The sequence below is a fragment of the Halomonas sp. JB37 genome, assembly GCF_002332255.1.
Lineage (GTDB): Bacteria > Pseudomonadota > Gammaproteobacteria > Pseudomonadales > Halomonadaceae > Vreelandella > Vreelandella casei.
Map to the genome: position 1 here is coordinate 3,330,059 of NZ_NRGW01000001.1, position 230,686 is coordinate 3,560,744.

Below are 230,686 nucleotides of genomic sequence, written 5' to 3' on the forward strand. Positions count from 1 at the left end.
ACCGGTATTTAAACGCAGCGGGTAAGCGGCGCTAAGCGCTTGCTCGGGCCACTGCGGAACAATCGCCAGCAGCTTGGCGCGGCCATTCGCAGTGGCAAATTCACCCTCTTCAAACAGCCGAGCAGTGCCATTTGGTGCGGCCTTGGTGACCGGCCATTGAATCGGCGCTAAGGCGTCGTAGCCTGCGCGACCCAGCCCGACCAGGCCCGAGATATCAAATAGCCGCTTAGGAGTGGCGTGTATGGCGTCGTTCTCAAACCCTGACAGCCTTGCGTGCTCATCAAAAATTTCCCAGGGGTGCGCATAGTTAAACGCCTCAACAAACCCCAGCTGTTTGGCGACTTCACAGATAATCCACCAGTCGTGGCGTGCCTCACCCGGGGGTGCCAACATGCCCCGCTGACGTGAAATACGTCGCTCGGAGTTGGTCACGGTGCCATCTTTTTCCGACCAGCCTGATGCAGGTAGCACGATATCGGCATAGGGCAGCAGGTCGGTGTGGGCCGCGCATTCGGATACAATCACCAGCGGGCATTTTTCCAGCGCGGCGCGCACCCGCGCCGCGTCGGGCAGGCTAATCACAGGATTGGTGGCCATGACCCAAAGTGCTTTAATCTCGCCGCGCTCAATGGCCTCAAATAGCTCAACGGCTTTATAGCCGGGGCTTTCGGGTAACGTTGGCGTAAGGTTCTCGGTTGCCCAAAAGCGGCTGACCAGATCAATCGCACCGGGGGTGTGATAATCCATGTGAGCGGCTAGCTGATTGGCAAGCCCGCCGACTTCGCGCCCGCCCATCGCATTGGGCTGGCCGGTAATTGAAAACGGCCCGGCTCCCGGCAAGCCAACTTTTCCGCCCGCTAAGTGACAGTTAATAATCGCGTTGCATTTATCGGTGCCACTGGACGATTGATTAACGCCTTGAGAATAAAGCGTGACCACGTGCAGCTGGCTGGCAAACCAATAAAAGAAGGTTTCTAGCCGCTCGGGATCCACATCGCAGGCGGCCGCGACATCAGCCACCGACCCTGCTGACTGCTGTGCAGCCGCCAAAGCATCGTCAAAGCCCTCGGTGTGGCGCTCAATATAAACAGTATCGAGCCTGCGATGCTGTGCCATCCATACCAGTAAGCCGTTAAACAAATACGCATCGCTACCCGGTTTAATACCTAGGTAGAGGTCGGCAATTTCACAGCTGTCGGTCACCCGCGGGTCAATCACCACCAAGCGCATCAGCGGGTTGCGCTCTTTAGCGACTTTAATGCGCTGGTAAAGCACTGGATGATTCCAGGCAAGGTTGGACCCCACTAGCACTACTAGCTCGGCCTCTTCCAAATCCTCGTAGTTACAGGGAACCGCATCCGCACCGAAGGCGCGCTTGTAACCGGCCACCGCTGACGCCATACAAAGTCGTGAGTTGGTATCTAAATGAGGGGTGCCTAAAAAGCCTTTAAATAGCTTATTAGCCACGTAGTAATCTTCGGTTAACAGCTGCCCAGAAAGGTACGCTGCCACGCTGTGATTGCCATGCGCTGAGCGCACCGAGTTTAAGCGCTGCGCGACGGTGCTCAGCGCGGCGTCCCAGGTAACGTTGACACCATCCACTCGGGGATGGGTTAGGCGCCCATGATGACCCAGCGTTTCATGCAACGCCGACCCTTTGACACACAGCCGTCCGTAGTTGGCTGGGTGCTCAAGATCGCCCTCTACGGCGCACAGCGTACCCGCTTTCACGGTTGCCGTTACGCCACAGCCGACGCCACAATAGGGGCATGTCGTTTTCACCTGAGTCATAGCTACTCCTCGGGTTGCTCATTAACGCCACGCATAAAAAAACGCCCAGTCCTTTTCTCTAATGCGCTATATAAACGCATTGGGAGAAGAGGGCTGGACGTCGTTGCCACAGCGTATCTTCGTCGGTGCAGACTAATTCACTAACACCTGCCTATTTCCTGACAGTGACACATTTTAACGGCTACTTATTTTTCTAACGGCTTTGGAGTTATTCGCTGCCATCGCCTATCAATGCGCTTGCTGCTTATTAACTCATTTATTGTCTCGCTTATTGATTAGACAATTGCAAAAGACAGTCCGCCCTTCGCTATTTTAGAAATTAAATATTTAAAAACAGAAGCTTATAAATTAAAAAAATCATAGCTGATCATCTCAAATCCGCTCAGTCCATGCTAAATGATGCCTGGGAGTGCATACCAAGCACTTAACGCACCATTGCCGTGCAGGCTTACATTCGAGCAGCTAAGCTAGCCACCTTAAAAACCCCTCTAAGCAACTGACATAATTAAAAAAAACACAATTTAAAAACAGTTGGCTAGATAATTGCTTTTTAATTAGATATCAAGATTTTAAAAAATGCTATCGGGCAACGGCGCCCCTGCTACCTCTTCTGCTAAGAAGGTGTGGCAGGGGCGTTTTTTTTGCTTGGTGCTCAAGAAGCCGCAAAGACACAGAGGAGCCGCCCATGGAAACCACATCCCAGTGCTCATCCATTCGCCATCTGGTGATTATCGGAAACGGCATGGCGAGTCATCGTCTGATTGAGGCGTTGGTGAAACAGCCTACTCGCCCACAGTGCATCACGGTCATCGGTGCAGAGCCGACCCCTGCGTATAACCGTATTTTGCTCTCGCCGCTGCTCGCTGGTGAAATGCAGCCCGACGCACTGACGCTGCGCAACGCTGCGTGGTACGCAGATCAAGGCATCACGCTCATACTTGGCGAAAAAGTCGACACGCTTGATCGCGCCCATCAAACGCTCACCACCGATAGCGGCCGCACGCTTACTTACGATCACGTGGTATTAGCCACCGGCTCGCGCCCGGCAATGCCTAACATTCCAGGCATTGAGCTTGACGGGGTGCATGGCTTTCGCGACTTACAGGACGCCGCCGCGCTTGAGGCCATTGCCCTTCAAGGAGGCAATAGCGTGGTCATCGGAGGCGGTCTGCTGGGATTAGAAGCCGCCGAGGGGCTACGTAAACGCGGCAATAATATCCACGTTAGCGTGCTCCAGCGTAGCGAGCGGCTAATGAACCGGCAGCTGGATACGACCGCCTCGCACCTGCTGCAAAACACTCTGACTCAGCGCGGTTTGAATATCGTTACCGGCGCCCAGCTAGTAAGGCTAGAAGGCGACGCCCAGGGCCAAGTCACCAGCATCCATCTTGCTGATGGCCGCAAGCTGGCAGCGACCAGCGTGATTATCGCCGCCGGCATTACACCCAATGCAGCGCTTGGCCATCACGCGGGCCTAACCACAGAGCGTGGCGTTTTAGTCGATGAATACCTCACGACCAGTGATCCAGCCATTTCAGCGCTGGGCGAGTGCTGTCAGTTTAATGGTGCTACTTACGGCCTAGTGGAGCCGATTTGGCGGCAGGTAGAAGTGCTCGCCGCTACGATATGCGGTATCGCGACGCCTGGATACAAGGATGCCCCCAGCGCAACCAAACTCAAGGTCAGCGGCATTACGCTATATGCATTTGGCCCCACACAGCCCAGCGCTGAGCACGAGGTGCTGAGCTACCGCGACATCGAACGCGGCGACTATCGCCGGGTGCTGCTACGCAACGGGGAGATTGAAGGCGCGGTGCTTTACGGCGATACCGCGCTGGGCCCTTGGTACTTCAAGCAAGCACTCGCAGGTAGCAATCTTAATGACTGCCGCCAGGCGCTGCTGTTTGGCGCCGCAGATGCTGAAGTGCTGCTTAGCGCGGCGTCGGAAAATTCGTCTGTCTCTTACGCAAACTCATCTCACCCAACGCCGGAGGCGGCTTAGCTATGTCTGCTAAAAACTTGTCTGCTAAAAGCGGGTCTGCTAAAAACTTGCCTGCTAAAAAATTATCTATGCAAACAACGTCTACCCAACAGCAGCTTATTATTATTGGTAACGGCATGGTCGGCCATCACCTGGTCGAGCAGTTAGTCGAGAACGGTGCACTAGAACGCTATCAGGTCACCGTGTTTGGCGAAGAGCGCCACCGGGCCTATGACCGAGTACATCTTTCTGAGTATTTTAGCGGCCGCGATGCAGATGCTCTGGCGCTTTGCGAAGAGGATTACTACGCCCTTAGCAACGTGGAGCTGCGCAGCGGTGAAGCGGTGATCGAGATTGATCGCGCGGCTAAAGAAGTTATTACCGACCAGGGCCGCTACCCCTACGACCGTCTCGTGCTGGCCACCGGCTCCTATCCGTTTGTACCACCGATTCCCGGCAATGATCGTGAAGGCTGCCTGGTCTATCGCACGCTGGACGATCTTGATGCCATTCGCGCTGTCGCTGAAACGGCCACCACCGGCGTAATCGTCGGGGGTGGTTTGCTGGGTTTAGAAGCAGCCAATGCCCTGCGTGGTTTGAACTTAGACACCGCCGTTATCGAGTTCGCGCCGCGCCTAATGCCGATGCAGGTGGACAACGAAGGCGGCGAGCTGCTGCGCGAAAAAATTGAAGCGCTAGGCGTACAGGTGCTCACCGAGTGTGCGACGCAGCGTATTGAAGATGGTGAGGCAAGCCGCCATCGCATGGTTTTCCAGGACGAAAAGATCCTTGAAACCGACCTGATTGTTTTTTCAGCCGGCATTCGGCCTCGCGATCAGTTGGCGCGAGACTGCGGCCTGGAAATTGGCGAACGTGGCGGTATCGTGGTGGATAATCAGTGCCTCACCAGCGACCCTGCCATTCTCGCGATTGGCGAGGTGGCGCTATGGAACCAAAGTATTTTCGGTCTTGTCGCGCCCGGCTATCAAATGGCCAAAGCTGCATTTTCCACACTGGTGGGCGGCGACACGCGCTTTGCTGGCGCCGACATGAGTACCAAGCTCAAACTCCTGGGCGTGGATGTCGGTTCGATTGGGGACGCCCATGGCAACCAGAACCCTGGCGCTCGAATGTTCCGCTACCTGGACCCGATCAAGCAGGAATACCGCAAGCTGGTCGTTTCCAGCGACGGTAAAAAGCTATTAGGCGCTATGCTGGTCGGCAACAACGGCGTTTATGACACGCTATTACAGTATTATTCAAACGGCATTGAGCTACCTGCTGAGCCCGCGTCGCTGATTCTTCCCCAGAGCGGCGCGGCCCCTACCCTTGGCCCCGGCGCGCTGCCGGAAACGGCGATGATTTGCTCCTGCCATAACGTCAGCAAAGCCGATATTTGCGCCACGATTGACGGCGGCGCGGAGGATCTTGCTGGCGTAAAAATCGCCACGAAAGCTAGCACCGGCTGTGGTGGCTGTACCGCGCTGCTCAAAAGCGTGGTCGACTATGAGCTGGAAGCACGCGGCGTCGATGTCGATAAATCGATTTGCGAACATTTCGCCCATACCCGTCAAGGGCTCTACGATATTGTCCGCGTTGAAGGCATTAAAACCTTCACTGATTTAATTGAAAAGCACGGCAACCCCGATACTCACCGCCTAGGATGCGATATTTGCAAACCCGCCGTAGGTTCCATTCTGGCCTCCTGCTTTAACGAGCCCATCACCGATGCCGCGCATATTCCTTTGCAGGATACCAATGATACGTTCATGGCCAACATGCAAAAGAACGGCACCTACTCGGTCGTGCCCCGCGTAGCCGGTGGTGAAATCACGCCTGACAAACTGATTACCCTGGGTGAGGTCGCTAAAAAATACAGCCTCTACTCAAAAGTCACCGGCGGTCAGCGAATCGATTTGTTCGGTGCACGCCTGGAAGACCTGCCGGATATTTGGAGCGAACTGATTGCCGCCGGTTTTGAGACCGGCCACGCCTACGGGAAATCGCTGCGCACGGTCAAATCCTGCGTGGGCAGCACCTGGTGTCGCTACGGCGTGCAGGACAGCGTCGGCATGGCGATCTGGTTAGAGAATCGCTACAAAGGTCTGCGCTCTCCTCACAAGATCAAGTTTGGCGTTTCCGGCTGCACCCGCGAATGCGCTGAAGCACAGAGCAAAGATATCGGCATCATAGCCACCGAGAACGGCTGGAACCTCTTCGTCTGTGGCAACGGCGGCATGCGCCCGCGCCATGCCGAACTGTTCGCCACCGATCTTGACGATGAACAGCTCTACCGCACTATCGACCGCTTCTTGATGTTTTACGTCCGCACGGCTGATCGCCTACAGCGCACTTCCGTGTGGCGCGAAAATTTAGACGGCGGCTTGGCGTATCTTAAAGAGGTGATTTTGGACGATAGCTTAGGCATCAACGCCGAGCTCGAACGCCAGATGCAAACGGTGGTAGATACCTATCAATGCGAATGGGCAGAGGCTATCAGCGACCCTGAAAAGCTCAAGCGTTTCCGTAGCTTCGTCAACGATGACCGCCCAGACCCATCGATCATTATGACCTCCGAGCGCGGCCAGCTACGCCCAGCGTAAGCGATTCTGTGCACTGTCCCTGACACTGAATAAAACGAGGCACCCCATGACCGCAGCTGCATTGAAAAACGAAATGGATACGACAGGCTTCAACCACACAAAGACGTGGCAAAAAATCTGTACTAAGGCCGATCTAGTGGCCTTCTCTGGCGTTGCCGCTTGGTTTGAAACCGCAAGCGGCCCGGCCCAAGTGGCCATTTTCTATTTGCCGGTCGACCCAAACGCCGCGACGTTGCCTGGCCGCGCCACTGAACTTTACGCCCTCGACCACTTTGACCCATTCTCCAAGGCCAATGTGATCGCCCGCGGCATCGTCGGCGATATAAAAGGCGCGGCCGTCGTCGCTTCGCCTATCTACAAGCAGCATTTTCGCTTAGCAGACGGCCAGTGCTTAGAGGACGAAAGCGTCACGCTACGCACATGGCCAATCGCTTTTAAGGGCGACGCGGTTTGGATTGAGGGGTAGCGGTGGCGTACGTTTTAAGATGCGCAAAATGATCATCGGCACGCTGCAAGGCGTCTAACGATTTGGCTCGATCATGCTCAGCCAATAAGGTGCACAGCACTTCGGAGACGGCTAAGGCAGGAGTGAGAGTATGGAAGAAGCTGTAGCTTTCCGTAGCGCAAAAAATGGTGTGCGTGGACATCCCGACTAGCGGTGAAACCTCGCTGTCGGTGATCGAAAGAATGTCCAGCCCCTTGCCTTTAGCCAGCTTCGAAAGCGCTAGCGTCTCAGTCGCATAGGGTTTGATGGAGACGACGAGCACCACGTCATCCGCCGTCGCGCGGATGAGCGCGTCTCCACCGGTTCCCGCAGGCCCATCCAGATGGATCGAACGATCGCTTAACAGTGACATAACGTAATGGAAATGCCATGCAACGGAATGGCACGAGCGCAAACCTAACACGTATACCTTCCTCGCCGACCCCAGCCTATCGGCAACGGCTGCAAGCCGCTGCAGCGAATCAGGTTCGCTGAGCCTAGCAATCTGGGCGCTCAGCCCCTGCAGCATATGAGAGGCAATATCGCTTTTGGGCTGCTCGGTATCTTCGCTTTCGCGCAGGCGAACCTGCGCAGCAAAGCCGTCACTCCCCCGGCGCATCGCCGCGGCATAATGTGCCCGAAGTTCATCGTATCCCTGCATGCCTAAGAACTTTGCAAGCCGTGTCATCGTCGCGGGTTGCACCGCCGCATGACGCGCCAGCTCACGCATGGACACCAGGGCCACTTCGTCCGGATACTCAAGCACGTAGCGAGCGGCCTGCTGGAGCTGCCCCGACATGGCATCGTACTGGGCAATAATCTGCTCTCTCACGGGGTCGCTTTGCGCCATTCGTGTTGCCTCTTATCCAGCTCGTGTCAGTGATTCATCATTCGTAGCCAAGCCGCTGGGCCATGGGGTCCTCACCGCTAAGCAGCCCATGATTTAAACGTTACTGATCTAAAAAAACAATGATCTAAACGTTTTATTATAAATAAAATGATCCATTTGTTGCGTTAATCTGTAAAGTTGTGCCAATCTTCTTATCATCTCAAGCCCACACCGCCGAGTACTCAGGGCAGGGTAATAAGGAGCAGACTCTATGACACGTATTCTTCATCGCGGCATCGTCGGAACGCTGCCTCATGCTGCGTCGGCGCAGGGCGTCTACATCACTGATACCAGTGGACGCCGCTATCTTGATGGGTCGGGTGGCGCTGCGGTTACCAGTGTCGGCCATGCCCACCCAGAAGTGTTGACCGCCATGCGCGCGCAGATTGATCACCTTTGCTATGCGCACACGGCCTTTTTCACCACGGATGCCGCTGAAGCGCTTGCGGAGAAGCTCGTCGATTTAGCGCCCGAGGGGCTGAATTATGTCTACCTGGTCTCAGGGGGTTCAGAGGCGGTTGAAGCCGCTTTGAAGATGGCGCGGCAATACTTTGTAGAAGTTGGCGCTCCCCAGCGGCGTCATATCATCGCCAGGCGCCAGAGCTATCACGGCAATACCATCGGTGCTTTGGCAACGGGCGGCAACGCGATGCGCCGCCAACAGTTTCAGCCCATCCTGCCAGAAACTCATCACGTCTCGCCCTGCTATGCTTATCGCGATAAGGGCATTGATGAGTCATTCGAAGCTTACGCCGCGCGCCTTGCAGACGAACTCGAAGCCAAGATTCTGGCACTTGGTCCTGAGGAAGTCATGGCCTTCGTTGCCGAGCCCGTGGTGGGTGCTACGCTGGGTGCGGTCGGCTCGGTTGCTGATTACTTTAAACGCGTTCGCGCCATTTGCGATAAGTACGGCGTCCTGCTAATTCTTGATGAAGTCATGTGCGGCATGGGGCGCACCGGCACCGTGTTTGCCTGCGAACAGGACGGCGTCATACCGGATATCGTCACCATCGCCAAAGGCCTGGGTGGAGGCTATCAGCCCATCGGCGCGGTAATGCTGTCAGATAAAATCTACGCAAGCTTTGTCAACGGTTCCGGCCAGTTTCAGCACGGGCATACGTACATTGGCCATCCCGTTGCGGCTGCCGCTGCCAATAAAGTGGTTGAGATCATTGCTCGGCCGGAGACACTGGCCAACGTTAATACCATGGGCGCGAGGTTGCAGAGCGGACTTGAGACGGCTCTCGCGGCCTCCCCCCACGTGGGCGATATACGCGGTAGAGGCCTGTTCCGCGGTATCGAAATAGTCGCCGACCGAGAGCATAAAACACCTTTCGATCCGACTAAAAAGATTCATGCCAAGATCAAGCGCCAGGCCATGGCACGGGGCCTTATCAGCTATCCAATGGGCGGCACCATTGATGGCACTTACGGTGACCATATTTTATTGGCGCCGCCATATATTATTGAGCCCAGCGATATCGATCTGATCATTGAACGCATTGCCGATGCTATCAACGCCGCGATCGCAGAATAACGGCGATCACGCACTACTTGAACGGAGCCTCTCATGACGCCATCCCCCTGCCCACCTATTGCTGACGCTGACTGGCCGAGCGACATTGCCGATCAACGCGAAGGTTTTGCCGGTGCACTGAATGTTTATCGCACCATGGCGCACCACCCGGCCCTGCTTAAGGCGTGGGCACCGCTGCGCCAGCATGTAGTGAAAGAAAATGCGCTAGGGCCCGAGCTCACCGAAGTGGTGATTTTGCGCGCGGGCCTGCGTATGGAGGCGGCCTATGAATGGGCGCATCACGTTAGCCGAGCGCTCGCGCTGGGTTTCTCGGAGGCGCGGATCACGGCCATTCGAGGGATCCCAGAAGGCGTTGACGGCCTTATCGTTCAAGCCGTAGATGCGCTATTTGACGCACGCATGCTAGCGCCGGAGCAGGAGTCCGCACTAGCAGCTGCCATTGGACGCAAGGCAGTGATCGATCTAATTGCGATGGTGGGTTTTTATTCGGTGCTGGGCTATCTGCTCAAGACCTACGACACACCCCTTGATAACAATATTCAAAAAGAAGCAGAGAAAAGACCCGCGTTATTTTCGATAAACCCGACTGCCGCCTCTGTGTAAGCTGAGAAGGTCGTTACAACAGAATCGCCGCCTCTAGGAGGCGGCGATCTTGGCTGTGTAGGCGCCTATAAAGCACCAACTTAGCTATTCAGAAACGTAATCAGCGCCTGATTAAACTCCTTCGGATGGGTAGCATTGACGCCGTGGGGCCCGCCTTTGATGACTTCTAGCGTGGCATTAGGCAACATCTCTTGCGCCCGCTTACCGCTGACCTCCAATGGCACGATGCCGTCTGAATCGCCGTGCAGCACTAGCGTGGGGATATCAATACTCGGCAAGTCCTTACGGAAATCGGTATAGCTGAACGCTTTGATGCAGTCGTAAGTCGCTTGCGGTGAGGCAAAGGCAGCAATATCGCGGTGATAAAGACGGTTAGGCTCACTGACTAAATCGCTACGCTCACCCGCGGTAAAAAAGTCTTTGGTAAACCCGTCTAGAAACGCGAGACGATCACCGGTTACTCCGTCTAAAAACTGGTTGATCGTGGCATCGTCCAGTCCACCGTCCGGGTTGTCGTCTGACTTATACAAATAAGGCGGCACCGCCGATGCAAATATCGCTTTACTGACACGCCCTGTGCCATAGCAGGAGAGATAGCGTGCCACTTCGCCGCCGCCCATTGAAAAGCCCACCAAGGAGACATCATTCAGATCAAGGATCTCGATAAGCTTCTTTAGATCTGACGCTAGTGTGTTGTAGTCGTAACCACCGTCGGGCTGAGTAGACTTGCCAAAACCTCGACGATCATAGGTGATCACTTTATAGCCCGCCTCCACCAGCGCAGGAACCTGCTTTTCCCAGGAACGGCCGCTTAACGGCCATCCGTGGATGAGCACAACGGGCTTACCCGCTCCGCGAACTTCGTAGTAAAGCTCTACCGGCGTGCCTTTCTCCGTTCCTACGCTCAGCATTGGCATCGTTTAACTCTCCTATTGGGCGTCAAGTGAATCAAACAAACACATCATCAGATGTGAGAACTTATGTTAGAACTTACGATCCGGCTTGACCGTTAATGTGAGGCCGCATATTGAAGATTGAGCATGCACCGCCTCTGCGCTAACAAGCATTCGGTATGTATCTAGCAAAGTTGCTATGCTTACCGACTCTATTATCTCTGTGTGCATTGGAGCAAAAAAGTTCGTGAAGACAGAATCAAGTACGTTAGCGTTCTCTGCCTTTATGGCACTACTGATCGGCTGTGCTGGCATTACCGCCACGCTGGCGTCTAACTCTCAGGCGATCTTGTTGGATGGGTTGTTCAACCTTATCTATTTCAGCATAGCACTGGTGACGATTAAGGTAAGCAAGCTGGCGAGTCGTCCCGATAGTGAATCCTATCCGTTCGGGTATAACTATTTTGAGTCGCTGGTAAATCTATGCAAAGGGCTGCTGATTTTAGGCGTTTCTATTTTTGCCTTGGTGGATGCTGTCGCTGCGCTACTTACCGGTGGGCGTGAAATATCGGCGGGAATCGCCGTCCTGTATGCGCTCTTTGCCACCGCCGCCTGCTCGCTAACCGCCTGGGTGATGCATCGCAGCCAGCGTCATGTTAATAGCCCGCTGGTTAGCGCCGATAAGCTCAACTGGATGGTGAATAGCTTAATCTCTGCCGCGATCTTGATGGCGTTTTGCCTCGTGGTGCTTTTTGAGCAGATGGGCTGGTACACCGTGCTGCCCTATGTGGATTCAGTGTTGGTGATTGCCGTCGTTATTCTGTGCTTAGGTGTGCCGGTACGTATGGCTTCCCAAGCATTAAGAGAATTACTCAACAAAACGCCTGAAGAAGCTATCGCAGAGCCTGTACGCCAAGCCGTAGCGCGTGGCCTCGTTGACATTGATACCGTAGAGGTGCGCGTGCGCATGGTTCGCCCCGGCCGCATGCTGTATGTCATGGTGCACGTAGTGCTGCCCGAAACAGCTGATGTTTCAATCGCAAGCCAAGACGAACTGCGCGGCCGTATTGATAACGAAGTACGCCGTTATTACGCGCCGGTGGTATGCGATGTCGTGTTTACTGCCGATACCCGCTGGGCTGCACCCTCTTGTGGGCTATTGGTCAAAACGGACGTTTAAGTACCGATGACGCACTAACTACTGCGCCCTTCGCAACAAACCAATGGTGACGACGACTCCGCCAACCAATGCGAGCCCAAACAGCGTTAACGCGAGCGTATGGCCCACCGCATCAATCAGTATTCCCGTACTTATCACGGGAATACTGAAACCCATATAAGCCATCAGAAAATAGCCCGCGCTCGCTTGAGTAGACAACATACCGGCAATTTCTAATACGCCGCTTAATCCCCCGAGATAAATAAATCCATAGCATGCGCTGCTAGCGGCAACCGTGCCGAGCAGCACTACGAAGAGATAACCTTGAATCGCACCCCAAGCAATCAAGCTATAGGCCAGCGGTAGAATAACCAGCCCCAATACGGTTGCGGTACGGGGTGCCAGTTTTCTCGCCCAAGGTTGAAAAAGCACGCCGCAGCTGCAAATGCCAAAGATGGCAAACCCACTCCACGCCGATAAGCCGTGTTTCTGCAATGTCGATGGCAGTATCGCGATCACCAACCCCACCGTTGCCCAGGCTAGTAAAATCGCTAGCCCATACGCCAATGTTCCCGGCGGATAGCTTGGAAGGCGCAACATGGCGTTGTTAACCGAATTTGGCGCGTAATCATCGAGTGTGATAATCATCAGCAACGCCAGCGAGGCCGCCGCCAGGTAAAGCCATAGGCTTGGCGGCGATACGCTGGGCGCATGGAAGATAAACAGGCTGGTAACGGCAGCTCCCAACCCAAACCCAAGCGCCGTACTGGCCGTTACGTAGCTCGTGGCATCGTTCGTGGCATCGTTCGTGGCACTGTTAGTGGTATCGCTCTTTTGATCTTCAAAAAGCATTTGCATGTAAGCGGGCGCTACCGCTGACGTTAGCCCCATTCCGACACCCAGTAAAAAGCGAGCAATGCCCAACCCTAATAAACTAGGCGCCATCAGAGTAATAGCGGTTGCGAGCAGGCTTAGCAGCAAGGCAATTACGATTAATGGCTTGCGCCCCACTCGGCCTGCCAAACCGTTCAAACCGAGCAATACCGGCACAATGCCCGCCACGTAACAAGCAAAGGCGATGGTCGTAGCCCCTACGCCCAAGCCATTGCGAGCCGCTAGCGCGTCATAAAGGGGAGCCTGTAAATTAACCCCGGCAGTTATCATACACAGCGCAAACGCCAAGCGGATGGCGTTACATCGTTTCATGAGCGGTTCCTAACGGATCATTTTGTGAACCGCTAAGCTCGCATTTTCACCAACGCTGGATAAGGTACACTTAAGCACCATTATCCAAGCACTGTTCCACTCTTTTAAAGAACAGTTTAAATAACCGTTTCTAAGAATTGTTTTTAAGAACCGTTTCTAAGAACCGTTGAAAGCCACAGGACCACTCATGGAACTATCCATCAATCGGCATGGCGGTACGCCCATTGCGCAGCAGGTCGAAGCGAGCATTCGAGATTGGATTGAAACGCAGGGTTCGGGAGGTGGCCGTCGTTTACCTTCTATTCGCCGTTTAGCGGCCACGCATGACATTAGCCGTAATGCGGTAATCGAAGCCTATGAACGTTTGGTTGCAGCGGGATTGGTGTGTTCCCGACGTGGTTCAGGATTTTATGTCGCGGATAGCACTGCATCGCTAGTCTCACAGCCATCCATTAATGGCGCATTGGAAGAGGTCACAAACGGCTTGTGGGGGCTTTTCAATGCCAATGAGCACACGCTCAAGTTAGGCTGTGGCTGGCTGCCCAGCCATTGGCGAGAAGGAGACGACCTAACCCATGCTATTCGCCACGTAGCACGCAGCAGTCGCGCAGGAATTTTCGAATACAGTACGCCTCAAGGGCCCTTAGCACTGCGCGAGTTGATTCAAGAGCGTTTGCGTATGCTCGCCGTGGGTGTGGACGCACAGCAAATCGTGATGACCGGCGGAGGTAGCCACTCGCTCGACCTGATAATAAGGATGCTTTTGGAGCCCGGTGACGTGATGTTTGTAGAGTCGCCAGGCTATTATAATCTGTTTGGCCTACTGCACTTACAGCGCATTCGCGTCATAGGCGTGCCTCGCCTTGCCGACGGGCCCGATATCGAGCGTTTAGAGCAATTATTAGCCGAGCATCGCCCTAAGCTTTTCTACATCAACAGCGTTTTTCATAACCCTACCGGCAGCACCCTAACGCCCGCCATTGCGCATCGGGTATTACAGCTGGCGGAACAGCACGATTTTCAAATTATCGAAGACGATATCTACGCAGATTTCCAGCATACACCCACCTCGCGCTTAGCAGCGTTAGACGGTTTAAACCGGGTTTTCTACCTTGGCAGCTTTTCAAAAAGTCTTTCTTCTTCGTTACGCGTAGGCTTTATCGCCACCCCGCCAACGCTGGTACAGCGCTTGGTCGATATCAAGATGTTGACCAGCATCTCTGCATCACGCTTTGCCGAACAGGTCGTCATTATCATGCTGCAAAACGGTAGCTACCGAAAGCTCACCGAACGGCTAAGAACGAAGCTATCCAATCAAATGGCGATGGCACTCACGATGCTCAAAAAAGCGGGCTGGGAGATTTATACCGAGCCCGCGGGAGGAATGTTTATTTGGGCGAGGCCACCCTCTGACATCTCGCCCGAGAGGGTGTCTGAACTGGCTAAGCAGTGGGAAATCACGCTATCGCCGGGGCATTTATTCTTTGCTGATCACCAGCCCACACCGTGGCTACGCCTTAACGTTGCTTATATGCAGGACCCAAGGGCAAAAGCGTTTATTGAAGCGGTGAGCTAACAGCATTCTGCTAAGCGAGTCTTGCACAACAGACTATTAGCGCCGTCACCTCACCGGCTAGCGAAGCAATTAACTCGCTAATGCATTGAGTTCGTCATACAGCGCTTTGGGGAACGTGACGCCATTAGCATGACTTCTTTCCCGAGCTTCAAAGCGCCGCTGTGAAGGCAAGCGTGCGCCTTGGCCAAGAATACTGTCGAAAAGAACTTCGGCATGTTTGAGATGGCTTTCGGCCTGGCTGCCGAGAAAAGCCTCAGGTGACATCGCAATAATCAGCTCACCATGAAAGGGCTTGCCGGTTTTCTCGGCATTCGCCGCTTGGGTTTCGTGGCCAAGCAAGTCACCGATTAGCGGGCCGGCTAACAGCTCCACCATAGTAGAAAGCGCAGACCCTTTATAGCTTCCAAAGGGCAGCATGGCACCCGCTAGTGCAGCCACCGGATCGGTAGTGGCTTTGCCTTCATCATTGATCGCCCACCCGTGGGGAATCGACTTACCCGCGCGCCGATGAAGCTCTATCTCACCGCGAGCGACCACGCTGGTGGCAAAATCAAACGTATAGGGCGTTCCATCAGGGCGCGGCCAGGAAAACGCGATGGGATTGGTACCCAAAAGAGGCAAAGTGCCGCCTGCCGGCGCTACAAACGCGTGACTTGGCGTCATTGCTAGCGCCACCAGCCCTTCTGCAGAAAGCGCTTCAACCTCAGACCACAGCGCCGAAAAATGAAAGCTATTATTAATCGCGAGAGCCGCAATCCCATTCGCTTTAGCTTTTTCTATCAGCATAGGCTTACCAAGCTCAAACGATAGCAGTGAGCAACCCTTATTCGCATTGACCTTAACAACGCTCGCCGCCTGATCCGTAATGCTTGGTTCAGCATCGGTATCAACACCACCATTTAAGGCAGTTTGGACACACCCAATCAGCCGATATAAGCCATGCGAGTGGCACTCATCACGCTGTGCCGCCAAGACGCTTTTGGTAATCGCATCGGCATGGGCCTGACTGAAGCCGTTTTTAATGAGCACCTTTTTACTCAGCGTTTCGGCTTCCTGCAGAGAAATCGTAATATCATCACTCATAGCATCACCTAACTAATTATCTTTATTGGCATTTCTATTACGCAATAAAAAAGCAGGTACCGAGTACCTGCTTTCTATTCGCCTAGCGTTCGAGCGTTTTTACAGTTCGCGCTTACCGTCAACTAAGCGTGTAGTACTCAGAGGATTACCATCTTTCAGCGCCTCGGGTAGCAGGCCTGCTGGCAATGACTGATAGCAAACGGGGCGTAGGAAACGGTGGATAGCCGCCGTGCCTACTGACGTAGTGCGGGAATCAGACGTTGCCGGGAACGGACCGCCGTGTACCATGGCATGGCACACTTCAACGCCAGTGGGCCAGGCATTGGCAAGAATACGGCCAGCCTTGCGCTCAAGCGTAGGTAGCAGTGCTTTGGCAGCATCCAGGTCTGCGTCATCCATGTGTAGCGTAGCGGTTAGCTGACCTTCAAGCTGTTCAGCCACACGTTTTACTTCGGCGTCATCAGCGCATTCGATCACTAAAGAGCTGGCACCAAACACTTCAGCCTGCAGCGCTTCTGAAGCAAGAAAGTCGTTCGCTGAAGCGGCAAAAAGGGCTGTCTGGCATTGGTAATCACCACCTGTTTTACCGCGAGCAACTTCACGCACTTTATCCGCACTGCTCCAGCTAGCAACACCCTCTTGATAAGCGCTATGGATGCCTGGAGTGAGCATGGTCTGTGGACCGCTGGCTTCTACTGCGCCTTTCGCAGCGTCAATGAAGGCGTCCAACTCAGGGCCTTTCACCGCGATGACGAGGCCGGGGCTAGTACAGAACTGGCCAGCGCCCATGTTGAGCGAACCAATAAAGGCTTCGCCTAGCGCCTTGCCACGCGATTTCAGCGCCGCGGGCAATAAGAACACAGGGTTAATGCTGCTCATCTCGGCATAAACCGGAATCGGCTGCGGCCGCGCCTGAGCGGTTTTCATTAGCGCCGTACCGCCACTGCGTGAACCGGTGAAACCCACCGCTTGAATGCGCGGATCGTCGACCAGCGCCTGACCGATTTCTCGACCGGAGCCGAACAGCAATGAAAAGACACCTTCAGGCAAGCCACAAGCTTTAACGGCTTTTTGAATCGCCCGCCCCACCAGCTCAGAGGTACCTGGGTGCGCAGAGTGACCTTTTACGACCACTGGGCAGCCCGCGGCTAATGCAGACGCCGTGTCGCCACCGGCAACCGAAAATGCAAGCGGGAAGTTGCTGGCCCCAAACACAGCCACTGGGCCTAGTGCTATATGGCGCTGGCGCAAGTCAGCGCGCGGAAGCGGCTGGCGATCTGGCATGGCAGGATCAATACGAACATCCAACCACTCTCCTGCACGTACAACGGAGGCGAATAAACGTAGTTGGCCGCAGGTTCTGCCACGCTCACCCTCAAGACGCGCCTGAGGAAGCCCAGATTCCGCCATCGCACGCTCAATTAATTCGCTGCCAATAGCTTCAATTTCACTAGCGATCGTTTCAAGAAACGTAGCGCGCTCTTCAAGCGATGTTTCTCGATAGGTGTTATACGCTGCTTCGGCCAGCTCGCAAGCTTGCTCAACGTGTGCTCGACTGCCGCCTGCATATACTGGCTCTAAGGATTCGCCGGTTGCGGGGTTTACCGCTTGGATATTGGCCTGTGTACCGGTTACTGATTTTTGGCCAATTAGCATTTCGCCTTGAATCGTCATACGTTGCTCCTCATATGGTTCAGTGATATCACTGGTCGCGATATTTTGCGTACATGTTGCGCGCCCGGTTAAGGTGCTGAAACATCGTTTCACGGGCGGCTTGGGCATCGCGGGAAAGAATGGCTTCAATAATGTACGAGTGCTCTTCTTGAACCCTTTCCAAGTAACGTTCGGAAGAAATCGGGTTAATATCGGTACTCAGCAGCTTGGCGCGCGGAATCACGCTCTGGCTCCACTGCTTGTAAAAAGATTGGAAAAAAGGGTTTTTAGTTGCCGTTGCGATGGCAAAGTGAAAAAGATAATCCTCTTCCCGCGCCTGGCTTTTCTGGGCAAATGCATTGCTAAATGCTAAATGTTGGGTCTCTAATCGCTGACGGTCTTCATCATCATGGCGCAAAGCTGCCAGCTCAGCTGCTGCGGGCTCTAGCGTCAAACGCAGCTCCAGAAGATGTAAAATATCTTCCACCGTAGTCGGATTGATACGCTCAGCAGGCCGTGCTTCTAAACTAGAAGAACGCAGCACCGTGGTACCTACGCCACGTCGTGTTGCTACCAGCCCCAGGGATTTAAGATGGGTAATTGCCTCACGGATGACGGTGCGACTCACCCCAAAGGAATCGCAAAGGCTGTTCTCTGTAGGTAGCTTTTCCCCCACGCTGACCTTGCCTTGAGTGATCAAAGCTTCCAATTGATCGGCCACGTGCACGGACAAGCTTCCCTGTTTAGCAATTTTATGAAAACTTAAATGCATGTTATCCGACGGCATATTAGACACCTTTAATAATGCAAACCTGATGTAGCAACAGGTTTAGTTAAATACATCGCTAGCGCATTAATGCTGGCCGTTTAGGATCAAACTCCCATCCAGGAATCAGAAACTGCATCGCCATTGAATCATTTCTCTGTGTGGCACCTAACGAATTGTAAAGGTTGTGCGCCGCCTGGAGTCTATCTTCATCGAGCACAACGCCTAGCCCGGGCGTCGTTGGAACCGTTAACTTGCCATCGCTAATACGTAAGGGGGCTTTAGTAATACGCTGGCCATCTTGCCAAATCCAGTGAGTATCAATCGCCGTAATGTCACCAGGGCAAGCCGCGGCAACGTGCGTCATCATCGCTAATGAAATATCAAAGTGGTTGTTACTATGTGACCCCCACGTCATGCCCCACTCGTGGCACAGTTCGCCAACTTTGACAGCACCTTGCATCGTCCAAAAGTGACAATCCGCCAAAGGGATATCCACTGCATTCAATTGAACGGCGTATTGGAGCTGCTTGAAATCAGTCGCGATCATGTTGGTGGCCGTTGCTAAACCAGTACGCTTTTTAAACTCGGCCATGGTTTCGCGTCCCGAATAGCTTTCTTCCTGGCCACAGGGGTCTTCTGCATAGCTCAGCAAGTGCTTAATCGGCTCTAGAATTCGAACCGCGTCATCAAGCTTCCAAGCGCCGTTAGGGTCAAGCGTCAGACGCGCATCAGGGAAGGCGTCGTGCAAAGCGCGGATGCAATCGGCTTCGTCTTCACCGCTTAACACCCCGCCCTTTAGTTTGAAATCTTTAAAGCCGTAGCGTTCATAGGCTGCTTTGGCTAAATCGACAACGGCATCTGGCGTCAGCGCTTCCTGGTAGCGTATTTCATCCCAACGGTCTTGGGGATTCTTTGCCTGAATATAGGGTAAGTCTGTCTTACCGGGGTCGCCTAACAAGAATAGATAGCCTAGCACATCGACTTGGTCACGCTGGCGCCCATACTGGCCAAGCAAATCTGCCACGGGCAGCTGGAGCGCCTGGCCATAGAGATCCAACAGGGCAGACTCGATACCGGTAATAACATGCACCGCAACCCGTAAGTCGAAGGTTTGACGGCCTCGCTCTTCACGCCCATTTTTAGCGAGCATCAGACGTACTTGATTAAGCGTTTGCTTAACATTATTGATAGGTGAGCCTTCCACTAACACACGGCACTTGGCTAGCCCACTCAGGATGCCTGCGCTGGAAGGAATTTCACCCACCCCTTTATTGCCTGCCGTATCTTCGAGGATAACCACACAGCGGATAAAATAGGGCGCATGCCCGCCGCTCAAATTAAGTAAAAAACCATCGTATCCTGCAACAGGAACCACTTTCATTGATTTAATCTTAGGAAACATATGACGCACACCCCTTTTATTATAGACCTCAATAGAGCGATCGTTTTCGGAATCAGATTACGAGTACCGAATAAACAAGGCGAAGCTGCTATTGATACTCAGCCGAAGATTAAGCTGCTTACAACTGGCTCTTCTTAATTTAAACGTCCTTGGCTACTAACCCGCGAGTTCACACACAGAACGCCACAGCATGTCGTCGATAACAACCGGCTCTTCTCCGTATCGCTGGCGAGAAGTAGACTCGCCTGGCCAGCGTACGGGGCTACCCGGCTCAGCAGGCGTGGTAGCGGCCAGATGAGACTGGATACCCTCAACAATGTTATCGCAAGCGTCACGCCCACCAAGTTGTTCAGGGTCAAAAATCATAAAAATTTGGCTACTTCCGCCGCCGCTACCACGCTGAACGTTATCAATTTCATGGCTAGGGCGCCCTTGAGATAGCAGGGCAGCCAACGCATCAAGCAGAACCGCTAATCCAGAGCCTTTCCAATAGCCTGTTGGCAGTAAACGACGCGTGGCTGCTATCACTGCAGGGTCACGACTCAACTGCCCATGCTCGTCAAAACCTCCGTCGATGGTTAACTGCTCTCCCTTCAATTGAGTCGTCTGAAGCTTACCGTATGAAAACTGAGACATCGCCATATCTAACACAAGAGGCCCTGTGCTATGCGGCACAGCCATCACCAGGGGGTTATTGCCAATCGACTGAGATGCCCCACCCCAAGCAGGCATGCAGGATTCGGTGTTAGTCCACATAATCGTAGCGAAACCTTGCTCAACCGCGTGCCAGCCGTAGCTTCCTCCACGCATCCAGTGCGTTGTGTCGCGTAGCGCGACCAGTCCCATACCGTGCTCACGTGCCAACGCAATAGCTCTTTCTGTCGCATGAAGTGCGTTAATCACACCGATTCCAAAACCACCATCAAGTACCTCAATCGCCCCCATTCGTTGCACAAGGCTTGGCTGAGCGTCGATATCGACCCAGCCGCGCCCGACATATTCAATGAACCGGGGAATCCGACCGATGCCATGAGAAGGTACGCCGTCGCGAGTGCTTTCAGCATGAATTCTCGCGCAAGTCGCAGCAGCATCAGGATTTAGTCCTGCCTTTAATAAAGACCTTTCAATAGTATTCCGAAGCGTTTCAAAATCGACATTAGCCATAACTTACTCCAGCTTAAAAAAAGGCCACTACTGCGAGTGGACATCGGCACCCTAATTGCCACACATGACGGCTGTGGATCAATAGCGTGCAGCAAGCCATCTTAGACATTGAAAAGGATTTCAGACGGTATCTAAGTAGCGCGCGGATGTTTGCTACGGTAGTTCTGCCATAGAGTCAAAGCCAATAATCCTGCGGCTATAACTAAGAAGGTAACGCTGATAGGTCGCGTGAAGAATGGCGTCCAATCGCCCTCGAACGACTGCAGCCCTCGGCGCAGATTTGATTCAGCGATAGGTCCTAGAATGAGTCCTAGAATGACCGGCGCTGTCCCAAAATCGTAACGATTAAGGAAATAGCCTAAAACGCCGAAGCCCAGCATCAAATAAAGATTAAATACGTCTCCATCCACACCGTACACGCCAATGAAACAGAACACTAAAATCGCGGCCAGCAGCTGCTTTCTAGGAACCATAAGTACACGAATGAATAACTTGATACCCAGGCACATGATTAACAGCATGAAGAAGTTGGCGACAAGATAAGCCAAGAAGATGCCATAAATCGTACCGCTTTGATCAGCGAAAAGAAGCGGACCAGGCGTGATGCCTTGAATCATCAAGCCGCCTAGCAGTACGGCGGTAGCAGCTTCGCCTGGGATACCCAAGGCCAAGGTAGGAATCAGCGCACCACCGAGTAGTGCGTTATTAGCACTCTCAACCGACACAACACCTGGCGCGTAGCCCTTTCCAAATTTCTCGGGAGTTTTAGAGAAACGCCGAGTTTGATCATAAGCCACTAGCGAAGCAATGCTACCGCCCGCTCCTGGTATCGGCCCAACGACTGAGCCAGATGCGATGCCTATCAATAGAGCCTTCCAGTGTTTCAGCGTCTCAACAAAGAGCGGTCGTGCGTTATCAATTCGGTGCGCACTTTCTTTCATCCGCTCATACGGATCATATTCAAAGGCATCTTTGAGCACTTGAGAGATCGCAAAAAGACCGATTAACGCAGGGAGTAAATTAACACCGGTTAATAGCGATAGTTCGTCGAAGGTAAAACGCCCTACCCCTGTAATCGGATCGGTGCCAATAGTTGAAATGAAAAAACCGATCAGTCCGGCAATCAGTCCTTTAAGTAACGATTTACCCGCTACTGAAGCAATAATCACTAAGCCGAATATACTTAGGGAAAAATACTCGGCTGGGCCAAATCGCAGCGCAAACTCCGCAATTGGCGGGGCCAGCAAACTAAGAATAACCATGCTCGCCACGCCGCCAAAGAACGAAGCAACAATTGCCAAACCAAGCGCACGACCTGCTTCGCCCTTCTGCGCCATTGGAAAACCATCAAAGGTAGTCGCAACCGATGAGGGAGTACCAGGTATATTTAATAAAATAGCAGGAATGGATCCGCTCGCACCGGCACCACAAAGCGCGCCAAGCAGCATACCTATTCCAGCCACAGGCGGCATACCAAAGGTTACCGGCAAGAGTAAAGCAATGGCCATCGCTGATGTTAATCCGGGGAGCGATCCCATGATGATACCGAGCAAAGTGCCGCCAGCTATAGCCAGCAATGTGCCCCACTGCAACACCATACCTAGGCCGTCTATATAACCGGACATAATAAAAGCCTCCTAAAGCTCAGGTGAAAGATATATCCGGTCACGTGGGGAGTGGGATATTAAAAAGCTCGGTGAATACATAGAAGATACCCAGCGTTAGTAAGAGGGCGAAGACCAATGTGGCAATTAGCGACTTCCCACGCTCGATAGCCGAAAGCGACGCCCATACTCCACTTACAAAAGCGAGCCCTACAACGCAGACAAAAGTAAAAAGCGCAGTGCTGGCGATATAGCCAAGAGGCTCAAAGCTCACAATGTAGCCAATGAGCAATAAGATAATAAATAGCCACTGCGCAATACTGCGTTTGCGCGAAACACCAGCCGATTGTGATCTCGCACCTGCAGCCATCCGCCATTCGTTAACGTCCTTCACCAAACAGGGAAGCGCTAACAAAAAGATCAGCCCTGATAAAAGCTGAGGGAAAAAGGCAGGAGAAAGATCGCCAACAATCTCGAAGTCGGGTATACCTGAGGCGACTACAAAGGCAATTGCCGATGTAATCATCAAAAACAGATTGAAGAGTGGCTTTCCAATATCACGTTCCATAAATAAAACTCCAACCACTCCTTAGTGGCGACACTAGCAACTATATTAACGACGATTTTTATGAAAGTCGGTTTTAGTGGTCGTGCTGCCAAAAATTCTGGCAGCACGCAGGAGCGCTATTATTTTGCCAAGTCTCCGGCAGCCTCCAGCATAATTGCGGCTGATTCATCGATGAAAACATCAAGTTCATCGCCATAAAGAGGAGCTAGCTCAGTTCCCAGGTTATTAGCGGTTTCTTCATAAGAGCCGTCTTCAACGATTTGCTGAATTGCAGCAACCCACTGTTCTTTAACGTCGTCGGGCAGACCTTGAGGCCCAACGAGACCGCGCCATACGCTAATCGTCAAATCATAGCCAGACTCTTGAAAAGTCGGTACGTCAGGCAGATTATCACTGCGCTCAGCATAGGTTGTCGCGAGAGCATTTAGGCGGCCAGCTTCAAGTCCTGAACGTAGTTCAGCACCACCAAGCACCACGGCCTCAACGTGACCACCCATTACCGCTGAGATAGCTTCAGAGCCTCCAGGATAGGGAATCAAATTAAAATTTGAGCTAGTGATGTTAGCAATAGCATTAGCGGTGATATGCGCTGACGAGCCGATACCGGAAACACCGACGCGAACTGAACCAGAAGAAGCGGCTTCGATCAAACTGTCGACAGTTTGGTAAGGGCTTTCGCTGCTAACGGCAAGCAAATATGGCTCTTCGACAACTTTTGCAATAAAGTCAAAATCTTCGTGAGTAAAAGGAACATTACCCATGGCTTCAAGCGAGAGCATACCGGTACTTGCCGCCATCATCGTATAGCCATCAGCAGCAGAGGCTACACCCCGGGACAAACCAACGGCACCGCCGCCACCTGCAATATTACGAATGACCAACGTCTCACCTAGCTGCTCTTCTAGCAGCGGCTGCAGCGCTCGAACGAAGGTGTCATTACCCCCTCCAGCTGAGAACGGCACGATCACTTCGATACTCTTATTCGGATAATCGTTAGCTAGTGCCTGGCCTCCGGCAACCATACCTATGGCGAGTGTTAGCGTGCTCAATAAATTTTTCATTATTTGTTTACCTTTTATTGATATTGAAAAGCCCAATTGTTTATTAGATGGATCCAGTACATCGGGTCGTGCGAGAAAGCCTAGCGAACCAGTGCCGGTCGGTTGGGATCGAAGGCCCAACCATCAATCAAATACTGCATGGCTGTAGCGTCGCTTCGTCCACCTGAGGGCAGGCTACGATAAAGCGCATTGGCTTTCTCAATTTCGCTCATGTCGACCTCTACACCCAGCCCTGGAGCGTCGGTCACAGCTATCTTGCCATCGACGATTTCCGGCGGATTGCGGGTTAGGCGCGCATCACCTTCCTGCCATATCCAATGAGTATCCAATGCGGTTGTGCGCCCTACAGCCGCAGCACCGACTTGAGCAAACATGGCAAGTGAAATATCGAAATGATTATTCGAGTGCGACCCCCACGTCATGCCGTGGTCTTGGCAGAGCTGAGAAACACGCACCGCCCCCGATAGAGTCCAGAAATGCGGGTCGGCGAGAGGGATATCAACTGAACGTAACATCAGCGCATGGGCCATTTCGCGCCAGTTGGTAGCAACCATATTGGTAGCAACAGGCAGGCCCGTCGCATGGCGGAACTCAGCTAGAATTTCTCGCCCGGAAAATCCTTGCTCTGCACCACAAGGGTCTTCAGCGTAGGCGATCACACCATGCAGGTCTTTACATAAACGAATTGCTTCATCAAGTGACCATGCGCCGTTAGGATCAATAGTGGTACGTGCATTTGGAAAAGCATTATGTAACTCGGTGACGGCCTCAATCTCTTGCTCACCGGGTAACGCGCCGCCCTTAAGCTTGAAGTCTTTAAAACCGTAACGATCATGAGCGGCTTGCGCTAGCTCCACAATCCGCTGCGGCGTCATCGCGACTTCATCCCGCTGACGGTACCAATCGTGGCTTAGCCCTTCGGAACCACGGCGAAAATCTAATGGAGTCTTATGGCCGTCGCCAATGAAAAATAGATACCCCAGCACATCAACGCTATCACGTTGCTTACCATTGCCCAGAAGCTCTGCCACCGGCACACCAAGAAATTTACCCATGAGATCTAGCAGTGCGGCCTCAAGTGCAGCGACCGCATTAATACGCAGCTCGAAGGTCCATGAGCCCTTACCGAAATCCTCGGAGTCAGCGCTGAGCCCCACGTTATGTAGCGAGGAAATCATAGAGCGCAACTTACTGATTGGCTGGCCCACCACACGCTCTCGAGATCGTTCAAGTGACTGCTGGATCGTTTCACCACCTGGCGCTTCACCGACCCCCACGTTCCCAGCGTTATCCTTAAGAATAACCAGGTTGCGCGTAAAAAAAGGCGAATGCGCTCCACCGATATTGAGCAGCATGCTATCGCGACCAGCAACTGGGATAACCAGCATTTCGGTTATCGTGGGAGTACCGTGGCTCGGCATAAATATGCCTCCATTAGATGTTTTTAGTACGCTTGCCATCATTCTCATGATGATTTTTGCACAAACCAATTACTCGCTATGACCAATAGCTAACACTTAAAGAGATTTTGCCTTCTCAATCAGCCTTTCAAGCTGTTGACACTCGTCTTTGGTTGGCATAACTAACGGAGCACGTACTCTACCTGCCGGGCGGCCAACAATTTCAGCGCCGGCTTTAATCAAGCTGACGGCATAGCCGGATTTTTGATCACGTAGGTCTACAAACGGAATGAAAAAGTCGTTGGTAATTTGTTTAACAACGTCTTTATTTCCTTTACGCAGTTCCTTGTAGAAGGTAACCGCCATATCAGGAACGAAGTTGAATACCGCCGAGGAGTAAGTATTCACGCCAATAGAGAGATAGGCTTCGGCAAAGATTTCAGCCGTAGGAACACCGCCGATATAGGACAGACGATCGCCAACCGTTTTGATAATTTTGTTTAACGCCTGAATGTCACCTTTGCCATCTTTCAAACCAATCAGATTGGGGCAAAGATCGGCAAGCCGCTGAACGGAAGGAGCCGTCATAATACCGTTGCCGCGATTGTAATAAATCACGTTTAGCTCAGTAGAGTCACACACTTGGCGTGCATACTCGACCAACCCATCCTGTGGGCACTCGGTAAGGTATGGAGGCATTAAGAGAATGCCATCAGCGCCCGCCTCTTCTGCCGCCTTTGCAAACGCCACGCTTGCTTCAACGCTCAACCCAGCGCTAGCAATAACGGGCAGTCGGCCATCAATGACCTCAACCGCAACGCGAACAATCTCACGGTACTCATCAAGCGAAAGACTAAAAAACTCACCCGTGCCGCCAGCTACGAAAACGGCTGAGATTTCATGGCTGATAAACCACTCTAAACGCTCACGATAGCTCGCCTCATCAAAGCGGCCTTGGCTATCAAAATCGGTAATAGGAAATGATAGCAGGCCATCGCCAATGGCATTTGTTACTGCTTCTTTTGAAAATTTCAAGTTGCACCCTCTTTTATAAATGCGTTGATCCCTGGGTGAGCTAGTACCATCGAGCCGCCCAACGCCTAATGTAATACATCATACAACCATGAAGATAAGTACCTCACGCTGGGGAAGCAAGCAGAACCCGCGAAATCTAAACCAAAGTAGTAGGCCAAAACTGGCAATGATCATTATAATTAGATATTAACGACCCAATCTGGCCTAAACAACGCTGGGTTGAATTCATCCGGATAACCACCGGGATTGGCAAGAATCCGAGTGCCGTTACGCAAAATATCGACCGGCTCATGAACGTGCCCATGAATCCATACATCCATTTTGCCCATTAAATGAGGAAGATGAGAGGCAAACGCAGGGGAAAGGTCATCGCCTAAATATTGACCGGGAATGCAGTCGTGAAGCGGTGCATGATGGCTGATCACCACCTTGGGGCCATCAAACGGCTGTGCGAGCTCCCCTTCGAGCCAATGACGCGCCTCACTATGCAGCTGGCAGCTTTCTTCAGGCGTAAAAATGCGCTCTGGCGCGGTTTGGACGATGCGAAAATCAGGCATATAGCGTAGTGCTTTAGACAGGGTATCAGCCGGATTTTTTGTTGGATCACCGGCGTAAAGCGCAAAATCGGTCCATAGCGTGGTGCCGTAAAAACGCACGCCGTTCAGCGTAATGCTACGACTATCCAGTAGCTCAATCTCGAGCCGCTCGGCTTCTTCTGCCAGCCCCTCGCGCAGCAATGGCAGGCAGGTATTATAGAACTCGTGATTACCGGGCACGTAGATAATGGGTGTGTTTGGAAAGCTCCGGCGAGCCCAGGCAAGCCCCTCACACTGGCGGTGAATATCGCCCGCCAGGATGACCACGTCAGCCTCAACCTCAGGCAATTCGCGGTATCCATCAAAGTACTCCAAGTGTAAATCAGACAAAATACGCAGGCGCATTGGCTCTCCTCTTACTCGTCACTCAGAGCGAAATTTAGCGCGAAATCTGCTCAACAAATTGGCTTACCAAGCTCACCACATCGGCTTCACATTCACGGTGAGGTACATGATGGATATTTGCCAGTATTTCGCAATGTGCGGGGCCGTTAAGATGGCGCACAATGCTTTCCGGCTGCCGACGAGAACCATACTCATCGTTTGCCCCATGAATGATCAAGCTGGGGCACTTGACGCGCTCAAGCGCAGGCACTAATGACCAGTTTTCAAACGCTGGATTCAGCCATGTTTCTGTCCAGGCATTGAGCACCCAGCGGGCTTTATCGCCGTGGTATTTGGTTAGCTTAGCAAGCTGCTCTGGTGCCTGAAATGCGGCCTGGGCTTCTACGATGCCGCTTCGCGTGCGCTGTTCATTAAAGGCCTGCGCAGAAATAGTGACTAAACCATCGCAATCATCGGCGTAAGCCCCCGCACACTGAACGGCCATACAGCCACCCACGCTGTGCCCCATCGCGATAAAACGCTCTACGCCCAAAGCATCGCGAAGCGCTGCAAACCCTTGGCTGGGTTCATCATCGATAAAACTTAACGGCAGAATATCGTTACGCGCGGCAGATAGGCCAAAACCAACGCGGTCATAGGCAATCACGCGACGCTGGGTGGCGACGCATAGCGCCGCGGAAAAGCTGCGCCATAGCGCAACGCAACCTAAAGAGTCGTGCAGCAAGACGATGGGGCTTTCAGGCATTTGTGTATTACTTGGCTGCCAGGTGCGCGTAAACAGGCGGCCATCGGGCACATCGACCCACTGGTCATGCTGTTCGAAAGAGGATAAGGCTGAGTTCGTCATTAGCAGCTACGTGATTTTTATTAGTTGACGATGAACATAGCACGCCAGCGCGGTGGCTCCAATGATTGCCAATGTGTGCCGGCTAGATTGTCAGGAATGCTTCTTACGCAAAATGCTGCGATGCAGCAAAAAACAGCTATACTAGAGATGTTGTCCCACTAGGAGGGCCACAAAATGACATTTCTAACGTTACACCCTGCGCGCGATAGTGAAGTTCTAGCGTTCTGGAGCTTAAACGCCCAGTGGCATCGTGCCGCCGCCGAAGCACTGACAGCCTATTTAGGTTAATTCAGCTGCTTTTGCTACCCCAAGACCAAAAGATAAGCCATGCAGCCGGAATAATTTCCGGCTTTTTAAATTTTATGAAAACCTTTTCCATTCAAAGATATAATAGCGCTAACGCACCTTATGTAAGCCCAGGCTTACATAAAATAGCCGATTACCTACACCGTTTGGACTATCACAAGCCTCTGAAAGCCCTTACTATCGTGACCAATAGCGAAAATGCTGCTGCGCACAATACAGGCTCTATAACAAAATGTTGCATGCATTTCTGTCATGCACCTCTGACTAATGTCCCTTTAAATAAAGGAGTGAACGCCATGCAATATTCAAACGCCCAAGCTCAAACATTAAACGACGATGTCATGGAAGTATGGGCACAGCGCGCAAGGCAGCAGCTAGCTGCCCTTGATGCTATTAAGGATTTCCTGCGCTAAAGCAATTGCTCAAGATCTGTTTCAGACCCCCAGCGCCTCGTATGAACGAGGCGCTTTTTTATAGCCAGTTAGTTTCTGGAGCGTCGGCACTGTCGAGCTGGGCTAGGAAGGTATCTTGTAGAATATACATTCGTTTTACATCGCGATATTTTCCGTTAATAAAGAACTCTTGAACCAGCTTTCCCTCCTCAATAAACCCGCTCTCTTCGTAAAGATGGATTGCTTTGACGTTTTCCACCGCCACAATCAGGTACACCTTATGTAGGTTTAAGATGGTGAAAGAGTAGTGCAGCGCCTGTTGAATTAATGATCGGGCAAAGCCTTTACCCTGATAATCGGGCGCAATGATAATTTGAAACTCACCGCTGCGGTGGATGTAGTCAATCTCAATCAGCTCTACCAAACCAATCGCGTCACTATTGCCATCCTCTGCTACAAATCGTCGTTCAGCGTTGTCGTGAATATGCTTGTTATAAAGCTCCTCTAGCTCGTCAAATGACTCGTAAGGCTCTTCAAACCAGTACGACATAATGCTCTGGTTATTATTTAGCTCATGCACAAAACGCAGGTCGTTGCGCTCCAGTGCGCGTAAATAAAGTGCGTGGCCCATCATTTTCCATCCTTATCGATATCGCTCAATCATGCGCATCTTGAAGCTTGTGTTAAGGGTCGTCTTGCCGCGCAGCTAATTTAGCCAGACGCTGAAACGAAAACAGCGCTTCCAACGGGTGTTCTCTACCCTCTATAAGCGCGCGCAACAACGTTGCGCCAATCATGCTATAGCTTATGCCATTACCGCCATATGCCATGGCAAAGTGTACGCGCGAGCCAAACGCCTCGTGAGGGCCAAAAAAAGGCAGGCCATCCTCCGTTTCAGCAAAAGTGCCGCCCCATGAGAAGGTGGGATTCATATCAAGCCTCGGCCATAGCGCTTCTATCTTACGCGCCAAACCAGCGGCTTTCTCCTCAACCCGAGCATCGCGACGCTTAGGAATATCTTCATCGTCGTCATCACCGCCTACTAATAAGCGGCCGTCACCGGTGCAACGCATATAAAGGTACGGGCGCGCTGACTCCCACACCATCGTGTGGCGTAATGCCCCTAACGCCTCAGGTGCAAGCGGGTCGGTGATAAAAGCGTAGCTGCTGCGATTGATCGCCACTTTCTCAGGTAGCCAGGCCTGTGACTCATACCCCGCCGCCATAATTAAGTGCTGACAGCGCAGCGTAGCCCCGTTAGTAAGCGTTAACGTCACGCCCTGCTCGTCAGGCGACATGGACGCCATTTGCGTGCGGTCGTATACCTCCCCTCCACGCTCGACAACGGCATTAAATAGCCGATAGGCCATACGGTAAGGATCAATACTGGCTGCCAGCTGGGTAAGAATAGCCCCAGGCGCTTCAAAGCCGTATTCCGCTAAAATGTCGTCACTGTTCAGCCATGTGGCATCAAATCCGTGCTTTTGGCGCAGCGCCAGCTCCTCTTTGAGGGCTGCCACATCCTCTTCGTGACTGGCATAGTAGAGGCTCTTCTGGCGCTCAAAATCTACGTCGCCTAGCGCCACCGCCAGTGCTTCAATCTCGCCAATCGCTTGAGCACAGGCGCGATAAGCGAGTACTGCATCGGCTTCTCCGTAGCGTTTGGCCAAATCGGTCATGTGCGTATCTATTTCGTATTGTAGCAACGCCGTGCTCGCCGCAGAGCTACCCCACCCCACATCACGCTGCTCAATGACCACCACGTGATGGCCGTGTCGACTAAGCTCATCAGCGATTAAGGCGCCGGTAATACCGCCGCCAATCACCACAACGTCACACGCATGATGGTGGATAAGCTTGGGAAACGCTGTCAGCAGGCCATTTTTGATCGCCCAATAGGGATAGCCACTTTTTAGATCCATCGGGTTGCCTATGCTGGAGAGACTTGCAGTATGCTGTTAACCATAGATGCATCCTTCAAAACGTGCTTGAGAAAACATGCCTAAGTAACTGCCACCACAAAAAAAGGAGAGGCGCATGATTGATTTACGCAGTGATACGGTGACCCGCCCAACGACCGCTATGAAAGAGGCCATGATGGCGGCGCCGGTGGGCGATGACGTGTGGGGCGATGACCCAACAGTCAACGCCTTTCAAGCAACTCTAGCCGAGCTGGCTGGGGCAGAGGCCGCCCTGCTATTTCCTAGCGGCACGCAAAGTAACCTCGTCGGGTTAATGGCGCACTGCGAACGCGGCGATGAGTATATCGTGGGGCAGTCAGCCCATACCTATCGCTATGAAGGCGGGGGTGCCGCGGTCTTAGGCAGCATTCAACCGCAGCCGATTGAGAACGCCGCCGATGGCACGCTGCCGCTTGAGAAAATAAGCGCTGCCATCAAAGCTGACGATTTTCACTTTGCACGCAGTAAACTTCTGACCTTGGAAAACACGATAGCCGGCAAAGTGCTATCGGCCGATTACATCATCGCAGCAACGAATTTGGCGCGTGAACGCGGGCTGGCGACACATTTAGACGGCGCGCGACTGTTTAATGCCGCTGTCGCCACGAACACCTCGCTGAAACAGCTTTGCGAGCCCTTCGACAGCGTGTCTCTATGCTTTTCAAAAGGCCTTGGAGCACCGATAGGCTCAGCCTTGGTCGGCTCACAGGCGTTAATCGATAAGGCACGCCGTTTACGCAAAATGGTCGGGGGGGGCATGCGCCAAGCAGGCATTATCGCCGCCGCTTGCCAGCACGCGTTGGACCATCACGTAGCTGATCTCAGCCATGACCACCGCCGCGCCGCACGCCTAGCGGAAGGTCTAGCGAAACTGCCCGGCGTTGAAATCACTTCCCAGGCTACCAACATGGTATTCGCACGCTTCCCTGACGCCCATATCCAGCCACTTTCCGCCTGGCTCAAAGAACATGGCGTGCTTATTGAGATGCTTTACGCCACGCGCTTCGTTGTCCATCGCGATATCAACGATGCGGATATTGATAAGGTCATTGCGGTCATGAAAGCCTACTTTAGCCAGCACTAAATAGCATCTCGTGGGGCTAGCGTGCTGGTAAACCACTACAACCGCCTTAGTTCCCACGACATCACCCCCACATAAAGTAAGCGCCCCGCTCAGAGAAGCTGACTAAGCACACCATATGCTGTGGCGTAAAGCACACATAAATAACAGGAAGCTGCTAGGGGATAGCTGATTCATCCAGTGCCTCAACAAGAGATTCGGCAAAGCGAAGGGCTGAGGGGAGAGCGCCAAATACCCAGAATGGAGGAACAGTTATTAAATTGTTTTCTCGAATGCTGGGCACATACTGCCATAGGCCACGGCCGGCAAGTTGATCGGCTATATTCCCGGAAAGTTGCGGGCCTTCCACGATGACTAGTCGCGCCTTAATGTCGACTAGCGCTTCTACACCGACAATCGAAAATCCTTTCTGACTTGTTGGTTCTTGCCAAGCGTTGGACAGACCCAAACGGTCAAGCACGGCTTGAACCAGGCTGTTTTCTCCATAAACTCTCACATGCTGGGCATCTAGAGCGCGAATAATCAGCAATGGTTCGTTCCATTCCCTGATTCTATTTTTTAGGTGTTCAATGTTATTTTCAACGTCGGCTATATAAACCTCACCAGAATCTGGCTGCATAATAGCGGTGGCTACTTGTCTTGTGAACTCTGTAAGTTCATTCCAACGGTCTACTTCTTCTTGATAAAGGGTGAAGCGATATGTGTTAAATCTATCTGATAATTTCTCATCGAATACTACGAAAACACTGTCTGACATTATGATGTCTGGATGCATTGATGTAATGAGTTCAAGGTTTGGTTGAAAAGAGACGCCAACCTCAACTATGTCTTCCGAAAGTGATCTTATACTCCCCCATTGTTGATAATTATCTATCATTGACATGCCTTCTGGCGGAGCACCAATAGCAACGAGTGTTTCGGCAGTAGTCCAACTTAGCGCTATTGTAGAAGGATGAGATGAAGCATGACTGATGACGGCAATAAAAAAAGAAAGGCACAAAGTAAAGGCGTGCAGAGCGCATTTTCTACTTATCTGTGATTGAGGGAGATTACTCATGCTGTTTCTCAATATACTGCTAGGCTTATAAGAAGTGATTTGTGCGTTATTTACTTGGCGGCAGTTTTCATCATTCTTCATTTCAACAACCTTTAAACTTCCGCCAAGTTAATAAGCTTTAGAATGGTAGGTATATCACCCAACCCATGAAATATTAGAAACTGTAATCCATGGTGAGCATGAAGCTTCGTGGCGCACCATAATAGTTATGCCTATTTCCTCCTCTAACTGTAGAGTAGTACTCTTTATCGGTTAGATTATTACCATTCAATGAGATGTCCAGATTGTCATTGACTTGATAGCCGAGTAGTGCTGAAACAGTGGTATAGCCGCCTTGTTCAGTTTGAACATCTCCACTTCCGGCATAAATGCCACTAACGACATTTACACCTGCACCAATGCGCCATCCCTGATTTGGGTTATCACTAAAGCGATAGCGTGACCATAGGTTGGCGTTATGTTCAGGCGTGTCCGGTGAGAGCGTTAGGCCTTCTGAGTTAGCGTCCCTCATGAACTCTGTTTGCGTATAAGCATAACCAGCGGTTAGGTCCCAACGAGGCAATAACTGGCCGCTAACTTCCAGCTCGAAACCCTCACTTCTTGCTTTACCGATAGGAATTGAGAAGCCAGGATTGACAGGATCGGCGTAGGCGCGGTTGGTATCTTCTATGCGAAAAACAGCGGCATGCCAGTTTAAATTCCCCTCAAGATTGGATCCTTTGACCCCCATCTCTATTTGGTTACCTTCACGTGGGTCGATAAAATTATCGTTGTGGTCTGTTGTCAGCTGCGGTTCAAAAAAGCCGGTGTAGCTGGCGTAGAGATTGATCTCGGGATTGAGCTGGTATATCAGGCCCGCATAAGGAATGAATTCGGTTCCACTACCGTCATTTTCGCTCACTGCTCCTCTTGCATTGACAGAAGTCTCAGCTTCCCACCAACTGATACGCCCTCCTAACGCAAGGGTAACAGGGTCGAATAGGTTGAAGTTAGCTTGGCTATAGATCGCATATTGCTCGCTAGCTTGATCAGAGCGGACTGGGTTTTGATCGAAAGCAGGAGGCTCTGACGTTCTATGGTCTGAAGAGAAAATGCTTGCTGGAACAGTGACCGGGTTACCAGATGCAAATTCACGCGTAACTTCCCTATTCAAATAGCTGGCACCGAGTACGGCTTCGTGAGCGTTACCCGCCAGTTCAAAGGGAGTACGTGCCTGCAATTCGAGATACTCATCCTGGCGTTCTTGATCCCAATGGATTCGGCGCATCAAGAATTCACCGGTATCGGGTGAAACAGGCGAATGGCTTTCACTCTTTTGAAGGTTAGAATCTCGATTCAGATGATTAGCTTTAAAAGTGATTTCAGCACCATTGTTCAACCGATGCTCCAGTTCCATGAAATACCGCTGAGCATCGCCAACTTGTTTTTCCCAGTCTGAACCTAGATAAGTAGAGCGACTTACATTAAGCAATGACCCGTCGCTGTAGGTCGGCAGTCCCGAATTAGGGCGGAACTCTTCGTCTTGTATGGTTGCTCCCAAGGACAATGTCGTATCCGGAGTTAGGTCGAATTCCAAGGTTCCATAACCGACTCTGTTCTCTGAATAAACATTGTCAATGAAGGAGCCTCGATCATCATAGACACCGACGAAACGGCCTCGGACACGCCCATCACTATCTAGCGCGCCCGTTACGTCGACTACCCCTCGATAAGCATCATCTGTACCGGCAGAAAGGGTAACCGAGGTTTGGTTTTCAGCTAAAGCACGTTTGCGCACCAGGTTGATGGTACCGCTGGGCTCACCAGCCCCATGGAGAATGCCCGCAGGTCCACGTAGTACCTCAATACGATCAAGTAGGGCTGTATCAAATAATCCGGCGCTTTCCCAGGCGCTTTCTGGACTCTGAGCAGGACTACCATCAATAAGGAAGGAGGTAATATTATAGCCGCGGGCCTTGAGTTCGTACTGATTTGGCCCGTACTCACGCACTGTCATACCTGTGACATTTCGCATCGCCTCAGCCAGTGAAGTAATATTTTGATCATCCAGCCGCTCCCGCGTTACGATACTAACGGACTGAGGCGTTTCCTGTACCGACTGTGAAACCAAGCCGATGCTAGCGCTTTCACTTGTGTAGGAATGACTGTTTTCAGTCATACCAAAGGGCAGACGCTCTCCCGTCACCTCAATCGTTGACAACGACATGTCATTTAGCAGCTCCTCCAGCCGGTAACTGCCATCTCCCTGCCTTACAGCCTTAAGTCTAGTTCCATTCAACAACTGCTCCAGCCCTTCCCCAACGCGGTACTGACCCACCAGGCCAAGGCTTTGGCGCCCTTCTCCTAGTTCGCCGGCGCCGCTGATAAAAACACCTGATTCAGCGGCAAAGCGATTAAGCACCGTGCTGACCGGGCCCGCGGGGATATCGTATTGGCGTGTTTGCTGCTGGGTGGTTTGCGCCATGGCGGGTAGCGCCAGCAGAGGTGTGGCTAGCAAACCGGCGGCGGAGAGATGAACCGCCAGCGCGAGGGCGCGGCGACGCCGTGGAAAGGGACGGATCGCGGTAGACGATGGATTTAACGCAGTGTGTTGTTGCGGCATATCGATTCCCTGTTGGTTATATTTTTGCTGCTTATATAGGGGAATCGAACCAGCAGTAAAAAGGGGAACTGAAAAGGCGTTTTTTATTTGTGGCTAGGGTCTGCCTCTATTGCATCTTCTGCCTCAATCTTGATCCACCAGGGCATTACCTGGCGCACCTTCACCGGTAGTGTGGTCTCAATCATATCTAGAGTGCGATTCAGGTCATTGAGTGGGAAAGCGCCTAGCAGTGTCAGATCAGCTACCGCGGGGTCAACATCAAGGCGGCCACGGTGGTGGCGATCAAGCTCTGCAGCGAACGTCTTAAGCGGCATACGCTCTGCCAACAGAATACCGTTGGCCCACGCTTCCCGGCGGCCTTCAGCTGGCGTGAGTTCACCGATTTGATCAACGGCGAAATGGATCTGTTTTCCGGCATGGATCACCTGGTGCCGACCAGCATGCTTAGCATTGCCAAGGGTATGGATAGCCACGGCACCGTCAAACACTGCCAGAAGTTCGCCTGATTCTTGTTCACTCACGCTAAAACGAGTGCCCAACGGCGTTAGACGGGCATGGCGAGTATCAAGATAAAACGGTCTTTCGGCGTCATCGCCAGTCGCAATCAGCACCTCGCCAGCGACAAGCGACAAGCGACGCTGGTGATGATCGTAATCGACATTGAGTGCCGAGGCGCTGCTCAGCCAGACCTGGGTACCATCCTCCAGCACGATGCGGGCAATTTCGCCGGTGCCGGTATGATAATCAGCCCCCCATGGCAGTACCAGCCTTGGCAGCGGCGTGTTCTGCCAGAGCGCGGTGGTTAGCACGGCGACTAATGCAAGGCTAGCCAAACCGCCCAGCAGATGGCGCCGCCCCCGCCGCCGATGTCGCGCCAAACTGATCACTCTATCAGCGGTTTGACGCTCATCTTCGCCCAAAGTGTCCGTGAAGCGGCGACTTACGCCTTCCACCTGCTGCCAAGCCCATCGATGGGTACCGTTGGTATCACGCCAAGTTTGCCAGCGCTGACGCTTCGCAGCCGACAAATCTCCCGCCTGCCACTCCGCAAACCACTCGGCGGCCTCCGCCAGCGCAAGGCGCTTAGCAGCTTTTTCCGAGCAGCCAGTTGGCTCCATTTAGAGGCTTACCTCAAAGCCTGACTCAATCAATGCGCACTGCAACATGGCCTGTGCCATATATTTTTTGACCATGCGTTCGGAAACTCCTATCTCCTCGGCAATCTGACGATAGGGCTTGCCCTGGAGTTGCGACCCCAGAAAGGCCGTGGCCACTTTTTCAGGCAGCCGCGCCAGCATACGGTCGATCTCACATAGCGTTTCAATGACAATCTGCTGGTGCTCGACGGAGGGCAAGTGCACCTCAGTGCGGGCGGCCAGCGCTTCTTGCCAAGCCCGTTCGATATCCTGGCGTCGCCAATAATCCACGCACAACCCCTTGGCCATGCGGCTCAGATAGGCCCTGGCACCATCGAAACTATCCAGATGGCGGGGTGTTTTCAGCAGACGTACAAAGGCGTCCTGGGCTAGGTCAGATGCGGACTCACCACAGCCCAATCGTCGTCTTAGCAACTGTTGTAACCAGGGTTGATGGTGATGATAGAGCTGGCCGAGTGAGTCTCGACAGCTCGTGTCGTAAACCATCGATTCGGATAAACGAGTGGCTGTCATAACCGCCTTAGCCCCCACATAAAGTATGCGCCGCCAATCAGGGAGGCAACCAAGCCCGCCGGTAGCTCATAGGGAAAAATTAGCTGACGACCCACCCAGTCGGCCAGCACCATCAACAGCATACCGATCAACGCAGCGCCCAACAGGTGCTGCCCTGCTCGTGAGAAGCCGACTAAACGCGCCATATGTGGCGCCAGCAGGCCAATAAACGAAAGCGGCCCCACTACCAGCGTGGCGCAGGCGGTGAGCAGTGCCACCAGTAGCAACAGCGCCAAGCGAGCACGATTAAGCGTTACTCCTAGCGCGCGCGCCGTTGATGCTCCCAAGGGCATGATATCCAACCAGCGAGTAAACGGCAGCGTGACCAGCGCCAATACGGCCGCAATGCCGCCCACCACAACAGCATTGGTGATATCTACGTAGTAGGTAGAGCCCGCCAGCCAGGCGATCACCTGCTGGCCACGCGGGTCACCGCCTGCCAGCATTACGCTACGCACCGCATCGAAAAGAGCACTGATCGCAACGCCCGTCAGCAGCAAACGTTCAGGCAGAAAGCCGCTCTTGCGATTGATGCCTACCAGTACCAGCAGCGTCGCAAAAGCACCCAGGGTGCCAACACCAATCAGCATCATATTGGTGGGTGCAGGCAGCAGGAAAATCCCCAGAATCAGCGCAATAGCACAGCCGCCACTGATACCCAAGACTTCAGGGCTGGCCATGGGATTGGCAGAAAGACGCTGGAGAATCGTCCCCGCAATCGCCAACATTAAGCCGCTAGCCGCTGCCGCCATGACTCGCGGCAGGCGCCACTGCATCACGTTCCAGTTGTCCGGCGCCAGCAAGTACCAGCCATCCACGCCCTGGCCAACGAGCAGCCCAAGCAGCGTTGCCCCCAATAGCGCTAACAGTAAGCCCGTTGCCAACCGTGAGGGAGCGGGATGACGATGGACAAACACACACGCGCTTTTCGGCGGCCGGTCGCCCTGAAGTTTTAAACGTGGAATTAGCCACATAAGCAGCGGTGCGCCTAAAGCACCGGTGATGGCGCCAGTAGGAATCAATGTCGCGGCCATGCCAGAGAACTGCTGAAGAACCAGATCCGTAGTGGCTAGAAGTACCGCCCCTAAAAGCGTCGACCAAAGCAAGCGTGAACCTAATTTGCGCGCCCCCGCCATGCGCACAATGTTAGGTGCGGCCAAACCGATAAAACCAATGATACCTACCACGCTCACAATGCTACCGGTGATAAAAACGGCCAACCCCATCGCCGCAAAGCGCAAATAGGCAAGCGACACACCCAGGCTTTTAGCGCTGGCATCATCTAACTCCAGCACCGCCAGTGGGCGCAGTAAAAACCACGCGACCACGCAGCTGATAGCCAGCCGAGGCCAGAGCATCGCGGCGCCGTCCCAACCGTTTTGCGCCAGTGAACCCGCACCCCAAATAAGCAGCCCGGAAAGCGCCTCGTGGTTAAACAACAGCAGTGCGGTCGCCAGGGCGCCGAGATACAGATTGACCACCAGCCCAGAAAGTACGACCACCATAGGCGCTAGTCCACGGCGCCAAGAAAGCAGAAATACCAGGCCAACCGCCAGCCCGCCGCCTAGCAAGGCGACCCATTCGCGCCCGATCACCAACAGCCCAGGTGCCAGCAATGTTGCCGTCATCAGCGCAAGGTTAGCGCCTGACGCCACCCCCAAGGTGGTCGGCGATGCCAGCGGATTGCGCAATACTTGCTGCATCAACACCCCAGCCAACCCCAAACCGCCACCGGCCAGAAGAGCGACCGAGAGACGCGGCCACCACGCATAGTAAAGCAGCAGCTCGTTAACCTGCTCAAAGGAAGGTGCTACCAGCGCACGTATCCCCACTATAAAACCGCCCTGATCTTGCAACGCCATATATAGCAGTACGACTAGTGGCAGGCTCAGTAACAGGCAGGTTTTGGCAGGCGATAAACCGCGCTTAATATAGGTACTGGATGTAACGCCTAACATAGTGGTTTATCTCGTGTAACAGCCAAACACATGGCAGTGAGCCGTGCGGAAAGCAGCGGGAATATCCGCACTACTAATGGAAAAAGTATTTTCTGAGCCCTAGCGTTCTCTAAACGCTAACATTTGAAATACAATACATAATTCTAAATGATAACGATTAGCGCTACAATTAATACCCTTTATCCCGTGAGTACACGTTATGGCCGCAAAACAAAGCTACCGCATTTTCGATATTACGCTCTTGCGCCGCACTCACGTCAGCGCATCGCTCGTCAGGTTCACGTTTAGCGGCCCAGACGTCAGCCAAATGACCACCTACGCACCGGATCAGCGTATCAAGCTGTTCTTTCCCGAAGGTGGTGCCACACTCGATCCGTTGTTTGAGATCGCCAAGCTCGCAGAGCATGACTGGTACAGCGCCTATCGCGCCCTGCCGGATGATCAGCGCCCTACTGCACGCACGTACACTATTCGCGCCCTTCGCCCTGAATGTGCCGAGGTGGATGTTGAGTTCGTACTTCACGGTGACACCGGCCCCGCATCGCGTTGGGCAACCCACGCACGTCCAGGCGACCGCCTCGCGATGACCGCCCCGGCTGCCGATGCGGAAGGCCCAAAACTAGGTTACGAATGGAAGCCGCCTCAGGGCGTGCGCCGCATTCTGATCATTGCTGACGAAACGGCCTTGCCAGCGGCGGCGGGTATCCTTGAAAGCCTTGACGACCTGCCGTTGAAACCCAGAGTCGAGGCGCTGTTTGAAGTACCTCGCAGTGACGATGTTCAGCCGCTGCCTCACGCCACCGAACTGCGCTGGCTAGCCCGCGATGCTGAACCTGGGTGCCAACACGGCGAACTGCTGATAGGAGCGCTGCACGATATCGATTTGCATCAAGAGATTGTTGCCCTGGGTGGAACACCCTGTACAGCGACAGCCACTGATAGCAGCGTAGATGAACGCAGCGAGGACGATGATGAACCGCTTTGGGAGCCCGCCGTCGTCGACAACAGCGCGCCTTTATACGTTTGGATTGCTGCCGAAACCAAGGTCGCTATGCGGCTGCGTCGTTACTTAATCAACGAGCGCGGCCTGCCCAAAAAATACGTTACCAGCATGGGCTATTGGCGCCTGGGCAAGGCCAACGGTTAAAGGATCGCAGAGAACCATGACGCTGAATATTGATTCCCTCAGCACCGTGAAGGGCAACGCCCCGCGCTGGCGAGATAGCACCGCAAGCTTTGGACACGTAAGCCGAACGCTTCATTGGGTCACCGCTGCGCTGGTGACGCTACAGTTTACTATTGTGCTTGCCTGGAAAGGGCTGGGCGAAAACGCCCTGACGCTGATGCTAGCGGGTATCGGGCCGCACGGGTCTTTAGGCATTTTAATACTTCTCGTGACCTTAGTGCGCATAGGCTGGGCATGGCATAACCGACAGCAGCGCCCGCCCCCGCTACCGGGAATAAGCGGCGTACTCTCCCGAAGTGTTCATTGCGCCTTCTACGCACTGCTGATTGTACTGCCTGCTATTGCCCTACTACGCCAGTATGGCCGTGGCGGCGTATTACAGTTCTACGGCATGCAGATACTGCCAGAAGCAGAGCGCGACATCGCCTGGATGATGGCCCCCGCGGGCTTGCTTCACAGTCCGCTATCATGGCTACTGTTGGCGCTAATCATGGGCCACGTAACGATGGCACTGACTCATCGTTTTTGGGTTAAGGACAAGGTAGTGGTGCGCATGATGGGTTAATCCACTCGAGTGCATAGAAATTTTTATTGTCGTCACAAGGTTAAAAATGAGAACCATTAGCACTAGAATGCAACCCTTTATATGCACCCCATCGTCAGGAGTCATTCATGTTCGAGGTTAAGGGCGCTACCTTTGAAATCAATGGCAAACCGTTGCTACAACCCATTAAGCATACGTTTGAGCAAGGTAAGGTTTACGGTCTGATTGGGCATAACGGTTCAGGAAAATCGACGCTGATCAAGCTAATGGCGCAGCAGCAGCCCACTAGTCAAGGTGACATCCATTTTGATCAACGTCCGTTAAGCGACTGGGGTAATCGCGAGTTTGCTCGCCAAGTGGCTTATTTACCCCAGCACTTGCCAAGTGCCGAAAACCTGACCGGGCGTGAGCTCATCGCCTTTGGCCGCTACCCATGGCATGGGCTACTGGGTCGCCATAGCCAGAAAGATGCTGACGCCGTGGAGCGCGCCATTGCGTTAACCCACACTGAAGATTTTGCCGACCGTTTGGTCGACACGCTCTCCGGCGGTGAACGCCAGCGCGTATGGCTGGCCATGCTACTCGCCCAGGGTAGCCGATTCCTGCTGCTGGATGAGCCGCTAGCGGCGCTGGATATCGCTCACCAAATCGAAGTGCTGGCGCTGATTCGTAAGCTGTGTGATGAACTAAATCTTGGCGTTATTATCGTGCTGCACGACATCAATATGGCGTCGCGCTACTGCGATGAGCTGATGGCCCTGCACAGTGGGCGCCTGCTCGCTCACGGCACGCCTAGCGAGATGATGTGCAGTAGTACATTAGAAGCTATTTATGGATTGCCCATGCAGGTCATGAAACATCCTAACGGAGAACACAACATCGCCGTTGCCCAATGACACGTCGCCTTCGCAACGGGCTATTCGCGTTGATCTGCCTGATCTCTCTCTTTAGTCAGGCCATCGCATCAACCGCTATTGTGACGCTGGACTGGACGATTGCCGAAACATTGATCGCCCTAGACAATCCGCCCGTAGGGTTAGCAGAGATTCCCCAGTATCAACGCTGGGCCGGCGCCGAGCAGCTACCGACAGGCGTTGTTGACGTTGGTCTTCGGGCACAGCCCAACCGCGAGTTAATGGCTCAACTAGCGCCAGATCATATTTTGCTTTCGCCACTGTATATGCGCTTAAGCGAACAGCTTAGTACCGTTGCCCCCGTGACCGCGCTAGACACCTACCAGCTCGGCGAGCCCTTGTGGCAACGCCTTGAGCGCACAACCCACACCTTGGCTGCGCTGAGCGGCAGCAAGGATGCAGCGGTCGCGATGATCAATGCCTTAGAAACGTATTTGGATCAGAAAAAAACGCAGTTAGAAGAGCAGCCATCGCTACTCGTTGTGCAGTTCATCGATGCGCGCCATCTACGCGTGTTTGGCGAGCACAGCCTTTTTCAGGCGGTACTTGAACGCTTGGGGCTGAGCAATGTTTGGCAGCATCCGACCAACCAGTGGGGATTTTCAACGGTGGCGCTAGAGGAATTACTGTCCTATCCCGATGCGGCCATTGTCGTCGTCGAGCCACTGCCCGCGGGGATGAGCGACCGTTTTTCGAACAATGCACTGTGGCAGCACCTGCCTGCCGTACAGGCAGGCCGCGTTATTCGCCTACCGGCGGTGTGGAGTTTTGGCGGATTTCCATCAGCAGCACGCTTCGCTGAGTTACTCAGCGAAGCGCTATTAGCTCGTTGATCAGAGCCCTTTGCAGGAAGATTAAAAGTCTAATGCAGCAGAGAGTTTAACCGTACGAGGCTCGCCTTGCGTCAAATAACCGCCGGTCGCAGAGGCCCAGTAGTTTTCATCGGTGAGGTTTTCGATATTGGCACGCAGGGTGAGCGTGTTTGTATTTAGCGGCATAGCGTAGCGAACGCCGAGATCCCAGCGGGTCCAGGCATCCACCTCAAGCTGGTTCGCGGGGTCTAGATACTGACTGCCGTTACGCACCGCGCGACCGCTCAATGTCCAGCCCGGCGCCTGAGGAATATCCCACTCGCTGCCAACCACTAAGCGGTAGTTGGGCACGCCCACCGCATCGTTACCTTGATTAGCGCCATCATCGGTGCGAACCAACTCAGGATCAATCCACATAGCGCTGCTTAGCAAACGCAGCCCCTCCATCGGCTCACCGTAAACGCTGAGCTCCACGCCACGATTACGCTGCTCGCCGTAATAGCCAAAAATACCGGTCTCAGCGTCAATAAAGGCATTGGGTTGCTCGATTTCAAACAGGCTCAAACTGCCGCCGATAGTCCCAAAGTCCAGCTTAGCACCCACCTCGTTTTGCTCGGCCTCGACCAAACCAATGCTCTGGCCCGCGTTTACCGCTCTTGTTGGCGCGGTGTCGCCCGGCTGGAGCGCTTCAATATGATTGGCGTAAAGCGATAAGCTATCCGTCGGTTTCACCACGATGCCATACACGGGCGAAAGGCGCGTATCGCTAAAGCGAGTATCAAAGTCGCCATCATAGTCATAGTTGGTGACCTCGACCTCTTGGTAGCGCGCCCCTAGCGTGAAAAGCAGGCGATCGTCCATAAAGCCCAACGTATCGGACAGCGATACGCCGTTGTTGCGGGTACGGCTACGTAAACTGGGGTCATTCATATCGCCACCTGCAAACGCAGGCTCGCGTACGGCAATGTCAGCCGGTCGGTAAATATTGGACGGCTGACCGGGTGAGGCTAGCTCATAGGCCGAGCGCGTCGTGCGATAGACGCTTGAATAGCCAAGATCCAGCTGGTGACTCACCGCGCCGGTGTCAAACGTTCCACGCAGCCCCGCTTGGCCACCGACACTTTCCGCACGGTAAGGCACGCGCATCTGACCAATGGTTGAATCACCTTGCGCATTGTTAACCGTTGACGATGCATAAAGCCCGCTTTCTCGCGTGTTATTGCCACCGAGCGCGGCATACGCGGTCCAGCTGCCGGTGATATCGTACTCTCCACGCAGCATCGCGAAATTGGTGCGCAAATCGGTATTCGCCCACTCTGGCGAATAGTTGGCATCCGCTGAGGGTGCATTGGGAACCGCCGTTAGCCCCGCGCCAGCATAGACGACCGAACGGCCACCGTTGACGTTATGCGTTTGATGGCCAATATCTAACGAAGCCCGACCACGGTCACCGCGATAATCGAGCCCAACCACGGCAGAGGTTGCCCGCCGCTCTTCATCGTTGATCGCGGTGTCGCCGCGACCGCGCACAACGTTAACGCGCACGCCAAATCGATTCTCATCACCAAAGCGTCGCCCAACGTCTATACCACTTTCCACATAGCCGCTGCCCGTCACCCCGGTGGTTAGTCGCGTCAACGGCGCATCCGCAGCGCGTTTTGGCTCAATGTTGATCGCCCCACCCACACCCGAGCCACTGGGCGAAACCCCGTTAGCGAAGGCATTCGCGCCTTTAAATAGCTCGACGCGCTCGGCGATATTGGTCGCGACTACCTGGCGAGGTAATACCCCATAAAGCCCACCGTAAGAGATATCTTCGCCATCCAGTTCAAAGCCACGAATCTGAAACTTCTCAGCATAGTTACCGTAGCCAAAACCACTTTGCACCGACGCATCGTTAATAAGCACATCGGCCAACGTGTCCGCCTGCTGATTATCAATAAGCTCAGCGGTAAACCCAATGACGTTGAACGGCACATCGGCAGCATTACGCTGCCCCCAGGCGCCAATGCGCGCTCCGGTAGCCACCTGCCCCCCGGCAAACGCGGGCGACGGTGTATCACCGTGCGCGGTCGCTTCACCGATCACCGTGACCGTATCAAGCGGGGCATTATTGCCGGAAGATGCTTGCGCCCAAACAATCGTAGGCATCGGCAGCGCTCCCAGTAACACAAAGGGGAGCGTGCGCCAGGAAGGGGAAGACAGCGACATGAAGCGGGTTCCTCAGTATCGATTAATAGCGAGCAGCGGGTGCTGAAAACATAGCGGGAATGCAAATGCTACAGCAAAGCAAAATTATTTTCATTTGATATTAAAACGCATTTAACAGGCGCGCCACTATTTAACTGAGATGCATTACCGTTTAAAGTGAATGCCTTATTATTCACCCAGCGCCCTGTGTTGGAGTTCGTTTATGTCCCTTGCCCTACGTCAACCGCAAACCTTCGAACCCTCTTTAGCTGCCTGCTACACAGGGCCGTTAGCCAACTTTACGCCGCCCCTTATTGGCAGCATGCCCCCGCTGGAAGCCTTGAACGCTGCCCGCTGGCTCGATGCCCATTGGCTGAAAGAAGATATCGCCCTCATGGCGGAGCAATACCCAGGTGGGGACCTGCGAGCCGTTGCCTCTATTTGGTCGAAGTGGCATTTCAGCGCGCTGGCACTGCCGACGCTTGTGGCCAACCTGCTGCTTAATCGCAAACTGCCGGTGGGATTGAATGATCTCCAGGTCGTCCTTAACGACAAGGGCTGTACCTCACGGCTGTGGCTGCCTCACGAAGGCACGCCATTAACTACCCACTCCCCATATGAACGCTTTGCGACGTTAATCGAGCAGCACTGGACACCGCTAATTGAACAACTAGCGGCTATTTCCGGCGCGGCAACGCGGGTATTTTGGAGTAATGCAGGGAGCTACATCGATCATTTCATCAATGTGTTGGCTGAGCATCCCCTCGTCAACGAGGGCGCCCTTGAAGCGGCCAAAGCACTGCTAGAAACACGTACCTTGGCGAACGGCAAACGCAATCCGCTCTTTCAACCGGTTCGTTACGTTCAGCCTAAAGGCAGCGAAGAGGTAAAGCGGGTGCGCAAGCTGTGCTGCCTGCGCTACCTACTGGATGAATTAGGCACCTGCGGCACCTGCCCACTTGAAGCCTGCAATATCGAGGCAAGCAAGCACGCCCGAACCAACCAAGCCGCTTGCTAATTGAGCGACTTGCTCAGAAAAACAGGCAGGCGATAGTTGATCTAGATATTAATTTGCGCCACCGCATCGGCGCTAGCCAGCGCCCGCTGCTCGCCCTTAAGCTCGCTTAACTGCCCTTTCGACATTTCCAACAGCCTGTCAGCATGTTCGAAATAGCTATCGTCATGGCTGATAGCAAACACCGTGATGCCCATATCGCGCAAATGTGGCAGCAGCTCACGATAGAATAAACGACGAAACTGCGGGTCCTGATCGGCGGCCCACTCATCCAACAATAAAATTTCCCGCTTTTCAGCAATCGCAAGCAGCAGCGCCAGACGCTTACGCTGTCCTTGTGAAAGCTGCGTATTAGTGACTCGATCCCCTTCCCACTGCAATTTATGCTGCATTTGCAGCCGTTCTAGCCACGTCGCCACCGTTTGTGGATCAGCCGGCAGCCCACCTGGGCCCATGGCTTGATCAAACTGGTGAAAATCGGTAAACACGCTCGCAAAACGCGCTCTAAAGGCATGCCATTGGGCCGACGTCAGCACCTGGCCATCCACCTTTATTTGGCCACTTTGGGGCCGATAGAGCCCCGTTAATAGGCGCGCCAACGTCGACTTACCACTACCGTTGCCCCCAATAAGAAACACCTGCTCTCCGCGCTCTAGCGTCAGGCTAACAGGGCCGACTTGAAACCCTTCACCCTGTGCACTGGCCGGGTAATGATAGCTGACGTCGACCAGCTCAAGCCGTTGCCAGTCGTGCAGCGAATCGTCGACGCTAAAGCCTGGTTGGTAGTCGGCAAGCTCCAGGCTTGCCAGCTTATCAAAGGCTACCTGCGCGCTAATCAAGGTAGGCCACGCGCCGATGGCCTGAATCAAGGGAGTGCGTAAAAACAGCAGCGCTAGCGCAAACGTAGCGGCGACGGCAGGCGTTGCCCAGCCCAGCCCGTTAGCCATAAAGAAAACCACGCCAATGGCTCCAAGCATCATAATATTGGACCAGTTGCCGGCGCTTAGGTGATAGGTATCGGCACGAATAATGTGATAGAGATAATCACGGGCATTAGCAGTATAAGTTTCGTCGAAAAAGCGCTGCGCACGATCGCGGTTGAGCGCAAGCTCTTTACGCCCTTCAATAGCCGATTGATAGTCTTTATATAAGCGGTCTTCACTTTCACGCACTAAGCGAAAATGGCGATAGACCCGCGACACCAACACCCAGCCCACCCCCATGGTGAATGCGATCCACAGCACGGTAATCACCACCATTTGCGGCGATAGCCAAGCCAGGTAAGCGATTGAAGCCAGCGTTAAGGCCACCCCTTGAATCAGCTCTGGCAGGCGCACAAAGCCAATGGTGATATTTCGCACATCGCTCGATAAACTGGCAAGCAACGTGGCATTGCCCAGTTGCTCCAGGCGCTCGATATCGCTATCCAGGATGCGCTTCACCAAGCGTGAGCGCAGGTCAAATACAAAGTGATGCCCAAGCACGGTCAGCGCCAGCTGTGTCGCCAGCGTGATGGCGAGTAGCAGGGCCAATAAGCCCAAAAATTGCGGTAACGCGGCCAAGCTGCCTACTTCAATCAGCCGCTGATTAATAAACGCAATAACGCCCACCCCTAAGCCAGCACTTAACAGGCTCAAACCTATCGCGCCCAAAAATGGCCAGCGATAGTGGTGAAGTACTAAGCGCACCAGCTCCATGGGAATTTTCACCTTGTAGATAAAAGAGCGCTGAAGTTTGACGTACTGCCCGGCGATGTCAATAAAGGCATCAAATCGCGCTTACCTGTAAACTAGGCGGATGGCATGATTCCCATTCATAACGGGCAATGCATAAAAGCGGTGTATAAAAGGCGCATAACCGCCGCGGCTACACCCTCAGCTAGTCGTTACAATAACCAAGGAGACCCCATGCACTCAGTGAGGGCCCCGTTTACCAAGCACCAGCGCTACATTAGGAATGTTTCATGACAGCCACTTACCGCGACGGGCCTATCATCACCTCGCTGCTGGATACCGACTGGTACAAGATCACCATGATGCAGGGGGTACACCACAAATACCCCAATGCCAGTGTTACCTGGGAATTCCGGTGCCGTAATTCGGAAGATTTGGCGCCGTACCTGAGCGAGATTCGCGATCAGATCGATCAGTTAGGCACTCTCAAGCTCAGCGTCAAGGAATCGGCTTATCTCAGCACGATTAACTACCTCACGCCGGACTTTATACGTTTCCTAGAACTGTTTCGCTTCCGTCCCGAGTACGTTGACGTGTTTATGGAAGACCAGGAGCTATGTATCGTCATCGACGGTCCCTGGTCGCACAGCATACTGTTCGAAATCGTGTTATTGGCGATCATTAGCGAAGTACGTAACCGCGTACTCTACCCTGATATTACTATTGAGCAGGCGGTGAATCAGCTGCGCTATAAGCTCGATACGCTGCGTGATAACTACACGTCCGAACAGCTGGCAGGTCTGAACCTTGCAGACTTTGGCACCCGCCGTCGGCTTTCTCAGCCGGTGCAGGAAGCCATCATTACGGTGTTGAATCAGGAGTTCCCAGGCAATTTCGTGGGTACCAGCAATGTCGATATCGCCAGGCGCCACGGGCTCGCTCCCATGGGTACGATGGCCCACGAATGGGTCATGGCACACCAGCAGCTAGGTAGTCGTCTAGTCGATAGCCAGCGCGCGGCGCTGGAAGCCTGGGTTCAGGAATACCGCGGACATCTTGGTATCGCACTCACCGACACCATCACGCTGGACGCCTTCCTGCGAGATTTCGATCTGTATTTTGCCAAGCTTTTCGATGGACTTCGCCACGATAGCGGCGACCCACTGCACTTCGCGGAAAAATGCATCCAGCACTATAAAACATTGGGCATCGACCCCCGCAGCAAGACGCTGATTTTTAGCGATTCGCTAACGTTCGATAAGGCAATGGCGCTTAAGACAACGCTTGAAGGCAGAATCAAAACAAGCTTTGGGATTGGCACTACGCTTACCTGCGACGTGCCCGGCCTAAAACCGATGAACATGGTGATTAAAATGGTGGCCTGCAACGGCCAGCCGGTGGCCAAGATCTCCGATGAACCCGGCAAAACTTCGTCACGAGACCAGGGCTTCGTCAAATACCTTAAGCGGGTATTTCAGGTAGAGCATTGAAACCGACGCAAAAGCAGGAGCAGGGCCAGAAACAGCCCCGACTCCCGCTTTTCCCGCCGTTACGGTGCCGCTCAGCGGGCGGCTATCGCAACGGCACGCTCGCCCGACTCAATCAAATAAGCTCATCCGCGTCATCACATTGTCGCGCTTGATTCGCCAATGGAACAGCGCCCCCGCGACGTGCAGAACCACCAGCCCTAAAATGATCCAGGCTAGCCATCCATGCCATATAAACAGCTGCTCGGATAGCTGCTCATTACGGCCGATTAACCCAGGAAGCTGCCACTTGAAAAACTCCACCGGAAACCCACCGCTTGCCGTCGCGGCCCAGCCCACTATTGGCATAATAATCAGCGCCAAATACAGCAAATGATGCACGCTAGTGCTGGCGATACGCTCAAAGGCGCTCAGCGGCGGTGAATGGTCCGGCACCACAAAGGCTAGGCGCGTAATGATACGTAGCGTCATCAGCAGTAAGATCAACACGCCGAGCGTTTTATGACTGGTATATAGTAAATTGGTAAGCGCACTCCCCACCAAGTCGAGAATACGGTCAAAACCTACCAATCCTAATGTTAAGCCACTGGCCAATGAGAGCAGTAGCGCCCCAGCGACTAGCCAGTGTAGTACCCGATGCGGGTAAATATAGTGATCCAGTTCGTGCATGCCATGCTCCTAACCGCCAATTTATTTGCTTATCATTCTAGTCAGTAACGCTCCCTCACGCTGATTAAAGCATTGCGCCACGTTCAACGCTAAACGTTACTTACCTTATAGCGCTTGTTCAGGTGCGGCTAGCTGCTCGCGAATCAACTCTCCTAAACGGCGCGCCGGCTCTGAGGGGCGATGCGGCGCACGGTGAAGTGCCAACTCAATCATTGGTAGCGCGGGCAGCCCGCTACTTTCATCTAAAGGCCGTAAGGAGGGTGTCAGCATACTGCGTGTGACCACCACCACCGCAAGCCCAGCCGTCACGATAGGCGCTAACCCCGCCATAGACTGGCTGGTATAGGCAACTCGCCAACTGCGCCCCGCCGCCTGCAGCGCCTGTTCAGCCACTTCACGAAACACATCAGCGCCGGGAGAATAGAGCGCCAGCGGCAGTGGGTCACTGAGCAACGGCTGCTGATTCACGCCCACCGCCCACACCAACGGCTCGCGACGGATGACATCGCCACCGGGTGAATTGCGCTGGCGCGTGACTAAGGCCAAATCTAACTCTTTGGCCTTAACTTGCTCAACAAGCAGTGCGCTGGTGCCACAAATAACCCGCAAGCCAACCGACGGATAAAGCTGATGAAAGTAAGCAAACACGGAGGGCAATAACGACGCGTAATCTTCAGGAATCCCCAGGGTAAGATCACCGGTGACTTGGCGCGCCTGCATGTCGCTCCACGCTTCGTCGTTAAGTGCTAACAGGCGGCGCGCGTGGCTAAGCAAACGCTCTCCTTCCGATGTAAAGCGTATTCGCCGCCCTTCTCGCTCATGCAGGGTAAGCGTTAACTGCGCCTCTAATCGCTGCAACTGCATGCTGACCGTCGACTGCGTGTAATCCAAGCGCTTAGCCGCCGCGGTCACGCTACCAGTATCAGAAATGGCCACTAGCGTACGCAATAAGGTGAGATCCAACGTCGGTGCACGCATATATCATAAGCCTTGATGAATACTATCAATAAAGATTGATATTGTGATGCATTGGCAATAAGTATGCTGCTCTGCACAAGCTTAAATCAAGGAGATCGCACATGCATCCCGTTCACGCCCCCGTCATATTTCCACGCTGGTACAGCATTGGCGCGGCGCTGGTGGCCGTGATGCTTTGGAGTGCGGCGCCGCTGCTGGCTGAATTCGCCAAGGCCACGCCACCCCTGCAGCTAACGGCGGTAACGCTATTAGCTGGGGCACTAGCAACGCTCCCCTTAAGCCGCCGCGTCAACGTCGCGGCCAGCGGCTTCGGCTGGCAGTTCAGCATCTGGGTAGGCGTTCCGTTGCTCATTTTTGGTGCTGTGAGCACGTACTTTATTGGCATGCGTTTAGCGCCTGCCGCTGAAGCAGCGCTGATTACTTATACCTGGCCCGTGCTGTTTGTATTACTCACCCAGTGGAGTCGCTTTGGCCGCTTACGCTTAGCCGGGGCTTTAGGCGCACTGATTGCGTTTTCAGGCGCGGCGCTGCTACTCGTGCCCCAAGCGATCAGTGGCGGCCTAGGTGGCGCTACTACTGGCTACGCCTTGGCACTTTTAGCGGCTTTTTGCTGGGCTATCTATTCATGGTTGAGCCAAGCAGCTCCGGTGGCACTTACGCCGATATTACCTAGGCTGCTGCTTGTTGCTAGCGCTATCGCTTCAGGTGCTAGTCTGCTATTAGAAGGGCGCATTGCGCTGCCCAGTGGCGAGGCACTTTTGGCAGGTATCGCCCTGGGGCTAGGTCCGTACGGGATAGCGATGGTGGCTTGGGATAAAGCCCTTCGCTGGGGGCACACCAGCTTGGTAGGCAGCCTTGCTTACGGCGTACCCATTTTAGCCGCCCTGCTGCTGGTCTTGGCAGGGATGAGCGTTCTTGACTGGCGCCTACCCGCAGCGGCGGTACTGGTCATCGCTGGATGCATCAAAGCAGGCCGCTAGGCGCTATGTTCCAAAACAAATACAAACGCCCTTGTCGCTATCAGCGGCAAGGGCGTTATGGACTGCGTCAAAAGCGTGGGAAGTTACATATCTGGCGCAATATCCGCGGCTTCAGTCTCAACGTTCAGCTCAAACAAACCGCTGCCAGCGGTGCTATATCCGCGTGCACTCACGGTGTAAGTGCCCGGCAGCAACTGTTCCTGCAACTGCGAATTGGTACCGCCTGCGCCATCATCGTCACTTACAGCAACGCCTGGGCCGCTAATTTCTAAAAAGGTGTCGAAATCTGAAGAACGCATGGCAATCGTCACCAGCGAGCTTTCCTCGATCGTAAGCTCGTAAGTAAGCGGCTCACCGCTGTACCAGCCATTCAACGTCTCACCAGACGTGAGCGCGCCTTCGTTTTGCAACTCAACGTCATTGGGCAATTCACGCGGCTCAACGGCAAGCGTGAACAGGCCGCTCTCGGAACCATAAGCCGTGCGTGCCGTTAGCTGATAGGTGCCGGGTGCCAAGAAGTCAGCAACGCGCGCATCCAAATTACCTGCGCTATCATCATCTTCACGGTAATAGCCATTGGGGCCTTCCAATACCAGATAGGAGTCGACTTCGCTGGAGCTCATCTCAATTTGGTACATGCCAGCTTCTTCAATCTCTAGCTCATAGCCAAGATCTTGACCGCTGTACCAGCCATTGAAGGACTCATTGGGCGAAATAGGGCCATCATTGCGCAGCTCACCATCACCTGGCAGCTCTCGCGGTTCTGCCGTTAGCGAGAACAGGCCATTGGCATCGCCATAGGCCGTGCGTGCGCGCAGCGTGTAATCACCCGGGGCAAGAAAATCCGAAATGCGTGCGTTTAAATCACCAGCACTATCGTCATCTTCACGCAGATAGCCATTGGGGCCTTCCAACACTAGATAGGCATCGAAGTCATCGGCACGCATCTCTATTTGATACATACCGGCTTCTGCGATCGTTAGGGTAAATTCACGGGCTTCGTTATTGAGCCAACTATCGATAGGCGCATCAACGGTTAGCGTATCGGAATCACTGAGCTCGATAGTACGGCCATTGACGCTAAACGGGCCGTAGCTATGCGCATCAGCTCCGCTCACTACCACTACATAATCACCGCTCTCTTCAATGCGCTGGCGTACCGTTGGCGCACTTGCCAGCAGCTGCAGCTGATCATCATACAGAGCCACTATGCCCTGCAATGCGCCACGCAGAGAAATTTCGACTAAATCTTCTGCTTCCAACGTCATGGCATAGCGCAAAAAACGGCTGCCATCTTTACCGTTGAGCTCGCTAGCCGACGTTATTTCACCATTCATACGCTCGTTGAGTGTAAATTTCTTCAATCCCGCAACAGCAGAAGAAGGCTGTTTACCAGTCCCATCAACGTTTTCGACGGGCGTCGCGTCGGTTGACAGCCCCTGTAAAGGAATAACTTGAGCGGCCAAAAAGCCAACGACAGCTCCGCCAACAGCGACAAGTACAAAACCCAAGGAAGAAGATTTAGCCATGAATGATTTCCTATTAAGTTGCAATGAAAATGATTAATTAATGCGTCAATCGTAAGTATAAGATGCTTACGCTATTCAAGTGAGCGTTTCATGAAAAACACTGTATTTCAGTCACGCTATTATTGACACAGTTCCTGCACAATTCGGTAAGTAGCTGAAATTCAAGGTCGCATAAGGCAAGTGTAAAAATCTCGAATATGAACCTAATTGCACCGATCTTCTTAAAGCTTGCTGAGCTTAAGCGACACGGGTACTATCGTTTGGCCTATAAGGCACCTCATCAAGAGTGCGGGATTCGTGACACGCAAAACTGAGGTACTCCCATGGGAGCCCGAAAAAGACTGATCCGAACGATTTGCTTGGCAGCGATCGTAACATGTAGCGCTGCCAATAGTGCCTTTGCACACGAAACAGAAATACAGGAAGGCGTCGCATCGTTTTACAGCGACCGCTTTCAGGGAGCCACCACTGCTAGTGGGGAACCCTTTGACCAACAGGCATTAACGGCGGCTCATCCAAGCCTGCCTTTTGGAACGAAAGTACTGGTGACACGCCCGGATACTGGGCAAGAAGTAGAAGTGTTGATCAATGACCGCGGCCCTTTTGTGCAAGGGCGAATCATTGATTTATCTAAACGCGCGGCGGTTAAGCTTGGCATGCTCCGACGCGGTACGGCACCGGTGATGGTAACGCTGTTGGATTAACGGATAACACATTCTTGGTTGGTGTGTGATACCCCTTAGCCTAATCAATGCGACAGCACACGTAGTATCGTAACAGCAGCATATAGACAGGGCGACCAGCAATGGATCGCCCTGTTTTTTTTTTTGTGCGCCCTGTGTCTAAACGCGCGATTAACCTACATTGACGAACTTGCCAGCAGGCTAATGGTCTCTATGCTACAAGGGACACCGCACGCGTCGTACAACGCGTAATGTTCATCATGTAACGTATTCGCAGGAGACATTTATGCAGTCGCGCTTTTACACGCTTACCGCTTATCCCAACGGCCTACCCGACCGCTCTCTGTTCGCGCTTGAGACGCAAACGTTACCTGACCTTGCCGAAGGCGAAGTGCGTATTCGCAACCACTGGCTGTCTGTGGACCCCTACATGCGTGGCCGCATGAGTGGCTTGCGCACCTATGTAGAACCGTTTGGAATTGGTAAACCGATGGAAGGCGGTGCGATTGGCGAGGTTATCGAGTCCAATGATTCACGTCTTAAGGTCGGTGATAACGTCAGTCACATGGGTGGTTGGCGTGATATTGCTCAGCTTCCCGCAGAAGGCCTCACGCCCTTACCGGAAAATGACGTGCCTGAACAAGCGTACCTGGGTGTTCTAGGAATGCCCGGCATGACTGCCTGGACCGGCCTCAATCTGATAGCCGAATGCAAGCCGGGCGACAACGTTTTAGTGAGTGCCGCCAGCGGCGCGGTTGGCTCGCTGGCTGTTCAGCTAGCGAAAGCAAAGGGCTGCCATGTCGTTGGCATTGCGGGCGCGGCTCATAAGCTCGCATGGCTTGAATCATTAGGCGTCGAGCCTGTCAGCTATCAAAACCGGACCGCGCAAGAATTAAGCGATGCGATCAAACTTGCCAGCCCTAACGGCATCGACGTGTATTACGAAAATGTGGGCGGCATCTGCCTTGAAGCAGCGCTCAGCCAGCTAAATGAAGGCGCGCGCATCGCCGTATGCGGCATGATCGATAGCTACAATGCTGAAGCGCCCTCGCCCGGCCCCAGCAATCTTTCTCAGCTGGTGATTCGCAAAGCGAAGATGCAGGGCTTTATCGTTGCTGATCACTGGTCAAGCTACCCCTATTTCCTAAACGAAGTGACTCCCCAGGTAGCGGCAGGCAAGCTGGCTTATAAAGAAACCGTCAAAGAAGGCCTGGAGAGTACGCCTGATGCCTTCCTTGCGCTGTTTGAAGGTGGCAACACCGGCAAAATGCTGGTTAAGCTATAACGCTCTCACCTGCTGTCCCACGTTACCGCAACGACTGCGACGTTGCGGTAACGTGCTCGCCTCAGAAAAAAATCAAACCGTTAGACCAATAGCGGCTTGATTACTAAAATAGCCACTGAAAAGGTGTGTCTTAACCCATCGGCGCTGTCGATGGGTTAAAGCGCGTTGTTGGCATGTTGCTTGTCTATCTAAATCAAACAACGTTAGTACGTTTTCATAAGGGGACATCTCATGAAAGAAAGCACGCGTGACCACTGCAAATGGCCAGCTATCATCGCGGGCCTTGTTTTATTAATAGTGGGTTTAGTGCTCGCCGTTGGCGGCGGAAAGCTAATCAGCCTGGGCGGCAGCGCCTACTACTTAATCGCCGGATTGAGCATTATCGCGTGCGGCATTTTATTCATCTTGCGCCGAGGCGCCGCTCTCTGGCTCTACGCACTGGTACTTTTAGCCACCCTGGGCTGGGCACTTTGGGAAGTGGGCCTGGACTGGTGGCAGTTGGTTCCTCGGGTCGCGATTCTCTGCTTAATAGGCATTTTGCTACTGCTTCCCTGGTGGCGTAAGCCGCTCCATTCACGCGGCGGCAGCTTGGCACTGATGGCCAGCATTAGCGCGGCGATGATCGTGGCCATCGCCAGTCAGTTCAGCGACCCCGGCACTATTAAAGGTACCCTAGCCACAAACAACATACCCGGTGCCGGCGCCGTTAACCCCGCCCAGGTGGCAGGTGACGACTGGCCTGCCTACGGCGGCACCAACGCTGGCACTCACTACTCCTCGCTTAATCAGATAACGCCTGACAACATTAGCGAGCTTGAAGAGGTGTGGCGCATTCAAACCGGCGATCAGGCGGGCTCTAATGCACCACCCGAAATTACCAATCAAAATACGCCGCTAAAAGTTAACGACAGCCTGTATATCTGCACCTCGCACAGCCGTGCCATGGCACTCTCTCCTGAAACGGGTGAAACCCTTTGGGAGTTCGACCCGGAAATCAGCACTCAGGGGGCAGATGACTTTTCCAGCTGGGCGCACATGACCTGCCGCGGCCTCGCCTACTACGATGCAGCCAGCTATTCTTCTGACGCCACGCCTAACGACGACGCAACTAACATAGCGACAGACAGCGCACCGGCAAGCGACACGGCAATGTCTTTTGATATCTTCGATAACAACGATATTTTCAGCCTGGATCTTTCTTTTCTGTCGCTGCTGTTTGGCGTTGCAGACGATAGCACTACGCCCGCAATGCTGAGCGCCACGGATGTCATGTGCCCACGCAGGCTCTACCTGCCAACGGCGGATGCTCGCTTGATCGCCTTGAATGCCGATAACGGCGAACGCTGCGCTAACTTTGGCGATAACGGCGAAATTGATCTGACTAATAATATTGGCGATTTTGCACCGGGCGGCTACTATTCAACCTCCCCTGCCACGGTGACCGAGAACCTGATAATCCTGGGCGGTCATGTCACCGACAATAGCTCCACCGATGAGCCATCTGGGGTTATTCGTGCCTTTGATGTGCACACCGGCGAGCTGGTATGGAACTGGGATAGCGGCAATCCAGACAATACCGACCCATTGGCTGAAGGCGAAACCTACACCCGCAACTCACCCAACGTATGGGCGCCGATCAGCGTTGACGAAGAACTTGGCATGGTTTACCTACCCATGGGCAATGCCACCCCCGATCAGTATGGCGCCGACCGCACAGAAAATGACGAAATCTATGGTGCGGGCTTAGTAGCACTCAATCTGGACGATGGCCAAGTTGAATGGGCTTATCAGTTTGTACACCATGACTTATGGGATATGGATACCCCCGCCCAGCCGGTGCTGATAGATCTAGCCACCAACGACGGCACACAGCCTGCGGTAATCCAGCCAACCAAGCAGGGCAGCCTGTATATATTAAATCGCCAAACCGGCGAGCCGATTGTACCCATCGAAGAAGTGCCCGTGCCTCAAGGCGCTGTAGACGGCGACTGGACTGCTGAAACCCAGACTCAATCGGCGCTGAACCTACTGCCTCCGCCACTCACCGAACGTGATATGTGGGGCGCGTCACCGTTTGATCAAATGATGTGCCGCATTCAATTCAACTCATTACGCTATGAAGGCCAATACACCCCGCCGTCGCTGGAAGGCAGCATCATCTATCCCGGCAATGTGGGTGTGATGAACTGGGGCGGGGTTGCGGTTGACCCTGAGCGTCAAGCGCTGTTCACCGGGGCTAAGTACCTAGCGTTTGTGTCCACGCTGATCCCGCGTGACGAGGTGGAGGAAGGCCAAGGTTCTGCCAGCGAACAGGGCTTACAGCCCAATGAAGGCGCGCCCTACGCGGTTGAACTCGGCCCGCTGCTTTCCGTGCTAGGCCTTCCCTGCCAAGCGCCCTCTTGGGGTAACGTGGTTGGAATTGACCTACAAAGCGCAGAGGTCGTTTGGCAACACCGCAATGGCACAACTCGCGACAGCATGCCGTTTGGCCTACCGATTGGCTTGAACGTGGGGGTGCCTGCGCTTGGCGGCCCATTAACCACGGCGGGCGGCGTTTCGTTCTTAAGCGGCACGCTGGATCAGTATCTGCGTGGTTACAACGTCACCACTGGCGAAGAGCTATATAAAGCGCGTCTGCCGGCCGGCGGCCAGGCTACCCCAATGACCTATACCGGCACAGATGGGCGTCAGTACGTGGTCGTTACGGCGGGAGGCCACGGCACTTTTGGTACAAAAATGGGTGACTATGTCATTGGCTACGCGCTACCGGAATAATGTGAGCCAAGTAAAACGTTAACTATGCTCAGCTACGCTATTTTTTAGCGGCCCGCATTGGTAACGACAAACACAACGGGCGGCCTCAGGGCCGCCCGTTCTGTTGATGGGAAGTGGAGAATAAGCGCCTAGGCCATTCTCAGCGCAGCGCTTATTAGTACCTCAATTGCAGGGTTAGAACCTTACTTCCACTCCGCCATACACACTGCGTCCTGGCGCGGGCTCGTAAAAGCGCCCAAAGGTGCCGTTCAGGCGCACGTTAGCGAAATGCTCCTCATCAAGTAGATTACGTATGCCGACATAAGCATTCAGCCTGGTGTCGCTGCCCAGCGCCCAGCCATCCCCCACCCGAAAATTGACCAGCCAGTAGCTATCAACCTCTGTGTCGTTGGCGTTGTCTGCGACCATATCGCCCACGTACTGGGTTTCCAGCGTTGCAAAGCGTTCATCAAGGCCTTGCCAACTTAGCTGATTGACCCATGTTTGCTCGGGCAAACCGGGAATACGATTACCATCAAAACGCTCAGCTGGCGTTGCAAAACCATCAAATTCGTAGCGCGCCAACGTTAAGGCGCTGTCCAATCGCCACTGGCTGGCTAACTGCCAACCTAGCGCCAGCTCAATCCCATCACGGTCGGTATCGCCCGCGTTTTGATAGAAGGTGCGAGCACCCTCGTCATACGGCACTAACTCATCGCGCACACGCACCGAAAACAGTGCCAAGTCGTAATCCATCGCCAGCGGTTCAACGTAACCGCGCAGACCTATCTCACGATTCCAGGCCTTTTGCGGCGAAATTGAAGGGTTGAAACCGCCACCCGAGGGGTTAGCAAACTCTGAGAAGGTGGGCGTTTCAAACGCGGTACCGGTATTCACATATGCCTGATGCTGTGGGCGATAGCGGTAGCTCAAACCCGCTGAGCCACTCCATTCGTTGAAGGTTTGCTCACCGCTTTGATCGCCATCGTCCAGGTAGCGGTCGTCGACCTCTAACTCTACTCGGTCAAAGCGGGCACCCAGCGAGAGTGTTACCTGCTCGGAAAGCGCCAAATCCCCCTGAGCAAAGACCCCGGCCGAGGTTGCCGTTTGCGTCTCTTCCGCCAATTGCTCACCCACCACGCCCTGAGCGTTTACATCATTACGAAAGCGCTCATCGTTTTGACGCGCCACATCCACACCGGTGATATAGCTCAGCGGCAGGCTGCCTACATTAATTTCATGATGATACTCAGCGCTCGCGCCCAGGTAATCACGCTGATAGCCCAACCGGCTACTGCCCACGAACGGCAGCTGCTGCTCAAAATCACGCTGCGCAACAAAACCCTTTACATAGAGCTCGCCAGGGCCTGCGGACAGATCTTCGTACTGTAAGCCGAGCAGCTGCTGATCAACGTTTTGCCTAGCATCCAATGCTATGGAGTTTGGGGCGGCCTGATCACGCCCGTTCGCGACTTCGCGTGCATTTAGCGCACCAGGATCTTCGGAGCGCGGGTTTTCAAGCAAATTGATAATGGCCGTTATCGCCCTTCCGCTGCCTAACTCACGGCGCAGTTTGGCATTTAGCAAATACTTTTCAGTCGAGCTCTGCTCACGATAGCCATCAACATTGAGCGCCGAAAGACTTACATGATGCGACCAGTCTCCTTGAGAACCGCCGGTTTGCAGCGACGTTTTTCGATAGCCGTCACTCCCAACCTCCGCGCGCAGGCGCGTTCCTGGGTTATCGCGACCGTCGGCGGTAGTCACCGCGATCACTCCGCCAGCCGCGTTGCCGTAAAGCACCGAAGAGGGCCCGCGGATGACCTCGATACGCTCGGCGCTGTCTAAATCGATGGCATCAAGCTGCGCTTGACCGTCGGGCAGCGTGTAGGGAATGCCATCGACCATCACGGTAATGCCACGCACGCCAAACGGTGCCCGCGCGCCAAAACCTCGAATAGAGATTCGCTGGCCCTGGGCAAAGTTATCGCGGTTTTGCACAAACACGCCCGGTACGCGCACTAATGCCTCATCCAGGCGAGCACGCTGCTGCCCCTGTGCAATGGCGTCACGGTCAAGCGTTGAGACCGCGGCAGGCGTTGCGTACAGTTCGCGCGCCAGGCGCGGTGCCGTGACCTCTAGCGTGTCCATCGCGCTGGAAGTCACTGGCATATTTTGGCTCCAGCTTTGGCTAGCCGTCAGACAGCTTAATAAACAAAAAGACGTGGTCGCTACTCTTCTCAACACGGGGTCCCTCCCAGATACCTCAACGTGAAAATGCATGGCAGGATTGAACGATTTCCTGATCTGGCTAGTCTCTAGTAGTTAATTGAGGCATAGATAAATTGTTTGGTAATGCTTAAACTTGTACAGGCTACACCCCTGAAAGCAAAGGAGGCTTCATGGCGTTTACAGCGACAGATCCAATCAAAATGATTTTTGCGGTTCTATTTCCGCCACTCGGCGTATTTCTTGAAGTCGGATTTAAAGGACATTTCTGGCTGAACATTATTCTAACGCTGTTTGGATTTATACCCGGCATCATCCATGCGTTTTATGTGATATTAAAGCACTAACATTTAGTTCTCATCGCTTGATAAATGCAACGCCGCCTAAGGTCACACTTAGGCGGCTTTTTTATGCCTAGTCAACGTGGCCATGGAGGCGCCGATGCCAGGAGTGAATGCATTCTCACGGGACTACAGGGCAAGCGCTTTTAAGCTACCCCTTTGCAACCTCTGACGCTTCTTCTACAGGCGTCTCACTTAACTGCTCGCCTTCGCTACGCGCAATCACCGATGTGCCGACTAAATCGCCGGTCACGTTCAAGGCCGTGGCGCCCATGCCTACCAGTGCATCAATAGCGGCGAGCAACGCAACGGTTTCAATCGGCAGCCCGACCTGGGCAAACACCGTGGCAATCATAAGGATACCGGCACCCGGCACCCCGGCAGTGCCCACCGAGACCAGCGTACCAATCAGCACAATCTGTACCATGCTGATGAAATCCAGCGGCGCGCCAATCACGTTGGCGGCAAAGACTGCCGAGATAGCGATACGAATCGCCGCCCCATCCATATTCAAAGTGGCCCCTAGCGGCAGGCTGAAGCCATAAATACTCTTAGAAATTCCTAAACGGCGGGCCGCGTTGACCGTTAACGGCAGCGTGCCAGAGCTACTTTGAGTGGCAAATGCCGTGAGCATGGGCGTGCGTGCCTCACGGAAGAAGGTGCGTAGTTTCACACCAAATAAACGCATGATGCCGCAATAAAGCAGCACATGAACGCCCAGCGCGATATACAGCACAACCACCATATCACCCAACGATAGCAGCGTTTCCAAGCCTTGACGGCTCACCGTTTCGGCGACAATTGCAAAGACGCCGATGGGCACATAGTGCAACACCCCTGACATAACTTTTAGCGTGACATCGTTTAGTGCCTCAATCACCTCGTACAACCGCTCGCCCATCGCATGCTGGCGCGGTGATTGGCGCATTTTTAGCAGCGCAATACCAAACACTAATGCCGTAAAAATAATGCCCAGCATATTAAGCTCGGCAAAAGCCCCGATAATATTATCCGGCACGATGTTAAGCAGCGCCTCGACAACGCCAGGGTTTTCAGGCACCGAAAAACTGGCTTCGTCGTTGAGCGTCATGCCACTTCCTGGGCTAAACAGCGTAGCAACCGTTAAGCCCACCATAATGGCCAGCGCTGAAGACGCCAGATAATAGCCAAAGACCTTTCCGCCTATACGCCCCGCGCTACCCTCGCGCGACTGGTTAACCCCCACCATCAGCGTGAACAGCACGATGGGCACAATCAAAAAGGTCAGTAGCCGCAGCAGTAAATCACCCAGCGGCGCCAGCCAAACGGCCACTGTATCCCCGCCAACAAGCCCGACTAACACGCCCAATACCAGCGCGATGGTGACGCGTAAAATCAACGACGCGTTCAAATAGGCCTTCCATATGCGTGTCATTTGAGTCCCTACAGGTTTGAATACGTTGATGGGCCTATTTTGATAAGCCTGCACACCACCTTATTAGTGTGGCACAGCAAGATCGACAAGGTGAGTAGGCGGCAGTAAATCGAGGCTATGGCAGACCATCCGTATGTTGGTATGTGGGCAACTGAAGATGGACGTATTCGTCATGATCTTTTACCCAACAATCGCTACGACGAGGCCCGTGGTGAGCATAAAAGTGCTTACCAGGGCCGCTATCGAGTAACGAATAACTACATAGAATACTGGGATGACACCGGTTTTACCGCTGATGGTGAGTTCATCGATGGCGTGCTCTATCACGCAGGTATGGTGCTATATCGTAAAAAGTAAGCAATGCCATTCTTTACAGCGCTATTATTCAGTAACGGCAACAGCCACCGGCTTACTAAAAGCCAGTGGCTTTAGAGGCACAGCAATACAGTGGAGCAGTTTAAGATTTCTTCCACTTAGAGACGCTTCCTACAATGCGAGGCAGTATAGACAACAGTAGTAAAGCCAGAAAAATCAGCGTAATAGGCCGTTCCAATATAAACCCTAAGCTACCTCCGCTGATCTGCATACTTCTTACCAGCTCACCTTCAGCCATACTACCGACTAATAGACCTACCACCGTAGCGGCCACTGGAAAGCCATACAAACGCATCAGCCATCCCAGGATACCCGTAACCACAACGGTAATCGGGCCCACCATATTTCCTGTAATGGTGTAAGAACCTGCGACAGAAAGCACCATTACCACGGGAATCATGAATTTAAGCGAAATTTTGACGATATATCCCGCCAAAAAAATAAAGCCCAGCCCAACCACCAACAATAAGGCGGCCTGAGCCATATTGCCAAGAATCAGGGCATAGACAATGTCGGTATTTTCGCGGATGAACCGTGGGCCTCCCGTCACATTATGCAAAGCAAACGCGCTGAGCAATACAGCGGTACCCGCGCCGCCCGGCAACCCCAGCGCCAGAAGGGTAATCATTGAACCCCCTTCAGAACTGCTGTTAGCCGACTCTGCCGCAATGAGCCCGGAAGGATGGCCTTTGCCAAAAGACTCTGGCTCTTTCGACTGTTTTTTCGCCGTTGCATAAGCGGCAAGGTTAGCGATACTTGCCCCTACGCCAGGAATGGCGCCTATAACCGCACCCATCCCCCCTCCCCGCAGGACCTGTAGTGGCCTGCTTGCCGCAAACGCCATTCCTTCCAAAATACTGCGAAACCGGACAACACGGTTCTCCTGTGCATCCACGATGTAGTTTTTACCAACCAGATTAAACAACTCAGACGCCGCGAAAAAGCCGATGAGCGCAGGTATGGCCGGAATACCATCCAGCAAGTACATACTGCCAAAGGTTCCTCGCATCTGTCCTGCATCGCTGTAGCCGACAGTGCTAATCAGAATGCCCAGCGCGCCCGCTGCTAGCCCTTTAGAAATGCTAGCGTCATTCAACACGGCAATCAGCGTGACCCCCCATAGAGCAATAACCAACATCTCCGTTGGCCCTAACTTAAGAACCCAATGGGATACTGATTGAACTGTCAGCAGTAGCAGCAAGTATCCGACTAACGTGCCTAGCACGGAAGCCATTAACCCAATGCCGAGCGCTTGAGCATGCTGCCCTTTGCGCGCCATAGGATAGCCGTCAAAGGCCGTGGCTACCGAGGAGGATGTGCCGGGTATATTCATCATGATAGCGGGTATCGCACCGCCGAAACCGCCGCCTGTAAAAATGGCAGTCAGAAATAGAATAGCGGGTAGAAAATCCATATACAGCGTAGCAGGGAGAAACACCGCCATGGCAATAGAAATCGACAGCCCCGGTATCGAGCCAAAGAACAATCCGATTATCAAGCCAGGGACGACCACCCACCACGCTGCTGGCGTGCTTGCGAGCAGCTCAATCGCGGCCTGGAATGCATCCGTATCAATCATGAATTTCAGCACCTTTGTCGTTAAAGCAGGATAGTCGGAAGGCGTACGTTAAGAAGCTGGACAAATACCAACACCACAACGAAAGAGACCAGCACGCCACTTCCTAGCAACACCCACCAGCGCTTTTCTCCTTGCACGTAAAGCGTCAAAGCAAGAAACACGAAGCTGCCTATATCAAAACCAATGAATGGCAGTGCACCCACGTAAAGAACCAACAGCGCCATGAAAAGAAGGGTTTTGACTGGAACAGTGCGGCCTGAATCATGCGCATGCTCCCGGTACCAATCCACAATTTTCGTACCTGTAATAACCAATAGAGATGCAATGCCGATACCGGCGACGGGGACTACCAACACCCAGTCGGTAGCCCCACGAGCAGCGGCATGAACGCCGTGAGCGTAGTAGAAAAACGCCCCCGCTAGCGTTAACGAAAAAAGTACATTTCCCCATGGGAAGGAGCGGCTAAAAGTTGAAGACGTCATAACTCCTACTGCCTTTTGTAAAACGATCAAAACACCGTACGCGGCTACTTGACTAAAGGTGCGTACTGTTGAATAGCTTCATAGGTAGCATCAATAAGCGCCTGACTCTCTTCAGGCGTTAGCCAATCAGCACCCATTCGTGCGTTTTTCGCCCACTCTTGAAACTCGTCACTTTCTAACGTTTCTTGGTACACCTGCACGATGCGATCGTAACGTTCGGGATATTCCTCCTGCAGAGAAGAATGCACCATAAGGCCTGAGACATTCCCACCAATCAGCAGTAAAGGCTCAACGCCGAACTCAGCCAGTTCATCGTTTAGGAGTGGTGCATCCCAGCTATCGCTTGGCTGATCGTGTACAACAGCCAGTGCTCGCACCTCTTCATTTATCGTCAGCGCAGCCTCGGCGGCAAGAATCTCAAAATCCACTTGGTTGCCAGCCAGCGCCGTACGTAATGGAGCACCGCCGCTATAGGTCACAAAGCGCACATTTTCATGATCGATACCCAGCGCATCCATCATGACGAGCGTTTGGATATGCCCCCCGTTACCCACAATAATGCCGGAGCTGACCTCACCGGGTTCGCGCATGGCCTCAATTAATTGCTCAAGATTTTCGTAGGGGCTGCTGTTGTGCACGGCAAGCACACCATAATCATTCCACTGCGCACTCAAGAGCGAAAAATCCTGCCACTCAACCGGCGCACCACTTACCTCAATGGCACTTGCTAAGTAGGGCGTCGCCTGCATGACAAGCAAGGTTTCTCCGTCAGCTGATTGTTGTTGAAAGTAGGTAGCGCCTAAAGCGCCAGCACCACCCGGTCGATTCACGACGGTAATAGGCACGCCAAAGCGAGGGGACATATGCTCGGCCAACCCGCGAGCCAACCGGTCTGCGCTGCCGCCCGCATCGAAAGGCACCACAATTTCCAGAGGGCTATCAGGCCAGTCGTCTGCAAGCGCTAAGGAAGATACACTTAACGTGAGCAAGGGGAGCACCCAAAGGGAGCGACAAAGAACATGAGAAATAACTGAAGCTTTCTTGAATCGCAGTTGATATGGCATATCACTTCTCCGATTATCGGATTGTTATTGAATATCTCGTTATTAAATATTTCGTTATTGATCATCTAGCAGACATGTCAGAGAGCTTTGTGTTATTGGTCGAGCTAACATGCGCTATTGATGCATGGTATCTTTGTTATGTCAATAGAACAAACAAAACACCCACCTTACCTAGGAGGCGATGTGCGAGAACTATCTTACTCGCCCTCATTTGAGAGCTCTAACGATCCCTGGCCCAAACATCATCGGGTTTATCTGGTATTGCGTCAGGAGATCCTGGAAGGAAACTATCCTCCAGATCAATCAATGCCCAACGAAGTATTATTGGCCCAACAGTTTGGTGTTTCACGCATCACAATGCGTAAGGCAATGGAGCGCCTTAATCGAGAAGGATTGGTTGAACGACACCGCGGTAAGGGCACGTTCCCCATCGCTGCCAACGAAGCCTCGCCGATACAGGCAAGTATCTCTGGAGTTCTAGAAAACCTAATTGCGATGGGACTGACTACGGATGTGGACGTGCTAGATTTTGGCTACGTATCTGCCACCAGCATCATTGCCCATCAGCTGCAATTGACTGCCGGTAGCTTGGTACAAAAAGCAACTCGTATAAGAAGTCATCATGGCACCCCGTTCTCGCTATTAACCACCTATGTTCCTGAACATATAGGCCGCTCATTTTCGCAAGACGACCTAACTACTCAGCCCCTGCTACTTCTATTTGCACGAGCTAATGTAACGATTTCCCACGCAAAGCAAACAATCACCGCCAAACTAGCGACCCCAAAGCAAGCAAATCTGCTTAAGATGGAGCCAGGTGACGCGCTACTATGCATAAGTCGCATCGTTTTCGATGAACATCAGCAACCGGTTGAGTTCATCGAAGGTTTTTATTGCCCTGAAACTTATGAACATCAAGTATCATTAGGCGTTAAAACTCATGATAATCAGCAGGTTTGGGACACATGATGTTTTGCCATTAGCATGGCAGCCGCTATTGTGAGCTGCTTTCAATCAATCGTCATAGAGCCAAAAAAGGAATTTCTGCATGCGCGTACCCACCATCTGTTTAGCGGCAACGGCACTGGCACTTTTGATGAGCGGCTGTGCACAGCATCAGCCCGCGAGCAGTTCAGATACTTTGGCTGAAATTCGTTATCAAGTAGGCCCTTGCTACGGCACCTGCCCTGTTTACAGCGTAGCGGTTGAGGCAGATGGCACCACGCGCTTCACGGGCGAGCGCCACACGGCCACTGAAGGTGAACGCACGCTGGCTGGCGATGCGACGACGTTTAGTGCACTACAAACACGCCTAGCATCTTGGCAGCCGAATATGGGCACCACGCAACAAACGCTTGATTGTGAACCCCGCGCGACTGACCTGCCTCAATATACCGTCACCTGGATTAACGGCGAGGGCGAACAGGCGGTACTGGAACACGATACGGGCTGTCACTCTGACAGTGGCCGTGAGCTGACCAACACCCTCAGAAGCCTCAATAAAGAGCTGAACATTGAACAGTGGGTGCAGCAGTAAACGCATGGCTAGCCATGATGACAAGCATGCAAAATCGTCACCGAGGAGTACCCATGCACGCTATTAATCCCCGCAAGCTGCACCACAGCAAATGGACGGCGGTGCAACCCAGCAATAAAGAGAAACACTTCTTGGTGACCAAGCTGCTGCGCGATGAAGACGACAACGTCGTCGATGTCGTGATTGAAGCCATCCACTCGCATCGCGAAGTCGTTGTGCCGTGGCAACGTCTAAAAGATGCCAGCGTATGGAAAATGGGCTGGCAGTAATGAATCTGACCCTGCCATAGAGGCAAAAGCCAAGAAAGGCATTGACACATCTAAATATTAATGACACTGTGTCGCCAGTTGGTTAGCAAGCAGCATGGTTTCAGAAGTGTACGAGATTGATATGTACGAAATCTTTCGGCAAGCCTGTAATTGTATTCCTTGTTTTATCCGCTATTAATCTGGGTGATACCAGGAACTTTATTAAGCGCTTTGCGCGAAAGGATTTTTACTATGTCTACTGGCACAGTTAAGTGGTTCAACGATACTAAAGGCTTCGGTTTTATTGCTCCTTCTGACGGCGGCGATGACCTGTTCGCTCATTTCTCTGAAATTCAGTCAGACGGCTTCAAAACCCTGCAAGAAGGCGCTAACGTTTCTTTTGACGTTACCCAGGGTAAGAAAGGCCTTCAGGCTTCAAACATCAAGCAAATCTCTTAAGTCTACGTTTTTAAAACATAGCGCTTTTGAGTTTGCTCGAACCTTTCGAGGTTCGAATAACAAGGCCCGCTTATGCGGGCCTTGTTGCGTTTGCTAGTTAACAATTGCGTTTGAGCCCTACTCACTTCGCAACCACTGCACCAGGCGCACTTCTACCGTAATCGACAGTGCTTCAAGTGCCCCAGCGCGAGCACGGCCTTCGGCACTAGCTCGATAAAGGTGCGGTGTCATCGCCAGCAGATCCGAAATGTCTTCAGCGCCTTCAAGTGCGAGTGAATAGCAGAGGCGCTCAGTATGGTGATGTATAAAACCCTCCGGCACCTTTGACTCACTTGAACGCTCGGGCTTTAAGGTGGGGTAGATAATTTCCCGCAGCTCGCGCAAATGGCTTGGCCCCGCCTCAATCTGTAACAGCATGCCGCCCGGTTTCAACACGCGCGCAAATTCGCCCATGACGGGAAAGCCAAACATGCACAGCACACTGTCTAATGTTTGTGATTGCACCGGCAAATGCGCGTTGCTGCCGACCACCCATTGGCTTTGCGGTGTTTGACTATGTTCTTGCTGCCCCCCCCGCCGACTATCCTGCTTAGCCGCGGCCAGCACCGCCCACTTTGAGATATCCAGACCCATTAGCGCCAGCGGCAACGCATCCTGCGCCGCGCTAGCTAACTGGCGCAGGTAGTAACCTTCACCACAGCCTGCATCCAAACAGCTAAACGGCGTATCGCGTATCGACTGACGCTTCGCCTGGCTCAACACGGCACGACTCACCGCATCTGCAATTGGCCGATAGTAGCCAGCGTCAAGAAAGCGCTGACGAGCAGCCACCATGGCTTTACTATCGCCTGGGTCGCTTGAGCGCTTTTGCTGCACCGGAAGCAAGTTCACATAGCCCTTCTTGGCGATATCAAAGCTGTGTTTTGAAGGACTAGGTTTTGAAGGACTAGGTTTTGAAGGATCATGTTTTGAAAAATCATGCTTTGAAGGGCTACGCCCAGCGCTACATCGCCAGGTGCTGCCTTCCAGATAAAGGGGCTCGCCATCCAGCGGGCATGCCAGTGATTGAAAAGGGGTTATGCTCATCGCTATTTCTTCGCAGGTTATGGGTTTAGCGCGTCACCAGGACAATGCCGACTAAGATAACGCCGCCGCCCATTAGAAAATTGGTGCTTAACGGTTCATTGAGCAATAGGGTACCAAAAAGCACGCCGAAAAGCGGGCCGAGAAAAGAGAACACGCCCAACTGCGAAGCGCGATAACGACGCAACAATGTGAACCACAGCATCAGTGCGGCAAACGAAATAATTAGCGCCTGAAAGCCAAGGCTAGCGACAGCCATGGACGTAAACTGTGCATTCACTAACTGGCCCGATAGAGCGGCCACTGGCAGTAACAATAGGGCCGTAATGCTTAGTTGATAGCTTAGAGTAAGCTCTGCCGGCGCCTCGGAAAGCGAGGTCCTGCGGATCACGACGGTCGTGGCCGCCCACGAAAGGCCAGCCAGCAAGCCCAGAGCATCGCCAATAATAATATGGATGCCATAAGCACCGCTTGGCGCCATCGCTATCACCATTCCTAAAAACGCTAGACCGACACCCCACCATTGGCGGGCTGAAAGCTGCTCACCAGGCACCCAAAGATGTAATCCCAACGCCGCAAAGATGGGGGCCGTATAAAGAAAGACCGACATGTGTGATGCAAGCGTATAGTTAAGCCCCCATGCAACAAAACCGAACTCGGCAGCAAATCCGAGTCCAACCAGCAACCCAGGGCCCCAGTGATGGCCCACCTCTTTCCAACGAATTCCTCGCCAATAGGCGAGCAACCCTACCAGGCATCCTGCGATAGCGGAGCGCAATGCTATTTGTACAACGGGTGAGATATCTTCAGCCACGCCTTTAATTGCCACTTGCTGAAATCCCAACACCAGACAAAACAACAGCATCAGCGATGCTGCCGTAGCATCCATCGACTTACGCTGAGAAATGGCAGCAGAAGTGAATGAGGCCGTCCTTTGATGGTTCATTACGTACTCCTGTAAGATCAAGGTGGCCATTTCAGCAGGGCGCTCAATTTTCTACAAACGATTACTTTTCAGGCCTAGGCTCAGGAAAACTCATGCTATGCGAATTGAAAGACTACCGCTGAATGCACTGCGTGCGTTTGCCGAAGCGGTGCGAGAAAATAGCTTCAAAGCCGCTGCACATCGCCTAGATGTTACCCCGGGTGCAGTTAGCCGACAGGTTAAACTGTTAGAAGACCGCTTGGGCGTGAAGCTATTTGAACGCCATGCTAATGGGGTTTGTGCCACTGAAGCGGGCCATATGCTGGCTGAAGATGTGCAAGCCGGCCTGTTGCGTATCGCCAACGGCGTACAGCATGTCACCGAGCGCTCCGAAGATGCCTTTCAATTGCTACTGAGTGCACCGCCTTCTTTTCTACAGCTGTGGCTACTCCCTCGCTTACCCCACTTTGAAGCTAGCGAACGGCAAGCTGAAATATCTCTGGATGCCGAAGCGCGCTTAATCTCACCGTTATGGTTGCCTAACAGAGCACGCTTAGCGTTGCGCTATGGCCAAGGCCCCTGGCCGGGTGTTACCAGTCTGCGACTGTTTGAAGACACCCTCTTTCCCGTGTGTTCACCATCCCTACTCAAGCAGGCAAACTTGCAAGCCCCTAGCGACTTGCTAACCCAGACATTGCTCACCGTGGACTGGTGTCGTCATGCGGGTCCCCCAATACCAAACTGGCATGACTGGTTTAAAAGCACTGGGGTAGCGATGCACAAAAAACCCAATCAGCGGCAATACTCGCTATACAGCCTGGCACTCGATCAGGCCATTGCCGGGCAAGGTGTGGTACTTGCTAGCTACCCTTTGGTCGCTGATCGGCTCGCTAGCGGTGTTTTGGTACGCCCTTTTGCAGACAGATACTCGCTGGCGTCTCCCTTAACCTACGATCTACTTCTGCCTATCGAAGGAGATATGCCACCGGCGGTAGCTCGCTTCGTCACTTGGCTGCAGCAGGAAGCCACCAACTTCCGCACAATATAGTGGCTGCTTAGCGACGTTAACGATCTACCCGGGCGTACTCTTTAAACAACACCGATTGCCACTGGCGAACGGCCAGCACAGACGTGGTGCCAAAGCGCTTATGGATAGGCAGGCTACTTTCCCGCTCACACAGGGCATGAAACTCTTTTGCGAGGCGCTGCATCGTCTGCTGCCACTCTTCATTACCCGCGGGGGACAACAAGCCGTTCAGCACCATTAGCTTTTCGCTGTCACTATCAAAGCGGGAGCGAAAAAACTCGCTGGCTAGATATTGCTGGAAAAAGCACTGGATCGGCCCACCCGGGCGCCAGCGAAAATTCGCGGCTACCCGGCGCCTTATCCGGTTACCTGGCAACAGGTCGATCAACTTAAGCCGTTCAAGTTTAACCAGTTGCTGTGTGCATTCGGCCTCGCTCAACTGGTATTGATGATGGATTTCGTTGAAGCTATAGCCATTAATGACGCACACAGCGACCAGAAACAGCTCGCGATCATCGGCAATACTTTGCTCTTGAGCCTGGGTCAGCTGCTGTAAACGCTGTTCGTCATTCTGCATGGCCTGTACCAGCTCGACGAACTCGATATTAAGCTGATCACAAATGCACTCAAGCCGCGCTAGCGTGAAGTGCTGTTCTGCGAACAGGCGCTTAACAGAGGCTTCGCTTAAGGCTAGCCACTGGGCGACATCAGCGTAGGTTTTACCCTGAGCACGAAGCTGGCGTTTCAAGGTCTTAATGAGTGAACTGGCCTGGGACACAAGCGCCTCCTAGCACCAAAAGTAGCAAATAAAGATACTCTAAAGCCTGCATGCTACAACTTAGCGCATTAGAGTTGCAAAAATATCGCCTCTTGCACACATTGCTGCTACTTCTAGGAATTGATAAGGCAACCTATACATGCGAAACGTACTGCACATGAGGGGCGCCTGGCCCTACTTGATCGCTATCTTTCTCAATGCGTTTGTGGATTTGGGTCACAAGATCGTTATTCAGAATACGATCTTCAAAAGCTATGACGGCACCACCCAGGTCGTACTCACGGCCCTGGTAAATGGCTTAATTTTGCTGCCATTTATTTTAATGTTTAGCCCCGCTGGCCATGTGGCAGATAGCTACCCCAAGGTGCGCGTCATGCGTGTTTCTGCCTGGGCGGCGGTGGCTATTTCACTCGGCATCACCGCCGCGTACTACCAGGGATGGTTCTGGTTAGCGTTCGCGATGACGCTACTGCTTGCCATTCAATCGGCTTTTTACTCCCCGGCTAAATACGGCTTGGTAAAGGGGCTGTTCGGCAAGCCACGTCTGGCGGAAGCCAACGGGCTGATTCAGGCGGTCACTATCGGCGCTATTTTAGCGGGCACCGTGGCCTTTACCGCACTGTTTGAAACCTGGGTATCGCCTGATGACCAGACACCAGCGCAGCTGTTACGTCACATTGCACCGCTGGGCTGGCTGCTCGTGCTCAATAGCGCTCTCCAAGTGGTCACGCTTTATCGCCTGCCATTGGACAACACGCCACGCTCCCAAACACCGCTTACCTGGCAGCGCTACATTAAGGGCCGCGCGCTAAAAGACAACCTGCGTATCGTGGCGCGCCAGCCTGTTCTCAGGCTGTCGATTATCGGCCTTGCGACGTTTTGGTCCGTTGGCCAAGTGCTGCTGGCAGCCTTCCCCGCCTATGCGAAAGATGCGCTAAGTATCGATAACACGCTTGTGCTTCAAGGAATTCTCGCCGCGAGCGGCATTGGCATTGCAGCCGGGTCGCTGCTGGCGAGTAAGCTTTCCCGCAACCGTATTGAAACCGGCCTTATTCCCTTGGGCGCTATCGGCGTGGCCGCGGGGCTATGGTGCCTTCCCCTGTTATCAACGCCGCTTAGCCAAGCGCTCAATTTCGTGTTTATTGGCATCATGGGCGGGCTGTTTATCGTACCGCTGAATGCGCTGATCCAGTTTCACGCGGCCGATCACGAATTAGGTACCGTGCTGGCTGCCAACAATTGGATTCAAAATATCGCCATGCTGGGCTTTTTGATGCTCACGGCGCTATTCGCGCTGGCCGGTGTGGATAGTCACTATCTGCTGCTTCTCATCGCGGCTGTGGCCATGGTCGGCGGCGGTTACACTATCTTCAAGCTACCCCAAAGCCTAGTGCGCCTTCTGCTAAGCTTTCTGCTCACACGACACTATCGCGTGGATGTTCACGGCTTGGAAAACCTACCGGCACAAGGCGGCGTGCTGCTACTGGGCAACCATATCAGCTGGTTGGATTGGGCCATGGTGCAAATTGCCAGCCCGCGGCCCGTACGTTTTGTCATGCTAAAAAGCATTTACCAGCGCTGGTATCTACGCTGGTTCTTTAAAGCGCTGGGCTGTATTCCTATCGAACGCGGCGCCGCTGCCGAACAGGCGCTAAGCGATGTAGCCGAACTGCTCAATGCCGGAGAAGTGGTGTGTTTGTTTCCTGAAGGAGCGATTAGTCGCAATGGCCAGCTTGGCGAATTTCGGCGCGGCTATGAACGCGCCTGTAAAATGGCCAATCCTGACGTCAAAATAATCCCGTTCTACCTGCGTGGACTATGGGGCAGCCAGTTCTCACATTCATCAAGCAAACTCAAAGAGCTGCGCAATGCCCCACTGCACCGTTCGGTGGTGGTCGCTTTTGGAAAACCACTGCCCAAAGACACGCCCGCCGATGTGCTCAAACGACGTATTTTTGAACAGGCTAGCCGTTCCTGGCAGAGGGCCATGGGCGAACTACCCACGCTTGCTAATGCCTGGATTCAAAGCGTTAAGCGCCGCCCAGGCAAGCTTGCGCTGGCCGATATCCTTGGGCGTCCGCTCAGTGCCAGCCAAGCGTTAACTGCCAGCGTACTGCTATCTAAACGCATCCGTAAGCATTGCCCTGGGCAAAACGTTGGCCTATTGCTGCCCACCAGCAGCGCTGGAGTGATCACCAACATGGCCACACTGCTGGCGGGAAAAACCGTTGTGAACCTCAACTACACGGCGAGCCAAGAGACGCTGGCGTCGGCGCTCACCCAGGCAGAGATTACAACGGTGTTCACTTCAAAGCGCTTTGTAGCAACGCTAGCCCAGCGCGGGTTAGCGGTTGACCAGCTATTTGGCCAGCAGCAAGTAATGTATCTGGAAACCCTACAGGCAACGATCAGCCGCGCCGAGCGTGCCAGTACCTGGCTTGCCGTACGCCTACTGCCCACGTGGCTATTACAGCGCTGCTTTAGCCGTAGCCATGATGCGGATGCAACGGCCGCGATCCTGTTCTCTAGCGGTAGCGAAGGTCAGCCTAAGGGCGTGATGTTGAGCCACCGCAACCTCATGGCCAACATCAAACAGACCTCTGACGTTCTTAATACACAAAGCAACGACGTTGTGATGGGGTCGCTGCCGCTGTTTCATGCCTTTGGCCTCACCGTCACGCAGCTGCTACCGCTCATTGAAGGAGTACCGTTAGTGTGTCACGCCGACCCAACCGATGCCCCCGGCATAGCCGGCACGGTTGCCAAGCATAAAGCGACCATTATGTTTGGTACCTCCAGCCTTCTACGCCTGTTCGTACGCAGCCAAAAGGTGCATCCGCTAATGCTGGATAGCCTGAGGGTGATCGTGGCCGGCGCAGAAAAGCTTGATGACAGCGTACGTACAAGCTTTGCACTGAAATTCCACAAACCGATTTATGAAGGCTATGGCGCGACGGAGACGTCACCGGTTGCCTCGGTCAACTTACCGGATGCCCTCAGCATTCATTACCAGCAGGTGCAGCGCGGTAGCAAAATTGGCAGCGTTGGCATGCCGCTGCCTGGCACTGGTTTCAAAGTCGTTTCGCCTGAAAGCTTCGAAGAACTACCCACTGGCGAAGCGGGTATGATTTTGATCAGTGGCCCACAGGTCATGCAGGGCTATCTTAACGATGCTGAACGCACGACCAAGGCGCTACGCGACATTGATGGCCAGCGCTGGTACGTCACTGGGGACAAAGGATTTCTCGACGAAGACGGCTTTTTAACGCTGATCGACCGCTACGCACGCTTTGCCAAAATTGGCGGCGAGATGGTCGCGCTAGGCGCCGTAGAACAGGCCGTTAAAGCCGCACTTGAGGAGCCTGACACCGCGCTAATGGCGGTCAACATCCCCGATAGTCGTAAAGGCGAACGCATTGTAATGCTATCGGAAACACCTGTAGATGCCAGCACCGTAAAAGCCGCTATGCTCGCTAACGGCACGAAATCAATGATGGTACCCAGTGACTGGCTTACCGTGGATGCCCTTCCTCGCTTGGGGTCAGGCAAGCAGGATATTGCGGGCGCCAAGCGTCTGGCACAGAAAAGATTGGCCGAAAGCGCGAAATAGAGTGCTCTACTCGGCCACCGATACCTGCGGGCATCATTAGAGAGATGAATAAAAGGATTTTTTTCACTGAAACCGCTGACTTTTCTCCATGGTTTCTAATCCGGATGTGTATTAAATTCATTTCCAATGTTTTGAGGTTATCTTCCCCCTCAAAAATTCGGATAAACAAAGAAGGAGCGTTAAATGTCTAATCCAGCTATTGAAATCTTCAAGAAGCGTCGTAGCCAGTATGTCATTGGCAAAGACATTGCCATCAGCCAAGACGATACAGCGGCATTGATCAAAGAAGCCGTTAAGCAGGCACCCACGTCGTTCAACTCACAAAGCTCGCGTGCGGTTATTCTGTTCAACGAACAGCACGACAAGTTCTGGCAGATAGTCATGGAAACGCTGCGTAAAATCGTACCTGCGGACTCTTTTGAGCCTACTGAGCAGAAGGTCAGCAGCTTTGCTGCTGGTGCTGGCACCGTGCTGTTTTTTGAAGATCAAGAGGTCATCAAAGGGCTGCAAGAGAAATTTCCGCTCTACGCCGACAACTTCCCTGTTTGGTCAGAGCATGCTACCGGCATTGCCCAGTTTGCCGTATGGACGGCCCTTTCACAGGCCGACATTGGCGCCAGCCTGCAGCACTACAACCCCATTATCGACGATGCCGTATTTGATGCCTGGGATCTACCGGCTTCCTGGACACTACGCGCGCAAATGCCCTTCGGTTCTAATGAAGCACCGTTTGGCGAAAAAACGTTCATGGACGATGAGCAACGCTTCCGCGTATTTTCTTAAGCCACGGCTTAGGACATGTCCTAAGTAAGCGCCCATCACGAACTTGTTTTCGCCCGCCGCCACTGATTATTCAGCGACAGCGGGCGATGCCTTTTAGAGGCCGACCTTCATCAAGAGCGCTTGTGGTGCCTATTCAGAAGGCTTTACGTCAGCGCTATCCAATGGCGTAGAGCGCTTGCCCGGCTCACCCCGCGCAATATCGTTATGGCTAATGACCATGACATCGCGTGGCCACCAATCCGGATGGTTATCGCGAATAAAGGCCAGCAGTTTCTCACGCACGTTCATTTCTGCCACCCAGCCTGCTAGCGGGTCGGACGTCATCAGGTAAAAAGTAATGATCTGCGCCGTTGCGGTTTGCCCTGTCACATAGCACAGCAGCTTATGGTGCTCGATAACATTCTCTTCATCCTTAGCAACGTCTAAAAACGTTTGCCTTAAGAGCTCAACGTCAGCGCTTAAGTGCAGCGTCAATTCCAAAAACCGATACATCTTGGTACTTTTGACCGAAAGATTCTCAAACGGTTTAGACACAAAATAGGTGACGGGTACGATCAACCGCCGCTCGTCCCATGAGCGCAATCGAATAAACGTATAAAAAATCCCCTCCACATAGCACCACTGCCCTTCAAACATAACCAAGTCACCGATTCGGATCGGCTTGGCCAGCGACAGCTGAAAAGATGACAGAATGTTCCCCAGCATGGCCTGGCCAGCAATACCGACCAGTACCGCAAGAACGCTTGCGGAGGCGAGAATAGACAAGCCTAGTGTTTCGAAGATCTGAACCTGGCTGAGTACGTAAACCGATACTGCAATGACCGTGATCAGAATGATGACGCGGCGTAACGCGTAGAGCGATGTCAGCAGCCGGCGCTCATCACGAGATTTTGTGTCATCAATCTCGCCCACTAAACGCCGCGTCATACGCAGCATAATGGTATCGACCAAGCGCAGTGCAATGGTTGCCGCGCCCCACGCCAGAATGGCGGTTAACACAACGCGGAAGGTACCCATAGCGATAGCAGAGAAAGAGACCACATAGTCCAGCACCATCTGCGTCACCAGAGACATCATGATGAGTGCCATGGGGCCTTTTATTCTGCCCACAAAGATGCTTTTTGCGCCGGAAGGAATTAGCTCCGCCAGCAACCCAACAAAGCGATAAACCCCCCACCCCATGAGCGCAACCAATATCAGGAAAATGGGAATGGCGATCCACTCCCAAATCATCAGCACGCCAAGCGATTCCTTAAAGCGTTCCGGAATATGCTCCTCCAGCATGGAAGGGCCATATTCTTTATAAAGTAGCGGAATCGACGACACGCTGTCTGACATAATCAGCCAAACGGGATCCTGATCACCGGCTCGGTAACGGCCCAGCCGTATATCGTAAGTATCACTGCCCACTTTCAGCGACGTTATTTCCAAGTCTCGACGCGGCTGGCCTGCTTGAGGATTAGGCTCCTGCCCAGCCGTATTCTCAATGAGCGCGTCTCGGCGGCCAGGAAGGTTGGCAACGTTCAGCAACTCACCACGCTTGAATACTTCAGCCAACTGTTTGGCTAGCTCCGGGCCTTGTTCGCGCTGCTCGGCAGGCGATAAATCAGACAAATTGAGAACATGCGCCGCCGCCGCAAACTCTTCGTTGTCCGCCAGCGTTTGAAAACTTCGAATAGCCTCGCGTGGGGTAATTAAGTTGACGTCCTCCGGCGCTTCTTCAAGTCCCGTATTTACTTCATCAACAGCAAACCACCGATTATCTTCGCTCTCTTCTCCCTGAGTTTGCGCCACACACACGCTGGAAAATAGCAGTGCTGCGATCAGCACCATCCATGCGGGCCATAAGCCATTTGCTTTCATACATGCCTTTATTAAGTGAGATGAACCAGCTTACCGACCATCGACAGACCAATTACGTAGCCAGCCTTGTGATCATCACAGGGCCATCCATGTCAGTGTGGTAAAAGGAGTAAGCGTAAAGTACAGCCTATCTTATTTGATGACGCAAGGAGCAGCACCGTTCTCATCAATCATGCACTCCTTTTCTCTATTCGGTTTAGCAAACATGGGCATCCGCAATGCGAATATGTGTTTCACAGCACGCTATCTAACCAGGCTGCCTAGCGACTTCAACTCGCTATCGTATAAAGCAACCAGCAGCGGCGCGCCCTGGTCGTTAATGCGAAACTGCCCGTAGCGGGCGGATTGATAGCGTTCGGCATGACCTTCCTGGAAGAAGAAAGCATTGGTAGCAAAACGCACATAGCCATTGCGCAGTCGATACTGTAGGCGCCGCTCCTGATCACCGATCGGGCTGCCATCATCTAATCGCTGGAAGTGGGCGATATACTGATCATCTAAGCGCACAACGACGTTGCCATTGCGGGCATTCGGGGAGTTACTCTCTTGGTCCAACGTCGTTTGAATGCGGCTGGTGATAGCAAAGTTCAAAGACATGTAGTCGCCCTGCATCAATGAGCGCGGGTCGACAGGCGCGAGCTCAAGGTAGACAATCTCACCCAGCGCCAAATGACGCTCTTTCTGCCAAATTGCCCCATTAATCACGGCCAACACCAGAAACATGCCCACGAGAATCACCAGCCTGCTTGCTTTCGCGTTAGGCATCATTGTCTACGCTCCCATCGCTCGAGTGAGCAATCCTAGCTTCCCACCTCCGGTGTAGCCCAAAACGCAGCCCTAGCAGCAGGGTTCCCATCACCAAAAGCGCTATCGACTTCGTCAGAAGCGTTGCGTCCAGCCAGTAGTAATAGCTGCCGATCGCCAGCATCAGCGAAAGCATCCCCAACCCCGTCAGCACGCGATTGCCAATAGCAAAGCCTAACAGCATGACCACCACGCCCTGGCCTACGCTAGGGACATAAAACGTCACCCCCAACAGCACCGCACCGGCAGCGTAGGTCACCCAGCGCACGCTAGCTAAAGGCTGTTTGTTAAACAGCGCCTGGAAAAGAATCAGCTGTGCCAGCGCAACGAGCCCAACGCTCATCCAAACCCCTAGCCGCACTAAATTGCTATCCAGCGCTTCATAAAGAAACGGCAGCGGATGACCCGCATGCGCTAGCCCCTGAGTGACCAGCAGGCCCAACGCTAGTCCATAGCCCCACGCCTGCATCTCTTTAATGCGACGTGGCCAGCGAAATTCGTTTAACCAAAGTGCGGTTAGTGCACACAGCACAATGCCACTGGCGGCCATCCCCGTTGCCGCTGTTACCCACGCCAGATACAGCGCTACGCTGGCAGCAAAGGCAGAAAAGCCACGATGCGTTACGCTTGGCATCACCAGCGCCAGTGCGCTCTGCAAACCCAGCATCGACCACCATACATAGGCAGCGTTATTCCAATGCTCGATGGCGGCCCAGCCCACTAGTAGCTGCCCGGCTAAGCTAATGGCGAGCGCCAGATGTTCGAGCACATCACTGTGAGCTGCCCGCAGTAGCGCAAAAGCAGCGCCGATCAAAACGAGCCCCAGACCCAACGATGCAGCGGCGCTCTCGACAACAAACACTCCGCCAATGGCGATAAAGCCCAGTAAAAAAAACGCCGCCAGCCAACCGGAAAAAGCCTGCAACACGCGCACAAACCACGGTGTTTCTAGCGTCGCCGGCAGCGTAGAAGCGTTTAACACAATGCCTGACTGGGTCAGCTTGGCTTTTAAACTATTTGTTTGAGCATCGTCGGCTCTGCGCATCATTGCCATGTCTCCCGGTGTAGCCGTTTCAGCCATATGACAGCCCCGGCGCCCATCGCTAGCACCGCGATGGCCATAAACAACAAACTTCCTGCCTGCCACTCACCTTCCCATAGCCAGTATCGAGCAAGCAGCCACGTGGCCACGGCAATCACTGAGACGCAGCCACCTGCGATCATGAACAGATCCGGCTGCCAGTGGCGATAACCGGTATACAGCGCCACAAGCCAGAGAGGATAAATCACCAGCACTGACGACCACATCGGCTGCATCTCGGCAATCAGGGACATCAATAGCAGCGTGACCGGTACCCCGCTGCCCACCGCGAGCAAGCGAGCGGCCCAACGACCTTCACCCCAACGCCCGGAATAAGCGCCCCACTCCCAGAAGATCAATGCAAGGGTATTGATCCCCAACAACCCCCACAGCGCAGCGTCACTGTTTGCCAGGGCGCCAAACGGTCCACCCCAAGTACGAAAATAAAGCCCGATTGCAAGATTGAGCAGCCCTAACCACAGAACCCAAAGTAGCTCAAAACGTGCCACCCAGACCCAGGGCAACGTTAGCAACGCCCAGATAAAGAACAGCTGCCAGGGGTCAGCACCGGTTTGGTACACCTGACCAAACAGCGCTAGCAGTACACCCACTAACAAAGTGGCCGACGTTAGCGCCACACGCTGTAAGGTCAGGCGAGTCTTGGCCCACACGGCGATACCTACCGCCAGCAACACCGCGGCTTGCACCACGCCAAAGCGCAGCCAACGCTCCATCTCGAGCCAGTTATAAGCAATAAAAAACAACACCGCAAAGGCTAGCGCCAGCCCGCCTAGCCACAGCAGTAATCGATCAACAAAGATCGCCCAGTCACGGGGCGATGGCCTCAACCCAGCAGCCTCAATAGCGTGTGTCACCTGCTCTGGCGGTATGACGCTTTGCTCAATTAACGACACCAGTTCACGGCGTGAAGAAGCCATGGCATTCCTTGGGAAGGTAGAGAAGTTAGCACTCAACAATGCCGATCGGTCAGCATAGCCTGACCATAGACGCTAACGCGCGCGAGCGAAAGAGGCCGTCAGTGCCATTGATGCGTACTTAGGATTAACAATGAAAGAAGGAAGCACTATAAGGTTTTACGTCTTCCAGGCCCACGCCTTATAAGAAATGCAGTAGGATCAATGTTCGACTTATTTTTCAGGAGCCCGCTATGTCCCTCGCACAGCTAATTAGCCCACTTGCTCTAGGCCAAAAGCAACAGCAGCCCGGCCTGGTGATTCTGGATTGCCGCTTTGCTTTGGAAAACCCGGGCTATGGGCAGCAAAGTTATGCCGCGGGGCATATCGCCGGGGCGCATTTCGCTGACCTGAACCGCGACCTGAGCTCGCCGGTTATCCCGGGAGTGACCGGCCGTCATCCCTTACCGGACCCCGCACAGCTGGTTGATCGCCTGCGAGACTGGGGCATTGATAACGACGCTACCATCGTGCTTTATGACGATGGCACCGGTGCCTATGCCGCCCGGGCGTGGTGGCTGCTGGCGTGGCTGGGTAAGCGAGATGGCGTGTTCATTCTTGATGGCGGCTTGAACGCCTGGCTCGCCGTCGGCCTGCCCTTGAGCCAGGATTCACCGCAGAGTGTTCCCGGGCATTTCAGCGGTCAGCCAGATAACCGCCTGCTGCTGGAGGCCAAGCAACTACAGCAGCGCCTTGGCCAGCCGAACCTCACCTTACTGGATGCCCGAGGCTTGCCACGCTTTCGAGGTGATGTAGAGCCTATCGACCCGGTAGCCGGGCATATCCCCGGCGCGCAATGCGCGGCGTTTACCGACAACCTGGGCAGCGACGGACGTTTTTTGCCCGTGCCGCAGCTCAAGCAGCGTTTTGCCGAGAAGCTTGGCGGGCGCTCACCGGAAGCGTTGGTGGCCTATTGCGGCTCTGGCGTAACCGCCTGCCATAACCTGTTTGCCCTTTGCCTGGCAGGTTACCCTCTGGCCAGCCTGTACGCAGGTTCCTGGAGCGAATGGATCACCGACCCTCAACGGGCTATCGCTACCGGCGACTAAATCCTCACTCCCAACGCTAAACGCAGGTGAGCACTCGGAAACCCAGTAGCCATAGCTGTCACTCCAACTTAGTAAAGCGCAGCCGCTCTATCGCCGGGGGCGGCAAGAAAGAGTCCGCTCGGGCATCTTCCCAATAGTGCTTAAACACGGTGTGCTCACATTTAGAATGCAGTAGCTCATTGGGTTTCAAGAACGTAAAGACCTGATCGTAGGACTGAATCTCATTTTCCGATACGCGGCGGATGATATGTTCTGGCCCCAGCTCACTCGGGTGGGTGAGCCCTGCCGCCCCTAGCATTTCCGCCAGCGCTTTTAGCGTATTGCGGTGGAAGTGATATACCCGCTCCGTTTTGTCAGCAATATCCAAATGACGGCTGCGCTTAGGATCCTGGGTTGCCACGCCGCTTGGGCACTTATCGGAGTGACAGTTGAGCGCCTGAATACAGCCCAGTGAAAACATAAAGCCCCTGGCGGCATTGCACCAGTCGGCCCCCAGCGCCAACGTGCGGGCAATATTAAAACCCGATGTGATTTTGCCAGCAGCACCGATGCGAATTTCCTCGCGCAGCCCAGCCCCAACAAGCGTGTTGTGCACTAGCGTCACGGCTTCGGTGAGCGGCACGCCCATACGGTTAATAAATTCTAACGGCGCGGCACCGGTTCCCCCTTCGCCGCCATCCACCACAATAAAATCAGGCCGCTCACCGGTCTCCAGCATGGCCTTTACAATCGCAAACCACTCCCAGGGGTGGCCAATTGCCAGCTTAAACCCAACCGGCTTGCCGCCGGAAAGCGCACGTAGGCGGGCAATAAATTCCATCAGCTCTAGCGGTGAAGAGAAGGCGGTGTGAGCGGCGGGAGAAATCACATCCTGGCCCATGGGCACTTCCCTGGCCTCGGCAATTTCTGCGGTCACTTTAGCCGCCGGCAGTATGCCACCATGGCCGGGCTTGGCTCCCTGCGACAGCTTTATTTCGATCATTTTGACCTGATCATCGCTGGCGTTGGCGGCAAACCGTTCCTCGTTAAACGAGCCATCGTCGTGGCGGCAGCCGAAATAGCCGGAGCCGATTTCCCAGACTAAATCGCCACCGTGAATGCGATGATAGCGGGAAATCGACCCTTCACCGGTGTCGTGATAGAAGCCCCCTTTGCAGGCGCCCGCATTCAGCGCTTCGATGGCATTGCCTGAAAGCGAGCCAAAGCTCATCGCCGAAATATTAAGCACGCTAGCAAAATAAGGCTGACTACAGCGGCTACCGCCTACTCGAACCCGAAAGTCAGCGTCTTCAATTGCATAGGGCAGCAGCGAATGATTGATCCACTCATGGCCCGGTTTATACATATCCAACAGTGAGCCGAAAGGCTTCTTATCGCTCTCATTTTTAGAGCGCTGATACACCACGGCACGCTGCTCGCGGGAGAACGGGCGCTCGTCCAAATCCGACTGAATAAAGTACTGGCGTATTTCAGGGCCAATGGATTCCAAGGTATATCGAATGTGGGCCAAGATTGGGTAATTACGGCTGACCGTTCGCCGCGTTTGGCGCATGTCGTGCAAGCCTAGCCAAGCAAGAAGGCCAAAAAGTGCCACGCCCACTAGCCATACAAGCGAAAACACTAAGCCAATAAGCGAGATGACCAGTAGGATCACGCAGGCAACAAAGGCGGCATTGCGCAAAGGAATGCGGGTTAATCCCCGAGCTTCTATCATGAGAACACAAACTCCTTATCAACCGTCTGCAAAAGGGTATGACGGCCTAGGTAGCATATCGGAGCAAGGTAGCGGCTCACCAGCCCAATTCGCTCTATTTAATGGAGAGGATTAGTATAAGTTTTGGTGAACTTACCACTCTAAGTAATATCCAATGCAGCATTCACTACCCACGCTGTGCGCAAGCTTTTCCTAGCGGAGGCATCATATGCTTATAAAAATTGCCAAACCCAGTGATTTACACGAATCCGATGTAACGCCGGAGTCTATTTACCTTTCACGTCGTCGCTTTATGGGTGGCATGGCGGGCCTAGGCGCGGGGATTGCTCTGGCGGGACAAAAAGCTTACGCCAATGCCGCTGACTATTCTGATGTGCCCGACGGCAGTGCACCGCCCTGGTTAAGCGAAAAGATTAGCCAAACTGAGTGGCGCGCAGTCACCCCAAGCGATCCTGAAAAAGACATTATCGCCCCCTTTGAGGATGTCAGCAGCTATAACAATTTTTTCGAATTCGGTTCGGGAAAAAGTGACCCAGCCCGTCATGCAGGCAGCTTAGAAACTCAGCCCTGGAGCGTGGTGGTCGACGGTGAAGTTAACAACGGCGGGCGCTTTACGCTTGAAGACTTCGCCAAGCCGTCGCAGTTTGAAGAGCGTATTTACCGCCTGCGCTGCGTCGAGGCGTGGTCGATGGTCATTCCCTGGTTAGGCATTCCCCTAGCCGAGATAATCAAGCGCGCCGATCCTACCAGCAAAGCAAAATACGTGCGTTTTGAAACGCTGGTAGACCCGGATCAGATGCCAGGGCAGCGCTCGTCGTTCTCGCTGATTGACTGGCCCTACGTGGAAGGTCTGCGTTTAGACGAGGCCATGAACCCGCTCACGTTACTGGCGATGGGCATGTATGGCCGCGAACTGCCTAATCAAAACGGCGCCCCCTTACGATTAGTGGTGCCATGGAAATATGGCTTTAAGAGCATCAAATCGATTGTGCGCATTTCGTTAGTTGAAGAGCAGCCGGTCAACTCCTGGCAGGAGATTGCCGCCAACGAATACGGCTTCTACGCTAACGTGAACCCACAGGTTGACCACCCACGCTGGAGCCAAGCCTCCGAACGGCGGCTGCCCAACAGCCTGTTCAGCCCGAACCATATTGATACGCTTATGTTTAACGGCTACGCGGACGAAGTTGCCGAGATGTATGCGGGATTGGATTTAAGGGCTAATTACTGATGGCAGCACCGCGCATATGGCTTGTTTGGCGCATTGGCGTTTTCTTGGCGGCATTAACACCGCTACTGTTTTGGGGCTGGCAAGTCGCCAATAACGCTGCTGGCCCTGAGCCCGGGCGTTACCTGCTACTCAACATCGGCATTGGCGCACTGTGGATGCTGCTGCTCACGCTAAGCCTCACGCCTCTCACCAAGCTGACCCGTTGGAAAGGCTTTGCACTCATTCGGCGCCAGCTAGGTTTATGGACACTGGCCTACGCCACGCTGCATTTGCTCAGCTATGCGCTATTTATTCTGGGGCTTAACTGGGCGCTGCTAGGCAGCGAAATTGTCAAACGGCCCTACATTATTGTGGGCATGATCGCGCTAACCGGCCTTGCCGTGCTGGGTGCGACTTCCAACCGCTGGGCGATGAAACGCCTAGGCAAGCGCTGGAAACCATTGCACAAATTCTCTTACGCTATTTTAGCATTGGCACTGCTGCACTTCTTTTGGATAGTGCGCGCCGATCTGCGCGAATGGGCCATCTATGCCGCCGTTGCTGCATTGATAATGGCCACCCGCCTACCGCCTGTTGCTCGCACCCTGCCTAAGTTTCGTCAGCGGTTTAGCCGTTAAATACCCTTGACAAGGTAAGCTCTTGCAGGCTGGGTTCATGTTCAGTTCACCTAATGCCGTTATGCTATGGGCAGACAGTCTAATACCGTATTGGAGTAGTAATAATGGCCGTAAAATATTTAGGCGCTACCCGTCGGGTAATAGCGTTAGGATCGCTATTGCTCGCAGCTGACGCAAGCGCGGAGCAGTCTATAGGTGATGAACAACCTTTGCGCGTTGAACAACTGCAGCGCTGTGGCGATCTTTTACAGCAAGATATTCAAGAGTTCTGCCTGAACGTCAGCGGGCTTGATAACAGCGATTTTCAGGTAAAGCTGAACGGAATACCGCTTCAGGCCGAAAACCTTGATCACACGGATGAAAATATACGTGTCCGCATCACCAGCGCCGACACACAAAGCGGCCCGCTGTGGTTTGAGCAACACGACCAAGCGAGCAACCCGGTATGGATAAGCCTCAAAGGCAGTCACGTGGTAGCGGCCACGGACCAAGAGCTGGCGGAGAACATGGATGGCCTGACCACCTACGTGGATCTGGTCAGCGTGATTATTGAAGAAAGCTACGAAGGTGCCGAAGAAGCCCAGCGATTAGCAGAAAAGTACGGTGCAGAGGTGGTCGGTATAATCCCGCCGCTTAACACCTACCAGCTGCGCCTTCCGGTCAGCAACTTAGATGCACGCGATGCGCTAGTACTCAGGCTAGGCAGTGAAGTCAGCGTCGATGCGGTGGTGGTCGAAGAATCAGGCGCAGAAGAAAGCGTTGAGAGCGAGACCGATGAGCTGCCCGCAGCCGACGACCAGGACTGGGCGTCAAATCGCTTTTTAGACGCGGTAAATTATTATAAGCGGCGCCTGCCACGTCAGGGCGGCGATATCGAGACTCAGCCCATTCGCATTGGCGTCATCGAGCGGGAAGTAGACTTCGACGCACCGGATTTTGCCGACTACCTGGGCGACTGTCGCACGGACTCTCTTAGAACCTGTGTCTATGCACGCGATGCCGTCGCGCCCGACGGGCATGGCACAACGGTTGCCGGCGTATTTGCCGCCGCCTGGAATGAAGGCGGCAATAGCGGCTTTCTACGCGGGCTAGACTCGGTAGGCCCAGGCTTCGATGTGATTGTTGACCGCAATTCGGATGCGGGCATTACCGCCAATATCGCCGCGTCGGTCAATCTGGTGGAAGACGGTGTACGCGTACTCAACTGGAGCTGGGGCATTCATCGAGTGGGGGCCATCGATATTGACGGAGAAGAAGTCGACTCGCTGGTGCGTTCCGGTATCGCCATGAGCGGCTATGAGGAGCTACTCGAAGAATTCTTCTTATGGCTACGCCGCGAACATCCCGACGTGGTAGTCGTCAACTCAGCGGGTAACGCCTCGTCGTTTTCTGGAAGTGATGATTATCGTCTACCGTCCTCTTTCGTGACCGACCAGCTGTTTGTGGTGGGTGGTCATCAGCAAGGCGATCAAGAACTGCAGGTTGACGACCCTGGTTACGTGGTCAAACGCGACGCGTCGAATATTGATATGCGCGTCGACATAACGGCAGCCGCCTGCGTTAGAGGCTCTTCTCTGATAGAGGGAGAGCAAGGCCCTGCCCATTGCGGCACCTCTTACGCAACGCCCCTGGTGGCCGGTTTATTGGCAGCCATGATGTCGATAGACCCCGCTCTTACACCGGCGCAATTGCGCATGCTATTGCGTCGTAGCGCTATGACCATCGGTGAAGAGTACGATTTCGAACCGACCGATGCCGATGACCTCACCGCGCCGATACTGCCATCGGAACGTGCTAATGAACTCGATCACCCGGATATCGGCCTGTCAGCCAGGTTAGACATGTACAAAGCGCTAGACCTCACCGTTCAGAGCTTGGACCGAGAGCGCTGAGCTGAGCTAGTCAAGAGGAGGCAAGACAAGCCACACGATCCAGACAAGCCCACCTTACGAGGTGGGCTTTAACTTATGTTTAGCCAAAAACTGTGCGCAGATGGCGGCGATAAGCATCGGTATCACGCTCAACGTTAGGCACTTTCATCACATCGTTGGCAATAAACGTCGGCAGCGCCGCTAAGCCGATAAACTCCTGCGATTTATGAAACGGAAAGTACACCCCATCCACTCCTCGCCCTTCAAAGAAGTTACCCGGCGCTTCGAATGCTTCCAAAGGCGCGTTCCAGGTCAACGACAGCATATAGCGGCGCCCCTGCAGTAAGCCTCCGCTGCCGTACTGCTTGCTAGGATCTTGGCGCGAACGGCCATCGCTGGCGTAGAGTGAACCGTGCCCCGCAGTAAACACTTCATCAATATAGCGCTTGACGATCCAGGGGGCGCCCATCCACCAGCCAGGCATTTGATACACAATCGTATCGGCCCACAAATAGCTCTGCACCTCGGCATCTGCATTATAACCTTGGTCAATCACTGTCTCGCGCACCTCATGCCCCAACGCCTGCAATGTACTCACTGCCACGCTTTGCAGCGTATTATTGAGTTCACCGCCAGAGTGAGCGAACGCTTTTCCGCCATTAATCAGTAAAATCTTCATTGCTTGAATTCCTAAATAATTACCTAGCAACTTGGCTATATAATATAGCTAAGCAGCATAGCTAGAGCTGCATATGGCGCGTATTGTGAGATCAAAAGAGATGGAAAAGAAGCCGTGCTGGGTCAAAATACTTTTGATTTAAAATCAACAATACTGATAACGTTATCGACTCATCTCAAAACAACAGATAAAGATCGAGATGCCTGATTAATGAGCCTCCCATATGAAAAGCACCCTTGAAGAACAGCAGGCATTTGTCACAGTGGTCGAAAGCGGCTCAATCACTAACGCCGCGGAACGGCTCGGCATTACGGTCTCTGGCGTTAGCCGTGCGCTTAATCGCCTAGAGCGAAAGCTCGGCACTACCTTGCTGCGCCGAACCACGCGTCGTTTGGAGCTCACAGAGGAAGGCGAGACGTTCTTGGGGCACTGCCGCCACATTCTGGCGGCCGTGGACGAGGCTGAAGAAGCAATGCTGGATCGCCATAGCCAGCCCAAGGGCAGGCTGAGGATCAACGCAGCCCCTAGCTTTATGCAGTTCGTGATTGTGCCGGTGATTGGCAAGTTTCGTGCTCGCTATCCTGGTATTACACTAGCGCTCGACACTCATGACCGGTTTGTCGACCTGCTAGAACAACGGGTTGATCTGGCCATCCGTATCGGCGAGTTGGAAGATTCCTCGCTTCATGCACGCTTACTCGGCTACAGCCCACTGCGCATTCTGGCAAGCCCCGCCTACCTTGAATACCATGGCGCACCGCAAAGCATTGATGATCTCAAACAGCACAGCCTGCTGGGCTTCAATCAGCTCGATCATCTCAATCGCTGGCCGCTGCGTCACGCCGATGGGGCACTCTTGGCTATTACCCCAACGCTTGCGGCCTCTAGCGGCAGCACGTTAGTGGAGCTGGCCGTAGCGGGCGAAGGCATCGTGTGTTTAGCCGACTTTATGACCATTACGCCGCGCCAGAAAGGCACCCTCGTTGAAGTGCTTCCCAACCACATTGAGCTACAGACCCAAACCGTCAATGCCGTTTACTACCGCCAAGCCACGCTTTCACAGCGTACGCGGCTGTTTATGGACTTCTTAGCAGAGCAATTACCGGGGACGTATTTACAGCGCTGAACGCAACAATTGCGATGCCATTTAACGTTAAGCTTTTCTGGCGACCATCAGCTTGCTGGCCATACGCACCGTCATAACAATGGCGCTCAAGGCAACGACGATCAAAAAAACACCTAGCGCCAACATCGCGTGGAAGCCGAATAAATCAAACAACACTAATCCGGCCAGACACCCGCTAAGGAATGAAAAAATCGTCGTTAAATGCGTGTGCAGCTGCTTTTGAAAAAAACGCCGGTCGAGCCCCTTATCGCGTGAAACAAATGACGACAAGAACGAGCCTAGTGCAATGCCAACATCCGTCAACGTGCCGGTCACGTGAGTGGATCTCACTCGCCCATTCGACAGCTGAGTTGAGGTGGAGTTGTGTACTCCCATCAGAAAGCCCAGGGTTATCAGTATTTCCCCATTGAAGCGTACCGAGTAAAACAAAATTTCAAACACCGACACTGCGGTTAATGCCACACCTTCCGCCAGGAGAATCAAGCAAAAGATTGTTCTGAATTTTTGCCCAGCAATCACGGCAACCCGCGCAAGGCCACCGCCTATCACAAATGCCAGAAGCAGAGCGGCTAGAAACAAAAAGCCATACGTATCTGAGCTAGCCACCTCACTCGATATTTGCGAGGCATTGCCACTCATATGCGAAGGGAGAAAACCAAAGGCGCCCAAGGCCATGGCGTTGAGAATACCGGCGGCCGTCGCTAACACCAGTGCCAGATAACGATCTTCGGTATGGGATCGAGCTTTCTTCTTTTTAATCAGCACAAATCTTTTCCACCATTTTGAAGTAGACAAAATAAGACGTTAAGACTAAAGCATAACTCTTAAAACGTTAATGAAACTTGAACGATTCTCTAACGCCCTACGCTGATGGTTATTGTGCTTCCCAAGCGTGCAGTGGAAAACTCAGCTTATGCTCTATCACGCTAAGGGAAAAATTGGTGTAATCTTTCTATACTGGCAGGTGGAAAAACCGCCCAACGTGCGTGATTCACCTCGCTACACTCATCGCTATTTATGTTGCTTCCAGGCCATTTAAGGATGTTATGGGTCTTCAAGAAATCGCTTTTGGTGGCATTTACCTCAGCCCACTGCTGATTTACGCATTGATTGGGTTTGTCGCAACGCTAGTGACACGCTCCCTGCTCCACTGGGCAGTCGGGCAGTATGCGCTGTGGTACGAGGCCTGGTTCGATATCTCGCTTTTTGTCATCTTTACGGCAGCCACCACCTTCATTTTTACCATTTTGCTTGAGAGCCCTTAATGCGCCCTTCGCTTCGTATTCTGCTGACCCTTATTATTGTCGCGATTGCCATTGCCGCCGGTGCCTGGCTATGGCGCTACTATCTGTACACTCCCTGGACCCGCGACGCCCGCGTACACGCCGAAGTGATCACCATTGCCCCCGATGTTTCCGGCTGGGTGCGTACCCTTGACGTTGCGGACACCGATTACGTAGCGCAAGGCGATGCGCTGTTTGATATCGATGAAACGCGCTATCAGTCTGCCGTCGACAGCGCCCAAGCCACGGTGGACCATCGCCAGGCAACGCTTGAGTTAAACCGCGCGGAAGAGGGCCGACGCAACCAATTAAGCAATAGCCGGGCGATTAGTGCCGAAAATCAGCAGATTGCACAAATTAATTCGCGTATTGCCGCCGCTGACTTAGAACAAGCCCAGGCGCAATTAGCCAGCGCCCAGCTTGATTTAGCACGCACAAAGCTTACAGCCCCCGTCAGCGGGCACGTACTTAACGTACATCTCACCACAGGCAACTACGTGAATCGCGGCACGCCGGTGATGGCACTGATAGCCGACAACTCTTACTACGTCGTCGGTTACTTCGAAGAAACCAAAATGACATCGATCAACGTTGGCGATCCGGTCAATGTCATCCTGATGAACGGTGATACTCATTTAGACGGTCGGGTTGCGGGCATTGGCCGCGGCATTGCCGATAGCAACACCAGCCTTAACCCGCAGTTGCTACCCCAGGTAGCGCCGACGTTTAACTGGGTGCGCCTGGCGCAGCGTATCCCCGTTCGCATTACGTTAAACGAAGTGCCTGATGAGATGCTGCTGAGCGTGGGTATGACGGCAACCGTGCGCGTTCGCCCTGCCGCGCAGCCTGAGTAAGTCATGTCGCCGTTTCTGCAAACCTACCTGACGCCCAACGCCACGGCGGTGAAGTTCGCCATCAAGACCACGCTTGCAATGATGCTTGCGCTCTACATTGCGCTATTGTTCGATTTAGAACGCCCCTACTGGGCGCTAATTTCCGCGGCCTTTCTGCAAATTCGTCCGATGAGCGGCATGGTGGTCGAAAAAGGCATCTGCCAGCTTGTCGGCACTTTTATTGGTGCTGTAGCGGGCATTGTAATCATGGCATTCTTCGCTCAAGCCCGCATACCCGCACTTATCACGTTGACTAGCTGGATTATGCTATGCACCTATGTTGGCTCGCTATGGCGTAATAACTATACCTATGGCTGCCTGATGGCGGCCGTCACCGCGATGCTGATCGTAGTTATTTCCAGCGGTAGCACGCCCGCGGGAATTTTCGATATCGCGGTGGCGCGCCTATCCGAGCTAGGGCTGGGCGCGGTCTGCGCCATGTTAGTTAGCTCGCTGCTATGGCCATCCCATGTGGGAACGCATCTTGCCACCCAGGCCGACAGCGTGATCAACGAAGCCTTTGAGCATGCCGCCCTGCGCCTGGAAGCTAGCGACGATATTTCCGCCATGCAGAAGGCTCTTCGAGGTAGCTTAGGCCCGTTAACCTTACTAGAAACCGATAGCCAAGCTGCGCGTTTTGAAGGCCCTATTGGCCCGGGGCGGGTACGCGCGACCCATGTGCTAACGCGCCGCACCCTGCGCTTTTTCGCCAATTTACAGGCACTCCATCAACTTATGCACGACCACGCCGACCGGCTTGACCCACAAAGCCTTCAGTTGGCATGTCGCGTTGCGCAGGGTTTTCGTGATGCAGAACACGTCAAAGGCGTCATTGAGGCCAGAAAAGCGCTTCAAGCGCTGCGTCATGAGGTCCATGAAAGCGATGATGAAAGCAGCTTAGCACCGCTAGACCGCCGCCTTCGATTAGGGCTACGTGAATCAATTGGCCACGCTATGGTCATGCTCGATGCCCGTGAAGCCATAGCCTCGCCAGGACGCTATAAATTACGTTCATCGCAGCTAGCCTGGCACCGCGATCACCTTGCCGCTAGCATTAATGCCATACGCTCAGGGCTGGTGTTTTCGCTGCTGGCGACCTTTTGGATTGTCACTGCTTGGCAGAGCGCGATGATTGCGATGATGCTAGGCACTCTGTTTTCGGCTTTCTTCGCCAGTCGTGACAACCCGATAGCGATTACCATGATGTTTTATAAGGGCATGCTGGCCGCCATTCCCAGCGCTTTTCTATTTGGCCATGTGCTGCTTTCTCAGGCCAATAGCTTTCCGTTACTCGCACTCATTTTCGGAACACCGCTATTTTTAGGCCTGTTAGGGGCCACGAGTATGGCGACCATGGGGTACTGCCTCGCCTTTACTATTTTCAACATCCTATTGACGATGCCCGGCAATGGTATGGACTTCTCGTTTGATAGTTTTGCCAACCGAGCCATCTCGGTGATTATCGGCCTTAGCTGCGTCGTCATGGCCTTTCGTCTGCTCCCAGGCCTGGGCACTCAGCTGAGACGACGACGCCTGATAAAAGCGATCTCCAAAGATATCCATGCGCTGAGACGAAACTCCATTCGCGACGCCGAAACCCGCTTCAGCGGCCACATGGCGGACCGTCTACTGCATCTAGCACAGCACGATGACATGCTGCCCGATGAGCAGCGCCACCTGTTCATTCTTGGCCTTACCGGGCTCGATCTCGGCACCGCCACGCTAAGGCTGCGCGACCGGCTAGACGATGCCCCGCATCCGCAGATCCGCCAAGCGCATCAAAACCTTCTGCGCACACTCGCTACCGGTTTTGAGCACAGCGCTACCGGCCACCAGCCACAAGGCATTCGCGAGGCAGGAAAAGAGCTGGATGCAGCGATTACAACCTACGGCAATGTACCCGCCGACCGCCGCATCCTGCTGGAAGGCCTGATTGAACGGTTGGAGCTCTCGCTTGAGCGTCTGGCGCGCATCATGGCAGAGCGGCCGCATCTTAAGCTTGAAGGTGGTCCGAATAAATAAAGCACTCCTATCGGAACCATCGGCTTACTTCGCTGCAGACCCGTTTAATGGCTTAAACAGCATCCATATTTCACCCATTGCAGGACATAACGCGACACTTGGATAAGCTCATCTTAGGCCTTTAATAGATGAGCCCTTTTAATATAGAAGAGTAGCAACCATCCAGTGCAAGCAGGCGCTTCGTATCATTATGTGTTTTGATGCGCATTTTCGCCTGAAGTCTATCAAAAATTTATTTCATTGACCTGCCTGACAATATCCATTGGCGCCAAACTAAGCTATTATTAATTAATATTAAAAAACATTTAACTTACTGTATTTATTGAGGAAGCCGATGTCTTGCCACTCATTACCGGATGATAATGACACTAAAAAAAGTAAATTATTAGGATTTAAACCCGATATTTTCAATAGCAGAGGACGACTTGGCAGGCTTCGCTTCATAACCTACTCCTTACTTATTTTTACCTTATGGGCAGCAATCAGCGCCATTAGCAATGTTCTATGGCAGTTATATTATAATCAATGGCATGACGCCTTAAGCTTGATGATGATTTTCATATCTATTTTTGCATCGATTATGGGAATTATTTTTTGTACCCGACGATTAAACGACTTCAATAGTTCGGGATGGTGGATGCTAATCTTCTTCGCTGTTTTACCCATAATGCTGCTGATAATGATTTTTAGGCCAGGAACACGAGGCGAAAATCGCTTCGGCACTGTCGCCATAAAAAATACTACCTGGGTATACGTAACGTTGTGCTCACTATTAATACTGCTGCTACTGGCAAGCATTCTATAAAATCTTAGATGCCTTAAGGCGAAGTAGGCTGGTTTTAAAACCCAAGAATGGCTATGACCACAACCCACAATGAACCTAGCCAATTCTTCGACTGAGGTTGTAGCAGCGCTCAATGCCCTAACACCGCATTTGCTGTGCGCCACTCCAAACTATCTGCGCAGGATTGGCATGCGTTACTGTTTGCGCTTTTTCTGCAGCGCATCGCTAAATGCGGCGGCTAGAATACCGGTAGGCATGGCGATGATACCGATGCCTGCCACGGCGGTTAGGCCCGCAAAGAACTTCCCAAGCGCCGTGATAGGCGTTACGTCGCCATAGCCAACGGTGGTTAGCGTGGCGATGCTCCACCACAATGCGCGCGGCACGCTGCCAAACGCCTCGGGCTGCGCGGCGGCTTCCACCACGTAAAGACAGCAGGATGAAAATAGTAGCAGCAACCCCGCCACGCCCGCGCTTAGCAAAAGCTCATGAGAACGGGACTTTAACGCGTCAGCCAATGACACCCAAGCCTGGCTAAACCGCCCCAGCCGGGCGAGACGCAGCATGCGCGCTAAGCGTAAGAGCCGCAGCAGGAAGGCGTAAAACCCAAGAAGTAAGGCAAGATGGCGATTAGGTCCACCAGCGCCCAGAACGTAAACATATAGCGAAGCCGACCACCGAATCCGCGATAGCGCGGGTCTTCACCCATGGCATAAAGCCGTAACAGATACTCAACCGTAAAGATCACAACAAACGCGGTCTCAAGTACAGAGAATAGCCCCGGTGCTCGTTGGCGAAGTGTGGGTTCGGTCTCTAAAATGGCCGCGAAAGAGGCAACCAAAATCAGCGCGCAAATCACCTTATTGAGCAGCGACAGCCCAAGCTGCTGACGGGCTTCCGCCGCCAACTGACGGTATAAAATAGCTCTATTCATACCTTCGCTCCAACAGTCGTCGGTTGACGTAAATCAATCGAGAGATGACCACCTTAGCATGCATGTTCGGACGCTTATTCCTTGGATACAAGGCGTAGATCACCAATGGAGGCCAGCGCAGTTTGAATGGTTCTTATGCTGTTCTCGCTACGTGATATGTGAATTATGCTATCGGCGCCTCCAGCCGGACTCTTTATAGATCATTATTAATACAATATTGAATACCTTTTTCGCAAAAGCCCCCAGCCTGGGCCGGGGGCTTGTAAAACACTTGAGCCTAACGCGTTAAGCTTAGGAGTCTACGTGAAACGCCATGGTGGCGTTTACCGCCTTCTTCCAACCTGCATAGAGCTCATCGCGCTTTTCGTCTTTCATCTGCGGCGTAAAGCGCCGCTCTAGCGCCCACTGCTTGACGATCTCATCGCGTGATTTCCAAAATCCTACGGCGAGTCCGGCGAGATAAGCCGCCCCCAGCGCAGTGGTCTCGTTTACCTCGCAACGCAGTACGTCGACCCCCAGGATATCGGCCTGGAACTGGGCAAGAAAATCATTGGAGATCGCCCCGCCATCGGTGCGAAGCTCAGTCAGCGCAATGTCAGCATCAGCCTGCATGGCTTTGAGGACATCGGCACTTTGATACGCAAGCGACTCCACCGCCGCACGCACAAAGTGCTCTTTCTGGGTTCCCCGAGAGAGCCCAAACATGGCACCGCGCACGTTGGAGTTCCAGTAAGGTGCCCCTAAACCGGTAAAGGCAGGCACCATATAAACGCCGTCATTATCTTTAGCGCGTGTGGCATACGCTTCTGAATCCGAAGCTTTTCCCAGCATTCTCAGGCCATCACGCAGCCACTGAATCACTGAGCCCGCCACAAACACGCTGCCTTCCAAGGCGTACTCCAGCGTGCCATCCACTTCCCACGCCACGGTGGTAAGCAGACCGTTTTTAGAGGGCGTGGCGTGGGTGCCGGTATTCATTAGCGTAAAGCAGCCGGTGCCATACGTATTTTTTGCCATACCTGGCTCAAAACAGGCCTGACCAAACAGAGCCGCATTCTGGTCGCCGGCGATACCCGCAATCGGCACCTCTTGGCCCATCAGGAACTTAGGCAGTATGTTGCCGTAGATCTCACTGCTGGACTTAACCTCGGGAAGCATCGACTCCGGGACACCGAACAGTTCAAGAAGCTCCGGGTCCCACTGCCGATCACGAATATTAAACAGCATCGTACGCGAAGCGTTACTGACATCGGTGACATGCACGGCACCGCCCGTCAGGTTCCACACCAACCATGAATCTATGGTGCCGAAAAGCAGATCGCCCTTCTCCGCTTTCTCCTTAACACCCGCCACGTTCTCAAATAACCACTTCAACTTAGTGGCAGAGAAATAAGCGTCAATGACCAGCCCGGTTTTATCGCGAATCATATCGGCGTGGCCTGCTTCACGCAGCTCATCGCAGATCTCGGCAGAGTGGCGCGACTGCCAAACAATGGCGTTATGGACGGCCTGCCCGGTGTTTTTGTCCCACACCACGGTGGTTTCACGCTGATTGGTAATACCGATGGAGGCGATCTCGGCAACATCAATACCACTGTTGTTAATCACCTCCGTTAAGGTGGTCAGCACGCTGGTCATGATCTCGCGAGGACAGTGTTCAACCCAGCCAGGGCGCGTAAAAATCTGCTCAAACTCGTGCTGCGCCACGCTGACTATCCGGCCGTCATGGTCAAATAGCATCGCCCGCGAGCTAGTGGTGCCTTGATCAATAGCGAGAACGTAGTTTTTCTGGCTCATGAAATGCCTCTCAATCGTTAACGTTAAGTGATTGTTTTAAAAAATCAGCAGGCTGCCTTAATAAATGCTGACTTAATAAACTCTGACTTAATAAACATAGGCGGCAAGCCCAGCAAGGACACTGCCGATAGCGGGCCCTAGGATTGGCACCCATGCGTAGGACCAGTTGCTTGTCCCTTTATGTTTAATGGGAAGTAGCGCGTGAGCAATACGCGGCCCCAAATCTCGGGCGGGGTTGATTGCATAGCCTGTTGGCCCGCCTAGCGAAGCGCCAATCGACACTACCAGCAGTGCTACGGCCAGCGGGCCAAGCCCTGACGGCGTATGGCCAAACATGATAATGACAAATATAAGCACAAAGGTACCAATGATCTCGGTCACCAGATTCCACCCGTAGGAGGGAATTGCCGGGCCTGTAGAGAACGTTGCTAATATGCTTGAAGCATCCTCAGTGTCATCGTAATGCTTTTTATAGGCTAGGTAACAAACGACTGCGCCCAGCCAGGCACCGATGATTTCAGCCGTAAAATAGGCGGCGGTGGTAGCAACGTTGATAGGAATGCCGGGCGCGTATTCAGTTGCCGGGCCTACAAGCAGTCCAAGGGTAACGGCAGGGTTAATATGGGCACCGGTGTCAAAGGCGACGTAAACCGCGCAAAAAACCGCCAACCCCCAACCAAAGAAGATAACGATACCATCGCTGCCATTACCGTTGGTTTTGTTCAACAGCACGTTAGCCACCACCCCACACCCCAAGAGCGTTAATACCGCTGTACCGGCTATTTCATGTAGAAAAATTGTTCCAAGCATTGTCACCCCGCCGCCCTTTTTGCCCCAGCTCGCTTTTATTGAAAGCAGCCAATGTTGTATTTCGAAAATATTTTTCTTTTTGGCATCCTATAGCGGGTATTAAAAAAAACAATATAAAAAAAACAACGCCTTTCAAATAACCACATATGCAGTTGATTTTAAAGGAATACAAAGAGCGATAGACATTAGTTTAATATGGAGTTTACATTGTTAATAGTCATCATTAATTCACATAGGCAGCAAATCCTGTCAAATAACGAACATTTTATGATGCAGTTGTTTCCGGCTCGTTACCGTTAAGCCCACGTAATTTATAGGCGCAATTGATAGCTAATATCCTGCAGGAATGGCTAATAGCCTACCGTCAGCATCAAATACTAAGAATTCTCATACACATTTACATTTACGAATCATTTTTATATGATCACCCCGTTATTGAACGATATAAAACTAATGAGCGAGCGCCGCCAAGGCGTGACTAAAGGGATCATATGAAAACGTCGTCACTTCATGTTTTAGATTGCATGCAACATTCTGTGCCTAGCCATTTAACGGCCTCTTTCTCCTTGCGAAGCGCTACCTTCACCGCACTTATCGCGGGCTCTCTATTTGCTTCGAGCAGCGCATTGGCTCAGTCGGGTTCCGCCAACGATGCCGAATCGCTAGGCACCGTGACAGTGACCGGCACCAATTTATATGAGAACGTTGGCTATACGCGGCGCACCACTAGCGCAGGCACAGGCTTAACGCTGAGTCAGAAAGAGCTGCCACAAGCCATCAGCATCGTCACCGAGCAGCGTATTCAGGATCAAAATCTGGCCACCATCGAAGACGTCTTGAGAAACACCACCGGCATTTCAGTGCGCAATGTTGATAGTGACCGCGTCAGCTTTGCAGCGCGCGGCTTTCGCATCAATAGCTTTCAGTACGACGGCATTCCGACGCTCAATACCGATAACCGCTGGTACTTCGGCGAAGGCCGGCTGAATACGGCGATCTACGACCGCGTTGAGGTGATTCGCGGCGCTAACGGGCTCGTTAGCGGTTCGGGAAACCCGGGGGCATCGGTTAACTTTGTGCGTAAGCACGCTGACAGCCGCGAGTTTACTGGTTCGGTTTCCGGCACGCTGGGCAGTTGGGATCAGCAAGGTACCACCGTTGATCTCACCACACCGCTAACGGCTTCAGGCAATGTGCGTGCGCGGTTTATCGGCGGTTACGAGGAGGGCGGCGCCCACCTTGATCGCCAGGACAAGCGCCGCACGTTCGGTTACGGGATTATCGACGCCGATGTGACCGATGCCACCACGCTTTCGATAGGCTTTGATTACCAGGATAGCCATACCTCCTCGCCCACCTGGGGCGGTTTACCGCTATGGTTCAGCAACGGTACGCCCACCAACTACTCACGTTCATTTAGCGTCGCACCAGACTGGTCCTACTACGATTTCGAGTCTGAGAAAGTCTTCGCTGAAATCAGCCACCGTTTCGACAACGACTGGCAAGTGCGCGTCGTGGGCACGCATGAAAAAACCGATATGGATGGCAAGAAGGCTTACCCTTACGTAGAGGCAACGCTGCCGGATCAAATGGATGGTAGCGGAGTGGACTTCTTTACCGGATGGAACCGTGGGCACCGTGAAGTCGACTCTGTAGACGTCCAGGCCAGCGGCCCGTTTGCACTATTAGGTCGTGAGCATGAACTTGTCATCGGCGGCAGCTACAGCGACCAAACCAACGACTACGAAAGCACCTTCATCTCTGGCTTTGACGTTGATGATTTAAACCATTGGGATGGCTCGGCCCCGAACGAAGGTTGGCCTGAATTCACCCCTTCTGAAGCTTCCAGCACCCGTCAGAAAGCCGTTTATACTGCCTCGCGCTTTTCGCTAGCTGATCCGCTAACGCTGATTGTGGGCGCACGCTATACAGAGTGGGATGGGATGACGCTATTCCGCAGCCTGGATAGCCAGAGCAAGTACGAAGTCACGCCGTATGGCGGCTTAGTGTTTGATTTTAATGATACCTACTCGGCCTTTGCCAGCTACACCGAAATTTTTGAGCCCCAGAACTATCGCGATGCTGACGGTACCTACCTAGATCCGGTCGTGGGCAAAAACTACGAAACCGGCCTCAAGGCTGCGTGGTTCAATGGTCTGCTCAACGGCTCTTTCTCCGTGTTTCGTATCGAGCAGGACAACGTTGCTGCGGCCCTGCCAATGGTGGGCCCTGGCCAAACCGAGACGTTTTATTCTGCCGCTGACGGCGTAGTGAGTGAAGGGTTTGAAATGGAGCTGAGCGGCGCGGTGACCGAGGACCTTAATATGACCGTCGGCTACTCCCACTTCACTGCAACGTCCGACGATGACTCGTTCAACATTAATCAGCCGCGTTCGCTGTTCAACCTCTTCGCCAGCTATAACGTACCGCAACTACGCGAGCTGACCCTCGGCGGTGGCGTTAACTGGCAGAGCAGCCTCTTCGCCGGTGACCTTACTACCCCGCCCGGAATACCCAACGAGTTCGAGCAGAGTAGCTATACGCTGGCCAACCTGTTTGGCCGCTACCAGTTCACGCCGGACCTGTCGCTTCAGGTTAACGTCAAGAATCTGTTCGATGAGAAGTACTACAGCAATGTGGGTGGCTACGGCGTTTACGGCGAACCCGCAAGCATCTCCTCAACACTGCGCTACGCGTTCTAATTGACGCACGCGCTGTCAGCCACTGATGGCTACATGGCCGCCTTGAACACCGTTTGAGGCGGCCATCTTATTCATTTGGAGCGTCATGATGACCTGGTTACTGAGTAGTAAAACGCTCGGCCTTGCGATGATTGCAACACTCGCTTTGAACTCAACACTGGCTACCGCCCAAGAATATCCGCTTGAAATTGAGCACGCCCTGGGCACAACCGTGCTGACCCAAAAGCCTGAGCGGATCGCGACGGTGGCCTGGGCAAACCATGAGATACCGCTTTCTCTTGGCGTTGTGCCGGTTGGCTTTGCTGCCGCAGGCTTTGGTGACGATGACAACTCTGGCCTGCTTCCTTGGGTAGAAGCACATTTTGCAGAGATTGATGCTCCGCTTCCGGCGCTGTTCGACGAAGGTGACGGAATTGATTTCGAAGCCGTTGCCGCCAGCCAGCCCGATGTCATTCTTGCCGCGTACTCAGGGCTCAGCCAATCCGACTATGACACCTTGAGTCAGATAGCGCCGGTCGTCGCCTACACCGAAGGCCCCTGGGCCACCGATTGGCGCGATATGATTCTGCTCAATAGCGCGGGCATGGGCATGGCTGAAGAAGGTGAGGCGCTGGTCGAACGTCTTGAGACAACCATTGCCGATACCGCCGCCGCCCATACCGAGCTTGAAGGTAAAACGGCGATGTTCGTGACCCACCTTGATCCCACTAACCTTGGGCGTATCTCTTTTTACAACGACAACGATGCGCGCGTGCAGTTTTTTCATGATTTAGGGATGGTCTCGCCAGCGATCGTCAAACAGAACTCACCGCCCGGCAAATACTCAGGCGAAATCAGTTCTGAGCTGATTGATGAGCTCAACGATGTGGATATTCTCGTCACCTACGGTGGCCAAGCGCTGGTTGATCAGCTCGAAGCCCACCCGCTAACGTCCCGACTCCCGGCCGTTGAAAACGGCGCCATTGTGCTGCTGGGCAATACACCGCTGGGCGCTGCGGCCAACCCTACCCCGATGTCGATCCCTTGGTTATTAGACGATTATGCTGACCTACTCTCAGAAGCCGCACGTCAGTCAGACTAACGGTGTCACGGCGCCTGGCGATAGGATGGCGACGGATGACAGTACGCTCCTTAGGCAGCGCCAACTGAGTAAGCGGTTAGCGGCGGGTATAGCGTTGCTAGCGTTACTGGCCCTGGCGGTGATGCTTTCCGTGGCCTTTGGCACCCGTGATGTTGGCTGGCCAGAAATAGCGGCGGCGTTGAGCGGACAGGTCGAAAGCATCGGAGATGCCGCCGTGGCCAATCGCATTCCGCGCACGCTGCTGGCAATGCTTGCCGGGGCCGCGCTGGGCGTTTCGGGCGGCGTTATGCAGGGCCTGACGCGCAACCCGCTTGCTGACCCCGGCCTGTTAGGCGTGAACGCCGGAGCGGCGCTGGCCATTGTGATTGGCATCGCCTGGTTTGGGATTGATGAAACGACTGCCTATATCTGGACCGCGATTGCGGGCGCCGGGCTAACGGCCGTTGCGGTTTACGCCATTGCGAGCCTCTCCCGCGGTGGCGCCACGCCGCTGCGGCTAGCGCTTGCCGGCGCTGCCACCACGGCGGCGTTGAGCTCGCTGGCCACAGCGGTCATCTTGCCGCGTAACGATATTGCCGGACTGGTGCAGTCTTGGCTGGTGGGGGGAGTCGGCGGCGCCACTCATGATCAAATAGTGCCAGTGCTGCCCTTTTTACTAGTAGGATTTGTGATCACCCTGCTGGCGGCACGCAAGCTCAACCTACTAGCGCTTGGGGATGATACGGCCGCAGGGCTGGGTGAAAAAATCGCCGTCGCTCGGGCTATGTCCGCGATCGGTGCGGTACTGCTCTGCGGCGCTATTACGGCGGTCTGCGGCCCGATTGGCTTCGTCGGCCTAGTCGTGCCGCACGCCTGCCGACTGCTGGTCGGCGGTGATTATCGCTGGCTGCTGCCCTTCTCTGCTCTGGCCGGTGCCGTACTCCTCACGCTGTCTGATGTCGTTGGGCGCTTAATAGTGCAACCATCGGAGCTAGATGTAGGTATTGTGACGGCGTTTATTGGCGCCCCCGTGTTTATCTGGATTGTACGTAACCGAAAAGTAGGGTCGCTATGACCGGCCAGACGCTTCCCGTAACGGCTGAGTTCGGTCGAATGCGCCAAGCACAGGCCAAACACCGCCGGCGCATGATGGCGGTTCTGGTCGTTTTGTTACTAGCAGGCGTGGCGTTGACGCTAACGCTGGGGCAGTCCTTTACCCCGCTGATGACCGTACTGCGTGTTCTTGGCGGTGCGGAAATCCCTGGAGCAGGCTTTACCGTGCGTGAATTACGCCTACCGCGGGCGGTCATTTCGGTACTGACCGGGGCTTGCTTTGGCCTCGGCGGCGTCGCCTTTCAAACGATGCTACGCAACCCGCTCGCCAGTCCCGACATTATTGGCATCAGCACGGGGGCCAGTACCGGCGCCGTTTTCGCTATCGTGGTGCTATCAATGAGCGGCCCGGCCGTTTCCATGGTGGCAATTGGCGCTGGGCTGGGCGTTGCCCTGTTGATCTATGCGCTCTCTTGGCAACAGGGCGTCACCGGCGGACGCTTGATTCTCATCGGCATTGGCCTTGCCGCCATGCTGCAAAGCGTCACTGCCTACCTGCTAATGCGCGCACCCAGCTGGACGCTGCAAGAAGCACTGCGCTGGATGACCGGCAGTGTCAACGGCGCGCAGCTTGACCAGGCGCTACCGCTATTCATCGCGCTTGTTCTCTTCGGCGGGCTGCTGCTAAGCCGTAGCCGTGACCTTGAAACCATGCGCATGGGGGATGATATAGCGGCAGGTTTAGGGGTTCGTTTAGCCGTTACGCGTATCACTATCGTCGTTTGTGCCGTGGCCCTGGTGGCTTTCGCGACGTCAGTTTCCGGCCCCATCGCGTTCGTCGCCTTTCTTTCCGGCCCCATTGCCGCGCGCCTGTTTGGTCGAAACGGCTCACTGCTGATCCCCTCTGCGCTGGTGGGCGCCCTATTAGTATTGCTAGGCGATTACGCAGGTCAGTTTCTGCTGCCCGCACGCTACCCGGTCGGCATTGTCACCGGGGTGTTGGGCGCCCCTTACCTTATTTATTTAATTATTCGCGACAATAAAAGCAGAGGCTCTTTATGAACGCTTCCTCGTTACTCGCCCAGGGCTTGGTGGCCGGCTACGGGGAGCGCCCCGTGCTCAATAATGTCAGCCTCACCGTTTGTGCCGGCCATACCACGGCCATTGTTGGTGCCAACGCCTGCGGGAAATCGACCCTGTTACGCGTGCTCTCGCGGCTGCTAGCTCCTACCCAGGGTGACGTATTGCTCGATGGCAATGCTATTCATAAGCTACCCACGCGACGCCTGGCGCAACAGCTGGGCTTTTTGCCGCAATCCCCTATCGCACCAGAAGGCATTACCGTGCTGGATCTGGTCAGCCGCGGCCGTCACCCCCATCAAGGGCTGTTTAAACGCTGGAATGCGAACGATGATGCCGCCGTCGCGGAGGCCTTGAGGGCCACCCACATGACCGCGCTTGCCGATGCCCCAGTAGAAGAACTTTCGGGCGGGCAGCGCCAGCGGGCCTGGATCGCCATGGCGCTTGCGCAGCAAACGAATGTACTGCTACTCGATGAGCCGACCACCTTTCTCGACATCAATCATCAAATTGAAGTGCTCGATCTGTTGACTGATCTCAATCAGGCGCGAGGTACCACCGTGGTGATGGTGCTGCATGAACTCAACCTAGCTGCCCGCTACGCCGACAGACTTGTAGCGATGGCCAAGGGGCAGGTTTACGCGGTGGGGCCGCCGGAGCAGATACTCACCGAGCAGATGGTGCGGGAGGTGTTTGGCCTAGAGAGCCGGGTCATTGAAGACCCGGTCAGCGGCAAGCCCATGATGATTCCACTAGGGCGCCACGGTAAGGTGCGCGACGCCAGATGATCTCGCTTTGAATATTTAAAAGGGGCCGTAATTAATCAATACTGCGATGATCACAAAGGCGATACCGACTAACGTCCAGAGGCATACTAAAGGGAACGCAAAACGTACCCAGTTACTCCACGGAACACCGCCGACGGCCAGTACGGACATCAAAACACCCGACGTAGGCGTAATGATATTGGTAATGCCATCGCCAAGTTTGAACGCGATAACAGCCGTTTGGCGTGTAATGTCGAGCATGTCTGCCAACGGAGTAAGAATAGGCATTACCACCGCTGCCTGCCCACTTCCTGAGGGGACTAAAAAGTTAAAGAACAGATTGAACACGAATATCGCCAACGCCCCTAACATGGATGGCAAGGTGCTGAGCGGTACAAAGATGGAATTGACCACCGTGTCCAGAATCATCCCCTCTTCCATCAGTACCGTGATGCCTTTAGCGATGCCAATAATAAAAGCGCCATACAGCATTCCCTGGGCACCTTTCATGAACATCCGCACAAACTGATTGGGCGAAAACCGAGCAAGTACCGCGCTACCGATACCGTTAATCATGAAAATAGCGGAAAGCTCATTAACGCCCCAGCCCAGCCGCAAAGAGCCGTAAATAAATACGCCCAAACAGGCGACAAAGAAGCTTAAAATTACGATATGCAGGCGTGTAAAAGTTAGATTTTCATCATCAGCACCTACCGCCTCCGTGCTAAACGGCTGGCTACCCATCAAGCTTCGGCTTGGGTCGTCGCTAATTCGTTTGATATAGCGGCAAACATAGGTAATGGTGACTGTGAGCAGGACAAAGAAAAGGACAACTCTCAATGGCGCCCCCGAAAAGAGCGGGAGCCCTGCAATAGACTGAGCAATACCCAACGTGATGGGGTCGAAAACAGCGGCTGCGGAACCTGAGAAATAGCCAAGATAGACAATCGCGATGCCCGCAATAGCATCTAACTTAAGCGCTCGCGCTAAGACGATACCGAGAGGTATAAAAGCGATAACCGCATTCGATCCAACGCCAATCGCTGATACCACGCCAAATACAAACGACACGACGATAGCCAGCAAGTACTTGTGGCCTCTAGTTTTATCAACCAGCCTTTTGATACCCGCATTGATAGCCCCGGTAGACTCGACAACCGCAATGGCACCCCCCATCACCAATACGAGCGCAATTAAGTTCGCTGAGCTGACAAAACCGTTCTGAATCGAAAGAAAGATATCAAAAAAATTCAGGCCGCTGGATTCGACCATATGAAAGCTGCCGGGGATAACGGTTGGACGGCCTTCCGTCGTTCGTTCGAATGCCCCGGCAGGAATGAAAAAACTTAACAACCAAGCGATTAGTAAAAGCCCAAACAGAATGACAAAGGCATCGGGCATAGTGAACTTTTGTAATGATTTAGTCTTCACGTATTCGTTTCCTGACTGTTTTTCTAAGTATGTTCAGTACGTTATTAAGCGAACGCCGAGAGTTCTCTCGTCGTTAAACTTGACGTATCAGCTCGGCTAGCATGCAGGTACGCGGCACCACCGTCTCGATTTCGATATGCTCATATTCAGCATGCGGAGCGGCTCCTGTAGCCCCCAAACCATCCAGGGTAGGAATACCTTTAGCGGCCGCAAAATTGCCATCGCTACCGCCGCCTACCGAGGCTTCTGTTAGCTCAAAGCCAAGCTCACCCGCTGCCTTTTGGGCTATCAAAAATAGCTTTTCCGTTGCTTGCGTACGTTCCATCGGTGGGCGCGTCATGTCACCTGTCACCTTTAACGTTGCTTCAGAGTGGTGAGGCTGGCTGTTATAAATCGCCTTCTGCAGTCGTTCCGCTTCATCTAAAGCAGACACTCTCACGTCAACACCCAGTTCTGCGGTCTCCGGCACTACGTTGAGTGGCCCGCCGCCCTGAATCATGCCGACATTAACCGTCGTCCCGCGGGAAGTATCGGCTAAGCTATGCAGGTACTGAACTTGATGAGCAAGCTCTTCAATCGCGTTCACACCGTCTTCTGGGTTATTACCTGCATGGGCCGCTCTACCCGTAATATGCATGTAAAAGCGTCCCGAGCCTTTACGAGCAGTCTTCAACGCGCTGCCTTTAGCGGTGGCCGGCTCAACGACAAGCACGACATCACTAGCGACAGATTCCTGTTCGATACGCTCACGGGACGTGGGACTTCCCAACTCTTCATCGCTGGTGCAGAGAAAGCGAATGCGCGCACTGGGTAACTGGTTTAGCTCGTTTAGTGCTTTAACAGCCCAAACCGCCTGCACAAGGCCAGCCTTCATATCGAGAATTCCCGGGCCGTAAAACTTGTCTTCTTCACGTCGAATAGAAAGCCGCCCGATATCCCAGACCGTGTCAAAATGCCCAAGAATGAGTATCTGGCGCTTGCCCTCACCTATGGTAAAGCCGAGGTGATCGCCTTTCTCGGCCTGTGGATAAACATCCGGTTGGCAGTTGAGCCTATCCAGAAATAACTGGCTCAACGTTTGTCCGCACGCATCGACAGCCGCTTTATCATTCGAGGGCGACTCAGCTCTTACCAGTTTTTCAATATCGTCCAAAATGAATCGTTGATTTGCATGCAAATAATCGTGGATAGTTTTCATACAACCTCATCGCTGTTGATAACAAGCCGACGCGTCGTTAAAAGCCTTAAGTACGGTGCGCTGCTCTATTGGTAATCATCAGTATGTGGTCGCCCCACAGTAGAAAGAATAAGAAGCAAGCAACATAATCGTTGCCTTGAAAGCAACTGTTATACATTAGCGCCAACAAGGGCAACGCCAATGAGAGAGCAACTAATAGGCCAGCAAATCACCGAAAACAGGCTGGCCTATCTTTATGAGGTCGCCATGCAGGGTGGCATTAGAGCTGCCGCTGAAGCGATAGGCGTCAATCCATCCGCGGTTAGTCGTCAGGTGTCGATACTTGAGCGCTACTTACAAATTCCATTACTTGAAAAACAGGGCAGAAACGTAGTGGTTACCCAAGCGGGTAAGCTTTTGATAGAGCATCACAGAGAGATGCTCTACCGTCGGCGCCAGCTAGCCGAGACGTTACAAGATATGCGCCACTTGCGCCGTGGCAGCGTCAGCCTTCGCGTTGGACAAGGCATGATCAGTGAGTTCGTGAAAGGGCCACTAGCGCAATTTAGTGCGGATTACCCTGATGTGTTTGTCGATATTCACTCGGGCAACATGAGTGAAACCATCAACATGATATTGCGCGGAAAAGTTGACATGGCGATTAGCTTTGGGCCGCTAGGCGACCCGCCGGTCATGGTTCGCAGCTTTAACCGTGGGCCTATTTGCGCGATCCTCCCGCCGGATCATGCGCTTGCAACGCTGGAAACAATCACGCTTGAAACGTTGGCAGCCCAACGGTTAGTTTTTATGGCAGAGCAGTTCGGCATTCAGCTTTACATCAATGAGATGTTTCGTGAACAGCAGCTGGCGCCACTGCCTGCCTATCAATGTAATCATTTTTCGACGGCAGCGGCTTTAGTGATGTCAGGGTTAGGCATTGCTTTTATGACGCGGCCGTTAGCTCGGCATTTAGTTGAGCGCGGTGACATTGTGGCAATTCCAATTGACCACCCGCTCTCCTATACCGCGACCTGTCACCTTGTCCGTAGCCAAGGGCGCAGATTCACACCTGCGGCGGAGCATCTTTGGAAAGTCCTGGTTAACTCGATGCAGTCTCAGTCAATTTGGCGCGAATAACGGCTGGCAGCTCACGTAGCCAGACGATTCACGATAGGCGCATGCTGATCCATTAACTCCACCACCCAATCGATGAATACGCGCAGCTTAGCGCTGACGTGACGATTCAGTGGAAATGCGACATACATCGGCATCGGTGCCAGGTGCCACTCATCAAACAAGCGAACCAGCTCCCCGCGGGATACGTGCTCCTTGGCCATGTAATCCGGGAGCCAAAGCACGCCGAGCCCCGCCAGCCCCGCGGCAAGTCCAGCATTCCCGTCGTCGACCGAAATCACATAACGCCCTTTCACTGAGAGATGCTCACCGTGGCGGTACATGGCATAAGGAAAGTCCAAGCCCGCGCGCGACCACCTGAAACCGACGATGTAGTGAGGCGGAAGCGATAGTTCTTGTGGGTGTACAGGTATCCCAGCACGCTCCAGATAGCTCGGCGCAGCGTAAACACCAAGGCTCAGGTCGCCCACGCGACGTGCCATTAACGATAAATCGGTAAGCTCCCCACCACGCACCACGCAGTCCACACTTTCACCAATTAAATCCACCATGCGATCACTCACCCCCATATCGAGCTGAATATCGGGATATCGAGCATGGAACGCAGGCAGGGCCGGAATGAGGATCATGCGGGCCAGAGGGGCGGGAACATCGACTCTAAGCCGGCCACGAGGCAACACCGAGGCGTTGGAAAGGCTGGTTTCGGCATCATCCATATCGCCCAGCAGCTTGATGACGCGCTCGTAGTAGGCCGCGCCATCCGCAGTGACGTTCACCTTGCGTGTGGTCCGGTTAAGCAGCGTTACTCGCAGCCGTGCCTCCAAGGCCTGCACGAGTTGCGTCACGCTGGTCTTACTCATGTGAAGTGTTTCAGCGGCCTTAGTAAAGCTGCCTGTCTCCACGACCCGAGCAAATGCCTGCATTGCGTTGAAACGATCCATAGCTGTGCCAACCACCTCGTGATTGTTTGAAATATACAAACAATGTTGAACAGAATTCGCCGTTTATCCAGCACGAAAGCAGGTTTAAAGTGATTTCACTGTAAACAAAAGGTCGGTGTCGACCTATTGATGGAGATACACATGGCTAAACGTGACGCTGTTTTCCCCCTTGGCCGCCAGGCGCTTTATGAACAGAATGCCTATTCCGCCGCCGTCCGCTCTGGTGATCTTCTATTCGTATCCGGCCAGGTCGGCAGCCGTGAAGACGGCTCGCCCGAGCCGGACTTTGCCACTCAGGTACAACTCGCTTTCGATAACCTACAGAGTATCCTGGAAGCGGCCGGTGCAAGCTTTGAGGATATCGTCGATGTGACGAGCTTTCATACCGACCCCGAAGCTCAGTTCGCCACCTGGTTGGAAGTCAAAGCGCGTGCATTTCCAGACAAACCCTACCCAAACTGGACGGCCGTTGGCGTGACCTGGCTGGCAGGGTTCGACTTTGAAATCAAAGTCATTGCACGGTTACCCGGTTAATCACGCCGCGCCGATAGTGGCCACGCATCCAGACTTATTAGCCAGTTTAAGCAACGCTAGCATCGCTTAGCACGTCACGTCACGTAGACAGCCTAATAACGCGTCGCTAGCCGCGTGACGAGACGCCCCCTGACGCGTATATAGAGCGATAGCATCATGCTGAGGCAAACTCTCAACGACAGGCCGTATCAGTTCGCCATTATCAATCAGCCGCTGCGTCGTGCGCCGCCAGCCTAAGGCGATACCGTGCCCGGCGACCGCGGCTTGTAGCAATAACGGGTAGCTATCAAAGGCAGCACTGTGATCTAGCGAGCTATTGGCGATACCCATAACGCTTAACCAACCTTCCCACTCCAGCCAATCTGCCGGTTCAGCACGATGGTGCAGCAACCGATGCGTAGGCAACGATGCCAAGTTCAACGGTGTCATGACATCGCTCACATAAGCCGGGCTGCAGACCGGAAATATCTCATCGTAAGCGGTAAACATTAGGCGATGACCGCCACTCGGCCTGCCGTTGGTTTGCAGCGCAACATCAAAGCGACCGGTAAATTCAGTTATTGGGCGTGTCGAGGTGGCCAGCTGAATCTCAATCTCAGGATGGCGGCGATTAAAGTCAGCCAGCTGAGGCATTAGCCAATAAAAGGCTTCGCATAGCTGGCAGAACAGTATTACGCGCTGATCGTCAGGGTCGCCGCGCAGTGTTTGAGCGCTGCTAGCAATGCTTTCCAGTGCCTGGGACACCGTGCGACCAAATTCACGTCCCTCTCGGGTAACAAACACACCGCGATTACGGCGCTCAAAAAGCATGACGCCAAGGTCGTCTTCAAGCGCACGAATCTGTCGGCTGATAGCCGCTTGGGTTAGATGAAGTTCATCGGCGGCTCGCGAAAAGCTTTCAAGCCGCGCGGCGGCCTCAAAGGGTCGAAGGGTCGCAAGCGGCGGAAGAGACTTGATATATTTATCCATAACCTGAGCTTATGTATTGTAATTCAAAAGTCGTTTGAAGCACTGATAGCGGCAGGCGCATTCTAGTATAGAACTCATACTCGGAACGCTGCAATGAAGCCTGCTACAACCAAAGAAGATAATATTTCACAAGGAATCATGCTGATTGTGGGGGCGGTTTTTCTGCTCGCGTTAACCGACGCGCTGGTTAAGTATCTCAGTGACAGTATGTCGTTATGGCAGCTTTATGTCATCGCATCGTTGCTCTCGCTACCGGTATTAGGAGGGTTGTTGATTGGCACTTCTGGGCCGAGACCCCGCGTTAAATCACTGCGATGGGTCGCGATCAGAAGCCTGCTTTTGCTGTTTATGTGGATTGCGTATTACGCCGCGCTACCGCTTATTCCACTGTCGGTAGCGGCTGTCGCTATTTATACCACGCCCTTATTTATTGCCCTGCTGGCTGCCTTTAGTGCAGGCGAGCGCCTGTCATGGCAGGCTTGGGTGGGAATTATCTGCGGGTTTCTAGGCGTGCTAGTCGTCTTACGGCCTGGTGAGGACACCTTTACACCCGCCACCCTTTTGCCCGTACTTGCGGCTATCTTCTATGCCCTGGCGATGATGATCACTCGTCGTCACTGCCAAAGAGAACACCCTCTTATCCTCACCCTCGGGCTAAACCTAGCCTTCCTAACGGCAGGCATTGTCTTCAGTGCCTTAGTGGCTACCGGCGCAACTGCCCAGCTCGAAGAACGCACTCCTTTTCTCTTTGCTCACTGGCAACCACTCGATATCTCAGACTTTTTACTGATAGCGGCCTATACGCTCCTGCTCATCATCGTTAATAGCGGTGTAGCCAGGGCCTATCAAATCGCACCGCTGGCGTTAATAGGAACCTTCGATTACGCCTACCTCATCTTCGCCAGTGCGTGGGGGTATCTGCTGTTTAACGAAATACCTGACGCCATGACCTGGCTGGGAATGGGCATGATATTAACGGCAGGCGTGGTAGTGCTGCTTGACGATGTACAGTGACCGATTTAAACCACAAACATAGATACTACGATTAATCTAATTTCTACAGCAGAACACCTATTTGATTGGCACGGATTCACTGCCACCGGCATGAACCGGTTAACACACTCAGCTGGCATATCGAGCCGTACACTCTATAAACATGCGGGCAGCAAGACGTCGCTAGTGTCACTGCGCTACCCGACCGATGAAGGTATTATAATCAGCAACCAGGCTAGCGTTGAACGACAACCGAGAGAACATCATGGAACTGAGACACTTACGATACTTTATCGTGGTAGCGGAGCAGCTGCATTTCAGGCGCGCCGCTAAGTTACTCAATATTTCTCAGCCGCCGTTAAGTAATCAAATAAAATATCTTGAAGAAGAGATTGGCGTTCAGTTGCTCATTAGGAATAATAAAGAAGTTAAGATTACACCGGCAGGTCAACATTTTTTAGAAGCTGCTAGAGCATGCATTGCCAATTTAGATAAAGAAATCGAGTTCACTCAAAGAATCGCTCAAGGAAAAGAAGGTGCCATTTCAATCGGATTTAGTGGCACCATGTCGTTTCACCTTATCCCCATCATTGTGAAAGATTTCAAGCGACACCACCCTGGGGTCGATATACGCTTGCAGCAATTAACCACCTATGACCAGATCGTAGGGCTTATCCATGGCACAATCGATATCGGTTTCCTGGTTTCCCCTGTAGCCGATAAAAGAATCGAGAGTCTCGTCATATTGGAGGAGCGTTTCATTGCCTGCCTACCCAAAAGCCACCACTTGGCGGATGCCGATCACGTTATCGACGTGAGCGTACTTTGCGATGAAAACTGGGTTATGACACCTAGAAGCGCGGGGCATGGTTACTACGATGCCATCATGTCACTCTGCAAAGACCATGGCTTTATGCCCAACGTCATTCAAACCGCCCAAGAGCAGCAAACATTGGTCGCCTTGGTCGCCGCTGAAATGGGCATTACGCTACTCCCCCATTCCGCCAAATACATTAAAAACGAACACGTGGTGTATAAGGACATCAGCTCAGATGTCAAAAAAATCAGTTCGATGGCCTGGAATCCCAACCTATTAACCGATACAGCAGGCTTTTTTATTCAGTATATAAAGCAGGGACTCAAAGCAGGCACGATCGAATAACCGAGCGTGCCTACCGACGTTAAAATGGACCGAGATTGATCGCGACTGCGATGCCAAGCGCTATAGCACCAATGGCCATCCAAATTAACAGCAAGGGAAATACGAACTTGAGCCACTTGACCCAAGGCACTCCGCCAATCGCTATACTGGCCATCAAAATACCCGAAGTAGGCGTAATGATATTGGTAAACCCATCACCAAAATTATAGGCCAACACAGCCACTTGCCGAGTCAAGCCAATCGTATCTGCCAACGGTGCCATAACAGGCATCACAATAGCTGCCTGGCCACTTGCAGAGCTAATAATCAGATTGAACGCCAAGTTAAAGGCATACATCCCCCACGCCGCAAATATGCTTGATAATGGCTGCAGTAAAATAGCCATTGAGTTGACGATAGTATCCAACACATTGGCGTCACTAAGCACGACGACAATGGCTCGGGCCAGACCCACAATCAAGGCCGCATACAGCATGCCCTGCGCTCCTTTTACAAAAAGCGTCACATACTGATTAGCCGATATCTTGTCGATGACAGCGGTCCCCAGGCTTATTACCAGGAACAGCGCCGCCATTTCATTAAGGCCCCAACCTAGATTAAACACACCCACAATGTAACCGACCATACAGGTCGTGAAATAACCCAGTACCACCTTATGTTTGCTGTTGAATTCATCTGGAATTGTATTGGTATTTTCAACTTCCGCAGGAAACGGGATAGCTCCAAGCACAGACCGGCTGGGATCTTTTGAAATTTTCGAAATGTAATGACATAAGTACAGGACAGTAGACGCTAAAATACAAAGATAAACGAGAAAACGGAACCAAAGGCCGCTAAAAACCGGGAGTCCTGCTATCTCTTGCCCAAACCCGGTCGTGATAGGGTCCAGCCCCCCAATCGTATAGCCTGCATAAGCCCCTAGGTAGATAATAGCGACGCCCGCTATCGCGTCGAGTTTGAATGCTTTCGCAATAATGATGCCAATAGGAATAAAGGCGATAACTGCGGTTTGTAACGCCCCAATAAAGCCCGCAGCTGAAAAGGCGATCGATACAACAACGATCAACGCATACTTCCTATCACGTGTTTTTTTGATCAGTTGCATTATTCCCGCTTGAATGGCGCCAGTATAATCCAAGATGGCAAAAGCGCCGCCTATCGTCAGCACAAGAAATATGATGCCCGCCGAGTCGGTTAGGCCTGACTGTATCGAAAGAAAAAAATCGTAAAGCGTGGTCGGGGTAGATGGAAGCGATACATAGCTGTCTGGCACCACCATCGCAACGCTGCCTTCGGTGGTACGTTCAAAGCTTCCTGCAGGAATAAACCACGTCGAGATAGACGCTACCACCAACATCGCAAAAAGAATCACATAAGAATCAGGTAAGCTTTTCTTCTTTTTAAGTGCCTGCGTATCAGGTTCTATTTTTTTCATTTTTATCTCCCTAAAAATTATAAGGGCAAGGTAAATAGCCTTGCCCTATTTGTTAACCGATAATTAACGACTCAAAATCTCTGGGGAAATAAGTAATCATATCCATGCCATCTTCCGTTACCACGATAGTATCGGAGTGTCTAAAAGCACCCAAGCCTTCAACATACAGCCCAGGCTCAACCGAAAAGACCATGCCAGCTTGCAGAAGAGTGTGATCGCCTAGATCAAAAAACGGCGCTTCATGGTTTAAAAGCCCCATATTGTGACCGGTATGATGTTTAACGTATTGCGTTAGTCCATTATCTTTAAAGTACCGTTGCACTTCTTGCTCCACGGTTGAAGCAGGAATGCCCGGCTTGATGTTTTTGAAAGCCACTTCCTGCGCCTCATACATGTGCTGGAAGAACTCCTCCTGCACCTTAGACGCCTCTTCAATGAACATGGTGCGTTCCAGTTCACTCTTGTAGCCCCACACATCACAGGCTGCCTGAGAAACGACGTTATAGCCTTTCTTAAACAGGGCGTTCTGGTTTTGCGAATGAGGAAAAGCGGAGTGCGGGCCAATCTGTCCACGGTAGAACGCATGCGCAGGCGAACCGTAGGGCCGGTACCCAGCGCCCAAGGTTTCAAACATCGCCTTGGTTGCCTCCTGCGTGGCGCGGCTTTCCGCTTCCATTTCCCGCCCGCCTGCCAGGGTATATTTAGCAAGCAAGCTATGAGCGAGATTCCCCCAGCGCGCCGACTCTTTAATTAACTCGATTTCAGTCGTCGACTTGATATAACGCTGTTCTTCGACGACGCCCTTAATAGATACCTTCTTAGCAAACGACACTAACGCCGTAATGGCGGGGCCAGCGTATCCCTTGGCAGAACCATAACCTTCAGCATCGACGCCAACGCTTAAAGCGCTGAAATTTTTATCTTGCAGCACCTGCTTGAGATACTCCATCGGATGCGTAATACCCGGGTACTCAGGATAATCGAACGTATCGGTAATAACGGCGTATTCTCGCGCATGCTCAACTTCCATTTTAGGAACAAACAGACTAAACGCGCCCTTCCCATCCACAATAAGAGCCATGGGCCTTTCTGAAGGACGAAAGTTAAACCCAGTGAGATAGAAAATATCGGTAACGCTAAAGAGCAAGGCAGCATCACAGCCCTTATTCTTTAAATTAGTTAAAAAAGTTTCTTGTCTACCTTTAATTTCTGAAACGGAAATTTCCAAAATCATGCTCAAGCTCCTGAGAAAGTCACTTCAAGAAGCTATCAGCGCCTTCCAGTAGGGGTAAAATACTAAGTTAATGTCGCTCGATATCTTTTAGATATCAAAGATAGTTGCGTTTGGTTCCCTGTTAGACTACCTCCGTGATTTATCGACGATGAATGGAGGTAGGCCGCCGCCCCCCCAGCTTCACTTTGGTCAGAATGCCATGCGTCAACTATACTGCGCACTAACGAATATGACGTCGTTCCCTGACGTGTTTTGGCACGAGCAGCTAACATTTCAGGTACATCCATTAGCTTGATCAGCATAAGGAGATTGCCGTGATAGCCACCGCCGACCGCACTTATCGACGCGGGTTACATCCGCTTCATGCCGTACTGCTTGCCGGAATGATTCCCCTTTTCCTGGGCGCCGCGCTGAGCGATTACGCCTACTCATCGAACTTCCATATACAGTGGAGCACCTTTTCTTCCTGGCTTATTGCAGGAGGGCTCGTTTTCAACGGCTTGGCGTTGCTCGCCGCCCTTATTGGCCTGTTCAGCGCTGACGGCCGTCGTGGCCTTTCGCTGATTTACGTTGCCCTGCTGCTGATCACGTGGTTCGTTGGTTTTATTAACGCGCTGGTTCATGCACGAGATGCCTGGGCCATGATGCCGACCGGCTTAATTCTTTCGATCGTTGTTACCGTGCTGGCTTGCGCGGCGACTTGGGTCGGTTTCTCACGTCTCAGCGCCGAGGGTAAGCCATGAAAGTGTCTAATCTCGTTTATGTCAGCACGCTTTCGGTGTTACTGGGAGCCAGTGGCAGCAGCGTCGCTCAATCGGAACAGCCGTATGGCGCTAACCCGACGCTGCCCGAGCCGCAGCGCGGGCTGTTGCCTAACATGACCGTGCCTGAACAAGCAGAATGGGGCGATCAACAGCCCATCGTACCCGAAGGCTATTCGATCACGGCGATCGCCACCGATCTGAAAGTACCGCGCCAGACTATCGTGCTCCCTAATGGCGACATTCTGGTGGCAGAAGGCAAAGGCGGCGGTGAAGCGCCAAAATCAAGACCGAAGGATTTTATCGCTGGATTAATTCAGGCACGCGGCACCACCTCGGTTGAGAGTGGTAATCGGCTAACGCTGCTGCGTGACGCTGATGGTGACGGCACCTATGAAGAGCAAACGGTGTTTGCCGAGAATCTCAACGCGCCTTACGGGCTAGCATTGGTGGATGACAACATTTACGTCGCCAACCAAGATGCGCTTGTCCGTTTCGACTATGAGGAAGGTCAGACCGAAGCCAGCGGCCCACCAGAAGTCGTGACACTGCTTCCGTCGGCGATTAATCACCACTGGACCAAATCACTGACCGCTAGCGCTAACGGGCGCTTTCTTTATGTTGGTATTGGCTCCAATAGCAATATCACCGAGCGAGGCATGGAAGCCGAGGTCGACCGCGCTGAAATCTGGGAAATTAACGCGCGAACCGGCGCTCATCGTGCTTACGCTACTGGCGTGCGCAACCCCACGGCGCTGACCATTCAGCCAGAGACCAATCAGCTTTGGGCAGTGGCGAACGAGCGCGATGAACTCGGCCCAGACTTAGTGCCTGACTATCTCACCTCCATTCAGGACGGCGGCTTCTATGGCTGGCCTTACAGCTATTGGGGGCAGAACGTCGATACGCGCGTTCAGCCGCAAGCCCCTGACAAAGTCGCATCCGCGATTGCGCCGGACTACAGCCTTGGCTCGCACAGAGCGCCACTTGGCGTTACTTTCTCAACGCCTGAAATGGGTGATGCGTTCGCTGAGGGCGCGTTTGTCGGCGAACACGGCAGCTGGAACAGCTCAGACCCGGTTGGCTACAAGGTGGTCTTTGTGCCCTTCAGTGACGGCAGCCCTTCCGGCGACCCGATTGATTTTGTTTCCGGCTTTCTCACCGAAGATGGCCAAACCCGCGGTAGGCCGGTGGGTGTCACTATTGACCCGGCAGGCGCCCTTATTATCGCTGATGACCTAACGAATGCCATTTGGCGCGTGACGTACGACGGTAATGAGTAACGCTATTCTCTAGCGCGATGAGTAAGGTGGCAGCCAATATGGCTGCCGCTTTTCCCGCTGGAAAAATCACAGTAGCGGGTGATCAACAACGCTGTTTCTCTACAGAGGGACTTATATGATCGAATCATTAGAAGAGCTCGAAAAAGTTAAAAAGTCCTGTTACTCAATGGTAACAAAGAGCTCAACGCTTTCAGCGGGCGCTGCCGTCATTCCCATCCCAGGCCTGGATTTGGGGTCGGACGTGACCCTGCTGCTAAGGCTCATTCCGAAGATTAATGATAAATTTGGCTTAACGCCTGAGCAGATTGAAAACTTGGATACAGAATCCAAGATAATGGTCATGACGGCGATCTCCAATGTAGGCAGCAAGATGGCCGGGAAGTACATCACGAAAAAACTGGTTCTATCGCTGCTTCAAAAGATGGGCGTCAAGATGGTCGCAAAAGGGACGACCAAGTTCGTACCCTTCATCGGTAGCGCTGTGGCTGGCGGCATTAGCTTCACGTCCATGAAGTACATAGGCAACCGCCATATCGAAGATTGCTACCAAATTGCTTTAGCAACGCTAGAAGAAAAGCGGCTAGAGCAAGAAATCGTGATCGAGCCTGAAACCGAGCAGCACTAACCGCTACGTAAGGATAATGTAATGCCCGCTTATGTCGTACTCACCCGAGAACACACTCACGACGCCCAGGAAATGGAGCAATACGCCACAAAGGCCAAAGCGGCCCGCGAAGGCCACGACCCGCAACCACTCGCCTTCTACGGCGACGTTGAAGTAATGGAAGGCAGCTCGATGGAAGGCGCTGTGATTCTACGCTTTCCCGATATGGCCGCCGCCCGCGCCTGGTACCAAAGCCCCGCCTACCAGGAAGCCCGCAAGCACCGCTTCCTTGGGGCTGATTACCGCGTGTTTATTGTTGATGGTATTGAAGAAGCGTAAAGCCTTTTTGCAGTAGCGCTTAGAAACAGAAAGGGCCATTCGTCGTTTAACGAATGGCCCTTTCTGTTTCCTACGTTACTATTTTCTTTACTTTCCATCCAAAAAATTTCGCTTCAAACGATAGCCTGAATATCCTTTTTTCTATCACAGCAAGAAGCCAAAGAGCAGGCCCCCTTCACTATCTAAGGCATGGTCTCACGCAAGGCGTCACAGCTCGCTTGGAGTAGTGCAACTGTTGATTCGACCTTTTCATCGGTTAGCCGGGTAATTAACGCAGAAACGGATATTGAGCCTCGCATTACTCCATGCCGATCAAGTACAGGTAGTGCTATGGCAGCAACATCCGGGTCCCGCTCGCCCTTCGAGAAGGCATAGCCTTTAGCACGGATATCGTCATAAAACGCGCCTTCTTCCCCATTAAACGCCAAAAGAACGCGGCCTGTCGCACCCCGGTCGATAGGTAGTAGCGCGCCTTCATCCAGATGATGCCGAGCAGGCTTTGGCGAGTTAAGCCGATAAAGGCACATGCGCTGGCTACCCAAGCGGATAAAGAACGATGCCGTTTCCTGAGTTTGCTCTACCAAGTGAGCCAGCTGTGGGCGAATCAGCTCACCCATATCGCCGGTATGGCGGAATAGATTCCCTAGCCGCCACAGGCTGGGGCCTAAAGCATAGGTGCCATCGCCTTCACGCACGATATAGCCAAAGCGCTCCAAAGATCCTATCAGCCGAAGGATAGTGCTTTTATACAGCCCGGTACGCTCCGCTAACGTAACGAGCGATAGCGATCTCTCCTGATCCGTAAACGCTTCCAGGATCGTTAAAGCACGCTCAACAGCTTCTACTCGATTTTGCTTTTGGACCAAGCTACACCTCCATTTGCACTTAGTTCTACCTGACAGAACGAATAAATTTTAAAATAGAACAGATTTGACATGCCAAAAACGTTCTGCCATAAAGAACACCATTATGCCTGACAGAACAAAAAGGAACCATTATGGTGCTCATCAAAATTACAGCATTCGGCAAGCCCCCATGTCTGATTTGTTAGAAGGGATTCGGGTACTGGATCTAACCAATGTACTTGCTGGTCCTTACTGCTGCTATCAGTTAGCTCAGCAAGGTGCCGATGTCATCAAAGTTGAGCAGCCCGGCAGTGGAGATTTGGCCCGCCAGCTAGGAGCCGACCCCGAACTAAATGCCCAGCTGATGGGGGTTTCATTTCTCGCCCAAAATGCCGGCAAGCGCTCGATCGAACTCAACTTAAAATCCGACCAAGGTAAGCAGGCTTTTCGCAAACTGGTACAGACCGCCGATGTACTGGTCGAAAACTTTCGCCCTGGCGTAATGGACCGGCTTGGCCTTGGCCATGAGAGCCTGCAAGCGCTTAATCCACGCCTGATCTACTGTGCTATTTCAGGTTTTGGACAAACCGGTCCACTGGCGAAAAACCCTGCTTACGATCAGATCATCCAGGGTCTTTCCGGAGTAATGAGTGTGACAGGCGATGAAACGTCTGCACCACTGCGCGTTGGCTACCCCGTTTGCGACACCATCGGTGGTATGACCGCAGCTTTCGCCATTTCAAGCGCTTTGGTCGGACGGCATAAAACCGGGCACGGTGAGGTCATTGATGTATCCATGCTGGAATCGATGATGGGCACTATGGGCTGGGTGGTGTCCAACTGGCTGACGTGTGGCATTGAGCCAATGCCTATGGGAAACCAAAATACAACGGCGGCACCATCCGGCACCTTCCGCACTGGTGATGGTTTGTTGAACATCGCAGCGAATAAGCAAGAACAGTTCGAGATTCTGTGTCAGTTGATTGAGCGCGTGGACTTGATCTCCGACCCACGTTTTCAACTGCGCGAAGAACGCAAGCGTCATCGTAACGCTCTAACCGCCGAGCTGGAAACCGCCTTACAAACCGCCTCTGCGGAGCAGTGGGCAACACGCATGAATGCCCATGGCATACCCGCAGGAGAAGTGCTCACCGTTCCCCAGGCGCTTCGCCACCCCCAAGTAAAAGAGCGCGAATTAACACGCACTTTCCCAAATGTTATCGGCCAGACAAACCTTTCAGTCGTGCGCTCAGGTTTTCGCCTGGGCAGCGGCGACCCTGAACCCAAAACTCCGCCTCCCACATTGGGTCAGGACACCGATGCGATTCTTGCAGAGCTCGGCTATGACGCTGCCGCACGCGCCGCCTTCACTCATCCAGACATAACAACCAAAGAGACGGAAAAATGAATGAAGAGAACCGCCGTACCGCCGGTGAAGACTGGTGGTCTACCGATATCATAGAAATGCACCCCGGCATAATCCGCTACCACGGCTACGCTATTGAGGATCTGATTGGCAAGGTCGGCTTCCCGGAAATGATCTGGTTGATGCTACGTGGCGATCTACCCAGTGCAGCCCAAGCCTCTCTGTTAAGCACGGTACTGATGAGCGCCATTGACCACGGGCCACAAGCGCCATCTATCGCCATTGCGCGCATAGCCTCCACCTGTGGTGTAGGCATCAACAACGCCATGGCTTCTGCAGCCAACGTACTAGGCGATGTACATGGCGGGGCGGGCGAGCAGTGCGTGGCGCTATATAACGCTATCCAGGCACGCTGTGAAGCTGGTGAGGATATTACCTCCGCCACTCATACCGAGCTTGCCAAGCTTAAAGAACGTGGCGTGCGCTATATCCCAGGATTCGGGCATCGCTTCCATCCCAAAGACCCGCGTGCTCCAAAATTGATGGAGGTTCTACGCGCCACTGCCGACAACAGCATCAATACGCATTTTGCCGATATTGCAGAAGAAGTTGAGCGCCAGATATCCCAAGGCCGCAGTCGCGTAATTCCAATGAATGTGGATGGTGCAACCGGCGCTATTTATGCAGCACTAGGATTTCCACCAGCGCTATGTCGTGGTCTGTTCGTGCTATCTCGTTCGGTAGGCATCATGAGCCATGCCTGGGAACAGATGCAGCGACCTGAGCGCAATAAAGGCCCACTCCCCCGCACCGAAACCTGGACCTATACCGGCCATGCTCCCCGTAGTGTTGAGCAGGAAGGCGACCAGCCATGAGTTATACGATTCTGGTGACAGCCCCACGCCTGGCTGATGAAGGCAGGGATGTGCTGGAGCAAGCAGGCTGCCGCCTGCTATTCATCCCCAAAGGGGAGGAAGATAGCCTGGGTGAGATAATGGCCAGCCAGCCCATTGACGCCGTCATCGCACGCACGCTCACGCTGAACAAAGCAACCATTGCATCCTGCCAAGGGCTGCGCACGATATCCCGCCATGGCGTAGGCCATGACGCGGTAGATATTCAAGCAGCGGCTGAGCTGGGCATTCCTGTGACAGTCGTCGGTGATACCAACGCGCAATCAGTCGCTGAGCTAGCCATAGGCCTGATGATCACCGTGGCGCGTAATGTCTCGGATCTAGGCCAACGTATCAGTGCCGGAGAATGGCCGCGACAAACTCCTGGCTTACAGCTTTCAGGCCGCGTGCTGGGACTGGTGGGTTGCGGCACCATCGCACGCCATGTCGCCCGAATGGCCAATGCCATTGGTATGCGCGTCATCGCCTATGACCCCGCTCTTGAAGCCATGCCAGAAGGTATTTTTAAGGCGGCTAGCCTAGACGACTTGCTAACCAGTAGCGATGTGCTCTCTCTGCACTGCCCGCTGCTGCCCTCTACCCAAAACCTAATTGATGCCGCAGCACTCGCGAAGCTCCACTCGGGTGCCATTGTGATCAATACCGCACGCGGTGGGCTCATTGATGAGAATGCCCTGGCCGACGCCATCATGGCTGGCCGTCTAAAGGGCGCAGGACTGGACACCTTGAACATTGAGCCTCCTCCCGAAAACCATCCTCTTCTGCGCTTACCCCAAGTGGTACTCACTCCACATGTAGGCGGCAATAGCGATGCAGCGCTAGCACTGACTGCCCGTGCCGCTGCCGAAAATGCCTTGGCACTGCTGGCAGGGCATCCCCCTGCGCATGGACGCATCGTCAACGAACACTTACTGGAGATAACTCAATGAGCACGACTCTTGATGGCGAAAACTGGCCTGCTGGCTTTGCTGTTCAACCACGTCAAACCACGCTAACGCAAAAGCTGCTGACCGCCTTTAAGCAAGTGCCAGTCGCTCATGCAGGCGATGTGATGGGGCGCCATACGGGCGCAGTAGGACTTAGCGCTTATCACAACGACCTTGGGCTCACCATGTGTGGTACGGCTATTACGGTACGCACCCGCCCAGGTGACAACCTCATGGTGCACGTCGCAATACAACGCGCCCAACCAGGCGACATTATCGTTATCGACGGGGGCGGCGACCTTTCCACCGCAGTGATCGGTGGCCTGATGCGCACAACAGCGATTGCCCGCCAACTGGGTGGCTTCGTAATTGATGGCGCGCTGCGCGACGTCGCTGAATGGGCCGAAGGCATTTTACCCGTTTACGCCCGCGGCCATGTTCACCGTGGCCCCAGCAAGGACGGCCCTGGCCAGATAAATACGCCCATTTCATGTGCGGGCATGACAGTGATGCCTGGCGACTTAATTCTGGGTGACGCTGACGGCGTTATCGCTATCCCCGCTAGTGAAGCCGAGGCGATTTTAAGCCTGTGTCAGTCCCAGGCAGAGCAAGAAGCGCGCATACGTGCGCAGAATGAAACCGGCAAGATCGACCGCGAGCGCTTCGATTCCATCCTGCGTAAGAAAGGCTGTCCGCTTTAGCTACTACGTCAGCATACAACGTTACTTCAGCACACAACAATAAGCCGTACGACAACATAAACAAGGAACACGCTATGAAAAACAACGCCTTAAAATCTATCGCCTGCGCTGCATTGCTTATACTTCCGGCTGTAGGAATGGCCCAATCCTATCCCAAAGGATCCATCGACTTTATTGTGCCCTTCTCCGCCGGTGGAGGTACCGATTTTGCCTCACGCGTACTAACGGAGAAGCTCTCCGAGCAGCAAGGATGGAACTTCGTTATTGAGAACCGAGGCGGAGCGGGCGGCAACATCGGCCTTTCACAACTCGCTCGTGCTAAAAATGATGGGCAGGTGATGGGCATGGGGCAAACGTCTAACATGGCGATTAACCCGACACTTTACGCCAGCATTCCCTATGACTCATTGAATGATTTTACGCCTATTGCGCTAATTAGTTCTCAACCCATGGTTCTAGCCGTTAACCAGAACTCGGCCTACGAAGATTTTGAATCTTTAGTCGCCGCCGCCAGAGAAAACCCCGGCAAAGTGTCCATGAGTACGCCCGGCTCTGGCACGGTAAGTCACCTGTCAATGGAAGTATTTAGCGACCAAGCAGACGTAGAGTTCATGCATGTACCCTACCCCGGTGCGGCCCAAGCAGTAACGGACGCCATTGGCGGGCATGTGGACTTTGTTACTGCCAGCCTTCCCAGCTTATTGTCGCATATCCGATCAGGCTCATTAAAAGCGTTAGCGGTTACCTCGGCTGAGCGTAACGCGGCGCTACCCGATGTTCCCTCGATAGCCGAATTAGGCTATGAAGGTTTTGAAGCCTCCGATTGGAAAGCGGTGGTCGGTCCTGCCGGTCTTCCTGACGATGTAGTCGCAACGTTTAACGCCGCTATCAATCAGGCCCTTCAGGATGAGCGCCTGATCGAAACGATAGAGAGCGAAGGCAGTACGGTAGAGGGCGGCTCTGCTGATGAACTTGAGGCTTATCTGCAGGCCGAGTATGAGCGTTGGGCTGAAGCCGTCAGCACCTCGGGCGCGACAGTGGAGTGATCATTTAAGGCCGGGCATTTACTTATTTGCTCGGCCTTATGGGAGACATCATTATGCTAAATCGCGATATTGTTGACATTATTACGGGAATGGCACTGGCAGCCCTTGGCCTTATCATTGCCGCCTATGCTTCTACGCATTATAACCTGGGGACACTTCAGCGCATGGGGCCTGGCATGGTTCCTATGGGCATAGGATTGATTATTGCCCTACTGGGAATAATGCTTTCCATTGGAGGCGCATCGCGCCCGCGTTTTCCGATGCCTAGCATTGAATGGCGTCCACTGACTGCAATCCTCGGCGGAATCTTGCTCTTCTCTCTCGCCGTACCACGTGTTGGCTTAGTGCCTGCAATTTTCCTGTTAACACTGATCACTTCGCTTGCCGATAAGCAGCTGCGAATTAAGACGGTTTTGGCACTCATCGCCTTTCTCATCCTGGCAGCCATTTTGATCTTCCGCTTGGCACTTGGCATGAACATACCGATCTTCAGGTGGGCATTCTAATGGACTTTTTTGGCAATCTTTCGCTTGGCCTGCATACAGCGCTTTCACTTAGCAATCTGTTTTACTGCTTTGTTGGCGTGTTTCTAGGAACATTACTTGGCGTTATACCTGGTGTTGGCGTTTTAGCAGCCATTTCCATGTTGTTTCCCATAACGTTTCATATGGAAGTGACATCAGCACTCATAATGCTGGCGGGAATATGGTACGGCACGAGTTACGGTGGCAGCACGGCGTCTATCCTGCTTAACGTGCCAGGCACGCCTGCCAATGCGGTGGTCTGTTTGGATGGCTACCCTATGGCGCAAAAAGGTCGTGGTGCCGTAGCCCTCTTTATGACTACAGTGGCCTCTTTCGTTGGCGGCTCCATCGGCATCGTCATCCTGACGCTATTCGCACCAGTGATAGCACAATATGCACTGAGCATGGGCCCCGCTGAGTACTTCTCATTAATGCTGCTTGGGCTAATTGCGGCGACCGGTATTGCTGATGGCTCGGCAGTCAAAGGGTTCGTCATGGTCATGCTAGGCATTTTCCTGGGTAGTATCGGTACCGACGTTTACACAGGCACACAACGCTTTGCTTTTGGTATCCCGGAACTCGGTGACGGCATTAGCCTTGTAGCGCTTGCCATGGGAGTGTTTGGGGTCGCGGAACTCATTATTAGCGTTGGCAGTGTTAAGGCAAACCGCTTTAAATCGTCTGACTTGACGCTACGCGCCATGAAACCTACACGGGATGACATGCGACGTTCGTGGCTCCCGATGCTGCGTGGCTCAAGCATCGGCTCATTCTTTGGCGCCCTACCGGGAACAGGCCCCTCACTCGCTGCCTTCATCGCTTATGCGGTGGAAAAGCGCTCATCCAAAGATCCAAGCCGATTTGGTAAAGGGGCAATTGAAGGCATCATGGCTCCAGAATCCGCCAATAACGCAGCTGACCAAACGTCTTTCATCCCAACTCTGGCCTTGGGTATACCCGGCAGCCCGACAATGGCATTAATGTTAGGTGCGCTCATCATCCATGGCGTTACGCCAGGGCCCGCCTTGATGACAGAGGAGCCCAGCCTTTTTTGGGGGCTGGTCATGAGCTTCTGGATCGGCAATATTATGCTGGTCATTCTTAACGTCCCCCTTATTGGAGTATGGGTGCGCCTGCTTGCCGTTCCTTATCATCTTCTTTTTCCAGTCGTATTGATGTTCATTTGTCTGGGCACCTACAGCGTCAATAACAGTGCCTTTGATGTGCTACTGGTGATGATCTTCGGTGCCCTGGGCGTTTTAATGCGCAAACTGGCTTTCCCTGCAGCGCCCCTCATTTTGGGTTTTGTACTAGGGCCGATGATGGAGGACAACTTCCGCCGCGCCATGCTGCTCTCATCGGGTGATTTTGCGACCTTCATTAATAGGCCTATTAGCGCAACCATCCTCTCCATTGCTGCCTTTATCATGCTATGGAGCTTTTTTTCCACGCTTAAAGCACGCCGCGCGCTTACTCAAGGCTAAAGATTACCGCGTGTTTATTGTTGATGGTATTGAAGAAGCGTAAAGAGCAAACACCCCGCCTTTAAAAGCGGGGTGTTTGCATTTGCAGCCTTAATGGCCAAACACGTAAGGGCTTGCCGCCTGCTCTAGGGCGCCTCGACGGCGGCACGCCCTTTGATGATAGAGCGGCCAAGCATCAGATACGCCACCAAACCACAGGCGGCCATGGCCAGAATGACCGCTTCAAGCGAATGCGGCAACATGGCGGACAATGCGCTCAGCAGCCCGGCAACACCGAACTGGGCGGCCCCCAGAAGCGCGGCGGCCGTTCCACCACTGGTGGGAAAGTACTCCAAAAAGCAGGCTTGGATATTCGGTGAGATCGCCCCCACCGTGCCGATGGTCAGCATCATGGCGGCCAGGAAAGCGTACATTGACCAGTCCATGAAGGCAGCCATCAGCAGCAAGAGTATGCCGACCGCCTGACAGCCCGTCGCCAACTGAAGAATGCGCAGCGACGGCAGCCTGGAAAGCAGAACACGATTGAGAATATTGAAGATAAGCATCGCGACGATGTTCGCCGCAAACAGCACCGAAAAGCTTGAGGGCGACTGTTCGAAATGCCCCTGATAGATAAATGACGCATAGGTGATGAACATCATTAGGGTAGAAAAAGATGCGGCCTGCCAAACGATGAACGGTAGCGCCTGCTTTGTCGACAGTACCAGCTTGTAACGCGCCAGCAGGCTCATCTTAGGGCTTTTCACTCGAGACACCTTGCCCGTGCCGGTAAACAGCACCCGCACCAGCAACGGCACCAGCAGCACCGCGTATACCGCCAAGGCGAAAAAAATAGTGTGCCAGGAGCCTATTGATAGAATCGCGCTGCCCACGCTCGGGGCAATGCCCGGTGCCAACACCATGATAAAGCCCATCATCGAGAACAGTTTCGCGGCGTCGCGGCCCGCCACCCGGTCGCGCACCAGTGCCGGCACAGATACCAAAGTAAAACCGGCGCCAAGAGCCTGAACGGCCCGCCCGACGAGCAGCATGTTCAAGGAATCCGACATGCCGATGACGATGCTTGAAAGCGCAAAAATCGCCAGCCCGCTCATCAGCACCCGCTGTCGCCCGAAACGGTCTGAAAGCGCACCGCCGATCAACTGCCCCACCGCCATCGCGAATACATACACGGAAACGCTTAGCGATACCGCCTGCTGAGAAATACCCAGCGATTCGCCGATGACCGGAAAGGCCGGCAGATACGTATCCATGGAAAACGGGCCCAGCATCATGGTCATTGCCAGGCTCAGCACCACAATGAAGGGCGTTTTAGATTGGGTCATAGAAGCTCGCGGTCAAAGGGCGTAATGATAGACAACCTTAGGTATATGATACCGAGTGTCGCTATCAAGGCAATCATGAGGTATACGCTACTGGACGGTAATCGACAAAACACGCCGGCAGTCTCAATCACCGGTAGGCGGCTCACTAGCAGGGCTGCGAAGGTAAGGCGACTGTTGATCAACTGTTCGATGGGCGGGACACATAGATGGGGCCACCATGGCAGCCCGCAACATTTACTTTAGCAGCTAATGCCGTGGCTAGTAACGCATGGATATGCCGGAATCCGACCACCATCACTCGTGCGCTCCTGGCTTGTCTTGGTAGCCACCCAGCATTAGAAACACCACCACCGACAGCAAAGCGATGAGAATTGCAGCAGTGGTTAGCAAGATAGAGTGCGTGGTGGAGAATGCCGCCTTCGCGGCATTGATGAGTGCCTCCGCCTGATCTGCGGCCAGCCCTTGTGCCACAACGATGCTGTCGCTGATTGAGCGTGCGGCCTGTGCACCGAGGGCTGGATCCAAGGGTGACGGCAGCGCGATGGTGTTGGTGTACACGCTGGCCATGAAAACCCCGAACAGGGTGATGCCGAGCCCGCTGCCCAATTCATAGCCAGTGGCTTCCAAAGAGCCTGCAGCCCCTCCTTTACTGGCGTCCACTGCCCCCATAATAGCAATCGAAGAAGCGGTCAGACCGATGCTAAGAGTTAACCCCAGCACGGCCAACGCTGTTGGTACGGTCCAGTCAGGTGCGTGGAAGTCAGCATGTGCCATATAGGCCAAAGCAGCTGCCGCGAACGCCATCGACATACTAGCAACCAGCCGCAAGCCAAACCGGTTGGACAAGTAACCGGCAACGGGCCCACCTACTGCTGCGGCCGCCATGATAGGCACCATGAAAAGGCCAGCCTGCAGCGGCGTCTTGCCCAGCACATATTGGAGCTCTTGCGCCAGCGTCAGCTCGACGCCTGCCAGTGCGCCAGAAGCCACTAACGCCATCACCATGCCAGCGACGATGGCCGGATGGCGAAATAGCGATAAGTCCAGCATCGGCACCGGCGAGCGCAACTGGATACGTGTAAACCAAGCCAGCATCACTAATCCCAGGGAGAGCACTAATCCAGCCCGCCACAGCGGCTGTCCCGCTCCCATCCCAGACTTGGTGCCATAGACCACCGCGATGATGCCAACAAGCAGGATCAGGGCCTGACCGAACGCCCATTTGCCGGGTGTCGTAGCCTCGCGGCGCGGCAGCAGTGCATAGGCGACCGGCGCAACCACTAACATGATGGGCACATTGATGAGGAATACCGAACCCCACCAGTAATTTTCCAGCAAGGCGCCACCAATCAATGGGCCCACTGCTGCGCCTGCGGCCCCCACCGTTCCCCATAAGCCAAGCGCCATCGCACGCTCGCGCTCGTCTTCGAAGGTTTTGCGTATGACGCCCAGAACACAGGGCATGATCATCGATCCGCCAATGGCGAGCAGCACTCGGGCACCAATCAACTGGGCGGATGTCGTCGAGAAAGCCGCCAAGAGTGACGCCACCCCGAACACGAAAAGCCCGGTCAGCAACACACGGCGTGTACCGACGCGGTCAGCCAGGGTGCCCATCGGCACCAGCATGCCCGCCATCAACAACGGATAAATATCGATGATCCACAGCACCTCAGTACCAGTGGCACCCAGCGCTGGCGTCAGCACAGGTACCGCGACGTGCAGAATCGTCATGTCGATGACAACAGGCAGGAACGCCAGCATGACGGCAAACAGCACTAGCCAACGTTGTGGGATAGCAGAAAGCATTAGACACTTAACTCCTAAATAATGGATGTAACTTCCAACGCTGCCACTGGCAGGACGGCTGGCACAGAGAGCGCCGACAGCGTTAGCACGACAGGCAAAAGCCTGTCACCGCATGGCATTAAGGTGCCTTGCCGTTATGAGCTCTCCAGCCACTAACTCGCTCCTGAAGGCCCATTACGAAAACGAAGAACACCGGGACGAAGAGGATGACCAGCAGCGTCCCACTGACCATACCGCCGAACACCCCCGTACCTATCGCATGCTGAGTTTTGGCGCTGGCGCCAAACGCGACCATCAACGGCACTACCCCCAAACCGAAAGCGAGTGAGGTCATAAGAATCGGACGCAGGCGCAGGCTGGCGGCTTCCACCGCGGCCTCCATCAGCCCCTTACCTTGCCCACGCAACTGTTTTGCGAACTCAACGATCAGAATCGCATTTTTCGCAGACAACCCGATCACGGTGACCATACCGACTTTGAAGAAGACATCGTTAGGCAGGTCACGCAGCAACATGGCGGCCACCGCCCCCAGCAACCCCAGCGGGACAACCAGTATGACCGATAGTGGAATGGTCCAGCTTTCGTAGAGAGCGGCTAACACCAGAAACACCGCCAGGATTGACAGCGCAACAAGCATGGGTGCCTGGGCAGCGGACTGGCGCTCCTGAAGGGACTGCCCCGTCCAGGCCACGGCGAAGCCGGGCGTAAGTTGCTGCGCCAGACGCTCCATTTCAGCCATCGCGTCACCGGTGGAGGCGCCCGCAGCCGCACTCCCGGAAATGCTGGTGGCGGGATAGCCCAGATAGCGCACCATTTGTAGCGGTGTTTCGTCCCACACTGGGGTAACTACCTCTGACATGGACACCATGCCTCCCCTGCTATTACGCACGTGAAGCTTGAGCACGTCGCCGACCTGCATGCGTGCCGACGCATCCGCTTGCATAATCACCTGCTGCATCCGCCCCTCATTCGGGAAATCGTTAATGTATGACGACCCCATCGCAGTCGACAGAATTTCGCTAATGTTGGCGAACGATACCCCGAGCGCTTCGGCTTTTTGACGATCAATATCAAGACGAATGCTCGCACCTTCCGGCAGGCCGTCGGAATAGACGTCACTGACTACCTTGCTCTGCGCCGACAGCTCCAGCAGCGATGTCTCGGCAGCCTTGAGGGCGGCCGGCCCCTGGTTGCGTCGATCCTGCAAGAACATCGTAAAGCCGGACTTGGTTCCCAACTCATCAATGGCCGGAGGCAACATGCTCATCACCGTCCCCTCGTTCAGTTGGCTCATGGCTTCCTGAGCCCCTTCCGCTTCACTAGCCGCCGTAGCGCCGTCGCGCTGCCCCCACTCCTTTAGGGTGGTGAAGGTTAGCGCCGTATTCGCGCCGGACCCTGAGAACCCGAAACCCAAAATAGACATATTGCCGTCCACTGCAGGGCGCGCCATGACGAACGACTCATACGCCTTGACCACATCCAAAGTGCGCTCAGTCGTCGCATTGGCGGGTAGCTGGATACTGGTCATGAAATAGCCTTGATCCTCTTCCGGCAAAAAAGCCGAAGGTAACTGGCGAAAAGCGAACACCAGCACGCCTGCGATGACCACAAACACCAGCATGAACCGACCGCTGCGGGCGACGAGCCGCCCTACTCGCGACTCGTAACGGGTGGTCATACGGTTAAGCGCCCGGTTGAACCAGCCGAAGAAGCCCCTTTTGTCGTGGTGACCCGGCTTAATGGGTTTGAGAAGGGTGGCGCATAGCGCTGGTGTCAGCGTCAACGCCAGAAACGCCGAGAACAGAATCGAGACCACCATCGCCAGCGCGAATTGCTTGTAGATCACACCGACCGAGCCACTTGAGAAGGCCATCGGAATAAACACCACCGTCAATACCAGAGTGATGCCCACCACCGCGCCCGTGATTTCCTTCATCGCTTTGATGGTGGCGTCCTTTGGCGATAACCCCTCTTTCGCCATGATGCGCTCAACGTTCTCGACCACCACGATAGCGTCATCGACGATGATGCCAATCGCCAACACCATGCCGAACATCGTCAGCACGTTGATGGAGAAACCTGCCAGCAGCATCACCGTGAAAGTTCCCAACAACGCAATCGGCGCAACCAGTGCGGGAATCAGCGTGTAACGGATGTTCTGTAGAAACAACAGCATCACCAGAAAGACCAATGCCATTGCCTCAATCAGCGTATGGATGACCTTCTCGATAGACATCTTTACGAACGGGGCGGTATTAAAGGGGATCGATGAGCTCATGCCCGCAGGCAGCGCCTGGTTTAACTCAGCCAAACGCGCCTGCACGCCTTCCGCCGTGCGCACCGCATTGGCCCCAGGTGCCAGCTGTATCGCCGCTGCCGTTGCTGGCTGGCCATTCTCACGATTGGAGAAGCCGTAGGATTGGGCACCCAACTCAACGCGCGCCACGTCGCCCAACACCACGTTGGAGCCGTCGACATTAGCGCGAAGTACGATAGCGGCGAACGCTTCCGGCGTGCTCAACTGCCCCTGCGCGGTCAACAGCGAGGACACCTTTTGGCCGGGTAGCGCCGGAGATGCACCGATGCTACCCGGCACAATCTGTGTGTTCTGCTCCATGATCGCGGTCGAGAGATCATTCACCGACAAGCCGAAAGCCATCAGCATCTCCGGCTCTATCCAGATTCGCATCGCCTGCTCAGCACCGAACAACTGAACACGACCGACACCGTCAATGCGGCGCAGCTCTTCGACGATATTGCGCGCCATATAATCGTTCAGGGCAAGCTCATCAAAGCGCCCATCCTCAGAATTCAGCCCCACGATCATCAGAAAACTGGATGACGCTGACTCTACGCTCAGCCCATCCTGACGCACCACCTGTGGTAACCGAGGCTCGACTGCCTTGAGTCTATTCTGCACATCCACTTGGGCCAGCTCTGGATTCGTCCCGGGCTTGAATGTGGCGATGACAGAAGCCGATCCAGAAGCGTCGGCCGACGACTCGAAGTACAGCAGGTTCTTGACGCTGGATAGTTCGCGTTCGATGAGACTGAGCACCGCATCGTTCATGGTCTGCGGTGTGGCGCCGGGATACGTTGCGGTGATGGTCACCGAAGGGGGTGCTACCGAGGGGTAGTGAGCAACCGGCAACTGCGGAATGGCGAGCACGCCCAACAGGATGATAAACAGCGCGACCACCCATGCGAAGACTGGGCGCTGGATGAAGAACTGGGGCATTGCGGATACTCCTAGAACTTAGTGAGAGGATGCCGCTGAGGCGTTGAGAGGCATAGGCATGTTCCAATCAGTCGCGCTGACCTCGCCCCCATCCGCCAGTCGCTCTATACCCTCGACGACGACCTTCTGCCCTTCTGTCACTCCCGTTTTCACCCGATAACGACCGTTCGCCAATTCACCAAGCTCAACTGAGACCATCACCGCCTTGTCGCCGGCACCAATCAACCACACGTAAGGCTTACCGCCAATGCGCACCACGGACTGTTGCGGCACCGTCAACGCAGCGCCATAGCTTGCATACGGCACGCGGGCACGTACAAACATACCGGGCAACAGGCGCCGTTCGGGGTTGTCTGCGAGGACTCGCAGCAAAATGTCACCTGTACTGGTGTCCACATTGATTCCCGAAAAAAGAAGGTGTCCAGTCACATCGTAGGGTGTGCCGTTGCTGCCGAGGATAGTGACCGGTAAGCCACTGTCGAGGGAGGGTTGCGCCGCCATCGCGTCTTGAAGCGAGTCGAGCGAGGAAGCCGAGCGCTGAACATCAACATAGACTTTATCGATCTGCTGAACACGGGCCATGGGCGTACTATCGCTGCTGGCCACCAGCGCTCCCTCCGTTACCAACGCCTGATCAATTCGGCCTGCAATGGGGGACACCACCGTGGAGAATTCCAAGTCAAGGCGGCGGCGCGACAGCGTGGCACGCGCTTGGGCCACCTCAGCGGCGGCTTGCTGACTGTTGGAGACGGCATCGTCATACGCCTGGCGACTCACCGACTGCCCCCTGACCAGCGACTCCAACCGGGCTGACTGCGAACGGGCATGCGCAAGCTCGGCTTCAGCCTTCTGCAAAGCGGCTTCTGCCGTTTCCACCTCCGCGCGAAACGGCGCTGGGTTGATTTCGAATAGTGGCTGCCCTGCACTCACGTCGGTTCCTTGTTCGAAAAGGCGGCGTTGGACAATCCCGCTGATCTGCGGACGAATTTCCGCCACTTGAAAAGGCACGACCCGAGCCGGCAAGTCTTCGGTCAGCTCCAATCTAACAGGCTCCAAAGTCACAACAGAGACTCGGGCAGGAGGCGGCGCGACTGCTTGCTCAACTGGACCGCAGGCGGTTAGCACGGTTAGCAGCAAGGCACAGAAGCCACCGTTACGGTAAAAGGGGCCGATCGTCATGGATAGTTCCTTCAGGCATAGTCCTTCATGCATAGCTCTTCATGAATAGCTCTTCATGCATAGTTCTTGCAGAAATAGGCAAATATTTGCCTACTAATAGAATTGAAGGGGACTATATCGCTGTAGCGTGGTATTCACGTCGACGGTATGTGTAGATATGATGGAGAATACAATGAATGTTTCATTAGGCACTTACATGTCCAAGACTCATCAGTCGCCCAGCTCTTCTCCTGCCCTACAAGCACTGGTTCTCATAGTCGAAGACGAGCCTGAGATCGCTGATATTCTTCAGGCTTATCTGAAACGAGCAGGCCTCCGAACCATCTACGCAGAAGATGGACGCAAAGCATTGGAAATGCACTTGTCGATGAAACCCGATCTCGTCTTACTTGATGTAATGATGCCTAAAATGGATGGTTGGCAGGTGCTGTCAGAGGTTCGCCATCGTGGTGAGACACCCGTCATCATGTTGACCGCCATGGATCAGGATATCGATAAACTGATGGGTTTGCGTTTTGGTGCCGATGACTACGTCGTCAAGCCGTTTAACCCTGCCGAGGTCGTCGCACGCACTCAGGCAGTGTTAAGGCGCACCATGGCTGATGCCAGCCACCAATCCCATGTACTTAGGGTTTTCCCCTTTGAGATCGACCTGGAACAACACGAAGCCTTCGTCCAAGTGGATGGAGACTCGCACAGCCTTGCGTTGACGCTCACAGAATTCAGATTGCTGACGCACCTTGCACGCGCGCCCAAAAAAGTGTGCACCCGCGCTGAGCTGTTAGCCACCTGCCTACCCGAGGGCGAGGCGCTTGAGCGCACTGTCGACAGCCATATAAGTAAGCTGCGTAAAAAACTGGAAGACGTCGATGTGAGAGGCATACCCGTTGGTATACGTGGCGTTGGGTATCGGCTGTGGGGAACAGAATGAAACTCATCGGATTGAGCCGCACAATCGCGTTAACCATGGCAGCGATGGCTTTTGGGATAACGCTGCTAGTCGTGGTGACCTCTTATGTGTTCTATTTCATTGCCTTCCATTTTTGGCAGGGGTCGATTAACGATCCAAGCATGTTTCCGGCTGGGCCAGAGTGGGCTTGGCTCATTATCACAACGTTGATTGGTTTGACGTTCGCCGTGATAGTAGGTATTCACTTGGCGCGTCGCATTCTGGTACCCCTAAACTCCGTAACAGCAAGCATCCGTCGCGTCGCGCAAGGCGACCTGGACGCACGCGCCACTACGGGTGATCGCTCGTTAGGTGAGGCCGCTGTGTTAGCCAACGACTTCAATGCCTTGGCAGATCAATTACAGCGTATGTCCAAGGAAATGACTTTCTGGAACGCAGCTATTGCTCATGAGCTGCGTACACCGGTTACTATTTTACGCGGACGCCTGCAAGGCTTGGCAGAAGGCGTATTTCCCCCCGAAAAATCCCAGTTTCTGAGTCTCCTTACCCAAATCGATGGCATGGCACAATTGATTGAAGACCTTCGCGCCGTAAGCTTAGCCGAAAGCGGTCATCTGAACCTTGAGATCAAGCAATGTGACCTTTCTGCTGAAATTGAATCAGTCGTTGAGTTTTGTAGGCATGCTCTGAATGCATCAAAACATTATCCAATCTTTGATCTGCAATCGGGCACCGTGTACTGCGACCCAGTTCGTATCCGTCAGGCGTTGCTTGCGTTGCTGGAAAACGTTCGCCAGCATGCATCACCAGGGTCGCTTATCATCGAAACGCGCCAGGATGATGGGTGGTGTGTTTTACGTGTTATAGATACCGGCCCAGGCATACCGCAGGAATATGCTTCTCAGATTTTCAAGGCATTTCGGCATGCGCGAGACGTTGACAGTGGTATGCCAAGAGACAAGCAAGGAAGTGGACTCGGATTGGCGGTAGTCGCGGCGATTGCAAGAGCCCACCATGGCGAGGCCAGATGCTACCCCTCTGATGAAGGTGGATCTTGTTTCGAATTGCGCTGGCCCACCCCATCACATAGTGCGTGATTTTTGAATGAACCAGCTTCTCATCTTTTAAGCCCTGCGCCCTATAAAGACCCGACCCACAAAACAGGCATCTCCCAAGTAAGCACCGCTCAACGCACGCAAACCATCACTACAAGCACCATGGTCAGCAGTAGCAGATACACCCTGGAATGAATACGATCAGGAATGCGCCCGATCCAGGTCGATGCTAAGCGGATACCGAGCCACGAGCCCACCGCCAGTACCAACAAGGCGCCCAGATCCACATAACCGGCATACCAGCCCCCCCACGCGGGGTGATTTGCCGACAGCAACACATACGTCGCGCTGCCACTCACCGCCATGGGCAACGACAACGGATTGGCCATGGCAGTGGCCGCCGTCATACTCGCGCCTCTACGACGCATGAGCGGTACGGTCATTACACTACCGCCCACGCCTAGCAAGGCAGCCACTGCACCAATCAATGTCCCCGTCATCGCCGTTACCCCACGCCCCATAGGACGCACATCACTCTCCGACTGATGCAGAAAACCAGGCCGCAGAACGGCATCCGCAATCGTGATGCTCAGATAGCCGATGAATGCCCAGCGCACCCACTCGCCACTTAACGACACGGCAGCCGCCGCGCCAAGCACAGCGCCCACGGCGATATAGCCGACCAGCGGTCGCACCAGGTGCCATCGCACGGTCTTCCGTTGATGGTGGCGCCATGTGGACAGGGAAGCAGCAAACACCATCAACGCCGTCGAGGTAGCCACTGCAATATGCATGGCCGCCTGACCGATACCACTATCCGGCCCATGGACGGTAATCAGCTGGATATACAGCAAAGGAACCACCACGAACCCACCACCAAAACCGAACAACACGGTGGTCACTCCCGCCAACCCGCCACAAACTAGCAATACGCTATACACCGGCACTCTCCTGATGAAACGAAACAGCAGGCACTATATGCTGGCGAGGTTTGGCCGACATTCGTCATTCGGACAACCATCAACGCGTTTCAGCCAGGTTCACGCTTATGCTCAATACGCCGCTGTCAGAGGTGGATCATGTAGCAAGACCCGTGGTGGCCATCGGTACTGACTACTGTTCCGGCACCCTCCTCGACTTTCATACCCACCGCCGCGCCCAGTTTCTCTATGGCATGACCGGCGTGATGGAAGTCAATACGGATGACGGCACCTGGATGGTGCCGCCTTACAGCGGCGTCTGGCTACCGGCGGGCAAGCGCCATCAAGTGCGCATGAACGAGGTGAGCACCCGAAGTCTGTATATCGAGCCCCACGTCGCACCACGCGCTTCGCCCAGCTGCGAGGTGCTGGTCGCGACACCCCTCCTACATCACTTGCTGCTGGCTTCCGCCCACATCCCCGCACTCTATGAGGAAAACGGCCGCGACGGCGCCCTGGCGCAACTACTTCTCTACGAACTGGAACAGGCTCAGGCCCTGCCACTGTTTGCGCCCCTGCCTCATGACCTTCCGCTCGCCAGCCTGTGCAGAGCATTCCTCGGCCAGCCGAACATTCACTCCCTTCCCGAAAAGTGGGCTCAGCAGTTGCATTGCAGTCAACGCACTTTCAATCGCCTGTTCCGCCAGCAAACCGGACTCTCCTTTGGCGTATGGCGCCAGCAGGCCTGCCTGATGGCGGCTATTCCCAGGCTGCTATCCGGCAGCTCCGTTACCCGAACCGCACTGGAACTTGGCTACGACAGCCCAGCCGCTTTCTCCAGCATGTTTCGCAAGGTGCTTGGCCAATCCCCTACCGCTTTCGTCCAAGCGACTAGCCGCCAACGGGAGGAGTAGCAAGCATAGTTTGTTCAGAGGTTAGCGAGATGTGCTGGTGCTTCCAGCAGGAATTGTGCATTCCAGCGTAGCGTCGGACGACGACTCCTACATGGTCGGCGCTTAGCCACCGGATCCACCGGAACAATATCCAGAAATAAAGCGCGGCGACCCCGCGCGGCTTGCGACAGCACAGGCGCGGGTGGCTTGCGTAGCCTTACCAAAAGAATCCCCGGTAGGCGGGCCACTGGCATCACTTTGGGGAAAGGGCTCTTAGAGAGCCAAGCTCTGCCCACGGCCCATTCGGATCACATATTGAGCCGATTAGGCTTTGTATTCGGCTCAAGATCATTTTCTAGAGTGATATGAGTGAACCGATACGCGAGTGAGTACAATATGGCGGGCATTCAGATGCCTGATACACACGTCACGGCCCGCACCTATTCGGAATGCGCCTTCTTGGAAGGAATGAAGTGCAGAATACCCACAACAATCGAGCCCACCAAAAAGCCAATCACCGCAGAGCACAGCGTATTGAAGCTCCAGCCCAGTATGCCGCCCAACGCACCGGTTGCCTCGCTAATGCTATGCTCAATATGGTGTACCCAATCATAGGGTGCGTTAAACCAACCCGTTCCATCGGCGCCCAGGTTGGCCATCAGGATATGCCCGCCCACCCATAGCATGGCGACGGTGCCCACCACTGCGATAGTCGCCAGCACCTTGGGCATAGCAGTCACCAGACCACGGCCCAGCTTCTGCACGCCCGAGCTATCCCGCTTAGCGAGTTTCAGGCCGAAATCATCCATTCTGACCAACAGCGCCACCACGCCATACACCAGAATAGTGATAACAAACGCAACCACGATCAGGCTCACCATCTGTGACCAGAACCCTTGATGCGCAACAGAAGAAAGCGCGATCACCATAATTTCGGCGGATAGAATCAGGTCAGTCCGCACGGCACCACTCACGATCTTCTTCTCGGCTTCCGGCCCCTTTTCCACCGAAGGTTTTTCTTCATCATGGCCCCCAGAGAGCTTATGCCAGACCTTCTCCGCGCCTTCAAAGGCCAGGTAGGTGCCCCCCACCATCAGAATGATCGGCAATAGCACGGGCAAAAAGTGGTTCAGCAGTAGCGCCACTGGCAGGATGAAAACCAGCTTATTGCGGATCGACCCCAGCGCGATCTGCTTCACAATCGCCAGTTCACGCTCCGCTGCCACCCCCTGCAAATATTGCGGCGTCACGGCCGTATCATCGACCACCACCCCGGCCGCCTTCGCCGTCGCACGCCCAGCAGCGGCACTCACATCATCCAGTGATGCTGCGGACAACTTCGCCAATGCGGCAATGTCGTCCAGTAATCCTATCAAGCCGCCTATGGCCATGGACGCTTCCTCCGTGAATAACAGTTAAAGATAGTAAAGCACATAGCGGGTGGGGCAAGTTGCCTCGTTTGCTTCAAGATTCCGATCTGTTCACCTTACCCTAGCAGCCCTTCCAGCTCATGACGTTGCTGAGCATGCTTGTCGGCATTTTCGTTTTTCAGCTTTTCCAGGTTGATAAGTTTCCAGCGTACGGCAGGCAGATCCGCCGCTCGAGGGCGATCAATAGCATCAAAATCGGGCGTACCGTCATGCAGGCTCATTAGGAATCGCTTGGTGTTCTCATCGAAGCGGGATTGAATATCTGCAATCAATCGGTTACGGGTGTCCAAGAGCTCTTGGAGACTGACAGAAGCTCTGGTCATTCCCTCAAATTCTTGAGTATAAGGCTGATCAAGTTTGATGAGATTCGGATTCAGCAACTCATGCGCGGGGCGCGGCGAGCTCGCAATATAGATCAGAAAAGTGCGAAATAGATCATCCGTTAGGCCTTCGTTATCGTAAAGCAGCTTCACATCATAAAGGTCGCGCGGATGCTGACGGTCAACGGCTGCGTTCAACTTACCGCCGAACAAATCTTCGAAGGAGACAATCTGCATCTCTGCATAGCCGAACTCATCCTCAACAGCTTCAGAGACGGAAAGCGTTTCAGGATCATGAACGACGCCGCGTGTAACTGGAGAGGTTTCGATCTTGATCTCTACGCCACCCATGCGGGCAAGAAGACGAGTGGCGCCACCGCCGCCGCCCTTGATACGTTGTGTTTTGGCACCAACGATACCGCCTTCAATGGCACACGCAATGCGATCCATAGCGTCGTTGATTTCGGAAAGGCTGTCATTCCTATCTTTAACCGGAAGGTAGGTCAGGTCGATATCGACCGACAAACGCGGAAGATCACGATAGAACAGGTTGATCGCTGTGCCTCCCTTCAGCGCGAATACATCTTCCTTCGCCACATGCGGAAGAATGCGCACAAGGAGTGCGACCTGCGCTTCATAGGTTTCACGCGCCATCTTCTGCCTCCGCCTTTACAAACGCTTCAGGCACCATAATCCGATAAAGTGGATGTATCTTGCCCCCTTTTACCAGTGCACGGTCGCCACTCCCAAGATTGAATGCTGCTGGATCAAGGCGCTTGCGCCAGGGATGGTCGTGGCGATCGGCAAAGACAAAGAACAGCCGCTTTACCTTGATCTTCTTGCAACTGTGCAGCAACGCCGACAGTAGTTTCGGCCGCAGTGTCGTCAAGCTCTCGAACACCATATCAAGGTTATGAAAACTCTCTTGGTCGGGCAACTCGTCCATGGCTTCCATAATCGCCCGTTCAGGTGCCGACATATTAAGCGTCCAGTCCCATGGCAGCGTGTCTTCGTCGTTGATATTGTTTCTGGCAAGCCCAAGTGACGGATCGGCGAACAGTAAGGTGCTGCGGGTGACGATGGGTGCGTTTAGTGGCAGTTTGCTGAGCCAGTTGGGTGTGACGTTGCCATATACCCAGATAGGCGCACTGCTACCCAGCCGCAGATAGTGATCGAAGCCCTGTTGGGTAAGTGCCGTTGTGCCACCGACATAGATGTCATAGCGCATCATATGCTGCATGGAGAGCAGGCAGGTTTTCCAATCGATTGTGGCCGACGTTGTTGCATTCGGCGCGGGGCGTCGGAAGACGCCGCGGTTAACGCGCTCCAGCCAGCCGTTATCGACGTATTTACGAGCAAGGAAACGGCTTACACCGTGGCGTTCAAGCCATGCGGTGTCGACCATGAATCCTGAAGGTATGGCTTCAAGCACTTTCTTTAGCTTTTCTTCTTTAAGTGTACTCATGGTTCACAAATTAGCACTTAACTAAATAATCTGTCATTAGTATCTTTAATAAAATCAAATTTTGTGTACTTTTAGCTCACCAATTATCTATCTTTTAAAGAACCACAGGAAGGCGATTTACCAGCTTAAGGCCCGCGCCTGCTTGTAGTCGCGATACGACTGGATTCCAGGAGCGCAGAGAAAACCCGACTCATCCAACAGTTCAATTTACGTCAGTTTGCCGGCATCAAATACATACGATACGGCAGCAAGACAAAACCAAAAGTGCCACCTACTTTAAATGTATGAATCTTCTGGAGATTAACAATGGTTCAACTAACGGGTGGCTGTCTCTGCGGTAAGATCCGAATCGTGGCCAATGGCGAGCCGCTCCGGGTAGGTATTTGCCACTGTATGGATTGCCGCAAGCATCACGGGGCGCTTTTGTATGCGGCCACCGCTTGCAGTAGGTCACTCTCGCAACAGATCAATAAAGGCCCGCAAGCTGGGCGGTACATGGCGGTTATTGGGGTAGTAAAGATACAGGCCAGCTATGTAAGGGCACCAATCCTCAAGCACCGTTACTAACGTCTCATCGCGAAGCGCTACGTGTGCATAAGGTTCAGGCACATAAGCGATGCCCAACCCCGCCACGGCCGCCTCTACCATCAGCTGGCTGCTATCCAGCGTCATGGCTCCCGGCACATCGACCACCACCTCTTGGCCGTGCTGCTGGAATTCCCAGCGGTAACGTTTGCCACTGGGCAGCCTCTGCCTGATGCATTGATGCAGGGCGAGCTGATCGGGCGTCTTAGGTATCGGCTTGCCCTGTAAATAACCAGGCGAGGCAACGGCAAGAAACCGCAGCTCTCCGCCGACAGGCACGGCAATCATATCCTTGGGAACAGCTTCCCTTAGCCTTATCCCGGCATCGAACCCTTCCTCGACAATATCGACCAGCCGCCCTTCTGCCACCAGATCAAGCTCGACATCCTGGTAAAGCGTTAGGAAGCGGGGCACGACACGCTCAAGCAACAGGCGAATCGCCGCTTCGCTAGCGTTAATCCTTAACCTCCCCGTGATCTTACCTTCAAGGCTTGAGGCTTCTTCCAGCAGAGTGTCCAGCTCGCCCAAGAGCGGGCCCAAACGCAAGAGTAAACGCTCACCACTCTCGGTCAACGAGACACTCCGCGTAGTTCGATGTAGTAGCCGCGTACCCAATCTGCGCTCAAGGGTTCGCAGGGTATGGCTTAGCGACGACCGACTAACGCCCATTAGATCAGCCGCACGGCGAAAGCTCTGGTGTTCAGCCACCGCTTTAAACGCCTTAAGGTCCGCTAACGTCGGCTTGCTCATTGGTGAACATCCCTCACTAACTTGTCTCAATTGTTGAGTATTTTATTAACAGTAATACTGGCCTAGCCTATCTCTCGCAACACTTAATCACTTCACGGGAGATAATAAATGGCTAAAACCTGGCTGATTACAGGCACCTCGACCGGCCTTGGCCGCCTGCTTACCGAACGCCTGCTCGAACGCGGCGACCGCGTGGTCGCCACGCTACGCCGACACGGTTCGCTGGACGACCTGCTGGCCAAGCATGGGGAGCGCCTTTACGTGGTGAACTTCGACGTGACCGATACGCAGGCAATGAGAAAGGGCGTAGCGCACGCCTTTGCTGCCTTCGGTCGAATCGATGTGGTGGTCAGCAACGCGGGCTATGGCGTGTTTGGCGCCGCCGAAGAAGCCACGGATGAACAGATTGAGCGGCAGATAGCGACCAATCTCACCGGCTCGATTCAATTGATTCGGGCGGTGCTACCCCACCTGCGCGAGCAAGGAGGTGGGCGTATCGTGCAGGTATCGTCGGAAGGCGGTCAAATCGCCTACCCGTGTTTCAGCCTTTACCACGCCAGCAAATGGGGCATCGAAGGGTTCGTCGAGTCGGTCGCGCAAGAAGTCGCACCCTTTGGAATCGACTTCATCCTTGCCGAACCCGGCCCCACCGCCACCCAATTCAGCGAGGCGCTGGACCGCACGCACCCCATGCCCGTATATGAAGAAACACCCGCGGGCGAAACGCGCCGTGCGTTGGCGTCGGGGGCTTTCGCCATTAAAGGCGATGCGGTTAAAACCGTGAGCCGCCTCATCGACACCGCCGACCTACCCTCCGCCCCGTTTAGGCTGGCATTGGGCAGCACGGCCTATCACTCCATTAGCCAAGCGCTGACGCAAAGGATGAATGAACTGGAGGCCAACAAGCCGCTAACGCTGGCGGCCGATAAAGATGCGTTCATCGAATAGAGCGTGCCCTACACAGAGGAGGAAATGAGCCGATTATGGCGCCCTTTCGGCTCAAAATGTGAGCCGATTAAGGTTGATAGTCAGCTCATGGACGATGGTATGGGCAAAAAGTTATTATCCAGCTAAATACTTTTCTTGCCGACCTCATGCACTTTCATCTTCTCTGACTGGACACGCTATGCATAATCTATGGATTCCCGTCGTTGCCATTTTAGCCGTTGCGGGCCTGATATTCGGCAGCCAGGCCTACTCCGAGGCCCAGCGTGATGCCCACATCGCCGCGATCATATCGGAACGCCTCGACAGCCAGGCACCGACCGAGATTTCCCACTTGGCGCGAGTCAACAAGGGCTATGGGGTATGCGGTGACTACGAGCTCTCAGGCGCCGAGTCCGGCCACTTCTACTACAACAGCGCCACCAAGCGCCTGGCATTAGGCACCGATGCCCCGCTGTATCAAGACAACTGCGGGGGGCGTCTCTGAGGGTCTCTTAGAACCTTTTCACGATCTTTTGAGCGGTAAACGTCGCGCCATAATGGCCGCGCTTAGGGAATAGAACCGCACTGATTGCCGCTCTGACTGAGCCAGCGCGAATCAGCCCATCCAGTCTCTGTGGTGGTTGGTTAAACCACGCAGTTCAGCTTCCAACTGTTCACGGGGCGGCGCTTCAAAATGGACAGTAGGCCGATCAAGCCGCCCCGACACCACTTGCACCGAGTGAACGCCTCGCAGCTCGCCTGTCTATCTCGTGCTGAGGCGCAAACGATAGAGTAATGTCGCGCTCTTGTGGATGCAGCGAGTTCAATCGCGCGTCGTCAAGCGTTGAGCTCGTCTCCGCTGGGCAGCCACCACGGCCACTACCGCGACGCAAAGGATGGCGGCAACACCCGCCAGCACAAAATGGGAAAGACTGCTCAGCCGCTCAAAAAGTGGCGCGATTGCCTGACCACACACATAACCGAGCGTGACCCAGGCCGTTGACCAGATCAACGCCGAAATAGCATTGAGCAGGATAAATCGTGGCCAAGGAAAGTTGGTCGTGCCGATGGTCACCGCACCGACCATGCGTAGTCCGTAAAGGAATCGCAAGGAGAACGCGAAAACGTTCGGGTGGGCGTTGAACGTCGTCAGTACACGCCCACCTGCCGCGCTCCCCTGAACCGAACGAACGATAGCGCTATTGCGCCACCCATGTCCCAGCAGGAAGAATAATTGGTCCGCAAGGAAAGAGCCCAACGCAAGGGAGATGATAGCGGGCCAAAATCCGATCAGGTGCTGATGAGACATGATGCCGCCAAGCATCGCGACGCCTTCGCCCTCCAAGCTCGCCCCCACGAACAGGCCGAAGCTGCCATAATCGGCCACAAAATGGTCAAGCGTCATTTGCGTTCATCCATAAAGTTACCCCGGAACCGTGGGCGCCATATAAACGCCATCTCTATCGTGATTCGGGATGATGCGGAGGTTAAATAAGGCTTTTGGGCGGTAGGCATCTTATTTAATCTGCGAGACGCGTTCAACAGCAATTCAGCCCACAACAATCAGTAAAGCTGAACCAGCAACCCGTGATTATCCTGCTAAATACTTTTCCTATTGGCATCATGCACAACCATACCTACTCACTGGACACGCTATGCATAACCTATGGATACCCGTCGTCGCCATTTTAGCCGTTGCGGGCCTGATATTCGGTGGCCAAGCCTACTCCGAGGCCCAGCGTGGTGCGCACATCGCCGCGAGTATATCGGAACGGCTCGGAAACCAGATACAGGCCGACATCCCGCATTTAAAAAAGCGCATCAACAAGGACTATGGAGTATGCGGCGATTATATACTTTCACGCGCCGAGCATGGTCGCTTTTACTACAACAGCGCTACCAAGCACCTGGCGTTGGGCACCGATGCCCCGCTGTATCACGACAACTGCGAGGGCGTCTCTGACTGACCTCTTAGCGCCTGTTCACGGTCTTTTAAGCAGTAAAGTGGCTGCGTCCTAGCTCCGTGATTTTTTATTCGCCAAGAGATGGATATCATCTCTTATTTTCTGCCTGATTGATCATCAGCACTCCTTCAAGAGCTGCTTACCCACGGGATTAAGCGGCTGCCGTTTAGGCCAAAAGGCAATCAAATTCCGGTCACAGCGAGGGGATAACGGCAGCGTTACCACGTTAGCCTTTTGCTGATTGTTTAACGCCAATGTGGGCACTAGGCTAACCCCCACATCGCCAGCGACCATCTGCAATAGCGTACGCGTATCGCGCACCCAAAAATCGACCTGGAAGGTATCAACCTCTTCTAACGAGTGAGCAAATATTTGCTGGATCAGCGCCTCACAACCGCCTGATGACATAATAAGCGGGTGCATCGCTAGCTCCGCCAGCGTGATACTGGCTTGTTTGCTGAGTGGATGGCTTGCGGACAGTACGGCAACAATCTCATCCTTCTTTAATAGCTGCCAATCAAAGTGCTCACGCCAGTAGGTGAGATTGAGTTGCGTGATATCGGTTGTGACTCCCATATCGATAACGCCACTTTCCACCCAATCCTTTATCTCCTCCTCCATGCCTTCCAGCACAAGGCTGATGGCATCCGGATAGCGGCTCGTAAAGCTCGCAAGTAGGGGCGACAACCAGCCAGATAACGCGCTAGGAATAACGCCTATTTTCAACGTTTCTTCTACTTCATTATGGAACTGGGCCATCTGCTGGCTCAATATCTGAAGTTCTCCCACAACCTTCTTAGCACTAGTAAGCACTAACTCACCTAAAACAGTCAGTACCCACCCTTCCGCCGCTTTTGTGATAAGTGGGCCACCCGCCAGCTTTTCCAACGCCTGCATTGAGTGACTTACGCCAGATTGGCTAACGCCAAGTCGCGCCGCCGCACGGGTATAGGATTGCTCTTCAGCTACCGCAAGCAGCACACGCAGTTGGGCAATAGAGATGTCCGAACCTTTGATCATCAAATTACCTCATGAACCATATGAGTCAGATAGATTTTACGTCGATGCTATTTAAAAATACTCTAAATAAAAGCTTCTATCATTAAAAAAACAAACGATCAAAGTTAGCAGAAAAACAATTAAATTCCTACATATCAAACATTGAAGGTTAAGAATGAGTATAGAAATATTAAAAAAAATAGAGCGCGAGGTTATAGAGTTACGTCATGCAATCCATAAAGAGCCTGAATTATCAGGAGAAGAGAATGAAACAAGAAAAAAAATAATTCGCTTTTTTGAAACTTTTGAAATATATGAAATAAAAAAAGGCCATGCAGGATCTTTAATAGTTGACATAACTTCCTCACACAATGACTCATCTGCCCTGGTCATCGGTATTCGGGGTGATATGGACGCATTACCTATTAACGAAGAGCGTGATGACCTTTCATACCAGTCACAAAACAAAGGGGTTATGCATGCTTGTGGGCATGATACGCATACAGCAATTGCAGCTGGTGTAGCTGCATATTTTAATAATAAAAAGGATTTAAATGGTGCTATCCGTATAATCTTTCAGCCTTCAGAGGAGTGTGAGCCACTTGGAGGTCGAGAAGTTGTTAAAGAAGGTTGGATTGACAATGTGGATATAATGCTTGGCATTCATGCCTACCCATCTTTGCCATCGGGAACGGTAGGTATAATTAACAACCACGTAACTGCTTCAGCCGATACTTTCAGCATTATATTTTCAGGACAAAGCGCTCATGGTGCATTCCCTCATGAAGGAACCGACACTATTTTTATAGCCTCAGCCTTTATCCAACTCCTTCAAGGGTTAGTGACTAGGCAAACTGATGCTAATGAAAACTCAATTGTTAGTATCGGAGTAATTTCAGGAGGTACAGCTGAGAATATTGTATGTGATCGTACAGAAATCAAAGGAACTATACGTACCCACTCAACTCAAGGAAGGTATAGATTACAAAATAAAATTAAAAACTTAGCTAACGATTTAGCAAAATCACACGGTGCTAAGTCAACATTTACATTACTCGAGGGTGAACCTGCGGTTTTTAATGATCCAAAATTGTTAGAGAGTTTCAAAAAAAGTACAGAGAAAATTATTGGAAAAAATAAAGTTAAGCAATTACCTCCCCTCATGGGAAGCGATGACTTTGGATTTTATTCACAAAAAACTAAAAGTCTCTACTTTTTTTATGGCACTCACAATCTTCAATACGGACATATTCATCCGTTACACACCTCAAAATTTGGTGTGGCGGATCAAGACATGATCTTAGGGCTAAAGCTTATCATTTCAGCTGCTGAAGAATTCTTAAACTCTCAGAAAAAAGGATAAAAGACGATGATTAGCGATAAAAGTAACAACTCACCCTTTAGCAAGAGCGAGCATGACAATAGGTTAAATAAAATAAAAAAAGAAATGACCCTAAAGAATATCGAGGTTTTACTTGACTCAGACCCTGCTAACATTTACTACACTACGGGCTACGATGCTGTATCTTATTACACTCCACAGATAATGATTATATCCATTTATCATTTTGAACCAATTCTTCTGGTCAGAGATATAGATGTTCTCGCTGTTAAAATAAGAACTGAGCTAAGCAGTGATAGCATACATGGTTGGAATGACAGTTTTGTTGACAATGAAACTAGCCACCCTTTCGAGAAAGCAGTTGAATTAATTATTGAGCTAGAGCTAAAACAATGCCAAATAGGCATTGAAATTGATGCTGGAATGACAACCTTTGATGATATTAATTTTCTAAAAAAGCATCTAAAAAACAAAATCACTGAATGCCGTAGATTAATAAATTTTGTGCGCATAGTGAAGTCAGACAATGAAATTAAATATATGCGTCAAGCGGGTAAGATTACAGAATCTGCCATGCAAGCTGGATTTAGTGCAATGTCAGAGGGGGGGAGGGAAAGCGACGTAATTGCAAAAATATACCATGCTTTTATTGCTGGAACAGAAGAGTATGGTGGTGACTATCCATCAAACCCCCCAGTTATGCCAACCGGCAATAGAAGCGCCACTCCACATTTGACTTGGAGTGACGAAGCATTAATTAAAGATCAGAATTTAACTCTTGAACTTTCAGGAGCTAGACACCGTTACCATTGCCCGCTTGCACGTACAGTATATATTGGAAAGACTCCACCAAAAGATTTGGTTGATGCCACCAAATATGCAATTGAAGGTATTCACGAAACATTAGAAGCTATTGCACCTGGAATGTCTTTATCTGAAGTCCATATGGCATGGGATAAAGTAAATAAAAAACGAAATTTAGGAAAAACGTCACGGCTTGGATATTCTGTTGGTTGCTCATTTCCACCATCTTGGTTAGAGCGGACAGCTTCAATTCGTGCCGAAGATAAAACAATTCTAGAACCAAATATGACATTTCATCTCATTGCTGGAATTTGGAAAAACAAGTGGGGAGCTGAAGTCAGTGAAACATTCCAAGTAACAAATCTAGGTGCTAGCCTTTTATGCAATCTTAGCCAGGAAATTCATCACATAAAATAAATCTTAAAAACTTACCAACTGGGATGCAAAATGAACAGACAAAAAACCAACAAGGTATATATACCTTCATTAGTTATTGCTTTGAGTTTAGCATTATCTGGCGCTATCTTCTCAACCAAAATCAATGAAATAAGTGGTAAAATACTACTTATAGTCAGCAATCTCTTTGGCTGGCTTTACCTATTGTCTGTTTTTATTTTTTGTATCTTTTTATTCGTAATCGCTATTTCAAAATACGGTAAAATGACACTGGGAGGAAGTGAGTCAGTAGCACAATATAACATACTGACTTGGTTATGCATGCTCCTAGCTACTGGTTTTGGCGTAGGGCTAGTTTTCTATGGAGTTGCCGAACCAATGTTTCATTATATACAACCACCATTTGACGATATGTCTCCTAAAACCACTGAGGCAGCTCGTCACGCCATGCAATATAGCTTTTTTAACTGGGGGATACACCAATGGGCGGCATCCGCTGTCGTAGGATTAATCATCGCATATTTTCAGTACAATCACGAAAAAAAGGGTCTTATTTCATCAACTCTAACCACATCAAACTCTAAATCAAATCATTTATACCTCTTGGACATAATTTCCATCTTAGTAACCATTGTAGGTGTCGCCACATCATTAGGTCTTGGTGTTATTCAAATAAGTGGAGAAGCACAAAAGCTAACAGGATTAGCTAATAAGGATATGTGGAGTGTAGTTACTCTAGGGGTAATATTTTTTTCTTATATGATTTCCACATACTCCGGCATAGATAGAGGAATAAGGTATTTATCTATTATATGCATGCTTTCTTGCATCACTTTAATGATATACATTTTATTTTCCGGCCCTACACTTTTCATTATTAACACTATTTTATTAGGGCTAGCTGACTATTTTCAAAACTTTATCGGAATGAGTTTGCGCACCTCTCCTTTTACAGAGAACAGTTGGGCAGGATCATGGACAATTTTTTACTGGGCATGGACTATCGCATGGTCTCCTTTCGTCGGCACATTTATTGCCAGAATATCAAGGGGCAGGACAATTAGGGAGTTTGTATTTGGTGTTTTATTTATTCCTTCATTAGTCGCATGCCTTTGGATAGGCGTAATGGGTAGTTCAGCTCTGCACCTAGACTTTTACTCTGAAGCAGGCCTTGCTGAATTAGTACTTATCGATTCTTCTGCTACTATTTTCGAAATGTACAATTCAATGCCACATCCAGCTATTTTATCTACAGCCACACTCCTACTGCTTTTTTTCTTTCTGGTCACTTCAGTAGACTCTGCCACTTATGTTGTTTCACAAATATCTGACAATGGCTCTCAATCTCCGGCTATTTATAAACGAATCACTTGGGGAATATTGATATCTATAACTTGCTGGATATTACTATCCTTTGGAGGCTTGCACGGCTTACAATCAGCATCTATTATTGCCGCCTTACCACTTACACTAATAATTCTATTAATGATTAGAAACTTTATAAAAAAACTAAAAGAAGACTATTAACCAACTATTCGAAAACCCTGGCTATAAGCAAACTTTCACTTAACCACTTTTAATTATTAAAAATTAGCTTTTATAGAGTGCGTAAGGCTTGCTTCAACACTTTGCTAAACGCACTTATAATTTTATTATCACCTCTTCCATTGGTAACAGCTCTAATCGAACTAACCATTTGAGCTGTTGCCTTCCAACACACCTAGCACAATGGTCTCTTTTAAAAGCTGTCGCTGCTCGCGCATATAGTAATGAGTAGATACCGTTCCATCTGCGAAAGTGAGTGATCATTTAAACACCACGAAGCCCTCGGCCATGTCTCTGCCAGCGTCTCCGGTTCTAGATTCATTTAGATAAAGCTTGAACGGTGGTGCTGTTTGTGCGGTAGTGTCTTGACTGCACACAGATGCATCAATGATCAGCGGAGGAAAAATCACCAGCGTCTCGGCTAAAAATTATTCAGCGTGCGCTTTCTTGGTGTATATGAGGTTCAGCAGTCCCACCACCGACCAAAAAGCCAATCACCGCAGAGCACAGCGTATTGAAGCTCCAGCCCAGCATGCCCCCAAGGCACCGGTTGCCTCGCTAATGCCTAACTCAATATGGTGTACCCACTCATAGGGTGCGTTGAACCACCCGTGCCATCGGCTCCCAGATTGACCATCAGGATATGCCCACCCACCCATAGCATGGCGATGGTGCCCACGACCGAGATGGTCGCTAGCACCTTGGGCATGGCCGTCACCAGCCCACGGCCCAGGGTCTGCATGCCCGTACTATCCCGCTGGGCGAGCTTCAGGCCGATATCATCCATCCTGATCAACAGCGCGACCACGCCATACACCAGAATAGTGATGACAAACGCGACCACCACCAGGCTCGCCAGCTGTGACCAGAATCCCTGATGGGAGACGGTGGCGAGGGCGATCACCATGATTTCAGCAAACAGAATGAGATCGATGCGAACGGCGCCACTCACGATCTTTTTCTCAGCCTCCGGCCCCTTCTCAACCGCAGGCTTGTCGTCTTCATGCTGGCCGGAAAGCTTGTGCCAGACTTTCTCTGCGCCCTCAAAGGCTAGGTAGGTGCCGCCCACCATCAGGATGATCGGCAATAGCGCAGGCAAAAAGTAATTCAGCAGCAGCGCCACCGGCAGGATAAAAATCAGCTTGTTGCAAATCGACCCCAGCGCGATCTGCTTCACGATCGACAGTTCACGCTCCGCTGTCACCCCTTGCAAATATTGCGGCGTCAACGCCGTATCATCCACCACCACCCCGGCCGCCTTCGCCGTCGCACGCCCAGCGGCGGCACTCACATCGTCCAGTGATGCTGCGGACAACTTCGCCAGTGCGGCAATGTCATCCAGTAATCCTATTAAGCCGCCTATGGCCATGGATGCTTCCTCCGTGAATAACAGTTGCAGATAGTAGAGCACACGGTGGGCTTTGCGGGTGAGCTCTTTTGCATCCCGATCTGCACACCTTATTTCAGCAACTTCTCCAGCTCATGGCGTTGCTCAGCATATTTCGAGGCGTTTTCGCTTTTCAGTTTTTCCAAGTTGATAAGTTTCCAAAGTACAGCAGGCAGCTTGGCTGCCTCTGGGCAGTCAATAGCACCAAAATCCGGTGTACCTTCATACAGACTCAGTAAGAAGCGTTTGGTATTTACATCAAAGCTTGACTGAATACCCGTAATCAATCACTCGAGTATGCTCAACAGTTCTCCAAGGCTAACAGGCGTTCTGGTCATACCCTCAAATTCTTGGCTATAAGGCTGATCAAGTAGAGTTGTTTTCTGAGCCGATCCGTGATGAGAAGCGTGCTCATAATGAAAAACTAATGGCCTCGCTCGGCAAGTTCAATCGCGAGCAAGGAAAAATACCGTCCAGATTGGCATTTCTCGTAAACAAAATACTTGAGAACTACACTGCGAAAAACCGTAAACCACAAAATGGAAAGAGCTAGCAGCCGCAAAAAATTAGAAAAGGAGTGCCTTTCCTAAATCCTCTGCATCCCTTCCTTACTAAATGGCAGAATTCCCGTTCTTACGATGGTTGGCATTAAAGCGTGCTTTCTTCTGGCGATTCCCGCAGGTGTTCATATCACACCATTTGCGGGTACGACTTTGACTGGTATCGAAGAAGGCGGCTTGGCAGGTTGGCGATGCACACAAGGCCAATTTCCCATCTCGTTCGCCTGCAATGATGCTGATCGCATCAGCGGCAATTACGCTTAGGGCATCTTCCACGCAGGAAGCTGACCTAAGATGCCATTGACGTTTGCCATCGAGCGATAGAATAGCGGCGGCCTGACCTTTAATGCTGCAGTCATTGATGACTTGGATCGCAGTAGCAGGTAAAGCGTTTCCGATAGCAGTCGCTGTCGCAGCAGCGTGAATTGATTCCCGCAACTCCCAAGCGAGTTCAAGCTGCGCTGAGGTGCAGGCGTTCACGGCTAGTCCGTTGATTACTAACCAATCGACGAGTCGCTGCGGCGTTGGAATGAGCTCCACAGAGTCGCCTTGGCGCTCTTTAAGAGTCGCCGTAAAGCTAGTCGCTAGCACACTACCAAGGCGGAAGTCAGGGAATTGATCTTTCATGGAACCACCTTAGCATGCCCCCTGCGGCAGTGAAATCGACCAAGTGGTCGTATTTTGCTCCGCTGCTGGCAATAGCGGGTTGCACGCTAATATCGAGACATGATAGAACCGTCTTAGCCGGTTCGCATTGTGCCAAAGCCGGTGCCAAGATTACTAGGAGGTCGCATGCCTACACTTTGGTACATAACCGACACCGCGTCCGCCCACTCCAGCGGGGGCATCTTATGAACCGTCTAACTAGCAAAATTGAAGCATTTGAAACTCACGCCACTGACGCTGACCTAGATGATCTGCGCGCTCGATTATCCGCAGCGCGTTTACCAGAGGCCGAAACGGTCTATCAAGCCGCGCCCGATCCTCGCCGATGGGAACAGGGCGTTCCTCTCGCTGACCTCGTCGAACTCGTGAACTACTGGCGCACTGAGTATGACTGGCGGTCATTCGAGACCCGGCTTAACGACATCGGCCAGTTCCGGACAACCATTGATGGTCTCAAAATCCATTTCCTGCACTGTCGTTCGTCGCGCGCCAATGCCACGCCTCTGATTTTGACCCACGGCTGGCCAGGCAGCATCGCCGAGTTCATTGATGTGGTAGACGAGTTAGCAGAGCCGAAAGATGCAAACGCACCCGCTTTCCACGTAGTCATCCCATCGCTCCCAGGCTTTGGTTACAGCGATAAGCCATCCACCACCGGTTGGGGAGCCGGAAAGATTGCGGCCGCTTGGGTGGAACTGATGGGAAGGCTCGGCTACAGCAGGTTCGTAGCTCACGGCGGCGACTGGGGCGGCGTTATCACCACTGTTCTCGGCGGTAGGTTCCCGGAGCACGTAATCGGCATCCACACTACATTGGCGGAGGCACCGGCTGGGCTCACCATGGACGGGCTGACAGCAACCGAACGTAAATGGGCCGAGGACACACACGACTTCTGGCACTACCGAGCAGCTTATGCGAAGCAGCAGGCGACCCGGCCGCAAACCATCGGCTACTCGCTTGTCGATTCCCCTGTGGGGCTTCTTGCCTGGATTCTCGACAAGTTCTCTGAGTGGACAGATACCGTAGATAGTCCTTTCGAGACAATTTCCCCAGACAGAATTCTGGACGACGTCACTCTTTATTGGCTGACACGTACAGGTGCATCGGCAGCCCGCATTTACTATGAAAGCCACGGTGGTGTTAACAGGCTCGATCCTGAGCTTCGGGTCAATGTCCCCTCAGCCATCACTATCTATCCTTGCGATATTGAGAAATGTCCGCGCCCTTGGGCGCAGGAACGGTACCGACAAATTGTTCGATGGAGGACGTCTGACAACGGGGGCCATTTCCCGTCGCTGGAGGTTCCTGAGTATTTCGTCAAGGATCTGCAAGAAGGCCTCGCAGCAGTATTGGCAGCCAATCAGTGAATGCTGCAAGACACCCCGGCAACAGAGATCAAGACCGGTTTGTCAAAGAAATTCGCGGGAGCGGTAATCTGCCGTATCACTTCGACTCTTTGCGCTTGTCTTGTCTCTGCCTCGCCACCCGTTCGAGAGTCAGACTTGCACCCCCGTTCTGTGGCTGCACGCAGCTCTTGCTTCCAGCATGGGGAGGGTACCCATTGTTGACTCAGTGTTTCAGGACTCGACATGGGTCGACCGATACCAGTAATGCAGATCAGGCAAGCACTATAACGATGCTGAAGGAATGTAATGATGGTTGATGTCAGTGTTCTACCAGCCTTCATTGCAGTGATTTTGCTTTTCCTCCTCCCTCCTGGCCCTGATATGGCATACATGCTTGCCGTTGGTCTCGAAAGTGGACGCCGGTCAGCCCTGAAAGCGATTTTCGGCATAGGAACCGGCATGAGCGTATATGCCGCAACGGTGGTCATTGGAGTGGGAAAAATTGCTCAGTCGTACCCTCTACTGCTTGAAGCAGTGAAGGTATTCGGCGCTGCCTACCTATTGTGGCTGGCATATGTAACGACCCATAATGCGCGCCGCATGGCCAGAGGTCCTAGTAAAGTTTCAACCGGACGACATTACCTCAGAGGCGTATTGGTCAGCCTAACCAATCCGAAAGTAATTCTGTTCTTTCTTTCAGTCCTTCCTCTGTTTATGGGCGGTGCACAGAACGCGGGGTTACAACTAGCGATGTTGGGTGTCGTGAACGTCTTGATGGAAGTTCTTGTTTACGGAACTATAGGCGTGCTGGCGGGCGTTTTCCATTCTCGCTTCAGGAGCTCGGAGCGTGCCGGTGTCTTGTTAAGCTACATTTCAGCTGCCGTTTATGGGGTTCTGGCGGGTGTCGTTATAGTAGAAGTAATGTCGAGATCTATTGCTAATTAACGGATCACAAATAAGCTATCTAAAGTGGCGAAGCAATTTTCTTTGCTGAACTGCACCGTAAACTCGTGTCATAACCGGCTAGTTGAGCGAAGAACATTTGGCTATGATCAGCATCGTAGTGATGTCGCTGTATCCGCTGATACCGGTGATATTGGACTCGATGGTTCGCGAGCCCATCAGCGGATGCGCCATAGTGGAGATAGCTTTATCTAGCGGCGATGCTGGTCACAGTGGGCACTTGCTAAACCTTTGCCAAGCGTGCATCTTGAATAGCCTTCAGTGTTTTACCGCTCGCATCTTTCCAGGCAATCCGCCCGTTTGAAGCGCCACCGACCAACACACCCGCCGCGGTTGATGGCGACGAAAAACGAAAATCTTGGGTGAAAACCAGTTTTCCATCTAGCGGCGCCAATACGCCCCGCTCTTGCAGAAGCTGACGCTGCTCGCGCATGTAATCGTGAATAGAAACCGTCTCTTCGGCGCGAGCCTGGGAGCCTTTTAACACCACAAAGCCATCGGCTACTTCTTTACCGGTGCCTTCAGCTCCACGCTCATTCAGATAAAGCGCTAACGGCGCCTCAGCCTTTTCTGTTTGCGTGGTAGCGGCCTGATTGGTGGCAGATTCAAACGCATCAATGCCTAGCAGAGGAAAAATCACCAGCATCTCAGCTAAAAACCACTCGGCATCGGCACGGTCGGCTTCAGAAAGCGGGGGCGGCGCGGGAAAGGTGCCGTTATCTAAAGCCCACTGGTTAGCCGTTTTCGCCAGGGTCAATAAGCGTGATTCTAGATAGCGGACATTAGCTTTGTTCAAACCTTCGTTAGTGCTGGTAAACGCCACAGTCCGCGTCCAAAACTCCTTACCCGACACATGCTGCTTAATACGTTCCCCCAGCACATCGGCTTCACCCACATATAGCTTGGACGCGCCCTCTTCCGTTAGTCCTGTGAGCACATACACGCCCGGCTGGGCCATTTCGCTGCGGGCCAATGCGCGCTCAAACTGGGAGCGGTTAGCCACCACCGCCCTGCCCGTCCAGTTGGATTTCTCGATCACGCGCAGGCCTTCTGGCGTGCCATCAGCGAGAAAGATGCGAATAGAGGTTGGGCGGGGTTGAACTTGATGCATGCTAATAAACCTACCTTTTATTTAGCGTACGCGTGATTATTGTCGTATTTTCTTGAATATTTCTAAGGCTAGATGTTCATGGGCAGCGCCTCTGAACTCTTTGTCACTCATCACGCGAGAGAAGATCTCTTCATTGTTTTCCATGCGGTCAATGAATAATTCATCCAACATGCGCTCAAGGTAAGCCGAAAAATTTGGTAGGTTATTAGCTTTAGCCGCTTCGACGATGTTTTCATTGTTCTCCGCACTGGCGGTAATTTGGTCAAAGAACAGCTGATCGGCTTCTGTAAAGTCGGTGCCAAAACGCTCATTAAGCTTTTCTACTAACGAAGAGAGCGTCACAGGCTCTTCTCGAACTCCGCTAGTGCCCACATCGGTTGGCCCTTTCAAGGGGTAAGCTTCGCCTTGACCAAGATCAATGGAACCTTCGGTCATCTGCTGTAAACGGAAATAACGTAAAGCAATCTCGTTATCCAGTGTGAAGGCTTGGCCATCGCTTGGTGGAGGCAATTTCGCCATTATGTTACGCACGAAGGCGTAAAGCTTTTCTAGCTCACTATCCTGATACGGAATAATCTGGGACAAAAACGCATAAAGGTTACGGAAAGCGGTCAATTGTCCGCGAAACTCTTCTTGCTCGGCCTCATCTTTTTCACCAAAACGCGCAATCACCGCGTCCAGAACCGCATTCATTACCCGATGGTCTGCTGCGGAATGGTCGCGTTTGCTTTTGTACCAGACCTCGGCAAACGCATTGATATCGTCTGGCGCAAATATCGCCCAAGCTAGTAACTTATGTTGCAGCTCCGATAGCTGGTGCGCATCGGCATTTTCGCCAATAGAAGTGGCTTCATAGTAGGGTTTGAAGGCTTGATAGATATCGTCTTCTTCATTGGCAAAATCCAGCACGAAGGTACGTGCCTTGCCAGGTGCCATGCGATTAAGGCGCGAGAGTGTTTGTACTGCCTGCACCCCAGATAGACGTTTGACCACATACATGGTTTGTAGCAAAGGCTGATCGAAACCCGTCTGGTATTTTTCTGCCACTAATAGCACACGGTAATCGTCGCGCTCGAAGGCTTCCGGCAATTCGCTCTCGGCCAAGCCCTCATTCATCGCCACTTCGGTGTAGGATGCGCCGGGGTCGTCGGGGTCTTCCACGCTGCCTGAGAAAGCCACCAGCGAGCGAATACCGCTGTAGCCATGGTCTTTAATGTAACGATCAAACGCCAGCTTGTATTTTACGGCTGCCAAGCGCGATCCAGTGACCACCATCGCCTTGGCCCGTCCAGCCATTTCGCTCATCACATAGAGTCGGAAGTGCTCGACAATGACCGAGACCACCTGATCGATGTTAACGGGATGCAGCTCCAGATAGCGGCTCAAGGCTTTGGCCGCCTTCTTGCGCGGCACTTCGGGGTCGTTTTCCACCTGCTTGATCAGGCCGAAGAAGCGCTTGTAAGTAGTATAGTTCTGCAACACATCCATGATGAAGCCTTCTTCGATGGCCTGCCGCATGGAGTACTCATGAAATGGAGAAGTGCCTGAGGGGCCTGGCTCATCGAACAAGACTTTTGTCTTGAACTTGGGGGTAGCGGTAAAGGCAAAAAAACTTAGATTGGGTTGCCGTGCCCGGCGCAGTGAATCGCGCAGAATAGCCGCCTTGGCATCGTCAGACAGCGCATCATCCTCTTCTTCCGACATTTGCGCCCCAATGGCAGATTCGATGCCATCCTTGTTGAGCATGCCACGCAGTGCGGTGGCGGTTTCTCCACTCTGGGAGGAGTGCGCCTCATCGACGATCACGGCAAAGCGCTTACCTGCCGTATTGATCTTGATACCACTGCCTTTGCTCTCCAGCGTCGCTAGCGCTTGGGAAATGAACGGGAATTTCTGCAAGGTAGTGATAATAATCGGTGTGCCGTTAGACAGTGCAGCGGCGAGCTGCTGGGTGTTCTCGTCGATTTTCTCTACCACACCTGTTTTATGCTCAAACTGATAGATGGTGTTTTGTAGCTGTTGGTCGAGTACACGTCTATCAGTGACCACCACGACAGAATGAAATACTTTTTCGTCGTTACCGTCGTGCAGACTGGCCAACCGGTGCGCCAGCCAGGCAATCGAATTAGACTTGCCGGAACCCGCCGAATGCTGAATCAGGTAGTTACGCCCCGATCCATTCACCTGTGCATGGCCTACCAGCTTGCGCACCACATCCAACTGATGGTATCGCGGGAAAATCATGGTTTCCTTACGGATGGTGCGCATGCCCTTATCGGTTTTAACCTGTCGCTCTTTTACCTCTAAGTGCATAAAGCGCTGCAAAATATCCATCAGGCTATCGCCTTGCAGCACCTCATCCCATAAATAATGTGTCTTCCAGTCATCCTCTACCGGTGGATTACCCGCCCCCAGGTTATTACCGCGATTAAAGGGTAGAAACGTGGTTTCTTTACCCTTGAGCCTAGTAGTCATCCACACTTCGTCAGGGTCTACAGCAAAATGCACCAGTGCGCGCTTTTTGAAAGCGAATAGCAGATCGCGCTCATCTCGATCGCTTTGATATTGAGTCACCGCATCCGCCGCGCGCTGGCCAGTCAGCGGATTTTTTAGCTCTATTGTGGCTACCGGTAAGCCGTTCAGGCTCAGGGTCACATCGATAATGCATCGGCGATTTTTACCATCTGCCTTCTTTATCACCGAAGTAAACGCCACCTGCCGAGTAATGGTCAGGCGATTTTGGCGGTAGGCAGCTGCCGCCTCAGGGTTCATAGTCGAGTTGGGGCGAAAGTTTGCCAGACGAAAGGTTTTTCCGTAGCACTTAAAGCCGTAGCGCAGCACGTGCAACGTGCCTTTAATCTCCAGTTCTTTGGCCAGACTACCGAGCACTGTAGCGCCGGTTTTATCGCCCAGCAGCGCTTCTAGCTGAGCCCATTTGCTGGGCTGGCTGGCTTGTAGAAAACCTATAACGTCATCGGGGAATAAAGCCAATGCCTCATCATATGCAGAGGCATCGCGTTTGGTATAGCCACCTGCACCGGTCAGACCTGTTTCAATGGCGATTTCAAAATCGAGTTCGGTATGGCCGGCCATCTTAGTCCTTTAATCATTTAGTTATATTGCACCTGCAAGGCTCTAAGCATAGTGAATATGTCTTGGTAAATCACTCCAAACTGAAGACACACATCCGGCAGTTTAATTTGATTACGTGACTCCGGGCGCGACTCCTCTAACGTAACGACAGTGGATCCGTTCACCACGGCATACGCCACCAGCCAGCCATCCGCGCCAGTCGCGAATTTCGCCTTGGCGGCATCAAAAAACTGGGGGTTACGCTGAACCCAAAGCATGACCTCGGTATAGGCAGAGACCACAGCGGCATTATTGCAACTTAAAAAGAAACCAGCAGGCACCGAATCATGAACCCACTTAACCAGTTCGTCGTCATCACGCCCTTGCAATAGCTCCTGCCGATTGCGGTCTAAGCTATTTACGCGTCCGGCAAGATGTTGAGTCAACAAGCTATTCCAAAAACCAGGGCATAGATCAAATGCGTAATAGCTATTTTTAGCGGTAATCAGTACATCCGAGTCAATGATATAGCTCATCGGGGAAGCTCCACACCAAGCCGCTGGGCATACTCCTGGAACGCACCGCCTTTTAGCCCCGTCAGTTCGTAAGCTTGTCGAAAGCCAATGCGCCCCTCTTTAGCAGCGCGAATTACCTGCAACGCAAACTTTTTGCCCACACGCGCATTCTGGTTATTGTAGAAATCACCACCACTGCTAGCCGCCTGCTTTTGCTGACGCTCCTGCTGCACATAGGCCGCATAAAATTCAAAGAAGTACTGACGTTCGACTAGACGCAAGTCTATCGCTCGGCGACCTACAACAATAGGACTAACCTTAAACTGGCGTGCCAGCAAACTGAAAGGCGCTTCCTCCCGGCGAACATTCGGCCAGGATTGGCGGAGCTCTGCCTCTGGCACCAGAAACTCCGCTGCCGCACGGTCGCAAAAGTTTTCGATCTCGCCCCCATCTGGAAAGATACCGGGGAAACCCGATAGTCCAGATCCCTGACTTCCGAGCCAGATATGTGCCAACTCATGTGCCAGCGTAAACATTTGGGCAGATTTTGCGTCTGCGCCGTTGACGAAAATTAACGGTGCGAACTCATCGCTGAGAGCAAATCCCCGAAATTCATCAACATTCAGAACACGATGAGTATTATTGCCTACCACACCGTTGATAATCGCTAAGATCCCCTGCGCTTCAATCGCGGTTCGCAAGGCACTAATAGCCTCTTGCCAGGTTCGCGCTTGATTCGCCCAGCCATCTTCTAAGTCCAGCAACCTTCTCATTTCACGGCCAATGGCCGCTGGGTCATCAGTCAGACGAGCGCTACCCACAAAATCAAACCCTGATACCTCGCATTCAATACGGGTTTCACGCAGCCAGGCTTGCCGCTGCTGCATCGCATAAATAGTGTCCAACAGGTCGGGGCTGATAGAACCCACGTACTGATTGCCCAAGGTGCGAAAGTCAGTAATCGGCATGGGGATAAGCGGCGGTTCTGGCAGAAACAAATAGCCAAAGGGCACGTGCGTTGCTCTGGCAAAATCTTCCAGTTGCTTGAACGTGGGCAACACTTCACCCCGCTCCCAGTCACCCAACTTGGGAAATCTACCGGTAAGATCTTCTATCGCCAGATGTGCGCGCTGGCGCGCCCATTGCACCAGCTCAGGATTAACCGCCACACGATTCATAACATCACCTCTGGCACCAGTATAGCTAGCCAGTCAGCGCCGGTTAAGCCGACGTTAGTAATGCATCCGCCAAGCCCGGTATGATCAAGAATCAAGCAACCTCCAATTGGCCAGTCACGGCGGCTGTTATTAGGGCTGAGCGGTATTCTTCGAGCCGTTCGACAGAGCACCTTACTTTTTCAACATGGCCATCAAGCTTTGCACAGGTACTTTCGATAAAGTTGACGATTCGCTGTTGTTCGATTCTATCCGTGGGATGTGGGATTAGAAGATTTGCATACCTGTCAGCACTAATGTTTTGAATCGTGCTTTGTATGAAAGTTGACTGTACCCATTCCCAATAGTGCTTAGAGTTAAGAAACCAGTAGAAGAACCTAGCATCATACTTCGCGCTAATTCGAGCGCGAATCAAGTAACCAGCATAACAGGCGATACCCCACGATTCCTTGTAGATAAAACTCTTCCCAACGGTTGCACCACTACGCGCTAAAAGGATGTCATTAGGTTGTAGCAAATACCCTTTCGCAACTTCAGGAGGCAGGGTACAGTAAGTTTCGTCGCGCAGTCGTCCCAACTTATCAACATCAGTAATCCTGACAAAACGTGGCCATGAAGGTTCATCAAATTCTGCAGCAGCATTTGCTCCATAAGAAAGAGGTGCCGAGGTGACAAATTTGAGTCGTCTCACCTCCCAATGCTCTGGAATACTCCCTAGCCAATCACTGCCGGAGGGTCTCATAGGAACGTCGGGATTTAGCCCCTTGGTAACGGCACGAGTGATCAGGGCCTGGCGCTTTTCAGCCAGCCGATTTCGTAAGGCGCGCTTCTTTTTGATCAAACCGTCAATCTGGGCGGTTTTTTTATCCAGAAATTGCGCGATGCGTTGTTGGGCTTCGAGGGAAGGCAAAGGGAGTGGTTGGTGACCTACAATTTCCCAATCAGCCCGAGGCATTTTTGACCCAAAGGTTTCCGCATCAATGCTGTCGATGAATCCTTTGGACACGAGGACATAGAAAAGAAAACGGGGAAGAACGATATCCGAGGGCCGGAGGCAAAGCAGTTCACCAGAGCTCACGCCGTTAAAACCGGCGTGATAAACCTTGGCAAGATAAGGTCGAAGTTTGTTGAGCAGTACATCATCAACCTGAAACTTCCGTCCATACGCCTCCGCAGGCCGTGGTTGATCGTTCAACAGTTTTCCAGTCCACGAGGCGATATCTTCGTTAGATATATATGGCTGACCCGCCTGCTCCTCAGCCGTGGGCCTCTCAGTTGATAGCCGAACGCTCCACTTGAGCCAATCGCTTTTCCAGCCACTTGGTAAGGCCCCCACCCAAGCGGGCAGTTCATCGCTTCTGGCGAAATAGCTCATCCCACCAACCCCTTCAATAGCCCGGCAATCTCACCTTCCAACTCGTTGATCTCCGACTCGATCTCCTCCAGTGGACGTGGTGGCTTATAAGTGTAGAAATGCCGGTTGATCGGAATCTCATACCCGACCTTGGTTTTGCTGTAGTCCACCCAGGCATCCAGCACGTGCGGTAACACTTCGTTCGCCATATATTCGTCGATATGAGCGCGGAAAGCCTCCACTAACTCGTCGTTGGGCTTATCTGGCCCCATTTGCATGGGCAGAGGCAGTCGTGTGCCTGGGGGTAATGGTATGTTTTCCGTGTCGCGTAGTTCGCTATCCGGCTCTGGGCGGCCCTTGCTGTCGCGGCAAATTTCAGCGTTAGCGTCGCGTTCACCCAGGGCATTAAAGATGGCTTTTTTGATCGTTCCCGGAATTTTTAGCCCAATTTTGTTGCCTGCAGCCGTCAGGTCAGCATCGAAGATGGCGCGGTCACTGTATTGGCCTTTGGCTTCTAGGGTCGCCAACACGTTTTTAATCGCCGCTTGTAGTGCTCGCCCGTCTTCAATCTCTCGTTCTGCCGCTGCTTCGTTCTTGCGCTTTTTGGAAGTAGCCAGGTTGGCAAAGGCGGTCAGTTCGTCCAGCCGGGCAATGCGTTCCGGTGTGGCCTCGAAGTTCATGCGCAGCGGGCGCTCTACGGTCACTTTTAGGAAGCCAAATTCGCGGTTTTCGAAAACACGCGATACCACACGGATTTCGCGCTCGCCGGTTTTATGATCGGTGATCACTTCTGCCTGTTCACCATCCTGGTAGTTGCCGTAAAGGCGCGTTAGTTCGCGGATTTGCTCTTCGGTGATTTCGTTACGCTTGTTATTAAGGCTTTTACCCATACGTTGGGAAAAACGCGTGCCATCAATCAACTGCACCTTGCCACGACGTTCGGGCGCTTTACGATTGGTGACCAGCCAGACATAAGTGAAAATACCGGTGTTGTAGAACAGCTGATCAGGCAGCGCAACGATGGTATCCAGCCAGTCGTTTTCGATAATCCAGCGGCGAATATTAGAGGGGCCAGAACCTGCATCACCGGAAAACAGCGGCGAGCCGTTGAAGACGATGGCTATCTTAGAGCCAGTCGCGTCTTCGTTGTCTTCGGCATAGGGATGCATCTTTTCGATCATATGCTGCAAAAACAGCAGCGAGCCATCGTTGATGGCGGGTAGCCCGGCACCAAAGCGGCCGGCAAACCCCATCTCCTTCTGTTCCTTCTCGACAACGGTTTTCTGATCTTTCCATTCCACGCCAAAGGGTGGATTAGCGAGCATGTAGTGAAAGCTGTGGCCCTGAAAACCGTCGCGGGTTTTGCCATCCCCCAGGGTGTCACCTAATACGATACTACTGGTGTCTTCATCCTTGATCAGCATATCCGAGCAGCAGATCGCCCAGGATTCGTCGTTATACTCCTGTCCGTATAGAGCCAGATTCGCTTGATCATTCTGATCAAGAATGAATTTTTCAGATTCCGACAACATCCCGCCCGTACCACAGGTCGGGTCATAAATGGTACGAAAGATGCCGGGCTTGTAGACATCCTGTTCGCCAGTATAAACGAGATTGGCCATCAGTCGGATGACCTCACGTGGAGTAAAGTGATCCCCTGCTTCCTCATTGGCCTGTTCGTTAAAGCGCATCACCAGATGCTCAAACAAATAGCCCATTTGCAGATTGTCGATACGTTTCGGGTGCAGATCCACCTCGGCCATCGCCTTCACAATAGTGAACAAGCGGTTGCTGGCATCGAGCTTTTCAATTTGATCCGTAAACTTAAAACGCTCAAAAATAGCGCGCGCAGTAGGTGAAAACCCGTTGATGTAAGCAACCAAGTTGGGGGCAATATTTTCAGGGTCACCCAATAGCTTTTCGAAGGTGAAGGGGCTGGTGTTATATAGCGGATGTGATCGATTCGGGTCAGCGGCTTTACCCAGCAGCTTCTCCATGGCGTTTTCGGGCGTATTGCGGGCAAGCAGTTTCTCGTGCTCTGCTAAAACCTTATCCTTAGTCGGCTCAAGCACACAATCCAGACGGCGTAGCACCACCATGGGCAGCATGACTAACCGGTATTGCGGTGGACGATAAGGGCCACGCAGTCGATTGGCGATTTCCCAGATGTGGCCTTTCAGTTGATCATGTACCAACATGTTCATAACTATAACCCCAGAACAAAAACAATAAAATTCAAATATTTATATTAATTCAATATTCGCCATGCTGCTTCATTATCTACACCCAGCGCATACCAAGCAGGCCTTACAAAATAGTTGTAGAGCCTGAAAACTTTGCTAGTTTTTGCGTTGCCGCAATCGTACTAGCTTCTCGGCAGCCTAAACAGCTGTGCAAAGAAAAAGCCACCCGAACACTGGATGGCTTTGCTTTCCTTCAGGCTACATCACCTCGCGAAAATCACTCCCACTCAATAGTAGCAGGCGGCTTACTACTCACATCATAAGTCACCCGAGAAACCCCTGCCAACTCATTGATAATCCTATTGGATACCTTCTCCAGCAGCTCATAGGGCAGGTGCGCCCAGCGGGCGGTCATGAAGTCGATGGTTTCTACCGCGCGTAGCGCGATGACCCATTCGTAGCGGCGGCCGTCGCCTACTACACCTACGGATTTCACCGGCAGGAAAACGGCAAACGCTTGGCTGGTTTTTTCGTACCAGCCGGAGGCGCGTAGCTCTTCGATGAAGATGGCGTCGGCATCGCGGAGGATGTCGGCGTACTCTTTTTTGACTTCACCCAGGATACGCACGCCCAGGCCGGGGCCGGGGAATGGGTGGCGGTAGACCATATCGTAGGGCAGGCCGAGTTCCAGGCCGAGTTTGCGCACTTCATCTTTAAACAGTTCGCGCAACGGCTCGACCAGCTTGAGCTTCATGGTGTCCGGCAGGCCACCCACGTTGTGGTGGGATTTAATCACGTGCGATTTGCCGGTTTTAGAGGCGGCGGATTCGATCACGTCCGGGTAGATGGTGCCCTGGGCCAGGAACTCGACGCCGTCGATTTTATTGGCTTCTTCATCGAACACGTCGATAAAGGTGTTGCCGATGATTTTGCGCTTGGCTTCGGGATCGCTTTCGCCTTTCAGCTTACCCAGGAACAGGTCTTCAGCGTCAACGCGGATCACCTTCACGCCCATGTGCTTGGCGAAGGTTTCCATGACCTGGTCGCCCTCCTGCTTACGCAGTAGGCCGTTGTCGACGAATACGCAGGTCAGCTGGGTGCCAATCGCTTTGTGCAGCAGTGCCGCCACAACAGAGGAATCGACACCGCCGGAAAGGCCGAGCAGTACGTGGCGGTCGCCGACTTGGTCACGTACGCGCTGTACCTGGTCTTCGATGATTTGCGCAGGCGTCCACAGCTTCTCGGCTTTACAGATATTCAGCACGAAGTGCTCAAGAATGCGCTGGCCTTGCAGCGTGTGGGTCACTTCCGGGTGGAACTGTACGCCGTAGAACTGCTTCTCTTCCCAGGCCATCGCGGCGATGGGGCAGCTGGGAGTGGAAGCCGTTACGGTGAAGGTATCCGGCGCTTTGGCCACCTTGTCGCCGTGGCTCATCCACACGTCTAACAGAGTCTTGCCGGAAGCGGTGTCTACGTGGTCTTTAATGCCGTTAAACAGCGCATTATCGACGTCGATCTGGATCTGCGCGTAACCGAACTCGCTTTGGTTGGAGCCTTCCACTTTACCGCCCAGCTGCTCGGCCATGGTCTGCATGCCGTAGCAGATACCAAATACCGGCAGGCCCATTTCAAACACGCACTGGGGCGCCCGCGGGGAGTCCAATTCGGTCACGGACTCCGGCCCACCGGCTAAGATAATGCCGTTAGGGTTGTACTCGCGGATCTCTTCTTCGGTGATATCAAACGCGCGGACTTCGGAAAATACGCCGATCTCGCGAACGCGGCGGGCGATCAGCTGGGTGTACTGTGAGCCGAAGTCGAGAATCAGGATCTTGTGGGCGTGAATGTCACTCATGGCGGGGTCTCGGTTAAGCGGTGTGGGTGCCGCTGGTAAGGCCAAAAAGCAAGCGGCGGGGCAAAGCCCGCCGCGCCATCTATCTAAACGTGCTGGTTAGCTCACCCGGTAATTGGGAGCTTCTTTGGTGATCTGCACGTCGTGAACGTGAGATTCGGCCATACCAGCGCCGGTAATTTTGACGAACTCTGGCTTGGTACGCATTTCTTCGATGTCGTGACAGCCGGTGTAACCCATGGAGGCACGCAAGCCGCCCAGCATTTGGTGCACGATGGCGGTCATCTGGCCCTTGTAAGGTACGCGACCTTCAATACCTTCCGGCACCAGCTTCTCAACACCTTCATCTTTGCTCTGGAAGTAGCGGTCCGAAGAGCCTTGCGTTTGGGACATCGCGCCCATGGAACCCATGCCACGGTAGGCTTTATACGTACGCCCTTGGAACAGCTCAACTTCACCGGGCGCCTCTTCCGTACCCGCAAACATGCTGCCCAGCATCACCGTGCTGGCGCCAGCGACGATCGCCTTGGCGATATCGCCAGAATAACGTACGCCGCCATCGGCAATCAGCGGGATATTAAACGGCTTAAGCGCTTCCGCAACGTTGGCAACCGCGGTGATTTGCAGCACGCCAACGCCGGTCACAACGCGCGTGGTGCAGATAGAGCCCGGGCCGATACCGACCTTAACGGCGTCTGCACCGGCTTCAGCCAGCGCGACAGCAGCTGCGGCGGTGGCGATGTTGCCGCCAATCACCTGCAGGTCAGGATAATGTTCTTTCACCCAGCGCACACGATCGATAACGCCTTTGGAGTGGCCGTGTGCTGTATCGACAACCAGCACGTCAACGCCTGCTTCAACCAATGCAGCAATGCGGTCCGGCGTTTCAGGGCCGGTGCCCACCGCGGCACCTACCAACAAACGGCCATCGCTATCTTTAGCGGCCATCGGGTAGGTGCGGGCTTTTTCGATATCTTGGAAGGTCACCAAACCGCGCAGGTGAAACTCGTCGTCGACGATCAGCATTTTTTCGATGCGGTGTTCGCGCATTTTGGCTTTACTGACTTCAAGCTCGGTGCCTTCGGCCACGGTAATCAGACGCTCACGCGGGGTCATGATATCGGCCACGCTGTCGCCTACGTTGGGCTGAAAGCGCATGTCGCGTTCAGTCACAATACCAACCAGCGTTTCGCCTTCAACCACCGGGAAGCCCGAAAAGCCGTACTCTTTCGCCATGCTGAGCAGGTCTTCCAGCTTCGCTTTGGGGCTAACGGTGACCGGGTCTTTAACAATGACGCTTTCGTGCTTTTTGACCTTACGCACTTCGGCTGCTTGCTGAGCGACTGCCATGCTCTTATGAATAATGCCGATACCGCCTTCCTGAGCCATGGCAATCGCCAGGCGGGCTTCGGTAACGGTGTCCATCGCGGCAGAAACAAGGGGAATATTGAGCGAGAGATTGCGGGTAAGGCGAGTTTTGAGGCTGACATCCTTGGGTAGAACGTCGGAGAAGCCAGGAATGAGGAGTACGTCATCGAACGTAAGCGCTTCTTGGGCCATACGTAGCATAGCGGCAACACCCTGATGGAAGAGGAGAAGTGGGGCGTGAAAGGTTAATCGCCTATTATAGCGTTTTGAAGGCCGCCCCAGCAATGCGGAGACGCTAGCAAACTGCGACCAATGGCTAATCCGTTTTTTTATGACGGCTTAATGATAGGCTTAACCCGCTGTTATTTATTTACGATTCGGCTTTTTGAGATTAAATCATGCCAGAGCTTCCCCAGGCGCTTTCCGTTAGCCAACTCAACCAGCGTGCCAAGCAAACCCTTGAGCGCGATGTGGGCGAAGTGTGGGTGGAAGGCGAGCTTTCTAACGTCTCTCGCCCGGCATCGGGCCATGTCTATTTCACGTTGAAAGATGACCGGGCGCAGATTCGCTGCGCGCTGTTTCGTCAGCGGGCGCGGTTTGTCTCGGCACCCATGCGCGATGGTGATCAGGTGAAGCTGCGTGGGCGGGTGTCGCTGTTCGAACCGCGCGGCGATTATCAGCTGATTGCCGACGCGGTGCAGGCGGCGGGCCTGGGTGAGCTGTTGGCGGCGTTTGAACGCTTAAAAGCGCAGCTGGAAGGCGAAGGCGTGTTTGCCAATACCCGCCCACTGCCCTTTCCGCCCCGCAAGCTGTTGATTTTAAGCTCCGCGACCGGAGCCGCCATTCGCGATGTGCTGGCGGTGCTGGAAGCCCGTTGGCCGCTGGCGGATGTCACGCTGATTCCCGTGCCGGTACAGGGAGCTGAAGCAGCCCCGGCAATGATATCGGCACTAGCGTTACTCAACCGACAGGCGCGATTAGACCCCGAGCGCGATGTGATTCTCATGACCCGCGGCGGTGGGAGCCTTGAAGACCTGTGGGCGTTTAATAGCGAGCATTTGGCGCGGGCGATTTTCCATTCCCGGCTACCGGTGATGTCGGCGGTGGGCCACGAAGTGGATATTACCCTGGCAGATTTTGCCGCCGATATGCGCGCTCCCACCCCTTCTGCCGCTGCTGAGCGCCTGGTGCCGGATCAAAACACTCTTAAGCGCCAGCTTGAGCATCAACACAGCCGTTTGCAGCGAGCCATGCAGGCACGCCTGGAACGCGATAGCCAACGCCTAGATACCCTGCGCGCCAAGCTGCGCCACCCCGGCGAGCAGCTTAACCGCCAGCGCCAGCATTTAACTGGCCTTAATCAGCGTTTGAATCGCGCCATGCAGCAAACGCTCGACCAGCAAAAAGCGCAAGTAACACAGCTGAGCAGACGGTTAACCAGCCAGGATATGACGCGCCTGCACCGTGCAGAAAAGGAACGCGTCAGCCAGCTGCAGCGCCGCCTGGGTACGGCGATGCAGCGCCAGCTCGAGAGTAGACAGGCAAGACTAACCAGCGCTGCGCGGGAGCTCAATGCAGTCAGCCCACTGGCCGTATTGGGGCGAGGCTATGCGATTGCCCAGGATGAACAGGGCCAGGTGGTTCGACGCGCGTCGGATACCCAGCCAGGTCAAAAGCTCACCGTGAAGCTTGCGGAAGGCAGATTAAATGTCGAAGTTAAGCGGCGCTTAAAATCCTGACACTATTGGCTAATAGTGAATATTAGCGTAGGGGAAATTGCCGTCGTCCAGCAAGAACACTTTGAATGCCTGCCATAGCGGGCTTCGATATCGCTCCGGATGCCAGACCAAAGAAAAAGATCTGGAGAGTGTCAGTTTACTCTCAAGTGCCACTAACTCGCCGCGCTGAAGCTCGCCCACCACGCTAAGATATGACAAACAACCCAGTCCAAAGCCTGCCTTTACCGATTGCTTGATAGCTTCGCTCTGACTGAGTTCCATACGCACCTGCAGCCGCTCAACGTGATGCAATACTGCGGATTCAAACACATCTCGAGTCCCGGAGCCGGGCTCACGGAGAATCCATGCAGCCTGGTCCAAGTCGGCGTCATCCAACTGTTTTTTCTGCGCCAAAGCGTGCCCAGGAGAGCAGATGATCACCATCTTATCTTTATGCCACGCCTGGCTGACTAAACGTGATTCGTGGCACACCCCTTCTATCAAACCGATATCTGCATCAAAATGCAGCAAATCTGTAATGACATCACTCGTATTACGAAGTCTTAAGCGCAGGTCCACTTCTGAGTGCTCATTACAAAAATTACCTGCCAGAGGAGGCAGTAGGTAAGTACCGATAGTCGTGCTTGCCGACACCATAAGCGTCCCTCGCAACCCACCTTCAGGCTCCTCAGCAGCGGCGATGAATTCAGCCATACCATCAAGCAGACGCTCGGCTCTAGGCAAAAGGGATCGTCCTAAATCGTTGAGCCGTAACCGGCGACCCAGCCGCTCAAAGAGATCAACCCCTAATTGCCGCTCGAAATCAGCCAGTGATTGGCTGGTGGCTGATTGAGACAAGCTTAAGCGCCGAGCCGCGGCAATCACAGTGCCATCCTGAGCGACACAAACAAAAACCTGGAGCTGGCGAAACGTTACATGCGGTGTCATACATCGGCTCTACCGAATAGCTATATTATTATTAAATGTTAATGCATAAACTTATTTCTTAATAGACTAACTATAAATCCATATTAAAGGCATTAACTCATGTGGCAAGGCCTACTTCTCTGTAGCGCATTAACGTTTGCAGGCTTTGTACTGACCTACCTGCCCTGGCTAGCATCCAGCGGCATCAGCCCATTAGTGACCGCATTGCTCCTGGGGCTGATAGCAGGCAACCTGCCGCTGGCACGTCATTTTACGCGTACTCAGCCAGGGCTGGACTTTGCCACCCGCTGGTTGCTTCGAGGCGGGGTCGTACTTTTCGGTTTTTCATTGACGGTACAACAAGTCTTTGCACTCGGGCCGTGGGCGTTGCTGCTGGATATAGTCGTGGTCTGCACTGTCTTAGTCGCCGGCTATCAAATCGGCACTCGGCTGCTGGGGATGGACCGCGAAACGACGCTACTGACCTGTGCCGGCAGTGCTATCTGTGGTGCCGCCGCAGTCCTGGCCACTGAAACTACCATTCGTTCTAAGCCCGCTGCAGCGTCTATCGCAGTAGCAACGGTAGTGCTGTTTGGTACGCTAGCAATGTTTATCTACCCCTTGCTGTATCCACTGACGGGGATGAGTGAAGGGCTCTATGGCGTTTATATTGGGGCAACCGTTCATGAAGTGGCTCAAGTCGTCGCCGCAGCCGATGCAGTGGGCCAAGCAGCGCTCACCAATGCCGTTATCGTCAAACTCGTCAGAGTGATGTTGCTCATTCCCTTTCTGCTGATTATCGGACAATGGTGGAGTAAACAGCATGCCTCTGAAGCGGGCATTAAAACCGGGACACTGGTTGTGCCCTGGTTTGCCTTCGGCTTTATGGCTGCAGTTGGCGTTAATAGCCTCGTAGCGCTACCCAGCGCCTTGAGTCAGACGCTGGCGCTCGCTGGGCAGATGGCATTAGCGATGGCCATGGCCGCCTTAGGTTTCGGTACACGAATAGCAACGCTCGTCGAATTAGGTATTCGTCCCTTTATTCTAGGACTCATACTATTTGTGCTGTTATTGGTCGGCGGCGGCTTGCTCAGCCGGCTACTCATGGGCTAAGCCAGTGCTTTCACCAACACTTTCGATTTGCGCGCGTGGTTGTAGGCCTCACGTTTAAGCGGTGGCAAATCATCTAGGCTGGCAGCGTGAAATCCGCGTTCAACAAACCAGTGCGCGGTATGCGTAGTGAGCACGAATATCTCGCTAAGCCCCCGCTGGCGGGCGCGACGCTCTAAGGCTTCCACCAAGCTTTCGCCGCGCTCGCCGCCACGGTAGCTGTCGTGTACCGCAACACAGGCCAGTTCGGCAATGCGCGTATCGGGAAACACATGTAGCGCCGCGCAGCCAATCACCATGCCGTCGCGCTCAATGACCATGTAATCATCAATGTCGTGCTCTAGGCGTTCTCTTGAGCGCGCAACCAGCATACCGCGGCGCTCTAATGGCTCTAGCAGCTCCAGTAAGCCCGTCACATCGTTGAGCGTGGCCGGGCGCAGCTGTTCGTAGCGATGCTGAGTAATCATGGTGCCCACGCCGTCGCGAGTGAAAAGCTCGCCCAGCAAAGCGTCATGGTTGCGCCAGGAAAGGAGATGCGTGCGCGCTACACCCTGCCGTGCCGCCGTGCAGGCGGCCTGTAAATGGCGGGCTAATTCACTGCCTGGCAATGCGGCGTTTAAACGCGGTTCCGCTTCTGCCGGAGAAAGCTGGCGCAGCAGTGCCCCACACTCATCATCTAAGCCTTCGGATTCACCGAGCAGAATCAGCTTATCGGCCTTTAGCGCCACGGCGGCGTGCTGGGCGACTTCGGCGGCATCCAGATCAAACACCTCGCCCGTACTTGAAAAGCCCAGCGGTGGCAGCAGCACTAACGAGCCCTTCTCCAGCAGGCCTTCAATGGCGCTGGCCCGCACGCGACGCACTTCCCCGCCATGGTCAAAGTCCACACCTTCTCTTACGCCGAGCGGCTTGGCGGTCACGAGATTGCCAGAGATCACGCTAAGCTCAACGCCGTGCAGCGGCGTACTGGGCAGCCCAAGGGAAAGCCGCGCTTCTAACCACAGCCGTTGGTGCGCGGCGACTTGCTCCACGTGCATCATCACGGCGCGGTCGGCGACCCAGCGGCCATCAATACGCGTGGGCTCAACGCCCGCCGTCGTTAAGGCTTCCTGCACCTGAGGGCGAGTGCCAAACACCACGACCAAGCGCACGCCCAGCGTATGCAGTAGCGCTAAATCTTGAATCAGCTGCTCCCCGCGGCCAGAGGCCATCGCTTCGCCTTCAATTAAGATGACAAAGGTTCGCCCCCGGTGCGCATTAATGTAGGGGGAAGCGTTACGAAACCAATCGACAAAGGGGAAGCGCGTATCCAAGGGCCGCTCTCCGGCAGCAGGTGAAAGAAACAGGCTGTTATCACGTTCAACTGGGCTACTTTAACAGAGCATAAAAAACAGCGGCACCTTCAATTGCATATCTGCTAATTCTCATGCAGATCGCGATGAAGAGTGCCGCCGTTATTTTCATGCCTGCTTGGCTGATTTAGCCGAGCCGATTTACCAGAACCAAGTTAATAAGACCAAGCTAGTAGAGCCGGCCTAGCCGAACATGCCTTTAAACATAAAGAAGAACAAAATAGCCAGGCCTGCGCCCGCGGGCAGCGTAATCAGCCACGAAATAGCAATGGTGCCAATCACGCGCAGGTTAAGGGCGGCCATGCCGCGCGCTAAACCAACCCCCAGCACAGCGCCAACCAGGGTATGCGTCGTTGAGATAGGCAAGCCGGTACCCGAGGCCAAGACGACGGTGCTTGCGGCAGCCAGAGTGGCGGCAAAACCTCGGCTTGGGGTGAGTTCGGTAATGCCGGTACCCACTGTCGCAATCACTCTGTGACCGTAGGTCACAAGGCCTACCACGATCCCCGCGCCGCCCAGCATAAGCACCCACCAGGGCACTAACGCAGCGCTGTCGATCACGCCATCGCTACGTACAACGCTAATGACCGCGGCGAGAGGGCCCACTGCGTTCGCTACGTCATTCGAGCCGTGCGCAAACGCCATTGCACAAGCGGTGAAGATCATCAGCACGCCAAACACGCGTTCAACGTTAGCGTAGCCAAAGTGGTCGTTCGCATTTTGCTCGAACTTAATGCGTCGCTGCATAACGATGCCCAGGCCCATAATGGCGATGCCGAGCACAATCGAAAGCAACAAGCTTTGCCCAAAACTGAGGTTTAAACCTACGTGCGACAAGCCTTTGGTCAGCGTGACCATCGAGACAATAAAGCCCACCAGGAAAACGTAACCGGGTACGTAGCGCTTAGCCGCTGCAAGCGGGTCGCTGCTTTCAAAAATCAGATGCTGAACAGACTTAAAGAGGACATAGGCGATGGTACCCGCGAGCAGCGGCGAAATGAGCCAGCTAGAGGCAATTTGACCTACCTTGCCCCACGCCACCGCATCAACCCCCAGACCCACCGCGCCAAAACCGACGATAGCGCCCACAATAGAGTGCGTGGTAGACACCGGCCAGCCGCGTGCTGAAGCAATCAACAACCAAATGGCGGCAGCTAACAGTGCCGACAACATGCCGTAAACTAATAGCTGAGGATTGGCTTCCAATAGTTCGGGGTCAAGTATCCCACCGCGAATGGTGGCGGTGACTTCACCACCGGCGAGCCATGCGCCTAGAAACTCAAAGATAACGGCAATAAGGATGGCTTGCTTGATGGTGATCGCTTTCGACCCCACCGAGGTTCCCATGGCATTGGCTACATCGTTCGCACCAACGCCCCAAGCCATAAAGAAGCCGAACAAACAGGCCAGGATAATGAAGATTTCACCGTGCTGGGCAATAATCAGCATACAAGTCCCCTTAGCGGGCTGTCAGAATCTGTAAGCGGCTACCCACGCGCTCGGCGCGGTCAGATAATTCACCCACCCATTCAATGATTTTATAAAGAAAAATCACATCGACGGGTGGCAGCTGACTTTCAAGCGCGAACAGTTGGCGACGAATAGTCACCTGCTGGTCATCGGCCTGGTGTTCGAGAATATGCAGTTCACGGATCATTCGATGCATGACATCAGCGACGTTACGTCCAAAGCCTGACTCAAGCAGATCTTTGAGCTCTTCCAATGCCTGACGGGCTTGCGCAACACAAGCAACGCTTGTGCGGATATAATCGCGCATCGGTTCAGCCAGCTCATCCGGCACACGCATTTTACGGCCCATCATAATGCCGGTAATGTCGCGCACCTTATTGGCGATTTTGTCCTGTACGCTAATGAGATCAAGCAGATCAGACCGCGACACCGGTAAAAACATGGTGTTGGGCAGGTTCAATCGCAACTCAGTTTTCAGCGTATCAGCGTCATGCTCTAAGCGGGTGACGTTTTCGCGCAGCTCAGCCGCTTTGATCCAGTCGTCTGCCAGGGTTGCTTCGAAAAACGGCAACAGCTGGTCGGCACATTCGTTTGCCTTGACGATATGGGCCAATAACGGCTGGAATGGCGAGCGGCCAAACATCGAAGAAAAAGGATTGGAGGTAACCATAATGCCTTTTAGCCTGTTTTCGGAAAGCCTGGAAATGGCGGCGCCAGTATAAAGAGTGCGCTCGCCGCCGTCATGAAAAGTTCATAAATGTAATCAAATATTCATCTATATGTCACGATAGCGAGGTGGCGATTGCCATGAAACCCCCCATTCCTCTAGAAGTAGAGATTAAGCTGGCGCTCCCCCCCACGGGGCCGGCTGCGCTAAGCCAACACCCGCTTCTCGCTTCAGTTCCCGTATCTCAACACGCATTGGCCAACATCTATTTCGATACCCCGACAAACGATCTAGCCAAAGCGCGCATTGCCGTTCGCCTGCGCGAAATCGATGGTAACGTGCTGCACACTGTCAAAACAGCAGGCCAAGGTAGCGGCGGGCTTTCTCAACGCCAAGAGTGGGAGTGGCAAGCTCCCGGCCCGCAGTTAGACCTCACGGCGCTTGCCAAGCTGCCCCCTTTTCAAGGCGAGCTTGCGCAGGCGCTGCCCTCACTCGTTCCGACGTTACGCACTGACTTCACGCGGCGCTGCTGGCAGTTAACCAGCGGCCTTTCAAGCATCGCTGCAACCGAGACTGACAACCATATTGAGCTGGTATTGGATCAAGGCGAGATTATTAGCGGTAGCTACCGCACACCTATCTGTGAAATAGAGCTTGAGTTAAAAAGGGGCGAACCAGAGGCGCTGTGGACATTAGCACTAGCGCTTGCTGAGCAGGTTCCTCTGCGCCCATCAGACAGCAGCAAAGCAGCGCGCGGTAATATGCTAAGTGCCCAGCACTGGCCGTTACCCGACGCGCAAACCCCGGCGCAATGGCTGCACCGCGCCACGCTGGCGCTAGATGCCTACCATGACAGCCAGCAAGCAAGCTTTCTAGCAAAAGCCCATCAGGCTATCAACACGCTGGCGGAACATCCTGAGTTAGATGCCCTTGCACGCACTTATGCCCTGGCACTGCCGAGCGCCCTGGACGCCCAAGGCCAGCCACAGGCCGCTTACGGCAGCGCGGCGTTAGCACTCGCCTATCGCTTGGCGTACTAAACCGCGCTACGCTAGCGCTGAATGAGTGCCCACTTCAGGATGACGCAATGAATTTTCACCTAACGCCAGCCACGGAAGGCCTGCGTAGCCGCCTGTTTCATATCATATTCGAGTCCGACACACCGGGGGCGAAAGCATTTGATATCGCCTTGATTGTGGCCATTTTGGTGAGCGTCGCGGTAATTCTGCTGGGCAGCATTGAAATTTATGCTGAGCGCTACGGGGACATATTTTTCTACACGGAATGGGTCCTGACGCTGCTGTTCAGCATTGAGCTGCTCGTTCGCATCTATTGCCTGGAACGTCCTCTTCTCTACCTCAAAAGCTTTTATGGAATCGTCGATTTAATTGCGATTTTACCTACTTGGCTCGTTCTTTTAGTACCCGGCGCCCACGCACTGGTGATTGTGCGGCTACTACGAGTACTACGTATTTTCCGTATTTTTCGCTTGATGGCGTTTGTCGGTGAAGCCAACCTACTAATCGATGCCCTGAAGCGCAGCTTGCACCAGATTCTGCTGTTCTTCTTCTCTATTTTGATGGTGGTGACGCTATTTGCGGCCTTGATGTACACCATCGAATCGCCGGAGGCAGGCTTCACTAGCATTCCCATGTCGATGTACTGGGCTATCGTTAGCATGACGACGGTGGGTTATGGCGACATCGTTCCTGCGACACCGTTAGGCAAGGCGATCACCATGGTGCTGATGTTACTCGGCTACTCGATTATCGCCGTGCCCACCGGTATTTTCTCGGCACAGGTGATTCGCTCGATACGTGAAGATCGCCACTCGGAAGAAACCTGCCCCGGATGCGGGCATGAGCAGCATGACAAACGCGCACGCTACTGCATGCGCTGTGGTACCTGGTTAGACGAGGACAGCGAAGACCCGCGCAAGAAAGACGAAGAAAAACAAGATGAAGACTAAAACGCGCCCCAGGATAACGAAACCTGGGACGCGCAGTTCTCTTTTACTGAGGTAACAAGAGATCAAGGGGCTGGAGTATTAAGGATCACTCCGCTTCGAGCGGCGCGTCCCAGGCATCTAACTCGGCCTCACTCCAAGCACCGTAGGTCGCATTGGGGAATACAATCCAATCCTTGCCAAAGCGCTCTGCATTATCGTTTACAAGCTCGTGCTGTTGGGCAAGGTCGGCACCTGCAAAATCATCCGCAAAATCGTGCAACGAATCGCCTAACTGCATGACCAGCGTGTGACTCTCAACCACCTCCGCGCGCCGTTCTTCTTTAGCAGGCCCCAGCAGCATCACGCTCTGCTCAGATACTTGGGGCAGCGCTAACGCGTCTAGCGTGGCGATTGTGTCGGCCTCATTCTCCTGGTAGCGATCAGAAACGTAAAAAATAGCCACGCCCTGCTCATCCGCGTAATCCAGGAACGCTTTGGCGCCCGGCATTAAACGCGGCTCACCTTCACGCTCCCAGTGCTTCCAAGTATCCCAAGCGGTGTAGTCGTGGCACGCCTGCATGTCGCGAACCAGCAGCGCGCTATTGTCCAGCACCGTTTCATCCAGGTCGGTCATGATGGCTAAGCCGTCGCTGCCACCATGAGCTTCAATTTGATCTTTGAGTCGGTAGGTGGCGAGAGCAAAACCCTGACGCTGAAGGGCTGCGGCTTCAGCAGACTGCTGTTGATAGCGTAGGCCCATCGCATAAGCTTCCTGGGCACACATTTCTGCGTCATCGCTGTCCGCGTGGCTGGTCAGCGGTAGAGCAGTAAGGCTGGCTAAGGCAGCAAAGGTGCAGAGGCGAGAAGTGAAAAGCATCTTCATTGAATGATCTCCTGGGCTAGGTGATCTCAAAAAGACGAGGCGACTCCGCGCCTTAAAGGATCACGATTTATTATCGAAAAGAATCATTAGGATCATATTTTATTTTCATTGAACAATCAAATAACTAAAAAAAGACAAACCGCCACCTCGATCATGCTACGAGCCGGGGATTTGCCTTGAAGAGAGCTTTTAGCCTACGAAAGGAGCAATATCGCCCCGCCCTTCACGAATGATTTTGGGCGGCAGCTCGCGTAGATCAATAACGCTTGTTGGGTCTAAATGGCAGGCGCCGCCGTCAATAATGGCGTCCAAATGGGCGCCAAAACGCTCGCGGATCTCTTCCGGGTCATTCATGGGCAACGTCTCGCCCACCGGAATTAGCGTCACGCTCATCAACGGTTCACCCAGCGCAGCTAAAAGCGCATGGGTGATGCGGTGATCCGGCACGCGCACGCCAATAGAGCGCCGCTTAGGATGCAGCAACAGGCGAGGCACCTCAGAAGTGGCATCCAAAATATACGTGTAAGGCCCTGGCGTGTGGGCTTTCAGCAGTCTAAAAACGTCGTTGTCGACTTTGGCGTAAGTGCCGATTTCTGACAAATCAGAGCACACCAGCGTAAAGTTGTGCTTGTCGTCCAGCGAGCGCAGCCATTTGATTTTCTCAACCGCTTTTTTCTCGCCCAAATGACAGCCCAAGGCATAGCCTGAGTCGGTGGGATACGCCACAACGCCGCCCTTGCGAATAATCGCAATGGCCTGGTCGATTAGACGCTTCTGGGGATTTTCTGGGTGAATCTGAAAATACTGGCTCATGAAACTGCTCCTGTCCTAAAATCCTATCTTAAAATCCTATCTTCAACCCTGTTCATACAGCATAGCTGACCTTGCGGTGACGTGGCCCAGTCTTTACAAGTAGGTCTTTACCAGCATGTCTTTAACAAGCACGCCTTTAAAAGCACATCACTATCGGCCGACAAACACCGGGCTAGGCGTTCGCCAATAGGCCGGGCTGCGCGTCACGTAAATGCAGTAACCGCGGGTGCTGCCATATGGGAGGGGCTGCGGTGCGCGGTACTAGGCTCATACTCCCGGGCGCCGCATGGCTGCCGGGGAAGTGAAAGTCGCTGCCGAGAGAGGCGTAAAGCTCACGCTCAGCAAGCTGGCGGGCTAAATCGCGGGTGCTGTCTGAGTTCTGCTGGCCGCTGACAAGTTCAACCGCTTGCCCGCCTGCCGCTTGAAATGTGTCCATCAACAAGCCACGCTTACGCCGCGTTAAGCCATAGCGCAGTGGATGCGCAATCACAGCGACGCCGCCAGATGCCACCACCCATGCCACCACCTGGCTAATTTCCGGCCAGTGAGCTTTGACATCGCCCTTCTTGCCGCTGCCCAGGTAGCGCTTAAAGGCGCTTGACCAATCGGGCACTAAGCCATCAGCGACCAGCGCACGGGCAAAGTCTGGGCGTCCCAAGGGGCGGTCGCTGCCCGCTTGCACACGCGCTTTTTCCAGCGCGTTGCTTAAACCCACTTTTTCCAGACGTTCGGCAATCACTTCTGCACGTTGAATGCGCGCATCACGTTGCTGAATCAAGCCTTCGACCATCGCCCCCTGCAGGCCGCCGGGCATTAGTGCCACGACATGAATATTAATACCCTGCCAGCGTGTGGATAACTCACACCCAGCGATAAGGCACAGCCCCGCTTGCTCAGCCGCGCGAGCCGCTTCGTCGATGCCGTCCATGGTATCGTGGTCAGTCAGCGACATATGCGTTAATCCACGCTCCGCACACAGCGTTACAAGCTCAGTGGGCGTTAGCGCGCCATCAGAAGCGGTGGAGTGCATGTGCAAATCAACCGGATAGCGCTGATCGGCATCAAAGGTATACGGAAGTTGAGGCATAAGATGACGCCGTGTGGCCAGTTTGTCAGAATGAGCATTGGAAAAACTGAAATGCTGTTTAGTCGTTACTTAACCGCTCACGCAGGCGAGAACGGTGCGTCAGATATGGTGCGCGCTTATAATCACATGGTCAATTAGCGCTACCCTCGCAACCTCGCCTAATCAAGGAGTTATACTCAATGCTGTATGCCATTCTTAGTGAAGATGTCGATAATAGCCTAGAGCGCCGACTGGCGGCTCGCCCTGATCATTTAGCCCGGCTAGAAGCGCTGCGCGATGAAGGCCGCCTTGTGCTGGCGGGCCCTCACCCTGCCATTGATGCTGAAAACCCGGGTGATGCAGGGTTTTCAGGCAGCTTGGTCGTGGCGGAATTTGACGGCCTGGAATCGGCTAAAACCTGGGCCGATGCCGACCCTTACATGATAGCCGGGGTCTATGCCAAGGTCGTTGTGAAGCCCTTCAAAAAAGTGCTGCCTTGATTTTAATAGACCACTATGGGTGTTCGTCAGACTGGCACAAAGTTCTTCACAGTGCCTGTGGAAAACTCTGTGCAAACCCGGCGGACGCTTTTCGCTAAGCCAGAGATAGCGCTGCTATCAACACTTTGATCATTTTTTAACCATCGGTTGATCGCTACATCATCGACGACATCACCGCTGATATCACTACTATTTATTACGACCATCACTACGAAGGATGCCTGCGTGGCCCAACGTCCAACCGCTTTGCCCCTCCTCGCGGCGCTAACCACGCCCACACTTACTTGGAATGAAGAGGGTGCGCCCCGCTCAGCAGCGTTTGATGATATCTATTTCACCCGTGGCGATGGCCGCGCTGAGACGGAACACGTGTTTCTCGGTGCCAATCATCTTCCTGAGCGTTTTTCCAGCTGGACGTTGGCGCGCCCTTTTGTCATTGGCGAGACGGGCTTTGGCACAGGGTTAAATATGCTCTGCGCCTGGGCGTGCTTTGAACAACACGCGCCTTCTAATGCTCGGCTGCATTTGTTATCCACCGAAAAATATCCTTTTGATCGCCTGGCACTTGAGCGTGCCTTGTCCGTTTGGCCCTCACTGGCGGCTTACACACAGGTGCTGTGTGCCCAGTGGCCGGCCGCCGTCAGCGGCATTCATCGACTACACTTAACCGAGCGTGTAACCCTCGACCTGCATTTTGGCGATACCACAGAGCGTTTAGAACAGCTGGACGGCCAGGTAGATGCCTGGTTTTTGGACGGCTTTGCGCCGTCCAAAAACCCTGACATGTGGCATCCGGCACTGTTTGACGCCATGGCCGCACGTTCGCGCCCCGGGGCTACCTTTGCGACATTTACCTGCGCGGGCATTGTGAAGCGTGGCTTAAAAGCGGCAGGCTTTCACTGGCAAAAAGTACCGGGCTATGGCCGTAAACGAGAAATGCTGGCGGGCAGCATCGAGTCGCCACCCTGCGATCAGCGGCGTGAGAAAACTCCCTGGTTTACGCCGCCCTCAGTTGAAGTGGCTAAGCACGTTGCCATAATCGGCGCGGGGCTTGCGGGCAGTAGCGTGGCGGCAGCGCTAGCGCGGCGCGGCGTGCAGGTGACGGTCATTGAGCGTGAGGCCCCTGGTGCGGGCGGCTCTGGCAACCGTCAGGGCGCGCTATATGTGAAGCTTGCCGCAGAGACAAACCATCAAAGTCGGGTCTACCTCTCCGGGCTGCTCTATAGCCAACGCTGGCTGGCGCAGCAACGTTGCAGCCAGCCGTTATCCTCGCCTTCTTTATGGCAACCTTGTGGCGTCATTCAACTCGCTAGTAGCGATAAAGAGGCGCTTCGCCAGCAACGTTTTATTGAGCAACACCCGCTGCCTAGCGAGGTCGTGTCTGCGATGCAAAATCCTGCGCTAACCGATGCGGCGGCGCTGACTATTGACGCGTCTCACGGACTATTTTATTCGCAGGCGGGCTGGGCACGGCCTAAGGCGCTATGTGAGCACTTACTGAGCCATCCGAACATCACGCTGCTGCAGGGCGACGTCACATCGTTTGACCGCAAAGATGCTGATGGCGCTTCTGGCCAGGGCTGGCAGCTTCACTTAGCCGATGACCGCATTGTGGAGGCGGACCAGGTCGTGGTTGCCAGCGCCCATTTAGCCAACCGCTTTGCGCAAACGCTAGAGCTGCCGCTGCAGTCTGTACGTGGCCAGGTCAGTGAAATCAATCTACCCGAACAGGTGGCAGGGCCTACCCGCGTAATATGTGCCGGTGGCTATGTCGCGCCGGCCTTGGATGGCATATTAACCTTTGGCGCAAGCTTTGTGCCCAATGACGCCACCACCGATGTGTCAGCGGCCGACCACCAGCGCAACATTGACGAGCTGCGCCAAACGCTGCCCGCCCTGGCTGAAGAGCTAGAACAGGCGGGCATCATCCTGAGCCCTGAAAACCTAAAGGGCCGGGCTGCGGTGCGTGCCGCGAGCCCCGACAAAAGCCCCTACGCAGGGCCAGTGCCGGTAGCAGATACGTGGCGGGCTGACTATTCAGTTCTTAGCAAAGATGCCACTCGCGTGCCGGACAAGCGTGGCGAGCATCATACAGGGCTGTGGATAACCACCGCGCATGGCTCGCGGGGCTTGGCCAGCGCGCCGCTATGTGCCGAGCTGATTGCTTCACGGCTGTGCGATGAGCCTATGCCTTTAGAAGTACCGCTGGTTGATCACCTGCACCCAGGTCGACGCATTATTAGCGCGATTATCCGCGCTCAGTAGTCGCCTTCCTCTTCATCGTCGGCCACGTCGCGGCCAAAGGAGCGCCATTGAGCTAGGGTCATGACTTCAGTCATCTCTAGCTCCAGATCATGCGCAATGATGAGTTCATTGCGCGACAGCTGCGTTTTCAGTTCGGCTACCCAGCCGTGCATGCCCTCACCTGTCGTGTCGGTCGTATCGTAGCCCTGGCGGGTAACGAAGGCCTCCAACAGCGCTTTCAACGTTTCTTCTGGCAGCATTCGTGCGGGTACTTCAATAAATCGGCCCATTAGCGCTGTTCCCACTCTGCCAAGCGTTCAATAAAAGTAGCCTCATCGATGACGTCAACGCCCATCTGTTCAGCTTTCGTTAGTTTGCTGCCTGCGGCTTCGCCAGCGACCAGGCACGTGGTTTTTTTCGAAACACTGCCTGCCACTTTTGCCCCCAGGGCCTGCAAGCGTGCTTTACCTTCGTCGCGGGTCATGCTTTCCAGCGAGCCGGTCAGCACCCAGGTTTGGCCCTCCAGCGGCTTAGGGCCTTGGGTGACGACCGCCTCTTGCCACGTAATGCCAGCGTCGCGCAGCGCCGCAATGGTTTCCTGGTTATGGGGTTGCCGGAAAAAAGTATGCACATGGGCGGCGACAATGGGGCCAACATCGCCCACGGCTTCCAGCGCCGTCAGCTCTGCTGCTTGAATAGTTTCAAGCGTACCAAAATGATTGGCTAGATTAGCCGCGGTTGCCTCGCCCACTTCGCGAATGCCCAGCGAGTAAATAAACCGCGCAAGCGTGGTCGACTTAGCGTTTTCAAGCGCACCGGCCAGGTTGGTCGCGGATTTTTCACCCATGCGCGGCAGGCTTTGCAGCTTTTCAACCGTTAAGTGAAACAGATCCGCCGGAGTTTTGACCCAGTCAAGATCCACTAGCTGCACAATCAGCTTTTCACCTAAGCCATCAATATCCAGCGCTTTGCGGCTGGAAAAGTGTTTCAGCGCCTCTTTACGCTGGGCAGCGCAGTATAGGCCGCCCGAGCAGCGCGCCACCGCCTCACCTTCAAGCCGCTCAATTTGTGAATCGCACACCGGGCAGTGCTCAGGAAAGATAATGGCTCTAGCATCCGCCGGCCGCAGCTCCGTATGTACTCTAACCACCTGGGGAATCACATCGCCAGCGCGGCGAATCGACACCGTATCCCCGATCATCACGTCTAAGCGGGTGATTTCATCTGCGTTATGCAGCGTTGCATTCGATACCGTCACGCCCGCCACGCTCACAGGCTCAAGGCGTGCGACGGGCGTAATTGCCCCGGTGCGCCCCACCTGAAACTCCACATCGTTGAGCGTGGTGACTTCTTCCTGGGCTGGAAACTTAAACGCCACTGCCCAGCGCGGTGCCCGGGCGACAAAGCCCAGCTCACGCTGATGGCGCAGGTCATCAACCTTGATCACCACGCCGTCGATATCAAAACCGAGGCTGTCGCGCTGCTCGCCTAGTTTCTCACAGTAGTCGGCGACCGCTTGCGGGCCTTTGACCACGGCTAACGCGGCGCTTGCGCGAAACCCTAGCGTAGATAGGCGTGCCATCAGTTCACTATGGGTAGTATCACCTAGCTCGGGTTCTAAACGCGCGGCTTGATAAGCGTGAAACTCTAGCGGACGTTTTGCGGTAATCCGCGGATCTAGCTGGCGTAAGCTGCCGGCAGCGGCATTACGAGGGTTAGCAAACACCTTGCTGCCTTCTTCGCGCGCGCGCTCGTTAAGCGCTTCAAAACCCGTATGGCGCATAATCACTTCACCACGTACTTCCAGCAGCGCAGGCACGCTGTTGCCCAGCAGCTTAAGCGGCACCGAGCGCAGCGTGCGCAGGTTAGAGGTAATGCCTTCACCGCTGCGGCCATCACCTCTAGTCGCACCGCTCACTAACCTGCCTTGTTCGTAAACGAGCGACACGGCGGCGCCGTCAAGCTTAGGTTCGCAGCTAAAGGTAATCTCATCAGCAGCGCATTCCAGGCGATCAGCCACCCGCTCGGCAAAGGTGTGTATATCTTCGCGGCTAAAGGCGTTATCCAACGACAGCATGGGAATAGCATGCGCCACAGACAAAAAGCCGTCCGACGGGGCGGCACCCACTCGCTGGGTCGGCGAATCGCTGGTAATTAGATTTGGATAACTGGTTTCCAACTGCTGCAAACGCTGCAGTTTGCGGTCGTAGTCGGCATCCGTCAGCGTCGGTTCATCCAGGATGTAGTAACGGTGATTGGCCTCATCCAAGGCGGCGCGCAGTTGGTTTATCTCTTCTCGTGGCTGAGAATCAGACTGACTCATTAGAATGGGTTCCAGTACTAGCTAAAAGCGGCAGCGAAAATGCAAAATAGATATTTAAAACAGATATTGAAAACAGATATTGAAAACAGCACCCATTATAAAAGCAGGTGCATAAACAAAAACACCCGCCTTCTGCAAAGAAGGCGGGTGTTAGACAGCTAGCGCGAATTAACGTGCTTGCATGTGCCGATGCAATCGATGTCGGCGTTCAAATTCACGCACACGCTGGCGGGCGAATTCAATCGTTTGTGCGGTCATAACGCTGCGATTTTCATCTTTCAGCTCACCGCCCATGTGACGAACCAGTACCATGGCCGTCTCGACCATTGCCTCAAATGCAGCGGAGCTGTCAACAGCGCCAGGCAGCGGCATTAGCAGCGTTACGCCGGGGGTCATGAACTCACCCATTTCTTGAATGGGGAAAGTGCCCGGCTTAACAACGTTAACCATCGAGAACTGCAGCTCGCTGTCTTCGCTTTCAGTCTCAAAGCGGTGGAAAATACCCATCCCACTGCTGTAGCGCAAACCGCATACCATCATGAGCTCGAGCAGTTTACTGCCATCAAAGCCATCGGGATCACGCGACAGCACGCTGATAACCACGACTTCTTCAGCGCTGGAGAGCGTTTCTTTCGCGTGCTCGCCATTGACGTCGTGACGTAAGGCTTTTTCTAACGTGGGATGAACGCGAACCCGCTGGCTTGACTCACGCTCACTAGCGGCCTGTTCATCAAAAGACTCGTCGCTGGCGTACTCGTCGCGCGCATCAGCGTGGTCATAGTTTTCTTCATAAGCGAAAGAGCTTTCTGAATAATTGTCGGAATAGCTTTCCGTCTCGCGACGCGCCTCTTCTTCAGCGATACGCTGCTGTGCTGCCAGTCGATCAGCTGCCGCGGCGTTGGCAGCCACTTCGCGTGCCTGCGCTTGCTCTTGAGCTAATCGAGCACGTTCAGCATCAGCGGCCTCTTTAGCCTCACGACGCTGCTCGGCTTCTAGTGCCTTACGCTCGGCTTTCTGTTTTGCCAGCGCTTTATCGCGAATGGCTTTCTCAGCTTTTTTACGCTGTCGGTCTAAACGACGCTCAATGAGACGACGTTTAAACGATCGGCCCATACCTTCAAAATCAACAAGACGATATTCGTCGACCTGATCATCGTCTAACTCTTCATGCTCGCCCACTGTGTCGGAGCGCAGCTTGCGGCGCTTTGGTGCAGCGTCGCTGGAAGCATGTTTTGCAAACGCGGCATCTTCCGGCTCAGCACGCAGCACGTTCTCGCGTTCGGGCTGCACCGGCGCTTCGACTGATTCGCTTGCGCTTATAGTAGCCGCAGCAGGCGTCGTTGCTACTTCTGGCGCGACGGATTCTGAAGCAACCGGTTCTGCCGCCGATGCTTGAACAGAAGGCGGAGTCTCGGTAGCCACTGATGTATCGGCAATAGAAGCAGTCGCTGGTTGCACAGCCTGCGGTGCAGCAAAAGAAACACTTGGCTCGCGGCGCTCATGTTCAGGCGCTGTGTCGGTAATATTGACTCGATGACTAGTTGTCGGCGTATTGACCTGAGGTGCTGCGGGCGACGCTTTAGCAACCGCTATCGCTTCCGCTTTCTCGGCTTTTTCAGCTTTACGCTTAGCGACCTTAGCCGTGGCAGAACGCCTAAACTCAGCAAGTACTCGTGAGGCACCTGGATGCTCTTGACGTTCTAACTTTGGCTTACTTCCTAACCCGCTATAATCTGCAGGTTTAACAACTCGGGCGCCACCGTTAGGAAGCTCCCAATTAATCTCGGCTGCTTTAGCAGCATCATCAGGGTCTTCTAGCTGACTAGCTGAAAGATCCTTCTCTGCCAGATCAAGGCGGGGTACACGACGCTGTCGTTGAAGTCTTCGCACACCGTCTATAACGATGAGCGATACCAACGCCAGCCCTAAAATAATTAGCCACTCTCTTAGTTCCATGTCGAACGTTCCATGGTCATCTTGCCGGTTGCTAAGGCACTGTGTCTAAAAATTCATGCCTAAATAAAGGTAACGGCTATTAAATAAATACTTGCCATTAATACCACCAAGCATAGCGCGAATGCTATGAAAAGGGCCACTTTTTACTCTATTTCGCACAATTTTTGCACATTAGCAAAGCATTGACACGGTTAAAAGCAAAAAAACAGGCCTTAACTTCAAACAAAAGTGCAACGAGCATTTGATCTAGGCTTTTTAAGCCGCTTTATATAGAACCCATAGAAGCAAGAAAGGATGAATTAATCTTAGGAAATTGCACTGCCACTTCCTCATTAAACATGCTTATCACTTCAAGCTTCAGCTTCTATCTTTAGGCTGCTTAAGGGCCGCAAGATCAACTTTAATAGAGGTAATATAGTTAAGTTGAGCACTTTAGGACATTTTTTTACACATCTAAGTTAATGTTTATGAGTCTACGATTAACAAACAACTGTTTAAAATTACAGTTTATTCCAAAATACTTCGGCCGCCGCACTTAATGGGGCAACGGGCCGGGTAAGATGTATTTGTAAGGTAATATCCCAACTTTCATCCAGCGCCCGGACTAAGCGACCATCGCTAATCTCTTGCTCTGCAAGGCTTTTTGGCAACCACGCCACCCCTTTCCCCTCCAGCGCCATGGACATTAACACCGCGGCTAAGTGGCTACTAAAATGGGGCTTAACGGCTAAAACAGCGGCTTTGCCATATAAACGATGGGCCACAATACGGCCTAGGCCCGATGCTTCGGTGTAAGCCAAATAAGGCAGCTGATGAGAGGGAATTTCTTGACTTATGTGACTACTCATCAACGCTAGCAGGGTGTCTTCCCCCACCTGCTTGCTACTAAACAGCCCCGGTGCCAAGGGTGAAGGCACGGCAGGATGTCGGTGGCAGAGCAAAAAAGGCACGTCCCCGTGCACCAGCAACTTTTCACACCCTGCCATGCTATCGGAATGAAGACGAATGGCCTCAATCGGAGCGCCATTATCGACCTGGCGAATCCAGCGCGGGAAAAACGTAAACGAAAGCGAGTGAGTCGCGGCAAACGGAAGCGTTTTGGCCATATGCCCAGCCACTTCCTGCGCCTCGGTGCGCAGCCGATAAAGGCGGCTCATGGCTTCAGACGCGTCGGTTAAAATATGCCGCCCGGCTTCTGTCAGCGTGGTGCCTTGCGGCGTTCGCACGAACAGGCCCACCCCCATCCACTGCTCAAGTGAACGTATCCTGCGGCTAAACGCTGGCTGGGTAATATGACGAGCGTCTGCAGCACGTACGAAACTACCGTGCTCCGCTAGGGCGATGAAATCTTCAAGCCAAACAAGTTCCATAGGCAATGCCATTTCAGCATGGGGTTGCGCAGTAATAGCATTGGTTGCCTTGAATTACCACGGTTATTGTTAAGCACTAAACCGATAGAGGAATGCCCTATGCGCATCGTTGAAATCCGCGAAAAAACTGTTTCCATTGCGTCGCCCATCGCCAACGCTTATATCGACTTTTCTAAAATGACGTGCTCCGTGGTCGCTGTAGTGACCGACGTAGTACGTGATGGTAAACCCGTGATTGGCTACGGGTTTAACTCGAATGGACGCTATGGGCAGGGAGCGCTGATGCGCGACCGTTTTTTGGATCGCATTAGCGAAGCTGACCCAGAAAGCCTTATCGATCAAGAAAATAACAACCTTGATCCGTTTGCTATCTGGAAAACCTTAATGACCAACGAAAAGCCCGGCGGCCACGGTGAGCGATCCGTAGCGGTAGGCACAATCGACATGGCCGTTTGGGACGCCGTGGCTAAAATCGAAGGCAAACCACTCTATAAGCTGTTGGCCGAACGTTACCGTAACGGCGTTGCCGACGATAAAGTTTGGGTATATGCAGCGGGCGGTTATTACTATCCCGGTAAAGACCACAGCAAACTACAAGATGAAATGCGCAGCTATTTAGACCGCGGTTATAACGTCGTCAAAATGAAGATTGGCGCAGCACCGCTTGAAGAAGATTTACGCCGCATTGAGGCGGTGATTAAGGTTGTGGGTGACGGCAGCCGCGTTGCCGTTGATGCTAACGGTCGCTTTGACCAAGCCACCGCTATCGCCTATGCCGAAGCGCTAAAGCCTTATAATCTATTTTGGTATGAAGAAGCTGGCGATCCGCTTGATTACGCTCTTCAGGCAGAGCTTGCTAACCATTACGAGCTGCCTATGGCGACCGGCGAAAACCTTTTCTCGCATCAAGATGCACGCAACTTGTTACGCCACGGCGGCATGCGCCCTGACCGCGACTTTGTTCAGTTTGACTGTGCACTCTCTTACGGCTTAGTTGAATACATGCGCACGCTGAAGGTAATGGAAGATCTCGGCTGGTCATCGCGCCGCGTCGTTCCCCATGGCGGCCACCAGATGTCATTGAACATTGCGGCCGGCCTGCATTTAGGTGGCAACGAGTCGTATCCGGATGTTTTCCAACCCTTTGGTGGTTTCGCTGACGGCATTCAAGTTGAGAATGGCTATGTCGGCCTGCCGGATATCCCAGGCGTAGGCTTTGAAGCGAAGTCTAAACTTTACGCGGTCATGCGTGAACTAGGTGAGGGCTAAGGGTTAGGGCTAAGCGCGAAGGCGCTTAATCAACCAGCGCGGCCGCCTCTTCAATACCTACCGAGACGAGTCTCGATACGCCGGGCTCTTGCATGGTCACCCCCATCAAGCGCTCGGCGGCTTCCATGGCAATTTTATTGTGGGTGATGTAAATAAACTGAACGTTCTCAGACATCTCTTTCACCAGCTTGGCGTAACGTCCAACGTTAGCGTCATCCAGCGGCGCATCCACTTCATCTAGCATACAAAAAGGCGCAGGATTAAGCTGAAAGATTGCAAACACCAGCGACAATGCCGTCAGCGCTTTTTCTCCGCCTGAGAGTAGATGAATGGTGCTGTTCTTCTTGCCCGGCGGGCGTGCCATGATCGCCACCCCCGTTTCCAACAAATCATCGCCCGTCAGCGTTAACCATGCTGCACCGCCGCCAAACACGCGCGGAAACAAAACTTGCAGCCCGGCATTCACCTGATCAAAGGTCTCCCGAAAGCGTATGCGCGTTTCTTGATCAATACGCTTAATCGCTCTTTCTAGCGTTTCCAGCGCTTCAGTCAACTCAGCGTGCTGCGCCTCTAAATAATTACGTCGCTCAGCCTGCTGATCGTACTCTTCAATAGCGGCAAGGTTGATTGCCCCTAAGCGGCGTATCTTATCGGTGGTACTTTCCAGACGCTCTTGCCAACTCGTTTCAGTGGCCTCCTGTGGCAGCTGTTCGGCAAGCGTTTCGGCGTTATGGCCTAATTCTGCCAACTGCTCATCCTGAGTGGCGGCTTTCAAGGCCAGCGCCTGCACATCCATGCGCCGCTGCTGAAGCTGCTCGCGACTCTGCTCCAGATTGCGCTCATGTTGCTGACGGGCAAGCTCATCATTGCGCAGCTGTTCTGCCAGCGCTTGAGCCTGCTGGCGAGTTGCATTTAAGCGCCCTTCCTGCTGCTCACGCTGATGCAGCAGCTCTTCAAGCTCTTCGCCTGCCAGCTCATCGGGCTCAACCAGCATTTCACGAGACTCTTCCAACTCGGCAATGCGCAGCGATAGACGTTCTTCAGAGTCGCTGGAACGCGACTGCTGCGAGCGCAGGCTAGCGCGCTCGGCATTCAAGCGTTCGCGCTCAAGCGCCAGCGCCTGCTGCTGCGCTTTAAGCGGCGAATGCTGCTGAGTCAGCTGGTCACGCTGTTTGCGCAAAAAGCGGCGCTTCTCCGAGGCCTGCTCGCGTCCTTCTGCGGTGCTTTCCAACTGCGCCATCGCCTCGTCCCAGCGTGCGCGCTGCTCATCTAAGGTAAGTACTAACTCCGCCTCATCCTCTTGCAGCTGGGCAAGCTCTTCATCCAGCTCCGTCGCGCGGCCGGCTAAATGCTCAAGGCGCTGAGCGAGGCTGCGCTCTTTTACCGCTAGCTGCTGTAGGCTCGCGGCGTGGTTGCGTTCTTGCTCAGCCTGCTGATCGCGGGCTTGATCTAGCGCCTCAATAGTCTCACTGACGGCTTCACACTGCTCTTCGGCCAGCGCTAGCGCTTCTTCTTCGCTCTCACGACGCTCATTGAGCTCAGCGTAGCGTCGACGGATAAGCAGCAACCCATCAATACCCTCGCCGTTGGCCTGTTGATGCAGCCAGCCACGGCCTAGCCAAACGCCGTCGCGGCTCACCACGCTTTCGCCGGGTGCTAGGTGCGCGACCTGCTGCTGCGCCTCGGCAGCCGTTTCCGTGTAGTGAATACTTGCTAACCATTCACTCAGCGCCCCCGCGCCTTTCACTAGGCTATCCAGCCGCTGGCCCGCGGCTGATGGTGCTGGCGACGCTTGATCAATCAAACACCAGTCGGTAGCCAGCGCATTAGGCAAGGCGGCGAGCTGATGGCTAGCAACCAGGCGAGCATTAAGCCACGGCGCTAGAAGCCAAGAAGTAAGCGCTTCCCAACCGGGTGTCACTTGAAGTACCTCGCCCAGCTGAGGCGCCTGTTCGAGACCCAGCGCTTCCAGGCGAGCCCCAATCTCAGGGTCATGGTCCGCCAGGGCCGCATCCATCAGCGCTTGAAGGGAGGCAAGCTCTCCCTGCTGCTGGCTTAACGCGGCACGCTGTTGATCCCGTGATTGGGAGGCCTGCTGATACGCTGCTTTAGCATCGCTGTAGCGCTGCTGCCACTGGTCGCGCCCGACGTGAAAGTTGTCGGCCTGCTGCTGAGCATCCGCTAGCTGCGTGTGGCACAAAGCGTGCTCATCGCGCAGCTCGGTGAGATCAGCCACCTCGCTACGCTGCTGACGGCGGCGCTGGTTTTCAGCCTGCAAACGCTGGATCCGTTGCTCAAGATCCCGCAGTTGATCCTGGCTTCGCTCAGCATCGCGGCTGGCATCGCGCCAGCGCGTTTCAGCGTCGGCCCACTGCTGCTCGACCGCTTCCAGCGCTGGAGAGGCATCGGCCAGCGATTGCTCCAGGCGCTCAAGCTGCTCTTCCAATGCGTCGTGTTCAGGCTGCAAATCGTCAAAGCGTTCATCAATCGCGGCTAAGCGAATCTGATCACCTTCGCTAACGCGCCGCTGCTCGTCTAACTCACCGCGGGCGGTGGCGATATCGCTGGCCAGCTGCGCTTCACGGCTGCGGCGGTGGGCCTGGTCTTGCTCCAGCCGAGCAATGCGCGTGGTAGTTTCAAAGAACTGCTGCTGATGACGATCGAGTACCTCAGATAGCTCGTCATGTTGCTCGCGGGCTTGTTCCAGCCGTGTTTCGCATTGGCGAACGCCAAAGACATCTTTTTCAACGGCGATTTCCAGCTCGCGAACGCGATTTTCTTGATGTGACTGTTCGACGCGCAGAGTTCGGCCGCGTAATAGCGCAAGCTCACCTTTGAGACGATACTCCAGCTGTTTCAACTCTTGATAACGCTTGGCGGCTTCAGCCTGGCGCTTAAGCCGATCTAACTGTTTATCCAGCTCTTCGCGAATATCGTTAAGACGTTCCAAATTCTCCTGGGTCCGCCGCATGCGGTTTTCGGTTTCCCGGCGGCGCTCTTTGTACTTGGAGATGCCCGCGGCTTCTTCTAGCGTCGAACGTAGATCATCGGGGCGAGCTTCAATCAGGCGCGAAATCATGCCCTGGCCGATAATCGCATAGGAGCGCGGCCCCAGGCCGGTGCCCATAAACAGGTCGGCGATATCCCGACGCCGGCACTTTTGGCCGTTGAAGAAATAGTTGGACTGACCATCGCGGGTTACGAGTCGTCTAACGACAATTTCAGCATACTGGGCATAGATACCGCCCATGCCGCCGTCGCGATTATCAAATTTGAGCTCGATGGATGCTTGGCTGATAGGTTTACGGCCGGTCGAGCCGTTAAAAATGACGTCGGCCATGGATTCGCCGCGCAGCGTTTTCGCCGAAGATTCGCCCATCACCCAGCGCACGGCGTCAATAATATTGGATTTTCCACAGCCGTTGGGCCCTACGATGGCGGTCATATTGCCATCAAAAGGCACCGTCACAGGGTCGACAAAGGACTTAAAGCCGACTAAGCGTATGGAGGTTAAGCGCATAGCAAGGCCACGCCTTGGTTATTCAAAACAGAGCTGCTCAACAAACGGCTATTTAAGTGCATGGCTGTTCACTACTTCGTCGACGTTTTCTTCAGGCCCTTCGGAAGCCGCACTCATGCGCTCTTGGGCGATGCGAATAGCCTCTCGCAGCGAGGCGGCGGTATCCGTATCGGCACTATTAGCGACCGCGCGGCGCCAGCGGTCAGTCGCTTGTTCGTAATCGCCATTATCAAAGGCGTGCAGACCCAACATCCCTAGCACGGTGGGCTCATTCGGGTCTTTGGCCAGCGTTTCATCGACCAGCGCCTGTACCTCATCGGTAAGCTCTCGCCCGGCCATAAAAAAACGAATCTGTGCGAGCTGAGCCAGCAGCGGCGGAAGACGCCCTTCAATCTCAATCAGGCGCTCCAAGGCACCAACGGCCTGAGGCATCTGCCCCGTTTCGCGATAAAGCGGAAACAGCGTGCCCCACACATTGGGATTGTTCGGCTGGCGTTCCGCCTGCAATTGCATACGCTCAATATACATATCAAGCGACCCTTCCGGGTCTTGCTGCACGGCTTGCCGCACCGCCAGAAGTATTAGATCGCCTTCAGCGCCCTTTTGCTGATACCACACCACGCTAACCGCCACCACCGCTACCATTATCAGCGGCACCGCTAAACGCCCGGCGTGGGCAGGTTTAAGCGGGCGCTGCTCGCGCACGGCAGTGTCTTCCAGCAGGCTACGCTCTAGCTCCAAACGGTCTTCTTCAAAGCGTTCGACATCAATGTCGCCACGCTCATGTGCAGCTTCTAGCGAGGCAAGACGACGCTTGAAAATAGCGACATTCTGTTCGTCGGAGACGTCGTTGGCTTCAAACTGGCGCTGCTGCTCATGCAGTGCACGCGCATTCCTGAGCGGCGATACTAACAGCCATAGCGCAGGTAGCAATAAAACGGCAATCGCAATCCAAAGCAGCGTCATGAAGGCCTCTTACGGTTAATCAGCGCTTCAACACGCTGGCGCTCTTCCGCACTTAGCGCTTTGGAAGAGGCATTACGGCGGGCGCGGATCATCAGTAAAACCACCAGCGCTCCCAGCATTACCAGCGCAATGGGCAACCCCCAAAGCAGATACGTGCGGTTCTCTAAGCGCGGATTGTACAGAATATACTCACCAAACCGCTGCACCATATAATCAACAATTTCGATATCCGACCGGCCTTCTTGCAGCAGCTGGTAAACGCGATCGCGCATGTCTGCGGCAATCGGCGCGTTAGAGTCACCGATGGCCTGGTTTTCACACAGCGGGCAGCGCATGGCGGCGGTTAAATCGTGATAACGCGCCTGCATCACCGGGTCATCAAATTGACGCAGCTCAATTCCACCCGCCGCCGCACTAGAGGCGACGATCATTATCAGCATTGCTGCAACGGCACGCATTAACGCCATTTTTCCACCTCCGGAAGAATCCGCTCGCGCACGTCATCCGGTGATATATAGCCTTTGTGGTGATAGCGAATCACACCGTTGGCATCGACAATAAACGTTTCCGGCGCACCGTAAACGCCAAGATCAAAGCCTAGCTCGCCCTGGGGATCAAAAATATTGGCCTCAAACGGGTCGCCAAATTCGTTGAGAAACGCTAAGCCCTTCTCGCGGATATCACGATAGTTGACGCCCATCATACGAACATCGTGATCCGCCAACTCTAAAAGCTGCGGCATCTCTTGCTTGCACGCGGGGCACCACTCGCCCCAGACGTTCACCAACGTCACCTCGCCTTCCAGCAGCGTTTGGTCAACGCGCTGATGTTCATCGCGCAGCGTGACTGCCTCAAAGCTTGGGAACGGCCGCTCCATGAGCGCTGAATCGCGCTGCGAAGGGTCCAGCGACAAACCTTTGTAAAAGAACAGGGCTAAGCCTAAAAAACACAGCGGCAGCAGTAATAGCAGTAACCGTCGTTTCATAGTGTGACCTTCTGCGCAGCATAGCGCTGGGCGGTCGAAGCGGGTATATCACGCGCTATGGCGACACGGCGATAGCGCTTATCGAGCACTGCAAGCACTCCGCCAAAGGCCATCAATAAGGCGCCCAGCCAGAGCCAGCGCACAAACGGCTTGTACTGAACACGCACTGCCCAGCTACCGTCGCCCAGGTCTTCGCCCATTGCCACGTATAGGTCGCGAAATAGCCCCGGCCGCAGGGCGACCTGGGTCATCGGCATACCCGTCGCTAGATAAAGACGCTTTTCAGGGCGCATAGTGAAGCGGCGCCCTGACTCGCCGCGCTGCACCTGAATTATCGCAGTATCGGCCAAAAAGTTAGCACCGCGACGCTCGGTCAGTTCGCTCATGGTGAACTGATAGCCCGCTACTTCTACCGTGGTGCCTGGCGACATGCGCACGTTGCGTTCAATGTTGTAGTTAGAAACAACGGTCACACCAACAATGGTGACAGCTACGCCCACGTGGCCCAGCACCATGCCCCAGTAGGACAGTGAAAGCTTGCGTAGCCCCGCAGAAAACGAGCGGGCATGACGGGTTTTATCAACAATATCGCGCAGTATCGGCAGCACAACCCACAGCGCAGAGACAATGCCTAGAGAGACCAAAAGATTCCACTCGCCGCGATATAGCAGCGGCATTACTGCCCCAATGATCAGCGCCGCAGCGCCCGCCCACCAAAGCTTATGGATAAGGTCTTTAGCCGCCATACCTTTCCAACGGGCGGCCGAGCCAAGGCCCATAAACACACACATCATCACGGTTAATGGCACAAACAGCGCGTTAAAGTAAGGCGGCCCCACGCTGATTTTTCCAAGGTTGAGAGAATCTAGAATCAACGGGTAAACGGTGCCGAGTAAAACAGTCACGGTCATAATGACGAGAAACACGTTATTGATCAGCAGCAGCGCATCTCGGGAGAGCCAGTTGAAGCCGATGCTATGGCTCACACGCGGTGCGCGCAGAGCGAACAGCAGCAGTGACAGCGTTACCGTAATGGCTAACAGAATCAAAATAAAGAGCCCACGGTCGGGGTCGTTGGCGAAAGCGTGCACGGAGGTTAATACGCCGGAGCGCACTAGAAAAGTCCCCATCAGCGACAGCGAAAAGGTCGCAATCGCCAGCAGCACAGTCCAGCTTTTAAAGGAGCCGCGTTTCTCGGTCACCGCCAGCGAATGGACCAGCGCGGTACCGGTTAGCCAAGGCAGCAGTGAGGCATTTTCAACGGGGTCCCAAAACCACCAGCCACCCCAACCAAGCTCGTAATAAGCCCACCAGCTGCCCAGCGCGATTCCTACGGTCAAAAATGCCCACGCTACATTGGTCCAAGGCCGCGCCCAGCGAGCCCAGGCCGCATCTAGTCGACCGCCCAGCAGCGCCGCGATGGCAAAGGCGAACACCACAGAAAAGCCCACATAGCCCATATAAAGCATTGGCGGATGAACGATAAGCCCAATGTCCTGCAGCAGCGGATTCAGATCAGCGCCATCGGGCGGCATATTGGGCAGCAATCGTTCGAAGGGATTAGAGGTGATCAGAATAAACAATAAAAACCCACCGCAAACCATGCCCATTACGCCCATCACTCGGGCGACCATATCCCGCGGCAGGCTACCGGTGAACCTACTCGCAGCAAACCCCCAGCCTGCCAGCATCAAGCTCCACATCAGCACCGAGCCCTCATGATTGCCCCATACCGCACTGAATTTGTAATACCAGGGCAGCAGCGAGTTGGCGTTATTGGCCACGTTCGCCACGCTAAAATCGTCGAGCATATAGCTTGCGGTTAAACAGCCGTAGGCAATGGCGACAAACAAAAACTGCCCCGCCGCCATCGATTGGCCGTAGGCCATCCATAGAGGCCGCCGCGTCGCCGCGCCGGCAAGCGGCATCACTGCCTGCACCACCGCCATGAGCAGCGCAATAATCAGCGCAAAGTGGCCAATTTCAGGAATCATTGTGATGAACATGTGCACTCCGAATTGGCACTGGCTGGTTGGCAAGCAGGCGCAATCGCACCATTACTTGTCGGCGGCACTGGTCTGATAGTCGGCAGGCGAATAACCCGCCTCTTTCAACGCCTGGGCCACTTCCGGCGGCATGTAATTTTCATCATGGCGAGCGAGGACTTTATCGGCGTACAAATGGCCGTCGGCCTGAAGCTCACCCACCACTACCACGCCTTGGCCTTCACGAAAAAGGTCGGGCAAAATTCCGCTGTAAACGACCTGAAGATCATCGACATAGTCCGTAACGGTAAATTCGACGTCCAGGCTGTCAGGATCGCGGGCCACCGAACCTTCTTTGACCATCCCACCGGCACGAATTTGTCGCGCCATGGGGGCATCACCCTGGGCGATCTGTACCGGACTAAAAAACAGATTAATATTAGCGCGCAGCGCGTAAAGCGTTAGCCCCACGGCGATCGCCGCCAGCGACACCAAGCCTAGGATAACCCACAGCTTCTGTTTTCGTTTAGGCGTCATGACGTACTCCTTTCGAGCGCCTGGCGCGCCGTCTCAAGACCCTAAGCAATTGACGCTGTTCAAGGCGCGCATGCCAAGCGCTGGCGAGCAGCAGCAGCGCCGTGACACCCCAAGCAGACCAAACGTAAGGTGCATGGCCACCCATGGCGAGAAAGTCAGAAAAGGAAGTAAATGCCATTAGCGCGCCTTCTTCGTTGCAGTGCTCAACATCGGGTCTGTCAGCAACTCTTGCACCCAGCGTTTACTGGCTTCTCGCCGTAGAATCTCGCTACGCGTGCGCATTAGCGTTATCGCAATAAAGAAGCAGTAAAAACCCAACAGCATAATGACCAACGGCAGCCACATTTGTGTAGGCATGGTCGGGCGCGAGGTTAACGTAAATGAAGCCGTCTGGTGCAGGGTATACCACCAATCAACCGAATACTTAATGATGGGAATATTGATGACACCCACCATCGTCAGCACCGAGGCTGCACGGGACCCGCTGTCGCGCCGGGTAAACGCGCTGCGTAAGGCGATGACCCCGATATACAGAAACAGCAAAATCAGCATAGAGGTGAGCCGCGCATCCCACATCCACCAGGTACCCCAGGTAGGCACGCCCCACACAGCACCGGAAAACAGCGCCACAAAGGTCATCACCGCCCCGAACGGCGCCATCACTGTCGCCGCCATGTCGGCCACTTTAATTTTCCAAACCATAAACACCAGGCCCGACACGGCCATAGCGATAAAAATAGATTGGGCTAAAAAAGCAGCCGGCACGTGTACATAAATAATCCGAAAGCTGTTGCCCTGCTGATAATCCGCAGGCGCAAATGCCAGCCCCCATAGTGAACCAACGACCAACAGCAGCACCGCTGCAGCCCAAAACCACGGCTGCATCTTGGCACTCATGCCATAGAACCACCGAGGTGATCCCAGCTTATGTATAAAGGCCCACATAGCGTGTTCTATCCTCAACCGTTAATACTAATGCGCAGTGATGCGGCAATCGCCCACGGCGCCAGCATAAGCGAGGCGGCAAGCAGCGCGCCCAAAATAGCTAAATGTGCGGCAACACCGCTACCGACAATAGCCGCCTGCACCGCGCCCACCCCAAAAATCAATACCGGGATCGTCAGCGGCAGCACCAGCAGCGAGAGCAGCACGCCGCCGCGCGCCAGGCCGACGGTTAACGCGGCGCCAATCGCGCCAATCAAACTCAGGCTGGCCGACCCCAGCGCAAGCGACAGCGCTAGCACGGCGTAGCTGCCGGTGGGCAACGACAGCATAACGCCTAATAGCGGCGCTATCAGCGCTAAGGGCAAGCCAGTTAGCAGCCAGTGAACGGCCACTTTTGCTAGGCTTAGCGCGGCCAACGAGTGCGGGGCCAGCAACAGCTGCTCAAGACTACCGTCGTCATAGTCGCTGCGAAACAGGCTATCGAGTGACAGCAGCGCGGCTAATAGCGCCGCCACCCAGAGCAAGCCCGGTGCAATAATTGCCAACAGCGCAGGGTCGGGCGAAATAGCCATTGGAAACAAGGTAATCACGAGCGCAAAGAACACTAAAGGATTAAGAATTTCACCGCGACGGCGAAGCAATAGCGTTAAATCACGCAGCAGCGTGGCTTTTACCGCGATCATTAGCCCGCCCTTATGGTCGAGCAATGGCGCTACTGGGCCGATCGCCGAACTATCCAAACAGCCAAGCGCTGAAGGCTGTGAAGCGCTGCTGGAAGCGTAGCTCAGCGGGCGGCTTGAAGGACTTTCTGAAGAGCCATTGGACGTGCTATGCAACGCGGTCTCCTTCTACCCCAGCGCTACCTGCCTCAGCAGCGGCGAGGCGGGCAGATCGTGGTGTGTGGTGACGAGTACGCAGCCACCTGCCTTTGCATGCGCAACAAGCTGTCTTTCAAGATCAGCAATGCCGTTACGATCAATCGCGGTAAAGGGCTCATCCAATACCCACAGGGCTCGCGGCGTCAGCGTTAACCGCGCCAATGCCACTCGCCGCTGCTGACCCGCCGACAGCTGCCCGGTAGGCACTTCTTCAAAACCTGCCAGCCCGATGCTTTCAAGCGCATTCAAGCGCTGTTCCTCGTCGTCTTTTTCACCGCTCAGCGCCTGATACCACGCTAAATTTTCTAGCGGCGAAAGCCCCAACTTTATGCCGGGGGCATGCCCCAAATAAAGCAGGTTAGCAAGAAAGTGGTCACGAGCCTTGCTCATTACCGTGCCATTCCAGAAAAGCGCGCCCTGATAGTCGCTGAGCTGCCCAGAGAGGATCTTGAGCAGCGTTGTCTTGCCGCAGCCATTAGGCCCTTCAATACGCACGACTTCACCGCTATGAATATCCAGATCCAGCCCTTTAAATAGCCAGCGGTCATCACGTTCACAGCCAAGTCCTCGGGCTTGTAGATGCAGGCTCAAGCGTCACTCCAGGCACATTGATTTCGCATCGAACTCTACACGGAAAGCTCCTTTCTCGCCACTTGCACAACCGGCCATCAACCAGTGGACAACGGACTCCAATGATCAATAAGACGAATTACCACTAGCACTGTATGCAAAAACAGGCCTATACTAAAACCACTGTATGGAAAGACATGTTTTGTGCGATTCAGCGTCGCCTGCACCGCTAAAGCGATTGCCTGCAGTCAATGTTTAAGGTCGCTATTTTCAAGTTCACTACGCATGAACGAAGCCTAACCAGCCGGCGTAGCAATGGAGATTCCCAAATGACGATATCAATGGCAGCATCTACCGCTACGCTCACTCATAGGCAACCACTACCGCGCCCTTATGCATTGACGTCTAACGTTACGCGGCACAATACCTATGCACTTAAAGTACGCGGCAATGCGATGCGCGATTGCAACTTATTCGATGGCGATGTCATTATTATTCGGCGCTACCAGCACGATACCCAAACAGAAACCGCCGTTGCCGAAATCAATCAGCAGAAAATAGCGCTGAAGCAGCTCTCCATAAGCCGTTCTGGCGTACAGCTATGGCCAGAAGATGCGCTTCAGCCAGCGCTTTTTTTGCATAATCGGGATATTCAGGTGCTTGGTATGGTGATGGGTGTTGAACCTCATGTGAGCAAGTCTGCTATTACGGAGCATTAATGCGTTACCGGGTTCCCAAACTGCCTGCATCAATATGGCATACGGCTGACATTGACGTAGAAAAGAGCCAATTTATAACCTGGATATGTTGCGCCCCTGACATTGGTGCGTTCAGCACTCTATTCAATGCCGCTAAAACGGCACACCCCAATGCGAGCCATCACTGCACCGCCTACATTGCAGGACCACCGGGCGAGCAGAACTTCATTGGCTTTTCTGACGATGGTGAGCCTGGCGGCACAGCCGGCAGGCCGATGTATCAGGTGCTGCAAGGCAGCCAACTTGGCCACATTGGCTGTGTCGTCATTCGTTATTTTGGTGGTACAAAGCTAGGTACCGGTGGATTAGCTCGCGCCTACGCCCAGGCAGTCAGCCATGCGCTTGAGACACTGCCCACCTGCGAGGTCATTGAACGCGATATTTACACTCTACGGCTGAGCTTTGCCCATGAAGCGATTGCTCGCGCCTGGTGCGAAGAACGTGATGTTCCTATTGAGCAAGCCAATTACGATGGAAACGGCGTCCGCTTAGCCGTTGGCTGGCCACGCGACTGCCCGCTCGACTTTTCCCCGCTGGAAAACCGCTTAAAGAGCACGATTGAGTTTCATACCGCCCCTCCATAAAAAACGCGACAGCTGAAATTTTCAGCATGCCGCGCTCTAATCGCTAGCGCTTCAACTCTGCGCTAAAAACGGCCTGATGACGCACCTTGATACGCGTGGGTTGATTAGCCCAGGTATTTAATCATTACCCCGGCAGCTACCGCTGATCCAATCACCCCGGCCACGTTGGGCCCCATGGCGTGCATCAATAAAAAATTATGCGGATTGGCCTCAAGCCCTACTTTATTAGCCACCCGGGCCGCCATAGGCACAGCGGAAACGCCGGCGGCGCCAATGAGCGGGTTGATGGGCATTTTACTCACCAGGTTCATGAGCTTGGCCATTAATACCCCGGCAGCCGTACCAATACCAAAGGCGACAATACCCAGCCCGAGTATCCCCAGCGTCTCAAATGCCAGAAAGCTCTCGGCCATGAGCTTAGAGCCCACGGACAAACCTAGAATAATCGTTACGATATTGATCAGCGCATTTTGCGCGGTATCCGACAAGCGTTCGACCACCCCACATTCACGCATCAGATTACCAAAGCAAAACATTCCCAGAAGCGGTGCGGCATCGGGTAAAAACAGCGCAACCAAGATCAACAGCATCAGCGGGAAGATGACTTTTTCCAGCCTAGACACCGCCCGTAGCTGCGTCATTTTGATTTGACGCTCTTTTTGAGTGGTTAAAAGACGCATGATCGGCGGCTGAATCAAGGGCACCAATGCCATATATGCATAGGCTGCCACGGCGATCGCACCCAGCAGCTCCGGCGCTAGCACGCTTGATACGTAGATAGACGTCGGGCCATCCGCGCCACCGATAATACCAATAGCGGCCGCCTGATTAAGCGAGAAATCCATCACCCCCATGGAGGTGAGCACCACGGCGCCAAACAGCGTGGCAAAAATACCAAACTGAGCGGCCGCACCTAAAAAAAGCGTGCGCGGATTGGCCAGCAAGGGGCCAAAATCGGTCATGGCACCCACGCCCATAAAGATAATCAGCGGCGCAATACCCGAGCCAATCGCCACTTTATAGAAGTTATACAGCATACCGTCGCTGTAGCCGACGCTCGTGGCAATGTCTCGCGCGGCACGTAGCTGGTCTGGCGCAACGCCATCGTGGGCGATCACTTTCAGCGATTCTCGCCATGTTTCAAGACCGCTAACAGGATCCAGCGTTGCGCCTAGCGCTGCTGCTATCTGCTGCAGCACCACAGGTTTAGCAACGTCAATGGCCTGATCTAACGCTGAAAGCGCCAGCCCTGCTTCGGGTATGTTGGCAAGAATGCCACCAAAGCCAATCGGCACTAACAGCAGCGGCTCAAACTTCTTATAAATGGCCAGATAGAGCAGCAATAGTCCCACTAAGATCATTGCCGCCTGGCCAAGCTCAAGGTTATACAGCCCCGAGCCTTCCCATAAGGTTACTAGTTTATCCATTACCGAGCGCCCTTAGAGTTCGATCAGCGTATCGCCTACGGCGACGCTATCGCCTTCGCTGACGTTAACCTTAGACACAGTGCCTGCGCTGCTAGCACGCACTTCGGTTTCCATTTTCATCGCTTCCAGGATAATGACGACATCACCATCAGCGACCTGATCGCCAGGACGCACATTCACTTTGAAAATATTGCCTGCCAGCGGCGCATCGATGCTTTCCCCGCTAGGCGCAGGTGAAACCTGAGCAGCGGCGGTCGTTGCGCTTACCGCTTGCTCCTGCACCTCGCCTAGCTCGCCCCCTTCAGAGACTTCCACCACGTAGGCTTTGCCATTGAGCTTAACGGTATAGGTTTCTGGGCCACTGTTCGCGGCTGAGGGCTTACTTTCCACCGGGGCAGACTCTTTATTGGCGCTCGCTTGGGCCGCTTGAGGCACGGGTTCAAAAGCATTCGGATTGTCGCGATTCTTCAAAAACTTCAAACCAATCTGCGGAAATAGCGCATAGGTCAGCACATCGTCGGTGGCCTGCTTACCCTCTGCAAGCCGGATACCGTCCGCACTGGCCTTCTCTTTGAGCTCCGTAGCCAGCCTGTCCATTTCAGGCGCAAGATTATCTGCCGGGCGGCAGGTAATCGGCTCACCGCCCTCTAACACGCGCTTTTGCAGCTCAGCGTTAAAGGGCGCAGGTGCCGCGCCGTACTCACCTTTAAGCAGTGCCTGCACTTCTTTGGAGATAGATTTGTAGCGCTCACCCATCATCACGTTCATGACGGCCTGCGTACCGACAATTTGTGAGGTTGGCGTAACCAAGGGAATAAACCCCAGGTCTTCACGCACACGTGGAATCTCGCTCAGTACGTCGTCGAGCTTGTCTCCAGCGCCCTGTTCTTTAAGCTGGGCTTCCATGTTGGTCAGCATGCCACCCGGCACCTGGGCAATCAGAATACGCGAATCGATCCCCCGTAGAGAGCCCTCAAAGGCGGTATATTTTTTACGTACTTCGCGGAAATAACCGGCAATGTCTTCCAGCAGTTCAAGATCTAAACCGGTATCGCGGTCGGTGTCTTTTAGCATCGCGACCACCGACTCGGTAGGGCTATGGCCGTAAGTCATCGACATCGAAGAGATAGACGTATCAACGTTATCAATGCCCGCCTCGACTGCTTTTAGAATGGTCGAGGTTGAGAGGCCGGTCGTGGCATGGCAATGCAGGTGTATCGGGATCGACAGCTCTTTCTTCAGCCGAGTGACAAGATCAAACGCCGTGTAGGGCGTAAGCAGCCCCGCCATATCCTTGATAGCCAATGAATCTGCACCCAAACCGGCAATGGTTTTAGCGAGATCGACCCAGCTATCCAGGGTATGTACCGGGCTCACGGTATAAGAAATGGTGCCCTGAGCATGGCCTTCGACATTACGCACCGCCTGGATGGCACGCTCAAGGTTGCGCGGATCATTCATCGCATCGAAGACACGAAAAACATCCACACCGTTGGTTCTCGCCCGCTCGACAAACTTATCGACGACATCATCCGCATAGTGACGGTAGCCCAGCAGGTTCTGCCCACGCAATAACATGGCTTGGGGAGTATTCGGCATCGCCTCTTTTAACGCACGGATACGCTCCCACGGGTCTTCGCCCAGGTAACGAATACAGGCGTCATAGGTGGCACCGCCCCATGTTTCCAACGACCAGTAGCCAACCTGATCAAGCTTTTCAGCGATCGGCAGCATATCGTCCAAACGCATGCGCGTTGCAAACAGCGATTGATGGGCATCGCGCAGCACGACATCGGTAATGCCTAGAGAGCGTTTTGTTTCGTTCATGGTCTTGGCTCACAGTTGAGAATTGTAAGTTTGTAGTAAAAATAACAAAAAAATAGCCAAAAAGTAGCTTTAATGAAAAAAAACTAGAAAGTTAACTACGTCGTGTGGAGCGATAACGGTGCACTGCAGCACTGATGACGGCCATGACCTCGTCATCCGGCGAGGAAGATGCAGAAGAACTTAGTGACTTTCTACCCATATCCGCAGCGGCAGGCACCGGTTGAAAGCGGTCAATCAGCTTTGACATCAACGTGACGCTGACCACTAAAATAGCAAGAAAAACAAACACTACCCCCATTCCGAGCGCCATCAACGCTAGCCCGTCCTGCAATAGCTCTTGATCCTGCATAAGACGCTCTCCTTCGTTTATAAATGCTGCTCACAGACATATGATTACGCCACTGCAATGAAAGGCGCTTGGCGCAGTAAGGGGAATACACTAACCTGCCACACCCAGAATAGAATGCAATGGCGCGATAGTGGAAGTCATGGTTGTTAATTTACTACATAACGGAAGAATTGGCCTAGCCCCCATGGAGGGGGTAATCGATGCGCTCACCCGCGATCTCTTAACCCGTCAAGCAGGATTTGATTGGACCGTGACGGAGTTCGTGCGCGTGGTTGATGCATGCTTGCCGCCGCGGGTGTTTTATAAGCACTGCCCAGAGCTTGCTCAACCGCCAGTGGCAACCCCAAGCGGTATTCCGGTACATCTACAGCTGCTCGGCTCTGACCCTCGCGCTCTGGCAGCCAACGCGCGCCAAGCGCTCCATTTAGGCGCAGTGAGCGTTGATCTTAATTTCGGCTGCCCCGCCAAGCTGGTCAATCGACACGACGGTGGCGCTGCACTGTTACGCCAACCGGAACGTGTCTACCAAGCGGTTAAAGCCGTTGCTGACGCGCTGGACGGCGAGATCCCGGTGACTGCCAAGATTCGCCTAGGCTTCTCTAATCGGCGCTTAGCGGTGGCCTGCGCGCAAGCGACTGAAGCAGGCGGTGCGACGCATTTGGTGGTGCATGCACGCACCCGTGACGAAGGCTACCGCCCACCGGCGCACTGGGAATGGATAGGCAAGATTCGTCGACATGTCAGCATCCCGGTGGTCGCCAACGGCGATATATGGACGCTTGAAGATTACTGGAAAGCGCGCACGCTCTCGGGATGTGATGACGTCATGCTTGGACGCAGTGCGCTGGCAGACCCCTGGCTTGCACCGCGCATTCGCCATTGGCAGACAACCGGTGAGCGGCTGCCTGAAAGCAGCTGGGCGATGCGCGCAAGCGTACTTCAAGAGTATGCCGCCCTACAGCGCCAGCACCTGCCGGACCGCGTCGTCGTCTCTTTAGTGAAGCAGTGGCTTGCCCAAATGCGTCAAGGCAGCAACGAAGCTAACCAGAACTTTCAACGCGTTAAACGTCTCACCGACTTAGACCATTTGCTCGACAGCCTTGTGGTCGATGCTTAAACAAAACGAATGGCCAAAAAAAGCGCCCAGCCGCAAAAGCGGTGGGCGCTACACACGATCGCAAGACCGGGGCGCGAGCCATTTCCGGCCAGGCTACAAACAGGCTTGAAACAGAAAACCCGCCCTCAAGAGAGAGCGGGTTTAGAATCTGGTGCGCCCGGGAGGATTCGAACCTCCGACCCCCTGATTCGTAGTCAGGTACTCTATCCAGCTGAGCTACGGGCGCGTAATAACTGCACTTATCTTTACTGCATGTTGCTAACTAAAAAGTGGTGCGCCCGGGAGGATTCGAACCTCCGACCCCCTGATTCGTAGTCAGGTACTCTATCCAGCTGAGCTACGGGCGCATACTTAGTGTGCATTGGCGGAGAAGGAGGGATTCGAACCCTCGATAGGGCTATAAACCCTATACTCCCTTAGCAGGGGAGCGCCTTCAGCCACTCGGCCACCTCTCCTTAACGGCACGGCGCGAATATTACCGATTTAGGTTACTTCTGTCCAGCCCTTGGCCGATTTTTTTTCGCGCTGGCCTTACCTTACGCTCAAAACATCACATAATGATGTGCGGGCGTAAGCGTCACTCCACTTCGTTTTCGCTATTCTTTTCACGCTGAATGCGCTGATAAATCTCTTCACGGTGAACCGATACATCTTTCGGCGCATTAACGCCGATACGCACTTGATTACCTTTCACACCTAGCACCGTGACGGTCATTTCATCACCGATCATCAGGGTTTCGCCAACACGGCGAGTTAGGATGAGCATGGCTGATCTCCTTTTCAGACGTTTTACTGCGGGGCATATCAGCCGAAGGCAATACCACGATAGCTACACGGTATTGCCTACCACAAAAAGCATCGGCTCCTTGATACCTTAAATCTCCCGCTGAAAGAAAGCTCACCACCACACGGCAGTAAGTACTTCTTTAGCGTAGAAGAGTTAAGAGATTAGTGTTACTCAGACTCGACATCTGCTTTATCTAAGCCAAACGCTTTGTGTAGCGCATTGACGGCAAGTTCCATATGTTTCTCATCAATCACTACCGAAATTTTAATCTCGGAGGTTGAGACCATGCGAATATTGACGTTTTCATCGGCCAGCACGCGGAACATTTTCGATGCCACGCCCGCATGGGAGCGCATACCGACACCGACGAGCGATACTTTAGCGATATTATCATCGCCGCGCAGCTCACCGCCTCCCAAATCAGGAATCACCGTCTCTTCGAGCAGCTTTTTGGTAGCCTTGTAGTCACCTTTCGCGACCGTAAAGGTGAAATCGGTATAGTCACCGGCGGGGGCCACGTTCTGCACGATCATATCGACTTCGATATTGGCATCGGCAATAGGACCAAGAATACGCGATGCTACGCCGGGCACATCAGGCGTGTTCAGCAGGGTCAGTTTGGCTTCATTTTTGGTGAAGGCGATACCGGAGATTAGGGGTTCTTCCATTGCGTCCTCGTCTTTGTCTGCTTCTGCAACAATTAGGGTACCGGGGCCGTCTTCAAAGCTCGACAGCACCCGCAGGGGTACGTTGTACTTACCGGCAAACTCTACTGCGCGAATCTGCAGTATTTTTGAGCCCAGGCTGGCTAGCTCAAGCATTTCTTCAACGGTAATACGTTCTAAGCGCTGAGCCTTTGAGCATACACGTGGGTCGGTGGTGTATACCCCATCGACATCGGTGTAAATTTGACACTCATCGGCACCTAGCGCTGCGGCTAATGCAACCCCAGTGGTATCGGAGCCACCACGCCCTAGAGTGGTAATATTGCCGTTTTCATCAACACCTTGAAAACCAGCAACCACAACGACCTGGCCGGCATCTAAGTCCGCTTTTAGGTCGTCGGTCTCAATGCGCTGAATACGGGCCTTGGTATAGGCGCTATCCGTATAAATACCCACTTGCGCGCCGGTATGCGACGTTGCTGGCACGCCAATCTGCTGAAGCGCCATCGCGAGTAGTGAAATCGTCACCTGCTCGCCGGTAGACAGCAGCATGTCCATCTCGCGCGGGGCGGGCTCTTCATTCAGTGCCTGGGCCATGTCCGTTAGTCGATTCGTTTCGCCACTCATGGCAGAAACCACGACCACCACCTGGTGGCCTTGATCACGGAAACCTTTGACCTTTTCAGCCACGGCCTTGATGCGCTCGACAGAGCCCACCGAGGTGCCGCCGAACTTCTGTACGTATAGTGCCATATGCCGTTTTTCCTATGCGTTCGGAAATGGAGGATGAAATTTGTCGTACATATCTAACGACAAGGCCGGTAGCAATTCATGCTACCGGCCCTGGTGTTTAGTTAAGCGTGTTTTCTAGCCATAGAGGTACGCTCTTCAGCGCATCCGGCAGCGCGTCGGGCTGGCTACCTCCAGCCTGAGCCATATCGGGGCGACCACCGCCCTTTCCACCCACAAGCGAGGCAACATGATTGACCAGCTCACCGGCTTTCACGCGACCAGTCAGGTCTTGGGTCACGCCGGCAATGAGACTTACTTTGCCGGCTGCCTGATCGGCAACGCCAAGAATAACCACGCCGGAACCTAGCTTGTTCTTAATCTGATCAAGCATGCCACGCAGATCTTTTCCGGACACACCGTCTAGCTGGGTCGCCAACAGCTTAATCCCTTTGATCTCTTGGACCTGGCTAAGCATATCGCTGCCCGCGGCGCTGGCAAGCTTAGCTTTGAGCTGCTCAAGCTCTTTCTCAAGGCTGCGGTTACGCTCAACCAGCGACTCTACCCGCGCTTCGACCTGCTCTGGCTTGGTTTTTAAGCGATCACCCAAGCGCCCCAGGCAGGCTTCCTGCTCACGGAAGTAGGCCAGCGCGTTTTCGCCGGTAATCGCTTCAATACGGCGTACGCCCGAAGCAATGCCCACTTCGCTCATCACGTGACAGCAGCCTATATCGCCACTGCGCGCCACGTGGGTACCGCCACAAAGCTCAATAGAAAAGTCGTCAGAACCGATAGTCAGTACGCGCACGTTCTCTGCATACTTGGCTTCAAACAGTGCCGCTGCGCCTTTGGCTTTGGCCTGATCCAAGCTCATCTGCTCGGTTTTGGTCGCAGCGTTAGCCAGAATCTGCTCGTTGACCAGCCGCTCTACTTCCGCCAACTGTTCAGCCGTCATCGGTTCAAAGTGGCTAAAGTCAAAGCGCAGGCGTTCAGCGTTAACCAGCGACCCTTTCTGCTGCACGTGATCACCCAGCACCATGCGCAGCGCTTTATGCAGCAGGTGAGTGGCCGAATGGTTGCGAATAGTTGCAGCGCGCAGGCTGGCGTCTACTTCGCCACGCACGCTGGCACCGACGCTCAACGCGCCTTCCACCATCACACCTTGATGCAGATGATGGCCGCTCTGCTTTTGGGTATCCATTACCTGGAAGCGCCCGCCGTCTACGTACAGATAGCCAGTGTCGCCTACCTGTCCGCCCGACTCGCCGTAAAATGGCGTACGATCCAACACTATCGTGCCTTTTTGGCCGGCCTCGAGTGCAGACAGTGCATTGCCTTCACTGTCGACCAGCGCCGTCACTTTGGCCTGATCTTCTAAGCGGTCGTACCCGGTAAAGGCTGTCTCGCCATCCAATTCAATGGATGCACTGTAGTCGGCACCAAACTGACTGGCCGCTCGGGCGCGTTCGCGCTGCGCTTCCAGCTCACGCTGAAAACCGTCTTCATCGAGGGTGACACCACGCTCCCGGCAAACATCCGCCGTCAGGTCAAAGGGGAAACCATAAGTGTCATAAAGCTTAAACACAGTTTCACCCGACAGCACGTTACCATTCAGCTCAGCCAGCGCTGCATTCAATAGCCCCATACCGTGATCCAGCGTACGGGCAAACTGCTCTTCTTCTTTCAATAGCACGCGCTCGATTTGACCACAGGCTTCGCGCAACTCTGGATAGGCATCGCCCATTTCAGCGTCAAGCGCACCGACCAGCTTGTGGAAGAACGGGTCGACCGCACCTAGCTTATGGCCGTGGCGAATCGCGCGGCGAATAATACGCCGCAGCACGTAGCCGCGCCCTTCGTTGGAAGGCAGCACCCCATCGGCAATTAAAAAGGCGCAGGAGCGAATGTGATCGGCAATCACGCGCAATGAAGGCGTCGCCGTGTCCACATGGCCGGTTGCCTGTGAAGCTGCTTGCAGCAGGCGCTGAAACAGATCGATCTCATAGTTGGAGTGAACGCCCTGCATGACAGCAGCCACTCGCTCCAGGCCCATGCCGGTATCAATAGAAGGTTTAGGCAGCGGATTGAGCGTTCCCTGAGCATCGCGATCAAACTGCATGAACACTAAATTCCAGATTTCAATATAGCGGTCGCCATCTTCTTCCGGACTACCGGGAGGGCCGCCCCAGACCTCTGGGCCGTGATCATAGAAGATTTCTGAGCTGGGCCCGCAGGGGCCGGTATCACCCATCTGCCAGAAATTGTCCTCATCCAGCTTGGAAAAGCGTTCAGGGTCAATGCCCACTTCATCCTTCCAGATACGCTCAGCTTCGTCGTCACTGATGTGCACCGTTACCCACAGTTTTTCTTTAGGCAGCCCCAGCGTTTCGGTTAGAAACACCCAGGCAAAGCGAATAGCATCACGCTTGAAGTAGTCACCGAAACTGAAGTTACCCATCATTTCGAAGAAAGTATGATGACGGGCGGTATAACCGACGTTATCTAAATCATTATGCTTGCCGCCCGCGCGCACGCAGCGTTGCGCAGAAGTGGCGCGTACATACGGGCGCGGGTCGCGACCCAGAAACACATCTTTAAACGGCACCATACCGGCATTGGTAAACAGCAGCGTAGGGTCATTACCCGGCACTAGCGAGCTGGTTGGCACAATGGTGTGCCCCTGCTCTGCAAAGAAGGAAAGAAAGGCCTGTCTTATCTCTGCGCTTTTCATAGGGTATCCGTAACAAGAAAGCGTGGTGTCCCAGGGCGCTGTCACCGCTACCCTCAGGGGTCGCAAAGAAGCCATTATAGCGCAGTTGTCAAACGACTAAAGCCGCACTTAGTGGCAGAAATGCAATCAAAAAGATGCACAAGCCTATTAGAGCGCCATTAGAAATGTAAGAGACGATGTGGTTATACGCAGAAACGAAGATATTTCAGGCGCCTAAGAAGGCGTTAAAGGCAGGAAAGTGCGTAACGTATTTGTTCAAAATCGAAGCCACGGCTGGCTAAAAAGCGCTCTCGCCTGGCGCGCTCTTTGGGTGTTTCGCCAGCAGACGTAAAGCGCCGAGCCAAGGTTTCGCGCGCCAATTCAAACCAGTCAACCTGTTCGTTCGCCACCACCGACTCAAACGCAGCGCTAAGCGTTTCTTGGTCGACGCCGCGCTGGCGTAGCTCACCCTTAATACGGATAACGCCCTGACCACGCAAAATACGTGAGCGCACAAAGCTTGCAGCAAAGCGTTCGTCCGACTGGAACCCTTGCTCGATCAGCGTATCCAGACACTCATCGATAGCAGAGGGCTCAAAGGATTTTTTCGCCAATCGCTGTGCCAGCTCAGCGCGCGAATATTCGCGCCGAGCCAGCAAGCCGATGGCGATCACTCGTGGCGTAGCATCACGCTGCGAGGCAAACGCCATTAGGGTGCCTTATAGCAGATCGTCATCACCCGCATCTGTGTCAACCGCTGCCTCTACAGACGCCTCTTCCTTTTCCTTCTTGGGGTCCGGCTTGGCCAGTAACTGCTCGCGGATTTGCGTTTCGATTTCAATCATAATCTCAGGATGCTCTTCCAGATACAGCGCTGAATTAGCTTTACCCTGGCCTATTTTCTTACCCTTGTAGCTGTACCAAGCACCGGCTTTATCGACGAGGTTACACTGCACGCCCAGATCAATAACTTCGCCCGCGTGATAGATACCCTTGCCGTAAAGAATCTGGAATTCAGCCTGACGGAACGGCGGCGCCACTTTGTTCTTGACCACTTTGACGCGGGTTTCGTTACCGGTGACTTCATCACCAACCTTAACCGAGCCCGTACGGCGAATGTCGAGGCGCACACTAGCGTAAAACTTGAGCGCATTACCGCCGGTCGTCGTTTCAGGGCTACCAAACATAACGCCGATCTTCATACGAATCTGGTTAATGAAGATAACTAAGCAGTTGGCATTTTTGATATTACCGGTGATTTTACGCAGCGCCTGTGACATCAACCGCGCCTGTAGGCCAACGTGCGTATCGCCCATCTCGCCTTCGATTTCCGCACGCGGCGTCAGCGCTGCGACCGAGTCGATAACAATCACGTCAACACCGCCAGAACGCACCAGCATGTCGGTAATTTCTAGCGCTTGCTCGCCGGTGTCCGGCTGGGAAACCAGCAGGTCATCCAGATTAACGCCCAGTTTTTCAGCGTAGCTTGGATCAAGCGCGTGCTCGGCATCTACAAAGGCACACACTTTGCCCTGCTTTTGCGCCTGAGCAATCACTGAAAGGGTCAGCGTGGTTTTACCCGACGATTCTGGACCAAAGATTTCGCATACTCGTCCGTACGGCAGACCACCGATGCCGAGCGCGATATCCAGCCCCAATGAACCGGTGGAAACCGACGGCATGACTACACGCGGAGCGTCGCCTAGACGCATGACGGTGCCTTTGCCGAACTGACGGTCGATTTGGCTGAGTGCAGCGTTTAGCGCTTTAGTGCGGTTGTCATCCTGAGCCATTCAGTGATTCCTCATAACAAGCTGTATAATTAGCCAGTAGTATGCCAAAGATTCCGTCGTAAACAAATCCTCGACGACACTTTCTCACAATTATTTCGTATCGCCCGCATTTACCTGAGCATCCAAGCGCGCCACTAGCCCGGCTAGCGCCTGACGCACGGCCTGTTCACGCACTGCTGAGCGGTCGCCTGGAAAATGAAAACATTCCGCCTGCTGGGCATTGGCATCGCCCCACGCCAGCCATACTGTACCTACTGGCTTGTCCTCACTGCCACCGTCTGGCCCGGCGATACCGCTGACCGCAACGCCCAAGCCTGCACCACTTTCCCGGCAGGCACCAAGCACCATGGCGTTCACCACTTCTTCACTCACCGCACCATGCGCTGCCAGCATAGCGTCGGGCACGCCCAATAATCGGCTCTTCACCGGATTCGCATACGCTACATAGCCGGTCGTAAAATAGGCCGAGCTACCCGCAACCGCGGTAATCGCGCTGGCAACGCCGCCGCCCGTGCACGACTCAGCGGCGGTGACTTCTACCTTTAACTGCTGGCAAAGCCGCCCCAGCCGTTGAGCAAGCAGTGTTAAATCAAGATTTTTTAGGCTAGATACGCTGGTCACTATCGTCGCTCCTTCAAGTGAGTCGTCAGTTCAGCGTAGAATACTGCGTTTAGCTTTCTTAAAGAACTGACGTAAAGAAACCGCTCAAAGAACATGCCGTCGGTCGAGACGGCTTACGCTACGCTTAACCAGGACGCCCATGTCACAGGCCATCCCCGCTAATACGCCAATGATCACGCAATACTTAAAGATCAAACGTGAACATCCCGAGGTACTGCTGTTCTACCGAATGGGGGATTTTTACGAGCTATTTTTCGACGATGCTAAACGCGCCTCCGCGTTACTGGATATCACGCTTACCCAGCGCGGGCAGTCAGGCGGCAAACCTATTCCGATGGCTGGCGTACCCTACCACAGCGCTGAAGGCTACCTGGCACGCTTAGTTGCTGGCGGCGAGTCGGTGGCTATCTGCGAGCAAATTGGCGACCCAGCGACCAGCAAAGGCCCCGTTGATCGCCAGGTGGTTCGCATCGTCACCCCTGGCACGCTCCACGACGAAGCGCTGCTCGATGCGCGCCGCGACAACGTACTGGTATCCGTCTCCCCCGGCAAAGATAGCTGGGGCCTGGCATGGCTTGAGCTTTCCAGCGGCCGCTTCAACGTACTGGAAGTAGAGAGCGAAGCCGAAATGCTCGCCGAGCTTACGCGCCTATCGCCCGCTGAGCTGCTCGTACCGGAAAGCTTAACGCTGCCGGCTGCCTGGTCACAAAAACGCAGCCTGCGTCGTCAGGGTGAATGGCTATTTGATATAGACAGCGCTACCCGCAGCCTGTGTGATCAGTTTGAAGTCCAGGATTTGCGCGGCTTTGGCTGCGCGCATTTGACTACCGCACTGATTGCCGCAGGCGTATTGATCGATTACGCCCGCGACACCCAGCGCTCGCGACTGCCTCATGTCACTGCGATCAGCGTCGAAAATCGTGATGATGCGGTGGTCATTGACGCGGCCAGCCGGCGCAATTTAGAAATTGACATCAACCTCGGCGGCAATAGCGACAACACCCTGGCCAGCGTGCTGGATACCTGCACCACTGCCATGGGCTCGCGACTGCTCAAGCGCTGGCTCAACCGTCCCCTGCGCCAGCGCGAGATTGTCCAGGCTCGTCATGCAGGCGTGGCACTGCTCAGCTTAGATGCCGCCTACATGCCGCTTCGCGATACCTTGAGCGCCGTCGGCGACGTCGAGCGTATTCTGGCTCGCGTGGCACTGTATAGCGCCCGCCCACGAGATTTAGCACGCCTTAGAGACGCACTAGTAACGCTGCCCACGCTTGAACAGCAATTGAGTGAGGTAGAGAGCGGCAGTGCGTTGGACACCCTGCGCCCGCATATTCGCCCCTACCCAGAAATGGCCGATATGCTGAGCCGTGCGCTGGTCGAGAACCCGCCCGTGGTGATCCGCGATGGCGGCGTGATTGCTGACGGCTTTGACGCTGAGCTCGACGAGCATCGCGGCATGGCCGAAAACGCTGGCGACTATCTGATCCAACTCGAACTTCGCGAGCGCGAACGCACTGGCTTGGCGCACCTGAAAGTCGGTTATAACCGAGTGCATGGCTACTTTATTGAGTTACCTCGCTCCCAGGCACAGCAGGCGCCAGCCGACTATATCCGTCGCCAAACGCTGAAAAATGCCGAGCGGTTTATCATTCCGGAACTCAAAGAGTTTGAAGATAAAGCGCTGTCGGCCAAATCGCGCGCGCTGACGCGTGAAAAATGGCTTTATGACCGCCTGCTGGGTGATCTCAATGCCAGCCTGCATGCGCTACAAAGCACCTCTCAAGCCGTCGCTGAGCTAGATGTACTGTGCGCCTTTGCTGAACGCGCGGAGGCACTAGGCTGGGTTCGCCCAATGCTCAGCGAGGCCACCGGCATACGAATTGAAGCCGGGCGCCACCCTGTCGTTGAGCACGTCAGCGAAACGCCTTTTGTACCTAACGACGTCACGCTCACGCCTGATCAGCACATGCTGATCATTACCGGCCCCAACATGGGCGGTAAATCGACCTATATGCGCCAGACCGCGCTGATTGCGCTGCTGGCTCACTGCGGCAGCTTTGTGCCCGCCGATGCCGCTGAGATTGGCCCGCTTGACCGCATTTTCACCCGCATTGGCTCGTCGGATGATCTTGCTGGCGGGCGCTCTACCTTTATGGTCGAAATGACCGAAACTGCCAATATTCTGCATAATGCTACCCAGCAAAGCCTGATTTTGATGGATGAAATTGGCCGTGGCACCAGCACCTTTGATGGCCTATCACTTGCCTGGGCCAGCGCCGAACATTTGGCTAAAGGGCGTGCGCTAACGCTCTTTGCCACCCATTACTTTGAGATGACCGCCCTTCCGGAGCACATGGACGGCGTGGCCAACATCCATTTAACGGCCACCGAGCATGGCGACAGCATTGTGTTTATGCATCGCATAGAGGCAGGCCCTGCAAGCCAGAGCTATGGATTGCAGGTGGCTCAGTTAGCCGGCGTTCCTAATCATGTGATTAAACGCGCCCGTGAAAAGCTGGTCAGCTTAGAGCATCGTGATGTGGGCAACAGTACAAAGGCGCCGAGCACTGCGCCGCAGCAAAACGACTTATTTGCCGCAACACCTCACCCGGTGATCGAGGCACTTGAAAAGACGGATATGGATGATTTATCGCCGCGAGAAGCCCTCGCGCTGCTTTATCAATGGCGGGACTTGCTCTAATAGCTGCAATAGAAGACCATGCGGCGCTTGCCGCATGGTATGCGCACCTCTAGAATGTCATCAAACTTTTAGCTTATAAAAAACGGCTGATTTATAACCATTCACGATTAATCATGACCGGGACATATCCGGTCCCGCGAGAGGGATAGCAAGATGACGTTTGTCGTTACCGAGAACTGCATCCAGTGCAAATACACCGACTGTGTGGAAGTCTGCCCGGTCGACTGCTTCTATGAAGGCCCGAACTTTCTGGTTATTCATCCGGATGAGTGTATTGATTGCGCACTGTGTGAGCCCGAGTGCCCCGCCGAAGCGATATTCTCAGAAGATGAGTTGCCTGAAGGGCAAGAGGCCTTTATTGAGATTAACGCTGAGCTAGCAGATGTATGGCCGAACATAGCCGAAAGAAAAGATGCGCTACCCGATGCTGAAGAATGGGACGGCAAGCCAGGCAAGATGGAAAAACTAGAGCGCTGAGCGCAGCATTTTTCTTAACCTAGCATTTGTTAAACCAGCGGCTACGCTGGTTTTTTTATTCTGAGCTGGGGCCCATATAGGCAGTGCAATATAGGCAGGGTCAGGCATAAAAAAAGGCGACCCTTAGGCCGCCCACTCCAAGCACTTCCTCTGACCACTCCCTAGGTCACACCCCTCTCGGAAAACGTCCTTGCCAGTAATCACTCCACTAATTACCAGGCGCCTCCGATCTTTCATCCTATTGCATCCTGCCTAAAGCATCCCTGCCTCCCCTTGTCCTGATCGCATTGTGGCAGATCTCGGCGGCTTCTCAACATGACCATAACGCAAAAAGGCGAGTCATATCGACTCGCCTTTCAACGATTATAATTTAAAAAACAATAGCTTAAGTTTTAGCTAGCGGCAAATGTAGTATTTTCTTACCCTAACCAGAGCGATTTTCGTCGGAATTTGTACGACATCTCTTACAAAATTTTGAGACATCTCTTACAAACACCCTAATATTTCGCTCAATTTCAGCGATTTATTGGCCTTTAATCGCTTTTAGGCCAGGGTAGCTAACCTCGCCAAGCTCAGCCTCGATGACCAGCAAGCGATTATATTTAGCCACCCGGTCAGAACGGCATAGCGAACCCGTTTTAATCTGGCCTGCGCAGGTTCCCACCGCCAAATCAGCAATAGTGGTATCTTCCGTTTCACCTGAACGGTGAGAAATGACCGCAGTGAAACCCGCATCCTGCGCCATTTTAATGGCATCCAATGTCTCGGAAAGCGAGCCAATCTGATTAAACTTGATCAGAATCGAGTTGCCAATCTTTTCATCAATGCCGCGTTTGAGGATTTTGGTATTGGTCACAAACAGATCATCGCCCACCAGCTGCACTTTATCGCCCAGCTTATCGGTCAGCGCTTTCCAACCAGCCCAGTCTGATTCATCCATACCGTCTTCAATAGAAACGATCGGATAATCGGCGCACAGGCCGGCCAAATAGTTAGTAAAACCTTCGGCGTCGTAGCTCTTACCTTCACCAGAAAGGTTGTACTGGCCGTCTTTATAGAACTCAGACGACGCACAGTCCAGCGCCAGCGTAACGTCAGTACCCAAAGAGTAGCCAGCATCCGCCACTGCCTGCTTAATGATAGCCAGCGCATCGGCGTTAGACGCAAGATTAGGCGCAAAGCCACCCTCATCGCCAACGGCTGTGGAAAGCCCTTTCGCCGAGAGCACTTTTTTCAGCGCGTGGAAAATTTCCGCGCCCATGCGCAGCCCTTCACGAAAGTTAGGCGCGCCTACGGGCTGCACCATAAACTCTTGAATATCGACATTATTATCGGCGTGCTCGCCGCCGTTGATAATATTCATCATCGGCACCGGCATGCTGTACTGGCCCGGCTGACCGTAAAGCTCGGCAATGTGGGCATACAGCGGTACGCCCTTGGCGTTAGCTGCCGCTTTAGCGGCTGCCAGCGACACAGCAAGAATCGCGTTAGCACCAAGGTTGGCCTTATTTTCAGTGCCGTCTAAGGCCAGCATGGCGTCATCTAGACCGCGCTGATCGCGTGCGTCCATACCCAGCAACGCATCACCAATTTTGCTATTGACCGCGTCAACTGCTTTCAGCACGCCTTTTCCCAAATAGCGGGATTTATCGCCGTCGCGAAGCTCTAGCGCTTCACGTGATCCGGTGGAGGCACCGCTAGGAGCACAGGCTTCACCGACCGCGCCGCTGGCAAGGCGCACCTGCGCCTGTACGGTCGGATTACCACGCGAATCAAGCACTTCCAACGCACTGATAGCAACAATCTTGGTCATAGCAGTGTCCTTTACTGTAAGTCAGATAAAATGATTAAAACGACGTTCTACCTAGCATAGCGATTGCTAGCGAATCGTTAGCGGCTCAAACCCCTTGACTAGCGCATCTAACTGCGCAAGCTGAGTTAAGAACGGCTCTAGCTGATCCAACGGTAGCGCACAGGGGCCATCGCATTTAGCGTTATCAGGATCAGGGTGTGCTTCCAAAAACAGCCCAGCAAGGCCGACAGCCACGCCTGCCCGAGCTAATTCGGCTACCTGAGCGCGACGACCATCCGCGCTATCGGCACGGCCACCGGGGCGCTGCAACGCGTGAGTCACATCAAAAAACACCGGGTACCCGGTTTGCTTCATATCGCCAAAGCCCAGCATATCAACAACCAGGTTGTTGTAACCAAAGCTTGAGCCACGCTCGCAGAGCATCAGTTGGTCGTTGCCTGCTTCCTGAAATTTACTCAGGATATGGCGCATTTCATGGGGCGCCAGAAACTGCGGCTTTTTAATATTAATCACCGCGCCGGTTTTGGCCATGGCAACCACCAAATCGGTTTGGCGAGCCAAAAATGCAGGAAGCTGGATAATATCGGCCACTTCCGCCGCCGCCTCGGCCTGCCAAGCTTCGTGCACATCGGTGATAATGGGCACGTTATAACGTGCTTTGATATCGGCCAGAATCTGCAGCCCTTTCTCAAGCCCCGGGCCGCGATAAGAGTGAATCGAGCTGCGGTTGGCTTTATCAAAGCTGGCCTTAAAAACGTAGGGCATGCCCAGTTTCCGGGTGACCGTTACGTAGGCTTGGGCCACCTCGTCGGCAAGCTCAGCGGACTCCAGCACGTTCATGCCGCCCAGCAGCATCAGCGGCAATGAATTGCCGGCGGTTAGGCCGGCAACGTTAATATGGCGCTCTTGCAACCCATCGCTAGACAGATTCTGAGAAGACATGCTGCTCTCCCTTATTCCTGAGAATGGGCATGGGCGCGGCTACGCGCTGTTTTATGCTCTAACGCCGCGTTCACAAAACCCGAGAATAACGGGTGGCCATCGCGCGGGGTAGATGTGAACTCCGGATGGAACTGACAGGCAACGTACCAAGGATGATCCGCCAGCTCAATCACTTCAACCAGCGACTGATCCACGCTTCTACCTGAGATCACTAAGCCTGTTTTTTCAAGCTCATCAATAAACTGATTATTCACTTCGAAACGATGGCGGTGGCGTTCAACAATTTCGTCTGAACCGTAGGCTTCGCGTGCTTTCGTGCCAGAAGCCAGGTGGCATATCTGGCCACCCAAACGCATGGTGCCGCCTAAATCAGACGCCGCATCACGCAGCTCGATTTTTCCTTCCGGGGTTAGCCACTCCGTAATCAGCCCCACCACAGGGTGCTGAGTGTCGTGGGTAAACTCGGTGGAGTTAGCGTCTTTCCAGCCGGCCACATTACGCGCGAATTCAATCACGGCCACCTGCATACCCAAACAGATACCCAGGTAAGGAACGTTATTTTCACGCGCAAACTGGGCGGCCAGTATTTTGCCTTCAACGCCGCGCTCGCCAAAGCCACCCGGCACGAGAATGGCATCTTTGCCCGCTAACCGCTCAGTGCCGTGACGCTCGATATCTTCAGAATCTATATAATCGACGTTGACCTTAATGCGCCCCTGGATACCAGCGTGAATCAGCGCTTCGTTGAGCGACTTGTAGGCATCCAGCAACTCCATGTACTTACCTACCATGGCGATGCTGACCGACTTGAGCGGGTTGAGCTTAGCGTCCAGCACCTTCACCCATTCAGACAAATCGGCTTCGGGCGCTTCCAGGCGTAGCTTGTCGCAGACAATCTCATCCAAACCGTGCTCGTGGAGCATCAGCGGAATGCGATAGATCGTATCGGCATCCTGCAGCGGCACTACCGCACGCTCTTCGACGTTGGTGAACAGCGCAATCTTGCGGCGCTCGGTTTCTTCCAACTCGACTTCACTGCGGCAAATCAGGATATCCGGCTGGATACCGATAGAACGCAGCTCTTTAACGCTGTGCTGGGTCGGCTTGGTTTTAGTCTCGCCCGCCGTTTTGATGTAGGGCACCAGCGTTAGGTGCATAAACAGCGCGCGGTTGGCGCCCTGTTCACTACGAATTTGGCGAATCGATTCAAGGAAAGGCAGCGATTCGATATCGCCTACCGTGCCACCGATTTCTACCAGCGCCACATCAAAGCCTTCACCGCCGGCATAAACGCGCGCTTTAATCTCATCGGTAATATGCGGAATCACCTGAACGGTGCCGCCTAAATAATCGCCACGGCGCTCTTTACGCAGCACGTGCTCGTAAACACGCCCCGTGGTGAAGTTGTTGCGCTGGGTCATCTTGGTGCGAATAAAACGCTCATAATGGCCAAGATCAAGGTCGGTTTCGGCGCCATCTTCTGTGACGAACACCTCACCGTGCTGGAACGGGCTCATCGTGCCCGGGTCCACGTTGATGTACGGGTCGAGCTTGAGCATGGTGACCTTAAGGCCGCGGGCCTCTAAAATCGCCGCTAGCGAGGCGGAGGCGATGCCCTTGCCAAGAGAGGACACAACGCCGCCGGTCACGAAGATATATCGTGTCATGGATAACCTGTCGAAACGTGATCAGAAGGCACGGCAGAAAGCCACGCCAGGATGGGTCGACAGACTAGCAGATTACGCCTCCAGGCTCAATTTGAACTGCCGAAGATAGCCAATGGATCGTTGCACATAGCGATGCCGGGATAGTCGCGAGGCCAATATGGCCCCGCTCAGCCTGGATAAAGACGAATTACACGCCCAGGTAATCCAAAATGCCTTCTGCAGCCTGACGACCTTCATAAATCGCAGTGACCACCAAATCAGAGCCGCGCACCATGTCACCACCGGCAAAGATTTTCTCATTGCTGGTTTGGAAGGCGTACTGGCCGTGCTCAGGCGCCGTCACGCGATCACGCTCATCGACGTTAATATTGGCACTACCGAACCACGGCGCAGGGCTTGCCTGGAAACCAAAAGCAATGACGACGGCGTCGGCGGCAATGATTTCCTCAGAGCCCGGCACCACTTCAGGGCGCTGACGGCCGTTTTCATCCGGCTCGCCCAGTCGCGTGCGCACAACCTTTACGCCCTCGACCTTCTCCTCGCCCACCACAGCCACCGGCTGGCGGTTGAACAAAAATTCCATGCCCTCTTCTCGGGCATTCGCCACTTCACGGCGCGAACCCGGCATGTTGCCTTCGTCACGGCGATAGGCACAGATAACGCTATCAGCGCGCTGGCGAATCGAGGTGCGGTTACAGTCCATCGCCGTATCGCCGCCGCCCAGCACGACCACTCGCTTGCCTTCCATCGAGATATAGTCGCTCGGATCTTTTTCGAACCCTAAGCAGCGGTTAGCGTTAGCAATCAAGAAATCGAGCGCTTTATACACGCCCGGCAGATCTTCACCTGGGAAGCCGCCTTGCATGTACTTATAGGTGCCCATACCAAGGAAGACCGCATCGTAATCCTGCAGCAGCGTTTCAAACTCGATATCGGTGCCGATTTCGGTATTCAGACGAAACTCAACGCCCATCTCTTCAAATACCGAGCGACGGCGCTCCATGACGCTTTTTTCCAGTTTGAACTCAGGAATACCAAAGGTCAGCAGGCCACCAATTTCGGGATACTTATCAAACACCACCGGCTTAACGCCGTTACGCGCTAAAATATCGGCACAGCCCAAACCGGCAGGGCCAGCACCCACAATAGCGACTTTTTTGTCGGTCCAGGTGACGCTAGACATATCTGGGCGCCAGCCCATGGCGAACGCGGTATCGGTGATGTACTTCTCCACCGAACCAATCGTCACCGCACCGAAACCATCATTCAGCGTGCAGTCGCCTTCACACAGGCGGTCCTGCGGACATACGCGCCCACACACTTCAGGCAGCGAGTTAGTCTTATGCGACAACTCCGCAGCCTCAATAATGTTGCCTTCTACCACCAGCTGTAGCCAGTTGGGAATGTAGTTGTGCACCGGGCACTTCCACTCGCAGTAAGGGTTGCCGCAATGTAGGCAACGGTGCGCCTGGCTGGCCGCATCGGAAGGCTTGAACGGCTCGTAAATCTCCGCGAACTCTTTGGCACGAACGCGCGCGTCTTTCTTCTGCGGGTCTTTACGACCTACATCGATAAACTGAAAATCATTATTTAAACGGTTAGCCATGATCTCTCTCCTGTCAGCATGAGCGGCATAATCGGGTTATTGCGGCTGACGCCGAGACTGATCCAATAAACTGCCCAAACTGGCCGCTTTCGGTTTCACTAACCAGAAGTGGCGCGCGTAGTCACTGAAGTCTTCCAAGATGGCTTCGCCACGTGCGGAACCGGTTGCGGCCACATAGCCTTCAATCGTTTCACGCAGATGGCGGCGATGCGCTTCCATGACCTCTGTGGTGACGCGATGAATTTCGACCAGCTCATGGTTGTACTTATCGACGAAGGAGCGATCTTCATCGAGCACATAGGCAAACCCACCGGTCATGCCGGCACCGAAGTTCACCCCGGTCTCGCCCAGCACACAGACCAAGCCGCCGGTCATGTATTCGCAGCAGTGGTCACCAGCCCCTTCAATGACCGCTGACGCGCCGGAGTTACGTACCGCAAAGCGCTCGCCTGCCGTGCCGGCTGCAAACAGCGTGCCGCCGGTTGCGCCGTACAAGCAGGTATTGCCGATAATGGCCGTCTTATGGCTCTCAAACTGGCTCACTTTCGGCGGGATAATCACGATACTGCCGCCGTTCATGCCTTTACCGACATAATCATTGGCATCGCCTTCGAGGTAGAGATTCAAACCCCGTGCGTTCCACACCCCAAAGCTCTGCCCCGCTACACCGACGAAATTCGCGGTCACCGGCGCGGACTCCAACCCTTCATCGCCGTAGCGCTTGGCAATCGCACCCGATGACAGCGCGCCTACGCTGCGATCACAGTTGGTAATGGTGAAATTAAAATCACCACCCGAACGGTTCTCAATGGCGTCTTTCAGCGCGGCCAGCACCTCTTGGTTCTTGGCGCCGGGATCATGTGGCACGTTACGGCTTACCCTGCAGAACTGCGGCGCATCTTTAGGCACAAAGTCATTCGCCAACAGCGGGGTAAGATCGAGCTTGCGCTGAGAAGCCGTATTGCCTTCCAGCACTTCGAGCAGGTCAGTGCGCCCAATCAAATCGGTAAGCTTGCGCACGCCTAGCTCGGCCATCAGCTCACGCGCTTCTTCTGCGATAAAGCGGAAATAGTTTTTCACCATATCCACGGTGCCACGGAAGTGCTCGCCACGCAGGAAGTCATCCTGCGTAGCCACACCGGTCGCACAGTTATTTAGGTGACAAATACGCAGGTACTTACAGCCCAGCGCCACCATCGGCGCGGTGCCAAACCCAAAGCTTTCTGCCCCCAGAATGGCCGCTTTAACGACATCCAGCCCCGTTTTTAGGCCGCCATCGGTTTGCAGGCGAATCTTATCCCGCAAGCCGTTGATACGCAGCGCCTGATGCACTTCCGGCAGGCCAAGCTCCCAAGGAGAACCGGCATGCTTGATCGACGTTAAGGGACTCGCGGCAGTGCCACCGTCATAGCCCGATACGGTAATCAGGTCGGCGTAGGCCTTGGCAACGCCGGTGGCGATAGTCCCGATACCCGGCTCGGATACCAGCTTCACCGATACCTGAGCTTCTGGGTTGACCTGCTTAAGATCGAAAATCAGCTGAGCCAAATCTTCAATCGAGTAAATATCGTGGTGCGGCGGCGGTGAAATGAGCGTAACGCCAGGCACCGCGTGGCGCAGGCGAGCGATCAACGCATTGACCTTACCACCGGGCAGCTGGCCGCCTTCACCGGGTTTCGCGCCCTGGGCAACTTTGATCTGCAGTACTTCCGCATTCACAAGATACGCCGGGGTAACGCCAAAACGACCGGAGGCGATCTGCTTGATTTTGGAGCTGCGGATAGTGCCATAGCGCTCAGGGTCTTCACCGCCTTCGCCCGAGTTAGAGCGGCCGCCGGCTTCGTTCATGGCCTGAGCCAGCGCTTCGTGCGCCTCTGGTGAGAGCGCACCCAGCGACATGCCCGCGCTGTCAAAGCGTGGCAGCAAGTCTTCAACGGGTTCTACTTCATCAAGCGCAATCGGCGTTTCTGATGGCTTAAGCTTGAGCAAGTCACGAATAGTCGCTACCGGACGCTCGTTCACCAGCTGGGCAAATTTCTTCCACTTAGCGTAGCTGCCCTCTTGAACCGCCTGCTGCAGCGACATCACGACATCAGGGTTGTAGGCGTGATATTCGTGACCATGGACATACTTGAACATGCCGCCTTGAGAAATGCCCTTCCGGGGAATCCAAGCGTCTTTCGCCAACAGCGCCTGCTGCAGCTGAAGCTCAGCAAAACCAGCGCCCTGAATGCGCGATGCCATGCCCACAAAGCACAGGTCCATCACTTCGTCAGATAACCCCACTGCTTCAAACAGCATCGAGCCACGGTAGGAAGCCAGCGTCGAGATGCCCATCTTGGAAAGAATTTTAAACAGGCCTTTCTGCAATCCCTTACGATAGTTTTCGCGGCCATCTGCCGGGTTCCCAGTCAGCTCGCCGGTGCGATGCATATCAGCCATCACCTGATACGCCAGCCACGGATACACCGCTGTGGCGCCCACACCAAACAGCACCGCCATCTGGTGAGCATCGCGGGCGTAGCCGGTTTCCACCACAATGTTGGCATTGGGGCGTAGCGCCAAATGACCTAAATGAGAATGCACGGCACCGACCGCCAAAGCGGCCTGGATAGGAATCAACCCTTGCGCCAGCTCCGCATCGGTAAGCACTAAAATCACTTTGCCAGCGCGTACCTGCGCTTCTGCTTCTGCACACAGCGCTTTAACCGCCTGATGAAGGCTCTGCTGCTCGGGGTCATAACCCAGCGAAAGCGTGTGGCTGGCGAAAGCGGGGTCTTCCTGGGTGACCAGCGCGGTAAATTTACGTGGCGACAGCACCGGCGTGGTCAAAATCAAACGATGCGCGTGCTCGGGCGTCGCTTTAAAGACGTTAAGCTCAGCGCCGCAGCAGGTTTCCAGCGACATTACGATCGCTTCGCGCAGCGGGTCGATTGGCGGATTGGTGACCTGGGCAAATTTCTGACGGAAAAAGTCTGTCAGCAGGCGAGGACGGCTCGACAATACCGCCATGGGGGTATCGTCGCCCATTGAACCCACCGCTTCCTGGCCAGTTTCTGCCAGCGGGCGCAGTATCTGATCGCGCTCCTCGAAACTGATCTGGAACAGCTTCTGCTGAACGTTAAGCGCGGCGGTATCCATGGTCTGGAAGCGCGCAAGTTCGGTCAGCGCCGACTCTAGATAGTTAGCTTCTTGTTTAAGCCAACGTTTGTACGGATAGGCCGACTTCAGCCGGTCGTCGATATCCTGCGTATGCAGCACTTCGCCGGTTTGCGTATCCACCGCCAGCATTTGCCCAGGGCCAACGCGGCCCTTGGCGACCACGTCTTCCGGCTTATAGCCGTAGGTGCCAATTTCCGATGCCAGCGTGATATAGCCATTCTTGGTAATCACCCAGCGCGCTGGGCGCAGGCCGTTACGGTCAAGCATGCAGACGGCCTGGCGGCCGTCGGTCATGACCACGCCAGCAGGGCCGTCCCACGGCTCCATGTGCATCGAGTTATATTCGTAGAAGGCGCGCAGCTCGGCGTCCATCGTCTCTACGTTTTGCCAAGCGGGTGGCACCATCATCCGCACCGCGCGGTGCAGCTCCATGCCGCCGGTCAGCAGCACTTCCAGCATGTTGTCCATACTGGAGGAGTCAGAGCCGACGGTGTTAACGATTTCATCCAGCTCAGCGATATCAGGAAGGCGCTCGTTAGCGAAATTCGCTTTACGCGAGTTTGCCCAGCCACGGTTGGCTTCAATGGTGTTGATTTCGCCGTTGTGCGCCAACAGGCGAAACGGCTGCGCCAGCGGCCAGCGTGGCGCGGTGTTGGTCGAAAAGCGCTGGTGAAACACGCAAATAGCCGTTTCTAAACGCGGATCATTTAAATCCTGATAAAACGCCGGCAGATCTTCCGGCATCACCAAGCCCTTATAAGAGACAACTTCCGACGAGAGCGAAGCAACATAGAAATCTTCTTCGTCGCGCAGTGCCTGCTCGGCACGGCGGCGAGCCATGAACAGATCAACGTCGAAGTGCTCGCCCTGGCCTGGCTGCACAAATAGCTGACGAATACGCGGCAGGCAGTCGAGCGCCATCGGCCCACAAACGCTGGCGTCCGTAGGCACATCGCGCCAACCCAATACATTAAGCCCACGCGCTTCAAACTCGCGAGTTAGCGTGTCACGGGCATGCGCTTCACGGGCGTCATCGTTAGGTAGAAAGATCACCCCAACGGCAAATTTCTCGCCCAGCTCAGCATCAAATGCCTCTTTAGCAAGCGCCTGCATAAATGGCGTAGGCATTTTAATGAGCAGACCACAGCCGTCGCCGGTTTTTCCATCGGCCGCGATACCGCCGCGATGGGTCATGCAGGTCAGCGATTCAATGGCCGTTTTCAACAAGTCGTGGCTAGCCTGCCCTTCCATATGGGCAATCAGGCCAAAACCACAGTTATCGCGAAATTCGCCAGGCTGGTGAAGACCTTTATTCATGGGCGCGCCTCTAGTCAGGGTCTTTTTTTAGCAGCTTGCATGTGGTAAAAAGGCAGGTTTTGCTTTTTTTATAATGTTTATTACCCGCCCCAAAAGAGATGCTTCCCACCTTCGCTGCTGAAACAAAATGGTCGGCCAGCATAGCGATTCGCACCCTATTTGCGCAATCGCCACTTGCAGCCGATGCTAGAAAAACTCTTTTCAAATCCTGAGCTTGCATCACCGCTTCAGGAAAAAATACATAGACTTCAAATACTTGCAAGTGCGTACAACGGTATTTAAACGATAAATAACCACCATTAGACTTTAGTCTCAAAATGCTTGCTCAGCCCATGCCGATAGCGCATAAGGCATGCCGATTACCTTAAAAACCGTTAATTGACTGGGAAGCGAACACCAAAAAGCCCGCCTTTCATCGCCGCTTAGCTTAGAGAGCGACAATGGAAGGCGGGCTTTACGAGCTTACGTTCTTACTTGTTTACTTACTGATGCACTTACTTTCGCCACCTAACGGCGCGGATAGTCATCCAGCAGTGCTTGTAATACCGACATCGGCGTGGCGTCACTGACGCAGGCATCGCCCAGGCTATTGAGCAGCACCAGGCGCAGCTTGGCATCGATATTTTTCTTATCTAGCCGCATGCGCGTTAAAAAGTCTTCGCTGGACATGTTCGCCGGTGCCGTTAACGGCAGCCCCGCGCGTTCAATGACCGCCAGGCTGCGGGCAAGCATCGCCTCATCAATCCAACCTAGCTGCTTGGAAAGCGTCGCGGCCATGGCCATACCCGTGCCCACTGCCTCACCGTGAAGCCAGTTGCCGTAACCTTGATGCGCCTCAATAGCATGGCCAAAGGTGTGGCCTAGATTCAGTAGTGCACGCACACCCTGCTCGGTTTCGTCTTCGGCAACGATATCCGCTTTGATTTGGCAGCTGCGTGCGATGGCTTCGGCGATGACATCGGGCGTGACATCCAGCAGCGCCGACATATTGGTTTCCAGCCAGCTTAAAAAGGCTTCGTCACGGATAAACCCATATTTAACGACCTCGGCAAGCCCTGCCGACAGCTCACGACGCGGCAAACTCTTCAGCGACTCGATATCTACCAGCACCGCTTTAGGCTGCCAGAAAGCGCCAATCATGTTTTTGCCCAGCGGATGGTTAACGCCCGTTTTGCCCCCTACCGACGAATCCACTTGGGAAAGTAGCGTGGTCGGCACTTGAATAAACGCGACGCCACGCTGATAGGAAGCGGCAGCATAGCCCACCATATCGCCAATCACCCCGCCGCCTAGCGCCACCAGAGTGCAGCGGCGATTAAAGCCTGCCTCCAATAGCGCATCCCAAATCCGGCTGACGTGTTCAATGGTTTTGTACTGTTCGCCATCCGGCAGCACCAGCGTGCGCACCTCGACATCATCAGGCAGGCTAGCGCAGAGCTTGTCTAGATACAGCGGTGCGATCGTCTCATTGGTGATAACCATAACCTGCTGACCGGCCAAATAGGGCGTCAAAGCATCGGCGCGCCCAATGAGCCCCGTATCGATATGAATGGGATAGCTGCGTTCACCTAAGTCAACGTGAAGCGTACGCCGTGCATCGACAGTAGCGGTCATGGAAATACCTTATGGTTAAGCGTTTCAGCAGTGTGATTGACGGGTGATGGCTCCAAGGGATCAACCAACCGGTATACCCGTCGCAATATTTCATTCACCACCGCCCGGGGGCTGCGCCGGTCTGTGCGCACGGCAATATCCGAGGTCGCTCGGTAAAGCGGATCACGCTGCGCAAACATATCGATGAGCACCTGCTCACGATTAGCGCACTGCAACAACGGCCGATTGCGATCTTTCGCCGTGCGTTTGAGCTGCTGATCAACGGTCGTGAGTAGATAAACGACCGTACCTCGATCACGCAGTGTCCGGCGGTTCTCTTCGCGCAGCACCGCGCCACCGCCAGTGGCGACAACCACGGAAGAAAGCTGGGTCAGCTCATCAATCATATGGATTTCTCGCAGGCGAAAGCCCTGTTCGCCCTCGACATCAAAAATCCACGGGATATCCGCCCCGCACCGATCCTGTATAGCGTGGTCACTGTCATAAAATTGGCGCGACAATTCGGCCGCCAGCAGGCGACCAATAGTGCTTTTGCCAGCCCCCATGGGGCCAATAAGAAATAGATTAGGTAAATCCTGCATCAGCGAACCGTCAAGCCATCGTCAAGGAGTCGTGGAGTAATAAAGACTAACAACTCTACCTTTTCATTGCTCTCTTCGGTATAGCGAAACAGTCTACCCAGCAAAGGAATGTCGCCCAAGAGCGGGGTCTTGGCAATTTGGCGAAGCTCTTCTGTCGTTAAAATACCGCCTAACACCACCGTTTGGCCGTTATCTACCAATACTTGGGTTTCAATTTGATTGGTATCAATCGGCGGCTCACCGCCAAATTCTGATTCACGAAAGCTATCATTTTTGATCACCAGATCCATAATAATGCGATTATCCGGCGTGATTTGCGGGGTGACTTCCAGTGAAAGCTCGGCTTCTTTGAACTCAGTGTCCAGATTGTCATTGCCATCTACGCGCTGGAAAGCGCGTTCCTCACCCTGGCTGATCCTGGCAGTACGCTGATTGGCGGTAATAATTCTAGGCTGCGAAATAGTCTGGCTTTTACCTTCACTTTCCAGGGCGCGTAGCTCCAGATCCAACAAAATATCGCCCGACAAATAGCCAAAGCTAAAGCCGGTGCCACGCCCTGATGCCGTCCCTAAGTCAACGGCCAGACCGCCCTGCGCCCGGTTAATGTTATTGGGATTAATATTTCGCCGCCGAAATGCGCCATCATCGCCTTGTTGAAAGCCTCGCGTACTCGACATACCCCAGTTAATACCAAGTTCACGCGACGCGGTGTCCCGCGCGATAACAATGCGCGCTTCTATTTGCACCTGACGAACGGCGACGTCCAAGCGATCAATCGTGCGGGCAATATCGCGCACCTGCGCTGCGGTATCCTGCACTAACAGCGTATTGGTTCGATGATCAACGCTCACCCGACCACGCTCAGTCAGCAGCCCGAAGCCGTCGCTTCCGCCCCCGCTTAACAGCTGAGCCAAATCGTCGGCCCGCGCATATTTAATTTCGATAAACTCGGTCACCAGTGGCAACAGCGTTTCACGCTGATGGCGAGCTTCCAGCGCCTGGCGCTCTAAGTCAGCCAGCTCATGAGCGGGCGCTACCAATATCACATTGCCCTGCTCACGGCTCGACAACCCTTGGGTTTGTAAAATCAGCGCCAGCGCCTGATCCCAAGGCACATCATTTAAATTAAGCGTCACGCGTCCGGCCACGCTATCACTGGTGACCAGATTAAGGCCGGTAAACTGGGCCAGCGTCGCTAACACTGAGCGAACCTCAACATCTTGAAAATTAAGACTCAGCAGTTCGCCGTCAAAGCTCTTCTCTTGCGTTTGAGCAGAAGGCGGCGCTTGGCTGCCCGGCTGTACATCGACCGTCAACGTGCGCCCCTTTTGCGAGGAGATCATCGCAAAAGCCCCCTCCGTTGCGATCACTAGCTGGGTACTGCGCGGCTCTGATCGAGGCGTAATGCGCGTGACTGGAGTGGTAAAATCAGTGACATCGTAGATATGATTCAGTGCGTCAGGGAGGGAGACACCGGGCAGCTCAACGAGCACGGCCTGTGCGCTATTTTCAACCACGCTGGCGTCAACATCTTCACGATCAAAGGTAACAATGAGCCGACCGGCACCGTCCTGGCCGCGTCGAAAATCAATGTTTTCTATATGCGGCCCCTCGTCGGTTTCAAGCGCCGCGGCAGCTTCGCTATTAGCGCCATGAGGGTCAGCCTCAAAGCGAATACGTAGACGATCTTCCAGCACGCTCGAAGTGAAACTCTGCGCCTCGCGCAGATTAACGACCAGACGCGTTCGTCCATTGCCTTCCAGGGCGACGATCCGCTCAATGCCAGCGCGATTCACGTCAACACGCCGATGGGCGAGTCCATTTTGCGTAGCGGCCAAATCAAGCGTGACCCGAGGTGGCGCCGTTAAACGATAGCTGCGCAGCTCGGGCACGCCGCCGGAGAAATAAAGATCAACGTTAATCCCTCCGCTTTGCGCAGGCAGCACGTCGATATCGGTCAACACCGACCCAGCGGCCCATGAAGGCAACGCCATCGATACGGATGCGCCTATTGCTATACATAATGAAGCCAATAGCGGAGGCAAGCGTGCGGCTATCTTCGCAAAGAATCTTCGTCGCCAAGC

At 53.7% G+C, this 230,686-nt stretch carries 192 protein-coding genes, 3 tRNA genes and 1 pseudogene (1 of these 196 only partly in view); 79 read left to right on the forward strand and 117 right to left on the reverse strand.

Annotated elements, in window-relative coordinates; all coding sequences use genetic code 11:
• On the reverse strand, positions 1-1,791 hold the 5' portion of the coding sequence (locus tag CIK78_RS15525) for a nitrate reductase (protein ID WP_096281771.1). Its footprint begins 927 nt before the window's first position; only the first 1,791 of its 2,718 coding nucleotides appear in the window; the start codon lies at positions 1,789-1,791; its stop codon lies beyond the left edge, outside the window.
• 685 nt (positions 1,792-2,476) lie between these two features.
• Here CIK78_RS15525 and CIK78_RS15530 point away from each other — a divergent pair.
• The 3 genes from CIK78_RS15530 to nirD all read left to right on the forward strand — a co-directional run bounded on the left by CIK78_RS15530 (position 2,477) and on the right by nirD (position 6,841).
• The gene (locus tag CIK78_RS15530) at positions 2,477-3,793 is read left to right on the forward strand and encodes an FAD-dependent oxidoreductase (RefSeq protein WP_096281773.1); all 1,317 of its coding nucleotides are present in this window, start codon (positions 2,477-2,479) and stop codon (positions 3,791-3,793) included.
• A 68-nt stretch (positions 3,794-3,861) separates the two neighbouring features.
• Positions 3,862-6,375, forward strand: a complete 2,514-nt coding sequence (gene nirB, locus CIK78_RS15535) for a nitrite reductase large subunit NirB (RefSeq protein WP_096282415.1) — start codon at positions 3,862-3,864, stop codon at positions 6,373-6,375.
• A gap of 46 nt (positions 6,376-6,421) precedes the next feature.
• Positions 6,422-6,841, forward strand: coding sequence for a nitrite reductase small subunit NirD (gene nirD / locus CIK78_RS15540; RefSeq protein ID WP_096281775.1), 420 nt, complete (start codon positions 6,422-6,424; stop codon positions 6,839-6,841).
• On the opposite strand, the gene CIK78_RS15545 is transcribed toward nirD, so the two are convergent.
• A complete protein-coding gene (locus CIK78_RS15545) occupies positions 6,810-7,709 on the reverse strand; it encodes a MurR/RpiR family transcriptional regulator (protein ID WP_096281777.1) in 900 nt (299 codons plus the stop codon). The genes nirD and CIK78_RS15545 overlap by 32 nt on opposite strands.
• 250 nt (positions 7,710-7,959) lie before the next feature.
• On the opposite strand from CIK78_RS15545, the gene CIK78_RS15550 reads away from it, so the two are divergent.
• On the forward strand, positions 7,960-9,285 hold the full coding sequence (locus CIK78_RS15550) for an aspartate aminotransferase family protein (RefSeq protein WP_096281779.1): 1,326 nt from the start codon (positions 7,960-7,962) through the stop codon (positions 9,283-9,285).
• Positions 9,286-9,318: 33 nt separating this feature from the next.
• Positions 9,319-9,888, forward strand: coding sequence for a carboxymuconolactone decarboxylase family protein (locus tag CIK78_RS15555; RefSeq protein ID WP_096281782.1), 570 nt, complete (start codon positions 9,319-9,321; stop codon positions 9,886-9,888).
• Between the two features lie 80 nt (positions 9,889-9,968).
• Here CIK78_RS15555 and CIK78_RS15560 read toward each other — a convergent pair whose 3' ends face one another.
• Positions 9,969-10,805: an alpha/beta hydrolase gene (locus tag CIK78_RS15560; protein ID WP_096281784.1), complete on the reverse strand. Its 837-nt coding sequence runs from the start codon at positions 10,803-10,805 to the stop codon at positions 9,969-9,971.
• Positions 10,806-11,028: 223 nt separating this feature from the next.
• Here CIK78_RS15560 and CIK78_RS15565 point away from each other — a divergent pair, with 223 nt between their 5' ends.
• Positions 11,029-11,961, forward strand: a complete 933-nt coding sequence (locus tag CIK78_RS15565; RefSeq protein WP_096282416.1) for a cation diffusion facilitator family transporter — start codon at positions 11,029-11,031, stop codon at positions 11,959-11,961.
• Positions 11,962-11,979: 18 nt separating this feature from the next.
• Here the strand turns inward: CIK78_RS15565 and CIK78_RS15570 are convergent, their stop codons facing one another.
• Positions 11,980-13,146, reverse strand: a complete 1,167-nt coding sequence (locus tag CIK78_RS15570; protein WP_096281786.1) for an MFS transporter — start codon at positions 13,144-13,146, stop codon at positions 11,980-11,982.
• A gap of 187 nt (positions 13,147-13,333) precedes the next feature.
• On the opposite strand from CIK78_RS15570, the gene CIK78_RS15575 reads away from it, so the two are divergent.
• Positions 13,334-14,722, forward strand: coding sequence for a PLP-dependent aminotransferase family protein (locus CIK78_RS15575; RefSeq protein ID WP_096281788.1), 1,389 nt, complete (start codon positions 13,334-13,336; stop codon positions 14,720-14,722).
• Positions 14,723-14,791: 69 nt separating this feature from the next.
• On the opposite strand, the gene CIK78_RS15580 is transcribed toward CIK78_RS15575, so the two are convergent.
• From CIK78_RS15580 to CIK78_RS15645, 14 genes are all read right to left on the reverse strand, one after another.
• Positions 14,792-15,805: an Ldh family oxidoreductase gene (locus tag CIK78_RS15580; protein WP_096281790.1), complete on the reverse strand. Its 1,014-nt coding sequence runs from the start codon at positions 15,803-15,805 to the stop codon at positions 14,792-14,794.
• 99 nt (positions 15,806-15,904) lie between these two features.
• The gene (locus CIK78_RS15585; protein WP_096281792.1) at positions 15,905-17,479 is read right to left on the reverse strand and encodes an aldehyde dehydrogenase (NADP(+)); all 1,575 of its coding nucleotides are present in this window, start codon (positions 17,477-17,479) and stop codon (positions 15,905-15,907) included.
• Positions 17,480-17,507: 28 nt separating this feature from the next.
• Complete coding sequence (locus CIK78_RS15590) at positions 17,508-18,245, reverse strand: FadR/GntR family transcriptional regulator (RefSeq protein ID WP_225734321.1); 738 nt, start codon at positions 18,243-18,245, stop codon at positions 17,508-17,510.
• Positions 18,246-18,303: 58 nt separating this feature from the next.
• Complete coding sequence (locus CIK78_RS15595; protein WP_096281794.1) at positions 18,304-19,629, reverse strand: enolase C-terminal domain-like protein; 1,326 nt, start codon at positions 19,627-19,629, stop codon at positions 18,304-18,306.
• Between the two features lie 156 nt (positions 19,630-19,785).
• The gene (yiaK, locus tag CIK78_RS15600; RefSeq protein ID WP_096281796.1) at positions 19,786-20,793 is read right to left on the reverse strand and encodes a 3-dehydro-L-gulonate 2-dehydrogenase; all 1,008 of its coding nucleotides are present in this window, start codon (positions 20,791-20,793) and stop codon (positions 19,786-19,788) included.
• Positions 20,794-20,924: 131 nt separating this feature from the next.
• Positions 20,925-22,418: a tripartite tricarboxylate transporter permease gene (locus tag CIK78_RS15605; RefSeq protein ID WP_225734320.1), complete on the reverse strand. Its 1,494-nt coding sequence runs from the start codon at positions 22,416-22,418 to the stop codon at positions 20,925-20,927.
• Positions 22,419-22,458: 40 nt separating this feature from the next.
• Complete coding sequence (locus CIK78_RS15610) at positions 22,459-22,965, reverse strand: tripartite tricarboxylate transporter TctB family protein (protein ID WP_096281800.1); 507 nt, start codon at positions 22,963-22,965, stop codon at positions 22,459-22,461.
• A gap of 119 nt (positions 22,966-23,084) precedes the next feature.
• Positions 23,085-24,026, reverse strand: coding sequence for a tripartite tricarboxylate transporter substrate binding protein (locus CIK78_RS15615; protein ID WP_096281802.1), 942 nt, complete (start codon positions 24,024-24,026; stop codon positions 23,085-23,087).
• Between the two features lie 80 nt (positions 24,027-24,106).
• Positions 24,107-25,447 (reverse strand): enolase C-terminal domain-like protein, encoded by a 1,341-nt coding sequence (locus CIK78_RS15620; RefSeq protein WP_096281804.1) that lies wholly within the window; start codon positions 25,445-25,447, stop codon positions 24,107-24,109.
• Between the two features lie 96 nt (positions 25,448-25,543).
• Positions 25,544-26,461, reverse strand: coding sequence for a 5-dehydro-4-deoxyglucarate dehydratase (gene kdgD / locus CIK78_RS15625; RefSeq protein ID WP_096281806.1), 918 nt, complete (start codon positions 26,459-26,461; stop codon positions 25,544-25,546).
• A 179-nt stretch (positions 26,462-26,640) separates the two neighbouring features.
• Positions 26,641-27,402, reverse strand: coding sequence for a metallophosphoesterase (locus CIK78_RS15630; RefSeq protein ID WP_096281808.1), 762 nt, complete (start codon positions 27,400-27,402; stop codon positions 26,641-26,643).
• Positions 27,403-27,436: 34 nt separating this feature from the next.
• Entirely contained in the window at positions 27,437-28,249 is an 813-nt protein-coding gene (locus CIK78_RS15635; RefSeq protein WP_096281810.1) for an alpha/beta hydrolase, read from the reverse strand.
• 777 nt (positions 28,250-29,026) lie between these two features.
• On the reverse strand, positions 29,027-29,578 hold the full coding sequence (speG, locus tag CIK78_RS15640) for a spermidine N1-acetyltransferase (protein WP_096282418.1): 552 nt from the start codon (positions 29,576-29,578) through the stop codon (positions 29,027-29,029).
• A 52-nt stretch (positions 29,579-29,630) separates the two neighbouring features.
• On the reverse strand, positions 29,631-30,869 hold the full coding sequence (locus CIK78_RS15645; RefSeq protein ID WP_096281812.1) for an FAD-dependent oxidoreductase: 1,239 nt from the start codon (positions 30,867-30,869) through the stop codon (positions 29,631-29,633).
• Positions 30,870-30,984: 115 nt separating this feature from the next.
• Here CIK78_RS15645 and ltaE point away from each other — a divergent pair, with 115 nt between their 5' ends.
• Positions 30,985-31,992 carry a low-specificity L-threonine aldolase gene (gene ltaE / locus CIK78_RS15650; protein WP_096281814.1) on the forward strand — a complete coding sequence of 336 codons (1,008 nt, stop codon included), beginning with the start codon at positions 30,985-30,987 and terminating at the stop codon, positions 31,990-31,992.
• Between the two features lie 154 nt (positions 31,993-32,146).
• Here the strand turns inward: ltaE and CIK78_RS15655 are convergent, their stop codons facing one another.
• The 5 genes from CIK78_RS15655 to fhuB form a co-directional block, all read right to left on the reverse strand.
• Positions 32,147-33,127 (reverse strand): ABC transporter substrate-binding protein, encoded by a 981-nt coding sequence (locus tag CIK78_RS15655; RefSeq protein ID WP_096281816.1) that lies wholly within the window; start codon positions 33,125-33,127, stop codon positions 32,147-32,149.
• Positions 33,128-33,200: 73 nt separating this feature from the next.
• On the reverse strand, positions 33,201-35,648 hold the full coding sequence (locus CIK78_RS15660) for a TonB-dependent receptor (protein ID WP_096281818.1): 2,448 nt from the start codon (positions 35,646-35,648) through the stop codon (positions 33,201-33,203).
• Positions 35,649-35,731: 83 nt separating this feature from the next.
• Positions 35,732-36,766, reverse strand: coding sequence for a FecR domain-containing protein (locus CIK78_RS15665; RefSeq protein ID WP_096281820.1), 1,035 nt, complete (start codon positions 36,764-36,766; stop codon positions 35,732-35,734).
• On the reverse strand, positions 36,767-37,318 hold the full coding sequence (locus CIK78_RS15670) for a sigma-70 family RNA polymerase sigma factor (protein ID WP_225734319.1): 552 nt from the start codon (positions 37,316-37,318) through the stop codon (positions 36,767-36,769). It lies immediately after the preceding gene.
• The gene (fhuB, locus tag CIK78_RS15675) at positions 37,315-39,315 is read right to left on the reverse strand and encodes a Fe(3+)-hydroxamate ABC transporter permease FhuB (protein WP_096281822.1); all 2,001 of its coding nucleotides are present in this window, start codon (positions 39,313-39,315) and stop codon (positions 37,315-37,317) included. Before fhuB ends, CIK78_RS15670 begins: the two co-directional genes overlap by 4 nt.
• A gap of 199 nt (positions 39,316-39,514) precedes the next feature.
• Between fhuB and CIK78_RS15680 the strand changes: the two genes are divergently transcribed.
• The 4 genes from CIK78_RS15680 (at position 39,515) to CIK78_RS15695 (ending at position 42,792) form a co-directional block, all read left to right on the forward strand.
• Positions 39,515-40,462: a siderophore-interacting protein gene (locus CIK78_RS15680; RefSeq protein ID WP_096281824.1), complete on the forward strand. Its 948-nt coding sequence runs from the start codon at positions 39,515-39,517 to the stop codon at positions 40,460-40,462.
• Between the two features lie 16 nt (positions 40,463-40,478).
• On the forward strand, positions 40,479-41,066 hold the full coding sequence (locus CIK78_RS15685) for a cytochrome b (RefSeq protein WP_096281826.1): 588 nt from the start codon (positions 40,479-40,481) through the stop codon (positions 41,064-41,066).
• 107 nt (positions 41,067-41,173) lie between these two features.
• Positions 41,174-41,941 (forward strand): ATP-binding cassette domain-containing protein, encoded by a 768-nt coding sequence (locus tag CIK78_RS15690; RefSeq protein ID WP_096281828.1) that lies wholly within the window; start codon positions 41,174-41,176, stop codon positions 41,939-41,941.
• Positions 41,938-42,792: an ABC transporter substrate-binding protein gene (locus CIK78_RS15695; protein WP_096281831.1), complete on the forward strand. Its 855-nt coding sequence runs from the start codon at positions 41,938-41,940 to the stop codon at positions 42,790-42,792. The genes CIK78_RS15690 and CIK78_RS15695 overlap by 4 nt, the downstream gene beginning before the upstream one ends.
• A 21-nt stretch (positions 42,793-42,813) precedes the next feature.
• Here CIK78_RS15695 and CIK78_RS15700 read toward each other — a convergent pair whose 3' ends face one another.
• Positions 42,814-44,982 carry a TonB-dependent siderophore receptor gene (locus CIK78_RS15700; protein ID WP_096281833.1) on the reverse strand — a complete coding sequence of 723 codons (2,169 nt, stop codon included), beginning with the start codon at positions 44,980-44,982 and terminating at the stop codon, positions 42,814-42,816.
• Between the two features lie 202 nt (positions 44,983-45,184).
• On the opposite strand from CIK78_RS15700, the gene fhuF reads away from it, so the two are divergent.
• Positions 45,185-45,979, forward strand: a complete 795-nt coding sequence (gene fhuF, locus CIK78_RS15705; RefSeq protein WP_096281835.1) for a siderophore-iron reductase FhuF — start codon at positions 45,185-45,187, stop codon at positions 45,977-45,979.
• A 41-nt stretch (positions 45,980-46,020) separates the two neighbouring features.
• Here the strand turns inward: fhuF and CIK78_RS15710 are convergent, their stop codons facing one another.
• Complete coding sequence (locus tag CIK78_RS15710) at positions 46,021-47,673, reverse strand: multidrug ABC transporter permease/ATP-binding protein (protein ID WP_096281837.1); 1,653 nt, start codon at positions 47,671-47,673, stop codon at positions 46,021-46,023.
• A gap of 266 nt (positions 47,674-47,939) precedes the next feature.
• Between CIK78_RS15710 and pncB the strand changes: the two genes are divergently transcribed.
• Positions 47,940-49,139 (forward strand): nicotinate phosphoribosyltransferase, encoded by a 1,200-nt coding sequence (gene pncB, locus CIK78_RS15715; protein WP_096281839.1) that lies wholly within the window; start codon positions 47,940-47,942, stop codon positions 49,137-49,139.
• Between the two features lie 108 nt (positions 49,140-49,247).
• Here the strand turns inward: pncB and CIK78_RS15720 are convergent, their stop codons facing one another.
• Together CIK78_RS15720 and CIK78_RS15725 are read right to left on the reverse strand one after the other, a co-directional pair.
• A complete protein-coding gene (locus CIK78_RS15720; RefSeq protein WP_096281841.1) occupies positions 49,248-49,805 on the reverse strand; it encodes a cytochrome b in 558 nt (185 codons plus the stop codon).
• Between the two features lie 105 nt (positions 49,806-49,910).
• Positions 49,911-50,783, reverse strand: a complete 873-nt coding sequence (locus CIK78_RS15725; RefSeq protein ID WP_096281843.1) for a LysR substrate-binding domain-containing protein — start codon at positions 50,781-50,783, stop codon at positions 49,911-49,913.
• 101 nt (positions 50,784-50,884) lie between these two features.
• On the opposite strand from CIK78_RS15725, the gene CIK78_RS15730 reads away from it, so the two are divergent.
• Positions 50,885-51,763 (forward strand): DMT family transporter, encoded by an 879-nt coding sequence (locus CIK78_RS15730; protein WP_096281845.1) that lies wholly within the window; start codon positions 50,885-50,887, stop codon positions 51,761-51,763.
• A gap of 83 nt (positions 51,764-51,846) precedes the next feature.
• Here the strand turns inward: CIK78_RS15730 and CIK78_RS15735 are convergent, their stop codons facing one another.
• Positions 51,847-53,292, reverse strand: coding sequence for a hypothetical protein (locus CIK78_RS15735; protein ID WP_096281847.1), 1,446 nt, complete (start codon positions 53,290-53,292; stop codon positions 51,847-51,849).
• A gap of 323 nt (positions 53,293-53,615) precedes the next feature.
• Here CIK78_RS15735 and CIK78_RS15740 point away from each other — a divergent pair, with 323 nt between their 5' ends.
• The 3 genes from CIK78_RS15740 (at position 53,616) to CIK78_RS15750 (ending at position 58,035) form a co-directional block, all read left to right on the forward strand.
• Complete coding sequence (locus CIK78_RS15740) at positions 53,616-53,996, forward strand: septal ring lytic transglycosylase RlpA family protein (RefSeq protein WP_096281849.1); 381 nt, start codon at positions 53,616-53,618, stop codon at positions 53,994-53,996.
• Positions 53,997-54,261: 265 nt separating this feature from the next.
• Entirely contained in the window at positions 54,262-55,260 is a 999-nt protein-coding gene (locus tag CIK78_RS15745; protein WP_096281851.1) for an NADP-dependent oxidoreductase, read from the forward strand.
• A 231-nt stretch (positions 55,261-55,491) separates the two neighbouring features.
• Complete coding sequence (locus CIK78_RS15750) at positions 55,492-58,035, forward strand: glucose/quinate/shikimate family membrane-bound PQQ-dependent dehydrogenase (RefSeq protein ID WP_096281853.1); 2,544 nt, start codon at positions 55,492-55,494, stop codon at positions 58,033-58,035.
• Positions 58,036-58,209: 174 nt separating this feature from the next.
• On the opposite strand, the gene CIK78_RS15755 is transcribed toward CIK78_RS15750, so the two are convergent.
• A complete protein-coding gene (locus CIK78_RS15755; RefSeq protein WP_225734318.1) occupies positions 58,210-60,186 on the reverse strand; it encodes a TonB-dependent receptor in 1,977 nt (658 codons plus the stop codon).
• 230 nt (positions 60,187-60,416) lie between these two features.
• Here CIK78_RS15755 and CIK78_RS15760 point away from each other — a divergent pair, with 230 nt between their 5' ends.
• Entirely contained in the window at positions 60,417-60,590 is a 174-nt protein-coding gene (locus CIK78_RS15760; protein ID WP_096281858.1) for a YqaE/Pmp3 family membrane protein, read from the forward strand.
• Between the two features lie 145 nt (positions 60,591-60,735).
• Here the strand turns inward: CIK78_RS15760 and CIK78_RS15765 are convergent, their stop codons facing one another.
• Positions 60,736-61,998 carry a dicarboxylate/amino acid:cation symporter gene (locus tag CIK78_RS15765; protein ID WP_096281860.1) on the reverse strand — a complete coding sequence of 421 codons (1,263 nt, stop codon included), beginning with the start codon at positions 61,996-61,998 and terminating at the stop codon, positions 60,736-60,738.
• Positions 61,999-62,115: 117 nt separating this feature from the next.
• Here CIK78_RS15765 and CIK78_RS15770 point away from each other — a divergent pair, with 117 nt between their 5' ends.
• On the forward strand, positions 62,116-62,355 hold the full coding sequence (locus CIK78_RS15770) for an Atu4866 domain-containing protein (RefSeq protein WP_096281862.1): 240 nt from the start codon (positions 62,116-62,118) through the stop codon (positions 62,353-62,355).
• Between the two features lie 100 nt (positions 62,356-62,455).
• On the opposite strand, the gene CIK78_RS15775 is transcribed toward CIK78_RS15770, so the two are convergent.
• The 3 genes from CIK78_RS15775 to CIK78_RS15785 are packed head-to-tail and all read right to left on the reverse strand — an operon-like array spanning position 62,456 to position 65,423.
• A complete protein-coding gene (locus CIK78_RS15775) occupies positions 62,456-63,952 on the reverse strand; it encodes a tripartite tricarboxylate transporter permease (RefSeq protein ID WP_096281864.1) in 1,497 nt (498 codons plus the stop codon).
• Between the two features lie 20 nt (positions 63,953-63,972).
• Positions 63,973-64,434 (reverse strand): tripartite tricarboxylate transporter TctB family protein, encoded by a 462-nt coding sequence (locus CIK78_RS15780; protein ID WP_096281866.1) that lies wholly within the window; start codon positions 64,432-64,434, stop codon positions 63,973-63,975.
• Between the two features lie 44 nt (positions 64,435-64,478).
• Entirely contained in the window at positions 64,479-65,423 is a 945-nt protein-coding gene (locus tag CIK78_RS15785) for a tripartite tricarboxylate transporter substrate binding protein (RefSeq protein ID WP_176483415.1), read from the reverse strand.
• Between the two features lie 258 nt (positions 65,424-65,681).
• Here CIK78_RS15785 and CIK78_RS15790 point away from each other — a divergent pair, with 258 nt between their 5' ends.
• The 4 genes from CIK78_RS15790 to CIK78_RS15805 all read left to right on the forward strand — a co-directional run bounded on the left by CIK78_RS15790 (position 65,682) and on the right by CIK78_RS15805 (position 67,742).
• A complete protein-coding gene (locus CIK78_RS15790) occupies positions 65,682-66,467 on the forward strand; it encodes a GntR family transcriptional regulator (protein WP_176483416.1) in 786 nt (261 codons plus the stop codon).
• 79 nt (positions 66,468-66,546) lie between these two features.
• The gene (locus CIK78_RS15795) at positions 66,547-67,035 is read left to right on the forward strand and encodes a DUF6438 domain-containing protein (RefSeq protein WP_096281869.1); all 489 of its coding nucleotides are present in this window, start codon (positions 66,547-66,549) and stop codon (positions 67,033-67,035) included.
• Positions 67,036-67,088: 53 nt separating this feature from the next.
• Positions 67,089-67,304 carry a TIGR02450 family Trp-rich protein gene (locus CIK78_RS15800; protein WP_096281870.1) on the forward strand — a complete coding sequence of 72 codons (216 nt, stop codon included), beginning with the start codon at positions 67,089-67,091 and terminating at the stop codon, positions 67,302-67,304.
• Positions 67,305-67,535: 231 nt separating this feature from the next.
• The gene (locus CIK78_RS15805; RefSeq protein ID WP_096281871.1) at positions 67,536-67,742 is read left to right on the forward strand and encodes a cold-shock protein; all 207 of its coding nucleotides are present in this window, start codon (positions 67,536-67,538) and stop codon (positions 67,740-67,742) included.
• Between the two features lie 117 nt (positions 67,743-67,859).
• On the opposite strand, the gene CIK78_RS15810 is transcribed toward CIK78_RS15805, so the two are convergent.
• On the reverse strand, positions 67,860-68,828 hold the full coding sequence (locus CIK78_RS15810; RefSeq protein WP_096281872.1) for a putative RNA methyltransferase: 969 nt from the start codon (positions 68,826-68,828) through the stop codon (positions 67,860-67,862).
• 25 nt (positions 68,829-68,853) lie between these two features.
• A complete protein-coding gene (locus CIK78_RS15815; RefSeq protein WP_096281873.1) occupies positions 68,854-69,771 on the reverse strand; it encodes a DMT family transporter in 918 nt (305 codons plus the stop codon).
• A gap of 97 nt (positions 69,772-69,868) precedes the next feature.
• On the opposite strand from CIK78_RS15815, the gene CIK78_RS15820 reads away from it, so the two are divergent.
• A complete protein-coding gene (locus tag CIK78_RS15820) occupies positions 69,869-70,798 on the forward strand; it encodes a LysR substrate-binding domain-containing protein (protein ID WP_096281874.1) in 930 nt (309 codons plus the stop codon).
• Between the two features lie 16 nt (positions 70,799-70,814).
• Here CIK78_RS15820 and CIK78_RS15825 read toward each other — a convergent pair whose 3' ends face one another.
• Entirely contained in the window at positions 70,815-71,555 is a 741-nt protein-coding gene (locus CIK78_RS15825) for a helix-turn-helix domain-containing protein (RefSeq protein ID WP_096281875.1), read from the reverse strand.
• A gap of 139 nt (positions 71,556-71,694) precedes the next feature.
• Here CIK78_RS15825 and CIK78_RS15830 point away from each other — a divergent pair, with 139 nt between their 5' ends.
• Together CIK78_RS15830 and CIK78_RS15835 are read left to right on the forward strand one after the other, a co-directional pair.
• Complete coding sequence (locus tag CIK78_RS15830) at positions 71,695-75,165, forward strand: acyl-[ACP]--phospholipid O-acyltransferase (protein WP_096281876.1); 3,471 nt, start codon at positions 71,695-71,697, stop codon at positions 75,163-75,165.
• Positions 75,166-75,348: 183 nt separating this feature from the next.
• Entirely contained in the window at positions 75,349-75,948 is a 600-nt protein-coding gene (locus CIK78_RS15835; RefSeq protein WP_096281877.1) for a nitroreductase family protein, read from the forward strand.
• Between the two features lie 129 nt (positions 75,949-76,077).
• On the opposite strand, the gene CIK78_RS15840 is transcribed toward CIK78_RS15835, so the two are convergent.
• The 4 genes from CIK78_RS15840 to CIK78_RS15855 all read right to left on the reverse strand — a co-directional run bounded on the left by CIK78_RS15840 (position 76,078) and on the right by CIK78_RS15855 (position 80,634).
• The gene (locus CIK78_RS15840) at positions 76,078-77,811 is read right to left on the reverse strand and encodes a mechanosensitive ion channel domain-containing protein (protein ID WP_096281878.1); all 1,734 of its coding nucleotides are present in this window, start codon (positions 77,809-77,811) and stop codon (positions 76,078-76,080) included.
• Positions 77,812-78,054: 243 nt separating this feature from the next.
• Positions 78,055-78,579: a GDYXXLXY domain-containing protein gene (locus tag CIK78_RS15845; RefSeq protein ID WP_096281879.1), complete on the reverse strand. Its 525-nt coding sequence runs from the start codon at positions 78,577-78,579 to the stop codon at positions 78,055-78,057.
• The gene (locus CIK78_RS15850; RefSeq protein WP_225734317.1) at positions 78,569-79,696 is read right to left on the reverse strand and encodes a DUF4401 domain-containing protein; all 1,128 of its coding nucleotides are present in this window, start codon (positions 79,694-79,696) and stop codon (positions 78,569-78,571) included. The genes CIK78_RS15845 and CIK78_RS15850 overlap by 11 nt, the downstream gene beginning before the upstream one ends.
• Positions 79,660-80,634, reverse strand: a complete 975-nt coding sequence (locus tag CIK78_RS15855) for a DUF2157 domain-containing protein (protein ID WP_096281880.1) — start codon at positions 80,632-80,634, stop codon at positions 79,660-79,662. The genes CIK78_RS15850 and CIK78_RS15855 overlap by 37 nt, the downstream gene beginning before the upstream one ends.
• 230 nt (positions 80,635-80,864) lie before the next feature.
• On the opposite strand from CIK78_RS15855, the gene CIK78_RS15860 reads away from it, so the two are divergent.
• Positions 80,865-81,719, forward strand: a complete 855-nt coding sequence (locus CIK78_RS15860) for a sulfurtransferase (RefSeq protein WP_096281881.1) — start codon at positions 80,865-80,867, stop codon at positions 81,717-81,719.
• Between the two features lie 58 nt (positions 81,720-81,777).
• On the opposite strand, the gene CIK78_RS15865 is transcribed toward CIK78_RS15860, so the two are convergent.
• Complete coding sequence (locus CIK78_RS15865) at positions 81,778-83,433, reverse strand: FMN-binding glutamate synthase family protein (protein ID WP_096281882.1); 1,656 nt, start codon at positions 83,431-83,433, stop codon at positions 81,778-81,780.
• A gap of 208 nt (positions 83,434-83,641) precedes the next feature.
• Here CIK78_RS15865 and msrP point away from each other — a divergent pair, with 208 nt between their 5' ends.
• The 3 genes from msrP (at position 83,642) to CIK78_RS15880 (ending at position 87,173) form a co-directional block, all read left to right on the forward strand.
• The gene (gene msrP / locus CIK78_RS15870) at positions 83,642-84,664 is read left to right on the forward strand and encodes a protein-methionine-sulfoxide reductase catalytic subunit MsrP (protein ID WP_096281883.1); all 1,023 of its coding nucleotides are present in this window, start codon (positions 83,642-83,644) and stop codon (positions 84,662-84,664) included.
• Entirely contained in the window at positions 84,664-85,281 is a 618-nt protein-coding gene (gene msrQ, locus CIK78_RS15875; RefSeq protein ID WP_096281884.1) for a protein-methionine-sulfoxide reductase heme-binding subunit MsrQ, read from the forward strand. Before msrP ends, msrQ begins: the two co-directional genes overlap by 1 nt.
• 104 nt (positions 85,282-85,385) lie before the next feature.
• The gene (locus tag CIK78_RS15880; protein WP_096281885.1) at positions 85,386-87,173 is read left to right on the forward strand and encodes a S8/S53 family peptidase; all 1,788 of its coding nucleotides are present in this window, start codon (positions 85,386-85,388) and stop codon (positions 87,171-87,173) included.
• A gap of 79 nt (positions 87,174-87,252) precedes the next feature.
• Here the strand turns inward: CIK78_RS15880 and CIK78_RS15885 are convergent, their stop codons facing one another.
• Entirely contained in the window at positions 87,253-87,831 is a 579-nt protein-coding gene (locus CIK78_RS15885) for an NAD(P)H-dependent oxidoreductase (RefSeq protein WP_096281886.1), read from the reverse strand.
• 223 nt (positions 87,832-88,054) lie between these two features.
• Here CIK78_RS15885 and CIK78_RS15890 point away from each other — a divergent pair, with 223 nt between their 5' ends.
• Positions 88,055-88,957: a LysR substrate-binding domain-containing protein gene (locus tag CIK78_RS15890; protein ID WP_096281887.1), complete on the forward strand. Its 903-nt coding sequence runs from the start codon at positions 88,055-88,057 to the stop codon at positions 88,955-88,957.
• Between the two features lie 27 nt (positions 88,958-88,984).
• Here CIK78_RS15890 and CIK78_RS15895 read toward each other — a convergent pair whose 3' ends face one another.
• Positions 88,985-89,722 (reverse strand): YoaK family protein, encoded by a 738-nt coding sequence (locus CIK78_RS15895; RefSeq protein ID WP_096281888.1) that lies wholly within the window; start codon positions 89,720-89,722, stop codon positions 88,985-88,987.
• A 281-nt stretch (positions 89,723-90,003) separates the two neighbouring features.
• Between CIK78_RS15895 and CIK78_RS15900 the strand changes: the two genes are divergently transcribed.
• Genes CIK78_RS15900 through CIK78_RS15910 form a run of 3 tightly spaced genes read left to right on the forward strand, consistent with a single transcriptional unit; the run spans position 90,004 to position 93,155 of the window.
• Complete coding sequence (locus CIK78_RS15900) at positions 90,004-90,222, forward strand: DUF1656 domain-containing protein (protein ID WP_096281889.1); 219 nt, start codon at positions 90,004-90,006, stop codon at positions 90,220-90,222.
• On the forward strand, positions 90,222-91,094 hold the full coding sequence (locus CIK78_RS15905) for an HlyD family secretion protein (protein ID WP_096281890.1): 873 nt from the start codon (positions 90,222-90,224) through the stop codon (positions 91,092-91,094). The genes CIK78_RS15900 and CIK78_RS15905 overlap by 1 nt, the downstream gene beginning before the upstream one ends.
• A gap of 3 nt (positions 91,095-91,097) precedes the next feature.
• Complete coding sequence (locus CIK78_RS15910; protein WP_096281891.1) at positions 91,098-93,155, forward strand: FUSC family protein; 2,058 nt, start codon at positions 91,098-91,100, stop codon at positions 93,153-93,155.
• Between the two features lie 978 nt (positions 93,156-94,133).
• Here CIK78_RS15910 and CIK78_RS15920 read toward each other — a convergent pair.
• The 3 genes and pseudogenes from CIK78_RS15920 to CIK78_RS15930 form a co-directional block, all read right to left on the reverse strand.
• A pseudogene (locus CIK78_RS15920) lies at positions 94,134-94,873 on the reverse strand (ion transporter).
• A gap of 291 nt (positions 94,874-95,164) precedes the next feature.
• The gene (gene glpK, locus CIK78_RS15925; protein WP_096281893.1) at positions 95,165-96,670 is read right to left on the reverse strand and encodes a glycerol kinase GlpK; all 1,506 of its coding nucleotides are present in this window, start codon (positions 96,668-96,670) and stop codon (positions 95,165-95,167) included.
• 87 nt (positions 96,671-96,757) lie between these two features.
• The gene (locus CIK78_RS15930; protein WP_096281894.1) at positions 96,758-97,480 is read right to left on the reverse strand and encodes an MIP/aquaporin family protein; all 723 of its coding nucleotides are present in this window, start codon (positions 97,478-97,480) and stop codon (positions 96,758-96,760) included.
• Between the two features lie 524 nt (positions 97,481-98,004).
• On the opposite strand from CIK78_RS15930, the gene fhuE reads away from it, so the two are divergent.
• The 5 genes from fhuE to CIK78_RS15955 all read left to right on the forward strand — a co-directional run bounded on the left by fhuE (position 98,005) and on the right by CIK78_RS15955 (position 104,163).
• A complete protein-coding gene (gene fhuE, locus CIK78_RS15935) occupies positions 98,005-100,182 on the forward strand; it encodes a ferric-rhodotorulic acid/ferric-coprogen receptor FhuE (RefSeq protein WP_255249113.1) in 2,178 nt (725 codons plus the stop codon).
• An 88-nt stretch (positions 100,183-100,270) separates the two neighbouring features.
• Entirely contained in the window at positions 100,271-101,263 is a 993-nt protein-coding gene (locus CIK78_RS15940; RefSeq protein WP_096281896.1) for an iron-siderophore ABC transporter substrate-binding protein, read from the forward strand.
• A gap of 25 nt (positions 101,264-101,288) precedes the next feature.
• Complete coding sequence (locus CIK78_RS15945; protein ID WP_255249114.1) at positions 101,289-102,317, forward strand: iron ABC transporter permease; 1,029 nt, start codon at positions 101,289-101,291, stop codon at positions 102,315-102,317.
• Entirely contained in the window at positions 102,314-103,357 is a 1,044-nt protein-coding gene (locus CIK78_RS15950) for an iron ABC transporter permease (protein WP_096281898.1), read from the forward strand. The genes CIK78_RS15945 and CIK78_RS15950 overlap by 4 nt, the downstream gene beginning before the upstream one ends.
• A complete protein-coding gene (locus tag CIK78_RS15955; RefSeq protein ID WP_096281899.1) occupies positions 103,354-104,163 on the forward strand; it encodes an ABC transporter ATP-binding protein in 810 nt (269 codons plus the stop codon). Before CIK78_RS15950 ends, CIK78_RS15955 begins: the two co-directional genes overlap by 4 nt.
• Before the next feature lie 15 nt (positions 104,164-104,178).
• Here CIK78_RS15955 and CIK78_RS15960 read toward each other — a convergent pair whose 3' ends face one another.
• Both CIK78_RS15960 and CIK78_RS15965 read right to left on the reverse strand, forming a co-directional pair.
• On the reverse strand, positions 104,179-105,573 hold the full coding sequence (locus CIK78_RS15960) for an AbgT family transporter (protein ID WP_217990295.1): 1,395 nt from the start codon (positions 105,571-105,573) through the stop codon (positions 104,179-104,181).
• 73 nt (positions 105,574-105,646) lie between these two features.
• Positions 105,647-106,771, reverse strand: coding sequence for a M20 family metallopeptidase (locus CIK78_RS15965; protein WP_096281900.1), 1,125 nt, complete (start codon positions 106,769-106,771; stop codon positions 105,647-105,649).
• Positions 106,772-106,951: 180 nt separating this feature from the next.
• Here CIK78_RS15965 and CIK78_RS15970 point away from each other — a divergent pair, with 180 nt between their 5' ends.
• A complete protein-coding gene (locus tag CIK78_RS15970) occupies positions 106,952-107,887 on the forward strand; it encodes a LysR family transcriptional regulator (protein ID WP_096281901.1) in 936 nt (311 codons plus the stop codon).
• Positions 107,888-107,898: 11 nt separating this feature from the next.
• On the opposite strand, the gene CIK78_RS15975 is transcribed toward CIK78_RS15970, so the two are convergent.
• Positions 107,899-108,825 (reverse strand): LysR family transcriptional regulator, encoded by a 927-nt coding sequence (locus CIK78_RS15975; RefSeq protein ID WP_096281902.1) that lies wholly within the window; start codon positions 108,823-108,825, stop codon positions 107,899-107,901.
• Between the two features lie 141 nt (positions 108,826-108,966).
• Here CIK78_RS15975 and CIK78_RS15980 point away from each other — a divergent pair, with 141 nt between their 5' ends.
• A complete protein-coding gene (locus CIK78_RS15980; RefSeq protein ID WP_096281903.1) occupies positions 108,967-109,359 on the forward strand; it encodes a RidA family protein in 393 nt (130 codons plus the stop codon).
• A 66-nt stretch (positions 109,360-109,425) separates the two neighbouring features.
• Here the strand turns inward: CIK78_RS15980 and CIK78_RS15985 are convergent, their stop codons facing one another.
• The gene (locus tag CIK78_RS15985) at positions 109,426-110,328 is read right to left on the reverse strand and encodes a LysR substrate-binding domain-containing protein (RefSeq protein ID WP_096281904.1); all 903 of its coding nucleotides are present in this window, start codon (positions 110,326-110,328) and stop codon (positions 109,426-109,428) included.
• A 93-nt stretch (positions 110,329-110,421) separates the two neighbouring features.
• Here CIK78_RS15985 and CIK78_RS15990 point away from each other — a divergent pair, with 93 nt between their 5' ends.
• From CIK78_RS15990 to CIK78_RS16000, 3 genes are read left to right on the forward strand one after another with little or no spacing between them, the layout of a single operon-like run.
• Positions 110,422-111,342, forward strand: a complete 921-nt coding sequence (locus CIK78_RS15990; protein WP_096281905.1) for a DMT family transporter — start codon at positions 110,422-110,424, stop codon at positions 111,340-111,342.
• A gap of 39 nt (positions 111,343-111,381) precedes the next feature.
• Positions 111,382-111,654, forward strand: a complete 273-nt coding sequence (locus CIK78_RS15995) for a helix-turn-helix domain-containing protein (RefSeq protein ID WP_255249128.1) — start codon at positions 111,382-111,384, stop codon at positions 111,652-111,654.
• Positions 111,587-112,483: a LysR family transcriptional regulator gene (locus tag CIK78_RS16000; RefSeq protein WP_096281907.1), complete on the forward strand. Its 897-nt coding sequence runs from the start codon at positions 111,587-111,589 to the stop codon at positions 112,481-112,483. Before CIK78_RS15995 ends, CIK78_RS16000 begins: the two co-directional genes overlap by 68 nt.
• 19 nt (positions 112,484-112,502) lie before the next feature.
• On the opposite strand, the gene CIK78_RS16005 is transcribed toward CIK78_RS16000, so the two are convergent.
• A complete protein-coding gene (locus CIK78_RS16005) occupies positions 112,503-113,918 on the reverse strand; it encodes a Na+/H+ antiporter NhaC family protein (protein WP_096281908.1) in 1,416 nt (471 codons plus the stop codon).
• Between the two features lie 52 nt (positions 113,919-113,970).
• Positions 113,971-115,152, reverse strand: coding sequence for a Xaa-Pro peptidase family protein (locus tag CIK78_RS16010; RefSeq protein ID WP_096281909.1), 1,182 nt, complete (start codon positions 115,150-115,152; stop codon positions 113,971-113,973).
• Between the two features lie 314 nt (positions 115,153-115,466).
• On the opposite strand from CIK78_RS16010, the gene CIK78_RS16015 reads away from it, so the two are divergent.
• The 4 genes from CIK78_RS16015 (at position 115,467) to CIK78_RS16030 (ending at position 118,139) form a co-directional block, all read left to right on the forward strand.
• Positions 115,467-115,895 carry a DUF2231 domain-containing protein gene (locus CIK78_RS16015; protein WP_096281910.1) on the forward strand — a complete coding sequence of 143 codons (429 nt, stop codon included), beginning with the start codon at positions 115,467-115,469 and terminating at the stop codon, positions 115,893-115,895.
• Entirely contained in the window at positions 115,892-117,196 is a 1,305-nt protein-coding gene (locus CIK78_RS16020) for a sorbosone dehydrogenase family protein (RefSeq protein WP_096281911.1), read from the forward strand. Before CIK78_RS16015 ends, CIK78_RS16020 begins: the two co-directional genes overlap by 4 nt.
• A gap of 115 nt (positions 117,197-117,311) precedes the next feature.
• Complete coding sequence (locus CIK78_RS16025; RefSeq protein ID WP_096281912.1) at positions 117,312-117,821, forward strand: hypothetical protein; 510 nt, start codon at positions 117,312-117,314, stop codon at positions 117,819-117,821.
• A 21-nt stretch (positions 117,822-117,842) separates the two neighbouring features.
• Positions 117,843-118,139, forward strand: a complete 297-nt coding sequence (locus CIK78_RS16030; RefSeq protein WP_096281913.1) for a DUF1330 domain-containing protein — start codon at positions 117,843-117,845, stop codon at positions 118,137-118,139.
• Positions 118,140-118,321: 182 nt separating this feature from the next.
• Here the strand turns inward: CIK78_RS16030 and CIK78_RS16035 are convergent, their stop codons facing one another.
• Positions 118,322-119,005: an IclR family transcriptional regulator gene (locus tag CIK78_RS16035; protein ID WP_096281914.1), complete on the reverse strand. Its 684-nt coding sequence runs from the start codon at positions 119,003-119,005 to the stop codon at positions 118,322-118,324.
• Between the two features lie 169 nt (positions 119,006-119,174).
• On the opposite strand from CIK78_RS16035, the gene CIK78_RS16040 reads away from it, so the two are divergent.
• The 7 genes from CIK78_RS16040 to CIK78_RS16070 all read left to right on the forward strand — a co-directional run bounded on the left by CIK78_RS16040 (position 119,175) and on the right by CIK78_RS16070 (position 125,945).
• Positions 119,175-120,392 carry a CoA transferase gene (locus tag CIK78_RS16040; RefSeq protein WP_096281915.1) on the forward strand — a complete coding sequence of 406 codons (1,218 nt, stop codon included), beginning with the start codon at positions 119,175-119,177 and terminating at the stop codon, positions 120,390-120,392.
• The gene (locus tag CIK78_RS16045) at positions 120,389-121,225 is read left to right on the forward strand and encodes a citryl-CoA lyase (protein WP_096281916.1); all 837 of its coding nucleotides are present in this window, start codon (positions 120,389-120,391) and stop codon (positions 121,223-121,225) included. Before CIK78_RS16040 ends, CIK78_RS16045 begins: the two co-directional genes overlap by 4 nt.
• Positions 121,222-122,193 carry a hydroxyacid dehydrogenase gene (locus CIK78_RS16050; RefSeq protein WP_096281917.1) on the forward strand — a complete coding sequence of 324 codons (972 nt, stop codon included), beginning with the start codon at positions 121,222-121,224 and terminating at the stop codon, positions 122,191-122,193. The genes CIK78_RS16045 and CIK78_RS16050 overlap by 4 nt, the downstream gene beginning before the upstream one ends.
• The gene (locus CIK78_RS16055; protein ID WP_096281918.1) at positions 122,190-122,891 is read left to right on the forward strand and encodes an RraA family protein; all 702 of its coding nucleotides are present in this window, start codon (positions 122,190-122,192) and stop codon (positions 122,889-122,891) included. Before CIK78_RS16050 ends, CIK78_RS16055 begins: the two co-directional genes overlap by 4 nt.
• Before the next feature lie 74 nt (positions 122,892-122,965).
• Entirely contained in the window at positions 122,966-123,937 is a 972-nt protein-coding gene (locus tag CIK78_RS16060) for a tripartite tricarboxylate transporter substrate binding protein (RefSeq protein ID WP_096281919.1), read from the forward strand.
• Positions 123,938-123,990: 53 nt separating this feature from the next.
• Positions 123,991-124,443 carry a tripartite tricarboxylate transporter TctB family protein gene (locus tag CIK78_RS16065; protein WP_176483417.1) on the forward strand — a complete coding sequence of 151 codons (453 nt, stop codon included), beginning with the start codon at positions 123,991-123,993 and terminating at the stop codon, positions 124,441-124,443.
• Positions 124,443-125,945 (forward strand): tripartite tricarboxylate transporter permease, encoded by a 1,503-nt coding sequence (locus CIK78_RS16070; protein WP_096281921.1) that lies wholly within the window; start codon positions 124,443-124,445, stop codon positions 125,943-125,945. The genes CIK78_RS16065 and CIK78_RS16070 overlap by 1 nt, the downstream gene beginning before the upstream one ends.
• A 125-nt stretch (positions 125,946-126,070) precedes the next feature.
• Here CIK78_RS16070 and CIK78_RS16075 read toward each other — a convergent pair whose 3' ends face one another.
• The 4 genes from CIK78_RS16075 to CIK78_RS16090 all read right to left on the reverse strand — a co-directional run bounded on the left by CIK78_RS16075 (position 126,071) and on the right by CIK78_RS16090 (position 133,496).
• A complete protein-coding gene (locus tag CIK78_RS16075; protein ID WP_096281922.1) occupies positions 126,071-127,270 on the reverse strand; it encodes a Bcr/CflA family efflux MFS transporter in 1,200 nt (399 codons plus the stop codon).
• Positions 127,271-127,564: 294 nt separating this feature from the next.
• Positions 127,565-129,079, reverse strand: a complete 1,515-nt coding sequence (locus tag CIK78_RS16080) for an MFS transporter (protein ID WP_096281923.1) — start codon at positions 129,077-129,079, stop codon at positions 127,565-127,567.
• Positions 129,080-129,197: 118 nt separating this feature from the next.
• Positions 129,198-132,317 carry a multidrug efflux RND transporter permease subunit gene (locus CIK78_RS16085; RefSeq protein WP_096281924.1) on the reverse strand — a complete coding sequence of 1,040 codons (3,120 nt, stop codon included), beginning with the start codon at positions 132,315-132,317 and terminating at the stop codon, positions 129,198-129,200.
• An 18-nt stretch (positions 132,318-132,335) separates the two neighbouring features.
• Complete coding sequence (locus tag CIK78_RS16090; RefSeq protein ID WP_096281925.1) at positions 132,336-133,496, reverse strand: efflux RND transporter periplasmic adaptor subunit; 1,161 nt, start codon at positions 133,494-133,496, stop codon at positions 132,336-132,338.
• A 196-nt stretch (positions 133,497-133,692) separates the two neighbouring features.
• On the opposite strand from CIK78_RS16090, the gene CIK78_RS16095 reads away from it, so the two are divergent.
• Complete coding sequence (locus tag CIK78_RS16095) at positions 133,693-134,427, forward strand: response regulator (protein WP_096282422.1); 735 nt, start codon at positions 133,693-133,695, stop codon at positions 134,425-134,427.
• Positions 134,424-135,503 (forward strand): ATP-binding protein, encoded by a 1,080-nt coding sequence (locus tag CIK78_RS16100; RefSeq protein ID WP_096281926.1) that lies wholly within the window; start codon positions 134,424-134,426, stop codon positions 135,501-135,503. The genes CIK78_RS16095 and CIK78_RS16100 overlap by 4 nt, the downstream gene beginning before the upstream one ends.
• A gap of 89 nt (positions 135,504-135,592) precedes the next feature.
• On the opposite strand, the gene CIK78_RS16105 is transcribed toward CIK78_RS16100, so the two are convergent.
• Entirely contained in the window at positions 135,593-136,402 is an 810-nt protein-coding gene (locus CIK78_RS16105) for a sulfite exporter TauE/SafE family protein (RefSeq protein WP_096281927.1), read from the reverse strand.
• 107 nt (positions 136,403-136,509) lie between these two features.
• On the opposite strand from CIK78_RS16105, the gene CIK78_RS16110 reads away from it, so the two are divergent.
• Positions 136,510-137,295 (forward strand): helix-turn-helix transcriptional regulator, encoded by a 786-nt coding sequence (locus CIK78_RS16110; protein ID WP_096281928.1) that lies wholly within the window; start codon positions 136,510-136,512, stop codon positions 137,293-137,295.
• A gap of 419 nt (positions 137,296-137,714) precedes the next feature.
• Here CIK78_RS16110 and CIK78_RS16115 read toward each other — a convergent pair whose 3' ends face one another.
• From CIK78_RS16115 to CIK78_RS16135, 4 genes are all read right to left on the reverse strand, one after another.
• On the reverse strand, positions 137,715-138,665 hold the full coding sequence (locus CIK78_RS16115) for a DUF808 domain-containing protein (RefSeq protein ID WP_096281929.1): 951 nt from the start codon (positions 138,663-138,665) through the stop codon (positions 137,715-137,717).
• Between the two features lie 95 nt (positions 138,666-138,760).
• Positions 138,761-139,678, reverse strand: a complete 918-nt coding sequence (locus CIK78_RS16120) for a nucleotidyl transferase AbiEii/AbiGii toxin family protein (RefSeq protein ID WP_096281930.1) — start codon at positions 139,676-139,678, stop codon at positions 138,761-138,763.
• Positions 139,668-140,489 carry a type IV toxin-antitoxin system AbiEi family antitoxin domain-containing protein gene (locus CIK78_RS16125; RefSeq protein WP_096281931.1) on the reverse strand — a complete coding sequence of 274 codons (822 nt, stop codon included), beginning with the start codon at positions 140,487-140,489 and terminating at the stop codon, positions 139,668-139,670. Before CIK78_RS16125 ends, CIK78_RS16120 begins: the two co-directional genes overlap by 11 nt.
• 450 nt (positions 140,490-140,939) lie before the next feature.
• Positions 140,940-141,824, reverse strand: a complete 885-nt coding sequence (locus CIK78_RS16135; RefSeq protein WP_096281932.1) for a LysR family transcriptional regulator — start codon at positions 141,822-141,824, stop codon at positions 140,940-140,942.
• Positions 141,825-141,932: 108 nt separating this feature from the next.
• Between CIK78_RS16135 and CIK78_RS16140 the strand changes: the two genes are divergently transcribed.
• On the forward strand, positions 141,933-142,772 hold the full coding sequence (locus CIK78_RS16140; protein WP_096281933.1) for an SDR family oxidoreductase: 840 nt from the start codon (positions 141,933-141,935) through the stop codon (positions 142,770-142,772).
• Positions 142,773-142,950: 178 nt separating this feature from the next.
• The gene (locus CIK78_RS16145) at positions 142,951-143,256 is read left to right on the forward strand and encodes a hypothetical protein (RefSeq protein WP_096281934.1); all 306 of its coding nucleotides are present in this window, start codon (positions 142,951-142,953) and stop codon (positions 143,254-143,256) included.
• Between the two features lie 318 nt (positions 143,257-143,574).
• On the opposite strand, the gene CIK78_RS16155 is transcribed toward CIK78_RS16145, so the two are convergent.
• Positions 143,575-144,156: a DedA family protein gene (locus tag CIK78_RS16155; protein WP_096281935.1), complete on the reverse strand. Its 582-nt coding sequence runs from the start codon at positions 144,154-144,156 to the stop codon at positions 143,575-143,577.
• A 250-nt stretch (positions 144,157-144,406) separates the two neighbouring features.
• On the opposite strand from CIK78_RS16155, the gene CIK78_RS16160 reads away from it, so the two are divergent.
• Positions 144,407-144,718, forward strand: a complete 312-nt coding sequence (locus tag CIK78_RS16160; RefSeq protein WP_096281936.1) for a hypothetical protein — start codon at positions 144,407-144,409, stop codon at positions 144,716-144,718.
• 114 nt (positions 144,719-144,832) lie between these two features.
• On the opposite strand, the gene CIK78_RS16165 is transcribed toward CIK78_RS16160, so the two are convergent.
• Positions 144,833-145,735, reverse strand: a complete 903-nt coding sequence (locus CIK78_RS16165; protein ID WP_225734311.1) for a LysR family transcriptional regulator — start codon at positions 145,733-145,735, stop codon at positions 144,833-144,835.
• Between the two features lie 154 nt (positions 145,736-145,889).
• Here CIK78_RS16165 and CIK78_RS16170 point away from each other — a divergent pair, with 154 nt between their 5' ends.
• The 3 genes from CIK78_RS16170 to CIK78_RS16180 are packed head-to-tail and all read left to right on the forward strand — an operon-like array spanning position 145,890 to position 149,783.
• Positions 145,890-147,077 (forward strand): amidohydrolase, encoded by a 1,188-nt coding sequence (locus tag CIK78_RS16170; RefSeq protein ID WP_096281938.1) that lies wholly within the window; start codon positions 145,890-145,892, stop codon positions 147,075-147,077.
• 6 nt (positions 147,078-147,083) lie between these two features.
• Entirely contained in the window at positions 147,084-148,277 is a 1,194-nt protein-coding gene (locus CIK78_RS16175; protein WP_096281939.1) for a Xaa-Pro peptidase family protein, read from the forward strand.
• 30 nt (positions 148,278-148,307) lie between these two features.
• Positions 148,308-149,783 (forward strand): BCCT family transporter, encoded by a 1,476-nt coding sequence (locus CIK78_RS16180; protein WP_096281940.1) that lies wholly within the window; start codon positions 148,308-148,310, stop codon positions 149,781-149,783.
• A 583-nt stretch (positions 149,784-150,366) separates the two neighbouring features.
• On the opposite strand, the gene CIK78_RS16185 is transcribed toward CIK78_RS16180, so the two are convergent.
• The 3 genes from CIK78_RS16185 to CIK78_RS16195 all read right to left on the reverse strand — a co-directional run bounded on the left by CIK78_RS16185 (position 150,367) and on the right by CIK78_RS16195 (position 152,375).
• Positions 150,367-151,170, reverse strand: a complete 804-nt coding sequence (locus tag CIK78_RS16185; protein ID WP_225734310.1) for a DUF808 domain-containing protein — start codon at positions 151,168-151,170, stop codon at positions 150,367-150,369.
• Positions 151,171-151,259: 89 nt separating this feature from the next.
• Entirely contained in the window at positions 151,260-151,475 is a 216-nt protein-coding gene (locus CIK78_RS16190; protein ID WP_176483418.1) for a hypothetical protein, read from the reverse strand.
• Positions 151,476-151,799: 324 nt separating this feature from the next.
• A complete protein-coding gene (locus CIK78_RS16195) occupies positions 151,800-152,375 on the reverse strand; it encodes a CGNR zinc finger domain-containing protein (RefSeq protein ID WP_096281941.1) in 576 nt (191 codons plus the stop codon).
• A 224-nt stretch (positions 152,376-152,599) separates the two neighbouring features.
• On the opposite strand from CIK78_RS16195, the gene CIK78_RS16200 reads away from it, so the two are divergent.
• Together CIK78_RS16200 and CIK78_RS16205 are read left to right on the forward strand one after the other, a co-directional pair.
• A complete protein-coding gene (locus CIK78_RS16200; RefSeq protein WP_096282423.1) occupies positions 152,600-153,781 on the forward strand; it encodes an epoxide hydrolase family protein in 1,182 nt (393 codons plus the stop codon).
• 285 nt (positions 153,782-154,066) lie between these two features.
• The gene (locus CIK78_RS16205; RefSeq protein ID WP_217990296.1) at positions 154,067-154,705 is read left to right on the forward strand and encodes a LysE family translocator; all 639 of its coding nucleotides are present in this window, start codon (positions 154,067-154,069) and stop codon (positions 154,703-154,705) included.
• 241 nt (positions 154,706-154,946) lie between these two features.
• Here the strand turns inward: CIK78_RS16205 and CIK78_RS16210 are convergent, their stop codons facing one another.
• The 8 genes from CIK78_RS16210 to guaB all read right to left on the reverse strand — a co-directional run bounded on the left by CIK78_RS16210 (position 154,947) and on the right by guaB (position 167,554).
• On the reverse strand, positions 154,947-155,834 hold the full coding sequence (locus CIK78_RS16210; protein WP_096281943.1) for a GIY-YIG nuclease family protein: 888 nt from the start codon (positions 155,832-155,834) through the stop codon (positions 154,947-154,949).
• Positions 155,835-155,870: 36 nt separating this feature from the next.
• Positions 155,871-158,927: a type I restriction endonuclease gene (locus CIK78_RS16215; protein ID WP_096281944.1), complete on the reverse strand. Its 3,057-nt coding sequence runs from the start codon at positions 158,925-158,927 to the stop codon at positions 155,871-155,873.
• A 17-nt stretch (positions 158,928-158,944) separates the two neighbouring features.
• On the reverse strand, positions 158,945-159,442 hold the full coding sequence (locus CIK78_RS16220; RefSeq protein ID WP_096281945.1) for a DUF4411 family protein: 498 nt from the start codon (positions 159,440-159,442) through the stop codon (positions 158,945-158,947).
• Positions 159,439-160,599, reverse strand: coding sequence for an ImmA/IrrE family metallo-endopeptidase (locus CIK78_RS16225; protein ID WP_096281946.1), 1,161 nt, complete (start codon positions 160,597-160,599; stop codon positions 159,439-159,441). The genes CIK78_RS16220 and CIK78_RS16225 overlap by 4 nt, the downstream gene beginning before the upstream one ends.
• A gap of 91 nt (positions 160,600-160,690) precedes the next feature.
• Positions 160,691-161,971 carry a restriction endonuclease subunit S gene (locus tag CIK78_RS16230; protein WP_096281947.1) on the reverse strand — a complete coding sequence of 427 codons (1,281 nt, stop codon included), beginning with the start codon at positions 161,969-161,971 and terminating at the stop codon, positions 160,691-160,693.
• Complete coding sequence (locus CIK78_RS16235; protein ID WP_096281948.1) at positions 161,968-164,154, reverse strand: class I SAM-dependent DNA methyltransferase; 2,187 nt, start codon at positions 164,152-164,154, stop codon at positions 161,968-161,970. The genes CIK78_RS16230 and CIK78_RS16235 overlap by 4 nt, the downstream gene beginning before the upstream one ends.
• A 256-nt stretch (positions 164,155-164,410) precedes the next feature.
• Complete coding sequence (gene guaA, locus CIK78_RS16240; protein ID WP_096281949.1) at positions 164,411-165,988, reverse strand: glutamine-hydrolyzing GMP synthase; 1,578 nt, start codon at positions 165,986-165,988, stop codon at positions 164,411-164,413.
• 96 nt (positions 165,989-166,084) lie between these two features.
• A complete protein-coding gene (gene guaB, locus CIK78_RS16245; protein WP_096281950.1) occupies positions 166,085-167,554 on the reverse strand; it encodes an IMP dehydrogenase in 1,470 nt (489 codons plus the stop codon).
• A 197-nt stretch (positions 167,555-167,751) separates the two neighbouring features.
• On the opposite strand from guaB, the gene xseA reads away from it, so the two are divergent.
• Entirely contained in the window at positions 167,752-169,092 is a 1,341-nt protein-coding gene (xseA, locus tag CIK78_RS16250; RefSeq protein WP_096281951.1) for an exodeoxyribonuclease VII large subunit, read from the forward strand.
• A gap of 9 nt (positions 169,093-169,101) precedes the next feature.
• Here the strand turns inward: xseA and CIK78_RS16255 are convergent, their stop codons facing one another.
• Positions 169,102-170,019, reverse strand: coding sequence for a LysR substrate-binding domain-containing protein (locus CIK78_RS16255; protein ID WP_096281952.1), 918 nt, complete (start codon positions 170,017-170,019; stop codon positions 169,102-169,104).
• A 99-nt stretch (positions 170,020-170,118) separates the two neighbouring features.
• Here CIK78_RS16255 and CIK78_RS16260 point away from each other — a divergent pair, with 99 nt between their 5' ends.
• On the forward strand, positions 170,119-171,111 hold the full coding sequence (locus CIK78_RS16260; protein ID WP_096281953.1) for a putative sulfate exporter family transporter: 993 nt from the start codon (positions 170,119-170,121) through the stop codon (positions 171,109-171,111).
• Here the strand turns inward: CIK78_RS16260 and argA are convergent.
• The 3 genes from argA to CIK78_RS16275 form a co-directional block, all read right to left on the reverse strand.
• Complete coding sequence (argA, locus tag CIK78_RS16265; RefSeq protein ID WP_096281954.1) at positions 171,108-172,421, reverse strand: amino-acid N-acetyltransferase; 1,314 nt, start codon at positions 172,419-172,421, stop codon at positions 171,108-171,110. The genes CIK78_RS16260 and argA overlap by 4 nt on opposite strands.
• Before the next feature lie 222 nt (positions 172,422-172,643).
• Positions 172,644-173,909: an inorganic phosphate transporter gene (locus CIK78_RS16270; protein ID WP_096281955.1), complete on the reverse strand. Its 1,266-nt coding sequence runs from the start codon at positions 173,907-173,909 to the stop codon at positions 172,644-172,646.
• Between the two features lie 10 nt (positions 173,910-173,919).
• Positions 173,920-174,600, reverse strand: a complete 681-nt coding sequence (locus CIK78_RS16275) for a TIGR00153 family protein (protein WP_096281956.1) — start codon at positions 174,598-174,600, stop codon at positions 173,920-173,922.
• Between the two features lie 137 nt (positions 174,601-174,737).
• Here CIK78_RS16275 and CIK78_RS16280 point away from each other — a divergent pair, with 137 nt between their 5' ends.
• Both CIK78_RS16280 and CIK78_RS16285 read left to right on the forward strand, forming a co-directional pair.
• On the forward strand, positions 174,738-175,637 hold the full coding sequence (locus CIK78_RS16280; RefSeq protein ID WP_096281957.1) for a CYTH domain-containing protein: 900 nt from the start codon (positions 174,738-174,740) through the stop codon (positions 175,635-175,637).
• Positions 175,638-175,684: 47 nt separating this feature from the next.
• The gene (locus CIK78_RS16285; RefSeq protein WP_096281958.1) at positions 175,685-176,566 is read left to right on the forward strand and encodes an ion transporter; all 882 of its coding nucleotides are present in this window, start codon (positions 175,685-175,687) and stop codon (positions 176,564-176,566) included.
• 85 nt (positions 176,567-176,651) lie between these two features.
• Here the strand turns inward: CIK78_RS16285 and CIK78_RS16290 are convergent, their stop codons facing one another.
• From CIK78_RS16290 to CIK78_RS16300, 3 genes are all read right to left on the reverse strand, one after another.
• Entirely contained in the window at positions 176,652-177,428 is a 777-nt protein-coding gene (locus CIK78_RS16290; RefSeq protein ID WP_096281959.1) for an HAD family acid phosphatase, read from the reverse strand.
• Positions 177,429-177,617: 189 nt separating this feature from the next.
• Positions 177,618-178,241, reverse strand: a complete 624-nt coding sequence (locus tag CIK78_RS16295) for an L-threonylcarbamoyladenylate synthase (protein WP_096281960.1) — start codon at positions 178,239-178,241, stop codon at positions 177,618-177,620.
• Positions 178,242-178,413: 172 nt separating this feature from the next.
• Positions 178,414-179,328: a PHP domain-containing protein gene (locus tag CIK78_RS16300; RefSeq protein WP_096281961.1), complete on the reverse strand. Its 915-nt coding sequence runs from the start codon at positions 179,326-179,328 to the stop codon at positions 178,414-178,416.
• A gap of 179 nt (positions 179,329-179,507) precedes the next feature.
• Here CIK78_RS16300 and CIK78_RS16305 point away from each other — a divergent pair, with 179 nt between their 5' ends.
• Together CIK78_RS16305 and mnmC are read left to right on the forward strand one after the other, a co-directional pair.
• Positions 179,508-179,807, forward strand: coding sequence for a YciI family protein (locus CIK78_RS16305; protein WP_096281962.1), 300 nt, complete (start codon positions 179,508-179,510; stop codon positions 179,805-179,807).
• A 225-nt stretch (positions 179,808-180,032) separates the two neighbouring features.
• Positions 180,033-182,072: a bifunctional tRNA (5-methylaminomethyl-2-thiouridine)(34)-methyltransferase MnmD/FAD-dependent 5-carboxymethylaminomethyl-2-thiouridine(34) oxidoreductase MnmC gene (mnmC, locus tag CIK78_RS16310; protein ID WP_096281963.1), complete on the forward strand. Its 2,040-nt coding sequence runs from the start codon at positions 180,033-180,035 to the stop codon at positions 182,070-182,072.
• Here mnmC and CIK78_RS16315 read toward each other — a convergent pair.
• The 4 genes from CIK78_RS16315 to CIK78_RS16330 all read right to left on the reverse strand — a co-directional run bounded on the left by CIK78_RS16315 (position 182,066) and on the right by CIK78_RS16330 (position 187,700).
• A complete protein-coding gene (locus CIK78_RS16315; protein ID WP_096281964.1) occupies positions 182,066-182,341 on the reverse strand; it encodes a YheU family protein in 276 nt (91 codons plus the stop codon). The genes mnmC and CIK78_RS16315 overlap by 7 nt on opposite strands.
• Entirely contained in the window at positions 182,341-184,374 is a 2,034-nt protein-coding gene (gene ligA / locus CIK78_RS16320) for an NAD-dependent DNA ligase LigA (protein ID WP_096281965.1), read from the reverse strand. Before ligA ends, CIK78_RS16315 begins: the two co-directional genes overlap by 1 nt.
• Positions 184,375-184,542: 168 nt before the next feature.
• A complete protein-coding gene (locus CIK78_RS16325) occupies positions 184,543-186,330 on the reverse strand; it encodes a cell division protein ZipA C-terminal FtsZ-binding domain-containing protein (RefSeq protein ID WP_096281966.1) in 1,788 nt (595 codons plus the stop codon).
• A 500-nt stretch (positions 186,331-186,830) separates the two neighbouring features.
• Positions 186,831-187,700, reverse strand: coding sequence for a LysR family transcriptional regulator (locus tag CIK78_RS16330; RefSeq protein WP_096281967.1), 870 nt, complete (start codon positions 187,698-187,700; stop codon positions 186,831-186,833).
• 99 nt (positions 187,701-187,799) lie between these two features.
• On the opposite strand from CIK78_RS16330, the gene CIK78_RS16335 reads away from it, so the two are divergent.
• A complete protein-coding gene (locus CIK78_RS16335) occupies positions 187,800-188,969 on the forward strand; it encodes a mandelate racemase/muconate lactonizing enzyme family protein (protein ID WP_096281968.1) in 1,170 nt (389 codons plus the stop codon).
• A gap of 25 nt (positions 188,970-188,994) precedes the next feature.
• On the opposite strand, the gene smc is transcribed toward CIK78_RS16335, so the two are convergent.
• The 10 genes from smc to ccmA all read right to left on the reverse strand — a co-directional run bounded on the left by smc (position 188,995) and on the right by ccmA (position 199,376).
• Positions 188,995-192,489, reverse strand: a complete 3,495-nt coding sequence (gene smc / locus CIK78_RS16340; RefSeq protein ID WP_096281969.1) for a chromosome segregation protein SMC — start codon at positions 192,487-192,489, stop codon at positions 188,995-188,997.
• Between the two features lie 48 nt (positions 192,490-192,537).
• Positions 192,538-193,455, reverse strand: coding sequence for a c-type cytochrome biogenesis protein CcmI (gene ccmI / locus CIK78_RS16345; RefSeq protein ID WP_096281970.1), 918 nt, complete (start codon positions 193,453-193,455; stop codon positions 192,538-192,540).
• Entirely contained in the window at positions 193,452-193,922 is a 471-nt protein-coding gene (locus CIK78_RS16350; protein WP_096281971.1) for a cytochrome c-type biogenesis protein, read from the reverse strand. Before CIK78_RS16350 ends, ccmI begins: the two co-directional genes overlap by 4 nt.
• Positions 193,913-194,440 carry a DsbE family thiol:disulfide interchange protein gene (locus CIK78_RS16355; RefSeq protein WP_096281972.1) on the reverse strand — a complete coding sequence of 176 codons (528 nt, stop codon included), beginning with the start codon at positions 194,438-194,440 and terminating at the stop codon, positions 193,913-193,915. The genes CIK78_RS16350 and CIK78_RS16355 overlap by 10 nt, the downstream gene beginning before the upstream one ends.
• The gene (locus CIK78_RS16360) at positions 194,437-196,446 is read right to left on the reverse strand and encodes a heme lyase CcmF/NrfE family subunit (protein WP_096281973.1); all 2,010 of its coding nucleotides are present in this window, start codon (positions 196,444-196,446) and stop codon (positions 194,437-194,439) included. The genes CIK78_RS16355 and CIK78_RS16360 overlap by 4 nt, the downstream gene beginning before the upstream one ends.
• A 51-nt stretch (positions 196,447-196,497) precedes the next feature.
• Entirely contained in the window at positions 196,498-196,962 is a 465-nt protein-coding gene (gene ccmE / locus CIK78_RS16365; RefSeq protein WP_096281974.1) for a cytochrome c maturation protein CcmE, read from the reverse strand.
• Positions 196,952-197,140, reverse strand: a complete 189-nt coding sequence (ccmD, locus tag CIK78_RS16370) for a heme exporter protein CcmD (protein WP_096281975.1) — start codon at positions 197,138-197,140, stop codon at positions 196,952-196,954. The genes ccmE and ccmD overlap by 11 nt, the downstream gene beginning before the upstream one ends.
• Entirely contained in the window at positions 197,140-197,907 is a 768-nt protein-coding gene (locus tag CIK78_RS16375; RefSeq protein WP_096281976.1) for a heme ABC transporter permease, read from the reverse strand. Before CIK78_RS16375 ends, ccmD begins: the two co-directional genes overlap by 1 nt.
• 14 nt (positions 197,908-197,921) lie before the next feature.
• Positions 197,922-198,590, reverse strand: coding sequence for a heme exporter protein CcmB (gene ccmB / locus CIK78_RS16380; protein WP_225734326.1), 669 nt, complete (start codon positions 198,588-198,590; stop codon positions 197,922-197,924).
• A 165-nt stretch (positions 198,591-198,755) separates the two neighbouring features.
• Positions 198,756-199,376 (reverse strand): cytochrome c biogenesis heme-transporting ATPase CcmA, encoded by a 621-nt coding sequence (ccmA, locus tag CIK78_RS16385; protein ID WP_096281977.1) that lies wholly within the window; start codon positions 199,374-199,376, stop codon positions 198,756-198,758.
• A gap of 308 nt (positions 199,377-199,684) precedes the next feature.
• Here ccmA and CIK78_RS16390 point away from each other — a divergent pair, with 308 nt between their 5' ends.
• A complete protein-coding gene (locus CIK78_RS16390; RefSeq protein ID WP_225734309.1) occupies positions 199,685-200,074 on the forward strand; it encodes a S24 family peptidase in 390 nt (129 codons plus the stop codon).
• Positions 200,074-200,697 (forward strand): YigZ family protein, encoded by a 624-nt coding sequence (locus CIK78_RS16395; protein ID WP_096281978.1) that lies wholly within the window; start codon positions 200,074-200,076, stop codon positions 200,695-200,697. The genes CIK78_RS16390 and CIK78_RS16395 overlap by 1 nt, the downstream gene beginning before the upstream one ends.
• Positions 200,698-200,801: 104 nt before the next feature.
• Here the strand turns inward: CIK78_RS16395 and CIK78_RS16400 are convergent, their stop codons facing one another.
• The 3 genes from CIK78_RS16400 to CIK78_RS16410 form a co-directional block, all read right to left on the reverse strand.
• On the reverse strand, positions 200,802-202,124 hold the full coding sequence (locus CIK78_RS16400; protein ID WP_096281979.1) for a sodium ion-translocating decarboxylase subunit beta: 1,323 nt from the start codon (positions 202,122-202,124) through the stop codon (positions 200,802-200,804).
• A gap of 12 nt (positions 202,125-202,136) precedes the next feature.
• Positions 202,137-203,951 carry a sodium-extruding oxaloacetate decarboxylase subunit alpha gene (gene oadA / locus CIK78_RS16405; RefSeq protein ID WP_096281980.1) on the reverse strand — a complete coding sequence of 605 codons (1,815 nt, stop codon included), beginning with the start codon at positions 203,949-203,951 and terminating at the stop codon, positions 202,137-202,139.
• 91 nt (positions 203,952-204,042) lie between these two features.
• Positions 204,043-204,300 (reverse strand): OadG family transporter subunit, encoded by a 258-nt coding sequence (locus CIK78_RS16410; protein ID WP_096281981.1) that lies wholly within the window; start codon positions 204,298-204,300, stop codon positions 204,043-204,045.
• A 139-nt stretch (positions 204,301-204,439) separates the two neighbouring features.
• Between CIK78_RS16410 and CIK78_RS16415 the strand changes: the two genes are divergently transcribed.
• Positions 204,440-205,417 carry a tRNA-dihydrouridine synthase family protein gene (locus tag CIK78_RS16415; RefSeq protein WP_225734308.1) on the forward strand — a complete coding sequence of 326 codons (978 nt, stop codon included), beginning with the start codon at positions 204,440-204,442 and terminating at the stop codon, positions 205,415-205,417.
• 149 nt (positions 205,418-205,566) lie between these two features.
• On the opposite strand, the gene CIK78_RS16420 is transcribed toward CIK78_RS16415, so the two are convergent.
• The 9 genes from CIK78_RS16420 to CIK78_RS16460 form a co-directional block, all read right to left on the reverse strand.
• Positions 205,567-205,643, reverse strand: a tRNA-Arg gene (locus CIK78_RS16420).
• A gap of 44 nt (positions 205,644-205,687) precedes the next feature.
• A tRNA-Arg gene (locus tag CIK78_RS16425) sits at positions 205,688-205,764 on the reverse strand.
• Between the two features lie 15 nt (positions 205,765-205,779).
• Positions 205,780-205,872, reverse strand: a tRNA-Ser gene (locus CIK78_RS16430).
• Positions 205,873-205,994: 122 nt separating this feature from the next.
• A complete protein-coding gene (gene csrA, locus CIK78_RS16435; RefSeq protein ID WP_096281982.1) occupies positions 205,995-206,183 on the reverse strand; it encodes a carbon storage regulator CsrA in 189 nt (62 codons plus the stop codon).
• 188 nt (positions 206,184-206,371) lie between these two features.
• On the reverse strand, positions 206,372-207,622 hold the full coding sequence (locus CIK78_RS16440) for an aspartate kinase (protein WP_096281983.1): 1,251 nt from the start codon (positions 207,620-207,622) through the stop codon (positions 206,372-206,374).
• A 97-nt stretch (positions 207,623-207,719) separates the two neighbouring features.
• Complete coding sequence (gene alaS, locus CIK78_RS16445) at positions 207,720-210,329, reverse strand: alanine--tRNA ligase (RefSeq protein ID WP_096281984.1); 2,610 nt, start codon at positions 210,327-210,329, stop codon at positions 207,720-207,722.
• Positions 210,330-210,553: 224 nt separating this feature from the next.
• Positions 210,554-211,018 (reverse strand): regulatory protein RecX, encoded by a 465-nt coding sequence (locus CIK78_RS16450; protein ID WP_096281985.1) that lies wholly within the window; start codon positions 211,016-211,018, stop codon positions 210,554-210,556.
• Positions 211,019-211,027: 9 nt separating this feature from the next.
• Positions 211,028-212,101, reverse strand: coding sequence for a recombinase RecA (gene recA / locus CIK78_RS16455; RefSeq protein ID WP_096281986.1), 1,074 nt, complete (start codon positions 212,099-212,101; stop codon positions 211,028-211,030).
• A gap of 90 nt (positions 212,102-212,191) precedes the next feature.
• Positions 212,192-212,725, reverse strand: coding sequence for a CinA family protein (locus tag CIK78_RS16460; protein ID WP_096281987.1), 534 nt, complete (start codon positions 212,723-212,725; stop codon positions 212,192-212,194).
• Positions 212,726-212,861: 136 nt separating this feature from the next.
• Here CIK78_RS16460 and mutS point away from each other — a divergent pair, with 136 nt between their 5' ends.
• A complete protein-coding gene (gene mutS / locus CIK78_RS16465) occupies positions 212,862-215,423 on the forward strand; it encodes a DNA mismatch repair protein MutS (RefSeq protein ID WP_096281988.1) in 2,562 nt (853 codons plus the stop codon).
• 153 nt (positions 215,424-215,576) lie between these two features.
• Positions 215,577-215,900 (forward strand): ferredoxin FdxA, encoded by a 324-nt coding sequence (gene fdxA, locus CIK78_RS16470; protein ID WP_096281989.1) that lies wholly within the window; start codon positions 215,577-215,579, stop codon positions 215,898-215,900.
• A 523-nt stretch (positions 215,901-216,423) separates the two neighbouring features.
• On the opposite strand, the gene eno is transcribed toward fdxA, so the two are convergent.
• From eno to pilQ, 9 genes are all read right to left on the reverse strand, one after another.
• A complete protein-coding gene (eno, locus tag CIK78_RS16475) occupies positions 216,424-217,713 on the reverse strand; it encodes a phosphopyruvate hydratase (RefSeq protein ID WP_096281990.1) in 1,290 nt (429 codons plus the stop codon).
• Between the two features lie 66 nt (positions 217,714-217,779).
• Positions 217,780-218,655 (reverse strand): 3-deoxy-8-phosphooctulonate synthase, encoded by an 876-nt coding sequence (gene kdsA, locus CIK78_RS16480; RefSeq protein WP_096281991.1) that lies wholly within the window; start codon positions 218,653-218,655, stop codon positions 217,780-217,782.
• Between the two features lie 11 nt (positions 218,656-218,666).
• Positions 218,667-220,322 carry a CTP synthase gene (locus CIK78_RS16485; protein WP_096281992.1) on the reverse strand — a complete coding sequence of 552 codons (1,656 nt, stop codon included), beginning with the start codon at positions 220,320-220,322 and terminating at the stop codon, positions 218,667-218,669.
• Between the two features lie 187 nt (positions 220,323-220,509).
• Positions 220,510-221,928 carry an FAD-dependent oxidoreductase gene (locus tag CIK78_RS16490; RefSeq protein WP_096281993.1) on the reverse strand — a complete coding sequence of 473 codons (1,419 nt, stop codon included), beginning with the start codon at positions 221,926-221,928 and terminating at the stop codon, positions 220,510-220,512.
• Between the two features lie 36 nt (positions 221,929-221,964).
• Positions 221,965-226,407 (reverse strand): glutamate synthase large subunit, encoded by a 4,443-nt coding sequence (gltB, locus tag CIK78_RS16495; RefSeq protein ID WP_096281994.1) that lies wholly within the window; start codon positions 226,405-226,407, stop codon positions 221,965-221,967.
• A 10-nt stretch (positions 226,408-226,417) separates the two neighbouring features.
• Positions 226,418-226,669, reverse strand: coding sequence for a hypothetical protein (locus tag CIK78_RS16500; RefSeq protein ID WP_096281995.1), 252 nt, complete (start codon positions 226,667-226,669; stop codon positions 226,418-226,420).
• 245 nt (positions 226,670-226,914) lie between these two features.
• Positions 226,915-228,021 (reverse strand): 3-dehydroquinate synthase, encoded by a 1,107-nt coding sequence (aroB, locus tag CIK78_RS16505; protein ID WP_096281996.1) that lies wholly within the window; start codon positions 228,019-228,021, stop codon positions 226,915-226,917.
• Positions 228,018-228,602, reverse strand: coding sequence for a shikimate kinase AroK (gene aroK, locus CIK78_RS16510; RefSeq protein ID WP_096281997.1), 585 nt, complete (start codon positions 228,600-228,602; stop codon positions 228,018-228,020). Before aroK ends, aroB begins: the two co-directional genes overlap by 4 nt.
• On the reverse strand, positions 228,602-230,596 hold the full coding sequence (gene pilQ, locus CIK78_RS16515) for a type IV pilus secretin PilQ (RefSeq protein ID WP_096281998.1): 1,995 nt from the start codon (positions 230,594-230,596) through the stop codon (positions 228,602-228,604). Before pilQ ends, aroK begins: the two co-directional genes overlap by 1 nt.
• Positions 230,597-230,686 lie beyond the last annotated feature (90 nt).

What these genes read in the sequence shown, in the direction of transcription:
- CIK78_RS15530 (WP_096281773.1), top strand. Translation starts at nt 2,477, where the DNA reads ATGGAAACCACATCCCAGTGCTCATCCATTCGCCATCTGGTGATTATC.
- nirB (WP_096282415.1), top strand. Translation starts at nt 3,862, where the DNA reads ATGCAAACAACGTCTACCCAACAGCAGCTTATTATTATTGGTAACGGC.
- nirD (WP_096281775.1), top strand. Translation starts at nt 6,422, where the DNA reads ATGACCGCAGCTGCATTGAAAAACGAAATGGATACGACAGGCTTCAAC.
- CIK78_RS15545 (WP_096281777.1), bottom strand. Translation starts at nt 7,709, where the DNA reads ATGGCGCAAAGCGACCCCGTGAGAGAGCAGATTATTGCCCAGTACGAT.
- CIK78_RS15550 (WP_096281779.1), top strand. Translation starts at nt 7,960, where the DNA reads ATGACACGTATTCTTCATCGCGGCATCGTCGGAACGCTGCCTCATGCT.
- CIK78_RS15555 (WP_096281782.1), top strand. Translation starts at nt 9,319, where the DNA reads ATGACGCCATCCCCCTGCCCACCTATTGCTGACGCTGACTGGCCGAGC.
- CIK78_RS15560 (WP_096281784.1), bottom strand. Translation starts at nt 10,805, where the DNA reads ATGCCAATGCTGAGCGTAGGAACGGAGAAAGGCACGCCGGTAGAGCTT.
- CIK78_RS15570 (WP_096281786.1), bottom strand. Translation starts at nt 13,146, where the DNA reads ATGAAACGATGTAACGCCATCCGCTTGGCGTTTGCGCTGTGTATGATA.
- CIK78_RS15575 (WP_096281788.1), top strand. Translation starts at nt 13,334, where the DNA reads ATGGAACTATCCATCAATCGGCATGGCGGTACGCCCATTGCGCAGCAG.
- CIK78_RS15580 (WP_096281790.1), bottom strand. Translation starts at nt 15,805, where the DNA reads ATGAGTGATGATATTACGATTTCTCTGCAGGAAGCCGAAACGCTGAGT.
- CIK78_RS15585 (WP_096281792.1), bottom strand. Translation starts at nt 17,479, where the DNA reads ATGACGATTCAAGGCGAAATGCTAATTGGCCAAAAATCAGTAACCGGT.
- CIK78_RS15590 (WP_225734321.1), bottom strand. Translation starts at nt 18,245, where the DNA reads ATGCCGTCGGATAACATGCATTTAAGTTTTCATAAAATTGCTAAACAG.
- CIK78_RS15595 (WP_096281794.1), bottom strand. Translation starts at nt 19,629, where the DNA reads ATGTTTCCTAAGATTAAATCAATGAAAGTGGTTCCTGTTGCAGGATAC.
- yiaK (WP_096281796.1), bottom strand. Translation starts at nt 20,793, where the DNA reads ATGGCTAATGTCGATTTTGAAACGCTTCGGAATACTATTGAAAGGTCT.
- CIK78_RS15605 (WP_225734320.1), bottom strand. Translation starts at nt 22,418, where the DNA reads ATGTCCGGTTATATAGACGGCCTAGGTATGGTGTTGCAGTGGGGCACA.
- CIK78_RS15610 (WP_096281800.1), bottom strand. Translation starts at nt 22,965, where the DNA reads ATGGAACGTGATATTGGAAAGCCACTCTTCAATCTGTTTTTGATGATT.
- CIK78_RS15615 (WP_096281802.1), bottom strand. Translation starts at nt 24,026, where the DNA reads ATGAAAAATTTATTGAGCACGCTAACACTCGCCATAGGTATGGTTGCC.
- CIK78_RS15620 (WP_096281804.1), bottom strand. Translation starts at nt 25,447, where the DNA reads ATGCCGAGCCACGGTACTCCCACGATAACCGAAATGCTGGTTATCCCA.
- CIK78_RS15630 (WP_096281808.1), bottom strand. Translation starts at nt 27,402, where the DNA reads ATGCGCCTGCGTATTTTGTCTGATTTACACTTGGAGTACTTTGATGGA.
- CIK78_RS15635 (WP_096281810.1), bottom strand. Translation starts at nt 28,249, where the DNA reads ATGACGAACTCAGCCTTATCCTCTTTCGAACAGCATGACCAGTGGGTC.
- speG (WP_096282418.1), bottom strand. Translation starts at nt 29,578, where the DNA reads ATGGGCCACGCACTTTATTTACGCGCACTGGAGCGCAACGACCTGCGT.
- CIK78_RS15645 (WP_096281812.1), bottom strand. Translation starts at nt 30,869, where the DNA reads ATGGATCTAAAAAGTGGCTATCCCTATTGGGCGATCAAAAATGGCCTG.
- ltaE (WP_096281814.1), top strand. Translation starts at nt 30,985, where the DNA reads ATGATTGATTTACGCAGTGATACGGTGACCCGCCCAACGACCGCTATG.
- CIK78_RS15655 (WP_096281816.1), bottom strand. Translation starts at nt 33,127, where the DNA reads ATGAAGAATGATGAAAACTGCCGCCAAGTAAATAACGCACAAATCACT.
- CIK78_RS15660 (WP_096281818.1), bottom strand. Translation starts at nt 35,648, where the DNA reads ATGCCGCAACAACACACTGCGTTAAATCCATCGTCTACCGCGATCCGT.
- CIK78_RS15665 (WP_096281820.1), bottom strand. Translation starts at nt 36,766, where the DNA reads ATGGAGCCAACTGGCTGCTCGGAAAAAGCTGCTAAGCGCCTTGCGCTG.
- CIK78_RS15670 (WP_225734319.1), bottom strand. Translation starts at nt 37,318, where the DNA reads ATGACAGCCACTCGTTTATCCGAATCGATGGTTTACGACACGAGCTGT.
- fhuB (WP_096281822.1), bottom strand. Translation starts at nt 39,315, where the DNA reads ATGTTAGGCGTTACATCCAGTACCTATATTAAGCGCGGTTTATCGCCT.
- CIK78_RS15680 (WP_096281824.1), top strand. Translation starts at nt 39,515, where the DNA reads ATGGCCGCAAAACAAAGCTACCGCATTTTCGATATTACGCTCTTGCGC.
- CIK78_RS15685 (WP_096281826.1), top strand. Translation starts at nt 40,479, where the DNA reads ATGACGCTGAATATTGATTCCCTCAGCACCGTGAAGGGCAACGCCCCG.
- CIK78_RS15690 (WP_096281828.1), top strand. Translation starts at nt 41,174, where the DNA reads ATGTTCGAGGTTAAGGGCGCTACCTTTGAAATCAATGGCAAACCGTTG.
- CIK78_RS15695 (WP_096281831.1), top strand. Translation starts at nt 41,938, where the DNA reads ATGACACGTCGCCTTCGCAACGGGCTATTCGCGTTGATCTGCCTGATC.
- CIK78_RS15700 (WP_096281833.1), bottom strand. Translation starts at nt 44,982, where the DNA reads ATGTCGCTGTCTTCCCCTTCCTGGCGCACGCTCCCCTTTGTGTTACTG.
- fhuF (WP_096281835.1), top strand. Translation starts at nt 45,185, where the DNA reads ATGTCCCTTGCCCTACGTCAACCGCAAACCTTCGAACCCTCTTTAGCT.
- CIK78_RS15710 (WP_096281837.1), bottom strand. Translation starts at nt 47,673, where the DNA reads ATGGAGCTGGTGCGCTTAGTACTTCACCACTATCGCTGGCCATTTTTG.
- pncB (WP_096281839.1), top strand. Translation starts at nt 47,940, where the DNA reads ATGACAGCCACTTACCGCGACGGGCCTATCATCACCTCGCTGCTGGAT.
- CIK78_RS15720 (WP_096281841.1), bottom strand. Translation starts at nt 49,805, where the DNA reads ATGCACGAACTGGATCACTATATTTACCCGCATCGGGTACTACACTGG.
- CIK78_RS15725 (WP_096281843.1), bottom strand. Translation starts at nt 50,783, where the DNA reads ATGCGTGCACCGACGTTGGATCTCACCTTATTGCGTACGCTAGTGGCC.
- CIK78_RS15730 (WP_096281845.1), top strand. Translation starts at nt 50,885, where the DNA reads ATGCATCCCGTTCACGCCCCCGTCATATTTCCACGCTGGTACAGCATT.
- CIK78_RS15735 (WP_096281847.1), bottom strand. Translation starts at nt 53,292, where the DNA reads ATGGCTAAATCTTCTTCCTTGGGTTTTGTACTTGTCGCTGTTGGCGGA.
- CIK78_RS15740 (WP_096281849.1), top strand. Translation starts at nt 53,616, where the DNA reads ATGGGAGCCCGAAAAAGACTGATCCGAACGATTTGCTTGGCAGCGATC.
- CIK78_RS15745 (WP_096281851.1), top strand. Translation starts at nt 54,262, where the DNA reads ATGCAGTCGCGCTTTTACACGCTTACCGCTTATCCCAACGGCCTACCC.
- CIK78_RS15750 (WP_096281853.1), top strand. Translation starts at nt 55,492, where the DNA reads ATGAAAGAAAGCACGCGTGACCACTGCAAATGGCCAGCTATCATCGCG.
- CIK78_RS15755 (WP_225734318.1), bottom strand. Translation starts at nt 60,186, where the DNA reads ATGCCAGTGACTTCCAGCGCGATGGACACGCTAGAGGTCACGGCACCG.
- CIK78_RS15760 (WP_096281858.1), top strand. Translation starts at nt 60,417, where the DNA reads ATGGCGTTTACAGCGACAGATCCAATCAAAATGATTTTTGCGGTTCTA.
- CIK78_RS15765 (WP_096281860.1), bottom strand. Translation starts at nt 61,998, where the DNA reads ATGACACGCATATGGAAGGCCTATTTGAACGCGTCGTTGATTTTACGC.
- CIK78_RS15770 (WP_096281862.1), top strand. Translation starts at nt 62,116, where the DNA reads ATGGCAGACCATCCGTATGTTGGTATGTGGGCAACTGAAGATGGACGT.
- CIK78_RS15775 (WP_096281864.1), bottom strand. Translation starts at nt 63,952, where the DNA reads ATGATTGATACGGATGCATTCCAGGCCGCGATTGAGCTGCTCGCAAGC.
- CIK78_RS15780 (WP_096281866.1), bottom strand. Translation starts at nt 64,434, where the DNA reads ATGACGTCTTCAACTTTTAGCCGCTCCTTCCCATGGGGAAATGTACTT.
- CIK78_RS15795 (WP_096281869.1), top strand. Translation starts at nt 66,547, where the DNA reads ATGCGCGTACCCACCATCTGTTTAGCGGCAACGGCACTGGCACTTTTG.
- CIK78_RS15800 (WP_096281870.1), top strand. Translation starts at nt 67,089, where the DNA reads ATGCACGCTATTAATCCCCGCAAGCTGCACCACAGCAAATGGACGGCG.
- CIK78_RS15805 (WP_096281871.1), top strand. Translation starts at nt 67,536, where the DNA reads ATGTCTACTGGCACAGTTAAGTGGTTCAACGATACTAAAGGCTTCGGT.
- CIK78_RS15810 (WP_096281872.1), bottom strand. Translation starts at nt 68,828, where the DNA reads ATGAGCATAACCCCTTTTCAATCACTGGCATGCCCGCTGGATGGCGAG.
- CIK78_RS15815 (WP_096281873.1), bottom strand. Translation starts at nt 69,771, where the DNA reads ATGAACCATCAAAGGACGGCCTCATTCACTTCTGCTGCCATTTCTCAG.
- CIK78_RS15820 (WP_096281874.1), top strand. Translation starts at nt 69,869, where the DNA reads ATGCGAATTGAAAGACTACCGCTGAATGCACTGCGTGCGTTTGCCGAA.
- CIK78_RS15830 (WP_096281876.1), top strand. Translation starts at nt 71,695, where the DNA reads ATGCGAAACGTACTGCACATGAGGGGCGCCTGGCCCTACTTGATCGCT.
- CIK78_RS15835 (WP_096281877.1), top strand. Translation starts at nt 75,349, where the DNA reads ATGTCTAATCCAGCTATTGAAATCTTCAAGAAGCGTCGTAGCCAGTAT.
- CIK78_RS15840 (WP_096281878.1), bottom strand. Translation starts at nt 77,811, where the DNA reads ATGAAAGCAAATGGCTTATGGCCCGCATGGATGGTGCTGATCGCAGCA.
- CIK78_RS15845 (WP_096281879.1), bottom strand. Translation starts at nt 78,579, where the DNA reads ATGATGCCTAACGCGAAAGCAAGCAGGCTGGTGATTCTCGTGGGCATG.
- CIK78_RS15850 (WP_225734317.1), bottom strand. Translation starts at nt 79,696, where the DNA reads ATGGCTGAAACGGCTACACCGGGAGACATGGCAATGATGCGCAGAGCC.
- CIK78_RS15855 (WP_096281880.1), bottom strand. Translation starts at nt 80,634, where the DNA reads ATGGCTTCTTCACGCCGTGAACTGGTGTCGTTAATTGAGCAAAGCGTC.
- CIK78_RS15860 (WP_096281881.1), top strand. Translation starts at nt 80,865, where the DNA reads ATGTCCCTCGCACAGCTAATTAGCCCACTTGCTCTAGGCCAAAAGCAA.
- CIK78_RS15865 (WP_096281882.1), bottom strand. Translation starts at nt 83,433, where the DNA reads ATGATAGAAGCTCGGGGATTAACCCGCATTCCTTTGCGCAATGCCGCC.
- msrP (WP_096281883.1), top strand. Translation starts at nt 83,642, where the DNA reads ATGCTTATAAAAATTGCCAAACCCAGTGATTTACACGAATCCGATGTA.
- msrQ (WP_096281884.1), top strand. Translation starts at nt 84,664, where the DNA reads ATGGCAGCACCGCGCATATGGCTTGTTTGGCGCATTGGCGTTTTCTTG.
- CIK78_RS15880 (WP_096281885.1), top strand. Translation starts at nt 85,386, where the DNA reads ATGGCCGTAAAATATTTAGGCGCTACCCGTCGGGTAATAGCGTTAGGA.
- CIK78_RS15885 (WP_096281886.1), bottom strand. Translation starts at nt 87,831, where the DNA reads ATGAAGATTTTACTGATTAATGGCGGAAAAGCGTTCGCTCACTCTGGC.
- CIK78_RS15890 (WP_096281887.1), top strand. Translation starts at nt 88,055, where the DNA reads ATGAAAAGCACCCTTGAAGAACAGCAGGCATTTGTCACAGTGGTCGAA.
- CIK78_RS15900 (WP_096281889.1), top strand. Translation starts at nt 90,004, where the DNA reads ATGGGTCTTCAAGAAATCGCTTTTGGTGGCATTTACCTCAGCCCACTG.
- CIK78_RS15905 (WP_096281890.1), top strand. Translation starts at nt 90,222, where the DNA reads ATGCGCCCTTCGCTTCGTATTCTGCTGACCCTTATTATTGTCGCGATT.
- CIK78_RS15910 (WP_096281891.1), top strand. Translation starts at nt 91,098, where the DNA reads ATGTCGCCGTTTCTGCAAACCTACCTGACGCCCAACGCCACGGCGGTG.
- glpK (WP_096281893.1), bottom strand. Translation starts at nt 96,670, where the DNA reads ATGAGCCAGAAAAACTACGTTCTCGCTATTGATCAAGGCACCACTAGC.
- CIK78_RS15930 (WP_096281894.1), bottom strand. Translation starts at nt 97,480, where the DNA reads ATGCTTGGAACAATTTTTCTACATGAAATAGCCGGTACAGCGGTATTA.
- fhuE (WP_255249113.1), top strand. Translation starts at nt 98,005, where the DNA reads ATGCAACATTCTGTGCCTAGCCATTTAACGGCCTCTTTCTCCTTGCGA.
- CIK78_RS15940 (WP_096281896.1), top strand. Translation starts at nt 100,271, where the DNA reads ATGACCTGGTTACTGAGTAGTAAAACGCTCGGCCTTGCGATGATTGCA.
- CIK78_RS15945 (WP_255249114.1), top strand. Translation starts at nt 101,289, where the DNA reads ATGGCGACGGATGACAGTACGCTCCTTAGGCAGCGCCAACTGAGTAAG.
- CIK78_RS15950 (WP_096281898.1), top strand. Translation starts at nt 102,314, where the DNA reads ATGACCGGCCAGACGCTTCCCGTAACGGCTGAGTTCGGTCGAATGCGC.
- CIK78_RS15955 (WP_096281899.1), top strand. Translation starts at nt 103,354, where the DNA reads ATGAACGCTTCCTCGTTACTCGCCCAGGGCTTGGTGGCCGGCTACGGG.
- CIK78_RS15965 (WP_096281900.1), bottom strand. Translation starts at nt 106,771, where the DNA reads ATGAAAACTATCCACGATTATTTGCATGCAAATCAACGATTCATTTTG.
- CIK78_RS15970 (WP_096281901.1), top strand. Translation starts at nt 106,952, where the DNA reads ATGAGAGAGCAACTAATAGGCCAGCAAATCACCGAAAACAGGCTGGCC.
- CIK78_RS15975 (WP_096281902.1), bottom strand. Translation starts at nt 108,825, where the DNA reads ATGGATCGTTTCAACGCAATGCAGGCATTTGCTCGGGTCGTGGAGACA.
- CIK78_RS15980 (WP_096281903.1), top strand. Translation starts at nt 108,967, where the DNA reads ATGGCTAAACGTGACGCTGTTTTCCCCCTTGGCCGCCAGGCGCTTTAT.
- CIK78_RS15985 (WP_096281904.1), bottom strand. Translation starts at nt 110,328, where the DNA reads ATGGATAAATATATCAAGTCTCTTCCGCCGCTTGCGACCCTTCGACCC.
- CIK78_RS15990 (WP_096281905.1), top strand. Translation starts at nt 110,422, where the DNA reads ATGAAGCCTGCTACAACCAAAGAAGATAATATTTCACAAGGAATCATG.
- CIK78_RS16000 (WP_096281907.1), top strand. Translation starts at nt 111,587, where the DNA reads ATGGAACTGAGACACTTACGATACTTTATCGTGGTAGCGGAGCAGCTG.
- CIK78_RS16005 (WP_096281908.1), bottom strand. Translation starts at nt 113,918, where the DNA reads ATGAAAAAAATAGAACCTGATACGCAGGCACTTAAAAAGAAGAAAAGC.
- CIK78_RS16010 (WP_096281909.1), bottom strand. Translation starts at nt 115,152, where the DNA reads ATGATTTTGGAAATTTCCGTTTCAGAAATTAAAGGTAGACAAGAAACT.
- CIK78_RS16020 (WP_096281911.1), top strand. Translation starts at nt 115,892, where the DNA reads ATGAAAGTGTCTAATCTCGTTTATGTCAGCACGCTTTCGGTGTTACTG.
- CIK78_RS16025 (WP_096281912.1), top strand. Translation starts at nt 117,312, where the DNA reads ATGATCGAATCATTAGAAGAGCTCGAAAAAGTTAAAAAGTCCTGTTAC.
- CIK78_RS16030 (WP_096281913.1), top strand. Translation starts at nt 117,843, where the DNA reads ATGCCCGCTTATGTCGTACTCACCCGAGAACACACTCACGACGCCCAG.
- CIK78_RS16040 (WP_096281915.1), top strand. Translation starts at nt 119,175, where the DNA reads ATGTCTGATTTGTTAGAAGGGATTCGGGTACTGGATCTAACCAATGTA.
- CIK78_RS16045 (WP_096281916.1), top strand. Translation starts at nt 120,389, where the DNA reads ATGAATGAAGAGAACCGCCGTACCGCCGGTGAAGACTGGTGGTCTACC.
- CIK78_RS16050 (WP_096281917.1), top strand. Translation starts at nt 121,222, where the DNA reads ATGAGTTATACGATTCTGGTGACAGCCCCACGCCTGGCTGATGAAGGC.
- CIK78_RS16055 (WP_096281918.1), top strand. Translation starts at nt 122,190, where the DNA reads ATGAGCACGACTCTTGATGGCGAAAACTGGCCTGCTGGCTTTGCTGTT.
- CIK78_RS16060 (WP_096281919.1), top strand. Translation starts at nt 122,966, where the DNA reads ATGAAAAACAACGCCTTAAAATCTATCGCCTGCGCTGCATTGCTTATA.
- CIK78_RS16065 (WP_176483417.1), top strand. Translation starts at nt 123,991, where the DNA reads ATGCTAAATCGCGATATTGTTGACATTATTACGGGAATGGCACTGGCA.
- CIK78_RS16070 (WP_096281921.1), top strand. Translation starts at nt 124,443, where the DNA reads ATGGACTTTTTTGGCAATCTTTCGCTTGGCCTGCATACAGCGCTTTCA.
- CIK78_RS16075 (WP_096281922.1), bottom strand. Translation starts at nt 127,270, where the DNA reads ATGACCCAATCTAAAACGCCCTTCATTGTGGTGCTGAGCCTGGCAATG.
- CIK78_RS16080 (WP_096281923.1), bottom strand. Translation starts at nt 129,079, where the DNA reads ATGCTTTCTGCTATCCCACAACGTTGGCTAGTGCTGTTTGCCGTCATG.
- CIK78_RS16085 (WP_096281924.1), bottom strand. Translation starts at nt 132,317, where the DNA reads ATGCCCCAGTTCTTCATCCAGCGCCCAGTCTTCGCATGGGTGGTCGCG.
- CIK78_RS16090 (WP_096281925.1), bottom strand. Translation starts at nt 133,496, where the DNA reads ATGACGATCGGCCCCTTTTACCGTAACGGTGGCTTCTGTGCCTTGCTG.
- CIK78_RS16095 (WP_096282422.1), top strand. Translation starts at nt 133,693, where the DNA reads ATGTCCAAGACTCATCAGTCGCCCAGCTCTTCTCCTGCCCTACAAGCA.
- CIK78_RS16100 (WP_096281926.1), top strand. Translation starts at nt 134,424, where the DNA reads ATGAAACTCATCGGATTGAGCCGCACAATCGCGTTAACCATGGCAGCG.
- CIK78_RS16110 (WP_096281928.1), top strand. Translation starts at nt 136,510, where the DNA reads ATGCTCAATACGCCGCTGTCAGAGGTGGATCATGTAGCAAGACCCGTG.
- CIK78_RS16115 (WP_096281929.1), bottom strand. Translation starts at nt 138,665, where the DNA reads ATGGCCATAGGCGGCTTGATAGGATTACTGGACGACATTGCCGCATTG.
- CIK78_RS16120 (WP_096281930.1), bottom strand. Translation starts at nt 139,678, where the DNA reads ATGGCGCGTGAAACCTATGAAGCGCAGGTCGCACTCCTTGTGCGCATT.
- CIK78_RS16125 (WP_096281931.1), bottom strand. Translation starts at nt 140,489, where the DNA reads ATGAGTACACTTAAAGAAGAAAAGCTAAAGAAAGTGCTTGAAGCCATA.
- CIK78_RS16135 (WP_096281932.1), bottom strand. Translation starts at nt 141,824, where the DNA reads ATGAGCAAGCCGACGTTAGCGGACCTTAAGGCGTTTAAAGCGGTGGCT.
- CIK78_RS16140 (WP_096281933.1), top strand. Translation starts at nt 141,933, where the DNA reads ATGGCTAAAACCTGGCTGATTACAGGCACCTCGACCGGCCTTGGCCGC.
- CIK78_RS16145 (WP_096281934.1), top strand. Translation starts at nt 142,951, where the DNA reads ATGCATAATCTATGGATTCCCGTCGTTGCCATTTTAGCCGTTGCGGGC.
- CIK78_RS16155 (WP_096281935.1), bottom strand. Translation starts at nt 144,156, where the DNA reads ATGACGCTTGACCATTTTGTGGCCGATTATGGCAGCTTCGGCCTGTTC.
- CIK78_RS16160 (WP_096281936.1), top strand. Translation starts at nt 144,407, where the DNA reads ATGCATAACCTATGGATACCCGTCGTCGCCATTTTAGCCGTTGCGGGC.
- CIK78_RS16165 (WP_225734311.1), bottom strand. Translation starts at nt 145,735, where the DNA reads ATGATCAAAGGTTCGGACATCTCTATTGCCCAACTGCGTGTGCTGCTT.
- CIK78_RS16170 (WP_096281938.1), top strand. Translation starts at nt 145,890, where the DNA reads ATGAGTATAGAAATATTAAAAAAAATAGAGCGCGAGGTTATAGAGTTA.
- CIK78_RS16175 (WP_096281939.1), top strand. Translation starts at nt 147,084, where the DNA reads ATGATTAGCGATAAAAGTAACAACTCACCCTTTAGCAAGAGCGAGCAT.
- CIK78_RS16180 (WP_096281940.1), top strand. Translation starts at nt 148,308, where the DNA reads ATGAACAGACAAAAAACCAACAAGGTATATATACCTTCATTAGTTATT.
- CIK78_RS16185 (WP_225734310.1), bottom strand. Translation starts at nt 151,170, where the DNA reads ATGGCCATAGGCGGCTTAATAGGATTACTGGATGACATTGCCGCACTG.
- CIK78_RS16195 (WP_096281941.1), bottom strand. Translation starts at nt 152,375, where the DNA reads ATGAAAGATCAATTCCCTGACTTCCGCCTTGGTAGTGTGCTAGCGACT.
- CIK78_RS16200 (WP_096282423.1), top strand. Translation starts at nt 152,600, where the DNA reads ATGAACCGTCTAACTAGCAAAATTGAAGCATTTGAAACTCACGCCACT.
- CIK78_RS16205 (WP_217990296.1), top strand. Translation starts at nt 154,067, where the DNA reads ATGATGGTTGATGTCAGTGTTCTACCAGCCTTCATTGCAGTGATTTTG.
- CIK78_RS16210 (WP_096281943.1), bottom strand. Translation starts at nt 155,834, where the DNA reads ATGCATCAAGTTCAACCCCGCCCAACCTCTATTCGCATCTTTCTCGCT.
- CIK78_RS16215 (WP_096281944.1), bottom strand. Translation starts at nt 158,927, where the DNA reads ATGGCCGGCCATACCGAACTCGATTTTGAAATCGCCATTGAAACAGGT.
- CIK78_RS16220 (WP_096281945.1), bottom strand. Translation starts at nt 159,442, where the DNA reads ATGAGCTATATCATTGACTCGGATGTACTGATTACCGCTAAAAATAGC.
- CIK78_RS16225 (WP_096281946.1), bottom strand. Translation starts at nt 160,599, where the DNA reads ATGAATCGTGTGGCGGTTAATCCTGAGCTGGTGCAATGGGCGCGCCAG.
- CIK78_RS16230 (WP_096281947.1), bottom strand. Translation starts at nt 161,971, where the DNA reads ATGAGCTATTTCGCCAGAAGCGATGAACTGCCCGCTTGGGTGGGGGCC.
- CIK78_RS16235 (WP_096281948.1), bottom strand. Translation starts at nt 164,154, where the DNA reads ATGAACATGTTGGTACATGATCAACTGAAAGGCCACATCTGGGAAATC.
- guaA (WP_096281949.1), bottom strand. Translation starts at nt 165,988, where the DNA reads ATGAGTGACATTCACGCCCACAAGATCCTGATTCTCGACTTCGGCTCA.
- guaB (WP_096281950.1), bottom strand. Translation starts at nt 167,554, where the DNA reads ATGCTACGTATGGCCCAAGAAGCGCTTACGTTCGATGACGTACTCCTC.
- xseA (WP_096281951.1), top strand. Translation starts at nt 167,752, where the DNA reads ATGCCAGAGCTTCCCCAGGCGCTTTCCGTTAGCCAACTCAACCAGCGT.
- CIK78_RS16255 (WP_096281952.1), bottom strand. Translation starts at nt 170,019, where the DNA reads ATGACACCGCATGTAACGTTTCGCCAGCTCCAGGTTTTTGTTTGTGTC.
- CIK78_RS16260 (WP_096281953.1), top strand. Translation starts at nt 170,119, where the DNA reads ATGTGGCAAGGCCTACTTCTCTGTAGCGCATTAACGTTTGCAGGCTTT.
- CIK78_RS16270 (WP_096281955.1), bottom strand. Translation starts at nt 173,909, where the DNA reads ATGCTGATTATTGCCCAGCACGGTGAAATCTTCATTATCCTGGCCTGT.
- CIK78_RS16275 (WP_096281956.1), bottom strand. Translation starts at nt 174,600, where the DNA reads ATGGTTACCTCCAATCCTTTTTCTTCGATGTTTGGCCGCTCGCCATTC.
- CIK78_RS16280 (WP_096281957.1), top strand. Translation starts at nt 174,738, where the DNA reads ATGAAACCCCCCATTCCTCTAGAAGTAGAGATTAAGCTGGCGCTCCCC.
- CIK78_RS16285 (WP_096281958.1), top strand. Translation starts at nt 175,685, where the DNA reads ATGAATTTTCACCTAACGCCAGCCACGGAAGGCCTGCGTAGCCGCCTG.
- CIK78_RS16290 (WP_096281959.1), bottom strand. Translation starts at nt 177,428, where the DNA reads ATGAAGATGCTTTTCACTTCTCGCCTCTGCACCTTTGCTGCCTTAGCC.
- CIK78_RS16295 (WP_096281960.1), bottom strand. Translation starts at nt 178,241, where the DNA reads ATGAGCCAGTATTTTCAGATTCACCCAGAAAATCCCCAGAAGCGTCTA.
- CIK78_RS16300 (WP_096281961.1), bottom strand. Translation starts at nt 179,328, where the DNA reads ATGCCTCAACTTCCGTATACCTTTGATGCCGATCAGCGCTATCCGGTT.
- CIK78_RS16305 (WP_096281962.1), top strand. Translation starts at nt 179,508, where the DNA reads ATGCTGTATGCCATTCTTAGTGAAGATGTCGATAATAGCCTAGAGCGC.
- CIK78_RS16315 (WP_096281964.1), bottom strand. Translation starts at nt 182,341, where the DNA reads ATGGGCCGATTTATTGAAGTACCCGCACGAATGCTGCCAGAAGAAACG.
- ligA (WP_096281965.1), bottom strand. Translation starts at nt 184,374, where the DNA reads ATGAGTCAGTCTGATTCTCAGCCACGAGAAGAGATAAACCAACTGCGC.
- CIK78_RS16325 (WP_096281966.1), bottom strand. Translation starts at nt 186,330, where the DNA reads ATGGAACTAAGAGAGTGGCTAATTATTTTAGGGCTGGCGTTGGTATCG.
- CIK78_RS16330 (WP_096281967.1), bottom strand. Translation starts at nt 187,700, where the DNA reads ATGGAACTTGTTTGGCTTGAAGATTTCATCGCCCTAGCGGAGCACGGT.
- CIK78_RS16335 (WP_096281968.1), top strand. Translation starts at nt 187,800, where the DNA reads ATGCGCATCGTTGAAATCCGCGAAAAAACTGTTTCCATTGCGTCGCCC.
- smc (WP_096281969.1), bottom strand. Translation starts at nt 192,489, where the DNA reads ATGCGCTTAACCTCCATACGCTTAGTCGGCTTTAAGTCCTTTGTCGAC.
- ccmI (WP_096281970.1), bottom strand. Translation starts at nt 193,455, where the DNA reads ATGACGCTGCTTTGGATTGCGATTGCCGTTTTATTGCTACCTGCGCTA.
- CIK78_RS16350 (WP_096281971.1), bottom strand. Translation starts at nt 193,922, where the DNA reads ATGGCGTTAATGCGTGCCGTTGCAGCAATGCTGATAATGATCGTCGCC.
- CIK78_RS16355 (WP_096281972.1), bottom strand. Translation starts at nt 194,440, where the DNA reads ATGAAACGACGGTTACTGCTATTACTGCTGCCGCTGTGTTTTTTAGGC.
- CIK78_RS16360 (WP_096281973.1), bottom strand. Translation starts at nt 196,446, where the DNA reads ATGTTCATCACAATGATTCCTGAAATTGGCCACTTTGCGCTGATTATT.
- ccmE (WP_096281974.1), bottom strand. Translation starts at nt 196,962, where the DNA reads ATGACGCCTAAACGAAAACAGAAGCTGTGGGTTATCCTAGGCTTGGTG.
- ccmD (WP_096281975.1), bottom strand. Translation starts at nt 197,140, where the DNA reads ATGGCATTTACTTCCTTTTCTGACTTTCTCGCCATGGGTGGCCATGCA.
- CIK78_RS16375 (WP_096281976.1), bottom strand. Translation starts at nt 197,907, where the DNA reads ATGTGGGCCTTTATACATAAGCTGGGATCACCTCGGTGGTTCTATGGC.
- ccmB (WP_225734326.1), bottom strand. Translation starts at nt 198,590, where the DNA reads ATGATCGCGGTAAAAGCCACGCTGCTGCGTGATTTAACGCTATTGCTT.
- CIK78_RS16390 (WP_225734309.1), top strand. Translation starts at nt 199,685, where the DNA reads ATGACGATATCAATGGCAGCATCTACCGCTACGCTCACTCATAGGCAA.
- CIK78_RS16395 (WP_096281978.1), top strand. Translation starts at nt 200,074, where the DNA reads ATGCGTTACCGGGTTCCCAAACTGCCTGCATCAATATGGCATACGGCT.
- CIK78_RS16400 (WP_096281979.1), bottom strand. Translation starts at nt 202,124, where the DNA reads ATGGATAAACTAGTAACCTTATGGGAAGGCTCGGGGCTGTATAACCTT.
- oadA (WP_096281980.1), bottom strand. Translation starts at nt 203,951, where the DNA reads ATGAACGAAACAAAACGCTCTCTAGGCATTACCGATGTCGTGCTGCGC.
- CIK78_RS16410 (WP_096281981.1), bottom strand. Translation starts at nt 204,300, where the DNA reads ATGCAGGATCAAGAGCTATTGCAGGACGGGCTAGCGTTGATGGCGCTC.
- CIK78_RS16415 (WP_225734308.1), top strand. Translation starts at nt 204,440, where the DNA reads ATGGTTGTTAATTTACTACATAACGGAAGAATTGGCCTAGCCCCCATG.
- csrA (WP_096281982.1), bottom strand. Translation starts at nt 206,183, where the DNA reads ATGCTCATCCTAACTCGCCGTGTTGGCGAAACCCTGATGATCGGTGAT.
- CIK78_RS16440 (WP_096281983.1), bottom strand. Translation starts at nt 207,622, where the DNA reads ATGGCACTATACGTACAGAAGTTCGGCGGCACCTCGGTGGGCTCTGTC.
- alaS (WP_096281984.1), bottom strand. Translation starts at nt 210,329, where the DNA reads ATGAAAAGCGCAGAGATAAGACAGGCCTTTCTTTCCTTCTTTGCAGAG.
- CIK78_RS16450 (WP_096281985.1), bottom strand. Translation starts at nt 211,018, where the DNA reads ATGGCGTTTGCCTCGCAGCGTGATGCTACGCCACGAGTGATCGCCATC.
- recA (WP_096281986.1), bottom strand. Translation starts at nt 212,101, where the DNA reads ATGGCTCAGGATGACAACCGCACTAAAGCGCTAAACGCTGCACTCAGC.
- mutS (WP_096281988.1), top strand. Translation starts at nt 212,862, where the DNA reads ATGTCACAGGCCATCCCCGCTAATACGCCAATGATCACGCAATACTTA.
- fdxA (WP_096281989.1), top strand. Translation starts at nt 215,577, where the DNA reads ATGACGTTTGTCGTTACCGAGAACTGCATCCAGTGCAAATACACCGAC.
- eno (WP_096281990.1), bottom strand. Translation starts at nt 217,713, where the DNA reads ATGACCAAGATTGTTGCTATCAGTGCGTTGGAAGTGCTTGATTCGCGT.
- kdsA (WP_096281991.1), bottom strand. Translation starts at nt 218,655, where the DNA reads ATGTCTTCTCAGAATCTGTCTAGCGATGGGTTGCAAGAGCGCCATATT.
- CIK78_RS16485 (WP_096281992.1), bottom strand. Translation starts at nt 220,322, where the DNA reads ATGACACGATATATCTTCGTGACCGGCGGCGTTGTGTCCTCTCTTGGC.
- CIK78_RS16490 (WP_096281993.1), bottom strand. Translation starts at nt 221,928, where the DNA reads ATGGCTAACCGTTTAAATAATGATTTTCAGTTTATCGATGTAGGTCGT.
- gltB (WP_096281994.1), bottom strand. Translation starts at nt 226,407, where the DNA reads ATGAATAAAGGTCTTCACCAGCCTGGCGAATTTCGCGATAACTGTGGT.
- aroB (WP_096281996.1), bottom strand. Translation starts at nt 228,021, where the DNA reads ATGACCGCTACTGTCGATGCACGGCGTACGCTTCACGTTGACTTAGGT.
- aroK (WP_096281997.1), bottom strand. Translation starts at nt 228,602, where the DNA reads ATGCAGGATTTACCTAATCTATTTCTTATTGGCCCCATGGGGGCTGGC.
- pilQ (WP_096281998.1), bottom strand. Translation starts at nt 230,596, where the DNA reads ATGGCGTTGCCTTCATGGGCCGCTGGGTCGGTGTTGACCGATATCGAC.